The 223563-nt window shown below is 62.2% G+C and carries 232 protein-coding genes and 2 tRNA genes (2 of these 234 only partly in view); 126 read left to right on the top strand and 108 right to left on the bottom strand.

Features of this window, described 5'->3' with window-relative positions; genetic code table 11:
- Positions 1-189, top strand: the end of a protein-coding gene (locus RBH20_RS04450; protein WP_306707472.1) for a DMT family transporter. 735 nt of this gene lie to the left of the window's left edge; 189 of the gene's 924 nt are visible here — the last part of the coding sequence; the start codon falls outside the window, past its left edge; the stop codon is at positions 187-189.
- Positions 190-200: 11 nt separating this feature from the next.
- Here the strand turns inward: RBH20_RS04450 and RBH20_RS04445 are convergent, their stop codons facing one another.
- From RBH20_RS04445 to RBH20_RS04435, 3 genes are all read right to left on the bottom strand, one after another.
- The gene (locus RBH20_RS04445) at positions 201-887 is read right to left on the bottom strand and encodes a hypothetical protein (RefSeq protein ID WP_306705906.1); all 687 of its coding nucleotides are present in this window, start codon (positions 885-887) and stop codon (positions 201-203) included.
- Entirely contained in the window at positions 884-1801 is a 918-nt protein-coding gene (locus RBH20_RS04440; protein WP_306705905.1) for a GAF domain-containing protein, read from the bottom strand. The genes RBH20_RS04445 and RBH20_RS04440 overlap by 4 nt, the downstream gene beginning before the upstream one ends.
- Before the next feature lie 116 nt (positions 1802-1917).
- The gene (locus RBH20_RS04435; RefSeq protein WP_306705903.1) at positions 1918-3168 is read right to left on the bottom strand and encodes a DHHA1 domain-containing protein; all 1251 of its coding nucleotides are present in this window, start codon (positions 3166-3168) and stop codon (positions 1918-1920) included.
- A 222-nt stretch (positions 3169-3390) separates the two neighbouring features.
- On the opposite strand from RBH20_RS04435, the gene RBH20_RS04430 reads away from it, so the two are divergent.
- Positions 3391-3519: a hypothetical protein gene (locus RBH20_RS04430; protein WP_306705901.1), complete on the top strand. Its 129-nt coding sequence runs from the start codon at positions 3391-3393 to the stop codon at positions 3517-3519.
- A gap of 389 nt (positions 3520-3908) precedes the next feature.
- Here the strand turns inward: RBH20_RS04430 and RBH20_RS04425 are convergent, their stop codons facing one another.
- From RBH20_RS04425 to RBH20_RS04410, 4 genes are all read right to left on the bottom strand, one after another.
- Complete coding sequence (locus RBH20_RS04425) at positions 3909-4307, bottom strand: hypothetical protein (protein ID WP_306707470.1); 399 nt, start codon at positions 4305-4307, stop codon at positions 3909-3911.
- A gap of 62 nt (positions 4308-4369) precedes the next feature.
- Positions 4370-5182: an HD domain-containing protein gene (locus RBH20_RS04420; protein WP_306705899.1), complete on the bottom strand. Its 813-nt coding sequence runs from the start codon at positions 5180-5182 to the stop codon at positions 4370-4372.
- Between the two features lie 46 nt (positions 5183-5228).
- Positions 5229-5696 (bottom strand): peroxiredoxin, encoded by a 468-nt coding sequence (locus tag RBH20_RS04415; protein ID WP_306705897.1) that lies wholly within the window; start codon positions 5694-5696, stop codon positions 5229-5231.
- A 59-nt stretch (positions 5697-5755) separates the two neighbouring features.
- Positions 5756-6001, bottom strand: a complete 246-nt coding sequence (locus RBH20_RS04410; RefSeq protein WP_306705890.1) for a hypothetical protein — start codon at positions 5999-6001, stop codon at positions 5756-5758.
- 539 nt (positions 6002-6540) lie between these two features.
- On the opposite strand from RBH20_RS04410, the gene RBH20_RS04405 reads away from it, so the two are divergent.
- The 3 genes from RBH20_RS04405 (at position 6541) to RBH20_RS04395 (ending at position 8838) form a co-directional block, all read left to right on the top strand.
- Positions 6541-6777: a twin-arginine translocase TatA/TatE family subunit gene (locus RBH20_RS04405; RefSeq protein WP_306707468.1), complete on the top strand. Its 237-nt coding sequence runs from the start codon at positions 6541-6543 to the stop codon at positions 6775-6777.
- Between the two features lie 77 nt (positions 6778-6854).
- Positions 6855-6928: transfer RNA gene (locus RBH20_RS04400), tRNA-Arg, on the top strand.
- Between the two features lie 278 nt (positions 6929-7206).
- Positions 7207-8838, top strand: coding sequence for a GMC family oxidoreductase (locus tag RBH20_RS04395; protein WP_306705884.1), 1632 nt, complete (start codon positions 7207-7209; stop codon positions 8836-8838).
- Here RBH20_RS04395 and RBH20_RS04390 read toward each other — a convergent pair.
- The 3 genes from RBH20_RS04390 to RBH20_RS04380 all read right to left on the bottom strand — a co-directional run bounded on the left by RBH20_RS04390 (position 8835) and on the right by RBH20_RS04380 (position 10697).
- On the bottom strand, positions 8835-9413 hold the full coding sequence (locus RBH20_RS04390; protein ID WP_306705882.1) for a metal-dependent hydrolase: 579 nt from the start codon (positions 9411-9413) through the stop codon (positions 8835-8837). The genes RBH20_RS04395 and RBH20_RS04390 overlap by 4 nt on opposite strands.
- An 84-nt stretch (positions 9414-9497) precedes the next feature.
- Entirely contained in the window at positions 9498-9950 is a 453-nt protein-coding gene (locus tag RBH20_RS04385; RefSeq protein ID WP_306705876.1) for a transporter, read from the bottom strand.
- A 48-nt stretch (positions 9951-9998) separates the two neighbouring features.
- Entirely contained in the window at positions 9999-10697 is a 699-nt protein-coding gene (locus RBH20_RS04380) for a chemotaxis protein CheC (RefSeq protein WP_306705875.1), read from the bottom strand.
- Positions 10698-10951: 254 nt separating this feature from the next.
- Here RBH20_RS04380 and hisC point away from each other — a divergent pair, with 254 nt between their 5' ends.
- The 4 genes from hisC to RBH20_RS04360 are packed head-to-tail and all read left to right on the top strand — an operon-like array spanning position 10952 to position 13711.
- Entirely contained in the window at positions 10952-12034 is a 1083-nt protein-coding gene (gene hisC / locus RBH20_RS04375) for a histidinol-phosphate transaminase (RefSeq protein ID WP_306705873.1), read from the top strand.
- Positions 12031-12537, top strand: a complete 507-nt coding sequence (locus RBH20_RS04370) for an adenylate kinase family protein (RefSeq protein WP_306705871.1) — start codon at positions 12031-12033, stop codon at positions 12535-12537. The genes hisC and RBH20_RS04370 overlap by 4 nt, the downstream gene beginning before the upstream one ends.
- Positions 12534-13142: a CDP-alcohol phosphatidyltransferase family protein gene (locus tag RBH20_RS04365; RefSeq protein ID WP_306705869.1), complete on the top strand. Its 609-nt coding sequence runs from the start codon at positions 12534-12536 to the stop codon at positions 13140-13142. The genes RBH20_RS04370 and RBH20_RS04365 overlap by 4 nt, the downstream gene beginning before the upstream one ends.
- Before the next feature lie 41 nt (positions 13143-13183).
- A complete protein-coding gene (locus RBH20_RS04360) occupies positions 13184-13711 on the top strand; it encodes a multiprotein bridging factor aMBF1 (RefSeq protein ID WP_306705867.1) in 528 nt (175 codons plus the stop codon).
- A 1-nt stretch (position 13712) separates the two neighbouring features.
- Here the strand turns inward: RBH20_RS04360 and RBH20_RS04355 are convergent, their stop codons facing one another.
- Positions 13713-14318: a response regulator transcription factor gene (locus RBH20_RS04355; RefSeq protein ID WP_306705865.1), complete on the bottom strand. Its 606-nt coding sequence runs from the start codon at positions 14316-14318 to the stop codon at positions 13713-13715.
- Positions 14319-14416: 98 nt separating this feature from the next.
- Between RBH20_RS04355 and tpiA the strand changes: the two genes are divergently transcribed.
- Positions 14417-15064, top strand: a complete 648-nt coding sequence (gene tpiA, locus RBH20_RS04350; RefSeq protein ID WP_306705864.1) for a triose-phosphate isomerase — start codon at positions 14417-14419, stop codon at positions 15062-15064.
- A 27-nt stretch (positions 15065-15091) separates the two neighbouring features.
- Here the strand turns inward: tpiA and RBH20_RS04345 are convergent, their stop codons facing one another.
- Positions 15092-16999 carry a helicase HerA domain-containing protein gene (locus RBH20_RS04345; RefSeq protein WP_306705862.1) on the bottom strand — a complete coding sequence of 636 codons (1908 nt, stop codon included), beginning with the start codon at positions 16997-16999 and terminating at the stop codon, positions 15092-15094.
- 170 nt (positions 17000-17169) lie between these two features.
- Complete coding sequence (gene bluB / locus RBH20_RS04340; protein ID WP_306705860.1) at positions 17170-17841, bottom strand: 5,6-dimethylbenzimidazole synthase; 672 nt, start codon at positions 17839-17841, stop codon at positions 17170-17172.
- 169 nt (positions 17842-18010) lie between these two features.
- On the opposite strand from bluB, the gene RBH20_RS04335 reads away from it, so the two are divergent.
- Positions 18011-18358 carry a hypothetical protein gene (locus RBH20_RS04335; protein ID WP_306705859.1) on the top strand — a complete coding sequence of 116 codons (348 nt, stop codon included), beginning with the start codon at positions 18011-18013 and terminating at the stop codon, positions 18356-18358.
- Positions 18359-18364: 6 nt separating this feature from the next.
- Here RBH20_RS04335 and dinB read toward each other — a convergent pair whose 3' ends face one another.
- Positions 18365-19726, bottom strand: a complete 1362-nt coding sequence (dinB, locus tag RBH20_RS04330) for a DNA polymerase IV (protein WP_306705857.1) — start codon at positions 19724-19726, stop codon at positions 18365-18367.
- A gap of 131 nt (positions 19727-19857) precedes the next feature.
- Positions 19858-20013 carry a hypothetical protein gene (locus tag RBH20_RS04325; protein WP_306705855.1) on the bottom strand — a complete coding sequence of 52 codons (156 nt, stop codon included), beginning with the start codon at positions 20011-20013 and terminating at the stop codon, positions 19858-19860.
- Positions 20014-20109: 96 nt separating this feature from the next.
- Here RBH20_RS04325 and RBH20_RS04320 point away from each other — a divergent pair, with 96 nt between their 5' ends.
- Entirely contained in the window at positions 20110-20424 is a 315-nt protein-coding gene (locus RBH20_RS04320; protein ID WP_306705853.1) for a hypothetical protein, read from the top strand.
- A 204-nt stretch (positions 20425-20628) separates the two neighbouring features.
- Here RBH20_RS04320 and RBH20_RS04315 read toward each other — a convergent pair.
- The 3 genes from RBH20_RS04315 to RBH20_RS04305 form a co-directional block, all read right to left on the bottom strand.
- Positions 20629-20699 (bottom strand) — tRNA-Gly (locus RBH20_RS04315).
- Positions 20700-20900: 201 nt separating this feature from the next.
- Complete coding sequence (locus tag RBH20_RS04310) at positions 20901-21590, bottom strand: class I SAM-dependent methyltransferase (RefSeq protein ID WP_306705850.1); 690 nt, start codon at positions 21588-21590, stop codon at positions 20901-20903.
- Positions 21591-21602: 12 nt separating this feature from the next.
- The gene (locus RBH20_RS04305; RefSeq protein WP_306705848.1) at positions 21603-22643 is read right to left on the bottom strand and encodes a tyrosine--tRNA ligase; all 1041 of its coding nucleotides are present in this window, start codon (positions 22641-22643) and stop codon (positions 21603-21605) included.
- 104 nt (positions 22644-22747) lie between these two features.
- On the opposite strand from RBH20_RS04305, the gene RBH20_RS04300 reads away from it, so the two are divergent.
- From RBH20_RS04300 to RBH20_RS04285, 4 genes are all read left to right on the top strand, one after another.
- On the top strand, positions 22748-24973 hold the full coding sequence (locus RBH20_RS04300) for an AAA domain-containing protein (protein WP_306705846.1): 2226 nt from the start codon (positions 22748-22750) through the stop codon (positions 24971-24973).
- Between the two features lie 58 nt (positions 24974-25031).
- On the top strand, positions 25032-25466 hold the full coding sequence (locus tag RBH20_RS04295) for a hypothetical protein (protein WP_306705844.1): 435 nt from the start codon (positions 25032-25034) through the stop codon (positions 25464-25466).
- 68 nt (positions 25467-25534) lie between these two features.
- Positions 25535-26572: an aspartate-semialdehyde dehydrogenase gene (asd, locus tag RBH20_RS04290; RefSeq protein WP_306705842.1), complete on the top strand. Its 1038-nt coding sequence runs from the start codon at positions 25535-25537 to the stop codon at positions 26570-26572.
- A gap of 91 nt (positions 26573-26663) precedes the next feature.
- A complete protein-coding gene (locus RBH20_RS04285) occupies positions 26664-27044 on the top strand; it encodes a hypothetical protein (protein WP_306705840.1) in 381 nt (126 codons plus the stop codon).
- Here RBH20_RS04285 and RBH20_RS04280 read toward each other — a convergent pair whose 3' ends face one another.
- The gene (locus tag RBH20_RS04280; protein WP_306705838.1) at positions 27045-27998 is read right to left on the bottom strand and encodes a D-2-hydroxyacid dehydrogenase; all 954 of its coding nucleotides are present in this window, start codon (positions 27996-27998) and stop codon (positions 27045-27047) included. It lies immediately after the preceding gene.
- Positions 27999-28214: 216 nt separating this feature from the next.
- Here RBH20_RS04280 and RBH20_RS04275 point away from each other — a divergent pair, with 216 nt between their 5' ends.
- The 8 genes from RBH20_RS04275 (at position 28215) to RBH20_RS04240 (ending at position 38936) form a co-directional block, all read left to right on the top strand.
- Positions 28215-28736 (top strand): response regulator, encoded by a 522-nt coding sequence (locus RBH20_RS04275; protein ID WP_306705835.1) that lies wholly within the window; start codon positions 28215-28217, stop codon positions 28734-28736.
- Positions 28737-28832: 96 nt separating this feature from the next.
- On the top strand, positions 28833-30191 hold the full coding sequence (locus RBH20_RS04270) for an NAD(P)/FAD-dependent oxidoreductase (RefSeq protein ID WP_306705832.1): 1359 nt from the start codon (positions 28833-28835) through the stop codon (positions 30189-30191).
- An 816-nt stretch (positions 30192-31007) separates the two neighbouring features.
- Positions 31008-31712 carry a universal stress protein gene (locus RBH20_RS04265; RefSeq protein ID WP_306705830.1) on the top strand — a complete coding sequence of 235 codons (705 nt, stop codon included), beginning with the start codon at positions 31008-31010 and terminating at the stop codon, positions 31710-31712.
- Between the two features lie 204 nt (positions 31713-31916).
- Positions 31917-32909: a hypothetical protein gene (locus tag RBH20_RS04260; RefSeq protein WP_306705828.1), complete on the top strand. Its 993-nt coding sequence runs from the start codon at positions 31917-31919 to the stop codon at positions 32907-32909.
- Positions 32906-33715 (top strand): mechanosensitive ion channel family protein, encoded by an 810-nt coding sequence (locus RBH20_RS04255; RefSeq protein ID WP_306705826.1) that lies wholly within the window; start codon positions 32906-32908, stop codon positions 33713-33715. Before RBH20_RS04260 ends, RBH20_RS04255 begins: the two co-directional genes overlap by 4 nt.
- Positions 33716-33809: 94 nt before the next feature.
- Positions 33810-35174 carry an APC family permease gene (locus tag RBH20_RS04250; protein WP_306705824.1) on the top strand — a complete coding sequence of 455 codons (1365 nt, stop codon included), beginning with the start codon at positions 33810-33812 and terminating at the stop codon, positions 35172-35174.
- Positions 35175-35753: 579 nt separating this feature from the next.
- Positions 35754-36830, top strand: coding sequence for a TAXI family TRAP transporter solute-binding subunit (locus tag RBH20_RS04245; protein WP_306705822.1), 1077 nt, complete (start codon positions 35754-35756; stop codon positions 36828-36830).
- Between the two features lie 45 nt (positions 36831-36875).
- The gene (locus RBH20_RS04240; RefSeq protein ID WP_306705820.1) at positions 36876-38936 is read left to right on the top strand and encodes a TRAP transporter fused permease subunit; all 2061 of its coding nucleotides are present in this window, start codon (positions 36876-36878) and stop codon (positions 38934-38936) included.
- 68 nt (positions 38937-39004) lie between these two features.
- Here RBH20_RS04240 and RBH20_RS04235 read toward each other — a convergent pair whose 3' ends face one another.
- From RBH20_RS04235 to RBH20_RS04225, 3 genes are all read right to left on the bottom strand, one after another.
- Positions 39005-40654: a PAS domain S-box protein gene (locus tag RBH20_RS04235; protein ID WP_306705818.1), complete on the bottom strand. Its 1650-nt coding sequence runs from the start codon at positions 40652-40654 to the stop codon at positions 39005-39007.
- A gap of 263 nt (positions 40655-40917) precedes the next feature.
- The gene (locus RBH20_RS04230; protein WP_306705816.1) at positions 40918-41778 is read right to left on the bottom strand and encodes a CPBP family intramembrane glutamic endopeptidase; all 861 of its coding nucleotides are present in this window, start codon (positions 41776-41778) and stop codon (positions 40918-40920) included.
- Between the two features lie 72 nt (positions 41779-41850).
- Positions 41851-42399 carry a DUF1684 domain-containing protein gene (locus tag RBH20_RS04225; RefSeq protein ID WP_306705814.1) on the bottom strand — a complete coding sequence of 183 codons (549 nt, stop codon included), beginning with the start codon at positions 42397-42399 and terminating at the stop codon, positions 41851-41853.
- Positions 42400-42526: 127 nt separating this feature from the next.
- Here RBH20_RS04225 and RBH20_RS04220 point away from each other — a divergent pair, with 127 nt between their 5' ends.
- Entirely contained in the window at positions 42527-43186 is a 660-nt protein-coding gene (locus tag RBH20_RS04220) for a DnaJ domain-containing protein (RefSeq protein ID WP_306705812.1), read from the top strand.
- Positions 43187-43260: 74 nt separating this feature from the next.
- Here the strand turns inward: RBH20_RS04220 and RBH20_RS04215 are convergent, their stop codons facing one another.
- A complete protein-coding gene (locus RBH20_RS04215) occupies positions 43261-44115 on the bottom strand; it encodes a UbiA family prenyltransferase (RefSeq protein ID WP_306705810.1) in 855 nt (284 codons plus the stop codon).
- Between the two features lie 52 nt (positions 44116-44167).
- On the bottom strand, positions 44168-44539 hold the full coding sequence (locus RBH20_RS04210) for a hypothetical protein (RefSeq protein WP_306705808.1): 372 nt from the start codon (positions 44537-44539) through the stop codon (positions 44168-44170).
- 107 nt (positions 44540-44646) lie between these two features.
- On the opposite strand from RBH20_RS04210, the gene RBH20_RS04205 reads away from it, so the two are divergent.
- A complete protein-coding gene (locus RBH20_RS04205) occupies positions 44647-45042 on the top strand; it encodes an OsmC family protein (RefSeq protein ID WP_306705806.1) in 396 nt (131 codons plus the stop codon).
- A gap of 48 nt (positions 45043-45090) precedes the next feature.
- Here the strand turns inward: RBH20_RS04205 and RBH20_RS04200 are convergent, their stop codons facing one another.
- Positions 45091-46374, bottom strand: a complete 1284-nt coding sequence (locus RBH20_RS04200) for an FIST signal transduction protein (RefSeq protein WP_306705804.1) — start codon at positions 46372-46374, stop codon at positions 45091-45093.
- A gap of 176 nt (positions 46375-46550) precedes the next feature.
- On the opposite strand from RBH20_RS04200, the gene RBH20_RS04195 reads away from it, so the two are divergent.
- The gene (locus RBH20_RS04195; RefSeq protein WP_306705802.1) at positions 46551-47000 is read left to right on the top strand and encodes a DUF5799 family protein; all 450 of its coding nucleotides are present in this window, start codon (positions 46551-46553) and stop codon (positions 46998-47000) included.
- Here RBH20_RS04195 and RBH20_RS04190 read toward each other — a convergent pair.
- Positions 46997-47140 (bottom strand): hypothetical protein, encoded by a 144-nt coding sequence (locus RBH20_RS04190; RefSeq protein ID WP_306705801.1) that lies wholly within the window; start codon positions 47138-47140, stop codon positions 46997-46999. The two genes, RBH20_RS04195 and RBH20_RS04190, sit on opposite strands and share 4 nt — an antisense overlap.
- Before the next feature lie 119 nt (positions 47141-47259).
- Here RBH20_RS04190 and RBH20_RS04185 point away from each other — a divergent pair, with 119 nt between their 5' ends.
- Positions 47260-48042: a class I fructose-bisphosphate aldolase gene (locus tag RBH20_RS04185; RefSeq protein ID WP_306705800.1), complete on the top strand. Its 783-nt coding sequence runs from the start codon at positions 47260-47262 to the stop codon at positions 48040-48042.
- A 3-nt stretch (positions 48043-48045) separates the two neighbouring features.
- Positions 48046-49173, top strand: a complete 1128-nt coding sequence (locus RBH20_RS04180; protein ID WP_306705799.1) for a hypothetical protein — start codon at positions 48046-48048, stop codon at positions 49171-49173.
- Positions 49174-49209: 36 nt separating this feature from the next.
- Here the strand turns inward: RBH20_RS04180 and pfkB are convergent, their stop codons facing one another.
- The 11 genes from pfkB to RBH20_RS04125 all read right to left on the bottom strand — a co-directional run bounded on the left by pfkB (position 49210) and on the right by RBH20_RS04125 (position 60666).
- Complete coding sequence (pfkB, locus tag RBH20_RS04175; protein WP_306705798.1) at positions 49210-50118, bottom strand: 1-phosphofructokinase; 909 nt, start codon at positions 50116-50118, stop codon at positions 49210-49212.
- Positions 50115-50876 carry an HTH-type transcriptional regulator GlpR gene (gene glpR / locus RBH20_RS04170; protein WP_306705797.1) on the bottom strand — a complete coding sequence of 254 codons (762 nt, stop codon included), beginning with the start codon at positions 50874-50876 and terminating at the stop codon, positions 50115-50117. The genes pfkB and glpR overlap by 4 nt, the downstream gene beginning before the upstream one ends.
- 88 nt (positions 50877-50964) lie before the next feature.
- Positions 50965-51948 (bottom strand): isocitrate/isopropylmalate dehydrogenase family protein, encoded by a 984-nt coding sequence (locus tag RBH20_RS04165; protein ID WP_306705796.1) that lies wholly within the window; start codon positions 51946-51948, stop codon positions 50965-50967.
- A gap of 444 nt (positions 51949-52392) precedes the next feature.
- Positions 52393-53133, bottom strand: a complete 741-nt coding sequence (locus tag RBH20_RS04160) for a DUF6293 family protein (RefSeq protein ID WP_306705795.1) — start codon at positions 53131-53133, stop codon at positions 52393-52395.
- 155 nt (positions 53134-53288) lie between these two features.
- Positions 53289-53933: a 3-isopropylmalate dehydratase small subunit gene (gene leuD, locus RBH20_RS04155; protein ID WP_306705794.1), complete on the bottom strand. Its 645-nt coding sequence runs from the start codon at positions 53931-53933 to the stop codon at positions 53289-53291.
- Complete coding sequence (gene leuC / locus RBH20_RS04150; protein ID WP_306705792.1) at positions 53930-55351, bottom strand: 3-isopropylmalate dehydratase large subunit; 1422 nt, start codon at positions 55349-55351, stop codon at positions 53930-53932. Before leuC ends, leuD begins: the two co-directional genes overlap by 4 nt.
- Before the next feature lie 79 nt (positions 55352-55430).
- Positions 55431-55703 carry a hypothetical protein gene (locus RBH20_RS04145; protein WP_306705790.1) on the bottom strand — a complete coding sequence of 91 codons (273 nt, stop codon included), beginning with the start codon at positions 55701-55703 and terminating at the stop codon, positions 55431-55433.
- The gene (ilvC, locus tag RBH20_RS04140) at positions 55696-56727 is read right to left on the bottom strand and encodes a ketol-acid reductoisomerase (protein WP_306705788.1); all 1032 of its coding nucleotides are present in this window, start codon (positions 56725-56727) and stop codon (positions 55696-55698) included. Before ilvC ends, RBH20_RS04145 begins: the two co-directional genes overlap by 8 nt.
- Entirely contained in the window at positions 56720-57307 is a 588-nt protein-coding gene (ilvN, locus tag RBH20_RS04135) for an acetolactate synthase small subunit (RefSeq protein ID WP_191449676.1), read from the bottom strand. Before ilvN ends, ilvC begins: the two co-directional genes overlap by 8 nt.
- Positions 57308-57321: 14 nt before the next feature.
- The gene (gene ilvB / locus RBH20_RS04130; protein ID WP_306705787.1) at positions 57322-59076 is read right to left on the bottom strand and encodes a biosynthetic-type acetolactate synthase large subunit; all 1755 of its coding nucleotides are present in this window, start codon (positions 59074-59076) and stop codon (positions 57322-57324) included.
- Between the two features lie 345 nt (positions 59077-59421).
- Positions 59422-60666, bottom strand: a complete 1245-nt coding sequence (locus RBH20_RS04125) for a LeuA family protein (RefSeq protein WP_306705786.1) — start codon at positions 60664-60666, stop codon at positions 59422-59424.
- A 134-nt stretch (positions 60667-60800) separates the two neighbouring features.
- Here RBH20_RS04125 and RBH20_RS04120 point away from each other — a divergent pair, with 134 nt between their 5' ends.
- Complete coding sequence (locus tag RBH20_RS04120) at positions 60801-61103, top strand: DUF5779 family protein (RefSeq protein WP_306705784.1); 303 nt, start codon at positions 60801-60803, stop codon at positions 61101-61103.
- 553 nt (positions 61104-61656) lie between these two features.
- Here the strand turns inward: RBH20_RS04120 and RBH20_RS04115 are convergent.
- Complete coding sequence (locus RBH20_RS04115; protein WP_306705782.1) at positions 61657-62343, bottom strand: VOC family protein; 687 nt, start codon at positions 62341-62343, stop codon at positions 61657-61659.
- Positions 62344-62464: 121 nt separating this feature from the next.
- Here RBH20_RS04115 and RBH20_RS04110 point away from each other — a divergent pair, with 121 nt between their 5' ends.
- Both RBH20_RS04110 and RBH20_RS04105 read left to right on the top strand, forming a co-directional pair.
- Positions 62465-63145 (top strand): hypothetical protein, encoded by a 681-nt coding sequence (locus tag RBH20_RS04110; RefSeq protein WP_306705780.1) that lies wholly within the window; start codon positions 62465-62467, stop codon positions 63143-63145.
- Positions 63146-63192: 47 nt separating this feature from the next.
- Entirely contained in the window at positions 63193-63603 is a 411-nt protein-coding gene (locus tag RBH20_RS04105; protein WP_306705779.1) for a hypothetical protein, read from the top strand.
- Between the two features lie 8 nt (positions 63604-63611).
- On the opposite strand, the gene RBH20_RS04100 is transcribed toward RBH20_RS04105, so the two are convergent.
- Both RBH20_RS04100 and RBH20_RS04095 read right to left on the bottom strand, forming a co-directional pair.
- Entirely contained in the window at positions 63612-63821 is a 210-nt protein-coding gene (locus tag RBH20_RS04100) for a ribbon-helix-helix domain-containing protein (RefSeq protein WP_004593281.1), read from the bottom strand.
- 44 nt (positions 63822-63865) lie between these two features.
- Entirely contained in the window at positions 63866-64036 is a 171-nt protein-coding gene (locus RBH20_RS04095) for a hypothetical protein (protein ID WP_306705772.1), read from the bottom strand.
- Between the two features lie 206 nt (positions 64037-64242).
- On the opposite strand from RBH20_RS04095, the gene RBH20_RS04090 reads away from it, so the two are divergent.
- Positions 64243-64392 carry a DUF1272 domain-containing protein gene (locus RBH20_RS04090; RefSeq protein ID WP_306705771.1) on the top strand — a complete coding sequence of 50 codons (150 nt, stop codon included), beginning with the start codon at positions 64243-64245 and terminating at the stop codon, positions 64390-64392.
- Positions 64393-64402: 10 nt separating this feature from the next.
- Here RBH20_RS04090 and RBH20_RS04085 read toward each other — a convergent pair whose 3' ends face one another.
- Entirely contained in the window at positions 64403-65578 is a 1176-nt protein-coding gene (locus tag RBH20_RS04085) for a Xaa-Pro peptidase family protein (RefSeq protein WP_306705769.1), read from the bottom strand.
- A 134-nt stretch (positions 65579-65712) separates the two neighbouring features.
- Here RBH20_RS04085 and crtD point away from each other — a divergent pair, with 134 nt between their 5' ends.
- The 7 genes from crtD (at position 65713) to RBH20_RS04050 (ending at position 71870) form a co-directional block, all read left to right on the top strand.
- Entirely contained in the window at positions 65713-67200 is a 1488-nt protein-coding gene (gene crtD / locus RBH20_RS04080; protein WP_306705767.1) for a carotenoid 3,4-desaturase, read from the top strand.
- Positions 67201-67203: 3 nt separating this feature from the next.
- A complete protein-coding gene (locus RBH20_RS04075; protein ID WP_306705765.1) occupies positions 67204-68088 on the top strand; it encodes a prenyltransferase in 885 nt (294 codons plus the stop codon).
- Entirely contained in the window at positions 68081-68962 is an 882-nt protein-coding gene (gene cruF, locus RBH20_RS04070; protein WP_306705763.1) for a bisanhydrobacterioruberin hydratase, read from the top strand. Before RBH20_RS04075 ends, cruF begins: the two co-directional genes overlap by 8 nt.
- 81 nt (positions 68963-69043) lie before the next feature.
- Entirely contained in the window at positions 69044-69880 is an 837-nt protein-coding gene (locus RBH20_RS04065) for an HTR-like protein (protein WP_306705761.1), read from the top strand.
- Positions 69881-70013: 133 nt separating this feature from the next.
- A complete protein-coding gene (locus tag RBH20_RS04060) occupies positions 70014-70886 on the top strand; it encodes a hypothetical protein (protein ID WP_306705759.1) in 873 nt (290 codons plus the stop codon).
- Complete coding sequence (locus RBH20_RS04055) at positions 70879-71514, top strand: hypothetical protein (protein WP_306705757.1); 636 nt, start codon at positions 70879-70881, stop codon at positions 71512-71514. The genes RBH20_RS04060 and RBH20_RS04055 overlap by 8 nt, the downstream gene beginning before the upstream one ends.
- A 32-nt stretch (positions 71515-71546) precedes the next feature.
- Positions 71547-71870, top strand: coding sequence for a transcription factor S (locus RBH20_RS04050; protein WP_306705755.1), 324 nt, complete (start codon positions 71547-71549; stop codon positions 71868-71870).
- Here the strand turns inward: RBH20_RS04050 and RBH20_RS04045 are convergent.
- The gene (locus tag RBH20_RS04045; protein ID WP_306707466.1) at positions 71867-72646 is read right to left on the bottom strand and encodes a winged helix-turn-helix domain-containing protein; all 780 of its coding nucleotides are present in this window, start codon (positions 72644-72646) and stop codon (positions 71867-71869) included. The genes RBH20_RS04050 and RBH20_RS04045 overlap by 4 nt on opposite strands.
- Positions 72647-72951: 305 nt before the next feature.
- On the opposite strand from RBH20_RS04045, the gene RBH20_RS04040 reads away from it, so the two are divergent.
- Positions 72952-73779 (top strand): hypothetical protein, encoded by an 828-nt coding sequence (locus RBH20_RS04040; protein ID WP_306705753.1) that lies wholly within the window; start codon positions 72952-72954, stop codon positions 73777-73779.
- Between the two features lie 78 nt (positions 73780-73857).
- Here the strand turns inward: RBH20_RS04040 and RBH20_RS04035 are convergent, their stop codons facing one another.
- Positions 73858-74130, bottom strand: coding sequence for a hypothetical protein (locus RBH20_RS04035; RefSeq protein ID WP_306705752.1), 273 nt, complete (start codon positions 74128-74130; stop codon positions 73858-73860).
- 177 nt (positions 74131-74307) lie between these two features.
- Here RBH20_RS04035 and RBH20_RS04030 point away from each other — a divergent pair, with 177 nt between their 5' ends.
- From RBH20_RS04030 to RBH20_RS04020, 3 genes are all read left to right on the top strand, one after another.
- On the top strand, positions 74308-75618 hold the full coding sequence (locus RBH20_RS04030; protein ID WP_306705751.1) for a phosphoribosylamine--glycine ligase: 1311 nt from the start codon (positions 74308-74310) through the stop codon (positions 75616-75618).
- Positions 75619-75709: 91 nt separating this feature from the next.
- Positions 75710-75961: a hypothetical protein gene (locus tag RBH20_RS04025; RefSeq protein WP_306705750.1), complete on the top strand. Its 252-nt coding sequence runs from the start codon at positions 75710-75712 to the stop codon at positions 75959-75961.
- A gap of 106 nt (positions 75962-76067) precedes the next feature.
- Positions 76068-77078, top strand: a complete 1011-nt coding sequence (locus RBH20_RS04020; RefSeq protein ID WP_306705749.1) for a DUF368 domain-containing protein — start codon at positions 76068-76070, stop codon at positions 77076-77078.
- A 6-nt stretch (positions 77079-77084) separates the two neighbouring features.
- Here the strand turns inward: RBH20_RS04020 and RBH20_RS04015 are convergent, their stop codons facing one another.
- Positions 77085-78188 (bottom strand): NADH:flavin oxidoreductase/NADH oxidase, encoded by a 1104-nt coding sequence (locus RBH20_RS04015; protein ID WP_306705747.1) that lies wholly within the window; start codon positions 78186-78188, stop codon positions 77085-77087.
- A 100-nt stretch (positions 78189-78288) separates the two neighbouring features.
- On the bottom strand, positions 78289-79254 hold the full coding sequence (locus RBH20_RS04010; RefSeq protein WP_306705745.1) for a beta-ribofuranosylaminobenzene 5'-phosphate synthase family protein: 966 nt from the start codon (positions 79252-79254) through the stop codon (positions 78289-78291).
- Between the two features lie 121 nt (positions 79255-79375).
- On the opposite strand from RBH20_RS04010, the gene ilvD reads away from it, so the two are divergent.
- On the top strand, positions 79376-81103 hold the full coding sequence (ilvD, locus tag RBH20_RS04005; protein WP_306705743.1) for a dihydroxy-acid dehydratase: 1728 nt from the start codon (positions 79376-79378) through the stop codon (positions 81101-81103).
- Positions 81104-81337: 234 nt separating this feature from the next.
- Here ilvD and RBH20_RS04000 read toward each other — a convergent pair whose 3' ends face one another.
- Positions 81338-81580, bottom strand: coding sequence for a hypothetical protein (locus RBH20_RS04000; protein ID WP_306705741.1), 243 nt, complete (start codon positions 81578-81580; stop codon positions 81338-81340).
- Positions 81581-81906: 326 nt separating this feature from the next.
- On the opposite strand from RBH20_RS04000, the gene RBH20_RS03995 reads away from it, so the two are divergent.
- The gene (locus tag RBH20_RS03995) at positions 81907-83259 is read left to right on the top strand and encodes a hybrid sensor histidine kinase/response regulator (protein WP_306705739.1); all 1353 of its coding nucleotides are present in this window, start codon (positions 81907-81909) and stop codon (positions 83257-83259) included.
- On the opposite strand, the gene RBH20_RS03990 is transcribed toward RBH20_RS03995, so the two are convergent.
- Positions 83256-83975 carry a metal-dependent hydrolase gene (locus tag RBH20_RS03990; RefSeq protein ID WP_306705737.1) on the bottom strand — a complete coding sequence of 240 codons (720 nt, stop codon included), beginning with the start codon at positions 83973-83975 and terminating at the stop codon, positions 83256-83258. The two genes, RBH20_RS03995 and RBH20_RS03990, sit on opposite strands and share 4 nt — an antisense overlap.
- A 247-nt stretch (positions 83976-84222) precedes the next feature.
- On the opposite strand from RBH20_RS03990, the gene RBH20_RS03985 reads away from it, so the two are divergent.
- Positions 84223-85431, top strand: a complete 1209-nt coding sequence (locus tag RBH20_RS03985; RefSeq protein ID WP_306705736.1) for an ABC transporter substrate-binding protein — start codon at positions 84223-84225, stop codon at positions 85429-85431.
- Here RBH20_RS03985 and RBH20_RS03980 read toward each other — a convergent pair.
- Complete coding sequence (locus RBH20_RS03980; protein ID WP_306705734.1) at positions 85428-88010, bottom strand: heavy metal translocating P-type ATPase; 2583 nt, start codon at positions 88008-88010, stop codon at positions 85428-85430. The genes RBH20_RS03985 and RBH20_RS03980 overlap by 4 nt on opposite strands.
- Positions 88011-88150: 140 nt before the next feature.
- Positions 88151-88414: a hypothetical protein gene (locus tag RBH20_RS03975; protein ID WP_014039944.1), complete on the bottom strand. Its 264-nt coding sequence runs from the start codon at positions 88412-88414 to the stop codon at positions 88151-88153.
- Positions 88415-88560: 146 nt separating this feature from the next.
- Here RBH20_RS03975 and RBH20_RS03970 point away from each other — a divergent pair, with 146 nt between their 5' ends.
- Positions 88561-89646, top strand: coding sequence for a S1C family serine protease (locus tag RBH20_RS03970; protein ID WP_306705731.1), 1086 nt, complete (start codon positions 88561-88563; stop codon positions 89644-89646).
- A 37-nt stretch (positions 89647-89683) separates the two neighbouring features.
- Here the strand turns inward: RBH20_RS03970 and RBH20_RS03965 are convergent, their stop codons facing one another.
- The 4 genes from RBH20_RS03965 to RBH20_RS03950 form a co-directional block, all read right to left on the bottom strand.
- Positions 89684-90115 carry a hypothetical protein gene (locus RBH20_RS03965; protein ID WP_306705729.1) on the bottom strand — a complete coding sequence of 144 codons (432 nt, stop codon included), beginning with the start codon at positions 90113-90115 and terminating at the stop codon, positions 89684-89686.
- 102 nt (positions 90116-90217) lie between these two features.
- Positions 90218-91159, bottom strand: coding sequence for a hypothetical protein (locus tag RBH20_RS03960; protein ID WP_306705727.1), 942 nt, complete (start codon positions 91157-91159; stop codon positions 90218-90220).
- Positions 91156-92334: a DNA primase small subunit PriS gene (priS, locus tag RBH20_RS03955; protein WP_004962717.1), complete on the bottom strand. Its 1179-nt coding sequence runs from the start codon at positions 92332-92334 to the stop codon at positions 91156-91158. Before priS ends, RBH20_RS03960 begins: the two co-directional genes overlap by 4 nt.
- Before the next feature lie 39 nt (positions 92335-92373).
- A complete protein-coding gene (locus RBH20_RS03950; RefSeq protein ID WP_306705724.1) occupies positions 92374-92853 on the bottom strand; it encodes an N-acetyltransferase in 480 nt (159 codons plus the stop codon).
- Positions 92854-92973: 120 nt separating this feature from the next.
- Here RBH20_RS03950 and RBH20_RS03945 point away from each other — a divergent pair, with 120 nt between their 5' ends.
- Positions 92974-94068, top strand: coding sequence for a DoxX family protein (locus tag RBH20_RS03945; RefSeq protein WP_306705723.1), 1095 nt, complete (start codon positions 92974-92976; stop codon positions 94066-94068).
- Positions 94069-94080: 12 nt separating this feature from the next.
- Here RBH20_RS03945 and RBH20_RS03940 read toward each other — a convergent pair whose 3' ends face one another.
- Positions 94081-94512 carry a type IV pilin gene (locus RBH20_RS03940; RefSeq protein WP_306705721.1) on the bottom strand — a complete coding sequence of 144 codons (432 nt, stop codon included), beginning with the start codon at positions 94510-94512 and terminating at the stop codon, positions 94081-94083.
- A gap of 90 nt (positions 94513-94602) precedes the next feature.
- On the opposite strand from RBH20_RS03940, the gene RBH20_RS03935 reads away from it, so the two are divergent.
- A complete protein-coding gene (locus tag RBH20_RS03935) occupies positions 94603-95454 on the top strand; it encodes a translation initiation factor eIF-2B (RefSeq protein ID WP_306705719.1) in 852 nt (283 codons plus the stop codon).
- Positions 95455-95559: 105 nt separating this feature from the next.
- Positions 95560-95781, top strand: a complete 222-nt coding sequence (locus RBH20_RS03930) for a hypothetical protein (RefSeq protein ID WP_306705717.1) — start codon at positions 95560-95562, stop codon at positions 95779-95781.
- Between the two features lie 9 nt (positions 95782-95790).
- On the opposite strand, the gene RBH20_RS03925 is transcribed toward RBH20_RS03930, so the two are convergent.
- On the bottom strand, positions 95791-95985 hold the full coding sequence (locus RBH20_RS03925) for a hypothetical protein (RefSeq protein WP_306705715.1): 195 nt from the start codon (positions 95983-95985) through the stop codon (positions 95791-95793).
- Positions 95986-96110: 125 nt separating this feature from the next.
- Entirely contained in the window at positions 96111-96845 is a 735-nt protein-coding gene (locus tag RBH20_RS03920; protein ID WP_306705712.1) for a proteasome assembly chaperone family protein, read from the bottom strand.
- A gap of 77 nt (positions 96846-96922) precedes the next feature.
- Here RBH20_RS03920 and RBH20_RS03915 point away from each other — a divergent pair, with 77 nt between their 5' ends.
- A complete protein-coding gene (locus RBH20_RS03915; protein ID WP_306705710.1) occupies positions 96923-97984 on the top strand; it encodes a mechanosensitive ion channel family protein in 1062 nt (353 codons plus the stop codon).
- Here RBH20_RS03915 and RBH20_RS03910 read toward each other — a convergent pair.
- Together RBH20_RS03910 and RBH20_RS03905 are read right to left on the bottom strand one after the other, a co-directional pair.
- Positions 97954-98400, bottom strand: a complete 447-nt coding sequence (locus RBH20_RS03910; protein WP_306705708.1) for a universal stress protein — start codon at positions 98398-98400, stop codon at positions 97954-97956. The genes RBH20_RS03915 and RBH20_RS03910 overlap by 31 nt on opposite strands.
- Before the next feature lie 32 nt (positions 98401-98432).
- Positions 98433-99791, bottom strand: coding sequence for a bifunctional UDP-sugar hydrolase/5'-nucleotidase (locus RBH20_RS03905; protein ID WP_306705707.1), 1359 nt, complete (start codon positions 99789-99791; stop codon positions 98433-98435).
- Positions 99792-99863: 72 nt separating this feature from the next.
- Here RBH20_RS03905 and RBH20_RS03900 point away from each other — a divergent pair, with 72 nt between their 5' ends.
- From RBH20_RS03900 to RBH20_RS03870, 7 genes are all read left to right on the top strand, one after another.
- Positions 99864-100103, top strand: a complete 240-nt coding sequence (locus tag RBH20_RS03900) for a DUF5816 domain-containing protein (protein ID WP_306705705.1) — start codon at positions 99864-99866, stop codon at positions 100101-100103.
- An 81-nt stretch (positions 100104-100184) separates the two neighbouring features.
- Positions 100185-100517: a hypothetical protein gene (locus tag RBH20_RS03895; protein WP_306705703.1), complete on the top strand. Its 333-nt coding sequence runs from the start codon at positions 100185-100187 to the stop codon at positions 100515-100517.
- A gap of 24 nt (positions 100518-100541) precedes the next feature.
- Entirely contained in the window at positions 100542-101075 is a 534-nt protein-coding gene (locus tag RBH20_RS03890) for a mechanosensitive ion channel domain-containing protein (protein ID WP_306705702.1), read from the top strand.
- A 67-nt stretch (positions 101076-101142) separates the two neighbouring features.
- Positions 101143-102057, top strand: a complete 915-nt coding sequence (locus RBH20_RS03885; RefSeq protein ID WP_306705700.1) for a metal-dependent hydrolase — start codon at positions 101143-101145, stop codon at positions 102055-102057.
- Positions 102058-102117: 60 nt separating this feature from the next.
- Positions 102118-102738 carry a hypothetical protein gene (locus RBH20_RS03880; RefSeq protein WP_306705698.1) on the top strand — a complete coding sequence of 207 codons (621 nt, stop codon included), beginning with the start codon at positions 102118-102120 and terminating at the stop codon, positions 102736-102738.
- Entirely contained in the window at positions 102735-103394 is a 660-nt protein-coding gene (locus tag RBH20_RS03875; protein ID WP_306705696.1) for a hypothetical protein, read from the top strand. Before RBH20_RS03880 ends, RBH20_RS03875 begins: the two co-directional genes overlap by 4 nt.
- Before the next feature lie 47 nt (positions 103395-103441).
- The gene (locus RBH20_RS03870) at positions 103442-103642 is read left to right on the top strand and encodes a dodecin (RefSeq protein ID WP_005535273.1); all 201 of its coding nucleotides are present in this window, start codon (positions 103442-103444) and stop codon (positions 103640-103642) included.
- Here RBH20_RS03870 and RBH20_RS03865 read toward each other — a convergent pair whose 3' ends face one another.
- From RBH20_RS03865 to hisD, 3 genes are all read right to left on the bottom strand, one after another.
- Entirely contained in the window at positions 103643-104017 is a 375-nt protein-coding gene (locus RBH20_RS03865; RefSeq protein ID WP_306705694.1) for an iron-sulfur cluster assembly accessory protein, read from the bottom strand.
- A 62-nt stretch (positions 104018-104079) separates the two neighbouring features.
- Positions 104080-106305, bottom strand: a complete 2226-nt coding sequence (locus RBH20_RS03860) for an alkaline phosphatase D family protein (protein WP_306705691.1) — start codon at positions 106303-106305, stop codon at positions 104080-104082.
- A gap of 284 nt (positions 106306-106589) precedes the next feature.
- Positions 106590-107858: a histidinol dehydrogenase gene (gene hisD, locus RBH20_RS03855; protein WP_306705689.1), complete on the bottom strand. Its 1269-nt coding sequence runs from the start codon at positions 107856-107858 to the stop codon at positions 106590-106592.
- A 211-nt stretch (positions 107859-108069) separates the two neighbouring features.
- On the opposite strand from hisD, the gene RBH20_RS03850 reads away from it, so the two are divergent.
- The gene (locus RBH20_RS03850; RefSeq protein ID WP_306705686.1) at positions 108070-108996 is read left to right on the top strand and encodes a hypothetical protein; all 927 of its coding nucleotides are present in this window, start codon (positions 108070-108072) and stop codon (positions 108994-108996) included.
- A 30-nt stretch (positions 108997-109026) separates the two neighbouring features.
- Here the strand turns inward: RBH20_RS03850 and RBH20_RS03845 are convergent, their stop codons facing one another.
- The gene (locus RBH20_RS03845) at positions 109027-110208 is read right to left on the bottom strand and encodes a redox-regulated ATPase YchF (RefSeq protein WP_306705684.1); all 1182 of its coding nucleotides are present in this window, start codon (positions 110206-110208) and stop codon (positions 109027-109029) included.
- A 47-nt stretch (positions 110209-110255) separates the two neighbouring features.
- Positions 110256-111365, bottom strand: coding sequence for a Gfo/Idh/MocA family protein (locus tag RBH20_RS03840; RefSeq protein ID WP_306705682.1), 1110 nt, complete (start codon positions 111363-111365; stop codon positions 110256-110258).
- Positions 111366-111467: 102 nt separating this feature from the next.
- On the opposite strand from RBH20_RS03840, the gene RBH20_RS03835 reads away from it, so the two are divergent.
- Positions 111468-111848, top strand: coding sequence for a cyclic nucleotide-binding/CBS domain-containing protein (locus RBH20_RS03835; RefSeq protein ID WP_306705680.1), 381 nt, complete (start codon positions 111468-111470; stop codon positions 111846-111848).
- Positions 111849-111882: 34 nt separating this feature from the next.
- Here RBH20_RS03835 and RBH20_RS03830 read toward each other — a convergent pair whose 3' ends face one another.
- The gene (locus RBH20_RS03830; RefSeq protein WP_306705678.1) at positions 111883-112596 is read right to left on the bottom strand and encodes a TIGR00266 family protein; all 714 of its coding nucleotides are present in this window, start codon (positions 112594-112596) and stop codon (positions 111883-111885) included.
- A gap of 94 nt (positions 112597-112690) precedes the next feature.
- The gene (locus RBH20_RS03825; protein WP_306705676.1) at positions 112691-113659 is read right to left on the bottom strand and encodes a sugar phosphate isomerase/epimerase; all 969 of its coding nucleotides are present in this window, start codon (positions 113657-113659) and stop codon (positions 112691-112693) included.
- Between the two features lie 136 nt (positions 113660-113795).
- Between RBH20_RS03825 and RBH20_RS03820 the strand changes: the two genes are divergently transcribed.
- The 12 genes from RBH20_RS03820 (at position 113796) to RBH20_RS03765 (ending at position 122108) form a co-directional block, all read left to right on the top strand.
- Complete coding sequence (locus tag RBH20_RS03820) at positions 113796-114668, top strand: 3-hydroxyacyl-CoA dehydrogenase family protein (RefSeq protein ID WP_306705675.1); 873 nt, start codon at positions 113796-113798, stop codon at positions 114666-114668.
- Positions 114665-115264 carry a DUF2391 family protein gene (locus RBH20_RS03815; RefSeq protein WP_306705672.1) on the top strand — a complete coding sequence of 200 codons (600 nt, stop codon included), beginning with the start codon at positions 114665-114667 and terminating at the stop codon, positions 115262-115264. Before RBH20_RS03820 ends, RBH20_RS03815 begins: the two co-directional genes overlap by 4 nt.
- Positions 115265-115336: 72 nt before the next feature.
- Positions 115337-115516 carry an HVO_2753 family zinc finger protein gene (locus RBH20_RS03810; protein ID WP_004516620.1) on the top strand — a complete coding sequence of 60 codons (180 nt, stop codon included), beginning with the start codon at positions 115337-115339 and terminating at the stop codon, positions 115514-115516.
- Between the two features lie 2 nt (positions 115517-115518).
- On the top strand, positions 115519-115785 hold the full coding sequence (locus RBH20_RS03805; protein WP_004962801.1) for an elongation factor 1-beta: 267 nt from the start codon (positions 115519-115521) through the stop codon (positions 115783-115785).
- Positions 115786-115898: 113 nt separating this feature from the next.
- Positions 115899-116189 carry a 50S ribosomal protein L21e gene (locus RBH20_RS03800; RefSeq protein ID WP_005535295.1) on the top strand — a complete coding sequence of 97 codons (291 nt, stop codon included), beginning with the start codon at positions 115899-115901 and terminating at the stop codon, positions 116187-116189.
- Positions 116186-116542 (top strand): RNA polymerase Rpb4 family protein, encoded by a 357-nt coding sequence (locus RBH20_RS03795; RefSeq protein WP_306705661.1) that lies wholly within the window; start codon positions 116186-116188, stop codon positions 116540-116542. The genes RBH20_RS03800 and RBH20_RS03795 overlap by 4 nt, the downstream gene beginning before the upstream one ends.
- 179 nt (positions 116543-116721) lie before the next feature.
- Positions 116722-117294, top strand: a complete 573-nt coding sequence (locus RBH20_RS03790; RefSeq protein WP_306705659.1) for a DUF655 domain-containing protein — start codon at positions 116722-116724, stop codon at positions 117292-117294.
- Positions 117295-117375: 81 nt separating this feature from the next.
- On the top strand, positions 117376-118233 hold the full coding sequence (locus RBH20_RS03785) for a 16S ribosomal RNA methyltransferase A (RefSeq protein WP_306705658.1): 858 nt from the start codon (positions 117376-117378) through the stop codon (positions 118231-118233).
- Between the two features lies 1 nt (position 118234).
- Positions 118235-118825 carry a HemK2/MTQ2 family protein methyltransferase gene (locus RBH20_RS03780; protein WP_306705656.1) on the top strand — a complete coding sequence of 197 codons (591 nt, stop codon included), beginning with the start codon at positions 118235-118237 and terminating at the stop codon, positions 118823-118825.
- Positions 118826-118887: 62 nt separating this feature from the next.
- Complete coding sequence (locus tag RBH20_RS03775) at positions 118888-119886, top strand: 5-methyltetrahydropteroyltriglutamate--homocysteine methyltransferase (protein ID WP_306705654.1); 999 nt, start codon at positions 118888-118890, stop codon at positions 119884-119886.
- Positions 119887-119890: 4 nt separating this feature from the next.
- Complete coding sequence (locus tag RBH20_RS03770) at positions 119891-120964, top strand: methionine synthase (protein WP_306705652.1); 1074 nt, start codon at positions 119891-119893, stop codon at positions 120962-120964.
- Between the two features lie 631 nt (positions 120965-121595).
- Positions 121596-122108 (top strand): HTH domain-containing protein, encoded by a 513-nt coding sequence (locus tag RBH20_RS03765; protein ID WP_306705650.1) that lies wholly within the window; start codon positions 121596-121598, stop codon positions 122106-122108.
- Here the strand turns inward: RBH20_RS03765 and RBH20_RS03760 are convergent.
- The 3 genes from RBH20_RS03760 to RBH20_RS03750 are packed head-to-tail and all read right to left on the bottom strand — an operon-like array spanning position 122105 to position 125401.
- Positions 122105-123238 carry an ABC transporter permease gene (locus RBH20_RS03760; RefSeq protein ID WP_306705648.1) on the bottom strand — a complete coding sequence of 378 codons (1134 nt, stop codon included), beginning with the start codon at positions 123236-123238 and terminating at the stop codon, positions 122105-122107. The two genes, RBH20_RS03765 and RBH20_RS03760, sit on opposite strands and share 4 nt — an antisense overlap.
- A complete protein-coding gene (locus RBH20_RS03755; protein WP_306705646.1) occupies positions 123228-123911 on the bottom strand; it encodes an ABC transporter ATP-binding protein in 684 nt (227 codons plus the stop codon). Before RBH20_RS03755 ends, RBH20_RS03760 begins: the two co-directional genes overlap by 11 nt.
- Entirely contained in the window at positions 123908-125401 is a 1494-nt protein-coding gene (locus RBH20_RS03750) for a hypothetical protein (RefSeq protein ID WP_306705643.1), read from the bottom strand. Before RBH20_RS03750 ends, RBH20_RS03755 begins: the two co-directional genes overlap by 4 nt.
- A gap of 166 nt (positions 125402-125567) precedes the next feature.
- On the opposite strand from RBH20_RS03750, the gene RBH20_RS03745 reads away from it, so the two are divergent.
- Entirely contained in the window at positions 125568-126446 is an 879-nt protein-coding gene (locus RBH20_RS03745) for a carbohydrate kinase family protein (protein ID WP_306705641.1), read from the top strand.
- On the opposite strand, the gene RBH20_RS03740 is transcribed toward RBH20_RS03745, so the two are convergent.
- Complete coding sequence (locus RBH20_RS03740) at positions 126443-127459, bottom strand: phosphotransferase family protein (RefSeq protein WP_306705639.1); 1017 nt, start codon at positions 127457-127459, stop codon at positions 126443-126445. The genes RBH20_RS03745 and RBH20_RS03740 overlap by 4 nt on opposite strands.
- A gap of 96 nt (positions 127460-127555) precedes the next feature.
- Positions 127556-128743, bottom strand: a complete 1188-nt coding sequence (locus RBH20_RS03735) for a HAMP domain-containing sensor histidine kinase (protein ID WP_306705638.1) — start codon at positions 128741-128743, stop codon at positions 127556-127558.
- A 123-nt stretch (positions 128744-128866) separates the two neighbouring features.
- Between RBH20_RS03735 and RBH20_RS03730 the strand changes: the two genes are divergently transcribed.
- Positions 128867-130024 (top strand): dihydropteroate synthase, encoded by a 1158-nt coding sequence (locus RBH20_RS03730; protein ID WP_306705636.1) that lies wholly within the window; start codon positions 128867-128869, stop codon positions 130022-130024.
- Positions 130025-130158: 134 nt separating this feature from the next.
- Here the strand turns inward: RBH20_RS03730 and RBH20_RS03725 are convergent, their stop codons facing one another.
- Positions 130159-130812, bottom strand: coding sequence for a TrkA family potassium uptake protein (locus tag RBH20_RS03725; protein WP_005535322.1), 654 nt, complete (start codon positions 130810-130812; stop codon positions 130159-130161).
- A gap of 3 nt (positions 130813-130815) precedes the next feature.
- A complete protein-coding gene (locus RBH20_RS03720) occupies positions 130816-132270 on the bottom strand; it encodes an APC family permease (RefSeq protein ID WP_306705631.1) in 1455 nt (484 codons plus the stop codon).
- A gap of 212 nt (positions 132271-132482) precedes the next feature.
- Between RBH20_RS03720 and RBH20_RS03715 the strand changes: the two genes are divergently transcribed.
- Complete coding sequence (locus tag RBH20_RS03715) at positions 132483-133136, top strand: TrkA family potassium uptake protein (protein WP_306705629.1); 654 nt, start codon at positions 132483-132485, stop codon at positions 133134-133136.
- A gap of 246 nt (positions 133137-133382) precedes the next feature.
- Here RBH20_RS03715 and RBH20_RS03710 read toward each other — a convergent pair whose 3' ends face one another.
- Positions 133383-134063 (bottom strand): haloacid dehalogenase type II, encoded by a 681-nt coding sequence (locus RBH20_RS03710; RefSeq protein WP_306705627.1) that lies wholly within the window; start codon positions 134061-134063, stop codon positions 133383-133385.
- Positions 134064-134170: 107 nt separating this feature from the next.
- Positions 134171-134503 (bottom strand): multidrug efflux SMR transporter, encoded by a 333-nt coding sequence (locus RBH20_RS03705; protein ID WP_373567948.1) that lies wholly within the window; start codon positions 134501-134503, stop codon positions 134171-134173.
- Between the two features lie 247 nt (positions 134504-134750).
- Here RBH20_RS03705 and RBH20_RS03700 point away from each other — a divergent pair, with 247 nt between their 5' ends.
- Positions 134751-135749 (top strand): TIGR04024 family LLM class F420-dependent oxidoreductase, encoded by a 999-nt coding sequence (locus tag RBH20_RS03700; protein WP_306705623.1) that lies wholly within the window; start codon positions 134751-134753, stop codon positions 135747-135749.
- Between the two features lie 15 nt (positions 135750-135764).
- Here the strand turns inward: RBH20_RS03700 and RBH20_RS03695 are convergent, their stop codons facing one another.
- The gene (locus tag RBH20_RS03695; protein ID WP_306707464.1) at positions 135765-136457 is read right to left on the bottom strand and encodes a 6-hydroxymethylpterin diphosphokinase MptE-like protein; all 693 of its coding nucleotides are present in this window, start codon (positions 136455-136457) and stop codon (positions 135765-135767) included.
- A 329-nt stretch (positions 136458-136786) separates the two neighbouring features.
- On the opposite strand from RBH20_RS03695, the gene RBH20_RS03690 reads away from it, so the two are divergent.
- Complete coding sequence (locus tag RBH20_RS03690) at positions 136787-138247, top strand: trehalose-6-phosphate synthase (protein WP_306705621.1); 1461 nt, start codon at positions 136787-136789, stop codon at positions 138245-138247.
- Positions 138248-138269: 22 nt separating this feature from the next.
- Here the strand turns inward: RBH20_RS03690 and RBH20_RS03685 are convergent, their stop codons facing one another.
- Positions 138270-139112 (bottom strand): hypothetical protein, encoded by an 843-nt coding sequence (locus tag RBH20_RS03685; protein WP_306705619.1) that lies wholly within the window; start codon positions 139110-139112, stop codon positions 138270-138272.
- Between the two features lie 174 nt (positions 139113-139286).
- Here RBH20_RS03685 and RBH20_RS03680 point away from each other — a divergent pair, with 174 nt between their 5' ends.
- Complete coding sequence (locus RBH20_RS03680) at positions 139287-140411, top strand: polymer-forming cytoskeletal protein (protein ID WP_306705617.1); 1125 nt, start codon at positions 139287-139289, stop codon at positions 140409-140411.
- A gap of 42 nt (positions 140412-140453) precedes the next feature.
- On the opposite strand, the gene RBH20_RS03675 is transcribed toward RBH20_RS03680, so the two are convergent.
- Both RBH20_RS03675 and RBH20_RS03670 read right to left on the bottom strand, forming a co-directional pair.
- Positions 140454-141533 carry a dipeptide epimerase gene (locus RBH20_RS03675; RefSeq protein ID WP_306705615.1) on the bottom strand — a complete coding sequence of 360 codons (1080 nt, stop codon included), beginning with the start codon at positions 141531-141533 and terminating at the stop codon, positions 140454-140456.
- Positions 141530-142573 (bottom strand): DUF1611 domain-containing protein, encoded by a 1044-nt coding sequence (locus RBH20_RS03670; protein ID WP_306705613.1) that lies wholly within the window; start codon positions 142571-142573, stop codon positions 141530-141532. The genes RBH20_RS03675 and RBH20_RS03670 overlap by 4 nt, the downstream gene beginning before the upstream one ends.
- Positions 142574-142711: 138 nt before the next feature.
- On the opposite strand from RBH20_RS03670, the gene RBH20_RS03665 reads away from it, so the two are divergent.
- A complete protein-coding gene (locus RBH20_RS03665; RefSeq protein ID WP_306705610.1) occupies positions 142712-143458 on the top strand; it encodes a helix-turn-helix domain-containing protein in 747 nt (248 codons plus the stop codon).
- A gap of 105 nt (positions 143459-143563) precedes the next feature.
- Here RBH20_RS03665 and RBH20_RS03660 read toward each other — a convergent pair whose 3' ends face one another.
- Positions 143564-144316 carry an IclR family transcriptional regulator gene (locus tag RBH20_RS03660; RefSeq protein ID WP_306705608.1) on the bottom strand — a complete coding sequence of 251 codons (753 nt, stop codon included), beginning with the start codon at positions 144314-144316 and terminating at the stop codon, positions 143564-143566.
- Positions 144317-144645: 329 nt separating this feature from the next.
- Between RBH20_RS03660 and RBH20_RS03655 the strand changes: the two genes are divergently transcribed.
- From RBH20_RS03655 to RBH20_RS03615, 9 genes are all read left to right on the top strand, one after another.
- A complete protein-coding gene (locus RBH20_RS03655; protein ID WP_306705606.1) occupies positions 144646-146199 on the top strand; it encodes a Na+/H+ antiporter NhaC family protein in 1554 nt (517 codons plus the stop codon).
- Complete coding sequence (locus RBH20_RS03650; protein ID WP_306705604.1) at positions 146196-146468, top strand: hypothetical protein; 273 nt, start codon at positions 146196-146198, stop codon at positions 146466-146468. Before RBH20_RS03655 ends, RBH20_RS03650 begins: the two co-directional genes overlap by 4 nt.
- Positions 146469-146546: 78 nt before the next feature.
- Complete coding sequence (locus tag RBH20_RS03645) at positions 146547-147560, top strand: ornithine cyclodeaminase family protein (protein WP_306705602.1); 1014 nt, start codon at positions 146547-146549, stop codon at positions 147558-147560.
- A 116-nt stretch (positions 147561-147676) separates the two neighbouring features.
- A complete protein-coding gene (locus tag RBH20_RS03640) occupies positions 147677-148636 on the top strand; it encodes a nucleoside hydrolase (protein WP_306705600.1) in 960 nt (319 codons plus the stop codon).
- Positions 148637-148766: 130 nt separating this feature from the next.
- Positions 148767-149849 (top strand): Xaa-Pro peptidase family protein, encoded by a 1083-nt coding sequence (locus RBH20_RS03635; RefSeq protein ID WP_306705598.1) that lies wholly within the window; start codon positions 148767-148769, stop codon positions 149847-149849.
- Positions 149850-149947: 98 nt separating this feature from the next.
- Complete coding sequence (locus tag RBH20_RS03630; protein WP_306705596.1) at positions 149948-151645, top strand: alpha-glucosidase; 1698 nt, start codon at positions 149948-149950, stop codon at positions 151643-151645.
- A gap of 81 nt (positions 151646-151726) precedes the next feature.
- Complete coding sequence (locus RBH20_RS03625) at positions 151727-152497, top strand: creatininase family protein (protein ID WP_306705594.1); 771 nt, start codon at positions 151727-151729, stop codon at positions 152495-152497.
- A 75-nt stretch (positions 152498-152572) separates the two neighbouring features.
- Positions 152573-152737 carry a hypothetical protein gene (locus RBH20_RS03620; protein WP_306705592.1) on the top strand — a complete coding sequence of 55 codons (165 nt, stop codon included), beginning with the start codon at positions 152573-152575 and terminating at the stop codon, positions 152735-152737.
- 89 nt (positions 152738-152826) lie between these two features.
- Positions 152827-152991 (top strand): hypothetical protein, encoded by a 165-nt coding sequence (locus tag RBH20_RS03615; protein WP_005535361.1) that lies wholly within the window; start codon positions 152827-152829, stop codon positions 152989-152991.
- A 98-nt stretch (positions 152992-153089) separates the two neighbouring features.
- Here the strand turns inward: RBH20_RS03615 and RBH20_RS03610 are convergent, their stop codons facing one another.
- Both RBH20_RS03610 and RBH20_RS03605 read right to left on the bottom strand, forming a co-directional pair.
- Positions 153090-153290: a hypothetical protein gene (locus RBH20_RS03610; protein WP_306705589.1), complete on the bottom strand. Its 201-nt coding sequence runs from the start codon at positions 153288-153290 to the stop codon at positions 153090-153092.
- A gap of 160 nt (positions 153291-153450) precedes the next feature.
- Entirely contained in the window at positions 153451-153738 is a 288-nt protein-coding gene (locus tag RBH20_RS03605; protein ID WP_306705587.1) for a DUF5789 family protein, read from the bottom strand.
- A gap of 133 nt (positions 153739-153871) precedes the next feature.
- Here RBH20_RS03605 and RBH20_RS03600 point away from each other — a divergent pair, with 133 nt between their 5' ends.
- The 3 genes from RBH20_RS03600 (at position 153872) to RBH20_RS03590 (ending at position 156030) form a co-directional block, all read left to right on the top strand.
- The gene (locus RBH20_RS03600; RefSeq protein WP_306705586.1) at positions 153872-154966 is read left to right on the top strand and encodes a hypothetical protein; all 1095 of its coding nucleotides are present in this window, start codon (positions 153872-153874) and stop codon (positions 154964-154966) included.
- A 116-nt stretch (positions 154967-155082) separates the two neighbouring features.
- Positions 155083-155409, top strand: coding sequence for a transcription factor S (locus RBH20_RS03595; protein WP_005535365.1), 327 nt, complete (start codon positions 155083-155085; stop codon positions 155407-155409).
- Between the two features lie 9 nt (positions 155410-155418).
- Positions 155419-156030: a hypothetical protein gene (locus tag RBH20_RS03590; protein ID WP_306705584.1), complete on the top strand. Its 612-nt coding sequence runs from the start codon at positions 155419-155421 to the stop codon at positions 156028-156030.
- On the opposite strand, the gene RBH20_RS03585 is transcribed toward RBH20_RS03590, so the two are convergent.
- The 4 genes from RBH20_RS03585 to RBH20_RS03570 form a co-directional block, all read right to left on the bottom strand.
- Positions 156011-156391, bottom strand: coding sequence for a hypothetical protein (locus tag RBH20_RS03585; RefSeq protein WP_306705581.1), 381 nt, complete (start codon positions 156389-156391; stop codon positions 156011-156013). The genes RBH20_RS03590 and RBH20_RS03585 overlap by 20 nt on opposite strands.
- Before the next feature lie 2 nt (positions 156392-156393).
- Entirely contained in the window at positions 156394-156603 is a 210-nt protein-coding gene (locus RBH20_RS03580; RefSeq protein ID WP_306705579.1) for a hypothetical protein, read from the bottom strand.
- Positions 156604-156679: 76 nt separating this feature from the next.
- Positions 156680-157402 (bottom strand): methyltransferase domain-containing protein, encoded by a 723-nt coding sequence (locus tag RBH20_RS03575; RefSeq protein ID WP_306705578.1) that lies wholly within the window; start codon positions 157400-157402, stop codon positions 156680-156682.
- Between the two features lies 1 nt (position 157403).
- Positions 157404-157793, bottom strand: coding sequence for a nascent polypeptide-associated complex protein (locus RBH20_RS03570; RefSeq protein ID WP_306705576.1), 390 nt, complete (start codon positions 157791-157793; stop codon positions 157404-157406).
- A 146-nt stretch (positions 157794-157939) separates the two neighbouring features.
- Here RBH20_RS03570 and RBH20_RS03565 point away from each other — a divergent pair, with 146 nt between their 5' ends.
- On the top strand, positions 157940-158890 hold the full coding sequence (locus RBH20_RS03565; RefSeq protein WP_306705573.1) for an AEC family transporter: 951 nt from the start codon (positions 157940-157942) through the stop codon (positions 158888-158890).
- Here the strand turns inward: RBH20_RS03565 and RBH20_RS03560 are convergent, their stop codons facing one another.
- Both RBH20_RS03560 and RBH20_RS03555 read right to left on the bottom strand, forming a co-directional pair.
- Entirely contained in the window at positions 158891-159376 is a 486-nt protein-coding gene (locus RBH20_RS03560) for a hypothetical protein (RefSeq protein ID WP_306705571.1), read from the bottom strand.
- Positions 159377-159495: 119 nt separating this feature from the next.
- Positions 159496-159963, bottom strand: a complete 468-nt coding sequence (locus RBH20_RS03555; protein ID WP_306705569.1) for a PUA domain-containing protein — start codon at positions 159961-159963, stop codon at positions 159496-159498.
- A 591-nt stretch (positions 159964-160554) separates the two neighbouring features.
- Between RBH20_RS03555 and RBH20_RS03550 the strand changes: the two genes are divergently transcribed.
- Positions 160555-160737 (top strand): hypothetical protein, encoded by a 183-nt coding sequence (locus RBH20_RS03550; RefSeq protein ID WP_306705567.1) that lies wholly within the window; start codon positions 160555-160557, stop codon positions 160735-160737.
- 148 nt (positions 160738-160885) lie between these two features.
- Here the strand turns inward: RBH20_RS03550 and RBH20_RS03545 are convergent, their stop codons facing one another.
- On the bottom strand, positions 160886-161383 hold the full coding sequence (locus RBH20_RS03545) for an NYN domain-containing protein (RefSeq protein WP_306705565.1): 498 nt from the start codon (positions 161381-161383) through the stop codon (positions 160886-160888).
- Between the two features lie 1225 nt (positions 161384-162608).
- Here RBH20_RS03545 and dapA point away from each other — a divergent pair.
- The 4 genes from dapA (at position 162609) to RBH20_RS03525 (ending at position 166417) form a co-directional block, all read left to right on the top strand.
- The gene (gene dapA, locus RBH20_RS03540; protein ID WP_306705563.1) at positions 162609-163529 is read left to right on the top strand and encodes a 4-hydroxy-tetrahydrodipicolinate synthase; all 921 of its coding nucleotides are present in this window, start codon (positions 162609-162611) and stop codon (positions 163527-163529) included.
- On the top strand, positions 163526-164275 hold the full coding sequence (gene dapB, locus RBH20_RS03535; protein ID WP_306705561.1) for a 4-hydroxy-tetrahydrodipicolinate reductase: 750 nt from the start codon (positions 163526-163528) through the stop codon (positions 164273-164275). Before dapA ends, dapB begins: the two co-directional genes overlap by 4 nt.
- Positions 164276-164688: 413 nt before the next feature.
- Complete coding sequence (locus RBH20_RS03530; RefSeq protein WP_306705559.1) at positions 164689-165519, top strand: 2,3,4,5-tetrahydropyridine-2,6-dicarboxylate N-succinyltransferase; 831 nt, start codon at positions 164689-164691, stop codon at positions 165517-165519.
- A gap of 370 nt (positions 165520-165889) precedes the next feature.
- Positions 165890-166417 carry a hypothetical protein gene (locus tag RBH20_RS03525; RefSeq protein ID WP_306705557.1) on the top strand — a complete coding sequence of 176 codons (528 nt, stop codon included), beginning with the start codon at positions 165890-165892 and terminating at the stop codon, positions 166415-166417.
- Positions 166418-166445: 28 nt separating this feature from the next.
- On the opposite strand, the gene RBH20_RS03520 is transcribed toward RBH20_RS03525, so the two are convergent.
- Complete coding sequence (locus RBH20_RS03520; protein WP_306705556.1) at positions 166446-167564, bottom strand: polymer-forming cytoskeletal protein; 1119 nt, start codon at positions 167562-167564, stop codon at positions 166446-166448.
- Positions 167565-167933: 369 nt separating this feature from the next.
- Between RBH20_RS03520 and RBH20_RS03515 the strand changes: the two genes are divergently transcribed.
- The 5 genes from RBH20_RS03515 to RBH20_RS03495 all read left to right on the top strand — a co-directional run bounded on the left by RBH20_RS03515 (position 167934) and on the right by RBH20_RS03495 (position 173007).
- Entirely contained in the window at positions 167934-169460 is a 1527-nt protein-coding gene (locus RBH20_RS03515) for an aldehyde dehydrogenase (protein ID WP_306705554.1), read from the top strand.
- Position 169461: 1 nt separating this feature from the next.
- On the top strand, positions 169462-169833 hold the full coding sequence (locus tag RBH20_RS03510) for a hypothetical protein (protein WP_306705552.1): 372 nt from the start codon (positions 169462-169464) through the stop codon (positions 169831-169833).
- A 124-nt stretch (positions 169834-169957) separates the two neighbouring features.
- Positions 169958-170437: a Tfx family DNA-binding protein gene (locus RBH20_RS03505; protein ID WP_373567947.1), complete on the top strand. Its 480-nt coding sequence runs from the start codon at positions 169958-169960 to the stop codon at positions 170435-170437.
- 207 nt (positions 170438-170644) lie between these two features.
- Positions 170645-171880: a diaminopimelate decarboxylase gene (gene lysA, locus RBH20_RS03500; RefSeq protein WP_306705548.1), complete on the top strand. Its 1236-nt coding sequence runs from the start codon at positions 170645-170647 to the stop codon at positions 171878-171880.
- Entirely contained in the window at positions 171880-173007 is a 1128-nt protein-coding gene (locus RBH20_RS03495) for a M20 family metallopeptidase (protein ID WP_306705546.1), read from the top strand. The genes lysA and RBH20_RS03495 overlap by 1 nt, the downstream gene beginning before the upstream one ends.
- A gap of 24 nt (positions 173008-173031) precedes the next feature.
- Here RBH20_RS03495 and RBH20_RS03490 read toward each other — a convergent pair whose 3' ends face one another.
- The 5 genes from RBH20_RS03490 to RBH20_RS03470 form a co-directional block, all read right to left on the bottom strand.
- Positions 173032-173676 carry a phosphoribosyltransferase gene (locus tag RBH20_RS03490; RefSeq protein WP_306705544.1) on the bottom strand — a complete coding sequence of 215 codons (645 nt, stop codon included), beginning with the start codon at positions 173674-173676 and terminating at the stop codon, positions 173032-173034.
- A gap of 79 nt (positions 173677-173755) precedes the next feature.
- Positions 173756-175063 (bottom strand): MFS transporter, encoded by a 1308-nt coding sequence (locus RBH20_RS03485; protein WP_306705542.1) that lies wholly within the window; start codon positions 175061-175063, stop codon positions 173756-173758.
- Between the two features lie 93 nt (positions 175064-175156).
- Positions 175157-176539, bottom strand: coding sequence for an adenylosuccinate lyase (gene purB / locus RBH20_RS03480; RefSeq protein ID WP_306705540.1), 1383 nt, complete (start codon positions 176537-176539; stop codon positions 175157-175159).
- A 133-nt stretch (positions 176540-176672) separates the two neighbouring features.
- Complete coding sequence (locus RBH20_RS03475; RefSeq protein ID WP_306705539.1) at positions 176673-177740, bottom strand: zinc-dependent alcohol dehydrogenase family protein; 1068 nt, start codon at positions 177738-177740, stop codon at positions 176673-176675.
- 248 nt (positions 177741-177988) lie between these two features.
- Positions 177989-178543 carry a hypothetical protein gene (locus RBH20_RS03470; protein WP_306705536.1) on the bottom strand — a complete coding sequence of 185 codons (555 nt, stop codon included), beginning with the start codon at positions 178541-178543 and terminating at the stop codon, positions 177989-177991.
- Between the two features lie 145 nt (positions 178544-178688).
- Between RBH20_RS03470 and purH the strand changes: the two genes are divergently transcribed.
- The 8 genes from purH (at position 178689) to RBH20_RS03430 (ending at position 188019) form a co-directional block, all read left to right on the top strand.
- Positions 178689-180269: a bifunctional phosphoribosylaminoimidazolecarboxamide formyltransferase/IMP cyclohydrolase gene (purH, locus tag RBH20_RS03465; protein ID WP_306705534.1), complete on the top strand. Its 1581-nt coding sequence runs from the start codon at positions 178689-178691 to the stop codon at positions 180267-180269.
- A gap of 137 nt (positions 180270-180406) precedes the next feature.
- Complete coding sequence (locus tag RBH20_RS03460; RefSeq protein ID WP_306705533.1) at positions 180407-181393, top strand: formate/nitrite transporter family protein; 987 nt, start codon at positions 180407-180409, stop codon at positions 181391-181393.
- A gap of 36 nt (positions 181394-181429) precedes the next feature.
- Complete coding sequence (locus RBH20_RS03455) at positions 181430-181966, top strand: hypothetical protein (protein ID WP_306705531.1); 537 nt, start codon at positions 181430-181432, stop codon at positions 181964-181966.
- A gap of 42 nt (positions 181967-182008) precedes the next feature.
- Positions 182009-182752 (top strand): hypothetical protein, encoded by a 744-nt coding sequence (locus RBH20_RS03450; RefSeq protein WP_306705529.1) that lies wholly within the window; start codon positions 182009-182011, stop codon positions 182750-182752.
- A 152-nt stretch (positions 182753-182904) separates the two neighbouring features.
- Complete coding sequence (locus tag RBH20_RS03445; protein WP_306705527.1) at positions 182905-183063, top strand: hypothetical protein; 159 nt, start codon at positions 182905-182907, stop codon at positions 183061-183063.
- 171 nt (positions 183064-183234) lie between these two features.
- Complete coding sequence (gene folP / locus RBH20_RS03440) at positions 183235-185679, top strand: dihydropteroate synthase (RefSeq protein ID WP_306705525.1); 2445 nt, start codon at positions 183235-183237, stop codon at positions 185677-185679.
- 136 nt (positions 185680-185815) lie between these two features.
- Entirely contained in the window at positions 185816-187309 is a 1494-nt protein-coding gene (locus RBH20_RS03435; RefSeq protein ID WP_306705522.1) for a globin-coupled sensor protein, read from the top strand.
- A gap of 101 nt (positions 187310-187410) precedes the next feature.
- Positions 187411-188019, top strand: a complete 609-nt coding sequence (locus tag RBH20_RS03430) for a class I SAM-dependent methyltransferase (protein ID WP_306705520.1) — start codon at positions 187411-187413, stop codon at positions 188017-188019.
- 12 nt (positions 188020-188031) lie between these two features.
- Here RBH20_RS03430 and RBH20_RS03425 read toward each other — a convergent pair whose 3' ends face one another.
- Positions 188032-189897, bottom strand: coding sequence for a DEAD/DEAH box helicase (locus RBH20_RS03425; protein WP_306705518.1), 1866 nt, complete (start codon positions 189895-189897; stop codon positions 188032-188034).
- A gap of 102 nt (positions 189898-189999) precedes the next feature.
- Here RBH20_RS03425 and RBH20_RS03420 point away from each other — a divergent pair, with 102 nt between their 5' ends.
- Positions 190000-191739: a Na+/H+ antiporter NhaC family protein gene (locus tag RBH20_RS03420; RefSeq protein ID WP_306705516.1), complete on the top strand. Its 1740-nt coding sequence runs from the start codon at positions 190000-190002 to the stop codon at positions 191737-191739.
- Positions 191740-191788: 49 nt separating this feature from the next.
- On the opposite strand, the gene RBH20_RS03415 is transcribed toward RBH20_RS03420, so the two are convergent.
- Positions 191789-192847: a glycosyltransferase gene (locus RBH20_RS03415; RefSeq protein ID WP_306705514.1), complete on the bottom strand. Its 1059-nt coding sequence runs from the start codon at positions 192845-192847 to the stop codon at positions 191789-191791.
- Between the two features lie 131 nt (positions 192848-192978).
- Here RBH20_RS03415 and RBH20_RS03410 point away from each other — a divergent pair, with 131 nt between their 5' ends.
- From RBH20_RS03410 to RBH20_RS03400, 3 genes are all read left to right on the top strand, one after another.
- On the top strand, positions 192979-194736 hold the full coding sequence (locus RBH20_RS03410) for a DUF2339 domain-containing protein (RefSeq protein WP_306705512.1): 1758 nt from the start codon (positions 192979-192981) through the stop codon (positions 194734-194736).
- A 107-nt stretch (positions 194737-194843) separates the two neighbouring features.
- Complete coding sequence (locus RBH20_RS03405; RefSeq protein ID WP_306705510.1) at positions 194844-196655, top strand: S9 family peptidase; 1812 nt, start codon at positions 194844-194846, stop codon at positions 196653-196655.
- 123 nt (positions 196656-196778) lie between these two features.
- On the top strand, positions 196779-197294 hold the full coding sequence (locus tag RBH20_RS03400; protein ID WP_306705508.1) for an NUDIX hydrolase: 516 nt from the start codon (positions 196779-196781) through the stop codon (positions 197292-197294).
- Here the strand turns inward: RBH20_RS03400 and RBH20_RS03395 are convergent.
- Positions 197291-198349 (bottom strand): NAD(P)-dependent glycerol-1-phosphate dehydrogenase, encoded by a 1059-nt coding sequence (locus tag RBH20_RS03395; RefSeq protein ID WP_306705506.1) that lies wholly within the window; start codon positions 198347-198349, stop codon positions 197291-197293. The two genes, RBH20_RS03400 and RBH20_RS03395, sit on opposite strands and share 4 nt — an antisense overlap.
- Before the next feature lie 142 nt (positions 198350-198491).
- On the opposite strand from RBH20_RS03395, the gene RBH20_RS03390 reads away from it, so the two are divergent.
- Positions 198492-201086, top strand: coding sequence for a glycoside hydrolase family 3 N-terminal domain-containing protein (locus RBH20_RS03390; protein ID WP_306705503.1), 2595 nt, complete (start codon positions 198492-198494; stop codon positions 201084-201086).
- A 182-nt stretch (positions 201087-201268) separates the two neighbouring features.
- Positions 201269-202339, top strand: a complete 1071-nt coding sequence (locus RBH20_RS03385; RefSeq protein WP_306705501.1) for a TrmB family transcriptional regulator — start codon at positions 201269-201271, stop codon at positions 202337-202339.
- 3 nt (positions 202340-202342) lie between these two features.
- On the opposite strand, the gene RBH20_RS03380 is transcribed toward RBH20_RS03385, so the two are convergent.
- Positions 202343-203326 carry an NAD-dependent epimerase/dehydratase family protein gene (locus RBH20_RS03380; RefSeq protein WP_306705499.1) on the bottom strand — a complete coding sequence of 328 codons (984 nt, stop codon included), beginning with the start codon at positions 203324-203326 and terminating at the stop codon, positions 202343-202345.
- Between the two features lie 205 nt (positions 203327-203531).
- Between RBH20_RS03380 and RBH20_RS03375 the strand changes: the two genes are divergently transcribed.
- Entirely contained in the window at positions 203532-204092 is a 561-nt protein-coding gene (locus RBH20_RS03375) for a type IV pilin (protein WP_306705497.1), read from the top strand.
- A 116-nt stretch (positions 204093-204208) separates the two neighbouring features.
- On the opposite strand, the gene RBH20_RS03370 is transcribed toward RBH20_RS03375, so the two are convergent.
- The 3 genes from RBH20_RS03370 to RBH20_RS03360 all read right to left on the bottom strand — a co-directional run bounded on the left by RBH20_RS03370 (position 204209) and on the right by RBH20_RS03360 (position 210479).
- Positions 204209-205180 carry a prohibitin family protein gene (locus tag RBH20_RS03370; RefSeq protein WP_306705495.1) on the bottom strand — a complete coding sequence of 324 codons (972 nt, stop codon included), beginning with the start codon at positions 205178-205180 and terminating at the stop codon, positions 204209-204211.
- A gap of 183 nt (positions 205181-205363) precedes the next feature.
- A complete protein-coding gene (gltB, locus tag RBH20_RS03365; protein ID WP_306705493.1) occupies positions 205364-209911 on the bottom strand; it encodes a glutamate synthase large subunit in 4548 nt (1515 codons plus the stop codon).
- Positions 209912-210065: 154 nt separating this feature from the next.
- Positions 210066-210479 carry a CBS domain-containing protein gene (locus RBH20_RS03360; protein WP_306705491.1) on the bottom strand — a complete coding sequence of 138 codons (414 nt, stop codon included), beginning with the start codon at positions 210477-210479 and terminating at the stop codon, positions 210066-210068.
- A gap of 472 nt (positions 210480-210951) precedes the next feature.
- Between RBH20_RS03360 and RBH20_RS03355 the strand changes: the two genes are divergently transcribed.
- Positions 210952-211935 carry a patatin-like phospholipase family protein gene (locus tag RBH20_RS03355; protein ID WP_306705489.1) on the top strand — a complete coding sequence of 328 codons (984 nt, stop codon included), beginning with the start codon at positions 210952-210954 and terminating at the stop codon, positions 211933-211935.
- On the opposite strand, the gene proS is transcribed toward RBH20_RS03355, so the two are convergent.
- The 3 genes from proS to RBH20_RS03340 form a co-directional block, all read right to left on the bottom strand.
- Entirely contained in the window at positions 211929-213383 is a 1455-nt protein-coding gene (gene proS, locus RBH20_RS03350; protein WP_306705487.1) for a proline--tRNA ligase, read from the bottom strand. The two genes, RBH20_RS03355 and proS, sit on opposite strands and share 7 nt — an antisense overlap.
- A 117-nt stretch (positions 213384-213500) precedes the next feature.
- Positions 213501-214286, bottom strand: a complete 786-nt coding sequence (locus RBH20_RS03345) for an SAM hydroxide adenosyltransferase (RefSeq protein WP_306705485.1) — start codon at positions 214284-214286, stop codon at positions 213501-213503.
- Positions 214287-214382: 96 nt separating this feature from the next.
- Complete coding sequence (locus RBH20_RS03340) at positions 214383-215105, bottom strand: hypothetical protein (protein ID WP_306705483.1); 723 nt, start codon at positions 215103-215105, stop codon at positions 214383-214385.
- 81 nt (positions 215106-215186) lie between these two features.
- On the opposite strand from RBH20_RS03340, the gene RBH20_RS03335 reads away from it, so the two are divergent.
- The 3 genes from RBH20_RS03335 (at position 215187) to RBH20_RS03325 (ending at position 217364) form a co-directional block, all read left to right on the top strand.
- Entirely contained in the window at positions 215187-215522 is a 336-nt protein-coding gene (locus RBH20_RS03335; RefSeq protein ID WP_306705481.1) for a hypothetical protein, read from the top strand.
- Entirely contained in the window at positions 215519-216022 is a 504-nt protein-coding gene (locus RBH20_RS03330) for an ArsR family transcriptional regulator (protein ID WP_306705479.1), read from the top strand. Before RBH20_RS03335 ends, RBH20_RS03330 begins: the two co-directional genes overlap by 4 nt.
- 76 nt (positions 216023-216098) lie before the next feature.
- Positions 216099-217364: a Tat pathway signal protein gene (locus RBH20_RS03325; RefSeq protein ID WP_306705477.1), complete on the top strand. Its 1266-nt coding sequence runs from the start codon at positions 216099-216101 to the stop codon at positions 217362-217364.
- Between the two features lie 14 nt (positions 217365-217378).
- Here RBH20_RS03325 and RBH20_RS03320 read toward each other — a convergent pair whose 3' ends face one another.
- Complete coding sequence (locus tag RBH20_RS03320) at positions 217379-217861, bottom strand: hypothetical protein (protein WP_306705475.1); 483 nt, start codon at positions 217859-217861, stop codon at positions 217379-217381.
- 110 nt (positions 217862-217971) lie between these two features.
- Between RBH20_RS03320 and RBH20_RS03315 the strand changes: the two genes are divergently transcribed.
- Complete coding sequence (locus RBH20_RS03315; protein WP_306705473.1) at positions 217972-219030, top strand: hypothetical protein; 1059 nt, start codon at positions 217972-217974, stop codon at positions 219028-219030.
- Positions 219031-219488: 458 nt separating this feature from the next.
- On the opposite strand, the gene RBH20_RS03310 is transcribed toward RBH20_RS03315, so the two are convergent.
- The gene (locus RBH20_RS03310; RefSeq protein WP_306705471.1) at positions 219489-219971 is read right to left on the bottom strand and encodes a hypothetical protein; all 483 of its coding nucleotides are present in this window, start codon (positions 219969-219971) and stop codon (positions 219489-219491) included.
- 265 nt (positions 219972-220236) lie between these two features.
- On the opposite strand from RBH20_RS03310, the gene RBH20_RS03305 reads away from it, so the two are divergent.
- The 3 genes from RBH20_RS03305 to RBH20_RS03295 all read left to right on the top strand — a co-directional run bounded on the left by RBH20_RS03305 (position 220237) and on the right by RBH20_RS03295 (position 222649).
- Positions 220237-222153, top strand: a complete 1917-nt coding sequence (locus RBH20_RS03305; protein ID WP_306705469.1) for a beta-CASP ribonuclease aCPSF1 — start codon at positions 220237-220239, stop codon at positions 222151-222153.
- Positions 222154-222225: 72 nt separating this feature from the next.
- On the top strand, positions 222226-222381 hold the full coding sequence (locus RBH20_RS03300) for a hypothetical protein (protein ID WP_306705467.1): 156 nt from the start codon (positions 222226-222228) through the stop codon (positions 222379-222381).
- A 19-nt stretch (positions 222382-222400) separates the two neighbouring features.
- The gene (locus RBH20_RS03295; protein ID WP_306705465.1) at positions 222401-222649 is read left to right on the top strand and encodes a hypothetical protein; all 249 of its coding nucleotides are present in this window, start codon (positions 222401-222403) and stop codon (positions 222647-222649) included.
- 34 nt (positions 222650-222683) lie between these two features.
- Here the strand turns inward: RBH20_RS03295 and RBH20_RS03290 are convergent, their stop codons facing one another.
- Positions 222684-223241, bottom strand: a complete 558-nt coding sequence (locus tag RBH20_RS03290; protein ID WP_306705463.1) for a hypothetical protein — start codon at positions 223239-223241, stop codon at positions 222684-222686.
- Positions 223238-223563: the 3' end of a divalent metal cation transporter gene (locus RBH20_RS03285; protein ID WP_306705461.1), read on the bottom strand. It continues 1000 nt past the right edge of the window; the window shows 326 of its 1326 coding nt (coding positions 1001-1326); its start codon lies off the right edge, out of view; the stop codon is at positions 223238-223240. The genes RBH20_RS03290 and RBH20_RS03285 overlap by 4 nt, the downstream gene beginning before the upstream one ends.

Genomic DNA, 223563 nt, shown 5'->3' with positions numbered 1-223563 from the left:
ATCAATCTCGTCTCCTACGCCGCACCGGTCGTCGCCGCCGCCACCGGACTGCTGTTCCTCGGCGAGACGCCGACGGTCTACACGGGTGTCGGATTTATTTGCATTCTCATCGGCTTCGGGCTGTTGAAACGGGACGCACTGCGAAACGAGGTTGCACGGTTCAACGGGACGCCGAACCGGGGCGATTGAGTCCCGCGTTGCTATTCGGACAGGGTGAACGGCTGCCAGCCGCTGGGCTGGTCTGGCAAACCGCGGACCCGGAGTTCTCCATCACCCGTGCCGCTCTCGGACTCTCTGACCTCGATACGCCCGTCTGCGACCTGGCTCAGCGTGTTAACCGCCTTCGTGTCATGGGTCGTCGGATCGATAGCGAGCACACCGAGGCCCCCGGCGCTGTCGATGCGACCTGAGACGGTCTGTGCAAACTGGAACAGCGCCCGCAGGTCGACGTACATCGACAGCGATGAGAGGCTTATCAGCCCAGTTCGGACACGACCGTGTTTGACGGTGCCGTACAGCCCCTCGTACAGTGCCGAGAACTTCATCCCGATGCCGGTCAGATCACTCTGTGTCGAGACGTACTTCACGCGCTCGCCCAGCGCGGACTGCGCGGCGTCTTGCCCGCTGCAGTCGATGACCCCCATTCTGGTGTCGTCAAACGACGGTTGGGTTTGCTGACAGGCGTTCAGCAGCTTTTCGGCGGTCATATTCGTCGAAATGTATAGCATCCCCTCCTCGGCGTCGCTCCCGCCGGCAACGAGCGTTCGTGCGACGGCCTCCGCCCGGCTGAGGGCCGGCCCAGCGACAAGGACGATGGTCCCCGGATCGATCGGGTTGATCGGGATACCGTCGGGGAACTCGTACCCACCATCAGTCTCTGTGGTCATTGCGCTCTCCCCGTGTCGCCGGCGACGCTATCCAGCCGCGAGTGGAGTTCGATGAGGTCGATCGCGACATCGGCGAGATCACGGAGGTACGCCTTGTCGGCTGCCGAGAACTCCCGTGGATTGTCATCATACACACACAGCGGCCCGATGACCAGCCCATTCGACGTGATCAGGTTTGCTCCCATGTACGCCCGGATACCCATGCTGAGGAGCGTCTCGCTCCGGGTCTCAAAGCGAGGGTCTTCCGTGACATCTTCGACGGCCATCACGTCATCGTCTTCGAGAATGGTAAACGTGCAGATAGAGTCCTCGCGGTCCATCGACTCCCAGTCCTGAGCGTCGCCGTAGCAGGCCAAGAAATCTTGGCTGTGTTCGTTGATGATGTTTATCGAGGCCCGATCAACATCGAAGTGGTCAGCCGCGAGGTTGGTAGTTCGGTCCAGCGATGCCAGCAGATCCGGGCTGTCGAGGTCATACGACCGGAGCGCCGCCAACCGCTCGGTCTCGTTTTGTGGGACGGGATACGTCGCCTGAACCCGCGTCTCGATAGTCTTCCCCAGCAGTTGCGAGAGGCGCTCCGATCCAAAAATCGAATTCTTACCAACGTACTCCGTAATCGAGCCACGAAGCTCCGTAGTATCGATGGTGTCCGGGTCGGTGTCGGTGTAGAGGATACACCCCGCGTCTGGACAGGCCGTCTGTGCCGCCCCGATGAGGTCAAACCCGGTGCCGTCGGGGAGCTCGTACTCGGTGATAATTGCCGCAGTGTCCGTTGTCAGCTCGGCCTCTGCGTCGGCCAGCGACCCAGCCGTTTCGAAGCGGAGGTCCTGGTCCGCCAACTCCGACTGGATCTTGTCGACCGTCTCCTCGCAGACGTCCTCGTCCGGGTCCACACAGAGAATGCGATGTACCATCGTATCTGGTGTGAGATTCCTGCCGGCAGGGATGTACGTACTGGCCCAGCTATCAACCGCGAAAACGGGAGCAGAGCCGATTGCGAAGCGAATGGCCTGGACGCCTGTTTCACCCGTCAATCCACGTTTCCAGGGATGTCTTTGAGAAAAGCGACGATGTTATCGCCATCAGCGCTGAGTCCACCGCCCTGTGCGACTGTTGGTCGCCCGCCACCGCCGCCACCGAACTCTGTGGTCACCTGATCGACCACCTCGCCGGCATCGACGCCGCCGGTCGTACCGACACCCAGATACTGGCCATCGGCGTCCACCAGCGCGGCCACGTCGATGTCGTCGTCGACGGCGGACTCCGCCCGGTCAGCAAGCGCGTTTGCGTCGAGGCCGGCCACAGTCCCGACGAGCCATCGCTGTCCGTCTACTTCGACGGCAGCATCACGCAGTTCCGCGAGACGGGAATCGACCAGACGCTCCTGAAGGTCCGATACCGTGTTCCGGAGGTCGTCGCACTCCGACTGAAGTCCGTCGACAGCAGCCGGGAGTCCGGGAACGTTCGTATCCAGCGACTGGGCGGCAGCCATCGCCCGCTCGTGCTCAGTCGCGCGCTGGCGGATCGCTCGCGGGCCGACAGCGAACTCAACGCGCGTCAGGCCCTCGCCGGGGTTGGACCGACCGAGCACTGTCACTGGCCCAATCTCTCGCGTGTTCCCGACGTGTGTCCCACCACAGGCGGCTACGTCCCAGTCTTCGATGGTGACGACACGGACCGTCTCGCCCTCGATTCCCTCTTCAGTTTTCGTGTTGAACGCGATATCGTCGCGACCTAGTGCCTCGTCGCGCGGAATTTCTTCCCAGGTTACGTCGTAAGACTCCCAGACGGCGCGGTTAGCCAGCCGTTCGAGTTCAGTGAGTGTCTCGTCGTCGATTTCGGTCGTCGTTTCGAAATCTACCCGCACCTTCCCGGTGATTGCCGGCCCAAAGTCGTCGTCACCGGCGTCGTCCGGGACCGTCGCGCTGATGTCGAAGCCGCCGTAGCCGAGATCCGACAGCAGCCGGCGACCAGCGCCGTAGAGGACGTGACTGGCTGTGTGGGCACGCATGCAGTACGTTCGAAGCGCCGTGTCGATCTGACCCTCGACTGTCTCGCCCGGGTCGAAGGCCGGCGGTTCGGCCAGTTCGTGGACGATATCGCCGTTTCGATGCTGGACGTCGACGACCTCAACGCCACCGAGAGTTCCCCGATCCGCCGGCTGGCCGCCGCCTTCGGCGTAGAAGTACGTCTCCGTTAGCACGACGGCAGTCGTCTCGATGCGGTCGACGGTCGACGTGAAGTTCGTCACAGTGGGCTCGGCTGCGGCTGTTCCCGTCATCGGGCGTGGCTACGTCGGCGTGCACAAAAACGTCTAGGCGAACCCCGGACGGTCGTCTGGGGCCAACCGGCCGACAAGCGCGCAACCCTCGTGTGTATCGAATCAGTAGTGGGTGACTGACGCCGCCTTCACAGTTATCGGTGGCATAATCCACTGTGTGTCACTGTATCCGTTCCCGATATAGTGCTACTAATTAAGTACGGACAGTGACGCTTACAGTTCATGCTTGGGAGTGGGGTCCAATCGATACTGCTCTGGCTGGTGGTGGGCTGGCTGTTCGCAGTTGGGCTGTTTCTGGCGCTTCTGTACGCGTCCGGCAGGCGAGACCGGCGTGAGCAGGCCCGCGCGTAAGTGAGTGCCTGTGCAAGCCGAACGGTGTGACCGGTGCGTCTGACGCTCGGCTGACGGGCAATCAGTGTCGGCGTCGAGTCGTGCGGTTTTCACTTTCACCGTGAATTAGCCGATTATAAGAGTCTCGGTGTTCTGTCTGGCAATATGATGGAGCGATTACGCCGGGTCGTAGGGACTCGACAGCAGTCACATCTGGAGTGTCGACGCTGTGGAACCACCCTCGAAACGGACGGAACGTCCTGTCCGGCCTGTGGCTCCAGTGATATTGTGCGGTACGACCTCTGACCGCGGTCTCGGCCGGCCATTCTGCTTGTTTCCGTCTTCAAAACGCTGACAATCAGATCGTCCGAACCCTCGCTCAACGGCGAGAGAACAGGCCAATAGAGCACTTATTGTTCGACAGCTTCCCACATGTCAGACGAGATTTTCGCCTCAGAATTATCTGGATGTGTCACCGTCAGTCGGTCGCTAGACTCGATAGCGATGAGGTCGACAGTGTTACTTTCCGTGTGATTCCGCGTCGGGTACGTAAACGGCCGTGACCGCGTTGGAAGGTCGCTGATCGACGGGCACTCCGGCGGCGCTACGACATCGTCAGCGAACCCATCCGTGTGAATCTTTGACTGTGGCTTGTCTCGACCACGTCTATCAAACCACTCAAAACATCGCTCCCCAAACGAGATGGTCTCAATGGCTGAGCGCACGCGGTACCTAACTCGGTCCAGAAGTGAGGGTGACGACACGTTGCCGTCGTCCGCCCGCTTCCGGGCACCCCGTGGCTCATCCATGGGTGTGAGACTCATGAACATAGCTAGGGAAGCACGGTACAAAACCGTTGTGTCGGTCCGGTTTAGAGTTCGATTCGTTCGACGATCTGGTTGCCGTCCTCTCGGGTGTTGAGCGCGACGATACGGACGTGTTCCTCCAAGCCGGAGTCCTTGAGTTTAGCCTTCAGAAGGTTATCGACCTGATAGACGCCGGCTGCGTTGTTCATTGCGATTTCGACGAGGACAGGATAGTCGTCGCCCAGGCTCAGCGTCACCGTCTCAATAGCCTGGCTGGAAACGGTGTCGATACCGCGACCGCCACGCTTGTACGGAATGCGTGAACGGCCGCGCTCCATGTCCAGCGCGTCAGCGACGCGGACAACGCCGGCTTCCAGCGTCAGCGGCTTTTCCTCGGTGTGATGGCAGAGAATCGCATGGAGTACCTCACCTTTCACCTGAACCGCCTGACGAATATCGTAGAACTCATCGAGCAAGTCATCGAGAATATCGGCGGCCAGCGGAATCGAGTAATACGGATGGGAATCGCGGTGGACAACGTGCCCGATGTCGTGTAGCGTCGTCGCAAGTGCAATAATGACAGCCTCATCGGCCTCATCGAGGCCGTGGTCGGCTGCACCGTTGAATTCGACGCCGGCCTGCTTGAGGAGGTCATACAGACACAGCGCTCGGTTTCGAACGATGCCAATGTGTTTCGCGCCGTGATCGTTGTACTGCTTGCGCGCGACGGGGTTGATGTTCTGGGCTTCGAGATACGCCTGGATCTCCTCGTCAGCCGTGATGGTGTCGAGAACTGCATTCAGTCGCCTGTCCGGGAACGCATGGTCCGCCTCGGGATCGTAAATACGACCGCTGGTATCGTCGCTATCAACGCTCATACCACAACCCAGACGACCCACCGCGAAAAATCCCCCACCGGCGCGATCAGGTGGCGGCGTCGATAACTTCGTCGTAGTCCGGTTCGACGCCGGGGTCGTCGCTGACCCAGGCGTACGTGACTTCTTGATTTTCGTCGACAACGAAGACAGCTCGCTTTGCTACGTTCGGAACGCCGAGTGCCTCGAAGTCCATCGAAATGTCGTAGGCATCGACGATCTCCCGCCCGGAGTCACTGACGAGGTCGAACTCAAGTCCCAGCTCGTCCCGGAACGCGTTCTGTGAGAACGGTGTGTCGATGCTGACACCGTACAACGTCGCCCCCGCCTCGGTGAGTTCGTCGAGTCGGTCCTGAAACGAGTTCATCTCGTGACTGCAAACGCTGGTGAATGCGCCCGGGAAGAACGCGAGCACAACAGGCCCGTCGGCGAGCGCTTCGGACAGCGTTAGTTCGTCAACGTCGCCGTTTGCGATCGGTGCCGTGAAATCAGGCGCAACGTCTCCAACTGAGACCATATTGCCGAGTTGACCCAGGCGAGTAAAACCCTTTCCGACCTGACCGAGTCCGGGCGCGATCAGAACTGTGCGAACTTCGCCGTGACCTCGTCGATCCACTCCGGCAGTTCGCGGTCCGCAAGTGTCCCGTCAGCGTCACGGGTCGTGACAACATCGGCAATCTCACCCTCGCGCGTGATATCAAGTCGCCACACTCCATCGGCCTCAATATCGACCCGAACAATGTCCTCCCCGACGGGTTTGATCGGTCGAATGGTTACTTCTTCCCCGCTCCTGACTTCCATCGTGTGACTATCGGCCGGCATCTGGTATCTCTGAGCGCCCGACAGCAGTTATATCCCCGGGCGGCGGCATCCATCCGAGACTGTGCCCGGTGCGCGGCAGGTTAACAAACGAATAATGAATTGACAGGACGGTGTAGCCAGTGATGCGGGTGCGAACCCGCAGACGGACACAGCACAAACGTAGGACACAGCCACGCAAACCGTGTCACCCGGGCACCCCAGCTATCAATCTGGTCCCGTGGACATGGTGTAGTCTCTCTGTCGACGTGCCGACCCAGACCAGCGATATGGAACGGCCGGAGACCTGGTGCCTCGTATTGCCCCGTCCGATCCACACCCCACTGCCGGGCCTCGCCGACAGTTCCCGGCGAGGCCGCTTCCACAGGCTGAGCGGGTACGCCTCGTCTGTGCTACATGTCCTGTATCTGACCGGCAGCAGCACAGCGTCAGTCCACTGGCAGTGAATCACCCAGTTGGCCGTCCTGAGCAAAAAGGTTATAATAGCAACCACGTAACCTTCGGATACAATGTTAGGGACATCCGCAGTACTGTTCCCGGGGATGCCCGGGACGACGGAGATGATGGTCATCCTCCTCATCGCCGTCCTGCTGTTCGGCGCGAACAAGATTCCAAAACTAGCGCGGTCGACTGGCGAAGCCATGGGCGAGTTCCAGAAGGGGCGCGAAGAAGTCGAACAAGAACTCGAAGAAATGCGTGACGGCGCTGCAGAAGGGGCCGACGCGTCTACCGTGGACTCGGCCGAATCGACCGAAACGGCGACGGAAACCGAGACGTAATCTCGACCACTTCTCCGTTTTTAGCGGGCGATAGTGATAACGAAAGGATTTTTCACCGCTCAATCGACCACCCGGTAGGGCGTGTGGCCTAGTGGACCAGGGCGAGGGGTTCCTAACCCCTAGAACGCGGGTTCGAATCCCGCCACGCCCGCTTTGTGGTTTCTCGCATCCGCTCGAAACACACTCGCGGCCGTGGCGTAGTTCGCAAACGCTTCGCGTTTGCTCACTCCCGACACGCCCGTGCAGCGACCGAAGGGAGCGAACCGGCATGGCGGGATTCTAATCAGGGAGGTCGCGCGCAGCGAAGCGAGCACGTCCGACCCGGTGAGTTAAACGATGCGAGTAGCGTCCATCGCAGCCGACGTGCATACAGCCCACAGCACCTGAGATGCCAACGTATAAGTTTAGGCTTACCTAACTCCTGCTGAAATGGACCGGGAGCCGTCCGAGCGGGCGGATGTCTGTGTCATCGGGGCCGGGCCGGCAGGGGCACTCATCGCGAGCCAACTCGCCAGCGTCGGACAGAACGTGGTCGTGCTGGAGGCCGGGCCGCGGTTCGACAGGTCGAACCGAGAGCAGCAGATGGAAGAGACGATCCGACCCGGCGACCACGGCTCTGTCTGGGATATGGGCGGCGACCGCGACGCGTTCAGTGCGAGCGGTGAGCGGCACTACCCGCTGAACATCTCACGGGTCAAAGGCGTCGGCGGGTCGACGCTGCACTGGCAGGGGATGGTGATGCGGCTGCACCCCTCGGATTTCGACGGCAGTCACGACACCGACGATCCGGCATGGCCGATCAGCTACGATGACCTGCAGCCGTACTACGCCGACGCCGAGCAGGCGCTGGGTGTCGCTGGTGACGCAGACAACCCCTTTGCACCGCCGCGAGACGGTGCGTATCCGTTGCCCGGGTTCCCGCCGTCGCACAGCGACTCGTTGTTCGCCGAGGCCTGCGAGTCGTTGGGCATCACGATGCACTCCGTGCCTAACGCCCGGAACTCGGAACCGTACGATGGCCGGGGGCCATGCGTCGGCTACGGGACCTGCCAGCCGGTCTGTCCCTCCGGCGCAAAGTACGACGCCAGCGTCCACATCGAAGACGCCGAAGCCGAGGGAGCCAGGGTCATCGACCGGGCGCCGGTCCAGCGCCTCGTTACTGATGCCGACGGACGCATCGAAGCAGTCGTCTACGCGACGCCGGACGGGACTGAACACCGCCAGACGGCCCGCGAGTTCGTCATCGCGGCGGGCGGCGTCGAGACGCCGCGACTCCTTCTCCTGTCGGCTGACGACGATCACCCGGACGGGCTGGCGAACAGTTCGGGACTGGTCGGGCACTATTTCATGGATCACCTGTTCGCTGGGGCAGGCGGCACGCTCGGCCGTGAAACGCGTCAGAACCACGTCGGCTTTCTCACAAGCGAGTGCCACCAGTTCTACGACGACCCCGGGCAGGCAGTCGAGCATGTCGCGGACGGCGAGACGGTCGTTTCGGCGACCGACGAGACGCTGTCACCGCTGAAACTGGAGTTCCTGAACTACGCTGGCCCATCACCGGTCGAACTCGCGCTCTCCGGTGAGGAGTGGGGCGATACGTTGCTGTCGAGCCTCCGCGAAAGTTACGGCAACAGCATTGCGATGGGCGGACTGGTCGGCCAGCCGCCACGGAAGGAGAACCGCGTAACGCTGGACACGTCAACGACGGACGACCACGGCAATCCAGTTCCAGACATTCAGTGGTCGTGGGGTGACCGGATAGAGCGATCGCTGACTCGTGCGAACAAGATTCAACACGCCGTGCTGTCGGAGCTGGGCGCTGACATCTCGTGGACGGTCGGGCCGGCTGACACCGGGCCAGCGTACCACCACATGGGCACGACGCGGATGGGAACGGATTCCGACAAGAGCGTAGTCAACCCACAGTTGCAGACCCACGACGTGGCGAACCTCTCGATTGCGTCCTCGTCGGTGTTCGTCACTGCCGGGTCGATGAACCCGACGTTGACCATCGCCGCGCTCGCACTGAAGTGCGCGGACCACGTCTCCGAGCGGCTTTAGTCCGCAGACTCGGTGAACACTGCTTTGCTCTGGCGAGTGACTTCCCGGAAACCGGGTGCGCCGTGTGCGAGCCACACGGCGACGGCGAGGCCGAACAGTCCGAACTGAAACAGGACGTACGGTTCGAATGAGAGCGAAGCGAACTGCTCAACGAAGGAGGTGTCGTTGGCGTACGGTGGCGGTGGCTGGAGCGGCCAGACGAGAAAGCGCAGCCACTGTAACTGTGTCAGGTCGCCGCCGAGTAGCCCTGCCACCGCTGTCGGGCTCATATCGGTCAGGATGTGTACGAACGCGCCGAGCATGAAAGCCGTCGACAGGTCCGTTCGGCGATATCGGACCGCGAGTCGGTGCAAGACCACTGTGAGAACGAGGAGGGTGAACACGGAATGGGCAAGCGACCGCCCGGACGGCAAGACGCCGAACGTCCAGGCGAAGGGCTTGTCGATCAGGTCCGGGAACTGCGACCCCACCGCCAGCGCGGTCAGCGTGGCCGCCGTCTGGCGACGGGTCGGGTCAAACCGAGTGTACACAACGTAGACGAGGTAAGCGACGGCGAGATGTCCCCACGGCCACATTGTGCACTGATATGCCGGATGGTGATTTGTATCTGCTGATACAGGTATGCGTGAGGAGTAAGCGGTAACTGATATCTCGGCCGTTCAGTACAGGCCGAGAATGGCGCCAGCGTCGAGCAAGAGGAGAATTGACACAACAGACGCGCCCAGCAGGAACGGGCGTGCGTTCCGGGCCGGTTCGCGTACCTTCTGCTGGTCGAAACCGTCGCTGAGCTTCGACGCGCCGACCTCGACGAGGCCAGCCAGAATGAACCACAGGACGATCATCGTGATGACGAGGTGCCCGCGACCGGTTCCCGTCAGCGATTCGGCGGTGTAGCGGGTCGCTGCCAGATGCCCACCCGTCAGGAACAGGAGCGTCGCACTCGCCCGTGACACTGTCTGAAGCTTCCCGGTAATCGACGACAGCGGTCCCGGCGAGGAGTCGCCGTTCATCGCTGTCGGGAGAACAGCGTAGGTCATGAACAACACGGTGCCAGCCCACAGCGCGGCGAATATCAGGTGTACCCCGAAGACAGCCGCGTTTACGACACTCATATGCGGCGGTTGGACGCGACCCCCTTCAACGTCGTGGGTTCGGTACGGCTACTCCGAGGAATCGAAGGCATCGAAGGCGTCCACGTCTGCGGACATGTCGAGTTCTTTGACCGCATCGGTGTCGGCCGAGATGTGCGTTTCGCGGTCGGTGTCGTAGTCCAGTTGGTCGATGAGGTGGACGAACGAGCCGGGATCGGGGATGAGGAAGATGCGGAGCGAGAACGCGACGTCGCTCTCCTTGATGTCGACGAGCGAGTCGAGCACGATAGTCAGTGAGTCCCGGCGAACGTGTGAGAGCGCCTTGTCGGCGATCTCGGTCGCGTCGTCCTGTACGACCGTCGGCGTCCCCATATTGATTGTCGCGTTCAGCGTGTTCGCGATGCCGTCGATGAAACCCGAGGTGAGGATGTTGCACATTTCCTGAAGCGCGGACTCGTGGAGCTGTGTGAACCCATCGTCAACGCTGGAGCCGGTCATCAGCTCCGCGATCTCCGCGGCCGTCTCCGTCTCGAAGGTCATCAGGAAGACACCGTACGGCGGCTCCGTCAGTCGGACACGAGCGCTGTAGATGGTCCCGCCACCCATCTCAGTGGCGATGTCCTCCGGCTGGACAAACGAGAGGCTCTTGATCTCGACGGCGGCGTCGACCCCGGCCAGCGTCGCCAGCGAATCGGCGACCTGTTCGGCTCCGTCCTGAATGAGTCTCGTAATGAGCGTGAGCTTCCGAATATCGATGAGAAGCGGCATTGCACAGTATCAGTACCTGTGATGTGTTACCGTTTTCGGTAGATACAGGGTCGGCAACTCGACGATGACCCACCGTAACGCTCATTACCACTGACTGACAGGGATTCGGTGGGGAGCGTGCTATTCCGTGTCTTACCCGTCATCGACGGGTTTCGCACGGGAAGCCGCCAGCGAATTTCTATGGGTCTGGCTGGGGAGCCACGGCCACGCCCGATGTGAGCACGCTTAAGCCGCCCCGTCCGTTTTGCACAGCCATGGAACCACGGGACCTCTCCGCTCACACTGTCTATCGGGCAGGTCGCGGTATCGAGGAGGTCGCCCGGGAACTCGGTCTCGACCCGGACGACATGGTGAAGCTGGCGTCAAACGAGAACATGTTCGGACCGAGCCCGGACGCTGTCGAGGCGATTCGCGGGTCCGCCGAGCGGATGCACTCCTATCCGAAGGCCTCCCACGCCGATCTTGTGGACGAGCTGGCGGATATGTGGGACGCCACGCCCGAACAGGTGTGGCTGAGCAACGGCGGCGACGGCGCGCTGGACTGCCTCGCCCGAGCCATGCTCGACCCCAGCCAGGACGTGCTTGTCCCGTCGCCGGGCTTCGCGTACTACGGGATGAGCGCCCGCTATCACCACGGCGAGGTCAATGAATACACGCTCTCGAAAACCGATGATTTCGCCCAGACCGCCGACACCGTCCTGAAAGATTACGACGGCGAGCGAATCGTCTACCTCACCAGCCCGCACAACCCGACTGGGGCGGAGTTCACGACCGACGCGGTCCGGACTATCGCCGAGGAAACCGACGAGCAGACCCTCGTCGTCGTCGACGAAGCCTACGGTGAGTTCACCGAAATGCCGAGCAAGCGGCCGTTGCTGGACGACCGCGACGACGTTGCGCTCCTGCGGACGTTCTCGAAGGCGTACGGGCTCGCGGGGATTCGACTCGGCTACGCGGTCGTTCCCGAGGACTGGGCCGACGCCTATGCCCGCATCAACACGCCGTTCTCGGCCAGCGAACTCGCCTGCCGTGCCGGGCTGGCGGCGCTCGACGATGACGAGCACGTCGAGCGGTCCGTCGACACCGCTGCGTGGGCCCGGGAGTACCTCGCCAAGGAACTCAACGCGCCGACCTGGGACAGCGCGGGGAACTTCATCCTCGCGGAGGTCGGCGACGCGTCGGCCATCGCGGATGCCGCCCAGGAGCGTGGTGTCATCATCCGCGACTGTTCCTCGTTCGGCCTCCCTGAATGCATCCGTATCACCTGCGGAACGCGCGAGGACACGGAACGAGCCGTCTCGGTACTGAACGAGGTCATTGAGGTGGTCGAGGCGTGAGAGTCGCCGTTACCGGAACGCCCGGGACGGGCAAGACAACGGCAGTGGAACACCTCGATACAGGTCTCGACACGCTCCACCTCAACGACGTGATCAAAGACGACGGGTTCTCAACGGGCATCGACGAGGACCGTGGAAGCCTCGTCGCCGATCTTGAGGGGCTGTCCGAGTGGCTGGACGGCCGTGACGACGTGCTGTTCGAGTCCCACCTCGCGCACCACTTCGATGCCGACCGGGTGATTGTGCTGCGAGCCCACCCTGAAACCATCGTTGAGCGGCTCCGGGAGCGCGGCGACGACGATTCGAAGGCCTACGAGAACGCGGAGTCGGAAGCACTCGATGTCATCCTCGGCGAAGCCGTCGAGGAGCACGGCATGGACTCCGTCTATGAAATAGAGACAACGGACCGGGACCCCGACGAGGTGGCACAGGAGATTCAGGCCGTCGTGGCCGGCGAGCGCGAGCCGAGTGCGGGGACCGTCTCCTACATCGACTGGCTATGACGCTCGATCAGTTCCGCCCGCTGGCTGACCGTGCGCTCGGCCCGTTCGTCAGCGCTGCCAAGATTGTTGGACTCTCCCCGAACGGTGTCAGCGTCATCGCGTTCCTGCTGGCCCTCGGTGCGGGCGGGGTGTACGCTGTCGCGGCGCAGGAACCCCTGCTGTATCTCGGCGGTGCCGTCCTCGTCTTTCTGAACGGCTGGCTCGACCTCGTGGACGGCGCGCTCGCGCGGGAACTCAACGTCGCGTCATCGGGCGGTGACCTGCTGGACCACGTGCTGGACCGCTACGCCGACATCGGCATCATCGTCGGCCTCGCCGCCGGTGTGAGCCAGTGGGAACTGGGCATCGCCGCCGTCACCGGCGTCCTGATGACCTCTTATCTCGGGACGCAGGCACAGGCGGTCGGCCTCGACCGCGTGTACGGCGGCCTGCTCGGTCGCGCCGACCGGCTTGCACTCGTCGGCGTTGTCACGGGCGTTGCGGCGTTCGTTCCGACCGCACTGGCCGGATTGACGCTGGTCGGCTGGCTACTGGTCGTGTTCGCCGTCGTCGGCCACGTTACCGCCGTCCAGCGGTTTTATCACGCGATGGCCGCGCTGGAGTAGCCAGCGCACCATTTATACCGCGCCCCGTCTAAGCCGTCGGTATGGTTCAGTGCGAGATGTGCGGAACGGAGGTTTCGTCTCCGAACCGCGTCAAAATCGAGGGAGCCGAACTCGACGTCTGTGACGAGTGTACCGACTTCGGCACGGAGGTCAAAACGGAGGAGACGTCGTCTACGTCGACGAAGTACTCGACGTCGTCCTCCTCATCATCGTCGTCGAGTTCGTCCTCCTCGTCGAGTTCCACGGGTGGCGGGTCCGGTGGCCGCCGTCGGGATATGTTCGACGAGATGGACGAGGTCGCACAGGATTACGACGACCGGATCCGTAAAGGTCGAGAGTCCCAGGGCCTCAGTCAGGAGGAACTCGCAAAGCAACTCAACGAGAAGGCGAGCCTGATCCGGAAGCTCGAACAGGGCAACTCGCTGCCCAGCGATGACGTCCAGAAGAAACTCGAAAGCGCGCTAGAGATCTCCCTGAGCGCCGGCGGCAGCGCCGACGAGACGGAGTGGTCCGGCGGGAGCAGCGACGGCGAGTACACGCTCGGCGATGTTGTGAAGCGAAAGGATTAGCTTACAACCGGAGGTCTCCTTCCTCAACGTCGAGTTCGTCCGCGAGTGACTCGACGTTCGACGAAATCCGTTCGATCTCGTCCTGGAGTTGTTGATACTGTTCGCTGTCTTGGAGTTCCCGGTCGGTTTTCTCGACACGGAGGACGTTGCGCTTGAGCTTTTTCGACGTGAGCGTCCGGAGTCGGTCGTTGTACTCCCGAATACTGTACAGCCGATCGACGACCTCCCGCAGGTCGTCGCGGGTGACAGGCTTAACAAGGTAGTCGTCGACGCGCATCTCGATGATGTCGAAGTCGGGGTCAATAGCAGTCACCATCGCGACACGGCATCGAAGGCCTGTCTCTTCGATCTGCGCAAGCACTTCGTTACCGGAGACGACCGGCATCCGGCGGTCAAGCAGTACGACGTCGATGTCGGGCGACAGCAGTTCTAACCCCTCTTCGCCGCTGTAGGCCGTCTGCACGTGATACTGGTCAGCTAGGTAATCGGTGTACAGGTCGGCTAGGTGTTGTTCGTCCTCGACTATCAGAACGGTCGGTGTGTCGTCATCCCCTGCTGTCACGGCTTGTCTCGTTTCTTGTCTCGGCTGAACCGTAATAACTGTCATCCCCGAGCGGTGGTTTGGGGAGAAACGAAGGTACAGTGATAGGGACGCCAAACGGGGGCTTCGCAACCTATTTCCCCACAGCAACCGGTGCGTTTCGTATGTTCGTCCTTGTCAATTTGAAGGCGTACCCGTGTGACCCAGTCGAGGTAGCAACCGCCGCTGCTGACGTCAGCGACGATTCCGGCGTTCGTGTCGCCGTCGCGCCACAGGCCGCACAGATCGGCGCTGTTGCGGAGACCGGCGTCGAGACGTGGGCCCAGCACATTAGCGCCGTCGAGCACGGCAGTCACACCGGCAGTACCCTCGCCGAGGCCGCTGCGGACGCCGGTGCCGTCGGGACGCTGCTGAACCACTCCGAGAACCGGCTCAAGCTCGCGGACATCGACGGGGCGCTCGACGCCGCCGACCGAGCCGACCTCGAAACCATCGTCTGTGCGAACAACCCCGCACAGATCGGCGCGGCCGCCGCGCTCGACCCTGACGGCGTGGCCGTCGAGCCGCCGGAACTCATCGGGACTGGCACGCCCGTCAGCAAGGCTGACCCGGACATCGTGACCGGCGCGGTCGACGCCGCTGCCCGTGTCAACGGCGATGTGGACGTGCTCTGTGGGGCCGGCATCTCGACCGGCGCGGACCTCGTCTCGGCGAGCGACCTCGGCGCGAGCGGTGTCCTGCTGGCAAGCGGCGTTGCGAAGGCTGATGACCCGCGCGCAGCACTCGAAGGCCTCGTCGAACCGCTCCTGTAAAATCGACGGCGTCGCAGTACTACCTTTTCAGTCGCTGTCCCCGTCGAGAAACGCCGACTCAAGCTGGGACACAACTGACTCGACCTCGTCTTCGTCGAGTCGGCGGTCGCTCTCTTCCCGAACCAGCGCCGCCAGTCGCGTGTCGTACTGTCCACGGCCGACGTGTTCGACCAGCCCGCGGAGCCGGAGCTCCCTATTTCGTGCATAGGCCGCCGTCCGGTCGCCGGAGCCGCCGGCCGAGAAATGTGCGTTCAGCGGCGTCCCGGGACCCTGCTCACGGTAGTACGCGAGCATTCTGCAGGTCTTTCGATCCAACTCCTCGATGTCGGCTCGCAGGTCGCCGTAGACAGCGGGGCCGTCAGCATCGGACGACGTCTCGTCTTCGGTGGCTTCAGTTGCCTCGTCCGACTGCTCAGCTTCAACGGCCTCGGCGATGGCCGCTCTCAGATCCTCGTCATCAGTCTCAGCAGTGTCTGTCTCAGCCTGACCGTTGACTGGCACGGCCGCCGCACCGTTGTTTGTGGCGCCCCCGTTCGCCGCTACGTCGGCGTTCGCGTCGTGGCCGTTCGACGCTGGTTTGGCGTCAGCGTTGCTGGCATCTGGCTCCGATTCAGCGTCAGCGCTGCTCCCATTCGCGTCTGTACCGCCATTGGCGCTGCCGCCGTTCATTGCAGCCCCGTCCTCGGCAAAGGCGCTGAACGCGTCGCCGAACCCACCGCCAGACGTGGCGTCAGCGGTCTCGTCCGGCTCCGCGGGCTGCTCGTCGCGGGAACCGTCGGCGTCCGTCTCACTGTCGGCGTCTGCGTCGCCGTCCGACGCCGGCTGGTCGGCGAACCGTTCGCGCTGGCGGCGCATCTTCTCCTGTTCCGTCCGGCCGGGGTTGTAGTCCTCGGCCTGATCCAGCATCGCTTCGGTGAACTGCTCGGCCATCCGCGAGAGGTCCCGGGCGTCCTGCAGTTCCGCCTCCAGTTCGGCGATGCGGGAATTCTTTTTATCCAGTTCCTCACGGAGTTCCTTGATCCGGTTCTCCGTCTCCTGCTGGTCCTCGCTGATTGTCTCCAGTTCGGAAACGAGGTCGTCGCTGACGGACTTGAGTTCCGGGCGCTCGAAGTCGTCGAGGCCCGGCGTCGCGCCGGCATCGAACGTCTGCTTGCGGTGGAACTGGACACGGCTGACCTGCTCGGCCCAGTCGTTCATCATGAACGCCTCGCCGTCGTCTAGGTCCTCGACGGCGTCAGCGTACTTGTTGTCGAGGATGCGCCCGACGACTTTCGTGTCGTTGTTCCAGGTCAGGCGATGCCAGACCAGCCAGTCACACTGGGTGATGTAGTCTTTCTTCACGTCGGCCGGGCGCTGACTGATGCCGACGATGCCCAGCCCGTGTTTCCGGCCGCGTTTCCCGATTTTGATGAGCATCTTCCCGACCTCGCCCATCGACCCCTTCTCCGGCATCCACTCGTGGCATTCCTCGACGAGCATCAGGAAGGGCTGTTTCTGTTTTTTCGCCTTCGCGAACAGTTGCTTGGCGACCTCGGTCAGTAGTGTCTCTGCTTCCTCCTCATCAAGGAACGACGAGATGTCGAGAATGATGGGGACGTTCTGTTCCAGCGCCAGCGAAGCGATCTTGCCGGCGTGGTCGTCCGTGACCTGAATGTCACACTCCTCGTCACCGCCGACGTGGAGTATCTCATACTCCTCTTTGAGACCGTAGTACTCACCGTCAATATCGACGATAAGTAGGCCAAATCCGTTGTCCAGCAGTTTCTCGGCGATGACACTCGCCGTATTCGACTTCCCGGACCCGCTCTTGCCGGTGATGAATCCCCGGCCAGTCAGCAGTTCCACCACCGGGAGATTGACAGTCTCTCCCGGTTCCCCGGTCCCACCCGGCCCCGCGCTCGTCGTCGCGACAGTTATCTGTTCGGTCTCTGCCATGCGTTTCTGTCAAGACGGAGACGCGCAGGCCCCATAACTCTCCGTCAGACGACCGTCAACTGCAGTACAGGTCTGGGCCGGGGGCGAAACCGTTCGGAATGACGCGGCGATTTCGCCCGGTCGGCTTCGAGATTCCGTGTCCTATCGGTGAGATTCTCTCACCGAATCCGTTATGACCGTGTTTCGGGTGTCCGACTGGGGCCCCACTCGTCGTGGTGGACCAGTTCCGATCTATCGATACGACTACGCCAGCCTTCCTGTTGCAGTACCGGTTCGGAAGGGAAGCCGTCCTCTGGGTAGCCGACACAGAGATATGCCACGGGTTGAATGTGGTGTGGAATGTTCAACACATCACGGAGTTCGTGGGGATACAGGAACGAGACCCAGCCGACACCGATACCCTCGGCACGGGCAGCGAGCCAGAGGTTTTGCACGGCAAGGCACGTCGAATAAACGTCCATTCGCTGCATCGTGTTCCGGCCGAGAACGTGTGGCGCATCGCGGGTGGGGTCACAGGTAACACAGATATTCACCGGCGCATCGGTTATCCCCTCAAGTTTCAACTGGCCGAACTCTGATTTGCGCGGCTCTTTGTATCCTTCTCGTGCGGCCGCTATCGCCCGCTCGGCAATCGCTGCGACCGCTGATTTCGTCTGTTCGTCTTCTATCACGACGAAATCCCACGGTTGCGAGAACCCAACGCTGGGCGCGTTGTGAGCGGCGTCTAGAATCCGTCCGAGCACTTCCTCGGGAACTGGGTCGCCGACAAATCGTCTGATGTCTCGTCGCGAATAGATGGTCTTGTAAACTGCTTCGCGGTCTTGGGGACCGATCTCAGCCATATGTTCCATGACAGACGACAGTTGTATACCGGTTATGCTGGCCAGCGGATGTTCCGGATACAGCGATGTCCGAATGCAAGGCAGATCATGATCAGTGCCGGTCAGTTCAGGTCGGGGTAACGGCTATTGCAATGGGACTCCTTGGCATAGTTATTCAGCTGGGCTGTCCATGGACAGATACGAGACGTTCGTCGAGGACGGAACCGTGTACGTCGGGAGTGACGACGGTCCCCTGAAGGTGGCGCCGCTTGACGATATCGTCACGGCCGCAGGTGGCCCGGCGTGGACGATTTCCTACACCGAGGCGGAGAAAGAGCGCTACGCCGGGATGGACACCAGCGACGAAGGGTTGGTGGTCGACGTAGTCGACATGTTGCACGCAATGACCCACAGTCGGCGGTTCGTCGACACGCTGGCCGCACATCCGACAGATGTCCCGGCTGATGACACTATTTCGCCGCGAGCCGGCCTGTTCGTCGGGAAACTACTGGAGAATCTGGAACACGGTGTCGCCTGAGAACGCCTAGAAATCTGCGAGCGTGGTCTGACCGGGCGGGAGCGAGATGTGCGTCTCACCGGCGTCTGTTCCCTCGTCCACCGTGTCCTCGACAGCCTCGCTACCCGCCTCATTCTCGGCGAACGTTCCGAGTCCGACTTGCCCCCCGTCGTCCAGCTCGTCGGCTACCGCCGGGACGTTGCTGGTGCGGGGATTATCGGACGGTTCCTCGGAACCATCGCCACCGCCGAACCCGTCCAGGTTGGCCTGTTCGCCGGCAGAGAAGTCCAGATTCGAAACGCGAACACCGACCTTCCGAACGGGATCGCCAGCGAACTCGCCGAGCAGGTCCAGCGCGATGCGTCTGACCAGTTCGGGTTCCTCGACTGGACCGGGAAGCGACCGGGCGCGCGTGTTCACATCGAACGGCGGCGTCACGACCTTGATGCCGATAGTCTGGTAACGCGCGCCTTTTCGCTCGGCGCGGTCAGCGACAGCATCGGCGAGGGTGCGAACCTGTCGACACTTGGCCTCCATGTCGGCCGTCGCATCAGTGAACGCGGACTCCCGCGAGAGACTCTTGGGGTCGCCTTTCGGCGTTACCGACCGCTCGTCCTCGCCGCGGGCGTAGCGGCGTATCTCGCGGCCGCGCTCACCGAAGCGTTCGGCCAGCAGTTCCGGGTCGGCGGCCGCGAGGTCCCCTGCAGTTTCGATATCGAGTGTAGCGAGTTCTCTGGCGGTGACCGGCCCGACGCCGTGCACGTCCTCGACAGGGAGGTCATCAAAGAACTCTCGGACGGCTCCCGGTTCGACGATGACCAGCCCGTCCGGCTTGTCGCGGTCGCTGGCCACCTTCGCAGCGCTCATCGTCGGGGCAACGCCGACACTTGCGACCACGCCCACCGCTGACTCGATTGTATCTTTCAGGTCCTGCGCCCACGATTCGACAGTCTCCCATGAGACCCGCTCGGTCACATCCAGATACGCTTCGTCGATGCTCACCTCGCGGACGACATCCGCTTCCGTGTGGAGGATTTCCCGGACATCCGCGGCGACGGACTCGTAGAAGTCCATGTCGACCGGGCGGTAGAAGCCGGCGTCTTCGACATCGAGGTCCGGAGCCGCAACAGCGTCGACCTTCCGTGGCAGGCGTTCCAGGGCCTCTGAGATGGCCATCGCTGATTCAACACCGTACTCTCGGGCCTCGTAGCTCGCTGTCGCAACGGCCCCATGGGTCGCGCCGTTCTCGTAACCCATCCCCACGACGAGTGGCTCATCTCTGAGTGCTGGCTCCCGCCGCTGTTCACAGGCGGCGTAGAAACAGTCCATGTCGACGTGCGCGACTATCTGCTCGGATCCGCTGGTCCCAGGGAGCCGCGCAACGTCCATACCCGACGCTATGTGTACTGGCAGAAAACCCCACCGGCCCTCGCCAAGCGCATCAGGTCAAGGGTGGTCGGGTGTGTCGACATAACCCCGGAAAACGGGAGCAGGGAAAGTGGTGGGGTGGGGGTGGGGTGTCAGATGCTCCGTACGCCGTTGGTTGCATAGCGATACGTGGCCGGTGGAGTGGCCATTGCTCCACCGGCGAGTTGTCGTCCGCCGATGCCAATCCCGGATGGTACGACGGTCGTTCCCGCCGGGAGCGTGGATAGCTCCATGTTAACAAAAGTCATGGTAGCACTTCAATGTTGGCTGAAGTTATATTTATCTCACACTTTGAGTGCTCCCGCTCGAAACGTTTTCAGTCCTCTCCCCACGACTGCGACGTAATGACTGAACTGACGGACTCGCTGCCGGACAGACCGCTCTCTACGAGCGAAATCTCAGCCCTTGAAGCCCAGTACGACGACTACGGGTTTGCGCCGGTCGGGTTCTTCCCCGATCTCGACGTGGTGGCCGCGTTCGTCGTTATCATCAACGGGGACCGCGGCTACAGCCTCGGTTATGACCGCGACGGTGACGGCTGGGTAGTCGTCGAGTCCTTCGAGGACGGTGAGGACTTCGCGGGCGTCACTGACCGGCTACAAGAATGGATTGGTGACGACTGGGAAGAGTTCGAGCAGGCTGCCGTCGAGCCAGAGTGAGGGTGTCGACGGCTATGGAGCCGGACAGAGGACGAACGCGGCGAGCTTCAAACGCCTGCTAACGCCTCGGCTGGTCGTTTTTGTTGCCGCAGAATGCGATGGCTGGGGTTTGTACTCGACTGCAAATCCTCGCTGTCGCTCGGATTTCCGTAGGTCAAATCCGTCACTCCACAGTTCCGACTCACCAATAGTTCGTTGAAAAAGTGCGGCGACCGGGATTTGAACCCGGGCCATGAGCTTGGAAGGCTCAGGTCCTACCACTAGACCACCGCCGCTCATTGCTCCGCGTCTTCGCGGCGTGCCTCGCGATTCCGTTGGAATCGCTCGCCACCGCCGCACGCTCACTTCGTTCGCGCGCGGCGTCGTTCGCAAATCCGTTGGATTTGCTCACCACCGCCGCTCACTCGTGCGGACACAGACTCGGTGGACTGTGTTTCGCCCGAGTGCGAACGTATACGTCCATAGATGGAAGGCAATTAAGTGCGTTTCCCTTCTAGCTCGACAACCCCGTAACAGTTGCCGCTTGAGAGTTCCATCGAGACGAGTCGAAGGTCGCTGTCAGCGACATCACGCTCGAACTCGGCTGGCGCGTAGATGTGATAGAACCGCGGGACCGTCTCGCCACCGGGGAGCGTCCAGTCGACGGTCGTGTCAAAGCCCTCGTCCGCGTCGGGGTCGGCGTCGAAGCGGTCGTGAGCCGTGCTCCACACACTGACGAGCGCCCGAGCACCCGGCGCGAGGACGCGGGCCAGTTCGTCCAGACTGGCGCGGCGGGCGGCCTGCGACGGCAGGTGATGCAGCGTCGCGACGTACACCGCGCGATCGACAGACCCGGCTGTAAGCGGGAGGCGGGTCGCGTCGCCCTGCAGTAGCGCGACGCTGTCGCCGACGCGGTCGGTCGCCGCCCGCAGGAGTGCGCGGCTGGCGTCGAGGCCGACGACGTGGTCAGCGACCCCTGCGAGCAGTTCCGCGTGGCGGCCGTTGCCACAGCCGATATCGAGCGCCATCCCAACACTATCGGATTCGTCGACGAACGATTCGACTTCCGGCCAAGCATACTCACGGGTCTTCGAGAAGTGGTCACCGATGTCCTCGTACGTCCGGCGGACGGCGGCCCGCGAACGGGCCGGTTCGTCACTGTCGGCGCTCGAATCGGAGGCTGGCATCGGTCGACTGCGTCACTCCGTGCCGTACTTTTCGGGGTAGGCCTCGGCGAGTAGCTCGTCCTCGTCGGCCAGCCGCTCCCGAACCGGATCGATAACGTCCGAGATCGCGCTTGCGGCGGACGGCTTCAGGTCGGCGGGGTGGAGTTCGCCGCTGACGAAGTCCGCTTCGACCTCGTCGTAACTCTCGTAGGTCAGGTCGCCGCCGTACTCCTCCGGGCGCTCGACGACGAACGAGTCGCCGCGAACGTCCAGAATCGGGAAGACAAGGTGATTGAGGTACTCCAGCACGCCGTTCTCCTCGACCTCACCGGCCGGGCAGTACGCCTGGTTGATCTTCTCGTCAACCTCGCCAGGGCTGTCGGTAAGGTTGACCTTCGACGCCTCGTCGGAAGCGCTCATCTTGCCGCCGGAAAGGCCCGACAGCAGCGGTGCAAACAGACAGATCGGCGACTCGCCGCCGTGGTCCGGTAGAACCTCGCGGGAGAGCATGTAGATACCGCGCTGGTCGACGCCACCGTAGGCGATGTCGGCGTCCAGTGCCTTCACGTCAAGCGTCTGCATCAGCGGGTAGATGAGCCCGCCGAGGTTCGGACTCTCGGACTCACGAACGACCTCGCTGGCCGCGCGCTGCGTGCGAGAGATGGTCGTCTCGGCGGCCATCCGGTACATCTCCAGCGTGTACTCCTCGTCAAGCTGGAAGTCGGTCCCGCGGACGAAGGTCACGTCTTCGGGGTCCGCGCCGGCCGCTTCAATCATGCCCTCGATGGCCGTCTCGTAGTAGGCCGAGCGGGCATCCAGCAGGTCGAAGGGTGATTTGTTATCATCGAGGTGGGCGTGCAGGTCCGCGATGAGGACCGTCACGTCGACGCCGGCCCGCAGGAAGTCCGCGAGCTTTCGCATCGTCGTGAAGTGGCCGATGTGCATCTCGCCGGTCGGCGCGTAGCCGATGTACGCCGACGGGTCGCTCTCCTCGAACAGCGTCCGCAGTTCGTCCTCGGTGACGACCTCTGTGGTGTGTCGTGTCACCAGATCGAGTCGCTCGGCGGTATCCATACCGATGTGTGGCCGGTCCGGCGATTAAAACGTTCCTGTCCGGTGTGACGGGCTGGCGAGGTGGGCCGTACTGTTTTATGACAGCAGGGCACATTCGGGGGTAGATGTCCCTCCTGTTCGACCACGTCATCGGGTCCTTCGCCCTCGACGGCGCATCGCTGTGTGTCCCCGACGACGACGCCCTTGACGACCGCGGCGATGTCGTCCCCGCGCGGCCCGTTGCCGAGTTTGCGAGCCATCACGACGAACTCGCCCACCCCGAGGAAGACTGGGTCTGTATCCCGTTGCACGAACCGGACTCAGCGCGGGTCACCGACGAGTTCGTCGCCTTCACCGACCACTCCCTGCACGGACAGATCTTCGTCTTCGAGCGCGACGGCGAGCGGGACTTCATCGACGCGGACGCCTTCGGAGCCACGGGTCTGGCCGACCGGATTCGCTTCTGGCACTCCGACTACGTCCCGGAAACGTACCCACCCTCCTACGACTCTCCCATAGACGACAGCGAACCGCCCCGAAATCCGATCCCGTTGGCGGAACTGCTCGACGGTTTGCGTTCCCACGTTGAGCGCGAACGCGAAGCGACTCGCCAGCAGAACCGCGAACAGGCCGACCGGCGCTCACCTGCCGAGGTGTACGAGGCCGGTGGCGACGCAGTCCCCGAACTCCACACGCGAGGCCGAGACGACGGAACGTACCGATTCCACGTCGACCCGCCCGCCGATGTCGCCGCCAGACAGGGCGGTGACTGGGCGTTTGTCTTGGAGTCGGTGTTCGGCATCCACGAAGGAAACGAGGTGCTGATTCATGATGTGGACGGGGCCCGAGAGAACGGCCCGTTCCCGGTCCCGGCGACAGTCGATCGCATCCGCGGCCGGTCGGTCTGGCTTGCGGTGAACTGGGCCGAGGTCGACGGTGCGACGGCGCTCGAAAGCGCACTCACTGACGGTGACGCCACCTATGGGCTCACAGCAGTGCTCAATCCCGTTCCGTTCGACCGTGAACGGGAGGCGATCGAGTCGCTGGCCGACCACCGTTTCCGGGACGTGCTCGCCGGCAACCAGCCGATAACGTTCTCGAACGGGGCAGCCGCCCGAAGCGACCAGTTCGACGCGGAACTGAATCAGGAGCAACAGCTGGCCGTCGAGCACGCGCTGCTGGCCGACGACCTGTTCTGTATTCACGGCCCGCCTGGGACCGGGAAAACGCGGACACTGGTCGAAATCGTCCGACGGGCCGCACAGGCCGGCGAGGACGTGCTTGTGTGCGCGGACTCGAATCAGGCGGTCGACAACCTCGTGGCGGGGTCGTCGACGAGCGACGCGGCGGACCCGCAGTCACTGCACGCCTACGGCCAGCACGGCGACGACGACTACACGCTCGACCGCGTGAACGCGAGCCAGTCGGCAAACGACGTTGTGCATCGCGCCTACGGCGACGTTCCCGGGCGGGCCGACGTTGTCGCGGTGACGAACAACAGCGCCGCCACGCTCGCCCGTGAGTTCGACCTGGTGGTGCTGGACGAAGCGACACAGTCCACCTGCGCAGCGTCGTGTATCCCGCTGGTCCGGGCCGACCGCGCCGTGCTGGCCGGGGACCACCGACAGCTCCCGCCCTACAGCGCCAGCGACGAACCGCCAGAATCGAGCTACGGCCACTCGCTGTTTGAGCATCTCTACGCCGACGGCGGCGTCTACGACGGTGTTGGCCTCCAGCTACAGACCCAGTACCGGATGCACCGGGACATCGCGTACTTCCCGAACCGGCGGTTCTACGACCGGACGCTGCGGAACGGGCGGGCCGTCGACCTGATTCCCGACCGACCAGCGATAGAGGGGTACAACGTCGGCGGCCGGGTCGAGACGGTCGGTCACTCCAAAGCGAATCCGACAGAGGCCAGACTGGTCGCGCATCTCGTTCAGGACTTGCTGGCAGACGTGTCCTCCGAGGAAATCGGCGTTATCACACCGTACAGCGCGCAGGTGTCACGTATCCGCGAGACGCTCACAGAGCGGACCGACGCTGGAGACGGGGTAACTGTCGACACCATTGACTCGTTTCAGGGCGGCGAACGGACGGCCATCGTTCTCTCGCTCGTCCGGAGCAACGCCGAGGGGACCGTCGGGTTCCTTGGGCGACCGGTCGACGGCCCTCGACGATTGAACGTCGCGCTCACGCGAGCGAAGCGCTACTGCGCCGTTGTCGCCGACTGGCACACGCTCCGCTACGACGCCGACGGGAAGTGCACTGACCTCTACAGCGACTTCTACCAGTTCGTCTCGAACACCGACCGCCTGAGCGACGTGGACCCCGAGTTCATTCCGGTGTAGCTGGCCAGCTATCGTCCGACTGCGATGGGTCCAAATACGTCCGACCCAACTGTCCCACATGTACACGGGGAAGACGGAGAAGGCCTGCTGTCTGTGCGGGAATCCCGACACTGAGACCCGTCTCGACCTGCCACCGCGGGCGGTTCCGTTGCTCAAGCACGCCGACCCCATCGCCTGGCAGGACATCGTTGGCGAGGTGTCCATCTATTTCTGTGGCTCCGACTGGGAGACGGTTCGGGACCTCGTGTTAGAGACCGGGATGAGCCCGCTGTCCCGGTGTAACGCTGCTCGCGCCTCCTTCGATCTCCGAGAGGACTTCGAGGCGCTGCTGAACGACATCCGAGACGAGCCGGATCACACGGAAATCGAGGCGGAGATGCGCGCCGAGGCTGAGGAAGCGCTGGCGAATCGCGACGACCCCTACGTCGAAGAGCGGGACCTCGTCGAGGCCCGCGTCATCGAATGGGTGTTCGAAGACACTGCAGACGAGTAACCCGACGAGGGCAGCGGTATGGCTCCGTATCCAAACTGTTTTGACCACCCGTAGCCGTGTGTCAACCGATGACTGTACGCGTAGGTGTGCTCGGTGCGACTGGCGCAGTCGGGCAGCGACTTATCCAACTGCTTGACCCCCACCCCGAGTTCGAAATCGCAGCACTGACCGCCAGCGACGCGAGCGTTGGCGAGACATACAAGGACGCCGCCAAGTGGCGCGTCGACTCCCCGATTCCCGAGGACGTAGCCGGGTCAGAGGTCCGCGCCACCGACCCGGATTCGGTGCCCGACGACGTCGATCTCATCTTCTCCTCGCTCCCGTCGAGCGTCGGCGCGGAGGTCGAACCGGAGTTCTGCGAGGCCGGCTACACAGTCTCTTCGAACTCCTCAAACGGCCGAATGGACGAGGACGTCCCCCTCATCATCCCCGAGGTCAACGCTGACCACGTCGACCTCCTCGAAGTCCAGCGCGACGAGCGTGGCTGGGACGGCGCACTCCTGAAGAACCCGAACTGCTCGACGATTACGATGGTGCCGCCGCTTGCCGGCCTCGACCGCGAGTTCGACCTGACCGACGTGCGTGTCTCGACCCTGCAGGCCGTCTCCGGCGCGGGCTACTCCGGCGTCACGTCGATGGAGATCATCGACAACGCAATCCCACACATTGGCGGCGAAGAGCAGAAGATGGAGAGCGAATCACGCAAGCTACTGGGCTCGTTCGACGGCGCGGAAGTCCAGCTCAACGAGATGGACGTGGCCGCCTCCTGTAACCGCATCCCGACGCTCGACGGCCACCTAGAGAACGTCTGGGCCGACACAGCCGAGGACATCTCCACGGCCGACGCTGAGGCCGCGATGGAGTCCGTGACCGGTATCGACCTGCCGTCCTCGCCGGAGAAGCTCATCACGGTGTTCGAGGAGCCGGACCGCCCACAGCCCCGCCTCGACCGCAACATCGAGGACGGCATGGGCGTCGCAGTCGGTGGGTTCCGCGAAACGACCGACGGCGTCCAGTTCAACTGTCTCGCGCACAACACGATGCGTGGTGCTGCCGGTGCGAGCGTGCTGAACGGCGAACTGCTGAACAAACGCGGCTATCTGTAACGGTCGGCCTCGCTGAGTGCGGTTTTTAGAAATTGACCGAGGTCAAGTCGCTAGGCAGACATTTTTCACGACCAGTATCGACTGCGTACACATGGTCTCCCGCGATACGAAGCTTCAGATTGGACTGGTGAGCGTGGTTATAATCGTTTCAGTGCTCCGCCCATTCGTATTTCCGCTCGGACGGCTCGGGTCCATCGCGTTTTTCGCAGGCACGAACTTTGTCATATTGGGTGGCGCACATCTGTACCTAGCTCTTGTGGATGATAGTGAGACGATTCCAGTTGCGGCCCGCTGGCGGTACATCGGAGTTGCAGCGATGGTAGCTGTGGCTTCCTTCCTGCGAGCAGTTGCCGGACGGACTAGCGTCGGGAGCATCACGCTCAATCAACTACTCGGCGGCGTGCTCGCTGTGACAGTTGTATCCTATCTGCTGTACGAAGCCCGCGCTGGCTATCTCGCCAGCCAACAGTGACTATAGGTCGATTTGGTTCCTGAGCCCGTCCCACTCACCGGTTCGCTCGGCCTGCCGAACGTTTTCCGCCACGATATCGGCCAGTCGCTCGTAGTAGCTCGGCGTGTGGCCGGCGTTGTGTGGCGTGATGAGGACGTTCTCGAAGTCCCACAGCGGATGATCGCCGGGCAGCGGTTCGGGGTCGGTCACGTCCAGTGCCGCGCCGTCGATATGGTTGCGCTGGAGCGCACTGACCAGCGCGTTGGTATCGACAACTGGGCCACGGGCGACGTTGGTAAGTACCGCCTCGGGATGCATCGTCCGGAACACCTCCGCGTCGATAAGGTGGCTTGTTGCGTCGGTGAGCGGGCAGGCGAGCCCGACGTACTTCGTGTCGGTGACCGCCTCGTGAATCTCGTCGAAGCCGTACACCTCGTCGGTCGGGCCGCCTTTTTGTGGTGAGTAGCGGACGCCAACGGTCTCCACGTCGAATCCCTGCACACGGTCGACGATGGCCTCGCCGATTTCGCCGAGACCGACAACGCAGACACGGCTACCGGCGAAATCGTTGGTGTGGAACGACTGCCAGACGTGGTCGCGCTGGTGGCGACGGGCGGTGAAGAAGCCCCGGGCGAAGGCGAGCCACGAGCCGACGACGTTCTCGGCGACGTTCGGGCCGTGGACACCGGAAGCTGTCGTGAGCGCGATATCGCGGTCCGCCAGTTCCGAGAGTGGGAGGTGGTCGTATCCAGCGTATGTCCCTGCAAACAGCTGCAGCGAGTCGGCAGTGTCGACCAGCTCCGGCGAGATGTCGTTCCCAGTCAGGACTGTCGCACCCGCAATCAAGTCCCGCTCGGCCTCTGGCGTCTCTGCGACGGCGATATCCCATTCCGGCAGTCGTTCCCGGAGCGCTGTTACATACTGGTCGACTGGCATTCCGTGAACGTCATAGCGCGTCACAACGATGTCAGCCATTGAACCCCTCCTGTGGCGTGCGGATCCATACCGTCTGCTCCACGCGGGCCCCTCAAAACGGTGCCGGCAGTCTGTTGACCGTCTGCCAGAGATAGTATCGATATTGCTATAGTTAGAGAACGAGGGAACTACCAGCCTGAATTAGTAAAATTTGTAGTAATAGTACGCCGATATCTTAGCATATTTGTAGGATGGCCAGCGTACAGCGTTCAAGGAATGGGGAAATCGACGAGCGTTGTGGTGATCGATGACGACGAAGACTTTAGACAGCTCTACAAGCTCTGGCTCCCGGAGGCATATGAGGTTATAGAGGCCGGAGACGGCCATACAGGGTTACAACGGATCGACGACACGATCGATGCGGTACTGCTGGACCGCCAGATGCCGGAACTGAGCGGCGAAACGGTCGCCGAAAGGCTCCGGCAGCGGTCAGTTACCCCCGCAGTTGTCATGATCAGTAGCGTCAAGCCGGACGTGGATATTCTGGATATCCCCGTGGATTCGTATCTCAGAAAGCCCGCTGACCGGGATACCCTGTTGTCAGTACTTTCGACGGTCCGTACCCGATGTGAATACGAGGCGCAACGCCGAGAAATCCTGGGACTTGCCGACCGGCGGGCAACAGTTGCCGACGCTGTACGGGCCACAGCGCTCGCGGAAAGCGATTCGTACCAGCGGGCCGTCGAACGGCTGGAACAGCACGACGTGTCACTCACCGACGCAGTGTCCGAGCCGTAGCGCACGGTGTGTTCCAGTTTAGTCAGGTGAGAGCGTCAAACCCCAGTTTCGATGCAAGACAATAGGTTTTAGCGGGCGCGGGACACCGTAGCGGGTATGGAACACGTAGACGTCGCCATTGTGGGTGGTGGCCCGGCTGGGTCGTCGGCGGCCGAGGCTGCAGCCGACCACGGGGCCGACGCCGTCCTCCTCGAAAAGGGGGTCCCCAGAGCCGACCGCGAGGGGACGGGGCCGGACTCGACGGACGCCGCCGGACTACTCGATTACTGGTTCGACATCATGGGCATCCCCCGGTCCGAGTTCCCTGAAGACGTGGTGTTGAGCGAACTCGACGGGGCGAAGTTCTACGGCCCCTCGACGGAGATGACGCTTACCGAGACTGGTATCAGTTCCAGTGCTGACGGCTTCGGCATCACCTTCCACCGAGCGCGGTTCGACGACTGGCTCCGCGAACGGGCGACAGACGCAGGCGCGGACTACCGCATCGGCGTCAGCGTCACCGGCGTCGAGACAGACCTCCGGAGTTCGCCACGCCACACCGTCCGACTGGCCAACGGCGAGGACATCGCCGCCGAGTACGTGATTCTCGCCGACGGCCCACAGCGGACTATCACCGGCGGCACGCTCGACCAGTTCCTTCCGGCCGGACAGACGATGGCCGACATCATGCCGTCGAACAAGGTCAACCACATCGCCTATCAGGAGCACCGCCGGATGCCCGAGGAGCTGTTCACACCGGAGTTCATCGAGTTCTGGTGGGGTATCATGCCTGGTCACACGGCGTACCCGTGGATTTTCCCGAACGACGCGCCGGTCGCCCGCATCGGTCTGACGATGCCTATCGGGCTGGACATCGACGCCTACGACCGCAGCGAGTGGGACCTGCTCAGAGCGGGCGACGACAGTATTCCACAGGGCCGGCAGTACATCGAGCGACTGCTCGAACGGGAGTTCCAAGCGTACGACCTCGACGACTTCCCGCTCGTCGAAGACCGTGGGAAATCGAAGGGGACGGAGACGTACCCTATCTCCTCAACTCGGCCGATAGAGTCCCCGGTGGGTGCCGGCATCGCCGTGGCTGGCGGAGCAATGGGGACCACCTCGGCGTTCCACGAGGGTGGCGACCATGTCGCCGTTCGCACCGGGAAAATCGCCGGTCGCCTCGCCGCAAACGACCGCCTCGAACGGTACAACGACGCCTGGCACGACGCTATCGGCGACGAAATCCTCCGGAACGTCACCTTCGCGGACATGGTTCGGGACTGGCGACCCGGCGACTGGGATCGGGCCTTTACCACCGCCAACGACCTGATGGACGCCCGCGGGATCAAGGCCGACGCGGCGCTCCGTGGCGGCTACAACGGAATCAAGATGGTCCTCAGTTACAAGTGGGGGAAGTTCTCCTCCCGCAACGGTAAGTACGTCCAGTTGCGTGAGGACGACTACGCCGTCTGAACGTCACCCTTAGGTGTGCGACCGGCTAACTACGGGTGCGTGCCTTTAATCCCCGGCTGAGACCCGTCACCGGGACGATGACGACCCGGAGAACCCGGGCACGCGACATGACCGCGGTTCACACCGCATTTGGTCGTCATTCGACGATCTGCCAGACGGTTGCACCGTCTGGGCGTTCGGTGATTACGCCGTAATCACCCGCGCTCGCGGCTGACGCCGCTCGCGCATCTGGTCGTTATTCAACGACCCGCCCGGCACGAGGGTTTGCCGGCTGACATGGCACACCGCCGAGGATGATGCCGGACGTTAGTGTTCCGGGCGTACATTTTGAGTACGCTAATGAAAATATTGATAACGAATATCGGTTGCTTCAGCTACGGTATACCGTTGGGATCAGTTCTTCGGTAGTAACCGCTCTTCCTGACGAATTTTTGGAAGCAATCTATCCTGACCAGCCTGGAATGGAGTCTGCCGGGAGTGTTGGCATCAGTCAGCTTTAGATGACTGTGCCGGGTGCAGAGCGCATATCCACCATACCGAAAACGTGGAATCACAGAGATAGAAGGAAATTACAGGTGTATGATAGAATAAATGCTATCAGTAGGTATCGCCCTATCTTGTTACAACGGGCGAAGAGTTATTCCGAGTTACAACCGGCGACCCGACAGACCAGCAAAGTATTATGATGGTCGGAAGTATGACACGTATCTCATATGAGTGGCGCCCTGAGTAGAAGGATTGACTCAGCAGTCAGTATCGCTGGTGCCGAGACATTTTCAGGGTAAGTATTAGTTTGCTGTAACTTGTATAAGCAATATGGAGCATCCAAGCGTCCTCGTATTCGTCGAGTTCCCCGATCCTGAGTTCCCCGAACCAGGGTTCCTTGACCGTCTTGCATACCCGGATGCAGAGCTTGTTGGGTTTTACCATCTTGATGAAAACGAGTCTGTCCAAGAAGTAAAGAACGAATACGAGGAAGACTTCACCACGGAGTTGCGAGAGCAGGCCGAACAATTCGAGCAACGGGGGATACGGACGGAGTACAAACTTGTTTTCAACCATGATCGGGTCGAAGCACGGCAAAAAATCGCCAATAGGGTTGATGCGGTTCTCACTCCGGGTGGAGCAAATACACTTGGCAAAGTATTGATGGCCGCCCGTCACACACACAATGCGGAAGAGAAAGTGGCCAATCTTCTCAATATCATTGACGGTGATGACCTGCTTTCAATTGACCTCATACACATAGCGGATCCGGATGACCCAGAAGGAGAAGTTGAGGGTGAAAGAATCTTAAACGAGATGAGTTCACACCTTACAAGTGAAGGCATTCCGGCCCTTCATATCAATCGAGAGGTGCGAACAGGAAGAGATGTGGCATTTGAGCTGAATCAAGCCGCGGGCAACTATGACCTCGTTGTACTGGGTGAAACCGAGCAGGATGTTGGTGACGAAGTCTTTGGCCCAGTAGGCGATTATATTGTTGACAAACAGGACGTTCCCGTATTGACTATTCGGTGACGACAACCAGCTAAACGCCTTTTCCCGCTATTTAATGACAGTCTCACGCCGGTTCAACCATCTACTGCTCGGATCGATCAATAGCTCTATTAATCCTCTCTCAATCGTGTGAGTCGCGATCTGAACAGATTGACAGAGTGTCTGGCTGGGCCAACCCGGATTCGGTATTTTCAATTCCCTAGACACAAAAATAGGAGAATATTGATGCATAGTGCCCCTCGAAAGCGACATCAAGAACTCGATGTCGACGTCCCCACACTTCTGGGTGACGACCACGAAGCGTTCGAGACGTTTCTCTCGGGTGAGGGAACCGGGCCGGTTGCCATCGTGGGCGAGCCCTTCTCCGGGCGCGGGTCAGTTATAGACCATGCTGTGCAGGAACTGGATGCAAGCCGTATCAGCCTTGGCCCGGGTGATGGAGTCGATCAGATACGGTCAAGGGTCAATGGGACGCCAGTCGTGATAGAGAACTGCCAGCATCTTTACGAGCGTCGTATCGGGGGCTTCGAGGAATTGTCTGCGTTTCTCGACGATATGGCGAGCATCGATGTGAGAGTGGTGACCGGCTGGAACCGGTATGCGTGGGCGTATCTCACAGCAGTACAGGACCTTGATCGAGAGTTTCCTGTCGTCGCTGAGATCCAGTCCGCTTCCACAGAACGGATCGCGGAACTCGTGCTAAGCCGCTACGACGAGATGCCGGCGTTCGTCGCAGACGACCCCGAGCGGGGCGGTTTAGTCGTCACGACACATCGTGATTTCGGCTGGCGGGACTGGTCGGTATCGGTGCCGGTCCCTGTGCTGGATCCAGTTGCAATCAAGGACCTATTCTCGGATGGAAACCTCGATCCCAAGGACGTAACTTTCGGTCGGCTCGCTGCGGTCTCGAACGGGAACCTTGGTGTCGCTACAGCGATTTGGGAGACCCGCGATGAGTCAGAGGTGCGCCCGAGCGACATCGCGGTCTCCGCATCCGAGCGGGACTTGGACCGCGAGGAGGCGTTCTGTCTGCGGATCGTACTCTCGAAAGAGCGGGTCAACCGGGAACCGCTCACGGGAATTGTTGATGGACTTGACCGGGTCCTTGGGACCCTCTCGCGCGACGGCCTCATCTCGCTTGAGGACGATATCGTGGAACTGAAGCCAGCAGCGATGCCGGCCGCCGTCGCGATGACTGAACGGGAGCGGATACTGTGACCCCGCTTCAGGTGCTGGTAGACCTCGGGATAGACCGAGAGACGCTCGTAGGAATTGTGGGAGTACTTGTGGCCGCGTACGTGGCCAGCCGGGTGGTTGGGTATGCGCTCATCGCGGTCGCCGAGCGTCGGCCTCGCCGACGGATCAGTATCAAGATGTTAGTTCCGATTGTGCGGTTTCTGATCTACGGAACCGCGGCCTTTCTGATTCTGGGACCGTTGCTTAGACTGTCCGCCACACAGTTGCTCGCAGTGTCGGGACTGCTTGGGGCGGCCCTGGGGTTCGGCTTGAAGGACCTCTTCGCGGGGATGATCGGCGGGCTAGTGCTCATTACCGAGCGTCCGTACCAGGTCGGCGACAAGGTTACCATCGACGGCGACTACGGCGAAGTGACCGATATCGGGCTCCGGGCGACGACACTGATAACGCCTGACGACAGCGCCATCAGAGTCCCAAACGCCACGCTATTCACCGCAAACGTCTCAAACGCCAACGACGGACAGCCAGAGATGATGGTCGTCGTCGAGCTGGCGGTCACCACCGGAGCCGATCTCGATCGGGCGAGTGCTATCGTCGAGGAGGCAATGGTGACCTCGAAGTACGTTTTCGTCGACGACGACCACCCGTTCGCGGTCTTGGTTGAGGATGAATCCTACTATCGGACAATCCGCGGCAAGGCGTATGTAGCCGACCTGCGCGACGAGTTCGCATTCGCCTCAGATGTGACTGAGCGCTCGATGGCCGCTTTCGCCAGGGAAGGTATCACGATACCAAAGGCACCCGTTCACATCTCCAAGCACCGCTGACCCTGCTGTCGCCTCTTGGCACCACGAATCAGTTCACAAACTTTTCACCCGTGCGCTTGGTATAATCTAACAGTACGTCTTAATTATCACAGCTATGGGACTACTGCCCTCTCTCCTGACTCGCAGTCGTTCTGGGAAACTCGGACTCATCGAAGTCGTTGCGATGGGTGTTGGCGGAATGGTTTCGGGCGGGATCTACGCTGTCCTCGGCGTCGCAATGCAGCAAGCCGGTAATGCAGTCCCACTGTCGTATCTCATTGCGGGCATCATCACCCTCCTCACTGCCTATTCCTATCTCAAACTCACGCTGCACTTCGGCGAGCACGGCGGCGTCTTTTCATTCGTCGAGCACATTGTTGACAATCCAACTATCGCCGCGTACGTCGGGTGGATTCTCATCGTCGGATACGTGGGTGTGATGGCGATGTACGCGTTCGCCTTCGGTGCGTACACGCTCACTGCCGCGCGAGCCATCGCGGGGAACGAACTCCCGCAACTCCTGCGTCCGGTAATCTCAATCATAATTGTCGCTGCGTTCGTCGGCCTTAATATCCGAGGCGTCCAGGAAACTGGGCTCTTCGAAGATATCGCAGTGTACATCAAAATCGCCATCTTGCTGTCGCTCGCAACTCTCGGAGTGGTTTTTTATGATGGGAGTGTGGTGGCAATTGACTTCTTCAGCAAAGGCGTCGTCAGCCCCATCGCCGGATTCGCCATCATCTTTGTCTCCTACGAGGGTTTCCAACTCTTGGTCTATGACTACGAGGAGATCGAAAACGTGGAACAGGTATTGCCAATCGGGATGTACGTTGCCATCGCTATTGCGATGCTGATCTACGTCTCGGTGTCATTCATGGCAACGCTCAATCTCACGCCAGCGGAGCTTCTCGCTCATCAGGAGGTCGCGCTCGCCGAGGCCGTCTCCAACATCCCAGTACTCGGGGGTGCCGGATTCATTCTCGTCATCCTTTCGGCAATGAAAAGCACCTCGTCAGGCATCAACGCGACATTGTTCGGTACATCTCGGCTTGTCGATAAGATTGCGACAGAAGGTGCACTCCCACGCGTTTTTTCGTTCCGGAACCGAGACGGAATCCCCGTCTACTCGCTGCTGATTATCGGTAGTCTGACGGCAGCACTCGCAGCTCTTGGGACACTCAAGCAGATCACTGAATTTGGATCAGTGGCGTTTCTGATCTCTTTTGCGGTCACGAATTATACGAACATCGTACTCGCTGACGAGACGGATTCGAACCGCTTCATCCCAGTACTCGGACTGGTCGGCACAGGGGTCGCACTTCCGGTTGTGCTCTATCACTTATATCGAACGGACGTGGCGATCCTACTCTGGATCGGAGGGATCTTCGCGGTAGTCTTCCTCGTAGAGTACTTCTATATCGAGCGGAGTTCGTTTACGCCCGAGATAGACAGTGGGGAAGCAGAATGGTCGAAGCGGTGACATCCCAAAATGACCTCGCTGGGACTCGTCCACCGGGTCGCTAGTGCCGCCAGTGACGAACACTACAATGCTTGCGACATTCTCGATACAGAGTAACTACGATGTGTCCTGTACTTCTTCTGTAGACAATACCGTTCGCTTTTAGCGACGGTACTAGTAGATTTTCACCCGGTAGTGTCCTGAGCGTATATTTCCAGAGTCCCATTGACTCCAATTAAAATAATACTGACACTATCCACATTAGCTCCAGTATGTCCCTGAGGCAGGTTCTTCCGTAACTGCACCCTGTTAGCCGGAACTTCGTGATAATTGATGGCGGCGCTTCCAAGACTGGGGCTGTCGAATAGGCCCATATCTGTCATTTCTACAGTCTCAATAATCTCGTTGCGGACGCACTATTTCTCAAGGTTTACTCGTTTGCGCAGGATTGCGGTGTATTTTCCCACAGCCAATCCCAGCATGACAATAATATTTGCAGTAACATTTATATATTGACTGGTTGACAGCATATTTGTAGATTAGATAATGTTAAGCAACGATCAATATAGTCTGACCTCCAAGCGGCGTAGCTTCTTGAAAATGGTCGGTACAGCTGGCCTGGCCGGTCTCGCTGGCTGTGGTGGAGACAGCGGTGGCGACGGCGGCGACGGTGGTGGCGGCGAGAGCGGTGGTAGTGATGGAAGTGGCGGCAGTACAAGTTGGACAATTGGAACGTCGGGACCGGAGACAGCGACTCACGCGTCAGGGGTAGCGATGGCACAGCTGATCTCCGAAAAGTCAAGCGACATCAGCATGAGCGCCCAGACCACCGGCGGGACTGCGGCAAACCCTCGGTTGATCGCGCAGGGAGACATCGATGTCGCCCAGAGTACTGACTGGGCGGTCGCACGCTCAAACAGCGGGGGAGACCCCTACGGAAAACCAGTCGGGAAAACGATGACCCAGGTGTTACCGTTCATGACTCTAGAGTATTACCTCGTCAGGCGGACTGACGACGCGCTGGCAGGCATTGAAACAGTGTCGGACATTCCACAGGACGGGTCGGTTTCGATGGCGTTCGGCCAGCGCGGCGGGACGAACTTCTTTGCGGGACTTGACGGATTCCGACTGTCCGGGATCGACAATGTCGAGGACAAGTACGACCTCCAGTCAATGAGCTGGGGAGATCAGGGGGCCCAGTTCGCGGACGGCCGCCTCGATATGATGATAGTCTATGGGGTCAGTCGCGAGGTGCTGACCGGATGGGCGCAGGAGGCCGGTGCACAGGCCGACGTCGCGGTCGTCAACTGGGAGTTCGACGAGTCAGACCTGGCAAACTCCGACCTGCCCTACACATATATTGAGACACCGGCCAGCCTCTGGGATGGGCAAGATATTCGAATGGACTCCATTCCGGCAGTCGGTGTCGGCTACGAGACGATCTTCCCGGCCGACGTATCTGAGGAACTGGGCTATGAGTTCGTACAGACGGTCATGGAGGACATCGACGCGGTCCGTGAGGCGAGTTCAGTGCTCTCGCGGGCTGGCCCGGACTTCGCACAGGAATTTTTGCTCCCCTCGTCGAATGCACCCGTCCATCCCGGAGCGGAGAAGTACTACAAGGAACAGGGTCTGTGGAAGGACAGACTAACCACACTTGAGGAATATGAGGGGTAACACGAGCTGCCCGTATCTTCTCCGGCCACCCCATCAGTACCAGCCATGACGGAAGAAAACACACCCGGGAGCTGGGTCGATCCGTCCCGGGTACGCATGGTCAAGTACGGGTTCCTGATCGCTCTGGGAATCGCCTCGACAGCCTATCACCTCTGGTTCACCCAGCTGTTCCCGTTCGAACAGGACCAGCACAAAATTGCCCACCTCGGCTTCATGCTCGTGGGGGCGGCCGTCCTCGCATTTGAACCCGAACCCAAGACACGCCGGGAGCGGTTCGGCAACTACGCGACGCTACTTGAGGCCGCCCTCTCTGCTGTCGTCGCTGTCTACCTCTTTACCGCCTTCAACCGCATCGTCTATGAGCAACTCGGAATATACACCGACCTCGACTTATTCATGGGGCTGTTGCTCATCCTGCTGTTGTTGGATGTCTGCCGGCGGGTTTACGGTCCAATGCTGTCGCTGGTCGGCGTCGTTGGCCTTGCGTATGCACTGTATGGGCCGTACTTCCCTGGTATTTTGAACCACAACGGGGTTCAGGCCGAACGGCTCGTACAGGGCCTAACGGTTGAGTTCGGTAGTGGCGTTTTCGGCGTCATTGTCGAGGTTTCAGGGACGTTCATCATTATTTTCATGATCCTTGCGGGGCTGCTGGAAGCGTACGGCGCGCTGGAGTATTTTGTGCAGGTCGGAACGCTGATCGGCAAGCGAGTCCGCTCCGGGCTAGCACAGATGACAACCGTCGCAAGCATGGGCATGGGGTCGGTCAACGGCAGCGCGGCCGCCAATGCGGCGACGACGGGCGCGTTTACCATCCCGTTGCTCAAGCGTCACGGGCTCGACAGAGATACCGCAGCGGCCTACGAAGCGGTGGCTTCCAGCGGCGGCCAGATTATGCCACCAATCATGGGTGCAGCGGCATTCATAATGGCCGAAATCACTGGAACGAGCTACCTGAAGATTATTGTCGTCGGGTTTCTGCCTGCACTCCTCTTCTACGGAACGGTCGCAATTGGTGTCCACCTGACGACGATCAAGGAAGGGCTCACGAGCGAGATTAGCGAGGACGAACTGACTGACGTCGAGACGGTCGACAAGGAGCGGAAAAACGCACTAGATGGGATCTTCGGTCGGACGACAACCGCTGTTTCGTTCGGGCAGATATCGGTTCGCAACCTGATCGTTGAAGGACTCGCGCTGTGGGTCCCGCTGGTCGTTCTCCTGTACGCACTGGTCATCCTTCTGTACGACCCGTTGTACGCAGGCTTCCTTTCAATCATGTCGGCGTTCCCAGCCGCGTTCATTCAGGGAATCTTTTTCCGCGATGGGTACGGGAGCCGCGACTTTTTCGTGGACACTATGGACGGCCTGGGCCGCGGAATGGAAAACGCAGCCCCGATTGCGGTATCGCTTGGCGTGATGAACATCTTTGTCGGTGTGTTGAACCTCACCGGATTCACACAGGTGTTCGCCTCCAGCCTCGTTGAACTCTCGGGCGGCGTACTCGCGCTATTGCTCATGTTCGCGATGGTCGCCGCGCTTCTCTTTGGTCTCGGGATGCCGACCGTCGCAGCCTACATCACGGCCGTGCTGCTGATCGCACCAGCACTGACTGAGGCTGGTATCGACCTACTCGCGGCGCATTTCTTCGTGTTCTACTTCGCGATTCTCTCGGCGCTGACGCCACCGGTTGCCATCGCCTGCCTCGTCACGGCCAGGGTCGCAGGCGGGAATTTCTGGCGAACCGCCGGAAAGTCGCTCGTGCTCGGGGCGCCGCTGTTTGTTCTCCCGTACGTCTTCGTCGTCAACGATAGTCTGTTGTTCTGGTCGGTGCCGGCGACACCGATTACGTTCGTCGTCGTGGGCACCGGTCTCGTCGCCACCGTGACAGCTATTGTCAACTATTTTTCAGGCCAACTCAGGCTGCCGAATCGCGCCGGGCTACTGGTGGCTGCGGGAGCAGCGATGTTCGCTCCACTGGCGCCGATGACCGTTGCCGTGCAGACCCTCGCAACACTCACCATCGTCGCATTGCTGTACATAGCGGTGAAATACGACTCCGGGTCCGAAACCGGACAGCCCGAACAGGTCTCAGTCGATGACTGAGCGGCCCGCAGTAAATCAGGTCGCGCGTCAGCACGATCCATCGCCCGACGAGGAGACGTTTCAGATTTTCACATCTTCAGGGGCCACTCGATCTGTCCGTCGCGTCGACTCAATTCGTATTTGAGCCAGCGGGTGAGCAGTTCGACGAAGGCCTGTTCGTCCTGTCTGAACTGGCCCGACCGTGGGTCACGAGCAACGAAACAGACCGTCCCGAACAGTTCACCGTCGACTTCGATCTTCGCACCGAGGTAACAGCCGATACCGTACTGCTGGTATGCGGGATCGTCGTCTAGACCCTGTTGCTCGGCGCTGTAGATCGAGAGCGGACCGTCGGATTCGATGGTTCGTCGGCAGTAGGTCTCAGAGAGCGATGTTATGTCGCCGGGGGCGGTAAGAGACGGGTCGCCGCTAATAGCGATTATTTCATGTGTTCCCGTTTCGGGGTCGATTGCGACGAGATGGCCCTGGTCGACATCAAGATACTCAACACCGAGTTCCAGTACGTCGACTAACCGCTGTTCGAACCGGCGATTCGAGTCGTTCGTGACCGCATAGAGTTTCTTCCGGTAGCGTTCGGCCCTCGCCTGCTGTCGCTCCCGTTCGATCTGTTCCGTGATATCTTTGATCACTTTCGCAAAGCCGCGGGCGTCGCCGTTCTCCTGGAGCGCCGTGACAGTCACATCGGCCCAGAACGTGCTCCCGTCCTTCCGAACCCGGAGCCCGCGGTCGGTGGCCTTACCGCACTCACCGGCTTCTTGCAGCAGTTGCTCGGGGATGCCATCGGCTATCTGTTTCTCGGTGTGAAACGCCGAGAAATGCTCGTCGAGGATATCAGACTCCTCGTACTGCGTGAGCTGTTTCGCACCCGCGTTCCACGACTGGATGAGACCGTCGGGGTCAAGCAGGAATATCGCGTAATTCTCAACCGCATCGACGAGCAGCCGGAACCGCTCGCGCTCGTGGCGCAGTTGTTTGTCGAGTTCTTCGCGGTCAGTCCGGTCACGGACCACGCAGACGGCGCCGTTATCTTTGATACTCGCGACGGTGTGTTCGCCGATGAACTGTGTTCCGTCGGCGCGTTCGAGCAGTGTCTCACCCGTCCACGTTCCGGCCTCGCTGACGGCTGGAAGGATTTCACCATCGACCGTTTTGAGGCTCTCTTCCGAGTGGATTTTCTGCCAGTGTTCGCCCAGAAGCTCCTCGCGCTCGTAGCCGAACGTGGCCGCATAGGCGTCGTTCAAATAGGTGAATCGTCCCTCGTGATCCAGCGTACTGATGCCATCCCAGGCCGCGTTCATTGCGCGGTGGCCACGCGTGACTTGCAGTTCGTCTCTGCGGGCCTCGACGGCGTTTTGCACCCTATTCGCTAGCACCGTGTACTGGGACGTTCCCGGTTCCTTCTGGATATAGTCCGTGACACCTACAGAGATTGCTTCGGCCGCGATTTCTTCGCTGCCTTTCCCAGTGTAGAGGATGAACGGAAGTTTCGGTGCGTCCTCGCGAATCCGTTCAAGGAACTCAAGCCCATTCATTCCGGGCATATCGTAGTCGCTGATAATACAGTCATACGTGTCCTGCGGGCGGTCCGTGATGATATCGTCGGCCCGGACCGCGGTGTCGACGGTGCATGAATCCATGGTCCGTTCAAGATATGCCGCAGTTAGATCGGCAAAGTCCGGTTCGTCATCGACATGTAAGACGCGCACTGAACCAACCATCTGTTTAGATATTGTGCAAAAACGGTAATAAGACGTTTGTCATTTCAAACTAACAGCATCAAGGTGTCGCCTGCTACTGGGTAAAAATACGGGTGATGGATAGAATTCTATTCCGGGGGTAAAGAGCATACCAGGGTCGAAAATCGCCTGTTACTGGTCCCAATAGAATATAACTATCACCTTCCCCTGTGTGTACAGGCCGGGAAACCAATCACATGATTTACAAACGTCAGACAGTGTGGGCCTGCTATGGAAGGGACCGTTCAGAAGCCGCTACTACTGAGGACGCCCGCGGCGGACGAGAGTTCACCACTGAATTTGACGGTGACGTACAGGCCAGTAAACAGCGTGGCGTTGTACGCGCCGTGGATAAGTGACGGGACGACGATGTTGTCCGTGTACTCGTAGGTCGTGCCGAGGATAAGCGACGGAATGAGTAGGGCACTCACCGCGACCAACTTCCCCGTGACTGACCCGCCGCTGAGGGCGGGGTAATGAATGCTGGCGAAGATGACACTCGCAATAGTGACGCCCGAAACCGGGCCGAAATAGTCCCGGATGCGGCCCTGAACGACACCGCGGAACAGCAGTTCCTCGCCCGGGCCAATGAGGAGGAACGAGGCGGGAATCAACAGGAGGAGGACATCGGGGTTCTCCATTCCGGTCTCTGCTGCCTGATTGGTTGCCGGTTCTATCCCGAACATCGAGACGAGCGCCGTGATGATGACAGCCACCACTACGAGCCCACCCATTGCGCTGGCGTAGCCCAGCACGACGATACCGACCTCACGGAGACTCGGCACAGAAATGCCGATACTGAATGCGCCGGTGTCTGGCGCATACGAGAACACCTCGCGGAGTTTCGCTCTGATCACCGGCCTGAGTTTGATGTACGTGTACGCGATGGCCGGGCAGCCGATTCCCTGAACCGTTATCAGCCCAAGAACCAGCGTCTGTACTTCGGTAATCTGTACTCCTGCGCCGAGTGACAGCGAAAAAGCGATGGTGAGGAGCAGGACCGAGCCGAACCCGAGTCCTATCACGCCCAGCGAAAGGGCCGAGAAAAGCGTAAACCCGTACTGGAAGGCCTGCAAAATCGGACGGTCGCGGGTCGCCGTTGCCATACATTGCCTTGGTCGTGGTGATGTGTAAACAATTCGTTTGGTGTTGGTGTCATGACTGCCGGCAAAGACGCCTCAGTCTATCCGTTCCCCGGCCGTCACCGCGGTTTCGAGCCAGTTTGACTCCGGCGGGAGTGGACACGAGAAGGTGTCGCTGTAGGCACAGAACGGCGAGTACGCGAGGTTGAAATCCAGCGTAATCTTGTCGCCGTCACTCAGATCGCGGTCGGGTTCCAGCTCCATGTATCGGCCGCCGTCGTAGCTCTGTTGCCCGGTCGTCTTGTCTCGGAACGGAACAAAGAGCGTCCGTGACTCATCGGCAGCCTGCCGGAACGCATGGAGTTCGCGGGACTCGTCGTCGAGGTCGAACGAGAGCGTTGCGACGTGGAGATAGCGCACTGTTCGGTCGTCGCTCGTCTCCAGATCGACCGACTCCGGTGTCTCGTGAACAGTAACAGTCGCTTCGACCCGATAGTCGGAGTCAGGCTCGAAGTAGCTGAGTCCGTCGAAATCGTCGCGTTCTTCCGGGGGAATCGGTGATTGGCGGTGTTCCGCGAAGAAGCGGTCTTTCTCGTCCCGGTTGGCCTGCAACTGTGTCTCCCAGTCCTCGGTGTCTTCGTCCATACGGAGACGGTGGTGGCCACGCAGTTTCAGTCCGGCGACTCGGCGACAGACGCGCGATATCGTAGCGTGAGGGAGTGAATACCTTATTATACGCCTAGTCCAACTGGATAAATACACAGGGGTGTGTATGGAAGCGACGTTCTACGGTATTCTGGGGGTGGACCCAGATGCCACCGAAGAGACGATAGTCCGCGCCTACCGGGAGCAGACAAAAGCGCATCACCCGGACGTGAGTGACGACCCTGCCGCCGGAGAACGGTTCAAGCGCCTCACGCAGGCGAAGAACGTGCTCACGGACGAGGCCGAGCGAGCGCGATACGACCGACTCGGTCACGACGCATACGTCAACAGGCACGTCGACAGCGGCGCGGACGGAGGCACAGCCACGGGCGGTGTCAGTGACATCGCACAGCAGTACGTCGACCAGCGGGCCAACGCAGAGACGACGGGCGAGGCAACGGCGAACGCGACACAGCGGCCCACCCAGACCCGCGGGGGAAGCACGGGCTACGGGACTGCCGCGGAGTACTACAAGCCCGGCAAGCGGGTTCGGCCGACACAGTCGTCGGGAGTCGAGACACTGCTCGATTCACTGCGACGTGTTGGCCCGTGGCTGTTCGTCCATCTGGCACTGCTGGTCTGTACTATCGTTGCCGCCGTACTGCTCGCAGTCGGTGGCCTCACTGGGGACCTTTCACCGGTCGTTGCAGGTGTCATGGCTGTCTCGATGGTGACGATTTCGCTGGTCGTCTCTGCGACTCACGTCCTCACACACGTGTCGGGCTGACTGACGAGGGCGGTTTCGAGCGATAGCAGTTTCGAACAGCCAGCGAACACATGACTGCCAGAACGGCTACAGCCTCACGCTAGCGGCCGGAACCAGACAGCGGTCACGAGGACGGCCAACAGGAGATACGACCCCCGAATCAGCAGCATCGTCGCGGTTTCGGGGTCGCCTCGCTGGGCGATGGCCGCGACCGCCCCGAAAACGAGCGCGGCCGCCGCAGCACTCGGTGGGATGCCAGGCAATGCCACGGACAGCCCCACGATTCCGAGCAGACCCGCTCCGAACAGGCCGAGCGCGAGTTGCCGGGCGCGTTGGTGACCCAATACGACGGCGACAGTCCGTTTCTGTATCGACCGGTCGTAGTCGTAGTCCTGCTCGTCGTCGATGATTTTGATGCCGGTCAGCAACAGGAGGAACACGGCCGCGAGACCGACGGCACGTGGCGTCAGCGTCGTCACCTGCGCGTAGTAGCCGCCCAGTAGCGCCAGCGCGATACCCGACGGATATCCCATCGTCGCGCCGACGGGGTTCATATCCAGTTGCGGCGCGTGGGTGTAGCCGATAATCCACGTCGGAAGCGTCAGCAGTGCCGCGCCGGGACCGACCAGCAGCCAGATGGCTGCCGTACAGAGCGCGAAGCCGACGCCAGCACCGACCAGAGCCATGCGACAGCCCGAGCCAGTGAGGGGATGGTCGTCGTCCTCGCCACGGACGTGGAAATCAACGTAGCCGTCCTTGACATGGGCCGTGTAGACGGCGAAAAACATCGCGCCCGCGTGGAGCGCTGCCACCGGTGGCCAGAAGCCCCCGGAAAGCAACCCACCGAACAGCGATGTCGCGAGCGGCGGCAGCATGAACACCGGGTGCACCTGCGAGGCCAGGGCACTCACGGTCGCGAACGGACCGGTATCGTGTCGGGCGACTGCCATACGAACTCAAGGCACGGCTGTGGGAAAAATCCCCAGCCGCGTTGTTTCGGTACTACCGCCAGTTCGACCGGTCCAGCACGAACCCCGATATGTGCGAGGCTAGTTCTCTGGCAGCCTGTTCGGTATCTGCATGGAGTTCGCCGGACACTGGGCCAGCCTCGCCGCCGACGCCCTCCGTCTCCGAGATCGGGTCCGTCGTCGTCGGATACGGTCGGCGGGACCGGACACGGTCCCGGAGCGCCTGAACGGTGGCGTCAGAGAGTTCGTAGGACAGATGCTGGAGGTCGTACCGGACGATGAACCCCCGCGTCGCGTCCCGGACAGCGAGAACTGGGTGTCCCCGGTCCCGACAGCGCTCCCAGATCTCGCGCTGTTGTTCCCGCGTGGCGTACACCGGCACGTTCGACGGTGCGAGGTGTTCCATTGTCCCTCTGTACGGACTGGAAGTGTATTATCCTTCGGCAGTGCCCTGCAAGCAGAAATACCGCGCAGGAAACGTTTAGGAGGGAGGGACGTGTCCACAGGATTGCTATGGCAGATATCGAAGTCGAGAGTACATGCGAGGAAGGGTACACAGTAGAAAGTGTCATCAACGGCGAATGGGAGCTTATCGTCGACGCGCTGAGCGAGAACGGCCCGTCGCCGAACGAGATCCTGGCCGCCGACTACGCCTCCTGTTACATCCCGGCACTGCGCGTCGCCGCCGACAAGTACGGCCACGAGGATATCGGCAGCGTCGATGTCGAGGTCGCCGCAGGTCTCGATGAGGACGACGACCTAGAGTACATCGATTTCCACGTCGAGGTCGAGGAATCGCTTGCGGACGAAGAGCAGGACATCGTCGAACTCGCCGAAGACATCTGCCACGTCCACTCGGCGTTGCAGGACGAGCTACACGCGGATATCACTATCGAATCCGGCGTTTGAGGGACAGGAATAGGCGGCCATTTTTCGCTGGTCGTAGTCCCGTAGTCGTCACTCCGGGAACAGCAGGATCACTGAGGACGTGTTGTGATAGCCAGTGTAATCTTCATCGGCCGAGCAAACTTCACCGTAAGTTTCGAAGCCAGCGAAGGGCGCGTCAATAGCGCTGTGGATCGTGTCGACGGCGTCATCGAAGTCGTCACCGAGAATCATTGCACGGCAGGCGCAGTCGTAGACGAACCCGCCCGCGACGCTTCCGCCGCGGAGTTCATTGACAGCGTTGTTGGCGGCGTTCCGGACCGCATACACCTGGTCGGATTTATTGCTATGTGTCACCACCACTTCCGTTCCTTCGGAGACGGCGACGGCGAAATCCAGCGGTCCTTCGGTGTCGGTCGTGTGGCCCGGCCACCGGATGTTGTATCCCGTCGTCGAGATGAGTTTGCTCTCGATGAAGGTCTTGATTCGGGAGGCGAGTCCGTCCGTGTCAGATTCCGGTTCCGACTCGATACCAAGCTCGTAACGGCCGAGCAACATGACGAGGTCTTCCGACCCCGCCTCCAGTTCGTCGACGTCGATATCGTATGTCTCCATCGCGTCCTCTCGAATCGCGTCCCGCCAAGCCTCGAAGGCCGGTCTGCCGTCGAGTTCGTACACGGTGCTTCCCTCCGCTCGGGTTACCGTCATCGCCTCGGAGATCGGCTCGTGGCCGTGGTTGACTGTCACCGGAAGCGGATCCTCTGAGGCAATGAGCACGAGGACGACGGCATCCGTCTCGATGCGGTCGTTCCGGAAGACGTGGGTCTGCTGTAACTGGAGGTCGTCACCTGCAGACCCGCCGACCACCGGCGTCTCCTCGTCGTCGAGGTACTGCTCCGTGAGTCGCGTAACCTTGTTTCCGATTCCAGCCATGCCGTCGTGGAGGTTGATGATCGTCCGATGCGGGTACCCGTCGACAGCAGGGTCCCCGCTCGCAGGGAGGTCGTGAACCGCTTCGAACAGACAGCGCTCAGGATCAGCGCTGAGCTCAGTCGAAAGGCTGGAGAAGAACTGCATCGAGTCCGACGACACAACGCCGACTGTAACAGTTCCGTTCCCCGAACCGGTTTCAGTGAACTCTCCGGAAGACGAACAGCCCACAATTTCGGTATCTGAACCGACAACACTTCGAGCACCCCACAGCACCGCCTCGTAATCGTATGTCGGGGAGCAGAAAATCTGACAGAAGTCCGGTTCGCTTGCCGAGATATCGGCCATGGCTTCCCGTATGGCGTCCATAGCTGCTGCATCTCCCGAGTCCCCCGTCGCCTGCCCTGTCCCAAACTCAGTACTCATTGAGATACAAGTATATCGTGAGCTAACTTAACATATTGGAACCGTTTTGGAGACAATAAAACGTAGCGGTCGCGGCAGCCGGTGGCGTGACAGTCAGCCCAGAAATGGTACGTTTTACTGTAGAACACCACACGGAGCGGGAAACGCTCATACCGCCGGCCCGCAAACACCAGTTTATGAGCGATTCAAACTGGACCGACCGCATCGCCGGTGAACGGATGGCGGTCGACCAGCGGTTCAACGAACAGGTCAAAGCGTCGTCGTTCTCGAGTCAGCAGTGGGGGCTGGTGATGACTGCTGTCGAGTTCGAGATCGAGAACCCGGGTGACCCAGATGCCGCTCGAATCGTCGCCAATACGTCGAAGCTCTCTAGCGTCATGCCCGAGATGGAACGGGTCGCCAACCAGGGACCAATGGGCGGCCCCGGTGGTGACCGGTCCGGGGGCTCAGGCGGCGGCCTCCTCTCAGGTGTCAAGGACGCGCTTGGACTTGGTGGGTCCGATGGCGGGAACAAACAACAGGAGGAAGAGGCAGCACGCCTCGCACAGGCGTACGCTGAGCAACTACAGGAGAAGTTGGAGTCGAACGGGCGCTGGAAGTCTGTCTGTGAACAGGCCCAGGGTTAGTCGCCGCTGTGGAACAGTGTTAGCTCCTCAGCCTCGTAGATGTTGATGAGTTCCGTCACGATTTCATCGTACGACTCGTCCTCGACGCGGAGGTCGTCAAGGCGCTCGACTGTCTCGGCGTCCAGCTCCACGGATGGCATAGCCGAACCTTTCACTGGAACACACTTAATTCCCGTCCTCGATCAAAAACGAACGCGAACAGTAGTAACAAATCAGAACCGAAAACTGTTAATGGTCGTTCTCGGTAGAAATACGACACATGCGACCACTTGGTGACTCACCGCTCGTACGGAACGATAAGACGCTGGTGCTAGCACACGACCACGGGTTGGAACACGGTCCCAAGCAGTTCAGCGGCGTCGAGGAACGCCTCGACCCGCGTGAGGTGTTCGAGATGGCGACCCACGACGCCGTGACGGCGCTGGCTGTCGGGAAAGGCCTCGCCGAAACGTACTACCCGAGCTACGAGGACGACGTGAACCTGCTGGCGAAGCTCAACGGCGGCTCAGACCTCTGGATGGGCGATCCGTACTCGCCCCAGAACTGGTCGGTCGACTACGCCGCCGAACTCGGTGCTGACGCCATCGGCTACACCGTCTACCCAGGCGTCAACCGCGAAACCGATATGTTCGAGGACTTCCGCCCGGTGCAGGAGAACGCCCGCGACCACGACCTGCCAGTTGCGATGTGGTCGTACCCGCGCGGACAGGCCATCAAGGAGCACCGGAGCCCCTCGACCATCGCCTACGCAGCCCGAATCGGGCTCGAACTCGGCGCTGACTTCACGAAGGTCAAGTACCCGCGCGACAAGGAAGCGATGGCCCACGCCGTCCGCTCCGCGGCCGATAACCGCGTCCTGCTCTCCGGTGGATCGAAGACCTCGGACCGCGACTTCCTCGAACTCGTCGAAGACTGCATGGACGTGGGCGTCGCCGGCCTCGCGGTCGGCCGCAACGTCTGGCAGCGCGATGATCCCTACGACATTCTGGACAAGCTCGAAGGCGTCATCTTCGAGGACGCGACAACCGACGACGTCCTGTAGGCCATGGACGAGGAGACGCGCCGAGCCGTCGCCGCAGCGGACGAGGCGTTGCCCGCCAGCGACGCGCTTCCCGACGCTATCGATACTGGGCGGGTCGTGTTCGGCTTCGACGGCTACCTCGACCGCGTCCGGGAAGTCGTCGCTGACCGCATCGACCCCGAGAGCCACGAGCGCCTCGCCACGCTGGAGAGTTTCGGCGACCGTATCGACCGCTCCGTTGCCGCCGACAGCTCGCTCTCCTTCGAGTGGCTCCAGCAGGGTAGTCGGACCGGCGGCCACACCAGCCACCTCGCACGGGCCTTCGGCGGCTGGTCGTTCGACCCCGTGATGGTCGGGATGTACGGCGACCCGGTCCACGACGCCTTCGAGACGGAGTTCGGCAACTACGAACTCCACTCGCTGGGCGAACCCGGTGTCACCGACGCCGTCGAGTTTGACGACGGGAAGCTCATGCTCACGGAAATCGGCGACACAATGGCGCTCGACTGGGCCGAACTCGACGCGGCCTTCGGCCACGATCGACTGGCCGAGACGCTCGACGGCGCGAGCCTGTTCGGGGCTGGCTACTGGTCCGAGACGCCAGACTTGCCGACCGTCTTCGACGGCCTTCGTACCCTGTGGGCTGATATCGACGACCCGCCTGAGACGGTGCTGGTCGACCCCGGAGACGTGCGAAAGCTCGACGCCGACCGCCTACGCGCCGGTCGGAAGGCTATCGGCCGGCTGGACGAGGTGACGGATGTAGTGGTCACCGCGAACCGCGCCGAGACGGGCGTTCTCGCGGACGCTTACGCCGGCGACGCCGAGCGGTCGTTCGGCGAGGATGCCGAGGCGGTGTTCGCGGCGCTGGAACCGACCTGGTTCGTCGGTCACGGCGTCGAGCGTTCGGTCGTCATCACTGCGGACGGCACCGACAGCGTGGCTGTCCCCGCGGTCTCGGACCCGGAACTGACGACCAGTTCCGGCGACCACTTCAACGCCGGACTGGGGCTGGCCCGCATCGCCGACCTCCCGCCCACCGCTGCCGTCGTCGTCGGCAACGCCGTCGCCGGCTACTTCGTTCGGACCGCGGACCAGCCGTCGCTGGCCGACGTACGGGCGTTCGTTGACGACTACCTCGAAAAGTTCTGAGTTGCTGTCTCCGCTTTCTACGACTCTTTTTGCCCGCTACAGCCGCCGCACCGTCACGCCATCACGGAGCGAGTCGATGTTATCTAGGTCCGGAACGGCCGTGCCGGCCCGCTGGACGACCTGCGATGAGACGGCCACGCCGGTCCGGAGCGCCGTCTCGTCGTCCGCGCCGGCTTCCCAGGCGCTCAGGACGCCCGAAAGAAGCGCGTCACCGGCCCCGACGGTGTCGACAACATCGATGTCGAGCGCCTCCGCGTACAGTCGGACTGTGTCGCCGACAAGGACCGCGCCGTCCGCGCCGAGGGAGGCCAGTACGCGGTCGAAGCCACGGTCTCGGAACGTGTCGGCCGCGTCCGCACAGCCCGCAACCGTTGAGACATCGGCCCCGGTGGCATCACCGAGTTCGGCGCGATTCGGCTTACAAAGCCCGTACTGAGCGTCGAGTTCCCGGAGGATATCGCCGCCGGTGTCGACGATGGTCTCCCAGTCGCCGCCGGCCGCGATGCGGTCGATAGCGTCGGGGGACAACCCCGGCGGCAGGCTCCCACCGACGAGCACGCGGTCAGGGGACTGCGCTCGCACCTGTTCGAGCAGCGAGCCGACGACCGACTCGCCGACAGTCGGGCCGGCCTGATTCAGCTTGTACTCCTCCGCGGCTGCGATAGCGGTGGTGTTGAGCCGCGTCGTCCCGTCCACGTCGACGAAGGCTGTCCCGACGCCGTCGTCCTGCAGCGTCTCTCTGATGAACGAGCCGGTGAATCCACCCAGCAGTCCCGTCGCGACACAGGGCCGGTCCATCGCGGTGAGGAACTGCGCGGCGTTGATGCCTTTCCCGCCGGCGTCGAACTGCGCTTTGTTGGCCCGCATGACACGCTCGGGAGCCATCTGTTCATCAAACTGGATCGTCTGGTCGACCGCGGGATTGTAGGTGACGGTGACAATCATGTGCTGACCTCCTCGACAGCCACGTCGGCATCCGCGAGTGCCGCAGCGAGTGCCCCTGGCGGGCTTGCATCGGTGACCAGCAGATCGACCTGATCCAGATCGGCAAAGCTGACGAAACTCCGGTCACCGAACTTCGACGCATCAGCGACCAGCACAACCCGACGGGCACGCTCGACCATCAGTTCCTTGATAGCCGCCTCGTCCTCGTTCGGGGTCGACAGCCCGGCGGCGCTGTCGAGCGCATTCGTCCCCAGAAACAGCAGGTCGAAGTTCATCCGTCCGACGGCGCGCTCGGCCGTCGGGCCGACAAGCGCGCGGGTTCGCGGTCGGAGGCTTCCACCGGTGAGTTTGGTGTCGACATCCCGCTCGGCCAGTTCGGTGGCGAGGTCCGGCATGTTCGTCGCCGCGACGTAGTCGGTGTCCGGGATCGCACGCGAGACCTCCATCGTGGTCGACCCGGCATCGAAACAGACCACCTGTCCCTCACGGACTTCCTGAGCGGCTCGCTCTGCAATCGCCTGCTTCTCGGCATAGTGGTCGACCTCACGCTGGCCGTAGGGGCGCTCGGTCCCGACGGAGGACGCCGGCACCGCACCGCCGTGGGACCGCTCGATCCGACCTTGCGATTCCAGATCCCGGAGGTCACGGCGTATCGTCGCCTTCGAGAACTCCAGTTCCGCGGCCAGCTCCGACACTGAACAACCGTCTCGCTCTGTCACCAACTGGACGATAGTGCGCTTTCGCTCGGCCGGGAGCATTCTTTCGGCTGTGATTGTTTCGCTTCGGTTTTACCTCTTTCTATCGGGCCGTGCTTGTTTCTGCCCAGATAGAACGCGAGAAAACTGCTTACAGTTCGTCGATAACCGCGGCGGTCACATCCTCAGTGGATGCGTCGCCACCCAAATCCGGCGTTCGAGGCCCAGAGTCGAGCACGGTCTCGACAGCCGTTCGAACTGCATCGCCCTGTTCGTCGTATCCGAGGTGGTCGAGCAACATCGCCGCGGAGAGAATCATCGCCGAAGGGTTGGCGACACCTTCGCCAGCGATGTCCGGGGCAGAGCCGTGGACCGGCTCGAACAGCGCGTTCTCCTCGCCGATATTGGCCGACGGCAGCAGGCCGAGGCCGCCGACGAGGCCCGCAGCAAGGTCTGATAGCATATCGCCGGCGAGGTTCGGACAGATAACGACGCCGTAGTCCTGTGGGTTCATGACCAGATGCATGGCAAGCGCGTCCATCAGCGCCGTGTCGTACGCGGCGTCGCGGTCCTCGCCGACTGCTGAGGCCGCATCGAGGAACAGCCCGTCAGTAGTGCGCATGACGTTGGCTTTGTGGGCAATCGTCACGTCATCGTAGCCGTTCTGCTTCGCGTAGCTGAATCCGTATTCGGCGATCTTCTGGGAGGCATCCTCAGTGATGACCCGCGTACAGGTGGTGACGCCCTCGGAGATCTCGCTCTCGATCCCCTTGTAGACGCCCTCGGTGTTCTCCCGGATGAACACGATGTCCGTGTCGGGCTGGACGGCGTCGAGCCCTGGATACGAGCGGGCCGGGCGGACGTTAGCGAAGGAGCCGACGACCTGCCGGAGGGGCAGGATGACATCGGCCGCTGTCTCGCCTGCCGCGCCGAACAGCGTCGCATTGGCGTCGGCAGCCAGTTCGCGCGTCTCCTCCGGGAGAGCGTCGCCGGTTTCTTCCTTCACCGCGTCGCCGGCCTCACCCTCAACGAAGTCGAAGTCGACGGCGTCGATTGCCTCCAGCACTTCGACCGCGGCGGGTGTGACCTCCTGTCCGATTCCATCGCCGGGAATAACGGCTATCTCGTGTGTCATAGCGGGAGGCACGTAGCCGGCTGGTGAAAATGGTTCGGTTCGCTGGCTCCCGTATGCCGCTTGAGGAGGGTAGCAGCGTCCGGCAAGCGGTCGTTGCTGGAGCCGACCCGAGTTCCGGGTAGCGCCATGTTCGTGGAGGGCGTCAGCGGTGGACCGTCCCGACCCGGCGAACCGGGCGATGGCTCGGGGCCGGGACAAGGATGGCAGGGCGGTGGCACGGCTCCCCAGCGAGCGCATCGAACTGGTGGAGGGCCGAAGCGACGAGAACAGCGCGTCGCCGAGGACCGTGCGCACCCGAGTATTGTGGTGATTAATATGTATTTATTACCACAAAACTATTCATACTACAAAAACAAAATTTACTATCTATACTATTGGTCCACCGAGTGTCACTGTCGCGGGAGTGATGACACAAAATGTCGGCCACGCCAGCGACAGCCCGTTTCAGAGCTTATGCCGAAACGCGTGGAGGACGTTCTCGCCAGTCTCGGTCAGTTCGACCTGTTTCGTCCGACCGACATCGCTGACCGCGATATAGCCGTCCTCAACCAGTGGGTCGACGATATTTGCGTTCAACAGCGCGAACTTCGCCTTCTCGTTTGCCGGGTCAGCGTCGTCGATGAACGAAAGGCCAGCGTCCTCGGCGAACCCGATGAGGTCCGACTTTTTCGCAGTGTAGGTGTCCGTGTTTGTCCGCTTGAGATAGTCCAGCACTGCAACTTGGTCACGAGAAATGGCCTCAATAGGATACGACGGGAGGACCTCTGCGCGCTCCATCCCGCGGGTGAGTGGCTCCGCAGAGACCGATGGGACGTGTTCCTCGGGATGGACATAGTATGCCGTTGCCGCCGTCGCCATACACGCGATTGCGCTCCCGATAGCCGCCACCTTCGGCCCGCTCGAGACATTGACGCGCACGATATCCTCGGGATGGTCGGCGGTCAGCGTCGTGACCTCGGCCAGCACGTCGTAGAGGTCGTGTAAATCCGCTCGGTGTAGTTCGACGCTGACGCCGTTGGCGTCCAGTTCCTCGACGAGTGCCTGCTGATACGGCGTTAACCGTGACGGCTCCGTCGTCGCCGTGAGGAGGTACACGTCGTCGGCGTTGTGCTGGTGAATCGGCTCGGCGATCCGGTCACGCTCGTGCCCCAGCGGCGCGATGTGTATCTCCCGAATCTGGTCCATGCGAGAATGGGGCGCCCTGCACAGCTATTGGTCTTGCCATCTCTGGGACGGAAAATCCGTTCGCACCAACCGAGGTCGGAAAGCGACCTCGCGTCAATCGTCCGCTTCTGCGAACCGAACGCTCGCGCAGAGAACACGCAAAGCGGTTCTCGTAGTTAATCGTCCGCTTCGAGATCCGACCGCGTCTGATCGAGATAGGGCAACTCCGAGGCCGTCTCCTCGATAGCGTTCTGGTTGGCCTTCATCAGCGCCGTCGTGTCCCAGTTGCCCTCGACGAGGGCCTCGCGCTGGGCGCGGTCGACGCTGACGTTGATTTCGTTGTCGCCGTAAGTGACTGTCTCCGCCCGCACGTCGACTTCAATCTCGCCGTCGGGGTTGTCATCAACCCACTGCTGGAGCGCGTTGATCGTCTCGTGGTCGGCAGTGACCGTCGGGATGCCAAGCGCCAAACAGTTCCCGGCGAAAATCTCGGCGAAGGCTTCGCCGATGATGGCGTCGATGCCCCAGCGCATCAGGGCCTGGGGCGCGTGTTCGCGGGAAGAGCCACAGCCGAAGTTGTTGTTAACGACCAGCACGTTCGAGTCTTGGAACTGCTCCTCGTTGAACTGATGGTCCTTCTCGTTGTCCTCGTCGTCGAACCGCAGGTCGAAGAAGGCGAACTCGCCCAGACCGTCGAAGGTGACGACCTTCATGAACCGCGCGGGGATTATCTGGTCCGTGTCAATGTCGTTCCCGCGGATCGGGATACCAGACCCCTCAACGTAGTCGACTTCGGGGATGTCATCAGTCGCATCGCTCATGCGACTGCCACCTCCTCCAGGTCGCGTACGTCAGAGACTTCGCCGGTGATGGCTGCGGCGGCCACCATCCGAGGGTTCATCAGGACGGTCCGGCCGTCCTTGCTGCCCTGTCGGCCGACGAAGTTCCGGTTCGAGGAGGAGGCACAGGCCTCGTCGCCTTCCAGTTGGTCCTCGTTCATGCCCAGACACATCGAACAGCCGGCGTTACGCCATTCGAAGCCGGCCTCCTCGAAGATGCCCTTCAGGCCCTCCTCCTCGGCAGCGCGCTGGACGCGCTGGCTGCCGGGGACGACGAACGCCCGCACGTCGTCAGCGACCTGCCGGCCCTTGACAATGCGGGCCGCGCGGCGGAGGTCAGGCAGCCGAGCGTTGGTGCAGGAACCAAGGAAGGCAACATCGATATCGTACCCTTCCATCGTCTCGCCGGGCTCAACGCGCATGTGCTTCTGGGCACGGCGGGCGGTGTCGACCTTGTCGTCGGCGAGGTCCTCGGGTTCCGGAATTGGGTCGTCGATACCGATTCCCTGGCCGGGCGTGGTCCCCCACGTGACGACGGGGTCCAGTTCGCCCGCGTCGATTTCGACCACGTCGTCGTACTCGGCGTCCTCGTCGGAGCGGATGGACTCCCAGTACGGCGTGAGTTCCTCGAACTTCTCAGGGTGTTCCTGGAAGTAGTCCGTCTCTTCAAGCCACTCATAGGTGGTCTCATCAGGGTTGACATAGCCCGCGCGAGCGCCGCCCTCGATGGACATGTTGCAGATGGACATCCGGCCTTCCATGTCGAGATTCTCGATTGTCTCGCCGGCGTACTCGTAGACGTAGCCGACGCCGCCCTCGGTCCCAAGCCGGCGGATGATTTCGAGGATGATGTCCTTGGCTTCGACGCCCTCGTCGAGTTCGCCGGTGACCTCGATCTTGCGGACCTTCTGTTTCTCCATCGCGATGGTCTGGGTCGCCAGCACGTCCCGAATCTGGCTCGTCCCGATACCGAACGCGAGCGCGCCGAACGCGCCGTGGGTCGAGGTGTGGCTATCGCCACAGACGATGGTCTTGCCGGGCTGGGTGATGCCCTGCTCCGGACCGATGACGTGGACGATCCCCTGATCGCCCGTCGTCGGGTCAGAGAACTGGATACCGGCGTCCCGGACGTTCTCTTCGAGTTCGGCCATCATCGTCTCGGCCGCGTCATCGCTGTATGGCCGATCCTGGTTCGCGGTCGGCACGATGTGGTCGACCGTCGCGTGGGTCAGATCCGGGCGCGCGACCTCGAGGCCGCGCTCCTTGAGCATCCCGAACGCCTGCGGACTGGTGACCTCGTGGATAAGGTGCAGTCCGACGAACAGCTGGTCCTGGCCGTTCGGCAGGGTCGTGACTTTGTGCTGGTTCCATACCTTGTCGTACAGCGTTCCCTGACTCATCCGAATGTCCCCCGTACATGAGCATGAGGTCGATAGTCACAGCCCGCGCAGCGCAGCGAGCAGGAATGTCTATCGGTACTCATGTTGTCTCGTCCCGTCCTTCCGTTCCGCGCTCGTATGCGCGAGTGACACCCTCGTCGGGTGCTTCGTGGTCGATGTCTTCCATCTTCTCGTCAGTCTCCTCCCCCTCCTCTGCGTCGCGTTCGCCGCCATCAGCGGCCACAACTGGGCCGCGGCGGAACACCGCGCCGAAGGTTCCGTTCGTTTCGGGGTGCGTGTGCTGGATGCGCCCCATCGTTGTGCGTGAGTCGTTCTGTTCGCCGTCCGTCGAATCTGTGCGTTCGTTAGTCATCTGCTGGAGCTTCTGTCTTCTCTGCGTCGGCGTCCTCGCCCCACGCGAACAGTTCACGCAGGTTCTCGCCGACGGCTTCGATCTGGTGGTTCTGTTCGGCGTCGCGATACTGCTTGTAGGCGGGCCGGTTGGCCTGGTTTTCGTTGATCCACTCGCGAGCGAACTCGCCGTTCTGGACCTCTTCGAGGATTTTCTCCATGCCCTCGCGATCGATGACCTCCTCACCGCGGGTCAGGCCGCCGTACTCGGCCGTGTCGGAGACGGAGTTCCACATGCCCATGTGGCCACCCTCGTACATCAGGTCGACAATGAGCTTGAGTTCGTTCAGGCACTCGAAGTAGGCCATCTCCGGCGCGTAGCCGGCGTCGACCAGCGTCTCGAAGCCGGCTTTGACCATCTCGGTGACGCCGCCACAGAGGACGGCCTGCTCGCCGAAGAGGTCCGTCTCGACCTCTTCCTGGAAGGAGGTCTCGATGACGCCGGCGCGGGTGCAGCCGATGCCCTTCGCGTAGGCCAGCGACTCCTGCTTGGCGTTGCCGGTCGCGTCCTGATACACCGCGATGAGGCCGGGTGTCCCCTCGCCGCGCTCGTAAGTCCGGCGCACGAGGTGGCCGGGCGACTTCGGCGCGACCATCGTCACGTCGACATCTTCCGGCGGCTCGATCTGGCCGTAATGGATGTTGAAGCCGTGGGCGAACTGGAGCGTGTCGCCGGCGTCCAGTTCGTCCTCGATAGCCTCGTAAACGGCCGGCTGAATCGTGTCGGGGACGAGCATCACGACGCGGTCTGCCTCGCCGGCGGCCACGTCTGGCGTCTCGACACGGAGACCCGCGTCCTCGGCGTCGGCCCACGACGAAGAGTCCTCGCGGAGGCCGACGATTACGTCGACGCCGGACTCGTGAAGATTCAGTGCGTGGGCATGGCCCTGCGACCCGTAGCCCAGCACGGCTACGGTCTCGTCATCGATGGTCGATACGTCAGCGTCCTCGTCGTAGTAGACTGTTGTGGTAAGTCCGTCAGACATCTTTCTCTAGTGTTTTCGGGCCGCGTTCCAGTGCGGCGGCCCCGGTTCGCACAATTTCCTGCACATCGAACTGCTTGAACGCCTCGATGGCGGCGTCGATCTTCTGCTTGCTGCCCGTAATCTCGACAGTAACCGAATCGGTAGACGCATCCACGGCCTGCCCGTTGTACATATCGGCGACCGCGTTGACGTCGTCGGGCTTCTCGCCGCTGACTTTCACCAGCGCGAGCTCCCGACGGACGGCCTCGCCTTCGAGTTCCCTGACCGAGACGACGGGCACGAGCTTCCGAAGTTGCTTTTTCGCCTGATCGATCCCCGGTTCCGGCTCCTCGATGAGGATCGTCATCCGGGCTGTGTCGTCGTCGACTGTCGGCCCGACGGTCAGACTTTCGATGTTGAACTGCCGTCGGCTGAACAGCGCCGACACCTCCGACAACACGCCCGGTCGGTGTTTGACCAGCGCGGACAGCACCGCCTGTCGCGGTTCGTGTGTCACTTCGGCCTCGGGGTCGACGCGGATTCCCTGCGTGTTGCGTCGGCCCTTTGGGCGCATCCGTTCGTCCGGCGCGGGGCCTGGCATTCCTCCAGTCATTGTTAGATCATGTCCAGATGGTCTTCGTTGAGCGCGAACTGACCGTTGTCACCGCCGCTGGGGACCATCGGGAAGACGTTCTCCCCGGGGTCGATGTGGGCGTCGATGACGCTGGGGCCGTCGTACTCGCGTGCTTCCTGTATCGTCTCCTCGACGTTGTCGTAGGATTCGAGCGTGAACCCGCGTGCGCCGAAGGCCTCGGCGAGCTTGTCGAACTGCGGGATCCACGGGTACTCGGAGGCCATCCGGCGACCCTCGTAGAAGCCGTCCTGCCACTGGCGGACCATCCCGACCGCCTCGTTGTTCAGGACGACGTAGGTGATGTCCAGTTGCTCACGGACCGCGACTGACAGCCCCTGGACGGTCATCAGGAACGAGCCGTCGCCGTCGAAGCAGACGACTTCCTGGTCCGGCGCGGCGAGTTTCGCGCCGATGGCGGCGGGCACGCCGTACCCCATCGTCCCGAGGCCGTGGGACGACACCCACGTCCGGGGCTCGGTGTACTCCCAGAACTGGGAGGCCCACATCTGGTGCTGGCCAACGCCGGTACAGACGATGGTGTCGTCCGGCGTCATCTCCGAGAACTTCTCGACGACGTACTGCGGCTTCAGCGGCTCGTCGTCGGGCGTGTCGTAGTCCATCGGATACTCGTCTTTCCAGGTCTGGCACTGGTCGCGCCACTCGTCGGCGTCCGGCGAACGCGGCATCGCGTCGAACAGCTGCCGGAGCACTTCCCGAGCGTCCCCGATGAGCGGGTAGTCAGCGTAGACGTTCTTGCTGATTTCGGCCGGGTCGATGTCGACGTGGATGACCTCCGCGTCAGGGGCAAATGAGTCGACGCCGCCGGTCAGGCGGTCGTCGAAGCGCGTCCCGATAGCCAGCATGCAGTCGGTGTTGCTAATCGCCATGTTGGCGTAGCCGGTGCCGTGCATCCCGGCCCACTCAAGCGAGAGTTCGTGGTCCTCGGGGAAGCTCCCGATGCCGGGCATCGTCGTGATGACCGGAATCTCGTACTCCTTTGCGAACTCACGGAGCGCACTCGATGCGTCTGCCTTGATGACGCCGCCACCCGAGAGGATGACTGGGCGCTCGGCTTCGGCCAGCGCGTCCGCGGCTTCCTGGACGTTTTCGTCGTCTGCTTCCTCGGGCACGTCGTAGGTCTCCGGCGTCTCGGGGGAGCCGGGTTCGACCTCGGTGTCGCCCTGGGTCACGTCCTTCGGCAGGTCGACCAGCGTCGGTCCCTGCCGGCCGGCGTCAGCGAGCGCGAACGCTTCGCTGACGTTGTCGCCAACAGTGTCTGAGTCAGCGGCAAAGTAGCTTTCCTTCGTGATCGGCTGGGTGATGCCGACCGTGTCCGTCTCCTGGAACGCGTCGTTGCCGACGAACTCCGTCGGGACCTGGCCGGTCAGCGCGATGACCGGGTCCGAGTCCATGTTAGCGTCGGCGATGCCGGTCACGAGGTTCGTCGCGCCGGGGCCGGACGTGGCGAAACAGACGCCGGGGTCGCCGGTGACGACGCCGTACGCGTCCGCCGCGTGTGAGGCCCCCTGTTCGTGGGCCATCGTGACGTGGTTGATGTCGGAGTCGTACAGCGCGTCGTAGACGGGCATGATCGCGCCGCCCTGAACGCCGAAGACGTAGTCGGTCCCGGCGTTTTCAAGCGCGCGGATGACCGACTGCGCGCCCGTTGTGACCGGTTCCTGTTCGGTTTCTGGCTCCGTTTCTTCTTCCTTGGGGACGGATGCGCGTTCGCTCATCGTGTCATCCCTCCATCTGTTCGTGTTCGGGGTCGATACCGCGGTGATGTGTGTGCTGCGTGCATGACTGATGACTCTGTGGTGGTATGACGAATCGATTCGGCCGGGGGTGAAAAGGTAAAGAGAGGGGCTATAGTGCCCCTACAATACGCACGCCGAGAATAGCGGTCACGGTGCTGGCGGGGGTTCGAACCTGACGCCCAGCAGCCGCGGTCATCACATCCGGATGCAGTTCGTCCCGAATAATAAACGTTCTGTGATAGTTGTTGGCGGACAGCTACTCGAAACCGGGTACTCACCGGTGGCTGCTCACTCGTAGTGACGGCCGGAAGCGAGGTCATTGGCCTACGCCCGGACCTCCTCGCTTTCCTCGGTCACGCCGATTTCCTCGGCGAACCGTTCAAGCACCGACATGGTGACCTGCTCCTCCGCGCCGTACTCCTTGACGCGGCGAGTCACTTCGCGGACCTCCGCCTCGCTCGGGTTGTATCCGGCGTCGACGAGCCGTTCCCGAACCGAGTGGGCCCCGGTGTGCTTGCCGAGCACGAGCTCGCGCGTGGCCCCGACCATCTCGGGAGTCATGACGCCCGGCTCGAACGTGTCGGAGTTCTCGATGACACCGGCGGCGTGGATGCCGCTCTCGTGGGAGAAGGCGTTGCGCCCGACGACAGGCTTGTTCGCCGGTACCCCGATGTCGGACTTCTCCTCGACGATCCGCGATAGCTCCGTGATGCGGGTGGTGTCGATTCCGGTGTCGACGTCGTAGAGCGACTCCAACGCCATCACGACCTCTTCGTAGGCCGCGTTGCCAGCGCGTTCGCCGATGCCGTTGACCGACACCTGCGCCTGGCTGGCCCCGGCCTCGAAGCCGGAGATGGCGTTGGCCGACGCCAGCCCGAAGTCATCGTGCGTGTGCACGTCGATGTAGGCGTCGGTGCAGTCGTCGACGATCTCGATGAGGTCGTAGAACCGCCGCGGCGTGGCGACCCCACACGTGTCCGGAATGTTGATCCAGTCCGCCCCCGCCGCGGACGTGGCCTCGATGACTTCGACGAGGAAGTCCTCGTCAGTCCGAGTCGCATCCATCGGCGAGAACATGCATTCGACGCCCGCATCTTTGATCATCTCGACACAGTCGACAGCGGTGTCGAGCGCCTCCTGACGGGTCGCGTGCATGGAATCTTGCAACTGTACGTCCGACGTCGAGACGAAGGTGTGGACCATGTCCACACCGGAATCCAAGGCCGCCTCGATGTCTTTCTCGACCACACGCGCCAGTCCGCAGGTCGTCACTCGCGTGGACTCGGCGATGTCGCGCACTGCTTCGAACTCCGCGTCAGAGTTGACGGGGAACCCGGCCTCGATGACGTGGGTGCCCATCTCGTCGAGCAGCGCGGCTATCTCGCGTTTGTCCTCGTAGTTGAACGACGTACGTGGTGACTGCTCACCATCGCGCAGCGTGGTGTCGAAAATCCGTGCGTCTGTAATCTCAGACGTGGAATCCAGTGTGCCCTGGAAGAACTCGATCCGCCGGAGATTCCGACGTGCCCTCGTTGTTGGACATAAGCACCCGTAACTGGATGCTTCCACTATTTATACTTGTTCATAAGACGGTGGCACGTGCACATGGCACACGACACTGGCCCGGTATCGCAGCCAGCGTGACTGCCGCGCGTCAGACGGCTTGGGGAGGATTTTTGCTCCATCCGCGCGTGTGTGTGTCTATGAGTGATTTCGAGGGGCTTGACCTGCAGGCCGTCGAGGACCAGATGGATGAGGACCGTGACGGGGCCGGCAGCAACCGCGTCGTGCTCGGCGTCCTCGACGGATCGGAGTCGCCCGAACAGTGGATCGATACCATCGAGAACGGGTCGGTACTGGTTCTCAACGTCGAGGGCGACCTGAACGAACTCGCCGCCGGGTTCGCCCGACCGGTCCGGGAGGCCGGCGGCGAACTGATGCACTTCCGTGGGTTCCTGATTGTGACGCCGCCGGGTGTCAGCATCGACTCTGAGCGGCTGGGTTGAGTGGCAGAACAGGCTGTCTCAACCGAGCGGTCCTGCATGAGTGATGGGCTTCTATGGGATAGCCAGCGAGACCGCGGGTGTAGCGATTGTGGTCGACGTTATAACAGCTGGCACGACCGCTTACGGCGAGAGCAGTCGCTGCAACAGTCCGTGCCACACACGAACACCATGGTTCCACGCTTGCCAGTAGGTGTCGAAGAACTGGGACCGGGGCAAACCACTGTCAGTGTGGCGCGGTCGAGTCGTGATTTGGGTGTGGCATTCCGGGCAGCGGTAGTGTATGCTACCACGCCGTTCGACCGTGACCCAGTCACCGTCGTACCTGCTCCGGTGCCCACAGTCCGGACAGAACAGCGTCACCTTCGCGGGGACATCGCGTTCAGTCCGGGAGTCAGTCGGGGACATCCTCAAGCAGAATGTGGCTCTCGACACGAAAAGAACCTGCCTATGAGGGGCCTATACGGCTACTAGCACAGGGGGAAGTCATTATATGCACGTCCAGCGAGTGTATCCCCCGATACCGTTGGCCAGCCACACTGACATCGGTAACCGGCTACGCAGACACCAGCGTCAGGTAGTGGCCGTCCCGGTCCCTGATTCGGACGCCCTCGTCAACTGACGTGACTGCGAGCGCGTCGTCAGCGACCTCCCTGGCCGTCGATTTTGGGTCTTCGGCGACGACGCCGAAGTCGACGTGGGCGCCGCCGCGGGCGTCAGCGATGCCGAGCCGCGGTGACCACAGTTCCAGATCGAGGTCGCCGGTCGACAGCCTGACCCGGCCTTCGTCGCGGCCGTCGTCGACCAGTTCGAACCCCAGCGTGGTGTAGAACTCCACTGCCGCGGACAGGTCCTCGACTTCGAGGACGAGTTCGAACAGGCCCGTGACGCCAGTGCCGTCGACCGCCCGCTCGCCAAGTTCGACGCAGTTGCCCTGCGGATCGTAGAAGTACAGCGAGCGCGCGTCCCCGAAGGAGTGTTCGACCAGATCGAAGCGCTCGTCCAGCCGGTCGTACCAGTCGTCGTACTCCCGCTCGGGAATCGTGAGCGCGTAATGTGTGTGGAGCCCGCCGCGTGGAACTGTTCCCGGCGCGCGGAGCCTGAGTTCGGTGTCGCCAGCCGCGAGCACGGCCTCGTCTGGCGTCTCTGAAACGACGTCGAGTTCCAGAAAGGCCTCGTAAAACGCCGTCGCACGGTCGGGATACTTCACCTCTAGCGTGAGCCACGCGGGCGATGAGAGCATATCGGCGCTTCGACCGCCACCGACAAAGCCGCTGTGGAGGCTGTTTCACAGGCAAAACAATCCCAGCTCGCGTGTTTCCCGTTCTCAACCATTTATTCGCGTCAGGCTCGTACAGAGGCGTATGCCAACCAACACTCAGGACGAAACCGCAGGCTGGATGGAGACGAACCGCTGGGAGCGCGGCGTGAGCTACATACCCTATCCCGACGAGATGATGGTCCGGGCGAGTCACGTTCTCAAGACGGATGCCGGCGTGTTCGTCGCCGACCCGATAGACATCGACGGTATCGACGACCTGTTCGCGGAGTTCGGCGAGGTGGCCGGCGTTGTCATCCTGTTAGACCGGCACAAACGCGATAGCGCCGCCGTTGCAAACCGCCACGACGTGCCTGTGTATATCCCTGACTGGATGTCGGGTGTCGAAGAAGATATCGACGCACCGGTCGAACGTATGCGCCGACAGCTGCCGGACACAGACTACGGTGTCCACAAGATTATCGACAACACGTTCTGGCAAGAGGCCGCACTGTATGGCGACGAGGACGACACGCTAGTCGTCCCCGAGGCGGTCGGGGCGGCGGACTACTTCCTCGCCGGCGATGAGCGTCTTGGGGTCCACCCGATGTTGCGCCTGTTCCCGCCGAAGAAGCTCACGCGGCTTGACCCCGAGCGAGTCTTGGTCGGGCACGGCGAGGGCGTGATGGAAGACGCCGCTGAGGCCATCGCCTACGCGCTTCGCGGGTCCCGCGGCCGGACGCCGGGGCTGTACGCGAAGAACCTCAAGTCGCTCGTGCTCGGCTGAGGTGGGTCAAACGACGCCGTTTTACCCGGGCCGTGCGAAAGCATAGCGTGGTCTACGTCACACGCGGACTCGTCGAGACGCTGTTACGGCTCGCCAGCGAGGCCGAACCTGACGACGTGACAATTTCGCTGGCCGTCACGCCTGCTGGAGAGCTTCCTGACGCAGACCTGCCGGACGAAACGCCGGTGTTTACTGACTTTTATCTCCCTTCAGCGGGGGCCTCGGTGAAGGCAGTGTTCGGCGTCGATCTGGGAACGCCGGCCGGCCAGACGCAGGGCCGGTTCGTCTCACATCCTGACGGATACATGGGTGTTAGCAAGACTGATGACCTGCACGAAGTGGTCTTCGTCGGCATCCCGCCGTGGGATATCGATGCCTTCGAGGCCTTCGACAGATCCGGGCAAGCGCAGGAGGTCACTGTTCTCGACATTGAGCCGCCCGAGAAGTATCCGCAGTAGCGTCCCAACTACTCCAGGTAGCCCAGGTCCCGCAACTGGTCGGTGATATCCTGGAACTGCGCTTCAGTCAGTTCTCCTTCCCGCTGGTGTTCAACGACGATACTCCGGAGCAGGAACCGAACGAGGTCGGACGTACTGGAGAAACTCGTCCCTTCGATGGTCTCTTCGACGCGCTCCGCAAGGTCCTTCGGAATCGATACCGTGGTGTAATCAGCCATATCGGCACGGAGGTCTGCCTGCGGGATATGCGTTGTGTCCCAGTTCAGCGCGGGTCCGTGGCCTCAGTGTCGAACTGGCCCATCGTGGCGTGATTGGTCGGCGAGAACATCTTCGGTGCGCGGCGGGATCGAGACTGGTCGTCCGCGTCGTCGAAGGGCAGCGTAGTTGTCGGGTACGAGTCCTCGTTTCGGGGGGTCGTGATTCGTGTTGTCATCCTGGGGGTCGTGTCGGCCGGCGTCTGTGTTTTGTGGGCAGTGCAGTGTGGAGGTCGCGTGCGGGGCGTACATCGGATACAAGCATCAAGTACCACCACCTTTCGACCCATCCATAATAAATGTTCATGATGAAGGCGCGGAAATTACTGACATTTGGTAACAAGTGCCTTGACAAAAGCAATCATAGCTTGGAACGGTGGCCAAAATGAAACTGCTACCACGACTCTCGGGTCTGTTCGGCACCGATGACAGCGACTCGACTGGAATGCGGTATGAGTGTACGCTCTGTGGGACTCAGACAGAGGACGCCAAAGCAGCCTGTCCGTCCTGTGGCGGCCAGATGGAACAGCTCTGAAGCGACCGGATCAGACGACGAACTGGATCTCGTACTCGGTCAGGTTCTCGTAGCCGTCGGCAGTGACGACGGCGATGTCCTCGATTCTGACCCCGCCGACATCGGGGTCATAGAGGCCTGGTTCGATAGTGACGATGTGCCCCGGTTCGAGTTCACCGCCGTTCGGTGCCAGCCGTGGAAGCTCGTGGACGTCCAGCCCGACGCCGTGGCCTGTGCTGTGGATGAACCCCGTCTCCGTTCGGTCGTCGTCACGCAGCGTCGGTTCGCCGGCGTCCTCGTACACATCACAGACGGCGTCGTGTACGTCCGCGCCAGTCGCGCCGGGTTCCAGGGCGTCGAACGCGGCTTCCATCGCGCGTTCTGTCAGGTCGTACCACTCGCGCACCGTCTCGCTGGGCTCGCCTTTCACGAACGTTCGCGTCATGTCGGCGTGGTACTTCGTCGCCTTATCCTGGGGGAAAATGTCGATGATAATCGGCTCGTGGGCGACGAGTGGCCCGCTCCCGCGGTCGTGGGGGTCCGCGGCGTCCGCGCCACAGGCGACGATAGTCTCGTCCAGCGAGCAGCCGTGCCGGAGCAGCGTCACCTCGATTTCTTCTTTCACTCGCTCGCTTGTCAGCGTCTCGCCGTCGACTTCGAGCGTATCGTCGGCAGCAATCGTCGACGCTTCGAGCAGTGACTCAGCAGCTTCCATCGACGCCTCGTTGGCCCGCTGGGCCGTCCGGATATGGTCGACTTCCGGTTCGGTCTTGGTCGCTCGGATCTCCGTGACGATGCCGTCGGTGTCGGCCGACACGTCCACGCCGCGTGCACGCAGGCCGTCTGCCGTCCGTAGCGGGAACCGCGGCGGGACGGCCACACTGTCGACATCATAGGCCGCAAGGAAGTCCGCGAGGACGTGCGAGACCGCCTCGTCCGGGCCGTACTCCTCGACTTTGTTCTGGTGATCGAAGTCGACGTAGCGTTCGACGGTCTCGGCCCGTGACTCACGCTTTGCGCGGCCGAATTCTAGACTCCGTGGGAAGAGGAGATGTGTGTCACCGTCGTATAGCGTGATGAACGGGTCAGGCGCGTCGAAACCCGAGAGATAGTACTGATCTGACACCTCGGAATCTGCGTCAAGGAGGTAGCCGTCGACGCCGGCGTCATCGAGATATGCGTCCAGTGCTGAGAGATCAGGCTCCATACGTGTCAGTCTGTTCCCCATCCCCATATACGTCTCCCACTGAGCCGCTCGATGGCCCGGTATATGACCACGAATGCCATACCGATGCAGTTTGGCCGCTCATTTATTGACGTTCCAGCCCCTCAATACTAGTAATGAGTGACTTGTCCGGTGAAGACGTGACTGTCGTCGGTGGCGGCATCGGTGGGCTCTCCGCTGCGTGCTACCTGGCGGACGCAGATGCGAACGTTTCCTTACTGGAGAAAAACGAGCAACTTGGGGGCCGTGCGTCCCGGCTGGAGGTGGATGGGTTCCGGTTCGACATGGGTCCGTCGTGGTACCTGATGCCCGACGTGTTCGAGCGGTTCTTCGCGTACTTCGGGAAGGAGCCCCGCGACTACTACGACCTCCAGCGGCTCGACCCGCACTACCGCATCTTCTTCAAGGACGGCGACCAGATCGACGTGACCGGCGACAACGACGAGATGGCCCAGAAATTTGAGGAGTACGAACCCGGCGCGGGCGAGGCGTTCGAAGAATATCTGTCGACCAGCGAACGCCACTACGAGACGGCCATGAACAAGTTCGTCTACGAGGACCGCTCGGAGCTGCGCGACTGGGTCGACCTTGACGTCATGACTGCCGCGCCGGTTGGCCTCCAGCTCATCGGCACGATGCAGAGCCACGTTGAAGATTACTTCGAGCACCCGAAGCTCCAGCAAATCATGCAGTACACGCTGGTGTTTCTCGGTGGCTCGCCCCGGACGACGCCAGCCCTGTATAATATGATGAGCCACGTCGATTTCAACCTCGGCGTCTACTACCCTGACGGTGGCGTCGGCGCGGTCGTCGACGGCCTCGTCGAACTCGGCGAAGAACTCGGCGTCACCTACGAGACCGATGCCGAGGTCGAGGAGATTTCCCGGCGGAAGGATGGATTCCTCGTCGAGACAGTCCACGGCGACACGACCCACCCCGACGAAGTGGTGGTCAACGCCGACTACGGCCACGCCGAACGGGAACTCCTCCCTGACCACGAACGCCAGTACGACGACGAGTACTGGGATGACAAGACGTACGCACCGTCTGCCTTCCTCATGTACATGGGCGTCGAGGGCGACGTGGAACCGCTGGAGCATCACACCCTTGTCCTGCCGACGGACTGGGACCCGCACTTCGACGATATCTTTGACGAGCCCGCGTGGCCCGACGACCCGGCGTACTACCTCTGTGTACCCTCGAAGACTGACGACACCGTCGCCCCCGACGGGCATTCGAATCTGTTCGTTCTGGTCCCTATCGCGCCGGGCCTGCACGATGGGGACGAGATCCGCGAGGAGTACCGCGAGAAGGTTCTGGGAGATATCGCCGACAACACCGGGGTGGACCTGCGCGACCGCATCGTCTACGAGAAGCAATTCGCCGTCTCCGACTTCGGCGAGCGGTACAACGCCACGGAGGGCACGGCCCTCGGTCTGGCACACACGCTCCGCCAGACAGCCCTGTTGCGGCCCAACAACCGCTCGTCGGCCGTCGACGGGCTCTACTTCACGGGGTCGTTCACGACGCCCGGCATCGGCGTGCCGATGTGTCTCATCAGCGGCGAACACACCGCGGAGGCACTCATTGAGGATATCGCCTGAGTAATGCCCGAACTCCCGACCGACCGCATTACCGCCGTCATTCCGCCGGAGGAGACGCTTGTAGGCTACCTGTTACGGCTCTCCCGCCCGCGATTCTGGCTCTACCTCGGCGGCCCGGTCATCGTCGGCGTTAGCTACGCGGCCGACGGCCCGGGAGAACTGTTCTCGCCGCTGGCTATCGCGCTGTTTCTGTACTTCACCATCCCTGGGAACGTGTTCCTCTACGGCGTCAACGACATTTTCGACGCCGACATCGACGAGCACAATCCCAAGAAAGACGAGGGCCGGGAGGTCAGCTACCGCGGGGACAGCGCTATCACAGCCATCGTCGTCGCCAGCGGCGTGCTCGCGTTACTGTTCACCCTCGGACTGCCAACGCTCGGCGTCGTGGCCCTGCTCGCCTGGGTTGCGCTCTCAGTGGAGTACTCGGCACCGCCACTCCGGTTCAAGACGACGCCGTTTCTGGACTCCATTTCGAACGGGCTGTACATCCTGCCCGGCGTCATCGGCTACGCCGCTATCGAAGGAGTGGCCCCGCCAGCGACAGCGGTCGCCGGCGCGTGGCTCTGGGCGATGGGGATGCATACCTTCTCGGCGATTCCCGATATCGAACCCGACCGCGAGGCAGGCATCCAGACCACGGCGACGTTCTTGGGCGAGTCAAACACCTACTATTACTGCGTGATGTGCTGGCTCACGGCCGCGTTCGTGTTCACCTACACGCACTGGGTGTTCGGCCTGATACTGCTCGTCTATCCCGGCCTCGTCTTCGGGATTCTCGGCATCGGCGTCGACATCGACGAGGCGTACTGGTGGTATCCCGCGATTAACACCGTCGTCGGAATGGTTTTCACACTCATCGCGCTGTGGGTGATGCTGTATGGGTAGCGGCGAAGACCGAACGCTGGCGGGCTGGACACTCCCGGAAACAAAGACCGACGCGACCGCGCAGTTCGATCAGTTCGTCACCGAGAACCGGTTTACCATCGCTGTCGTCTTTCCGCTCGTCGGCGCGGTGACCTTGCTCGCGAGTGCCGAGGGGCTCCTGCCGGACCCGCTCGCGTTCAATCCCTACTTCGTCCTGTTCGGGACGTTCGTGATGCGGCTTCCGCTGGCCGCCGGCGTCTTCCCGCTCGTAGACCGCCGGGCCGGGCTGGCGCTGGTCGCGCTGACACTCTACTCGTACGGCATCGAACTCGTCGGCGTCCAGACCGGCTGGCCCTACGGCGAGTTCATCTACGGTGTCGACCTCGGCCCGATGCTGCTTGGCGAGGTACCGTTCGGGCTCCCGGTGTTTTTCTTCCCGCTGGTCCTGAACGCCTACCTGCTCGTCCTGCTGTTGCTCGGCAACAGGGCAGCGTCAACCGCGGTTCGGCTGCTGGCGACGCTGGCGACGGTCATGCTCGTCGATCTCGTGCTTGATCCGGGTGCTGTGGCCATCGGCTTCTGGATCTACGAGATGCCGCAGTTCTACGGCGTCCCGTGGCAGAACTACGCCGGTTGGCTCCTCTCGGGATCAGTCGCCGTCCTCCTGTTCGACTTCGGGTTCGACCGTGCAGGGCTCCGCCAGCGACTCCGGGACTGCCCGTTCATGCTCGATGACCTGGTGAGCTTCGTCTTGCTGTGGGGCGGTATCAACCTCTTTTACGCGAACTGGATGCCTGTCGGCCTGGCCGCGTTGCTGGGGGGTGGCCTTCTCTGGACGGATCGCTTCGACTTCGACCTCTCGGAAACCCGGCTCGGCCGTGCTGTCTGGCGGTGACCTCGTGGCTTGCTGTTGCCCGCCTGTCACGACCACCGAGACAGGCCAAGCGTTTAAGCAACCGCGTAGGTAGGTGCACGTATGGACCGAATCCCGTTTGGAATCCGCCAGCTCGACTCCATCATCAACGGTGGAGCACCCGCCGGGAGCGTCGTCCTGCTCTCCGGCGAGGCCGGCGCTGGCTCCCGGGAGTTCATGCATACGAGCGCACTCATCAACGGGCTCGAACAGGTGGACACGGAACTGCACGACCTCTACTACGGCGACCGCTCGGCCGACGCTGTCGCCCCGGACGAGATCCACTACATTTCGTTTACCACAAGCGAATCGCAACTGGTCAGCGAGATGCGGCTGGCGATGGACGATGATGTGGTCGACAAGGGGAGCCGGGCGGTCGAGTTCCACGACCTCTCGGAGCGATATTTCCACATCAGTCCAGTGCCACGGGAATGGTACGCCAGCGAAACCGCATCGATCACCGACCTCCGGGCACGGCACGAGCGGGAGGACCTGCTCGGGACGCTCGGCATGGTGCTGAACGAGGTGGCGGCGAACAACCTCGTCATCATCGACTCGCTATCGGATCTTGTCAGCGCCATGGGTGAGGAAATCGAGTGGTCGGACATCAGTTCACTTGTTCAGGGGCTTCAGAAGGCGGCCCATCAGTGGGGCTGTCTGCTCCTCTTGCACATCAATCCCGAGACGCTGTCGACTGTACGACACGGGCAGCTCGTTGACGCCTCCCACGGCACGATGGAGTTCGCGTGGGAATCCGGCGGCTCCACTCGCGCCCGAACCCTTGTTGTCCAGCAGTTCCGCGGCGTCCTCTCACAGATCGAGGACGAGGACATCGTTCAGTTCGAAACTGAACTGGGCGATGCCGGCTTCGACATCAGCGACGTGCGCAAGATTCGATAACGATAGTCGGCGGGACAACTTGCAGAATCTGTCGACAGAGAACAATGAGAACGGTGCTGAGTGGTCGCTTCCACTCTCGGTATCTGAAATCGGCGGTAAACCCTTATCAGTCTTGTTCGTCAAAGGTGTCGTAATGTCCTCCGAGTCGACTGATGACGGGGGAGTGTACGTCGAGCTATCTGCAGATCTAGATGAGTGGCTGACCGAGCAGGCCGAGACACTCGGTGTGCCCCGCGACGCCGTCATGGAGCAACTGCTGGCCGCATACATGACAACAGCCGATTCGGACGGCGAAATGGGCGACCACATTCAGCCGTCGTCGGACGAACTGGATGCCGTCGTCGCCGCAACCGTGGACGAAAAGTTGAACGGCTCAGTCGAAGCGGCGACCAAGAGCGCCGTGAGTTCCCATGTCCCCGATATCGTCGACACGGTGGAACGCCAGCTTGCCGATCGGTTCGACGCGCTTGAATCGGACTTCCAGACGAAAATCGACGACGTTCGCGAGCGCGTCGTGCAGGTCAAACGGGAGGCTGACGCGAAAGCGCCGGCCGACCACAGCCACGAGGAGTTCGACCGCATCGATGCACTCTCACAGGAGATTGACGCAATGGAGACGGAACTCGCCGGGCTTCGAGGTGACCTGACCGACTCGCTCGAAACGGAGGACGAGCGAGTCGTCGACATCGACGCGCGTCTCGACGATGTCGAAGACAAACTCACCCGCGTCGCCTGGGTCGTCAGCGACCTCCGCGACAATCAGGGCGGCCGGGACCAGAATCAGAAAGCGGTCGACCGGCTGAAACGCGCTGCGGCACAGGAGAACATCTCGACGGCGCGGTGTTCGAACTGTGACGAGCAGGTCGAGATTGGGCTCCTGACCGAACCCCAGTGTCCACACTGCAACACGACGGTGTCGGACGTGCGGCCCGAGGGCGGCATTATCCGCTCGAAGGCGCGGCTGGTGGCCGCAGCACAGCTTGAACCGGGCGAGACCCATGAGTGACGACGAACGAGACCCCTTCGAAGAACTCGATTCCGGCGACGACCGCGAAGGCGACCCGTTCGAGCGCCTCGATGGGGGGCCTGATGACGCGGACGGCTCGACAGACGCACGCCAGCCACCCGACGATGGCTGGACCGACATCGAACCGAGTGACACACCGGCCAACGATGTGTCCGAGACGGGCCCCGATGCGACCGATGATGATGACCTGCTCTCGGCCGTCGACACGGAAGAGTTCCGTTCGGATTCGGCGGCCGACTCAGACAGTCCACGCTCTGGATCGCCGCCCGACCCGGACGACCCTTTCTCGGGGATGGACGAGCGGGGCGAGGACCCTTTCGGGAGCGGCGAGAGCGCGTTCGAGCGGGTCGATGTCGACCACATCGACGCGGACAAGGTGTGGGCGGAAATCGCTGCAGACGATGACAGCGAGACCACCACAGAGAGCCGCTACGCGGAGGTGTCGAAACACCGCTACTGCGAGCAGTGTGAACACTTCTCCGCGCCGCCGAATGCACACTGTACGAACGAGGGGACCGAAATCATGGAGTTCCTCGACATGGAGACGGTCCGGCTGCTGGACTGTCCGATCGTCGCCGAGCAACACGAAATCGAGGACGAGCAGTAACGGCTTTTTGTTTTGGTGTCCGACGAGCGTGTATGCAGTTCTGCGACGACTGTGGTTCGATGATGCACGCTGATGGTGACGAGATGGTCTGTCAGTCCTGTGGCGCGCGGGTCGCGAAAGATCAGGACCGCGCGGCAGCGTTCGTCAGCACGGACGAACAGAGCGACGACGAACTGATAGAGACCGAAGAAGGCTCGAACTTCGAGGGGAAGCCGACGGCCGACGACGTGACCTGTGAGGAATGCGGACACGGCAAAGCGTGGTACACGATCAAACAGACCGGGTCAGCCGATGAACCGCCGACGCGGTTCTTCAAGTGCCAGGACTGTGGCCACCGGTGGCGAGAGTACAACTAGAGTAGCGAATCCAGAATCCGGAGTTCTTCATCCTCAGATATTTTGTCGGAGTCCATACACGCGTGGACGACCTTGTGGACGAGCTCCGGGTCCTGAAACGGCTGTGGCGAGCCGCCGCCGTCGGTGACGGTTTCGACCTGGCCTTCGAGCTCGGCCAGCTGTGTGGAGAGGTCTTCGACAGTCGACTGGAACGTCGTCAGCGTGGTGTTCACCTCGCCGGCCGCGGACTCCACCTCCGCGACCAAAGAGTCGCTCCGGCCGGACGCGGCAGCTGATTCTGACATTTGCCCGTCGGCATCTTCCGGAGTGTCTGTTGACTCCGATGGTTCGCTTTCGGATGCCGGCGTTTCGGTCTCATTGGAGGGGGTCAGCGACCCCGTCCCCTGGTCGCTGAACACAGCGTTTGCGAACGTCTTGCGGTTCGACCAGTCAAACCCGTCAATGCCGTTGACGCGGTTGCTTACAGTCGAAGCCGTGACACCGAGCTTCTCAGCGAGGTCCCGCTGGGACGCGGTGGGGTGTTGCTGAATCGACCGGAGCGTCTCGCGTTCTGTCGACGAGAGATCCTCGGGGGCCGGGTACGACTGTGACTCCGCCGACGGTTCACCCGGTGACTCGTCAGGCGCGTCCGTCTCGTCGGTCTCAGCTGGGTCGCCGTGTTCTTCGAGGACCCGCTCGACCAGTTCCGCTGTCGCGCTCGGTACTTCGGCCGCAAGCTCTGCGATGGACGCCTCAGGGTTCTCGGCCGCTACGTCGAGTATTTGCTTGTGTCGCATCGACTTGGGGGCCGTTCGGCCGTTCGTTGATTTGCTCATTGATATCACCACGTAGGGAAGGGACCGCCACCCAATCCCCCAACCTGATATACAGTTGACTGAAACCAACGGAATTGTCAAAAGCTTTTGGTTAGCCACAAACATTAATTAAGATGTTATTTAATCTGACATCACCTGCCTTCGCAGCGTCACAGACTTCCCCAGTCAAGGAGACAGGTCTATTCTGGGCCAAACTGGAAACGGTCAGTCAAAACTGAACCCAAGCGTTCTGAAAGCATTTACCCAGGGCAGGGTAACGCAGATCCATGTACCGCCGTCGTGTTCTGGCACTCTGCGGACTGGCTATCACCGGTGCGGGATGTCAGGGTGAGACTGCTGACACCGAAACGATGACACCCGTTCCGTCACCGGCCGTCAGTGAAACCGACACCGGACCGCCGCCCGCGGTGACGATTACCGACGCTGCGGTGATGCCCGGGGTTGTGGTTCCCGGCACCGACTCGATCACTGTTCAGTCAGCTGACGGCCAGTTCCTCGTGCTGACAGCGGCTATCCGGGGCTCGGAAGTCGACCGTGCCGCGTTCTCGCTCAGATTCGATGGGGCGACGTACAGCCCCGAGACGTTCAGGAACGGCCTGTATCGTGACGGAGAGTGGGGCCGACAGTTCACCGAGACCGGTGGGCCACTGGTCTTTGCCCTCTCGGAAACCGGCTCAGTCAGCGACGCCCAACTGTCCTGGCCCGGCGGGAAGTGGACGCCACCGGAGGCTGTTCGAGACAGACTCAACGCCCCGTTGCCGTCATTCGATGTTACCCTTGACGGGCCGGAGCGCGTCACTGAGCCCGCCAAGCCAACACTTGAGATAACGGTCACAAACACGGGCGACACCGCTGGCCGGTACGTCATTGCACTCAACCGAACCGGGCCGCGCGTCGCCTACGCGCCCGTCGGTCGGTTTGATGGGGAACTGAAGCCGGGAGAGACAGCGGTCATCACACGCGACGGTAAAACACCGTACGTTGACGATACAGAGCCACGTGAAGTCATCTACCGACTACGAGCCGCGGAAGATCACAACGACGCAACACACCGAATCAAGCCGGTCGACGAGGAAACCGCAACCGAGTCGTAGCGCTCTATCGCGTTCGAAAACCAACGTTGCCTCGCAGAAAATCACCGGACAGCCATCTACTGGCGCAGAAGCGCCGCCTCAAACCCCTTCGAGGTTGGACCGGTACTCGTTAATCTCGTCGTCGGCGTCTTCGATGGCGCCAGCCGCGTCTTCTGCGTCACCGCTACTGAGGTCGTTGAGTGCCGACTGGATGCGGGCGAGTCGACCGTGGTCCGGGCCGTGTTCGTCAGTCGCGAGACTGTCGAGCTGGTCAGCGAGTTCGGCAAGGCGTTCGCTCGCCGCGTCACTGTCAGTGTCTTCGGCCGCCGATTCGAGCAGTTCACTCGCGGACGCGAGTTCGTCGCGTGTCATACGTGGCAATTTACAGATAGGGACTAAAACGGTTCGGCTTCCCGATGTGGGTTCATTTAAACAAACAGCGGGTATCCAACAGGCCGGCATAACAGTCCTGTGTCCGACCATCGCGATAGCAATGGCTGCGATTGGCAGGACGGCAACGTTTACCCTGCACCCGCTTGCAGACGTACCATGGCAAACTTCCTCTTCTGTTCGCTGGACGCAGCACTCATCGGCGACATTGCCTGGCAGGTCACCGAGGAGGGACACGACGTTCGCTATTACATCGAGGCCGACAGCGATCAGGAGATCGCCGATGGGTTCGTCCCGAAAACCGACGACTGGCGGGGGGACCTCGACTGGGCTGATGTCGTGATTTTCGACGATATCTGGGTGGGCAGCGATATCGGTACCGGCGAGATTGCACAGGAACTCCGGGCCGAAGGCCACGCCGTCGTTGGCGGGACACCCAACACGGACACGCTCGAAGAAGACCGCGGCTACGCGATGGAGATCCTCGAAGACCACGGTGTCAACACTATCGAGCATCACGTCTTCGAGGACTTCGACGCCGGTATCCAACACGTACAGGAGAACCCCGCACCGTACGTGATCAAACCCCTGGGGGAAGTCCAGAACGTCAAACGACTGCTCTACGTCGGGAACGAGGACGACGGGAGCGATATCGTCGACGTACTTCGAGCGTACAAGAAGGCCTGGGGCCATCGGATGAAGGGCTTCCAGTTGCAGCGGAAGGTCGAGGGCGTCGAAATCGCCGTCTGCGGGTTCTTCAACGGCGAATCATTCGTCGAACCGATCAACTTCAACTTCGAGCACAAGAAGCTATTCCCGGGCAACATCGGTCCCTCGACCGGTGAGATGGGAACCTCAATGTTCTGGGCCGGCCGGAACGAACTGTTTGAGGAGACACTCGGCAAGGTGGAAGGCTGGCTCGCCGACGAGGGGTACGTCGGCAGCATCGACATCAACTGCATCGTCAACGACAGCGGTATCTACCCGCTTGAGTTCACGCCGCGTTTTGGCTATCCAACGATAACGCTTCAGGAGGAGTCGTTCGAATCAGAGACGGGCCAGTTCTTCCTCGACCTGGCAAACGGGCGCGACCCGGAGTTGGCGGTCCATCGCGGGTATCAGGTCGCGGTTCGGGTCGTCCTCCCGCCGTTCCCGTTTGACGACGAGGACACATACGATGAGAACTCCCGCAACGCGGCGGTCGTCTTCGAGTCAGACAGCCGCGAGGGCGTCCACATCGAGGACGCAAAGCGGGTCGATTGGCAGTGGCGGGTCGCCGGCGAGAGCGGGATGCCGCTGGTCGTCACGGGCAAAGGCGAGACGATGCAGGCGGCGCGAGAGCAGGCTTACGACCGCATCGACGACATCCTCATCCCGAACCGCTATTACCGCGACGACATCGGTGAGCGCTGGATCGACGGTGACGGGGACAGACTGCAGGCGTGGGGCTATCTCGGCCCGGCTCTGTAAGGACAGATTGCGTGCATTGTCTTGCACTGTGCTCTTTGGCACGCGCCGAACGGGGACCTTTATGTATGTAACACGTACTCATGGATGACGAATGGACGCACAAACTGAACGGTCGCCGCTACACGTCTCGCACACCGACCACGATGACGGCTGGACGGTTGCCGTCGACCTCAACTCACTTCAGGTTAGCGACGACTACGTGACAGTCGATGTAATTGGAACGGAAGCCGTCGTTGCCGTCGACGCCCCGCACCTCCAGACGGAGTTCGACATCGATCTGCCGGCCGCTGACGCAGTCCAGACACTCAGGAACGGCGTGCTCACGCTATCACAGCGGAGCTAACGCTGTCGCGGACTGCCTGTCCAGCCCTTGTTCCGTCGTTGTGATGATTCCATGACACGACGCAACTCCACAAGGGATTTCAGCGTGATGCTGGAAGCGTTCAGTGATGACCACCCATCCTGACCGAGACTCGAGCGACCTGCCGACCATTCGGGGCTCGGTGCCGCCGCTTCGTGCGTGGCTTCGAACGTTTCTCATCGGCCTCTGTATGGGCAGTGCCGACGGCGTCCCTGGCGTCTCTGGCGGGACAATCGCGCTTATCGCCGGGGTCTATGAGCGACTCATCGCCGCAATTACCGCCTTCACGCCGGGACGGATACTTCGGTTTTTACGCGCACTCGCTCCCGTAGACGGCGGTGTCGATATCCGTGGCGCGTTTTCGGAACTTCTCGAAATAGATATCTGGTTCCTCCTCGCGCTGGTCGCTGGCGTCGCCACCGCCGTTGTCATCGTAACGCGCATCGTTCACATCGCCAGCCAGGAAACGCCGGCACTCCTCTTCGGATTCTTCTTCGGGCTCATTGCCGCCTCAGCGATAGTGCTACTGCGAAGTCTCACAGTCGACTCCCCGTTCCAGATAGGGGCCGGCGTCGTCGGCTTTCTCCTCGCGTTCTACGTGTCCGGGGTGTCGACAGCCGCCACAGATGGTGGCGGCCTCGCACTGGTCTTCGTCGCCGGCATGATCGGCGTCAGCGCGATGATTCTGCCCGGCATCTCGGGGTCGCTGTTGCTCATCATCCTCGGCCAGTATACCCGCATGTCGACGGCCCTCAGCGAGTTCGTCGACGCACTCATCGCGCTCGTTACTGGCGGCCCAACCGAAGACGTGACTACGACCGCTGTGCCGGTCGTGACGTTCATTCTCGGCGGGCTCGTCGGCTTGTTCACCATTGCGCGCGTTGTCCGTCGGGCGCTTGCCTACAACCGCCGGGCCACGCTCGCGTTTCTCGTCGCGCTTGTCGTCGGCGCGCTGCGTGCCCCCGTCGTGGAAGTTCAGGAGAAGGTGGGTTTTTCAACGGATGTTCTCATCGCGTTCGTCGCCGCTGGTGCTGTCGGCGCGGTCTTCCTGCTCGTGCTCGACTGGTACGCCGTCGACCTCGACCTCGATAAAGTCTGACCTCCGTCAGAAGCCCCAGGCGCGGCGGTACTGCGGCGGCCCCTCGATTTCATCTGTCGCGTCGAGTTCCTTCGCAGCAGTCATCGCGAAGTACGGGTCCCGGAGGTGTTCACGGCCGACGATAGCCATATCGGCCCGGTCGTTGGCGATGACGGCCTCCGCCTGTTCGGGCGTCGTGATGCCGCCGACAGCGCCGACGGCGATATCCGACTCGGTTTCCTGTCGAATCTGCTCTGCGTACTGAAGCTGGTAGTTCGGGCCGGCGTAATCGGGGCGGGATTCGGGGTGGATACCGCCGCCGCTCACGTCGATGAAGTCCGCACCGATGTCAGCGAGTCGGTCCGACAGGCGCACGGAGTCCTCAACAGTCCATGCGTCGCGGTCGGGGAGCCAGTCAGTCGCCGAAATACGGACGAACACCGGCTTGTCGTCAGGCCAGACATCGCGGACAGCGGCGGTAACCTCTCGTGTCAGTCGCGTGCGGCTCTCGAAGTCACCGCCGTAGTCGTCCTCGCGGTGGTTCGTTACTGGTGAGAGGAACTGATGCAGGAGGTAGCCATGGGCGGTGTGAACCTCCGCGACCTCGAAGCCGGCGTCGAGTGCACGCTCGGCGGCGGCACGGAACGAATCGATGACAGCCTCGATACCGTCCTGGTCGAGTGCTGTCGTCGGTGGGGCCTCTTCGTCCTCGTACGGCCACGGGTCGTCGCTCGGGCCGACGACCTCCCAACCGCCGTCGTCGGACTGGAGCGGGTCGTGCCCATCCCACGGTCGTTCGATGGATGCTTTCCGGCCAGCGTGGGCCAGCTGAATGCCCGGTACGCTGCCCTGTTCGCTGATCAACTCCGTAATCGGTTCGAGTGCCGCTGCGTGCTCCTCGCTCCAGATACCCAGGTCTTCCGGAGAGATGCGACCGCGAGCTTCGACGGCAGTCGCTTCAGTCATGACCAGACCTGCACCGCCGACGGCACGAGAGCCGAGGTGTGTCCGATGCCAGTCGGTGGCGAGGCCGTCGCGGGCCCCACAGGAGTACTGGCACATTGGAGAGACCATGACGCGATTCGGGACTGTCGTCTCGCGAAGTTCCAGTGGTGAGAACAGTGCAGTCATCGATGAGGGTTCGCTGGCGAGACGGATAACCGCACTGGCGGCTGCAAGAGTCGTCGTTAGTTCCGGTGGCTCATACTGAACGGCCCCGCCGCAAGGCAGCCTATTCAGTCAGCGAGGCACCAGTGTTACTGGGCGCGACGACGCGAACTGTTCCGTCGACATCAGCCCTATCGAGTGCCAGCACGCCCGCTTCGCGGGCCTCCGATTCGTAATCCGCTGTCGTCAGTCCCCAGACGGTTGGCCCCCAAGAACTCTGGCCGGCCCCTGAAATAACTGGGGCGCTTGCCAGTGAATCGACGAGCGCACCGGCGGGCGGGCGGTAGACCCCGCCCTGTTCGTCAGCGTACCACGCACCATTGAGTCGGCCCAGCCGCGCCGCGGCCTGCCCGAAGTCGTCGTGGTCTCTGGTCGCAATCGCAGGGAGGACCCGGCGAGTCAGTAACGTCGAAATCTCGTCGGCAATGCCGGGGTCGGCACGCTCGACGGCCTGCCGCATGCTCTGGTCTTCCGCACTCCCACTCTGGCCGGGATCGGTGTCTGGAACGACGATGACAAAACGCCAGTGTGCAGGCACGTCGTGATGGGCCAGCACCGGCGGCACGTCCCAATCTCCCTCCGCCGGTGGCTCTGCTGTGAACCGCTCCGTCGGGTGACCACCATCGACGATGAACCCGCCTGACTCGAACGCGGCTACGCCGACGCCGCTCCGGCCACCCCGTCCCAGTTGCGGCGCGTACGTCCGTGCGTCAGCGGTCCGGTGGTAGGCCCGAACGACGGCAATGAGCGTCGCCAGCGAGAGCTGTGTGCCGCTCCCGAGGCCGACGTGTCGCGGGAACCGCTCCTTGACGGAGACAGCAGCACCGGGAACGTCAAGCACGTCGACGACGCGCCGGACGTACGGCTCAGTCGCCGGGTCGTCGCACTGCACCGTGTCGGCCCGTGTCGCCTCGACGGTCAGCCGCGGCTCATCGAGGGCAAGCCCGACGCCCCCATAAAGGCGCTCGTGGGCAAGCGAGAGGTTCTGAAACCCGAAGTGGAGTCGCGCGGCGGTCGTGACCGTCGGCATATCGCAGCGGAGGTCCCCGACGGAAAAGAACCTGCTGTCACCGGTGGGTTTCGCCGTACTTCTATGTGGGACGTTAGCGCGAGTACAAGTTATTTAAGGTTGCCCATGGCCACGGTGAAATATGAGCAATCAGGAGCGGCAAGAACGTCCGGAAAAAGACCCGGACCTGCGGAGTACCGAGGTAACGGAGGGGTACGAGAAAGCCCCCCACCGTGCGATGTTCCGCGCGATGGGCTACGACGATGAGGACCTCTCCTCGCCGATGATCGGCGTCGCGAACCCCGCCGCCGATATCACGCCGTGCAACGTCCATCTCGACGATGTGGCCGACGCCGCCTACGACGGCATCGACGACACCGAGGGGATGCCAATCGAGTTCGGGACCATCACCATCTCAGACGCCATCTCAATGGGGACCGAGGGAATGAAGGCGTCGCTCATCTCCCGTGAGATAATCGCCGACTCGGTCGAACTCGTCACTTTCGGCGAGCGCATGGACGGTATCGTCACCATCGGCGGTTGTGACAAGAACATGCCCGGGATGATGATGGCCGCCATCCGGACGGACCTGCCGAGCGTCTTCCTCTATGGCGGGTCGATCATGCCCGGTGAGCACGACGGCCGGGAAGTCACTATCCAGAACGTCTTCGAGGGCGTCGGCGCAGTCGCCGACGGCGAGATGAGCGAAGGCGAACTCGACGAGATGGAACGTCATGCCTGCCCCGGTGCGGGCTCCTGTGGTGGGATGTTCACCGCCAACACGATGGCATCTATCTCCGAAGCGCTCGGCTTCGCGCCGCTTGGGTCGGCTTCTCCACCGGCCGAACACGAGTCACGCTACGAGGAAGCCCGCCGAGCCGGCGAACTCGCCGTCGAGGTGGTGCAGGAACGTCGTAGCCCCTCGGATTTCCTCACCCGCGAGTCTTTCGAGAACGCCATCGCTCTGCAGGTCGCGGTCGGCGGTTCGACCAACGCCGTCCTTCACCTGCTTGCGCTCGCGGCGGAGGCCGGCATCGACCTCAATATCGAGACGTTCAACGAAATCAGCGCCCGGACGCCCAAGATCGCCGACCTCCAGCCTGGCGGCGAGCGGGTCATGAACGACCTCCACGAGGTCGGCGGTGTCCCGGTCGTGTTGCGGGCCCTGAACGACGCCGGCCTGCTCCACGGTGATGCACTCACGGTCACGGGCAACACAATCGCGGAGGAACTCGAACAGATCGACCCGCCAACGGTCGAGGACCTCGATGTGGACTATCTCAATACTGTTGCGGACCCGATCCACGAACGCGGTGCGATCCGCATCCTCTCGGGTAACCTCGCGCCCGACGGCGCGGTCATCAAGATTACCGGCGAGGACCACCTCCACCACGAGGGACCGGTCCGCGTGTTCGAACAGGAAGAAGGAGCCATGGAGTACGTGCAGGAAGGCCACGTCGAGTCCGGCGACGTGATCTGTATCCGCAACGAGGGGCCACAGGGCGGCCCCGGTATGCGCGAGATGCTGGGCGTGACGTCGGCCGTCGCCGGCCAGGGCCACGCCGAGGACGTGGCGCTGTTCACTGATGGCCGCTTCTCCGGCGCGACCCGCGGCTTCTCTATCGGTCACGTCGCACCCGAGGCGTTCGTTGGCGGCCCAATCGCCGCTCTGGAGGACGGCGACACCGTCACTATCGACATCGACGACCACGAACTGTCGGTCGACCTCACAGAGGACGAAATGGAACAGCGCCTCGAAGACTACGACCCAGAACCGACGTACGACAGCGGCGTGCTGGCGAAGTATCACAACGACTTCGGCTCCGCGGCCAACGGTGCGGTGACGAACCCCGGCGCAAAGTGGGAGTGAGAAACCGACAATAAACGGACATTTCACTGGACCGTGTGGAGTGAGATCCGGTTTTTTCGCCCACGTTTTTCGAGGGCCCCTCCCGAAGTGCCGATGGCGCGAGGAAGGGGGACGCTGAAAGAGGCGGGTGGCTAGCGGTGCGGTGACGAATCCCGGCGCAAAGTAGACTGAGAAGCCGACGGTAGTCGGACCTTTCACCGGACCGAAGGGAGCCGTCAGCGCGGCAGTACAGACTTATTTCCGTGTAACCGTGATGAGCCCCTCTTTGAGCGCCGCTTCGAACCGCTCGTCCAGTGTCATCTGGTCCCAGCCGTCCGGCCGGTTCTCAGCGGCGATTGCAGAGAGCGACTCGACCAGCGACCTGTGGAGGAACCGTTCGTTCTCGCCGCACTCGCTGCAGGTCCTGATGATCGACCGAACCTCGAAGTCCCGCTCGACGCCGGCCTGGCATCGGGCACACACGTACGTTTCGGACACACCTGCCCATACGCTGTCCGGATACTCGGTTGTTGTGAATCCTTTCACTTGGGTATCATTACTGGGTATCGGCTATCCTGTCGACGGCTCTTCCTCTCGGCAATCACCACACAGTTCTCTAGTTTGAGGACAGCCATCGTGATACGAGAGTGCTGTATAGCGACCAGCCAGCCCAGTTAGCGGGCCAACACAGAAGACGACCTGTCACTGCGGACGGCGCTAGTCAGTATTGGTCACAGGGGCTCGTCCCGTTGTTGCGTCCTGTTGCAGCGTTATCATGACTACTAAACCTATTTACAATCACAGTACAAATCGTGGGCGTGTTGATGTCCCCGCCGACTGTCCTCCTCGTCGCTGCCGAGACTGCTGCCGGAGAGCAGTTACAGGCGGCACTTGAACAGGCAGCAATTGACGCCGTAGTTGATACGACCGAGCCCGACTGCGTCGATACGACACTGCTACGTACTGCGGTTGACTGCCTCGTCGTTCCGGTGACGTGTGAGGGGATGGCGGGCGGCCATCTGGCGGAGGCAGCTACCGGCCTCTATCCGGACCTCCCAGTGATCATGTATGGCAGTGCGGCGGACCGCGGAGACCATATTCAAACGGTCGCTGCGGACAATCTGGGATCGCCGGAACTGGCAGCCGCAATCGGTGCGGCACTCGAAAACAGCGAGACAATGGCCGCACGACCGGCGTCCCGGCCGGAGACGATTCTCGCCACGATGTTCGAACGAAACTCCGAACACCTGTACGTAAAAGACACTGACAGGCACTATCTGTTGCTCAACGACTCTTCGTACGCACCCCCAGAACTGCTTGGCCGGCGAGACGAAGACGGGCTCCCCGCCGGGGCGACGTATCTGGATGCGGCACGCGGCGACGACTTACAGGTAATCAACGACGGGACCGACATCCTCGACGTCCACGAGTTCTCGCCGTCAATGGGGAAACACCTCCGAACGTCGAAGGTCCCCTGGTACGACGAAACCGATGAACTGGCCGGCCTCATTGGCATTACGCAGGATGTCACTGACCAGAAGGAGCACGAACGGCTCCTCAGGCAGCAGAACGAACGCCTCCGGAAGGTGGCGTTGCTGGCCGCACACGAACTCCGAAACGAACTTCAGGTATCGACCGGCCATCTCTCGCAGGTTGAGGCCGACGACGAGCATATCGACGCAGTCGAGCGTTCTATCGACCAACTCTCTGGGATTGTTGATAAAGTCGTCTCGCTGGCCACAAGTGACTCGCCGACGTTCGAGCCCGAACAGCAGTGGCTCTCGACGGTCGTCTGGGACGTATGGAGTTCGCTGTCGCTCGAAGCCGCGTCGCTCGAAGTAACATCTGACAGGCGACTGCTGGCGGACGCAGAGTCGATGCGACTGTTTCTTGAGATACTGCTCTCGAACGCCGTTGAGTACGGCGGCCCCGATGTTGCGATTCGCGTTGGGGCCACGTCGTCGGGATTCTTCGTTGCGGACGACGGGCCCGGCGTCGATGTCTCGCCACCAGAGCGGGTGTTCGAGGCGGGGTACGCATCAGAGAAGCAAAACAGCGGGTTCGGACTCTATATCGCGAATCGGATCGCAAAAGAACACGGCTGGTCGCTGTCCGTCGATGACAGCGAGGACGGCGGGGCGCGATTTACCGTAACCGACGTGGAACGACCCGATTAAAGCTCAAAGGTCTCGTCGCCGTCAAGGACGTGGACCTCGGCGTCGCTTCCGGTGCCTTTGACCTCGTTCACGAAGTCTTGCGTCTCGATTTCGATGGGCGGGAACGTATCGTAGTGCATCGGGAACGCGTGGTCGACGTCCAGCCAGTCGACGGCAATGGCGGCCTGCATCGGCCCCATCGTGAAGTGGTCGCCGACTGGTACCGCCGCGGCATCCGGTTCGAGGAACGGACCGATGACATCGCGCATCTCAGTCATGAGACCGGTGTCGCCGGCATGGTAGAACGTCGTCGACTCCGCGTCGCTGACCTGCGTCGGCTTCGTGTCGGAAATGATGAATCCGCCCGGCATCCCGCCGCTGGTACCGTAGCTGGTGTCTATGCCGTTGGTGTGGTCGGCCCGGTGCATCGTGACGAAGGCGTCGCCGATCTCGACGGTGCCGCCGAGGTTCATCCCCATGCCGCCGACGGCGTCGAACTCGCCAAAGTTGTCCTCGCAGTACTCGACTACTTCCGGCGTTGCCACGAGTCCACACCCCTCGTAGCGGTCCACGTCGCCGATATGGTCGGCGTGACCGTGGGTCAACAGCACGTAGTCGGGGTCCAGTTCCTCGGGATCGGTGTCTGTGTGTGGATTATCGAAAAACGGGTCAATGAGCAATTCGGTGTCGTCAACTGTCACGTGCCACGTCGAATGGCCGTACCATGTGAGTTCCATACCGGATACACGCTACTCGTGGCGTCTACTTAATATTACAGTGGACGAGCCTCGTGGTGTTCGATCCAGAGACCGGTGCCCAGCTATCATCGCAGGCAGCAGTCAGTCATGATGGGTATCCGAAAAGTCTTTCAGAGTATTCTCTGTCTGTCCGTTACACAGGCCCAACCCGTACCGTGCTTCGATGGGGAACGCTCTGGGGACGGGAACCGAAGTCGTTTTATAATTTTTAGGCTAGCCTAAAATCATGCCGAGCAACTCAAATGACCAGTCGGAGCTGACACGACGCGAGTACGTCGCCTGCGGCGGCACGGTCATCGCTGGTGGACTGCTATCTGGGTGTACGGGAAGCAGCGGCTCAGACCCGCCGAATTCGACAGACTCGGAGACTACCACGGGAACGACCACAACAACAGCAACGGAGTCCAAACCGACGGAGACGGCGGCCACCGATAAACCCTATCGCGTCACCGTCGAACCAGTGGGGGAGGTGATGTTCGAGACAGTGCCACAGACGTGGGTCGCAGAAAACGCCAGCTGGGCCGATATGGGCGTCGCACTCGGCCTGACCAAACCCAGTGCAGTCGTTCTCACCGGGGAGTACCGTACGTGGCATTACGAGGACGTTCCGGGACTTTCGCCGTCGAAAAGCGATATGAGTTCACTGTGGCAGGATGGAATCTCGAAGGAACTGCTACTCGAAATCGACGCCGGTGTTCACTTCATCGACCCCAACTACATGGCGAATCTCATCCCGAACTGGGGCCGGTCGGACGTCGAGGAGATGCACGAACGCGTCGGCCCGTTCTGTGGGAACACCAGTTTCTCGACGTACTCCTGGCACGAGGACTATCCGTACTACAGCCTGTACGAAGCGACCGAGAAGGTAGCCGCAGTGTTCCAGCGACAGGACCGGTTCCGGGCACTCTCGAATCTCCACGAAGCGTTCCTCGACCGATTGAAGGAACGGCTCCCCCCGGAAGACCAGCGCCCGGAGATCGCGCTCCTCTCACCAGGGTCAATCGAGCCGGAGACGTTCTATCCGTACCGGCTCGGGGACCGGACGGCGTACAAGCACTGGCGCGACCTGGGTGTGAGCGACGCGCTCGCCGGGAGTGAGATCCAGAGCTTCACCTCTGATCGGGGGACAATCGACTACGAGCCGCTTCTTGAGATCGATCCGGAGGTGCTGATGCTGTACACGGATACCCATCGTACAGATGCGGCATTCGAGGACACGTACCGCTCATTTCTGCAGGACCACGACACAGCAAGCCAGCTCACTGCCGTGCAGAACGGCGCTGTGTACCCGGCTGGCGGGATGTATCAGGGACCGATTATCAACCTCTCGAAGACAGAGCGCGCCGCAAAACAGCTGTTCCCGGACGAGTTCGACGAGGAAGAGACGCTGTATGACCGCCAGCGAATCGCGGACATTCGCGCTGGCGAGATCTAACCGTCGCCGCTTTCGGACCGAACCCGAGAGAGCCGCATGGCGTTCCCGGTCACAGCCGTTGTCATCCCGGCGTCGCCGGCCAACACAGCGGCCCAGATGGGAACGACGCCGAACGGCACAGCGAGCGCGAGCCCGGCCTTGACCGCCAGGCTGGCCCAGATGTTCTGCCGGATGACGCCGTTAGCGTCGTTCGCCAGTTCGTACAGATACGGGAGCTTCGAGAGATCGTCACTCATCAGGGCGATGTCGGCCGTTTCAAGCGCCGTGTCCGTGCCGGCGGCCCCCATCGCGACGCCCACACTCGCGCTCGCCAACGCCGGTGCGTCGTTGATACCATCCCCGACCATCGCAACGTCTTCGTACTCGGCGACGAGGTCATCGATAGCGGCGACTTTTTCGTCAGGCAGGAGTTCGGCCTGATAGTCGTCGATACCGACTTCTTGGGCGATAGCCCCCGCGGTGCGTTCGTTGTCACCGGTAAGCATCACCGTCCGCTCGACGCCCAGATCCCGGAGCCGTGAGACGGTGGCTTTCGCCGCTGGGCGCACCTCGTCGGCAACGGCGATGACACCCTCTATCTCTTCGTCCGTGCCCACGATGACGACCGTCTTCCCTTCAGCCTGAAGTTCGGGCACGGCGTCTTCCAGCAGGTCCAGACAGTTGTTGCGCTCACAGAGTTGCTGGGCCGTTTTCGTGACAACGCCACCATCGGTGGTGGCGTGGACGTGTGAGAGATCGAAGCCAAGGTCCTCGAATAGCCCCGGCTTCCCGGCGTAGTGGGGTGTCCCGTCGAGGTCCGCCCGGACGCCCTTGCCAGTGATGCTCTCGAAGTCATCGACGTCGGCGCTTTCGACGCCGGTCGTTCCCGCCTCCGCGACGATGGCTTCGCCGATGGGGTGTTCGCTCCGCTGTTCGAGTCCGCGGGCGCACTGCAAGACCTCGGCTTCGGTGTTCCCGTTCAGTGGAAGCACGTCGGTGACGGTCAGTTCGCCTTTTGTCAGCGTGCCCGTCTTGTCGAAGGCGACCACGTCGACCGCGCCCATCGCTTCGAGGTGGTTGCCACCCTTGATGAGCACGCCGTTTTTCGCGGCACTGGTGATACCTGAGACGACCGACACGGGCGTCGAGATGACGAACGCGCAGGGACAGGCCAACACTAACAGCGTCAGGCCGTGCACGACAGCGGTCGACCAAGCCACCCCGAATACGGCGGGGGACGCCAGCGTCACAAGGACGGCGAAGGCGACGACGACCGGCGTGTAGTACGCTGAGAAGCGCTCGACGAACTGCTCGCGCTCGGTCTTGTTCGACTGGGCGTCCTCGACCATCTGGACGATGCGCGAAAGGGTGTTGTCGCTGGCCGCCGCCGTGACCTGCACTTCCAGATACCCCTCCTCGTTGATCGTCCCCGCGTACACCTCGTCACCCTCGGTCTTGTCGACCGGGACGCTCTCGCCAGTAATCGGGGCCTGATTCACCGCGCTCGTTCCGTCGATGACCTCGCCGTCCATCGGAATCTTCTCGCCGGGCCTGATGACGACGACATCGCCGACCTGTACGTCGTCGACAGGCAGTACCTCCTCTTCCCCGTCACGCTTGACCGTCGCTTCATCGGGCGAGAGGTCCATTAGTTCCGCAAGCGAATTCCGCGCACGGTCCATCGAGTAGCGTTCCAGCAACTCCGCGACGCTGAACAGGAACGCCAGCGTTGCGGCCTCGAAGTACAGCGCCTCGCCGAAAGCCAGGCTCGCGGTGAGCGCGCCCAGAATGGCGATGGACATCAGCAGGTCGATGTCCAGATTCCGGTTTTTCAGGGAGAAGTAGCCGCCACGCAGGATTTCCTGGCCACCGGTCGCTACCGCGATGAGAAACAGAACGTCGTCGACGTACAGCGGCGTCCCCAGAACGCGTCCGACTTGCGCGTTCGCACCGGGCAGCAAGAAATCCAGAAAGAAAACGAGGCCCAGGGCGACGAACACGCCGCTGACCCACGTCTTCAGCGCCCGTGAGCTGGTCCAGATCGAGTTGTTCTCGTCCGACTGACCGGCCCCCGTGTCGTCCTCGCCCGTCGTCTCCGTAACCTCGTACCCGGCGCTCTCGATAGCCGCCGCGATGTCCCGCTTCGCCGTCGCGTTCGGGTTGTATGTGACAACGACTGTTCCGGTAGTCGGGCGTGTTTCGGCACTTCTGATGCCGTCGACCCCGCCGAGCGCGCTCTCGACCTTGCCGGCGCAGGATGCACAATCCATCTCCGGGACGCCGAACCGCAACGTCTTGCCGCCGTCGTCTGCGACAGTGTAGCCCGCCGCTTCGACGCGCGCCGCTATCGCGTCCATGTCGGTCTCGGTTTCGTCGTATTCGACGGTGAGCTGACCCGTTGTTACCTGCGGGTCAACGGCCTTGATGCCAGACAGTTCACGGACGCTCGACTCGACCTTGCCCGCACAGGAGGGACAGTCCATCTCTGGGACGGACAGTTGTGCGACGTGGGCCCCATCGTGGGAGTGCGCTGCTGGAGGAGGGTCGTCACTCGCACTGCCACACCCGTCATCGTTCGAACAGCTGTCGGACTCCGTCATTACCGGTGCTAGGCTACCCGGTCTTATTAATTCAGCTGCTAAATTAACCGCTCAAAGTGGGATTGATTAATAAATAAATTCAGATTCGTTATTAAATCGGCCGATATCGACCGTGTGGCTGACTGAGCCAGCAGCGACCCTCAGTCGAACGGCGTCGTCCGCGTCGGTTTCCCCTGTGCGTACCGGATCCAGCGCCGCATATGCCGGCCGACTGCCCAGAACAGTACTACAGTCATCGCCAGTAGCGCGGACAAGAAGACGATTCCCAGCCGTATCGGTTCCTCGGTCGGGAGGCCGATGAGCAACACGATTGTGCCCACGAGTGCCATCTCGACACCACACCGCAGTCCGGGCAACACGAACCCCGGTGTCGGCGTTTTCGTTCCCGATGAATCCTCTGCCATGCACCCCCGTATGCTATCGGGACGATTGTAGTTTGTGCCCGCTTGCGGGACCGAGCTGAAAGCCAGAGCGCACGGCAATCAGGCACTCTGGTTGCGGTAAAGAGTTCTGACCGTGCCTTTTTCGCGGCCCAGACCCACGCCCCAGTATGAAGCAGTCTCTCACTCGCCGGGCGATGTTAGGGGCCCTTGGGACAGCCGTCGCGACCACGGCTGGCTGTCAGAGTCCCGGGACCGGCAGCGACTCAGGTGGTGACACCGGAGCTCAGTCGGAGTCAGCCGACGCGGTCGCACAGTCCGATAGCGTCTACACCAACGTGTATCAGGAGGTAGCCGATGCCGTCGTCTCGATTAGAGTGTACGCCGAAGACTCCCGTGGTGGGCAGGGGAGCGGCTTCCTCATCGACGACGAGCATATCGTCACGAACGAACACGTCGTTGCGGGCGGGGACGAGTACTACGTCCGCTTTGCTGACACCGGCTGGCGCGCTGCCTCCGTCGTCGGCTCAGACGTGTACAGCGACCTGGCGGTTCTCCGTATCGGTGCGACGCCGGACGTGACACCCCTCTCGTTTGTCGAGACCGAACCCACAGTCGGGACCGAAGTCGTCGCTATCGGGAACCCCTTCGGACTGTCCGGCTCAGTGTCCGCAGGCATTGTCAGCGGTGTCGACCGCACGCTCCAGAGTGCTAACAACTTCTCCATCGCCGATGCGGTCCAGACTGATGCGCCGGTTAACCCGGGCAACAGCGGCGGCCCGCTCGTCACGCTTGAGGGCGACGTGGTCGGCATCATCAATTCGGGCGGCGGCGACAACGTCGCATTCGCCATTTCGGCCCCGCTCGCACAGCGCGTCGTGCCGTCACTCATCCAGACCGGCGACTACGACCACCCGTATATGGGTGTTGGACTCCGGAGTGTGTCGCCGCGGGTCGCTGAGGCGAACAATCTGGACCCCGGGTCAGGGGTGTACATCACCCGTGTCGTCAGTGATGGTCCAGCGGCGGGCGTTCTACAGGGCAGCGACGGAGAAACGATGATTTCGGGGACAGCGATTCCAACTGGCGGTGACGTGGTCAGGCAGATGAACGACACTCCGACGCCGACGCGGCAGGCGCTGGGGAGCTTTCTCGCGCTAGAGACCAGCCCCGGCGAGACAGTTGACGTGCTGGTCGAGCGAGACGGTGCACAGGAAACAGTCGAACTCACGCTCGGTTCGCGCCCAGAGCCGTAACGAACGTTGTCAGCCGGATCTGCTGCCCCGACGGTGATTACTGCGTCTGGAACTCGCTCTGTTCGCTACGGCCGCCACCGGCTGCGATGTAGCCGACGGCGGCGGCGAGCGGCAGCGTCACCGGGAGTCCCGCGATAAGCAGGCTGATACCGAGACTTTCACCGACGAACACGTAGATTCCAGCGCCGGCCGCGGTGACCGTGACGAAGTCCATGATGGTCGCCAGCGCGGCCAGTCGAAGGCGAACCGCGCGCTCGGGGACCGCACCTGCCGCTGCTCGGTCGCGGTGCCACAGCAGGACGTAGCCAGCGAACAGCGCGGTCAGGCCGGCCGACACGCCCACAGGAAGGCCGATGAGCAGCGAGAACTCTATCTGCGGTTCGAAGCCAGCGGTTACTGCAACGGTCGTGACAGCAAACGCAAACGCGCCCAGAAGCAGGGCGACAACGATGCGGACGTGCGTGTTCATACGTAGCAACTGAACGAACGTGTATAAATAGTCAGCCGCTGCCACGGAACAGGGTATTCAGCGGCGTTTCGCACAGTGGCCCGTCAGCCCCGTCGCGTCGGCTTATTCTAACGGCTCGGCGGCGTCTTGTTCGACCAGCGGGTCGGCGTTGTCGGCCGGCAGTGTCACCACGTCGTCGGTTGAGAGGTCGTACTCGCGCTGGTCGACGCCGAATATCTCGCCCACGTCGTCCGTGATACGAACCGTCCGCCGGTCTACGTCGGCGGCCCCGGCCGTGCCAGCACTGGCTGGTGACTGCGTACCGCCGTCAGCCTGCGTCGGGTCCGCCGCCGGGCCGGAGGGCGACTCAACACTCTGTTCGGCTGGTGGGACAGGAACATCATCGCCGGGCGGCACGTCCGCCGGCTCGGACTGGCCGTCGACTGTGGGATTGCTGCCTGTGTCCAGCTCGGGCGGCGGCGTTGGTGCGTCAGAGTCCGGCGCGGGCGGGGACTGGTCCCCACGGCTGCCCATCATGTCAGCCGCGTCAACGCCGGTGTCCGGCGTCGACTGCTCGGGCTCGCCGGCTGTCGCGTCGTTTGCTGCTTGGTGTGGGTCCGGGTCAGGAGCCTGTCTCTCATCCGAGTTCGGCTCGTCGCCGACCGCGCCGGTCGGAGCCTCGCCCGCAATCACATCGAGGACGTGGCCCCGGTTGGATTCGATGGCCTCGACCATCGTTTCGAACAGGTCCCGTTCCTCCTGTGTGAGACCGTCGTCCTCGGTCGGCATGTCCGCCGCGGCCAGCGACGCCATCTTGACAATTTTACCGACACGCCGCTCGTACACAGCCTCCACGGTCTGCTCGGCGGTCTTGATATCGTCGGTCAGGCGATTGACCTCGGGCGAGTCGAACGGGTCCTCGGCGCGCTCGGCCGCGCGGTCGCGCTCCGACCGGAGCTGTTGGATGAACTGCCCGGCGTCCTCGTAGAACGTCTCGCGCAGCTGCTGGAGCTGGTCGGTCTGGCGTTCCCGCGATTGGACGGACTGGAGCTCGTCTACGTTCATTCCTTCCCCTTCTCGGCACGCCCGCGGGCCATGAGAAATACGCCCACGTGCTCTGGTACAGTCTGATTACCCGCCTCCAGTGTAAAGCTATCGCCATCTAGTTCGACGAGGCCGCCGTCGGTCACCTCGACGGTGATGTCGTGGCCCCGGAAGGTTTCCGGGACGGGGTCGACCAGCGGGTCGAACGCGTCGAGATCGTCGCGGTCGATGCGCTGGACCTCCAGCCCGCTGCCGCCGTGGAGCGAGCCCGGAAGGCGAATAAGCCGGTTCGTGTCCGTCGTCACCGGTTCATCGATCGGTGCGTTGTCTGCTGCGACGACCTCGTGGAGCAGAATCTTCGCCAGCTGGTAGAACGCCGGATGTACGTCGATGTTGCCGGCTTCCAGTTGCTCGTAGTTCGACCGGGCGGCGTTCAGTGCCGCCGTCGCCTTCCCCTCGCCGATGCCGTCGTACTCCTGCAGTCGGTCGAGGGCGTCCGCTTCCTCCATCGCGAGCAGGTCGTCGACGACGGCGAGCATATGTCGGTGTGCGCGGGCGCTCCACCCGCCCTCTGTCGAGAGCGTCCGCTTCTGTGCCGGGCTGGACCGGCCAGCTGTGCCGGCGACAGACTCCTCGTCGACGAGTTCGTCGAACTCTAGGCCGATGCCACGAACGTAGTCGACGACCTCCCGGCGCGCGTCCCGCTCCAGGTGCCGGATACGCTCGTCGCGGACGTGGACGTGGTAGCCCCGGCCACCGGAGAAGACGATAGTGAGATCATCGAAACCGAAATCGTCTTCCAGAAAGTCGAGCAGCCTGCGCAACGCGTCCTTACACTTTGCGAGCATCTCGGCGTAGCTGTCCTCGCCCAGTACTACGGAGGGCAGGTGATCGGCGTCGAGGTCGAACACGAGGTCCGAGGAGCGCCAGCCCTTGTCCGACATCGTGGAGGCGCTTGGTTCGTCGTAGCGGCCCGCGGAGAAGTAGACGTGGCGGGGCTTCCGGCGACCGAGAAAATCCTCGATTTCGCCGAGGTCCAGCAGCGAGCGATGGCGGACCATCGTCTCGCCGGGGCCTTCGGTCCACGGGATGAATCCCCATTCACGTTCGTTCGCGGCCGGTGGCGGCGTTACGGATGCCTGTCGGTAGTGATCGCCGAACCGGCCACGGAGGTACGCGCGGGTCCGCTCTTCCATCGGCTACCTCGTTGGGGAGGTCCCTTGAAAAGCGTTCGCTTAGCCGCGCAGGAACTTCGACAGTTTGTCCGTAATCGAGTCCTCGCCGAGCTTGAGGTAGTAGGCGTCGCCGCCGTCCTCGTAGTAGTTGTCGATGCGACGCGTAATCTCGAAGCCGATGTGTTTGTAGAAGCCGATGGCCTCCCGATTCGTCGCCCGAGCGTGGCAGGTCACGCTGCCGTAGTCCTCGGCGACGCGGGCGACGAGTCGCTTGCCGAAGCCGTGGCCCCTGTACTCGTCATCGACTGCGAGAAAGAGAATGTAGCCGTCGCGTCGAACCGCAGCGAAGCCGATGAGGCGGTCTTTGGAGCGGTCGGTGTAGAGATAGGTGGTCGACCGTCGGTAGGCGTCGCGAAAGAACCCCCGCCGCTGTCGAAGGACGCCGTCGGATTCTCGGATGTCCTCCTTGAGCCGCCACGCCGCGTCGACGTGTTCGTCGTCCCCGCGTTCGACGATCTGTGTCTCGATGTTGACGCTCACTGCCGTATAAGTAGTGGCGGCGTGGATATAATTCCACCGCCTACAGAGCGGGGTATCCAACCGTCCAGTTCCGCGGGCCGGACGAACAGGGTTAGGTAGGCAGCGCACGAATTCTCAGGCATGGACACGCGTCTCCCGAGTGGTGTCGTCAGCGTCGCGCTCGCGCTCGCGCTCCTTTCGCGACCCGCGGCGGCACACGTCGACTACGTGACAGATGGGCCGGGCGAGGCCCTCGACGCGGTGGCGTTTGCGATATCGGTACTGTCGAGCCCGGTGAACGCGGCTGTTTTCGGCATCTCGGGACTGGCTGTGACTGGCGGCCTCGCGGCGTATCTCTGGGTCCGGCCGACGATTGCGGACATCGTCATCCTCCGGAACGTACTCGTCGGCTACTCGGACCTCGTCCCGTGGATGCTCCGACTCAGCGTGGGACTGCCACTCGTCGGTGCCGGTTTTCAGGGGTATCTGTTCGCCCCGACGGTGACGTTTGACCCCGCCACGAGCCCGGTCGTCCGCATCCTGTTTATCGGGCTGGGGTTCACACTCCTGTTCGGGCTCGCGACCCGTATTGTCACCACGATCGGGCTAGTGACCTTCGGCTGGGCGCTGAGCGTTGACCCCGGTGTTGTTCTCGCCATGGAGTACGTGCCGGCGTTTCTGGCACTGCTGATACTGGGCGGTGGCCGCCCGAGCGCGGACCATATGCTCCAGCGAGTCGCCAGCACCGACGGGACCTACTACGGGCGCATCGACCCGGTGCACCATCTCAAGGGGTTTCTGGACGCAACAACGGCACCGTACCGTGAGTACGTCCCGGTCATCATCCGAATCGGAATGGGCGTGACATTCATTTTTCTCGGACTGTTCCAGAAACTCGCTGAACCCGGCCAGGCACTTCTGGTCGTCGAAAAGTACGACCTCACCGCCGTCGTCCCAGTCGACCCCGGGATGTGGGTGCTGGGTGCTGGCCTAACTGAGATGCTGGTCGGTCTGGTGCTGATATTCGGCTTCATGACTCGTGGGGCCGCGGCTGTCTCCTTTATCCTGTTCACCACAACGCTGTTCGGGCTACCAGACGACCCGGTACTCGCGCATATCACGCTGTTCGGAATGGCCTCGGCAGTGTTCACGATGGGTGCTGGACCGCTCTCATTCGATGACTGGTTTGGTCGGCCGGCACAGAACGACCGTGAGACCGTCGTTTCGACGGACTGAGAAGGCGACAGGTCAGTTCGCGCCGTCCCACTGATCTAGCTGGGTCCGGTTTCCGCTCGCGTTGTAGTATATCGTGATCGTGTCCCGGGCGCCCACTCGTCGCTCGTAGGCGTTACCGCTGCTCAGCTGTGCGAGGTCGCCCGGGCCAATCATCGCGTCTGGCTCCCGGTTTGCCACCTGCGCCCAGGTGACAGTTCTGCTTGGCCCTTCGAATTCGACGTTCCCGGCTTCGAATTCGTCGCCGCGTTCGTGTGTGACAATGAGCAGTTCGTTGTCCTCGACGTAGTCGTAGCTAAAATTCGCCTGTGGGCCACCGCTGTCGTCGTCCTCGATGACGAGGACGTTCAGCCCAACCATGGCCGTCACGAGTAGCGTCAGCCCAATGAGGACGGCGACGCCGATGGTCTCTGACATCCCAACTGTCTCAGTCCTGAACTGTCCCATAGCCGTCTATCACCCCTAATGTGAGACGGCGTTAAATGCTGTTCGACGGCGAGGGGAAGACACATATCGGTTCAACTCACAGCCACCGGTATGATAGACGAGACTGTCGAGGAGATCTCGGAGATGCAGACCCACAGTTCCTCCGTGGTCGCAGTCAAAGCTGCCCAGGCGCTCCGGGACCTGACTGACAGGGAGTACCCGACGGTCGAGGATTACCTCCGTTCGCTTGACCGGAATAGCAGCGCCCTCCGACGAGCGAACCCCTCACACGCTTCCCTCCATACGACTCAGCACCGGATCGTGAACACCGTCTCAGACGCGGAGCCCGGCGACGTGGCGGCCGCCAAAGAACTGACCAATGAGGCTATCGACGACGTTATCGACTCGGTGGAGTCATCGAAGGACCGCGCCGCTGCCCGTGCCGTGTCGGAGATCGCTGATGACGACGTGCTGTTGACGCATGACTTTTCCTCGACGGTCCTTGCGGCCATCGACGACGCCATCGAAGCCGGCCACAGCTTCGAGGTGTACGTTACGGAGTCTCGCCCACGCTTCCTCGGTCGAAAGATGACGCGCCACCTCTCCGACCGGGACGGGGTTGACGTGACACTCATCGTCGACAGCGCCGCCGGACACTTCATGCCACAGGTCGACCGCGTGCTCGTCGGCATGGACTGCATCGTCGACGACACGCTGTACAACCGCATCGGCACGTATCCGATTGCGACGGCGGCAGCGGACAACGACGTTCCAGTGACGGTCGTCGGGGCCGCCGCGAAGTACGTCGACGGGGCCTTTGCCTTCGAAAACGAAATTCGGTCACCGTCAGAGGTGCTCCGGGAGCCGGCAGACGGATTCGAGATCGCAAACCCGGCCTACGACGCCACGCCGACGCACCTGCTCGATACCGTTGTCACTGACGACGGAATCCACGAGTACTGAGACGGACTGCTGTACGTTTGTTCTAATATCACTGTCCAGCAGGACGGGTCACAACAACGGGAAGCAGGATCGAAGGTTCTTGTTGCTGGCAGTGAATAAGCATGTATGGACGACACTGCCCTCCTTCGTCAAACCATCCGCCGGTGTACCGCTGTACTCGTTGCAACCCTGGCCACGGTCGGTGTGAGTCTGCAGGGTTCTTGGGATGCGGGTTTCTTGCTCATACTGATCATCGTCTCAGTAGTGTATCTCGTTGTTGAGTTCATCAAAGTGAACCCGCCTGCTGAGAACCCTGAAAGTTCCTCGTCTACAGAGGACGAGAGGTAATTACGTACTCTACCGCTGCTGGACGACAGTGTCACAGTCTGGACACTGGAGTTGGAAACTGTGCTCGGTTGCTTCAGTGGTCCAGTCGCCCGTGACGGCACTCTCGTGACCGCAGTCGGGACAGAACAGTGATGTCTTGGACCGCGTCTGTGGTGGTGGGTCTGAATCGACCGCACTGGTCGTGTAGATTTCGGTGGAGGTCATCAAGGAAAAGAACGTGCTGTACGGTCAAAAATGTGTCGGCAGAATGTTTGATTGTTCACGCACAATGTGGAATTAGTATAGTTTAAATCTCAGTAAATGTGGACACACGTGCCAAACTTTAGCCCTCACATATACATTCGGTCATCTCCGAACTGATCGGAATCAGCGGCGTCCATCTGTTCGGCGAGTGCCTGATAGTGGGCCTCGATGTTCGCAGCGAAGTCCTCCAGTGGACCGGTGTCAATCTGGATCGAGTGGCTCTCTTTCAGCGCAGTGAGCAGTCTGATTGCGGCCGCCACGTCGGGCGCTTGCGGATGGGTCGGCGTCGTGAACACACCGGTTGGAAGCGACTCATCGATTCCACGCGTGACTAGCTCGGCACTCAGTCCGTCGAGGAACCCGTTTCCCATGGGTCTGATGTCGGTGTCGTCGAGATACGATTCCTGGTACGCCGGAGTTGCGATGTAGAACGGGACGTGGTCGTCCGGGCCGTGTGCGATGGGGACGCCGGTGAGCATCGTGATGTTTGAAACGTCCAGCCGTGCGCCAGCGCTCGCGACCGCTTCGGCGACAGCCCCTGCCTGTGCCGGTAGCACGAACCGCTCGCCAACTAAGACGGCAAACGACGCCGATTCGTCGACGTATAGCCGCGTGTGATGTCTCGGGGTTCCGTTTTCGAAGGGAGTAATAAACGGCGGCCCCGGAATCCGTAGATGGCCGATTTCGCGCATCGACTGCTGGTCGGCAAGATAATCGACGGCCGTGAGGCCAGCTAAACCGTACTCCGAGACACCGACCGCCAAGGTATCGACCGGTGGCCGGTCGTCTGAGAGAACCACCGAGATATCGTTGGACGACATACATGTTCAGATACAGTTGGAGGATTAAGTAGTTCGGGAGGGGAATCCTTTTCTCGTGGCAGGATTGATTCCATGTCATGCGTTTTGGCCCTGCCTGGCCGTTGCAGACACCCACTCCAGCGCCGACCGAAGCCGCGACGGAGGTGGCGACAGAGGTAGCCACCGACATTGGTGGGTTGCTCCCCTTCGAAATTCCGATGTGGATTGCCAACATCGGGAAATCCCTGATCGTTATCGGGCTGGCAATCGTCGTTTCTCGCGTTCTCGTTCGTCTTCTGGGCCGACGTGTCGCTCAGCAGTTCCGGCGGCCAAGTCTCACTCGAACGGCGCTGCGCGGCATCCGTGCCGGTGTGTACATTTTCGCGTTGCTGACCATTCTGGGCATTTACGGCCTGCAACTGGGCGACATCGCGCTTTCCGTTACTGTGTTCACAGCCGTGGTTGGTGTCGTGCTGGCCCCGATTCTTGGGGGCCTGATCTCCGGCGTCTTCTTGCTGGCTGACCAGCCCTTCGAGATCGGAGATATGATTGAACTCGTCGACACCGGCCAGCGGGGGTTCGTCGAGGACATCACGCTCAGACACACAAAGATATTCACCCTCGACAATACGTTTCTCGTCATCCCCAACGGGGAGATTCGCCAGCGGGATGTCGTCAACTACTCGGCGGAAGACTCACGGACACGGCTGTCGCTCGACGTGATGGTCACGTACGAGAGTGACATCGCCGTCGCACGAAGCCTCATCGAAGCGGCGGCCCGGGAAGTAGACAACGTCATCTCCGGCGGCCCGGACATCCGCGTCGGTGCGGCCCGGTATCCCGCCTCGCCGACGGTGTACATCAACGAGTTCGCCGACCACGGCGTGTTGCTGACACTGCGGTACTGGGTGACCGAACCGTACAAACTGCTCGCCGCCCGCTCGAGAGTCCAGACGAACGTCTGGCGGCGGCTCGAGGATGCAAGCGTCGAGATCGCGTACCCGCACTCACACCTATACTTCGACGACACCAGCGGGGAGATGAACGTCTCACTTACCAACGGATTGGGCGGACTTGACGGCGTTGACCGGTCCCAGACGGTCACTGGTGACTCCCCTGTCCCGCCGCGTCAGGATCCCGATGAACTCGGCGACGAGTGACGGCTGGACTGGGCATCCGGCTGGGCGGTGACGATTTCGCAATCGAGTTCCTCGCGGAGGAACTGTTCGACATCAGGGTCATCAACCAACCGACGGATCATCTGTCGCCAGCGACTCGCCTGTTTGCTCCCGATGACGACGATATCGGCGTCCTGTGCAGCAACCTCATCAAGGATCGTTTCTTCCACCAGCATCCCCGACCGGACGACGTACCGCGTTCGCGGGACGTGACCGAACGACTGCTCGACGGCGCGTTTGAGCTCTGTCCGGTCGACGTGGTGGCCGTTCTGGTATAGATTTACGTGTAGGACGGTGAGGTCCGCGTCTTCTTCGTCGGCGATCTGAATGGCCTCCGCAAGCGTGGCTCGGGAGTTCTCCGAGAGTGGGTATCTGACCGGGACGACGACCTGTGGCATCGGCGGAACGTACCGCGCCGAGGTTTAAATCGCTAGCGACGAGTGAGTCGGCCGTCGACCGCCGGGGTGATGTCCGTCTCGCGGACGTAGTCGGCCAGCGCCTCGTACTGTACGTCGGCAACACTGACCCGATGGGAGTCGGTGAGGACCGGGAACTCCAACTCGGTGTAGTAGAGGTAGTTGCTCGTCGCGAGCGTGTACGTTTCGGTGTCGCGAACCGGTCGCCCGTTGACCCGCAGTCGCTCAATGGTTTGTGTGCCATCGTTCCAGACCAGTTCGACGCCGCTGAAATGGGCGTGCCACCAGTCCGACTCTCCGAACGAGACCTGTTGCCCGCTTCCCTGTCGACACAGCGTCCGAAGCTCCGCTCCCGTCAGTTCGGCGACTGTCAGGGGTTCCTCGAAGGGGACGACAGAAACCATATCGGCGACCGTCAGCGCCCCATTGAGCGGAACCATGTCGTTCCGGAGACCGCCGCTGTTCTGGAGGGACACATCTGCGCCCGTCGCCCACCGGTACGCGTCCGCGACGAGGTTGCCGAGCCGGCACTCGCCGTCGTAGGTCGTCGCCCTGCTCCGGTCCAGCGGGTCCTCAACGTGCCCGATGACTTCATCGAGTCCCGCCGCAGAGAGTCTGTCCTCGATCGTCTCGGCGACGCGGTTGTCTGCGGGACCGTCAACAGTTTCGTGGAACTTCGCAGTCGGTTCCGGCCCGGCGAGATCGACCTCGACGACGGCCCGTCCGTTGGCTCCCGGTCTGGTAAGTAGCGTGCCAGCGATGCGGTCGATGCGGCGCTCATGGATGTGTCCGCCGAGGATTACGTCCACGTCGGAGGCATGGGCCAGTTTCTCGTCAGTCTGCCCCAGATGCGAGAGCACCACAATAACCTCCGCCCCGGCATCCCGAAGCGCTGTGGCCGCCTCGCTGACAGCCTCAACGGGGTCCGTGAACGTCAGCGTCGTCGCCTGTGGATTGGCCGAGGCCGTGTCCGGGCTGGTGACACCGACGAAGCCGACCTGCACCCCGTCGACGGTGCGACTCGCCCACGGTCGGGTCAACCGTCGGGCGAACCGCTCACCGTCCTGTTCGACGTTCGCAGTCAGCCACGTCTGTGGCGAACTCGCAATAATCTCCCGCGTCGCGTCGAGTCCGTGGTCGAAATCGTGGTTACCCAGCGTCTCGAACGCGGGCGTCAGCGCGGTGAAGAGGTCAAGCGACTGCTCGCCGTCGGTGACCAGCGACAGCACTCCCGGACCGGTGTTGTCCCCGGTTCCGACTACCAGCGCATCCGGGCCGTCAGCGGCGGCCACTGTCCCCGCAAATCGACCGATTCGCTCGGGAGTATCGTACGCCTTCTCCACGTCGGAGTAGTGGATGATCCGGGGACTCACACCCACAGTGCAGGGGAACCAGCCACTAATGGTTTCCGCAGTGATTTAGCCGCTGGCCCGTCATGAGCCCATATGGACGCACTCGACGGTCCCGACGGCGAGACGCTGTACGTCGACCGGAGCGATGGCGACACCGGTACGAAAGGCGCGTTTTACGTTGCCTACCGCGACGCCGACCGCGAGCGTCGCTGGGGCTACTTCTGTGGCAACTGCGAGACGTTCAACAACGCGATGGACTCAATGGGACGCATCCGCTGTAACGACTGTTCGAACCTCCGCAAGGCCGAAGAGTGGGACGCCGCTCACGAGTAGCAGTCAGGTCTGAGCGGGCGACCTATCAACCAGGTGGCTAGTGGGAACGTTTATCAGATAGCCAGTGGTACTGGATCTCAGATGGGGGCCGTTACCACATCACTCGACGAGCAGGCCCGGTCGATATTCGATGACCTCGGATACACCGTGTCGCGCACTGGCACCGAACTGCGAGCGGAACGCGACTGGCGCGTCGTCACTGTCTCAGTGCTCGATTCGCAGGACCCAATACCTGACGGCGGCGATTTGCGCTGTTTCGTCACACGTACGGGCGATGCGACGCAACTCAGCCGCCGTCTCAATCGGCTCGACGTATCCTATGACTGGGCCGTTATCGGGATCACCGAAGACGGCGACTACGAGGTGGTCCGTCACCCCGGCGACACAGCTGTGTCAGCTGACGCCAACACTTAGGGGCCTCTCTCTTCATCATCCGGCGTGCAAGTCGGTGTCATCAATCGAGCGCTTGAACAGCTAGTCACGAACGTTGTTGACGCACTCCCGCGCCTCATAACCGCGTTCGTCTTTCTTGCGATCGCTGCAGTCGGCATCAAGGCTATCATGTTCGTCGTCCGGGCCGTTCTGAAGCGGTCGCTGCCCGGCGAATCGCCCGTGTACCGACAGTTTTTGTCGGTGATCGTACTCGTGTTCCTGTGGTTTGGTGTGGCGCTGTCGTTCCTCTCTATCGTCGGCCTGACCGCCATCGCCGCGTCCCTTGGAACTGCAACGGGATTCCTCGCGCTTGGCGTCTCGTACGCGCTCTCGGAGATGATCAAGGACGCTGTTGCTGGCGTTTACCTCCTCCGAGATCCCGATTTCAACCCTGGCGACACCGTCAAAGCCGGCGACACCACCGGAGAGGTAGCCGCCATCGAACTCCGGAAGACACGGTTCCGTGTCGACGGTGACACTGTCGTCAGAGCGAACGCGGCTATCGAAGAACGCTGGACGAAGGTCGGCTCAGAGTCCTGAGCGGGGTCAAGTGCCGCGCTACCCGTTCACACGTGGTGTTTAAGCCTATCGACATCTTACTCGAGGTATGTTCGTCGGGCACGCACTATTCGCGTTCGCCCTCGGAGCCCTCGCCGCGTGGTGGCTGGGGCTCTCCCGCGAGCGAGCGGTCCAGTTGGGCGTCATCGCCGGCCTGTTCGCCGCAGTTCCCGACGTGGATATCGTCTACGCCCCCTTCGGGCTACTCGTCGGGGCCGCCGAGAATCTGACGGCAGACGGCTTCTGGGAGACCGCGAACGTCGTCCACCGCGGGCCGACACACTCGCTTCTGTTAGGGACGGCACTCGCCGCCGCGGCCGGCCTCTGGGCAAGTAACTCACGGACTGCCCGAGCCGGCGCGCTGTCCATCGGCGTCGCACTGACCGTTCTCACGGGCGCAGTCAGCGGCCCCGTCGCAGGGCTCGTGATGCTCGTGTTCGTTCTGGCTGTGCTGGGTGTGGCTACAGTCGCACAGTCACGCGATATCAGCCCCCAGACGGTGACCGTACTGGCGCTACTGGGACTCCTCAGCCACCCGTTCGGCGACCTCTTCACCGGCGGTCCGCCCCCGTTCTTCTACCCCTTCGACGTGACCCTCGTCGCCGAGCGGGTGATACTCCACCCCGACCCGACGACGCACCTGCTGGCGGCGTTCGCTATCGAACTTGCGACAGTGTGGCTCGCTGTATGGACGTACGTCCACCTCCGCGGCTACACGCTGACGGGGCTCGTCCGTCCACGGGCAGCGCTGGGACTGGGGTATGCAGCAGCCGTCCTGTTCATGCCCGCACCGACCCTTGAACAGTCGGCGCACTTCGTGTTCAGCGTCCTCGCACTGGGCGTCGTCGGCGCGCCGACTCGGCCGTTCAGTGACGGCGTCGACTGGCTGGAGACGGTCGTGACGGGGCTTGCGGCAGTGACCATCGCTGCGCTCGCGTATGCCATGGCGTATGGAGCTATCTGAACAGCCCACGCCGCCGGCATCGGTCGATAGGGTTTTTCCAGTTGGGATTCACCAGATAATATGAGCCGAGACGTAGCGCGGTTGCTCCGGGACAAGCGCGTCAACGCCCTCGCGGCGTGGTGCATCGTCGCTATGCTCGCAGCCGTTTCAGTGACAAGTGCTGTTCAGGCCGACTTGTTGTGGGCCGGATTCGCGGCCGCTGTCGCGGCGCTGGCGCTGTTTCCGCCGGTGCTATTGCGCAACCGGGACGCCATGCTCCCCTGGGAAATCCTCTTGCTGGCGGCGTCGCCCGTTGTCGGCCGTCTGTTTGCGACGCTCTCGATGACTGGTAATCTCGCCACGTACCTCTCGGTTGCCGCCATCGCGCTCATTCTCGCTGTCGAACTCCAGCTCTTTACCCCTGTCCGGATGACGCCTCGGTTCGCCGTTGTCTTCGTCGCCATCACCACGATGGCTACCGCCGGCGCCTGGGCAGTCGTCCGCTGGGTAGCCGACCAGTTTCTCGGGACCACCTTCATCATCGACCCAACGGTGTCCGAACACGTCATCGAGGAAGCGGTGATGTGGGAGTTCGTCGCGTCGACCATCGCCGGCATCGGTGCCGGTGTGGTTTTCGCATACTACGTCCGCCGGCAGGCTGGGACCAGCCGCCTTCCAGAGGAGGTCCAGCCGGACGTATGAGGGTCCGTGACCGCTTCAGCATCAGTACGGCAACACAGCAACGGCTGTCGCGAAGTCTGTCGATTGCCCTCATCGGCCTATTCGCGGTCGGTATCGAGCGGGGCAACGTCGGTATCATCGTCAATTCGGGCGTCGCCATCATCGTCACACAACTCCCGGCGCTACTGGAACGGGACTACGGTATCGCGCTCGACCCAGCATTGACCCTGTGGATTACCTCCGCAGCGTTCTTCCACGCGCTCGGAACTGTTGGCCTTCCGGGGGCCGAGGAGAATTTCTACGTCACGATATGGTGGTGGGACCACTTCACCCACGCTCTCTCGTCGTCAGTCGTCGCCGCGGTCGGGTACACGACGGTTCGCGCGCTCGACGAGCACACCGACGAAATCTCGATTCCCTCGCGGTTCATGTTCGTGTTCCTCCTCCTGTTCGTGATGGCTTTCGGTGTGTTCTGGGAGGTCATCGAGTTCTCGATTACGCTTGCCGCCTCGGCGACCGGGAACGACACGATTCTGACACAGTTCGGGCTCACCGACACGATGCTCGATCTCGTGTTCGATACGATCGGAGCCATTATCGTGGCTATCTGGGGGACGGCACACCTTACCGACGTGGTCGGCCACGTCGAGACGCTGCTGAACCGGCAGTCTCAGTGACCTGTCCGTACTTTTATCACATCGCTGTGTGAACGAATGGCACGCAAATGGTTTTCAAAAAGATCACACTCATCGGGACCAGTCCGGAAAGCTTCGACAAAGCCGCCGACGACGCGATCGAGCGTGCGGAGGCGACACTGGACAATCTCAAGTGGGTCGAGGTTGAGGAACTCGGCGTCGAAATTGCAGGCGTCGAAGGCCGCGAGTACCAGGCTGAGGTTGTCGTGGCGTTCGAGCTCGAAGAGTAACTACGTCCGGAAGGACTCGCCACAACCGCATTCGCTGACCACGTTCGGGTTCTGGACGTGGAACCCGGCCCCCTGCAGGCCGCCCTCGTAGTCGAGGACTGACCCTTCGATATAGTCGATGCTGGCGTCGTCGACGAACACGCGGAGTCCGTTGCGCTCGAACACCTCGTCGTCTTCCTCAGGTGCGTGTTCGAACCGCATCCCGTAGGAGAGGCCGGCACAGCCGCCTTGCTGGACGTACAGACGGAGCCCGGATTCTTCGATGTCCATGCCTTCGCTTTCGAGGAGGTCCAGCGCCTCTCCTGCTGCCTGCTCGGTGACGGCAACGTCCTCGCCCCCGAAGTTCGGATCGCCGTCGTCCGCTGTGCTGCTCATACACTTACGTGGACGCCCGAACGTGTTAACAGTGACGCCGGCACAGGGGGACCCGCTCCAACTCAGTTGACCTCGCTGTACAACGTGACGATATCGTCGTATTCGAGCTTGCCGTTCTCGTTGAAGTCGTACGCAGTCTTATTGAGCGCGACGCTGTCGTCGTCAAAGCTGTCGAACAGCAACTGGATGTCATCGTAGTCTACCCGACCGTTGCCGTTAACATCCTCAAATAGCCCGTCGCCGTCGGGGTCAGTTGGCTCGGTACTCCCGGTGACCGGCGGCGGACCGACGATGACGACACCCAATTCCGTGTTCGCTTCAAGCGAGGTCCCGCTGTCGTCGTCCAGTCTATCGACCGACACTTCGATGTCAGCCGTTCCGGCGCTCTCTCCGCGGATGTCGAGTGTGGCAAGTCGCGTGTCAGTGCCACCGACAACGGACTGGGCATTCTTTTCCACATCGGCAAACCGGATATCAACGGACGTCCCGTCACTGGTAACGTCCGTCTCAGAGATACTGAATGGTTCAGCAACTGTCACGCCTGTGATCGTCGCGACTTCTGGGTCAGAAATGGAGACAGTCATCGCTCCGCCCGAGAGTCCTGACTCCAGCCAGCGACCGGTCAGTTCTGCTGTCCCGTTCTTGCCGTTGCCAACGGCGACAGAGTCAGCGAGGATCAGCGGGTTGTCAGCGGGGATACCGGGCTGGCCTGCCGTGAGTTCGACCGTCGCATCCGTGCGTATCGGTGCACCAGGCTCGTCGACGTACTCTAGCACCTGAAACTCTGTCGTCCAGTTGTCGGGCGTGACCGTACAGCGAACGTAGCCGCGCTGATTGTTGTAGTACTCTACGTTGTCGTTCTCTGTGACGACGTGGCGGCCGAAGTCGTCCATGTCGGTGCCATTCCCGCCCGACGAGATGGACGTCCCGACAAACTCCGCGCCGACTGGTTCGCTGGAGCCGTCTTTGGCACTGATAACCGTATTCGCCCAGTGGGAGTGGAAGTCACCAGTGATGACCACCGGGTTGTTGGCGTCCTCCTCAAACGCAGCTTTGACCAGATTCTGCTCAGGAACGTAGCCATCCCACTGCTCTGTCCGGAACCCTTCTTTGGGACCCTGCTTGAAATCCATTGCTGCGAAGGGAAGCTGGTTCGCCAGCACATTCCATGTAGTCTCAGTGGCCGAAAGATTCTCAAGCAACCACTCTTCCTGTGCGTCCCCGAGAATAGTTCGGTCCTCCTCAAAGCGCTCCGCACAGTCGACCTTGTTGAACACGTCGTCACAGGCCTGGTCGGACCGATAGAGCCGCGTATCGAGAACGTTGAAATCGAGCAGGTCGCCGAACTCATAGTATCTGTAGAGCTTCTGACTGGCGTTGTCAGGCTTTTGTTCCATCCGGAACGGCAGGTGCTCGTAGTACGCTTTCAATGCCGCTGCGCGGCGCTGGATAAACGCCTCGGTAGATTGCTTGTCGGGGTCCTGTGGAACGTCCCCTGCCCAGTTATTGTCGACCTCGTGGTCGTCACGAGTAACGAGCCACGGGGCGCTGGCGTGAGCGGCTCGCAGATTCGGGTCTGATTTGTAGAGGCCATAGCGGAGTCGGTAGGTGTCGAGGTCCGTCGTCTCCTTCTTGTATTCCTGTGGGAGCGATTTTTCCCGGGGTGATTCCGAAACGTCGATGCCGTACTCGTAGATGTAATCACCCAGATGGACGATGAGGTCGAGCTCGTCTTCGGCCATCTCCCCGAACGCTGTGTAGTGGCCGTCGACCCAGCGGTTACACGAGGCGAAGCCGAACTGAAACGCATCGACGGACGCGCCGGCGGCGGGCGCGGTCTTGGTCCGGCCAACCGGACTCGTCTCGCCACGGCACGTAAACTGGTAATAGTACTCGGTAGCGGGTTTAAGTCCGTCTGCGTCGACGTGGACGGTGTGCGCGTGGTCCGGTTCGGCAGTCGCGGTCCCGGTGTTGACGATGTCGCTCATCCCTTCGTCGGTGGCGACCGTCCACTTGACGTCGAATGCCTCACTCGGCATCGCACCATCTGCTGTGAGCGGGTTCGGGGCGAGCCGCGTCCAGATGATGACGGAGTCGGGGAGCGGGTCGCCCGATGCGACCCCTAGCGTGTACGGGTCCGACTCGAAGTTGCCGTCGTCGTCCACCATCGCACTGGCGTTGGCGGACAGTCCGAGTACAGCCGCCAGCGAAACGCCACCAGTCCGCTGCATGAACGTTCGCCGGTTCTGTGCTGTCGTGTCTATTTCGGGGAGGTCCGTGGGCCTCACGACTAACTGCCGCCCCAGACGCTGATTAAAGTTTTATAATATTGATATGATCTATTCGTGTCTCTTCGTTCCGAGTATGTTGTTTCAGGATTACAAATTACGCATACACTGGGCACAATAGGTGTCGATACCTGTAATATCAGGCATCTTATCAGGCAGGCTATTCGATGACTCGGCAACAACGCAGACGCGGCGTGGCCCTTCCCACGCATCTGATGAAAACCCGGAGTACCGGCGGGCTCACACCGCCGTATTGACGGCCACTGTGCTGTCCGGTGTGGCAGCTACTCGAACCGTTTGCGGACGCTCTCAGCGTGGGCGTCCAGCCCTTCAGCTTCGGCGAGGGTCGTAATCGTGTCCGCGATGTCGCCCAGCGAATCCTCGGAGAGGCGCTGGACTGTCGTCGACCGGACGAACGTGTCCACGGAGAGACCACCGGTGACCCGGGCGCTGCCGCCGGTCGGCAAGACGTGGTTCGTCCCAGTCGCGTAGTCGCCGGCCGCAACGGGGCTGTACGGACCGAGGAACACGGACCCGGCAGAAGGAATCCGTTCAAGAAGTGATTCGTCGTCGGCGGCCTGAATCGAGAGGTGTTCGGCGGCGTACTCCTCGGCGAAGAGGACGGCTTCGCTCATCGAGCGTGCGAGGAGGACGCCAGACGCGTCGTTGTCCAGTGCGGCGCGGATGACTGCCTCACGCTCCCGGCCGTCGGCCTGCTTGTCAACGGCGTCGACGACCTGCTCAGCAAGCGTCTCGTCGTCGGTGACGGCAACGACAGAGGCGTTCTCGTCGTGTTCAGCCTGTGCGACGAGGTCAGCCGCGACCAGTTCCGGGTCCGCGTCGCTGTCGGCGACGACCATAACTTCGGAGGGGCCGGCCAAGAAATCGATTGCCACATCGCCACGGACCTCGGCCTTCGCCGCTGTGACCCAGCGGTTGCCGGGGCCGACGACGATGTCCGTTGCGCTGACGGTTTCGGTCCCGTAGGCCAATGCTGCGATGGCCTGTGCGCCGCCGACCTGATAGACGGCGTCGGCCCCGGCGACGTGGATGGCAGCCAGCGTGACAGGGTTGACCTCCTCGGCTGGTGGGGTGGCGACGGCGACGTGCTCGACGCCGGCGACCTTCGCCGGGATGACGCCCATCAGCGCGCTGGAGGGGTAGGCTGCTGTCCCGCCGGGGGCATACACGCCGGCGCTGTCGAGCGGGCGGAACCGGCGACCCAGTTCGCGCCCGTCGAAGTCGTCACGCCAGTCCTCTGGGACCTGTCGTTCGTGGAACGCACGGATGTTCGCCGCGGCGTCCTCGATGGCTTCGCGCACGTCGTCGTCGATTTCCTCGTAGGCCCGCTCGGTGGCGTCCGTGATGTCGATGTTGCCCACTGAGACATCGTCGAACTCCTCAGCGAATCGCCGAAGCGCCACGTCGCCCTCCTCGTGGACCTGCGAGACAATATCGCGGACATCGTCTCTGACGGCGTCGACACCGGCGTCGCGGTCGAAGAAAGCGGCCCGTTCGTCGGGGCCTAAGTCGGCTATCGTCCGTACGTTCATACCCTTGGTTCGGGACGGGGCAAAAAACGGGTTTCCCTTCGCTGGTCAGAAACGACACTGAAGCGGAGTGCGTGAGAGAGGGACCGATTCGCCGGGCGGGAGTGGCTTCGGAATCGGAGGCTGTCGGGACGGACACGCCAGTCGCGAATGCTTGACTCACTGTCAGTCGTTCTCTCGTCACCATTTTCCGGCACACGGGCCTACAGGTGGTATGGCTTCAGTCGACGACCATCGTCGCCGGACAACCGACCTGCCCCCAGCGGCGACCGAATATTTTGCACCCGAACTAGCGACTATCCAGCGCTATCTCGAAACGGTCCCGCCGACTATCGATACGGTGGCCGGTGACGCTGCAGTCGGCCCAATACACACGCTCCCGTGGTTCTACGTGGCCGACCTAACCGGCTGGCGCGGCAGCACGCTCGCCCGACTGCTGGCCGCAGAACAAGACGCGGCCTGCTACGAACTTTCGGCCGGCGCTGCGGACGCGCTTCCGACCCTGTGGTCACTCATCGACGAGAGCGGTGACGGCCCCGTCGTACTCCACCTGGAACTGCAGGGCGAGTCCGGACGGATTCAGCGAACGCTCCGGGAAGCGCTCCGACGCGGCTACGAGCACAGCCCTGACGGCTGGGACGAGCCGGTACGCGGCGAACCAGCAAACCTCCACGTCGTCTTCACCGATACGAACCCATCGAAGCGCCTGGCCGTGCCACTACCCGCTGCAACCACGCCCACTACCGGCGCTGTCCTCTCGTATGCGCCGCGCCGGAGTATGCTCCCGGAACGGCCCGACGGAACGACCGTGCTCTCGGACCCGCCGGCGCTCCACGACCGGGAGGCAGAACTGGAGGCGTTCCTGCTGGCTTCACTGGCTGGCTACGGTGACGACGACAGCAGACAGCAGTACGTCGACAACGCCGTCGAAATCCTGTCGATCACCCACTCGCTCATCGGGAAGCGCGACCTGCTGTTCGACGTGTCGCCGCGGCTGGCGCTGAAGTACGGATCGCTCTTGGACAGGCTTTCAGTCGGCGCGGCGACGGAGCGACTCGGACAGGACGTACTCGGGCAAGTGCCACAGAGTCCCGGGAGCGAGGATATACGGGCAACGCTACAGGATTTGCTGCCGGAGTGAAAACGAGCGTGTCGTAACGGGCCAAGAACCTCAGTTCGCGTCGCTGACGATTTTGATGACCGCTCCCTCTTCGAGTTCCGTCTCGTCGCTGATACGCCGGTTCTCACGAGCATCGACGGCGTGGATGTAGCCGTCGCCGATGTCCGAGTGGACGGCATAGGCGAGGTCTTTTGGCGTCGCACCCTGCCGTAGCAAGAACGCGTCGGGGAGGACGTTCTCCTGCCCGTCGGTCCAGTGCGTTTCGTTCTGGACAGGGTAGGCCGTCAGATGGTCGAGCAGGTCGTAAACAGCAGTGTCAAGCGAGCCCTGAACGCCGGTGCCGCCCCACTCGTCCATCACGTCACGGATGCGGTTCAACCCCTCTCGTTGCTGGTCGCTCACGTCGCCGACGATATCGAAGTCCGGGTCGCCCGGGTCGTAGTCGATGACCCCCGCCTGCGCCGCGTTGCGCAGTGCGAGTTCGCCGTCGGCCGTCGCGGGCACGACCACGTCAGCAGCCTCCTGCAGGGCCTCGATGTTCCCCTCCGGGGCGATATCGGCCTTGTTCGCAACGACGACGAGCGGCTTCGTCCGCTGGCGGATCTCCGTCGCCAGCGCCTTGCGGTGCTCGTCGGTCCAGGCGATGGGGTCCTCGGGATACTCCAGGTCCCGCAGCGTCCGCGCCACGTCAAGTTCGGAGGCTCCGACGCCGGCCAGCATGTCCACGAGCGACTCGTCGAGTTTGAAATCCGGCGAGCGGGACTGGCGTTCGATTGACTCCCAGTTGCGCTCGACGATGCTGGCGATCCACAGGTCCATCTCCTCTTCGATGAAGTGGACATCCTCGACAGGGTCGTGCTCGCCGACTTCGACTGGTTCGCCCTCGGCGTCAGTCCCGCCGGAGGCGTCGACGACGTTGAGAATTACGTCGGCGGTCGACAGTTCGTCGAGGAACTGATTCCCGAGGCCACGGCCCTCGTGTGCGCCGGGAACGAGGCCGGCCACGTCGATGAGTTCCACCGGGACGTAGCGCTTACCATCCCGGCAGTTGTCGTCACCACAGCGGTCCTCCCGGTCGAGACAGGGGCACTCCGTTCGGACGTGGCTGACTCCGCGGTTGGCATCGATGGTCGTGAATGGGTAGTTCCCCACGTCCACGTCGGCCATCGTCGCCGCCTTGTAGAAAGTAGACTTGCCGGCGTTCGGTTTCCCGGCCAGCGCGATAGAGAGCATGCCAGTTCCTACCAGTGGCCGCCGAAAGGGGGTTTCGGTTCGCGGCCCTACAGGCTGACCCACTCGCCGCGGGCGTCGCTTCGCTCGATAGCGTCGAGGACTCGCTGTGCGGCGAGGCCGTCGGCGAAGGACGGCTCCTGTGGCCCACCGTCGGCCACGGCCGAGAGGAACTCGCAGTTCTCGTGGACGAACGTGTGCTCCCAGCCGATTACGTGGCCGGGGGGCCACCAGTGGTCGACGTAGGGGTCGTCTTCGTCCGTGATGAGCACCTGCTGGAAGCCCCGGTCGCCCTCTGTGAGGACCTGCAGTTCGTTCAGCCGCTCGAGGTCGAACTTGATTGCACCCTTCGACCCCTCGATTTCGATGGTGTGGGCGTTCTTGTGTCCGTTGGCGACGCGGGACGCTTCTAGTGTTCCCATCGTGCCGCCGTCGAACGCGATCTGGGCGCTGTAGGCGTCGTCGACAGTCACCGGGCGCGTCTCGTCGCTGCCCTCCACAGGGCGCTCCTCGGTGAACGTTCGGAGGTGCCCGCTCACGTCTGTTATCTCCCCGGCGGCGTCGCCGAGCAGGAACCGGGCCAGGTCGACGGTATGCGACCCGAGGTCGCCGAGTGCCCCGCTGCCGGCCATCTCCTCGTCGTTGCGCCAGGACCACGGTGCCTCTGGGTCGACCAGCCAGTCCTGAAGATACTGGCCGCGGAAGTGATGAATTTCGCCGAGGACGCCGTCGTCAATGAGCCCCTTCGCGTACTGGATGGCCGGAACAAACCGGTAATTGAAGGCCGCCCCTGCGGGCACGTCAGCGTCAGCAGCGGCCTCGGCCATTTCCTCAGCCGTATCGAGCGTGGGTGCGAGTGGCTTCTCACAGAACGTCGGCGTACCGGCCTCCAGTGCCGCGATGGACGGCTCGGCGTGGATGTGGTTCGGGCCGAGGTTATAGAACACGTCCACCTCGTCGACGATATCCTGCCAGTCCGTTGCGATCCGGTCGAAACCGAACTGGTCGGCCGCGTCGGCCAGCGCGTCTTCGTCGCGGCCGACGAGCACGTCCTTGTTGACGGCGGGCGCTTCGGGGAAGAACATGGGCAGGCGGTCCAGCGCGTTTGCGTGAGCCTTGCCCATAAACCGATAGCCGAGCATGCCGATATCGAGGGTCATAGCCGACTGTTCACTCGGGGCCGAGATAATGCTCATGGTGACGGCAGGGCGGCGGGCCGCGCCGAGGGAAAAGCCAAAACCGGATGCCCGTGTTGATACTCCATGGCCACTGAAACGACCGTCCGTATCGAGGACATCATGTCGACGCCGTTAGAGACGATTTCTGCTGACGAAACCGTCAAAGCGGCCGCGACGCAGATGCAGGCGCAGAACATCAACGGCATCTTCGTGCCGGGAGCAGAGGCGGGCATCATCACCACCACCGACATTGTCGATGCCGTCGCGACCGGGAAAGACCTCTCGTCGGCGACCGTTGATGACGTGATGACGGCTCCGGTCGAGCGGGTGACGACCTCGCTCGAACTGGGCGAAGCGGCAGCGATGATGACGACCTACGATATCAAGCACCTTCCAGTCATTGACGAACACCAGGACTACGTCGGGATGGTTTCGTCGACGGACATCACGCAAGCGCTCTCCTGAACGCGGCTGTTCTTCGGCGGACTTCCGACGGGACTCAGATGAAGTCGTCTATACCGGTTGAGTTACCGCCGTTGTCACCTGTCCCGGGCAGCGCGTCCGCGATGGCCGAGGTGAACGAGGAGAGGCCACGTGTCTGGTACCAGACCGTTCCGGGGCCGGTGAAATCCATCACGAGGCCCTCACCGCTGAGGACCGTCGACTTCAGTCCGCCGACGCGATGGGCGTCGAAGTTGACCGACTCCTCCCAGGCGACGACGTGGTCGTTGTCGACAGTGTAGGACTCACCGGCGTCGAGGTCGACGGTCTCCAGCCCACCGAACGCCTCGATGAGAACGTTCCCAGTCCCTTTCAGCGCCAGCGGCGTGATACTTGCACCGGCCAGCATCGACTTGATACCGCCGAACTCGGAGTCGATATCGATGTCGGGGTCGGCCGCCAGAAACGCCCCATCGACAGCGTACAGCGTCTCGCCTGTGAGCTCGTGGTGGTGGACGTCACCCGGCGTCGGCGGCGCGAGAGTGACCGTTCCGGGGCCGCCCCGGGCGGTGAACTCGTTTGCGAGCAGCGACTCGCCGCCAAGCATCGACTTCGCGGAGCTGAGGAGGCCGTCCCGGCTCGTCGTCGTTTCGATTTCGATAGTCGGCGAGTGGCTGACCATCGCGCCGGGTTCGGCGAGTATCGATTCGCCGCTGTCGAGGGAAGCGCGGACGTGCGTATACGAGGGTTTGTGGGTGAGTTCGATGTCCATATCGTGTCACTGGATGGGATAGTCCAGTCGTAGTATCTCACAGATACTATATAAGCCTAAGTGTCGGAGAAAGCCGTTTCGCTGGTTCTATTGCTTACTCAGCCCAGTAGGCGTCGCCGGGCTGGGTCTCGAAGACGGCGCGGTCGAGCACGTCGACTGCTTTCTCCAGACCCTCGCGGGCGCTGGTCAGCGAGTCCTCGTGTTCGATAGAGAGCGCGCCGTCGTAGCCGACCATCCGTAGCGTCGACACCACGTCTTTCCAGTGGGACTCGTCGTGACCGTAGCCGATGGAGCGGAACAGCCACGACCGGTCTGCCTCGTCCGTATACGGCGCGGTGTCGAGCACGCCTTTCTTGCGGGCGTTTGATTCGTAGACCTTCGTGTCCTTGGCGTGGACGTGGTGGATGGCGTCGTGCTCGCCGAGCAGTCGGATGGCCTCGGTCACGTCGATGCCCTGCCAGTACAGATGCGACGGGTCGAAGTTCGCGCCGATGCGGTCGTTCGTCCGGCGGCGCAGTTCCAGCAGGCCGCGCGGTTCGTACACCAACATATTGGGATGCATCTCGATGGCGACATCGACATCATGTGCGCCCGCGTGAGCCGCGAGGTCCGACCAGTACTCGTCGGCGACGCGCCACTGGTACTCGTGAGCGTCGGCGTGTTCGGTCGGCCAGGGCGCAGTGATCCAGTTCGGGACCTCGTCGTTCGGGCCGCCAGCAGGCAAGCCCGAGAACCCCGTGACGGTGTTCACGCCGAGCTGGTCGGCCAGCCGGATCGTCTCCCGGAGTTCCCGGTCGGCCTCGGCGGCACGTTCGTCATCGGGATGGAGCGGATTGTTGTGTGTCGCCAGCGCGCTCACCCGAAGGTCGTGTTCGCCTAAAAGCGTCTCAAGTTCAGCCTGTTTCTCCTCGTCGTCGAGATACGCCTGCCGGTCGAGGTGGTCGTCCCCGGGGAAACCACCACACCCCAGTTCGACCGCGTTGACACCTAGGTCGCTGAGATACGCCAGCGCCTCGTCGAGCGACTGCCCGCCCAAGGGAACCGTCAGTACACCAATGTCCATACGCGGCGGTACAGCCGGTGTCGAAAAAAGCGTACTGCCGTTGCTCCAGTCACGCTGTCCAGCCTACAAGCGGTACAGGGCGGAGAGGGCAGACCGCGGCGTAAAGGATTAACGCCGGGAGTGCGGTGGTACTGTCATGATTGTGGCCGTACTCGGAACCGGACAGCGGGGGCGGAATATCGCACAGCGATGTGTCCGTGCGGGCCACGAAGTGCGTCTCCGGGGAACGGATGCGTCGGACGTGATGGACCGGGTCGACGAGATTCGACGCGCACTCAACGGGGACGTCTCGGCCGGTATCGACGGAACCACCGGGCTCGAAAGCGCTGTCAACGGCAGCGACATCGTCATCGACGCAACCGCTGGCGGGACGGACAGCCATCGGGAGGTGGTCGCCGAAACTGAGACCATGGTCGAGGATGAGACGCTCATCGCCGTCAGCGACACGTCGCTGTCGGTAACTGCCGTCGCTACTGGTCTGCGGAGTCCGGACCGTGCCGTCGGCCTCAACCTTGTCGACCCGCCGGACGGCGCTATCGTCGAGGTCGTCATCGCCGAGCAGACGACAGCGGCGACCCGCGACCGAGTCACTGACTTCGTCGAAAGTCTGGACGCATCACCGGTCGTTGTGCGAGACACACCCGGGTTCGCCGCGCTCCGCCTCGAACTCGCTACTATCGCTGAGGCGGTCCGGATGGTTGAGGATGGTGTCGCCGGGGTTCGTGATATCGACCGGACGTTCGAGCGTGGTGATTCAGACCGCGACGGGCCGCTCGTTCGCGCCGACCGGCACGGGCTGGAAACGGTGCTCACAGCGCTCGAAGACCTCGCTGACCGGCTCGACGAGCGGTTCGAGCCGCCAGCGTTGCTCCGTCGGAAGGTCGAAGATGGACAGCGAGGTGCTGTCACCGGCGAGGGATTCTACGTCTGGGAAGACGGCACTCCGGCGGCCGGTGCCGACCCGGACCCGGACGTGCCAACGCGAGATAGTGAGCCCGATCTCAGATGAGCACGCAGGAAGACTCACCAGCCGAACGAGACACCGAGGACGACGAGTTCGCAACGCTGTTCGATGAACTCCAGGAACTGGAACAGCTCGTCGACTCAGAGGACGAGCGACGACAGGTCCGTGACGCGATGCGTGCGGCCGCCGATTCACAGGACCACGAGCCTGCGACCTTTGGCCGGGTCGTCTGGGGCTTTGGCCGGTCCGACCTTGCGGAAGCGCTGCTTGGCTCGCTGTTGTTCGGGATTCCGATGGCCGTCGAAGGCGGGACGGTCGATGCTGGGCTACACATCGCCCAACACCCGCTGTATCTCGTCGCGACAGTCGCCATCGCCATCGCGTTGGTCATCTCGATTCTGTACGTCGCCGACTTTCAGGATGTTCGAGTGGCGAACCGGATACTGGGAATCGTGCCGCGGCGACTTGTCGGCGTCACCGGAACAGCACTTGTGGTTTCCGTCGCGCTCCTTACTGGGTGGGGGCTCGTCGAGTGGTCGACCGACCCCGCGGTCGTCTACGAATCGGCCTGCATCTGTGCCGTGGCGTTCGTTCCGATGGCGATCGGCGCTGCCCTCGGGGACATTCTGCCCGGGAACTAGGGCCATGGCAGTCACTCGCGGTGACGGTCGCATTTGGCAATCGTTAAAAGCCGCGGTCGGATACGGAGTGGTATGAGCGAGAGCCAACAGAAACAGGCGCGCAAGTGCGTCTCGTGTGGCATCAACATCGCCGGCACGAACGCCGCCGCGTTCAAGTGCCCGGACTGTGGCCAGCAGATCTACCGCTGTGCCACCTGCCGGAAGCAGAGCAACCTCTACAAATGCCCGGACTGCGGCTTCATGGGGCCATAACAATGGGGAAAGTAGCAGCCAAGATCAAGGTCATGCCGGAGAGTCCCGAAGTCGACCTCGACGACCTGCAGGAGCGTCTCGAGGGTGTGCTTCCCGAAGGAACGAAGATCAACGGGTTCGAGCGCGAGGACGTCGCCTTCGGTCTCGTCGCGCTGACGCCGACGGTCATCGTCCCTGACGACACTGGTGGCACGGAAGCCGTCGAAGAAGCCTTTGCGAACGTCGATGACGTCGAGTCGGTCTCCATCGAGAGCACCGGTCGCCTGTAATCGACTCGTCACCGTAGTTTTCTACTCGGCTCCGTAGCAACTGCAAACGCGTGGCTGGTGACAGTCACGGAACGCACGTTTTATTAGGGCGACCGGATTAGCGGAGAGCAAGAATGCCTAGTTCAAACGGACCTCTCGAAGGAACACGAGACAAGCTCAAGAACAAGCCCCGCGACCGCGGCACCTCGCCGCCCCAGCGCGCCGTCGAAGAGTTTGACGACGGCGAGAAAGTCCACCTCAAGATCGACCCGTCCGTGCCGAACGGGCGCTTCCACCCGCGGTTCGACGGCCAGACCGGAACCGTCGAGGGGAAGCAGGGTGACGCGTACAAGGTCGATATCGTCGACGGTGGCAAAGAGAAAACCATCATCGTCACCGCTGCGCACCTGCGCCGGCAAGAATGACGATATTTAAAGAAAAAGTCAGTGAGGAGTTCCTGACGGTCGCGGAGACCAAGGAGATACTCGAAGACCTCGAGATGGAGCGGGCTGCCGAGGAGGACCGTGAGATGCGCTACGAGCTCAAGCGAGCTATCGAGCACGTCAACCGGTTTGCCCTCCTCGACCCTGAGGAGTCGCTACAACTGGTCGAAGAGCTCGAAGAGCTCGAAAAGGTCGACACGCCGACGGCCTACAAGATCGCGAACCTCCGACCGCTGGACCGCGACGAGCTCCGGGCTGTGTTCGCACAGGAGCGGTACACGCTCGACGGCGACGAACTCGACGATATCCTCAACATCGTCAAGCAGTACGCGTAACGAGGGGCTCGTCAGTTTGGCTGCCCGTCGCTCTGTTCTCTGATTTCGCCGGCGGTTAGCCATGCCAACGGGAGTCGCTGTCCGTTGCTGTGAGCCGAACACGAAGATAGCGACGGCGTCCCGTGGAGCGGTTCGGGGCATCCACCGGCATTAAGTGTGCTCTGCTCGTACTGCCTGACATGACTGAATCGGAGAGCGGCGGCGACACTATGATGGCGGCTGTCCTCGATGTCCTCCCGCATGGGCGGCCCGGAGACGACCGGCCACAGCACCAGAAGGAGCCGCTTGCGTACGCACTCGACATCGATGAATTCTACATTTACGAGCTGCAGCTTGCGGACAAGGACGTTGATATCGCGTTTGGTGACCGCATCGACCTGACGGAGTTCGGCCGCGTGACCGAAGTCGAATTCGAGGACATCCCGAGTGGTGCCCGCTCGGAACTCGACTACGCCGTCGAGGAAGTCGTCGAGGCAAACGAGCAGCGGTTCGTCGACTTCTACAACGACGCCCAGCCGATCACGCTGCGGCTCCACCAGCTGAACCTTCTGCCGGGCATCGGGAAGAAGCTCCGGAACACGATTCTCGATGAGCGAAAGCGAAAGCCCTTCCAGAGCTTCGAAGACCTCGAAGAGCGCGTTAGTGGCCTCCACAGCCCCAAGGAGACGCTTGTCGAGCGGATACTCGAAGAGCTACAGGACGATGACCTGAAGTACCGGCTGTTCGTCCGGCGCGAGGAACAGTCCTCGTAACAGTGCCGGCTGCAAGCAGCTAGCCTTACAGCCGCCAGTACAAGGCGACCCTTTTCTACCGCGACCCGTTACGGCTCGCTAATGACTACGATCGAAACAGGGACTCGGGACCCCGACGCGCTTGTCCGGCGGGCTGGCAAACGGGCCGACACCCGGCAGGACCAGCACTTCCTCGTCGACGACCGGGTACTGGACCGCATTCCGGAGTACGCGACCGACGCGGACGTAGACCTCTCGCACGTGCTGGAGATCGGCGCAGGCCCGGGTGCGCTAACGGACCGCTTGCTCGCGGTGGCTGGGCGCGTGACCGCAGTCGAGCGTGATCCGGACTTCGCGGCCCATCTCCGCGAGGAGTTCGCCGAGGAAGTCGCGGCGGACCGGCTTACTATCGTTGAGGGTGACGCGCTCGAAGTCGACCTGCCTGAGTTCACCGCAAGCATCTCGAATCTGCCCTACGGCGCGTCCTCAGAGATCGCCTTTCGATTGCTTCCGAAGCAGCGCCCGCTGCTGTTGATGTTCCAGCAGGAGTTCGCTGAGCGGATGGCCGCCGACCCCGCGACGGACGACTACGGGCGGCTCTCGGTCACGGCGGGCCACTACGCTGACGTGGAGATCGTCGAGACGGTGCCACCGGAAGCATTCGACCCCCAGCCTCGCGTGACGAGTGCGCTCGTCCGGACGACGCCCCGGACCCCGGACTACACCGTCCCCAGCGATGACTTCTTCATGGACTTCCTGAAGGCAGTGTTCACCCAGCGCCGGAAGACAATGCGCAACGCCGTCCGCAACACGGCCCACATCTCCGGGCTGGGTGACCCCGACGCGGTGGTCGAGGCTGCCGACGAGGACCTCATGAGCGCCCGTGCCGGGAAGCTCACGCCGGCCGATTTTGCCACGCTTGCGACACTCGCGTACGAGGTCGGCCAGCCGGAGGCCTGAGATGGGTGACGGTGAAGACCGCCCCTCGCTGGCCGACCAGCGGGGCGTAGAGTCGGTGTACCAGCCGGCGGAGGACTCGGACCTGCTGGCCCGAACGGCTCAGGAACGAGTCGAGGCGGGCGATACTGTCCTTGATGTGGGGACGGGCTCCGGGTACGTCGCCGCGACGCTCGCCGACGCTGGGGCACGGGCGGTCGGCGTCGACGTGAGCCCGCTGGCCTGTCGAGAGGCGGCCGAGAACGGCGTCCCAGTCGTTCGCGGGGACCTCGTCGAGCCGTTCCAGACAGCGGCTTTCGACCTCGTGGCGTTCAATCCGCCCTATTTGCCGACCCCGCCCGAGCAAGAGTGGGACGACTGGATGGAACACGCGCTGTCGGGTGGCGACGACGGACGGCGGCTCGTCGACCCGTTTCTCGAAGCCGTCGAGCGTGTGTTAGCCCCGGGCGGCGAAGCGCTCATGCTTGTCAGCAGTCTCACGGACCCGGATGCAGTGCGAGCGTACGCGAGCGAACACGGGCTGGCGAGCGAGCAGCTTGCCAGTGAAAAACACCCATACGAGGCCCTCGTCGTCCTGCGGTTCTATCGAGTTTGATTACTGTTAGGCATTTTAGTGAATAGGAAATATTAAAGCCCGTCATTGACTACTCCTTGGCAATGACACAGGTAATCGCCACGACCCCTGGGCTCTTTCCGCTCCCGGACTGGGCCAAGGACGAACTGGCAGATCTGAAGGGCCACCAGAAGACCGATCTCATCTCGGGCGACGAATCCGGCGAGATTGCTGCAGCCTACGATAAAGCCCGCGAGGAAGTCATCGCCATCCAGCAGGACGCCGGACTTGACCGCGTTGTCGAGGGCCAGCTCCGCTGGGACGACATGCTCGCACACCCGCTTGCAGTCCACGACAGCGTGGAGACGAAAGGCATCGTCCGCTACTATGACAACAACAATTTCTACCGAGAGCCGGTCGTGCAGGGCGACCTGAGTGCTGACGGTGGCGACGTTGCCGCGGACCTCAGTACAGCGGCCGAGCACGTCGATTCGGGACTCCAGGCTGTACTCCCCGGGCCGTACTCGCTTGCGGACCTCGCGACGGACGAGCACTACGGTGATGACGCTGAGTTCCTTGACGCCATCGCCGAGTTCCTTGTCGAGGAAGTGAACGCGTTCCCGGATGTCGAGACGCTGTTCCTGCTTGAACCGTCGCTGGTCGAGAACACGCCTGCTGATGGGGAGGACGAGCGCGCCGCCGAGGCAATCGACGCCATCGCCTCGGCCGCCGACGCCGACGTTGTCGCCCACACCTACTGGGGCGCAATCGAGGAGAAGGCCTACGCACACCTGATGGACGCTGACGTGGACGCCATCGGCTTCGACCTCGTGGCGAACCACGACCAGACCGTCTACAACGTGCAGGAGTACGGCACCAAGGAAGACGTGGCGCTGGGCGTTGTCGACGGCCAGAACACGCTCGTCGAGTCACCTGAAACAATTCGGGACCGCATCGACTGGTTCGAACAGCAGACGAACACCGCGTACGACACCGTCTACGCGACAGCCAACACGGAAACGTTCTACCTCCCGGTGAACAAGTTCGAAGACAAGCTCAAAGCGCTCGCAAACGCCGCGGATCTGGAGGCGGCGGAGGCATAAAACGATGACAGGACCACGAGACCAGTTCAAACCGGCGGACCACCCGAACGACCATTTCCTGCTGACGACCGTCGTCGGCTCCTACCCCAAGCCCAAGTGGCACGACCGTGCCCGTGAGCTGTTCGAGGACGAGGACGCCGACTTCGGCGAGGACGAGTGGGAAGAATCGAAAGACGACGCCTCGCGGCTCATCACTCACGAGCACGAACGCGCAGGCCTCGATGTCATCTGTGACGGCGAGATGCGCCGCAACGAGATGGTAGAGTACTTCGCCCACCGCATCGACGGCTATGAGTTCAACGGCCGCGTGAAGGTGTGGGGCCACAACTACTTCGACAAGCCGAGCGTCGCCGACGAGGTCGAGTACGGCGAGCAGTGGCTCGTCGAGGAGTTCGAATTCACCGACGAGGTGGCCGAGCGACCGGTCAAGGTTCCGATTACGGGGCCGTACACGCTCGCCAACTGGTCGTTCAACGAAGTGTACGACAACGAGGAGCAGTTGGCCTACGAACTGGCGGACCTCGTCAACGAGGAAATCGAGGCGCTGGTTGAGGCTGGCGCTCGATACATCCAGATCGACGAGCCGGCCCTGGCCACGACGCCGGACGACCACGCCATCGTTGGAGAGTGTCTGGAACGCATCGTCGACGAAATCCCCGACGATGTGCGTCTGGGCCTGCACGTCTGTTACGGCGACTACTCGCGTATCTACCCCGAGATTCTGGACTACCCGGTTCACGAGTACGATCTGGAGCTCGCAAACGGCGACTACGACCAGCTCGACGTGTTCAAAGAGCACGAATTCACGAAGGACTTCGCGATGGGCGTGCTGGACGCCCACACCGCGGAGGTCGAGTCCGTTGCGGAAATCAAGAAGAACATTAAAAAGGGACTGGAAGTCGTGCCGCCGGAACGACTCACCGTTTCGCCGGACTGTGGCGTCAAGCTCCTGCCTCGTGAGGTCGCCCGCGGCAAGATGGAGAACATGGTGCAGGCAGCTCGCGAAGTCGAGGAGGAACTGGACGCTGGCGAGATTGATGTTGTTGCGAGTGGTGCGGAAGCGCACGCAGACGATTAAACTGGTGAGGGTCTCGGCTGCGAACTATCAGCCGTTTTTGTAGCGGACGAGTAGCGAGCACCTGAACGAAGCCGTGCACGGAGCGCCCCGCGAGCAGCGTGATGTGAGTGACCGACAGCAGTTTGCTCACGGTGAGCATGACTGACCGTATTTTCGACGAAGGTTGGCTACGATTTCGGCAGCTATCGAATATACTCGGGCGCGCCGTTCCCGGATCCGGCAAATGTCGCAGACAGGGACAGCGAACATACAGGGTGCGGGATCAAGCGAGACCCGTGGAATCTCTGGCTAGCAAGATCCCGAACAGGTCGTCACGAGGCTGCCTGAGCACAAAAGCTCCCGACGAACAACTATTTAGATTCTTATAAATCTGCGAATCCGGAGCCTAAACTAGAAGATGTTCACCAATAGTTTGTTCGACAAGCATCGAAACTAACATCGACCTAGGGGGAAAATAACTGTCGCCGTACTAATAATATAAGGGGCTTCTGTATTCAGGTAAATACTCTATATTATGGATATAGAGAACCTCATGCCGCAGATTCCAGGTTTTAATTTCGTGCAGTGTGTTAGCATGCAAGTCTGGGAAAGAGTTTTGAGGGTCTCTGGAGAAGCTAGCGATGAGAAAGCTATGACAGGGGACACACATCTTCGGGCAGAACTGTATCTTCGTGGAGATACGTACGGCACGTTCGACGCACAACAACAGGTGCTCAATCGGGTGAAGCGACTGGAGGCCAACGGCGTGTTCAGCGAGTCGATGTTGGCCGGCGAGTGGCAGCGGATCAGAACGATGGCAGAGGACAAGCGGTCGGAAGCCATCCGGACCTACGAAGAGTTCAGAGACTGGGCAGGCCAGAACGACCACTCGCTCGAACCGGCGTTCGAACGGCGGAACCGAAGCTACGTCGGGATGGACCGGGTCGACGACGTTGTCGTCTTCCCGGTCGTTTCGCTGGCGATCTACGACAGCGACGACCTAGAAGGCGTGTTCCCGTGCTCGGACGAGAAACGGACATACACTGTCGGTGACGCGCTAGAAGCCTTCGAGCGTGGCGATGAGGATTGGCTCGCACAGTTTGACTCCCTGTCGGTCGACCGGACTGACCCGCTGCTCGAGCCGGGCGTCGACGCGACGATTTAACCGCGTAGCGCGTCGACCGGTTCTTCGCTCGCCGCCTTCCAGGCCGGATACAGCCCGCTGACGATACTCGTCAGCACCCCAAAGGCGAACGCCGCACCGACGTACCAGGCGTTCGGTAGCCTGAAAACGGCCATCGCATCGCCGACGGCGTAGTGGTTTATCGCCAGCCCGGCACCGAGGCTCAGAATGACACCAGCGACGCCACCAAGGAACCCGAGCAGCGTCGCTTCCATCAACATCACTTTGAGGACATCCCGCTTCTGGTAGCCGACAGCTCTGAGGACGCCGATTTCCTCCCGGCGTTCAACAGTGGACATCAACATGACGTTGAGAATCGAGATGCCGGCCACGAGCAGCGAAATAGATGCGATGCCAGCGAGGACAGTGTTGATGATCTGGAACTGCTCTTCGATGGTATCGACGAGCGAGCCAAGTTCCTGCACGAAGACCCGCTCCTCACGGTCGTTGAGCGCGTCGCGGATCCCCATCGCCGTTTCATTGGCCTGCGTCCCTGTGGACTCGATAACGTACACTTCCGAGTAGCCACGCTGGCTGAACGACGTCGCTGGCATGATGATTCGGTTATCGGGGTTCGTCGAAGAGAACGGGTCGCCTTCTTCGAGTACAGCCCGAATACGGACACTGGTCCCGTTGACGGTGATCTGGCTCCCGGGATGCAGGTCGTGCTCCTCCGCGACGTTCGAACCGACAAGCGCACCGGACCGGAACGGCGATACCCGTCCCTCCTTGGCCTCGTATAACTCCGCCGGATTCTCAACGCCGTATATTGTCTCCCTGACGGCGTCCTCGCGGTTGTACGCTACTGGCTCAAAGCGTGTCTTTACTGGCGAGACAGTCGCTGTCGGGCTCGCCTCTCTGCGGATCGTACGGATATCGCGTTCGGTGAGTTCAGTGATGTTTTCACCGGAGTTCGGGTAGACCGTAAGCTGGTTTCCGACGTTACCGAGGTTCTGGGTAAACGAGTATTGGAGCGCGACGCCGAACATCCCCAGCGAAGCAATGGCAACGACGCCGATGACGATACCCAGCGACGCCAGCAGCGACCGCATCTTCGTTCGCGTGAGGTTTCGCCGCGCCATCAGCGCGGCCGGGAAGAACCTACCCGCCATTCTTCCGTTCCCTCCCAATAGTTCCGTCGACTAAATGCACGGTGCGGTCAACGTATTCATTGACCAAATCGTCGTGGGTGACTGCGACGATTGCCACGTCGTCTTCGTCGGCGATGCGGCGGAACTCGTCAAGTATCTGTCGACCGGTTTCGCTGTCGAGGTTCCCTGTCGGCTCGTCGGCGAGGACCACCTTCGGACTGTTGATCAGCGAACGCGCGATGGCGACGCGTTGCTTCTGGCCGCCGGAGAGTTCGTCGGGTTTGTGGCCCAGTCGGTCACCGAGCCCAAGCCGCTCTAGGAGGGTTCTAGCCCGTTGTTTGACTTTCGGGTCACTGTCCAGTAGCAGTGGTACTTCGACGTTCTCGACGGCAGTCAACGTCGGCAGGAGATAGAAGTGCTGGAACACGAACCCGATCGTTTGCTTGCGGAGCGCGGTCCGCTTGCTGTCGCCGAGTCCAGTCACGTCCTGCCCCTCAAGCAGGACGGTCCCCTCCGTCGGCGTATCCAGCAGTCCGAGGATGTTCAGCAGGGTTGTCTTGCCACTACCGCTGGGCCCCATAATCGAGACGAACTCGCCAGCTTCGAGCGCGAAGTCGATACCCGCTAGTGCGTAGAGGGTCTGGCCGCCGGTACGGTAGCGCTTGACCAGTCCCTGTGCGTCAATAACCGTCATACCTCGATATCGTCGTCACCGCGGCGGTAGCGGCGCACGAGGACACCGACGACGACCAGTAGCGCCAGCCCGCCAGCGATGAACACCGGCAACATACTGTTCTGGTCACCGCCCTCGCTGTCGTCGTCTTGGTCCGCCTGCTGTGCCGAACCACCCATCCGATCGATATCGACGTCGAAGGTCTGTCGCTTCCGCGTGTCGTCGACGAGGTACGTCACCTCCAGTGGCACCGACGTGACGTTCCCTGTCGTCCGAGCGTACACGTCGAAGGAGACGAAGTCACTGGCCGGGACCGTGCCGACGAAGTAGTCACGGTTTGGGGTCGCTGGAGTGACGGTCTCGGTATTGACAACGCTGACGAGGACGCTGTCCGCATCCGTCGACCCGACGTTGCTTGCACTCCCGGAAATCTGGAGGCGTCCCCCCTGTCGGATCACGTCTAGACCGGTGAGGTCGATCGTTCCCGGGACAGACCGGAGTGTCGTTTCGGTGCTTGTCTGTTCCGTTTCGGTCCCGAGTTCGTAGTTGGCCGTGACAGTGACGTCCGCGCGAGGTTCGTCCATCGTGGCGTTCAGGCGTACCTGCCGGGTCGTACTGGCTGAGACGTTTTCGAGCAGGACACGCTGGAACGACGCGTTCTCCGACGTTGCACTGACCATGACATCCGAAAGCGGAGCGTTGGCCCCGTTCGAGACCGCGACTCGTAACGCGCGGTCAGTACCGCTGCCGACCGCAGTCGTATCGAGTTCTACGCTGTTCCGGAGCGAGTCCGAATCGATGACTGTCGTCCGCGTCGTACTACGGGTAGTGTCTCCGTCAACCGTGTAGCTGATTGTTGCGGTCAGCGAGTGTTCGCCGGCGGATTCGGGTCGGAACCGGAACGGGGCTGTAATCGAGCCGTTCTCTGCGACACTTGATCTGACTGTCCGGCTCTTTGTCATTTCGACGCCCTCGCCCTCGACGACCACCTCGACGTTCGTTATCTGCGTGTCGAGTCCGTTTGCGACGGTGACATCGCCAGTCGACTCAACGCCGGCGACGGAGTCATTGGCCGTGATATCCACCTGCGGGTGACGCTCCTGAACATTCAACTGGACCGGATATTTGAGTTCAATGTTGTCGCCGGTCTTGCGGTCACGACCGTACACAATGACGCGGAGGTCCTTGCTTCCGGCCGAATCAAACGAGGCAGTCAGCGGGACTTCCAGAGTGCTACCCGGCGAAATCGAACCCAGATCCGAGACGCGTTCGTACTCTGTGATTCCTTTCCCGCCTGATTTCCGGATTGCAATGTCGTTAATTTCGAGCGGGGCATCGCTGCTCTCGAGGTTCCGCACAGTCGTGTCGAACGTGATGGTTTCGCCCGGTGCTGGCGATGACGGCGACACATCGACGTTCGAGATTGACGCGTTGACGCTCGCGCCGGCGACTGACAGCGGAAGCGAACCGACGACGACTAAGCAGGCGAGGACAGCCACACCGTGGCGCATCACGAAGTCACCTCTGGCTGCAGTAATCGTATGCCGGTCCGACAACTCATCGGGAGGACGCTATCGGGGACCGTTACCATGTGCGCCGGTCCGTTCCGGTCAATGTTAAACATGCTGCATATATCCCAGTGGAAACGGCTATCACAGCGCCCCTCCAGCGGTGGATATGCGCGTCATCTGTGCCGGCCACGTCAACTGGGACGTGACGCTCCACGTCGACCACCTTCCGGAGCCCGACGGCGAGGGGCGCATCACCGACCGGTCACAGTCTAGCGGGGGGAGCGCATCGAACGCGGCCGTCGCACTGGCTGGACTTGATGCGGACCCGCTAGTCCTCGGTAGCGTCGGCCGGGACGACCACGGCACCAAGGCCCGGCGCGAACTGGCAGCCACCGGCGTCGAGACGCTACTGGTCGAGTCGGACGAACCGACGGCGGTGAAATACCTCATCGTAGACGAGAACGGCGACGTCGCTGTGCTTGGAAACGATGGGGCCAACGAGGCGTTCAGTGCGGCAGACCTCCCAGCAGAGACCCTGGCCGAGGCAGACCACCTCCACCTGACCGGTCAGAATCCGACGACGGCTGCAGCGCTCGCACGCGACGCCGCGGCCGCGGATGTTCCGGTGAGCTTCGACCCCGGCCGGCGGCTCCCGTACCGCGATTACTCGTCGGTGCTCTCACATGCGGATATCCTGTTTTGCAACGACCGGGAGGCCAACCATGCCAGAGACAGCGGGCTCTTCGAGACAGTGCCGACAGTTGTGGTCAAACACGGGGACCGCGGCGCGTCGGCCCATATCGGCGACCAGACAGTCACGAACGCCGGGTATCCAATAGAATCTGTGGACACTGCAGGCGCGGGCGACGCATTCGCGGCCGGGTATCTGCTCGCCAGCACACAGGAGACCGACCCGGAGCGCACGCTCGCGGTCGCCAACGCCTGTGGCGCACTCGCGGCGCAGTCACCCGGCGCACAGACGACACTCGACTGGGAGTCGGTGCGGGAGCTTGTCGACAGCGGCCGGCCGCCCGAAACGGCCTAATTCGCCTGTATCTCTTCAACAAGCCGCTCGAACTGCTGGCGATACTGGGCTTCGGCCCGAGCGGCGGCAAGGCCGGACTCGTCGGCGAAGACGGCCTCGAAGCCGGCCATCCGCCACAGGAGCGTCGAGAGCTGATAGAGGGGCCGTCGCTGCTCGTACCCCTCGTCAAAATCCATCGGGCGCATCTCCTGGTAACCCTCGTGGAACACCGTTCGGAGCGATTCGCGCAGTTCCGGGTCCTGAAACGACGAGTCGATGAAGAGGAACTCGGTCTGTGCGAGGTTGTACTCCGGCAGCGCCGCGAGCACGTCCTGCCAGTCGAGGACAGCCGTAATCGGCGCGTCCGCCGTCTGATCGAACATTAGATTCGCCGGCCTGAAATCGTCGTGTACCAGCCGCGGAACGCCGTCCTCGGGTACCATCTCTAAGGCCGGTTCGATACAGTCCCACGCCCGGTCTGTCATGTCCTCGAAGGGTGTCCCATCGAGGTGCGAGAGGTGGGATCTGGTGAGACTCTCGAAGTACTCTCGCCAGTTGCCCATCCAGTCACTCACGATGATCCGGTCGTCGTGAAGCGTGAGTCGACCGAACGCCTCGAACCCGATCTCGGAGTGCATGTCGCCGAGTATCCGGCCGGACTGGGCTAGCACCCGCTGGCGGTCCTCGGTCGAAAGCCCGGCGAACTTCTCGGCCAAGTTCTCGCCGTGGATACGCTCGGTGACGAAATACGGCGGGACATCAACGTCGGGATTGTCTTCGTAGACAAGGATGTGTGGAACAGGGATATCGGTCCGGTCGGCGACAAAGTCGTGGAGACAGGGTTCGACGGCGAACGGGACATCGCCCTGTGGCTTGAACTTCACGACCACCTCGTACGCCTCGCCGTTGTGGCGCAGTGTCACCATGTAGACATCGCTCTGGTGGCCCCCTCCCGGGGTCTCGAACTGGAACCCCTCGTAATCCGGGCCTGACTCCTTCAGCACGGCCTCGATGTCCTGTTCCGGGGTCTGCACTGACGTACCATACAGTGGGCGAGCAAATAAATCTGTCAATCCCGTCGCGGACAGCACTGGCTCCCAGTTCGGGTGCTGTCGGTCGCCGTATCCGCACTACCAGGAGTGGAAGGGTGAGACCGGTTTTGTCCCGTCAGTCACTTCGAATCGTGCGCCGCCGGCCCTGCTTTCGGTCACCGAGATGTCCCAGCCGTGGGCGTCGGTGATCTGTGCAACGATAGACAGGCCGAGGCCGTTGTCACTGCCTGAAAGGCCGTCGACCAAGAGAACGTCGTTCAGTTTGTCGGATGGGATACCCGGTCCGTCGTCGGCGACGTAGAAGCCTGTCACTCGGCCCTCCCCTCGCTCGTCTGCCCTGTCTGTCTCGGCTGCCTCGTCATCGACAAGTGGACCGACCCAGACGGTCACGTCGTCGCCCGCGTGGTCCGCCGCGTTCCGAAAGAGGTTCTCGAACACTTGTTTGAGGCGGTTCTGGTCACCGAACACTGGGGCAGACCCTTCGATTTTCAGCGTTGCGTCGGCTGTTCTGGCCATCTCCCACGTCCGTTCGACAATGTTGTCAAGCGAAATGGTGGTGCGATCTTCGACTGCATACCCCTTCTTTGCGAGGGTCAGCAGGTCATCGATGAGCGATTCCATTCGAGCCACGCCTTCCGCTGCGTCGTCGAGATGGGACAGGTCGCCGGTTTCTCGAACGAGTTCGAGCCGTCCCTCGACAACGTGAAGCGGGTTCCGAAGATCGTGTGAGACGACGCCGATGAGCTGTTCCATCCGGTCGCGCTGGACGCGGAGGTCGTGTTCGCGCTCGGCTTTCTGCAGTGCCGCCTGAACGTGCGTCGCGTACATCCGCGCGAGTCGGACCATTTCATTGTCGAACGTAACTGGAGTAAGCGACCCAATGTTGATAACGCCGTACTCGGCAAGTGGCAGGATGATCTCGCTACTGACGGGGGAGTTTTCATTGTACTGGCTTTGCTCGTCGTCGAGTTCGGAGTACGTCCGAACGTCGTCCTGCTTGAAGGCCTCCCACGAGAGGCTGTTGCCGGGTCTGTAGGTAACCGGCCAGTCGAATACCTCGTCCGCCCGCTCCGTCGACGCCGCCAACTGCAGTTCCGAAGCGTCGCTGTCATACAGCCACAGCGCTCCGAGTGGCACGTCGAACACGGACGAAATCCCCGACATTGCGATCTCGCATATCTCACGTTCGGACTCCGCAGCCATCAACTGCTGTGTGACAGTCTCGAACGAATCGAGATCGAATGAGACCGTTAACTCCCCACCCATCCCGTACAAATCATGCAACGCTGTATATAAAACTCGGTGTTTCTGTGTCAGTGATACGTTGCATGGCGTCACCGACCCGCCGATGTCGCGGGACCTTTGTATCCACAGTCCTCAGAGAGCGGTATGCGAACGGTCGAAATCGACGGCCTTCCGGTGGGCGATGGTCACCCGACGCGCGTCATGAGCGTGCTGAACATGAGTTCGAACTCCGGGTACAAGCCGAGCGTGTATCTGGACCCCGCGGAAGCCGCCGACGCTATCGAGGAGAACCTCGTCCCCGCCGGCGCGGACATCATCGATGTCGGCCTCCAATCAGCCAACCCCAAATACGAGTCCAAGCCGGTCGAGATGGAGAAAGACCGGCTCGAAGAGGTCGCGCCGCTCGTCGACGAACTTGACGCCGACGTGCCACTGTCACTCGAAACGCGCTATGCCGAGGTTGCTGAGGAGGCCATCGGCCACGGTTTCGACCTCATCAACGACGTGTGTGGCTTCGCCGACCCGGAGATGAAAGGAGTCGTCGAGGACCACGACATGCCGGTCGTCAAGATGGCCAGTCCGCCGGACCTGGCCAGCCCTGGTGCACTGAAAACTATCGACGACATCTTCGAGGCGCTCCAGCGGGACGGGTTCACAGACAGGACCATCATCGACCCGGCCTTCGGCGGCTGGTACGACGGCAAGGAGTTCGAGGACAACTGGGAGATGTTCCGCCGCCTCCGAGAGTTCCGCGCCTTCGATCGGCCGATGCTCACCGCGACCAACCGCGAGGACTTCCTCGGTGATCTGGCCGATCAGCCCGAGACGGAGAACCAGCTCGCCGTGTCACTGGCCGCGGCGACGATGGAAGTCGAACGCGGCGCACACATTATCCGAACACACGATACTCGTGAAACCCACGATGTAGTCAAAGTAGCCGACGCGCTCGGCGATGAGCGGACGACACGACCGGAGACCGACTCCGGCCCTACCGTGGCGGAACTGACTGACGTAACGTTACGGGAAGTGGCTCGCCATCAGGCCCTCGGCGAGACGGTCGCCGGCGGGACCGACGACGGCGCGACGCTCACGTTCCTGCTCGGCGGCGTGACCGACGACGCTCGGGCAAGCCTCCGGGCTGTCGCCGAGGTGACTGACGTAGTGATGGTCGAGAAAGACGGTGGCAGTCTCTACGTCGGCGGCTCCGGGGCTGCGCTGAAGGTCGTCACCGACAGCCTCGCCGAGGACGGGCACCGAGAACTTGCCGGCGAGCTCCGAGCGTCGCTGTCCCGGCGCGTGTAGGTGCCGCGGCTGGTCGTACTACAGCGACGGATTTTCACGCCTCCCTGTGTCGCGTCCCGACCGCCGATGGCTATTCGTAGGACCAAGCGAATCTCGCGGAGAGCGCTACGAGGGGGTAGGCTGACCACAAGCCACTAGCCGCGAAGCAGATTCAGTACTTCGTCGACGACATCAGGTTCAACGGCGATAACGTAGCGTCTCCCTGGTGTCAGGGTTGTGTCTGCACGGGCGATCTGCTCACCGTTATCGTCGGACACAACGAGGGTTCCCTCGGGAAAGCGGACGTCTGTGAGTGCTTTTCCGGCAGCCGGGGCACCCTCAGCGACGCGGACGAGCATGATGTCGAGGGTACCCGTCACGTCGGCAAGCGTCTGGACATCGCTTCCCAGGATTTCGTTTGCTGCCACCCTCGCACCGGCCCGTTCGGGAAAGACCACCGCGTCGACAAACCGGGTGTACGTTTCACCGGCTGTGCGGTCGATACGCGCGACCGTTCGGATCTCGGGCGTTAGCTCCGCAGCAGCTAAACAGACCGCAAGGTTCAGTCCGGCTTCACCCGTAAGCGCGGCAATTGCGTCCGCTCGCTCGATGCCTGCCTGTTCGATGATGTCCGGGTCCGTCGCGTCACCCTGGATAACCGTCGCTACCCACTGATCGGCGATATCTGAAACCATCCGCTCGTCGCGTTCGATAATCGTTACATCATGACCGCGGTCGGCGAGTATCTCGGCTGTCTGGAAACCGACGCGGCCACCGCCTGCGATGATAATGTCGAGTGTTCTGGTCATGAGTTAGTCTTCAGCCTCGGGTGTTATTTCGCTGGCGGCAGTCGCCTGCTCGCGGTCCGATTGCTGTTTTATCCGTTTGAGGGCGAAATACACGACTGCGCCGAGCAAGATCCATGTGCCGCTGAGTGCCAGTGCCAGTGGATCCGTCCGGAGCAGGAACTCTATCAGCACCCCCGTCAGGATCAGATTAAGTGTGATACCGATTATCGGCGGTGCCGGGTAGAACGGCATCTCGTATGGCCGATGCATGTTCGGCCGTTCCCTGCGGAGTCTGATGACCGCGACGTTGACGATAATGAACGAGAGCAGGAAGAACAGGCTCGACATATTGCCGGCGCTCTGTGTCGGCAGTGCGACTGAGCCAAGCATCACGACGGCGCTGGTGAGGATGGCAACGAACGGCGTCCCGTAGCGGTGGTGGATCTGGCCAATCGAGGGAAGTAACTGCCCTTCACGCCCCATCGAGAACGCGACGCGTGACGACGCGATGACGACGGCGTTAAGCGCAGTGAGCGTCGAGAACACGGCGCCAAAGACGATGAGTGCTCCACCGTTCTGGATAATCGGTAACCCGGTCGGCATGAACGACGTTGCTGCCGTGGCGATGCCAGCTTCACCAGCGTCGGCAAGCCCCTCGGCCCCGAGCGTCCCGATAGCGACCGTCACAACTGCCAGATAGACGACGACAGTCACAGCGAGGCTGATGAAAATCGCTTTCGGGATGTTTTCCCGCGGGTTCTGTACTTCTTCTGTGACAGTGGTGATGAGGTCATACCCCTCGAAGGCGATGAAGGTGAGCCCCATCGCTGGCAAGACGGCGGCCGCTCCACCACCCTCCGGAAACAACGGCTGGAATTCGGCCCCGGAAAACATCGGTGACGCGAGCCCGAATGCGACGAACACGACCAGAATGGAGACTTTGATGATGGTGAAAATCGTCTCGACACTGCCGCTGGCGGCCGTCGAGACGGCGTTGAGCGCTACAAGGCCAAGAACCGCGATAAACGCAAGCAAAAAGGCGGGTGGGAGCGCTACATCAATGACCGGAACTGCAACAGCACCGACCTGGTCCGGTGACGGGACCACGCCGTAGACGTGCAACAGTTCGAGAAAGTTCGGCGCAAAGCCCAGCGCATACAGTGCTCCCGCGATCATGTAGGCGAACCAGAGCATCCAGCCCATGATGAACGAGGCGAAGTCGTCGAATATCTCCCGCACAAACGCGTAGCCACCGCCGCTTTTCGGAATCGAGGCGGCAAGCTCCGCGTAGGAGAGTCCCGTGAACGCCGTCACGACGCCGTTCAGTGCGAAGACGAGAATCGCAGCTGGCCCGGCGATTTCGGCGGCCAGCCCCGTTAAGACGAAAATACCGGCCCCAATCATCGCACCCATCCCGATCATCGTCGCGTCAAGTAGCCCGAGTTCAGCCTCTGGCGACCGCGTCTGGCTCTTACTCATGCATCCTGTTTGTGATTGGCACGCCGTCCATCGTACGCTGTATGTACTCCGTTCGGTCCATTTGAGTACCAGGGTAAATTCTTCTATTGTAAGAACTGTGAGGGGATTTGATAAAAGCTTCTGCCGACCGACCGCACAGTATGGTCGCCCATGTTCTCAGTCGGCTGGAACTGTCGGGGCATTGAAGATGGCACGTTCTCAACAGTACGCTAATGGCCCGGACAAAGCGATTCATCATCGCCGGCGGCGGACGCGTCGGGAGACAGACCGCCGAGAACCTCGTCGATCAGGGTCACGACGTACTGCTGATCGAGTCCGACGAGGAGCGCGTCGAGGCGCTGTCAGATGCGTATATTGGGCCGGTCATCCACGGTGACGCCACGCGACCGTCGATTCTGCAACAGGCCGATCTGGCCGAGGCCGACGCTATCGCCGCACTCACTGACGAGCCGGGCACGAACCTCGCCATCTGCATGGAGGCCCAACAGTACGCGCCCTCGATTCGGACCATTGCAAGAGCGGAGACAGAGGCGGATCACGAGTACGACGAAGTCGTCGACGCGACGCTGCTACCCGAGTATCTCGGTGGGGACCACGCAGCCGATATACTCACTGGCGAAGATATCCGGACGCTCGTCTATCCGACCGCAGACCTCGATATCATCAAGGTGACCGTCGCCCCGTCCGCTCCCGTGGCGGGGCGTCGTCTCGATGAAATTGCGCTTCCGTCCGGCAGTCTGCTGATCTCGACGGCGGACCGAACGGAGCTCGCAGGAGCTGATACGGTGCTGGAGCCTGACGAGCAGTATATTCTCGCCGTCGAAACCGATGTCGTTGATGAAGTGTTGAATCTCATGCGCGGGTAGCAAGCCGAATTGTCAGGCTGATTGGACGAGCGCCTGCTTCGTCGGCTCGTCTCCAAATCTCCCGTGTTTACATTATCGACGACGTGGAGTGTTCGGTCCTGCTGGTGGAGAAACACCGCGATCGTGGCCTGCTTGAGCGCCTGTTCTGAGTAGCTGGCACGTCTTCCCTGAGACGCTTGCTACGCCATCTCCTGGCTCTCCTGACGTAACCACCGAGCCAGAACCACGAGATGCCTTTTTCCCTCCTCACAGCAGTTCGTCGTGAAGGTCGTGGAACGACCCGATAGTGAGGTCCGGTTCGCCAGCGAAGGCGTCCCACGGGCCGTCGTCGCGGTTGACCCAGACACCCTGCATCCCGGCGTGCATCGCCCCGTACACGTCGAAATAGCCCGCGGTGACGTGGGCGATTTCCTCGATGTTGGTCGCCGTTCGCTCCGCTGCGTGACGGTACAGTTCCGCTGCCGGCTTGAACGTCTGGATCTCGTCGGCACTGACAGTGTCTTCGAGCAGGCCGCCGATACCGGCGAAATCAACCATGGAGTCGAGCATCTCGGGATTGCCGTTCGAGACGACATAGAGGTCGTAGCCGGCGTCGTAGAGTTTGTTCATGCCGTCACGAACGTCGTCAAACACGTCTAGTTCGTGGTAGACTGCAAGAATCTCGTCGCGCTCTTCCGTCGAGATATCAATGCCGTGAGCATCTAATGCGTACTGGAGTGCATCGCGGTTCATCTCGTAAAACGGCTTGTAAGCATCAATCTGGTTCGCGAGGAACGTGTACGCCAGCGAGCGGGAGCGCCAGAGTCGGGATACCGGCTGGGGGTCGTCTACCCGATCGGCGAGGGCTTTCTGGGCCGCCTCAACGTCGACGATGGTACTGTACGAGTCAAATGTAATCGTCGTCACGTGGTCCGGGTCGAACGACATAGGCACCCGTAGAACCGGGTGCCTCATATAGCCGGTCGCCGAGTCGGGCACACAGCCGTCTGGCACGGGACACTCGCGACGCTGGGCGTGCCGTAACCGGGTCCCATTCAGTGCGCAGACATCTCCGAGAGGACGTTGACACAATATACGCCAATGATGATGAGCAGGATGCCGACGGCACCGGGGAGATCGATCGGCTCGTCGAACACGACAGTCCCGATTGCGGCGACACCGACGATTCCCAGCGCGGCCCAAGTCCCGTAGACAACGCCGATGGGGAGGTCTTCGAGCGTCAGCGACACCAGATAGAACGCCAGGCCGTAGCCGACGACGACGCCGAGGCTGGGGACAGGGCGTGAGAATCCTTCCGAGAGCTTCAGTGACGTTGTCCCGAGCAGTTCGGACACAATCGCGGCTCCAAGGAGGGCATAGGGATTCACGGGTTCATTCGCCGAGAATTGTGGACAGATAATATACATTTCGGCTGTCGTCGGATCGCCAGTCTCTTCTTCTGAGACAGTACCGGGCCGGTACCATCTTGTGAATAAACCGCGGACAACGGGAGACACTCCCCCTCTCATGTGGCTTTATCTCCCGTGCGGCCGCACTGCGAGCCATGTCTCAGGCACATACATTCCAGTCGACAGGAACAGGGCCGGTCGTTGCTCGACGCGTGGAGGGTGACAGATGACAGCGCGAGACGTGTATCTCCCGGTCGCGGCACAGCCGTCGGTCGACACGCTGGTTGAGATGACCCAGCAGGCCGAGGATAGTGGCTATGACCGGGTCTGGCTCCCGGAGACGTGGGGGCGAGACGCGGTGACGACGCTGACCAGCATCGCCGAACACACGTCGACGGTCGGTCTCGGGTCCTCGATTCTGAACGTGTACTCGCGGTCGCCGGCGCTGCTCGGCCAAACCGCAGCGACACTGCAGGAGGTCTCGGACGGCCGTTTCCGCGCCGGCGTCGGGCCGTCCGGGCCTATCGTCATCGAGGGCTGGCACGGCCGTGAGTTCGAGAATCCGCTCAAATACACACGGGAGACCGTCGACATCATGAAACTGGTGCTCTCCGGGGAGACCGTCGACTACGATGGGGACATCTTTTCGCTGTCTGGCTTCCGACTGCGCTGTGAACCACCCGAACCCGCGCCGCCCGTGGACGCCGGCGGCCTCGGGCCGAAATCAGTCGAACTTGCCGGTCGCTTCGCCGACGGCTGGCACGCGCTCATGCTGACCGCCGACGGCTTGCGGGACCGGCTGGAAGACTTCGAGCACGGCGCGGACCTCGGCGACCGCGACCGCGCCGACCAGCGAGTGACGCTGTCACTGACGTGCTGTGCGATGGACGACAGGGAGCAGGCCCGGGAACTGGCCCGTCAGCACGTGGCCTTCTACATCGGCGGAATGGGGACGTTCTACCGCGACGCGCTGGCCCGGCAGGGGTACGAAGACACGGCCTACGAGATTGCCGAACAGTGGGGGTCAGGTGACAAAGCGGCAGCCGTCGAGGCGATCGGCGACGAACTGCTGGACAGCATTGCCGTTGCCGGCACACCAGAGGAATGTCGCGACCGCATCGCAAAGTTCGAGGACATCGATGGTGTGGACGCGATCAACATCTCGTTCCCCCGCGCTGCCGAACCGGACACGATAGACACGACCATCGACGTATTAGCGCCCTGAGCGAAGGATTCGTTTTCAGTCGGTCACTGCTGGCTCGATGTCGTCGCGTCGGCCGTCGAGCACATCGAAGCGCTCGCCGCGGCGCTGTTCCAGCCAGCGCAGCAGGCGTTCGGCCCAGTGGAGTTTGTGTCGCTTTTCGGCATTCACAGACGGGTCGTCGAAGTCCCAGCCGGGGAACACCAGCGACCCAGCGCCGAAGTGGTCCGCAAGGAACGCGGCGCGGTCGCCATCGGTGAAACCGCCGTAGTTGCGGACCGGTAGGGCGGGGCTTGCCTGTGTCGTCGGCACGACGAACTTGCTGTCGTAGGCCGGAATGTGGGTTTCCAGTGCGGGGATGTTGTCACCGTGGGCGTGGGCGACGACTGGTGTCCCGTCAGCGGTCAGTTCCCGCCCAGTGTCGGCATTTTTGTCCAGATCCGTGACCATGCAGTCAACGGCGACACCTGCCGCCCGGAGGCGGTCGGCGGCCGTAGACGCCGCGAGGACTACGTCGGCGTCAGCTGCCCGGTCTGCCTCGGCTTCCAGCGACGGGCCGGCCCCGGCGATAGCGACCGTTGCACCGTCGAGTCCGATGGTTGTCGGGTCGTACGTCTTATCATCACCGAGCAGTTCGACGAGGCGGCCACAGGCGCGCTCGTCGCCGTCACGGGGGTAGCCGAAGTCGTCGAGGATAGCCTCATATACTGGTTCCCAGGTGCGAAATTCCATCTCTTGCCAGGCACTACGCGGTGGGCGTGTTTCTGTCTTATTCACCTAACCAGTCACACTGCACCCACAGCAAAATTCTCCACAGCGTGGCTGTCGCTACCGGATTCGTGTCCAGATAAACCGAGTTGAGCCGAAATGGCACGTCCGTGTACCCCTACCCGGGTGCCCTTTCGGCTTTCACCCCTTTCTTTCGAGGCCTCCGGTATAAGTTTTCTCTTACCGTCAGACACAGATGGCGGGCTTCACAGGCAGCGATGACTTGTTACGCTGTATAGCTACACCAGCGCTCCACGACAGCCTCAAGACGGGGCAGTCCTTACCAGCGGCAAATGGGCCCGGGAGTGTCGATTGATTTGCGGGACGATGTAGTTCCGGACTCGCTCGTGATCGTTTCGAATCGTGAACCGTATAGCCACGAGCGGGACGACGACGGCGAGATACGGGTCCAGTCCGCAGCAGGTGGCCTAACGAGCGCACTCGACCCGGTAATGCAGTCACGGGGCGGTACCTGGGTCGCCTGGGGTAGCGGCGACGCCGATATGGCCGTCGCCGACGAGGGCATCGTCGAAGTGCCGCCGTCGGACCCGGCGTACGACCTGAAACGCGTCCCACTCTCCGACGCAGCGGTGCAGGGCTATTACTATGGTTACGCCAACCAAGTGCTCTGGCCGCTCTGTCACGAGGACACGGGCCGGATGTGGGCAGAGCCAGCTTACTGGGAACAGTACCGAGGCGTCAACGAGCAGTTCGCAGCGGCCGTCGATACGGTCGCCGATACGGGCCAACCGGTCTGGTTCCAGGACTACCACTTAGCGCTCGCGCCCAGACTGGTCCGAGAGCGACGGCCGGACGCGACGCTGTTACAGTTCTGGCATATCCCCTGGCCCGCACCGTCGGTGTTCCGACACTGCCCCCACAGCGACGCGCTCCTTGACGGACTGCTGGCCTGCGATGTCATCGGCTTTCACACGGCAGGATACGCCGAGCAGTTCCTGCACTGCGTGGACAGCGCGTTCCCCGCAGCGACCGTCGACACGGACAGCGGGACGGTTACCCGGAGCGAAGAGACGACACGAGTCGTCGCGAACCCGCTGGGTATCGATGTCGAAGCGGTTCGGAGCCGAGCGCGGGCCGCTGACGTGGCCAGTATCCGGGATACCGTGCTGGGCGGCAGTCGCTCGGACGCGTCCATCCGCCTGGTGCTCGGCGTCGAGCGGCTCGACTACTCGAAGGGCATCCCCGAGCGGATCGAGGCGCTGGCACACCTCTGGGACCGGCGGCCGGACCTGCGAGGCGAATTCACGTACGTGCAGAAGGCGAGTCGAACGCGAGAGGGCATCGCCGCCTACCGTCGGTATCGAGCGGACGTCGTCGATGCCGTCGAACGCGTCAACGACCGCTTCGGGACCGATGACTGGCAGCCCATCGTCTACACCGAGGCCAACCTCGACAGCGAGACGCTCGCTGGACTCTACCGAGCTGCTGATGTCGCGGTAGTGACGCCACACCGCGACGGGATGAACCTCGTCGCCCACGAGTACCCGGTCGCCTGCACCGACGGCGACGGCGCACTCGTGCTGAGTGAACTGGCCGGCGCGGCGACCCATCTCGACGGAGCATTGACAGTCAATCCACATGACATCGAGGCGATTGCGGACGCCATCGAGCGGGCGCTGGAACTGTACGAAGCGGACAGAGGTGACCGGCTGGCGCGCCTGCAGCACAGCGTCGAGACGCTCGACAGTTCAGAGTGGGTCGCCAGACAGTTCAGCGCCGGACAGTCGCTGTAATCTTTGCCGTCGGTTGTCGGCACTACGCGTTCGACAGCCAGTCCGGTTCCGCGACGGAGGTGTCGTCGACCTGTGAGACGGAAAGCGATAGCGACACCGTCACCGGCTGGCCGTCTCGCTCGGTACTCACCCGGTACTGGAACGACCGGACGACGCCGTCCTCATCAACAAGAACCGTTGCACTGGCCGAGTTCGTCGTCCCGTTGGCCGAGACGGTCGTCGAGACAGCGTCGTCGGCCGCGAAGCCGGTGACATTGCTCCCGGTCGCTTCGAACCGCGAGACGCTGTCACCGTCAACCGTCTCGGTTCCGGCGTAGGTCCAGTTGATGGCCGACCCGAGCGACTGGAGCAGTGAGCGGTCGATGACGCTGCTCTCGTTGACCGGCTGGACCGGCCCGTCGTACGGCGATGACGCGGAGCGGTAGTCCGTCATCTCCTCCTCACCGCGGGTGAGGACTCGCCGCTCGGCCGTGGTTCCGTCGGCGGTGTAGGTCGTCGTTGCCAGCGTGTCACCGCTGGCCTGCACCAGTTCACCGCTGGCCAGCGACCGGTCGCTCTCACGGTCGATAGCAACTGTCCGGTTGATGAACACCGACCGGTTCTCGCCGTCCCGGACTGTCGAAAGCTGGAACGACAGCGAGGTGGTAAACGACGAGTTCGACAGCGTTTCGAAGTGCCCACGTTCGATGGCCCCCGCGTCAAAACCGGACGAGCCGGGTGCGGGGCCGTTGGCATCAGCCGAGGTCGATGTCTCAGATGTGCCCGTGCCCGTGCCCGTTTCAGAGCCGAACAGCCCGCTACAGCCAGCGGATGCTATCAATAGCACCACAAGTGCAAGCGAGAGGTGGCGGCGTTCGAGTAACATACCGGAGTCACTGTAGCAGCGAATTAGTTCGTTATGGCCGCTCAGCTGTCACGTTCCCCTATCGTCAAGATGCGATACCCCGCCACTGACTATGCCACCAGCGCGAAACTGGGGCGACGCCGTTCCCGTCCGACCAGCGTCAGACGCCCGTCATGCACGTCATGAGGGTTTAATATGAACGAAACCGCTATAGCAACCGTGCCTCTCGGCTCCGACCCGCTGTCCGAACTCGATATTCCTGACGGGACGACTGTCGAGGAACACGACCTGGTGACCGACGGTGACGTCATCGTCGGCGGCCAGTCGACCGTGGAGTTCGGCGTGCGCGGGCGGACGGTCATCGCCGACGAGCGAGTCCGCTTTGGCGGCCACATCGAAGCTGAAGGCGACTGTCGGCTGGATATGTGGTGCGACGTGGCGGACAACGTGCTCGTCGGCGAGGACGCCTACATCGGCGAACGGGTACATATCGGCGGCGAACTTCGTGTCGCTGGCGACCTAGATATCGGCGACGACGTGGATATCGAGAACGGGTTCGAGGCGAACGGCTGGATCGTCATCCGCAATCCAATGCCGACCATCGTCTTCCTGTTCGTCTACCTCTCGCAGCTCCTCCGAATCGGCGAGGAGGACGCGGCCGAAGAGGTAATCGACGAGATGTTAGACGACGGGAGCGACGAACACGACCCGGTTTTGATTCCACGCGGTGCGAGCGTCTCGGACGACGCCTGGCGCGTCTCGACGCCGGCGACGGTCGGCGACGACTGCCGGCTCCACGGCAATATCCGCGCGAAGTCCCTCGAAGTCGGCCGTGACACGGTCGTCTTCGGGAGTCTCCGTGCGAAAGACGATATCGTGGTCGGCCGGGGCACGGAGATCAAAGGGGACGTAACGACCCGCAGCGGCACCGTCCGTGTCGGCCCAGGCGCGAAGGTCTGGGGCGACATCTCGGGGACGACCGTCGAACTCCACGAGAACGCGACGGTCGACGGGACGATCCGGGCCAGCGAGGAGATGCGGATGCACACCGAGGCAGTGCTGGACCGACCGGATGAGTCCGCTGCGGCGATGGCGGAGATGGCCGAATCGCTCGAAGCTGACACTGACACTACGGAGCCAGCTGACGAACGAAGCGATTCAGACGACAGCGATCCGGCGGCCGATGCAGCAGTCGACGACGACCCTGCCACTGTAGACGGTACTGTAACCGATGACGAGGATGCAGACGGAGCGACGCCCGGCAGCGATACGTCCGAGCAGGGTCCCGATGTTGAAGAGGCGGCAGAGTCCGCAGAGTAACCGCTCGGACGCTATTTTGCGTCAAAAAGCTGTCACACAGCTTCAGTTCTCAGTCGCGTCACTCACAGCGGCCGGCGGTGAAACCCCGTGTCCCGGTCCGTCGATATCGATATGTGGATCGAACGACATCGACGGCGGTGTTTCGTCGAGTAGCAGGTGACCGTCGAGGTCGACGTAGTCGAAGGCACCGAGCCCAGCGGCAAGGTGGGCACTCGTCGCAATCCCGGTTGCGCCTTCGAGCATACAGCCGAGCATGCAATCCAGGGAAGCGGACTCAGCGATAGTTGAAATCGCCGCCGCCCCGAGGAGCCCCGACTTCCCGAGTTTGATGTTGATTACGTCAGCAGCCCCGTCGCGAACCACGGTGGTCGCGTCTGCGGGCGTGAATACGGTCTCGTCCGCGGCGACGGGAATCGAAAGTCTGTCGCGGGTCCTCGCGAGACCGCAAATATCGTCCTTCGGCGTCGGCTGTTCGACCAGAGCGAGCTCGACCCCAGCCGCGGTCACCTCGTCAACAAACTGCTCTGTGGCCTTCGGCGTCCAGCCCTGATTTGCGTCCACCGTAATCGTCGCGTCGGGTGCAGCGTCCGCGACCGCAACCGTTCGGGCAACGTCGTCGTCGATGACCTCGCCGGTCTTGACCTTGATGTGGTCGAAGCCCGCGGCCGCGGCACGCGTGGCTTGTTCGGCTGCCGCGTCGGGTGTGACTATCGGAACGGTGATATCCGTCCTAACGGGCGTCGGCGCACCACCGAACAGCTCCGAGAGCGGGATGCCGCGGTCGCGACAGTAGGCGTCGAGGAGGGCTGTCTCGACAGCGAACAGTGCCGAAACCGCTCCGGGCACTGCGGCTCGCAGGTCGCTGATGAGTTTGCGGTAATCGGCGAGGATTGCCCCCTCAAGCATCGATGTTACCGACCGAGCAGTCGCCACGGCGGCCGCCTGCGTCTCGCCGGTCACCGGCGGTAACGGGGACCCCTCTCCATGGCCAATGACACCGGAGTCAGTCTCCACTGCGACGACTATGTTCCGTGCTTTCTCTCGGGTTCCGAGTGAGATTTCGAACGGCTCGCGGAGTTCGTGGTCAAGCGGTTCAACGGAGACGCGGTCGATACGAGTCATAGCGCCTCCAGAACGGCCGCGAGGAGTTTCTCCGGGCCATCATCGTCGTAGATGTTCGCCGCCGGAAGCCCTGTTCTGGCGGTTTCCGCCTCCGGGTCCCCCCATGTGGAAAGCGCTCCGACTGTCGCCTCTGTGAGGTCGGTAATCGCGCGGCGTTCGGCCTCGACCCCGGCGACCGTGAGGTCGTCAAAGTGGGACCGTGCCTCTCGGGAGGGGTCGTCGGCCAACACGACTGCATCGGGGGCCGCTCCGTGGAGCAACCCAAGCGTCACGCCGCCGTATGCGGTGTGCGTGAGGGCAGCCTGTCCTTCGACGAACACGATATCGTGGTCCGCTGCGACATCAAGCACCATGTCCTCGACGACGCCCGAGACGAAATCGGCCGGAACGCGGTCGATGACGACACCGCGGTCCGCGCCGACGAGGATGCCGGTCTGTCCCGTCGCGACCCAGCCGGCGTCGAGTCCGGCCTCAGTCGCCGCCCGGTACAGTTCGAAGGTCGTCGTTCGCTTCCCGACCGCACAGTCGGTTCCCATCGTCAGGACGACATCTGCGTCGGCCTCGTCCCCGCGACCATCACCAAGAGTCAGGTCGGATACGGACGGGGGTTTTCGGACATCAACGAGGTCGACACCGTGTTGCTGGGCGCGCTCAGTCCAGGCTGGGCGCTCACTCAAGAAAACGTGCAGGCCGGAGACAACGTCACAGCCGCGCTCCATCGCGCGCTGGATGGCCTCGACCCAGGCCTCGGGGAGGTCACCGCCAGCGGGCGCGACACCAATGACAAGAACGGCCGCATCTGGCGCTCGATTCAGTGCTTCGGTGACGGTCTCGACGACCGGAACGTCGTCAGCAGCCGACCAATCAAGAGCCGCGCCAGCGTGGGGACTCTGACACGTCGAGTCCACGACGGCCTGGGCATCGAACAGCTCTCCGTGCATAACGATACCGTTGGCCGTCTTGCCTTCCGGTTGTCCGAACTCCCCCTCTGCGAGCACAACAGCGGGCGTGCCTTCGTCGTATTTTCGCCGCAAGTCCATACTGCTATGCAGTGCGGGCGTGACTGACAAACCAGAGCCTTACATGTGTGGCTCTCGGTGACATCAATTGAGAACGACCACTCGTGATGAAGGCAAACACAGGCGAGCGCGATCACGTCGAAGAACCCATGGAAAACAATGGGTGCTGACGGCTCCGATATGACCGCTGCTTCGTCCAGCAGCGGGCTCCAGTTGACGCTCGAACTGGAACACCCCGACTGCTGGATGCGGGAAGTGACGGCGGCCACTGCAGCCAGACTGCTGGTCAACGCTGCGTACTTAGTCGACGGGAAGGTCAAGGCCCACGTCGTTGCATACGCTGAGTCAGCGGCCACGGTCGAGGCGCTCGTTGCGGCGACCCGGGCGTCCGACCACACCCACGCAGTCACGGAAATGGATACCCGTCGTAGCTTCGGCGGAATATCGGCACCGGTAAACAAAGCAACGCGCACGCTTCTTGTCGAATACGGCCCGGAAGAGAGCATCCACGACGCGCTGGTCTCACACGGGTTCATGAATCAGGAGCCGATCCGAATACGTGACGGGACCGAGTACTGGACGGTCGCTATCGACGAATCACGGGCGACGATACAGGAGAAACTCGACGCCGTGTGCGCAGAGAAAGACGCGACGATAACCGTGACACAGATTACGTCCGCGACTACTGGAAGCAGGGAATCCGATGGATTGGCTGTCCGGCAGCTTTCCGACAAGCAGCGCGAAGTGTTCGAACTGGCCCGCAACCGCGGCTATTACGACTACCCGAGAGAAGTAAGCGGGAGCGAGCTGGCCGACGAGCTTGGTGTCGCGAAGACGACGTTTCACGAACACCTCCGGAAAGTCGAGGCCACACTTCTCGGTCCCAGCGGTGCTGACCGGGACTGATGGCAGCACAGCGTCTCGGCCCGTGTTTCTATTTGTCGCGTCCGTGGTCACAGAGCCAGCGTCTCATATTTGCACCTAGAATACAACTACAGGTGCGACCGAGCGCTACTGGACCCCGAGTTCCGACTCCAGTTCCTCGACGACGTCTTGCAGCATCGATGCGAGTTCCTCGTTCGGTGGCAGCCGATACAGTGGACCGGAGATATCGAGCGCGCCGAGAACGCCGCCGTGTGGGGCAGTAACCGGCACACCGACTGACCGAAGCCCCTCGACTGCCTCCTGATCGTTCACCGAATAGCCGCGCTCTTCCGTGCGGGCGATGTCTTCCAGAAGCGCTTCTCGGTCGGTGACCGTGTACTCTGTCTCAGCGGGCAGTCCCCATCGGTCGAGAATTTCGTTGACTCGGGTCTCCGGCAACCCGGCGAGAATCGCCTTCCCGACTGCTGAGTTGTGCAAGTAGTAGTACCGTCCCACCTGGAACCCTTTCGAGGGGACGTTAGCGACGACGTTGAACAGCGTTATCGCACGCCCGTACTCTTCGACAGCGAACGTGACCTCCTCACCGCAACTATCCGCGAGTTCGTGTGTTTTGCGACGGGCGACCTCGTACCACTCGTTGCGGGTTCGAGCGCCCTCCCCAAGGTGGAACAGCTTCATGCCAAGTCGGTACTGCTCGCCTCGTTTGACCAGATACTCTTGGTCCAAGAGTGTCTTGAGGTGGACGTGAATGGTGCTCGTCGAGAGGTCCAGCCGGTCCGCAAGCTCACTCATTCGAGCCTCCCCCAGCTCGTTTACCGCATCGATGATTGCGAGGGAGGTTTCGGTCGTCTGGAGACGACGACCGCCAGAACTGTCCATACCACTGTGGACTTGATCATGGTATAAAAAAGTCCGGTCATAGTGGAATAGATACCGTGGAGATTATATCGCATTCCGATAGCTGATAGCTATTCAATTACATAGAATTATATTTTTAGAATATCTATCTGAAATTAGTTCTATCGCTTGAGCTCGGGCTATATACAGGGTTACTACGCCGCTCAAATTCCGACAGAAGTGGACTTTTATATATCTACAGCAACCATGACAAGAGAAGCCTTTACCAGAGACGGCTCCGGTGATTTGTTACCGGAGAGATAGTTATTATCATGAACTTTTGCGTGTGTATTTGACGAGGCACAGAATGCATGTCAGACACGGATAGTGGCGATGGGACAGAGATCGAAGAGATCTCCGGCCCGGATGTCGAAGCAATCGAGTTTTACGGTGGACGGTGGATGAGTGTCGTTCCCATAGGGCTGTTTATCCTGTGGGCGATTGTCCAGAGTGGTCTGTTCGGTATCGGGGATACGACTGGGCTTGTCGCGGGAATGCTCGTGGCGCTCATCGTCGGGATGTTCTTCGCCAAAGGAGACTGGAAGAACTACGCGAACACCATCTTCGATGGGATGACGAAGCGGGTCGCCGCGACAGCAGTGGTCGCGTGGCTCTGGGCAGGAATGTTCTCGAACACGCTCCAGGCAGGTGGCTTCGTCGGCGGGCTCGTTTGGGCAGCGAACGCGGCCGAGGTCGGGGGCGCGCTGTTCCCCGCCGCCACCTTCATCCTCGCAGCGCTTTTTACGACCGGAATCGGAACCGGCTACGGAGCGGCAGTCGCCTTCTCGGCGCTTTTCTTCCCGGCCGGTATCCTGCTCGGTGCGAACCCGGTGTTGCTGTTCGGGGCAATTCTCTCCGGGGCCGTCTTCGGGGACAACCTCGCGCCGGTCAGCGATACGACGATTGTCAGCGCAGTGACGCAAGACGCTGATATCGGCGGGGTCGTCGCCTCGCGGTTCAAGTACGCCGTTATTGCGGCGGTACTGGCGCTTGCGGCGTACGTCTTTGCCGGAAACGCGATGCCCGGGCTGGACATCTCCCAGCAGGCACAGGACCTGTTCGTCCAGAACAGCGAACCAGCGGGACTGCTGCACCTCATTTCCATGCTCGTCGTCATCGTGACGGCGGTCATGGGCCGACACATTGTCGAAGCCATTTCGTGGGGACTCATCGTTGCGGTTGTCTTCAACGTCGTCTTCGGTCTCGCACCGCTGAGTGACGTGTTGCTGTTCAAAGTTCCCGAAACGTCAGCAGCCGCAAGTTGGGCCGGCTCGCTTCCCATCGCGGAAGTGGTCGCGGCCGAAAACGCCGGCGTCACCGGGTCCATCTACAACGGTGCAGCCGGGTTCTTCCCGCTTATCGTTCTCGTCTTGCTCATCGTCGCCGGGTCTGAGATCATGATCCGTGGCGGTGGCTTCGAAGCGATACAGGAATGGCTGCTTGAAAACGTCGCAACGGGCGTCCGAAAGGCCGAGACGACGATGGTGGTCGGCACCGCCCTCGTTAACTCGATGATCACGATCAACACGGCGGCAGAGATCGCGATTGCGCCGTACATCGCCCGCATTGGCCAGCGGTACAACATCAACAGTTACCGCCGGGCGAATATCCTCGACGCGAACACCTCGGCGCTCGGGTACATCTTCCCGTGGGGCGGCGGTGTCCTCATCGGCTTCGCGACGCTACAGGGCCTCCCCGGACAGTACGAGTGGTTCACCAGCGCGATGGTAGTCAACCCCGTGCAGGTCTGGCCGTACGTCTTCCACGGCTGGTTCCTGTTCGGCGTGTTCCTCCTCTCCGCGCTGACCGGGTTCGGGCTCGAGTACACCACTGACCGCAAATCCAAGGATGTGACCCGTCTATGAGCATGTTTACCAAGTTCCTTACCGGGATGTCGTTCAGGTCGACCACGCCGACGTTCGAGGCGGGCGAAGAGATAGAGGTGTACGTCACCGAACTCGACGAGGAATCCGGCGAGTTGGTCGCACAGGTCGGCGAGACCCGCCTTCACTTCGAAAACGGCGAGGCGGATATCGTCGGCTGTCGTGTGCTCGCAACGGTCGAATCCTTTGACGACGCCGAGCACCGCGGTCGTATCACTCACAAAAAGACGCTGTCTCAGGGGTCGTTCTGACAGTACCACAGAGAGCCAAGAATACGCTGAATCAGTATCGCGCGATCGAATAACCCGATATAATACATTCACAACACTATGAGCAATTCACTATATTCCACAGCACGACAGAACAACCAGACGACTATCGTCCCCAGTACGGACATCGAGGCGGCCGTCGAGATGGCGGACCTCGTTCCGGCCATCGAGGCCGCGTTCGCCGCATACGAAAACGACACGGCGCAGATGCCGCCGAAGTCCTACATCGACCTACCACAGCACAACGGGGACTTCCGGTCGATGCCGGCCTACCTCGAAACAGACGACTGGGAAGCGTCGGGCATCAAGTGGGTGAACGTACACCCGGACAACCCCGACGAGTTCGACCTGCCGACTGTGATGGGGACGCTCGTGTACACGGACCCCGAAAGCGGCTTCCCGGTTGCCGTGATGGACGCCACGACACTGACGATGAAGCGAACCGGTGCGGCCGCCGCCGTGGCGACGGACCATCTCGCCGTCGAGGATGCGTCCTCGCTCGGCATCATCGGCGCCGGCGTCCAGTCGTACACGCAACTGGAGGCCATTTCCCAGGTGCGACCGATCGAGTCCGTCATCGTCAGCGACCTCGACGACGACCGTGTCCAGCGGTTCATCGACACCTTCGGCGACGAGTTCGATGTGCGAGCAGGCACAATTTCCGAGGCCGGACATTGTGATGTCTTGTCGACAGTCACGCCAGTCGAAGACCCCATCGTCACGCTCGAGGACCTCGGGGAGCACACCCACGTCAACGCTATGGGTGCCGACGCTGAAGGGAAGCAGGAACTCCACACCGAGGTCATCCGCGAGGCGACGCTCGTCATCGACGACTTCGAGCAAACGACCCACTCCGGCGAAATAAACGTCCCATGGAGCACGGGCGAAATCGACGAGTCGGATATCGACGCCGAACTCGGCGAGATTGTCGTCGGGAACGCGTCCGGCCGTGAGGACCTGTCCGGGATTACGGTCTTCGACTCGACCGGCCTCGCGATTCAGGACATCGCTGCCGCACGTATCGTGTACGAATCGCTCGGTGACGACAGCGGACACCGCCTCGAAATGGTGTAATCCCGGCGGTTCACAGCGTCACTTGGTCGTTCATTCATCGCTACTGAGTGCCGCAGTGTCGATGTGGCACACAGTTGCGGCCCGAGACATTTGTATGGGCCCTGCGATGAGCGGGTATGCGACGCGTCATTATTGACACGGATACCGCGGGCGACGACACACAGGCGATTCTTCTTTCCTGTCTCAGTGATCGAATTACCGTCGAAGCGGTCACGGTCGTCGCCGGCAACGTGCCCTTCGACAGGGAGGTCGAGAACGCGAAATACACGCTCGACATCGCCGATTCTCTCGGCGTGCCCGTCTACGAAGGGGCGAGACAGCCGCTTCTCAAGGAGTTCGAACACGCGACGGATATCCACGGCGAAGACGGCCTCGGCGGGGACCTGTTCCCCGAAACGGACATCGAATCAGCGGCGGGCTTTGGCCCCGACGAGATTGTCGACCGCTGTCGAGCGGCCCCGGGTGAAATCACGCTGCTCTGCATCGGCCCGCTGACCAACATCGCGCTGGCGTACGCCCGCGAGCCTGAACTTCCAGATCTCGTCGATGAGGTGTGGGTGATGGGCGGGAACGTCAACTGTGAAGGGAATGTCACTCCCGCCGCGGAGTTCAATCTGTGGGTCGACCCCGACGCTGCCAAACGCGTGTTCGACGCCTTCGAGGTGACGCTCGTCGACTGGGGCGTGTGTCTTCGAGACGCGGTGTTCGGCTCATCCGAGTTCGAGGCGGTATCAGCGTTCGACACTGAACTGGCGTCGTTCTTCGAGTCGGTAACCGAGCAGGCCCGAGCGTTCAACAGCGAAGGCCACGACGGCCCCGGATGGACGGCACTCCCGGACAGTGTCACCGCCGCGCTGCTGGCGTACCCGGAACTCCGCGAGGCGGTGTCGACGTATCACGTCGCGGTGGACGACCGCGAGGGGCTCACCCGCGGGTACACCAGCGTCGACGTCAACGGTGTGACCGACGGCGAACCGAACACCCACGTCGTGGAGTCCGTCGACAGCGACGCCTTCCAGTCGGTTATGTACTCGCTGCTCCAGTCCCGGGACCCTGACAGCGGCATCGCCGAGTGAGTCAGGAGCAGCGTCGAACACGATAGTAGCGAACGGTGTGTCGTAATTGCCGCTGTGCGAGACTGTGGCGCCAGTCCTGTTGCCGCGTGTTGTCCCTGGTTTTTACTGGGGGCCGGCGGGATGTCAGGGTATGACGCTTACAGACCGTCTCGACCAGTACCTCCGGACAGCGGGACTCGAAGCCGTCTGGTTCGCCCGACCCAACGCCTTCGCGTGGCTCACTGGCGGTGGCGACAATGTCGTCGACCGAGAGGGCGACATCGGCGTCGCTGCCGCGGGCTACGACGGCGATAAGGTACGGGTCGTCGCCAATAACATCGAGGCGCCGCGGCTCCGTGACGAGGAACTCGACAGCGACGTGACCGTCGAAACGTTTGATTGGCACGCGGCGTCGCTGGCCGAAGCCGTCACTGAAGCGAGTCCAGCCCCGGCGGCGGCTGATTTCGATGTCCCCGGCTTCGAATCAGTCGACGCCACACAGCTCCGACAGCCGCTGACCGAGACCCAGATTGAGCAATCTCGTGACCTCGCACGAGACACGGCTGCGGCAGTCGAGGCTGTCGCGCGGAACGTCGAGCCCTCACATACCGAACTCGATGTGACCGCGGTGCTTCGACAGAAGCTCGAAGGCCGGGGCATCGCCACGCCCGTCGTGCTCGTCGGTAGCGCCGAGCGAGCGCAATCCTATCGCCATTACACTCCGACTGACACTGAACTCGGGAACTATGCGCTCGTGTCGGTGACCGTCGAGCGGAACGGCCTCCACGTCAGCGCCACCCGCGCAATCGCGTTCGACCCGCCGGAGTGGCTCATGGAGCGAACCCACAAGGCTGCCCGAGTCGAGACCACTGCGCTGGCCGCGACACAGGCAGCCGGTCAGAGTGGTGGCACAGCAGGCGACGTGTTCGACGCGATTCAGGACGCCTACGCCGAGGTCGGCTGGGAAGGCGAGTGGCAGAACCATCATCAGGGCGGCGCAACGGGCTTCGCCGGCCGCGAATGGATCGCCACGCCCGGACACGAGGGCGAGGTCACGCTGCCACACGGGTACGCCTGGAACCCGACTATCGACGGGACGAAGAGTGAGGACACGTATCTCGTCTCTGATGACGACATCGAACTGCTGTCCGGGACCGGCGACTGGCCGACCGAGATGGTCTCGGCGGTCGGCTACGACCTCGAACTCCCGCGACACACGGTGCTAGAGTTGTAGCGGTACTGGGACCGCCGTTACTCGGTAAGGTTGAGCAGTTTACAACGGGTGTTGTACGAACCCGTGGATTTAACCGACGCGTCAGGCTACCTCTCTGTATGACCGCAGAGCGCGCCTGGTGGAAGGAAGCAGTCGTCTACCAGATCTATCCCCGGAGCTTCAATGACAGCGATGGCGATGGTATCGGTGATTTGCAGGGCATCATCGATCGCCTGGATTACGTCGCCAACCTCGGCATCGATGTCATCTGGCTTAACCCGGTGTATGACTCCCCGCAGAAGGACAATGGCTACGATATCAGCGATTATCAGGCCATCTACGACGAGTTCGGGACAATGGCCGACTGGGAAACGCTGGTCGAGGAGGTCCACGACCGGGACATGCGGCTCGTCATGGACCTCGTCGTCAATCACACCTCAGACCAGCACGAGTGGTTTCGCAAATCCCGCCAGCGCGACCCGGAGTACGAGGACTACTACATCTGGCGTGAAGGCGGGACAGACGAGGACGGCGACCCCGTACCGCCGAACAACTGGGAGTCCTTCTTCGGAGGCTCCGCCTGGGAGTACGACGAGGAGCGCGGCGAGTTCTTCCTTCACCTGTATGACACCTCGCAACCGGACCTGAACTGGCGCAACGACGGCGTCCGACAGGACATCTTCGACACCATCGAGTGGTGGCTGGAGAAGGGTATCGACGGCTTCCGGATGGATGTAATCAACCTCCTGTCGAAAGTCGAAGGGTTGCCCGACGGCGACCCGGACAGCGAGTGGGTCGGCGCCGAGCATTTCATCGACGGTCCGGAGATGCTGTCGTATCTGACGGCGTTGGACGAGAAAGTGCTATCGAACTATGACGTGATGACCGTCGGGGAGATGCCACAGCTCACCGTCGAATCGGCTCTCGAGTACGCCGACACAGATGGCCCGCTGGATATGGCGTTTCACTTCCAGCACACGAAACTCGATTACGCTGACGGCGAGCGGTGGTCGGTCGGCGACTGGAGCCTGCCGGAACTGAAGCGTATCATCGACCGCTGGCAGGACGGGTTGGCGGCGGACGGCTGGAACACGTTGTACTGGGAGAATCACGACCAGCCGCGGAGCGTTTCCCGCTACGGCGACCCCGAAAACTACCGCCGGGAATCGGCGAAGCTACTTGGAACGTTCATCCTCACGCTCCGTGGCACGCCATACATCTATCAGGGCCAGGAACTCGGGATGACTAACGCCGACTGGGAGACGATGGACGACCTCCGCGACGTGGACGCTATTAACCATGCACGAGAGCTACTTGATCAAGAGGGCGTCGAGGAGTACGATGACGTGAAAGATATCGTCGGCTATCGGACCCGCGACAACGCACGGACGCCGATGCAGTGGGACGACTCGAAAAACGCCGGTTTCACCGACGGTGACCCCTGGATCCAGGTCAATCCGAACTACAGAGATATCAACGCCGCCGACCAGCAAGCCGACGGGGAGTCCGTCTACAACTACTACCGACGACTCATCCAGTTACGCTCCGACAGAGACGTGCTGGTGTACGGGGACTACACCGACCTGCTCCCCGACCACGAAACCGTCTTCGCCTTCACGCGGTCGCTATCGACGGACTCAGGAACCGAGCGGGTTCTCGTCGTCCTGCACTTCGACGACGTGACGGAGACCGTCGACCTCCCGGTCGAGTACGCCGATGCGACGCTGGTCGAGGGCAACTACGACTGCGACGACACGGACCCGGGAACGGTGACACTCGCACCGTACGAGGCTCGCGTCTACGAGCTATTCGACTGATAACTTCCTCTCTTCCTGAATCCCACTGCAAAGGTCGTCGCGAGGCACAGATTGAAGGCTCGCCCGTCACCAGCACGGGGTATGTATCTTGCCGACGAGACCTGGCCGGACCTCGGCGACTATTTCGAGACGGAGTCGCTCGCGCTCGTGCCGCTTGGGTCGACCGAACAGCATGGCCCGCATCTCCCGCTGGCGACGGACCACCTCATTGGGGAAGCGTTCGCCCGGGAAGCCGCCGATAGGACTGGCTACCTCTGCACCCCGACGATCAACGTCGGCGTGAGCCCCCATCACAGGCAGTTCAACGGGACGATGTGGGTCGACGCGCCGGTGTTTCGTGACTACGTCGAGTCGTTCACCCGGAACCTTGCATACCACGGCATCGACCGGGTCATCTACGTGAACGCTCACGGCGGGAATATCGAGCACCTCAGAGAGGTCGGCCGCCGGCTCCGGGACGACGAAGTGCTGTACGCTATCGAGTGGATGTGGGACGAGAGCATCCCGGACCTCGTGGATGACCTGTTCGAGCAGAACGGGCCACACGGCGGGCCGAAAGAGACGGCCATGATTCAACACCTGCGCTCCGAACTGGTCCATGACGACCGCCTCGAAGACGCACGGGACGGCGGGATTCCAAGCGTCGAGGCGGCGGAGACAAAGAAATACGGCTCGCGGACCTTCTATGACGCCGCTGATAACACCGACAACGGCGTTCTGGGCGACCAGACGGACGCGACGGCCGAGAAGGGCGCGGAGATGTTCGAGGCCGCGACCGAACAGCTCGTCAGGCTCTGTGAGTGGCTGGACGCGCAGGCGTTCGATGACCTGCTGCCGGAGCCACACGTCTAAGCCGGACACAGCAGGAGCGAATTCCGGCGCTCACTTTGCGGGTGGATTTTTGCGACAGGCGGGTGTACGGAACGTATGGTCCCCCTCCTGTTTCCCGGTATGCCCGGTGCTGTCGAACTGGTTATCCTCCTCATCATGATGGGTATCTTCCTCATCATCCCCATCGCACTCATCGTCGCCGCGTACCTGTTCGGGAAGCGCCGCGGCAGGGCCGAAGCGAGTGACCGCCCCGAATCCTGACCAATCGCCAGACGGCGGCCAATCGGCGCGTTACGGCCCTCTCGCCGCGAATCGACTCGTTTATCGGTCCCACCCTATGAGGAGGATGTGTGTCCCCACCGAGTCCCCACCCGGAGTCGCTTCGTAGCCGAGCGTTCGAAATAACGGTCGATGACGGGCGAGAGACCTTCAACGCGCTCAGCATTGAGCACGCCGACTGTGAGACGGAGTGGATTATCTCCGACACGGTGTACGCGCTCGAAAATATGCGGTAATTGGTCGCAAGCTGTTGTGTTGTGACGCTACGGTAGCGGACCGTGCTGCGTCGGACCGTTGACGCCGCTGTGTCCGTATAGGCACCTCTTCTTGTGAGTCACGTCGCTGAGAGCCGCCGCCAGACTGGCATGAACACGCCGTAGAACGAGCCAAAGAACAAGACGACGGCCACGATAGCTAACTCGCGCCCCTCTACGCTGAATACATCGTACAGAGTTCGGAGTACGATGATTACCCCGAATCCCCAGATAGCGAATGCGGTTCGCTCTTTCCAGGATAGCCCACCACTATGGAACACACGCTGTCTCCGCAACAAACGGTATCAAACCCTGCGGTTCAAACATGATGGCGGAGTGCCACGCAGACAGCAGGTGCCAGACGGGCAATGTCGTCGGATGGACCGCTGCTGGACCAGCTAGTGTGGCCATCTTTGGCCAGACAAAAGTCCGCTACCCAGCTTACTCAGTCGGAACGGGACCGGTCCCGATGACGTCTCGGACCGCGTTCTCGAACTCATGGCGGTCGGAGAAATACGGCACGCCGACATCCTCAAGCACCGTTGCCAGTTCCTGCGGGCCGTCGGGCGTCCGAATCGTCGTGTCACCTTCGCGGTCGACGATGGTGCTGTGTTCGATGCCCCAGGTGAGCCGGGCCGAGACGCGGGACAGCGGCGCACCGGCAACGTCGGGTCCGTCACCGAGTTCGACAGCCGGCTCCTCCGCGTCCTCGCTTTCGTCGTCGCTCATACTCGGACAGTGCCCGTGGGTCCGATTAGTGCTTTCGGAACGGCTCGCGTACCTATCGGACTGCGTACGCGCGTGCCCGCGTCATGCATCTGTCTGACGGGTAGTTTTATCTGATGTAGCAGTAGTGTACTGCATGACTAGTCTCACCGACGTGTACGAAGGGGAGGTTGGACGCGTCGCATCGCGTCGCCAGCAACTCGTCGGGACGGCTCTGTTTCTCGTTGGTGTTGCCGGACTCGTCGGGGCAATCGCGCTCGCAACGACCGCCGTCGGAAACAGATACGGACTGGACGCCTACGCAGCCAGGCGAGTCGCCGGCATCATCGCCGGGCTCGGGCTGCCGTCGGTTATTCTCGGCGTGTTCGCGGTGTTGCCGGCCAGTCGTCGGATCCGGTTGACCGCGCTCGGCGGAACGGGTGTCGCGGCGGCCGGCGTCGGCCTGTTCCGGTCGCTGTACCCCTACAGCTGGACCAGCAGCGACCCGCTGCTGGCACTGCTTACCGGCGTTGTCTATTTCGCTGGTATCGTAACGACGTTCTGGTGCCTGTTCGCGTCGCTTGCGACGTTCAAGACGCGAAACGACCCCGGCGGGACGGCACGCATGGAAGTTACCGAGGAAGGGACAATTCGCCTCGTTGAGGAAGCACGAACGCTCCCGGGGCTGGGCGGCATCGGGTTTTTCGGACAGGACCCAGACGGCACGGTTGAGACGCAGACGAATCGACCGGGGGCAGGTACAGAGGGCGCTGTCAGCGATGGCGGGACCGGACAGCATTCGGGCGACACGCGCACGGCCGACAGCCGCCGTCGGCAACCGACGAGAGACACGCAGTCTGACCGCAGCACGCGGTCTTCACCACAGTCAGATAGCGGTACAGCGACGGAGCGACGATCAGGCCGTCAGGCGAACAGTCGTTCGAGCACCGGTCAGCAAAACACCGCGTCGAGTGGACCGGACCAGACCGGCCCCTCTGAGAACGCACTCGACCCAAGGATTGCTGAGGCAGGCCCGGAAGCATCGCCGTCGACCGACGGCGGGGCGGCGACAACGGGACGCGACGCGATTACCGAGACGGCGGTCCATCAGGGCGAACCGGACACCTACTGCGGGAACTGCCGGCACTTCGAATACGTGATGCAGGACGGCGACATTGAGCCGTACTGTTCGTTCCACGGCGAGGTCATGGACGACATGGAAGCCTGCTCGGCGTGGGTTCGCAACGACTGAGACGGTCGACACGCCGATTTTGCTGTTCGTTCTGCACTACACGGCAACACGGAGAGAGAACGGCCCGGTCGAAACCGGGTGTTTAACACGGTCGGCAAGCAAACGGTGGTACTACAATGGAGTTTTGCGACGAATGCGGTTCGATGATGAAAACGGACGACGAGCGCTGGGTCTGCGGTAGCTGCGGCTACGAGAAGGCTCGAAACGCCGAGACCGAACAGGAGATGGCTGTCACCACGCAGGGTCAGGAGGAGTCGGAAGTCGTCGACACCTCCGAGGTCGATGCCGAAGACATGGGGCCGACGACGGGCGCTCGCTGTCCCGAATGTGGGAACGAGCGGGCCTTCTACGAGATGAAGCAGATCCGCGCGGCCGACGAATCCGAGACGCGCTTTTTCACCTGCACCGAGTGCGAACACAAGTGGCGAGAGGACGACCACTGAGGCCAGCCCGTGCCCACTGACCCCGCGTACCCGGACGTGCCGACCGACCAGTTGCGCGATGGTGGCTGGAAGCTCGTCGACGAGAGCGTCGAAACAGTCTTTCAATTACCAACGGCCCGCGTCGAAGGGGCGACGAAGGTGTACGATGCTGCCGAGACGCGTGAGGCTGTCCGAGACGCCATCGGGCTTGACCACCAGTGGCGGTTCTTCTTCGCGACCGCACTGTCGTTTACCCCGCCGCTTGCGCCGGGTATCGGCCCGGCGATGATTCTCCCGACGGTCCGCTCGGAGGCCCAGTCGGCTTTCGCCGATGAACTGGCCGACAGGGGGTTCGAATCCATCGAACGGGGGCGGAGAGAACGAGTCCGCGTGGACAGCGGCGACCGGGCGCGGCTCCGGACCTACAGCGCCGAACTCGATCTCGAAGCGACCGACGCGACGCTGTCGATTACCGGCTGGGTCGGCGTCTGGCACAGCGACGGGTTCCGGATCGCCGCTGGAGCGTATCCCGACCGGTCGCTGGCGACACTTTTGAATGTGGAAAATCCGCCTGAACCGCTGCGGCGGACGCCGTCGGACTACCGGACCGAACTGCTTTCCCTCATTCGCGCCGTGGCGTAATCGCCAAGAGCGCGCCGTCAAGGAACAGTTGGATCGGCCCGAGACCGAGTCGCTTCGCGAGCGAACTCGGCACGGCGTCCGCACCGAGGCGGGCGACGGGCGCTCCGCGAACGCGGATTTCAGCCGTCAGTCCGGCAGCAGCCAGCGCCGTGGCGGCGTCCCGTCCCTCGACCAGCCGATCCCGCCAGAGATCGAGCGCCGCCCCGAACGACGGCAGGTCGACAGCGACGAGATCGTCGTATCCGCGGACGGTGAACGCGACCCCGTCCCGCTCGACGGTCAGGTCGGCGTCGACGAGGAGGTCCGGTTTTCGCTCGATCAGGTCGAACAGATCACCGACCGCCTTCGCCGTGGTGACCACTGTCAGTCGTTATCGCGTGTCGTGATAGTCAGCGTGCCATCGACCCGCCAGCGAGCGTGGTCGGCGTCATCGCCGGCCTTGCTTGGGACATCGACTTCCATGTCATCGAAGTCGTACGTTATTTCAGCGTTGCGTCCAGTCAGACGGTCGTAGAGCCCGATTGCGAGGTCTGGCCAGGTTGTCGTCTCCATCGGCGTTTCTGATTCGCTCATGCAGTATCCCATACGTACTCATACATGTTTAAAGCCGACCCCAACAACAGGGGTCTGGCAGAACTGACAGGCACTGTCAGGGACGCCGCGCGAACGTCAGATAGCCAGTGTGGCCAACGCCGCCGGTCGAAGGGCGCGAACCGCGGTCGTCGAAGTCCATCTCCCGCTGGATGGTGTCGAGCGTCTCAACGCCGTCAAGGCCGACCTCGGTGGCCGTCGCGACGACCTCGCGCGTGTTCTCCACGAACGGCGAGTACACTGCCAGCGACCCGCCGCGGTCCAGCAGCGTGGGCGTTCGCTCGACGACAGTGGGCGCGTCTTCGGTGTCAAGCGTCAGCACGTCAAAGCCCGAAAGGTCGTCGAGGTCATCGGTGATGTCGCCGGTCCGGACATCGACAGTGTCCGCAACGCCGGCGATTTCCATGTTCTGTCGCGCTACCTCGGCGAACTCCGGGTCCTGCTCATAAGTAACCACGTCAGCGCCAATGCGACCCATGTACGCGCTGAGGATGCCGGTCCCGGTGCCGGCATCGAGAACGCGATCTGCCGCTGCCACGCCGGTCTTGCCGACGACTAGCCCCACGTCACGAGGCATCATCGGCGCGCCGGTGCGTTCGAGGTGGGTAAACAGGTCCGGACCACGCAGTCGGCGGACGGTGAAGCCGGTGCCCAGATGCGTCTCGACGACATCGCCCGGTTCCACGTCCTCAGGCACTTCCAGAATGCCGAGGTCGGATTCGAACCGCTCGCCGGGGTCCAGCAGGTACTCGCGGTCTTCGTGGACGAAGAGGTACGCCACGTTACTCCAGTTCGTCGACCGCGTCCGCGAGGTCGCCGTCGTTGGCTTCGAGCGCCTCTCGCGCGGTATCTTCGTCGACGCCGGCCCGCATCGCGACAAGTTCGACGTCGTCCTCGTCGACGCCGTCGTCGCTGCTGCTCTCGTCGGCGTCGTCAGCCGCGGCCGAGCCCTCGCCGGAACCGAGTTCGCGGCTCTCGGGATCGCCGACGACCTGATACGTTTTCTGGCCCTGCGCTTCCATGAGCTGGACCTCCGCGTCGTCGAAGACGAGTTCCTCGTCCGGGGTGCGGATAATTACTTCCTGCGCATCGATATCCTCCATGTCGATGCCCATCTGTTCCATCATCTGCTTCATCTTGCGCGGGTTCATCCCGCCGCCTCCGCCAAACATACGTAGGACTGGCGGGGCAGGGCAGAAAAGCGTAGCGACCCGGGCTCGGGCCGACGTTCGTTGCGAGAGCGGCCTGCTGCCCGGACGAAACCGGCACACACCCACGGCTTCGTAACGATTCTAAGGCTCGCCCGTGCATCCCCGCCGTGTCACTGCTGTCTATCTTCGCCACAGCGATTCTCCCAGTCGTCGCCGTCGCTGCGGCCGGCTTTGCGCTCGGCCGGCTGAAAGGCACCGACCCCGACGCGCTCAACACCATCACGGTGTACGTCCTCGCGCCGGCGCTCGTCGTCCACAGCCTGACCACGTCCACGTTGGCCAGCGACACAATTCTGAGCGTCGTCCTCGCCATCGTGCTATTCACCGCCGCGATGCTCCTCCTCGCGGAGGGCGTCGGCCGCCTGACCGGACACTCGGAACCGCTTCTGGGCGCGTTCGTCCTCGTGTCGATCTTCCCCAACACTGGGAACTACGGCATTCCACTGGCGGACTTCGCCTTTGGCGCGACCGGGCGCAGTACGGCTGTCCTCGTGACTGCACTGCAGGGCGTGTTGCTCTACACCGTCGGCATCTACATTGCCGCCCGGGGTAGCGGCGGCAGCCCGCTGTCGGATATGCGCCGCGTGTTCGGTGTGCCACTCATCTACGCCGTCATCGTGGCGCTGGCACTCCGATGGGTCGGCGCGGTGCCGCCGACGGAGTCGACAGTGATGCAGACGCTGGAACTGCTTGGCAACGCGTCGATTCCAGTGATGTTGCTCATTCTGGGCATCCAGCTATCGAACGTCGACGGGGACAGCGATTTCCGGTCCGTCGGTATCGCCAGCGCATTGAAACTCCTGCTGGCTCCGGTGCTCGCGTTCGCCGCGGTGCTTGCGGTCGGATTCCAGAACCAGACGGTCGCGCAGGTGGTCGTACTACTGCTGGCAACGCCGACCGGCGTGACGACAATTATCCTCGTTGGCGCGTTCAGCCACGGGGCAGGAGACCAGTCGCCGGGTGAACTCGTCAGCGCAACGGTGTTTTTGACGACCATCGCAAGTGCGGTAACGGTCACGCTGCTGGTGTGGCTGCTGCAGTCCGGACTGGTGCTGTGACTACTCTTCCCAGTATATCCTAATCTCGTCGGCGGTAATATCGACAAAGTAATTCGAGCCGTTGCTAACCGCGAACTGACCAATCGTCCGTTCAATAGTTCGGCTTGGGCCGCCGACAACTTCCACGGTAATCGTGTATTCGCCGGTCGTACCGATCATCGGGTCATACTCGGCAGACTCGCCAGCAGCCAGCGTCTCCGTCTCATCGAGAACCGTCGTTTCGTCCCGTGTGATGGTGAGTGTGACAGTCTGCTCACTGTCCGTGTCGTTGTCGACAACAAACAGGATCGGGTCGTCGGGGGCGGGCGTTACTGTCGGTGTCGGCGTGTTCTGTGGTGTCTCGCTCACCGGTGCTGTCGACTGTTCCGTTGGCGTCGCTGTGGCTGCCGGTGGCGTTGAGCTGTTCGTCGCTGTGTCGTCACCGGGCGCAACACAGCCGGTGACTGGAGAGAGCGCGAGCGCGGCGAGGAGCGTGCGGCGGCGCATATCGCTCGTCCCGACGGGAGTAGCAAATGCTTTCTGTCATACAAGGTGGTGTCGAGCAGGTCTGGAGAGTGCCAACCCCGAGGTCGGCACATACCAGAAGATCACGACGCCACTCCGTCTCAGTCCTCTGCGCCCTGCCGGACTTTCACCGCCATCCCCGTCTCGAAGTCGTCCATACCGCTGCCGGGCAGTTCCGCGCGGCCGACGGCGAGCAGATAGCCGTTCTCATGGACAACGAGGGCTTCGTCCCCCGGACGGAGGGCGCTGTCGGCGGACTGCACGAATTTCGCGAAGGCGTTGCGGCCCTCGCGGATGAACGGCTCGCTCTCGTCGCCGACGACTACGCGGTGTCGCGTCCCGTCGAACGAATCAAGGAGCCGGTTCCCCCCAGCGAGTCCGAGTCGAAAGCGCCCATCGTCGCCGTATGTGGCGATGCGGCCATCCGTGTCATGGACCTGCCGCGGACGGCCGGAACTGGTGTGTGTTACGTCAAGGGTATCGGGATCTGCGAACAGCGCTGTCCCGCCGCCACCGCCGAACTGGTAGTCGGCTGCACGCCGGAGCCCGCGGAACTCATCGTCACTCATTGCCCGTGTTCGATGCCGGGTGATAAACCGCCTTTCGGTTCCGTCCGTGCCACTATCCAGTAGAATCCGAATCGAAATGTGTGCCAGACCGTGGCTGCCCGAACCACGGCCGACGCAAATCGTGTGGCGATGTTGAGTGCCACTCCCCCCAGTCCGTTCCGAATCAACGGTCCGGCCCTCTGGGTGACAGACTCGAACCGGAATGCCATTGGTTCGTTCCGTCAGTCGCCCCGGCCCGAGTGTACGGGGCGTGTGCCTCTGTATCCAATCCGTGGTCGGAGGTCCGACTACGATGCCTGGAACTGCAGTGGGTCTCTATCTCGCGCCTGTTCCGTGACGAGCAGCCGCGAGGGTGTACCGACACGCTTCAGCACGTGGCAACACGTCGTCTCTGTGACCCAACTGGTCGGGGGCACTACGAGGGGATGTATGTACTGCTTCAGCTATGCAGGTGGGCCCGAAATACCGCTCCGCCGGGCCGGAGAAGCGGTGTCCCTCAAGAGAAATATTGAGCATTGCTGTCTTGTACCATACTTTCCTCCGTCGGTTTTGGGGAAATTTATACCGGATGACTTCTTAGAAACAGGTGATATGGCTACGGACACGCGAAAAGTAATTCTGGGCGCTGTGCTGCTGGTGATCAGCACTGTGCTCATCCTTGGTACAGGGGCAATCGACATCGGTATCCCGGCCGCTGCCGGAGTGCTGGCTGCACTGGGGCTGGCTGCCGGAGCCCTCCTCGTTGGAACGTCAGAAGACGGTCGCCCGGTCTAACCGCCGAGAGAGCCTTTTTTATTCGACAGCAACCCAAACACCGTAGCTGTAAGTCCGTTGAACCGCAGGAAACCGCAGGGGCGTTCAGTTACGTAGTCGTACCAGCAATTGGCACAGCAGCGGAATGAACGCCCACACACTGGTTCGGCTACAGCAGGAACCGGTCGGAATCGTCGCTCATGTCGATAAACCCGTCAACGGCCGCTTTGAGGTCTTCAGAAGACGACTCCTCGAACCCCATCGCTTCGACACGACAGCCCTCGTGGCGGAGATACCGACACACGCGAGCGAAGTCCCCGTCGCCGGTACAGAGCACTACCGTATCGACGTGATTCGCCAAGGAGACCGCGTCGAGACTCATCCCGACATCCCAGTCGGCTTTCTTCGATCCATCCTGGAACGTCTTGATGTCCTTGATGCGCGTCTCGAAGCCAATATCAACGAGCGCGTCGAAAAACGACTCTTCTTCGGGCGAGTCAGCTCGGATGACGTAGGCGATAGCACGGGTCAGTTCGCGGCCGTCAACGGCCTCTTCCAGTAGTGCCCCGTAGTCGATGTTCCGCGAGTAAAGGCTCCGGGCAGTGTGATAGAGGTTTTGCGCGTCGGCCAGTACGGCCACGCGCTGTCCCGGCTGGGAAACTGTCATATCAGGTATTGGCTATCGGCCGGAATATGCTTTCGGGATAAAAACGTGAAATCACGGGGTAATTATGCTCCAACTGACCAGTTGTTGTACATTCAGCAATTCTAGTCGTGGAGAGAATATATCAATATAGAGACCAGACAGTCGGACAGTGCAGTGATTATAACTCATAGGTTATAAAAGCTCTAACGTTGATCAGAATTGGTCGTGAGCGAAACCTGCGGCCAAATTGAAACCAGACCGTCAAAAGACGCTCTACCGGTCATCATCTCTATGTAGCGTCAGCCTCCCCGCTCACCAAGCGATATACTCCGCACAGCAACAGGATGACCCCCGCGAGTCCAGTCACGATACTAACTGTCTCCACGAAGGCACACACCCTGCATGTATTTGATCCAGTGCCTATAGTGTATATACTCCCGTTTTTTTCGACGTAGGTATAGTCCATCGTGTCACCTAGATAGTCAAAATCTGGCGGTGACTGATGCACTGTAGCAGCCCCATCAGCACGGAGTGTTTGGTCGAACACGTCTTGGCCCGCTGCTGAAAGGTTATTGTAACTGACTACTTCAGCATCGGGAGAGACTTGCGATCCATTCGTCTCTGTGGTGAAAGCTGAGTTCGTCGGCTCCGAGGGAGCACCAATGAGTAGACCGGATATAATGAACGATGCTACTGCAAGTATAATGAGAGCGCGGCCACTGAATCGATTTTTCGATGTTGATTCCATTTTACGCAATTACTGAAATATATAAGGAGTGCTTTTTAGTATCCTAACTCATCAGACGAGTAAGCAAGCCCATCTTCTGTGCAATATCTTATATCCGTTGTGTCTTTGTTAGCGTTCGTCACTGGTTCAATTGTATTCTTTGCACGTCTGCTGGCCGGTTGTTTCAGGCAGGACGCAAATAAACAAAATGCAGTCGCTCCGTCAACGATAGCCCTTCGAGCGTACTGTGAACGGGGACAGTGAGAACACAAAAGCTAAGTCGGTCACACGCAGTTACTCGACCATGCGACGACGCCGTCAGTCCGGAACCGCTTCGTGGCTCCCCGGAGAGGGCGTCGTCCGCGCAAAGCGCAAACCGACGTTTTAGCGACTCGTGGCGGACGTGGCGACTCCGTCTCGGGTCAGGTCGTTTGACACACAACAGCCGGCGGTATCGGCCGGCTTCCGCACCGTTTCCGATCGAACAACCGAACCCACAGCGACACCACACACTCAGCAATGACAGCGATTGACTTCCACGGCGTGTTCCCGGCGATGTGCACGCCGTTCCATCAGGACGGCAGTATTGACTTCGAAACACTCAGAGAAGACGCCAAGCGGCTCGAATCCGCCGGCGTGGACGGACTCGTGCCCGTCGGTTCGACTGGCGAATCGGCGACGCTCTCCCACGACGAACACATCGAGGTCGTCGAGGCGGTCATCGACGCCGTCGACGCCGTGCCGGTCATCGCCGGCTCAGGGTCGAACAACACCAAGGAAGCGCTGGAGCTATCGCGGCGCTCCGCCGAGGCCGGCGCTGATGCCCTGTTGCTCATCTCGCCGTACTACAACAAGCCCGAACAGCAGGGGTTTATCGACCACTACACGACGCTGGCCGACGCCGTCGACTTGCCACAGATCGTCTACAACGTCCCCTCGCGGACGGGCCAGAACATCGAACCAGACACGGCGGCCGAACTTGCATCGCACCCGAACATCCGCGCATACAAGGCCGCAAGCGGCGACATGAACCAGATATCCGAGATTATCGAACGCACGCGGGACGAGGACTTCGCGGTGCTGTCCGGCGACGACGGGATGACGCTACCGATGCTGTCAGTTGGCGGGACCGGCTGTATCTCCGTCTCGGCCAACATCGAACCGGAGCGTACCTGCGCCATGGTCGGTGCGGCGCTATCCGGCGACTTCGAGCGAGCGCGGGCGATTCATCACGAACTCGGGCCGCTGTTCCGCGCGATGTTCGTCGAGACCAACCCCATCCCTGTCAAGGAGGCCATGCAAATCCGGGGCTATGGCCCGGCACACCTCCGTTCGCCGCTGACTCGCCTGTCCGACGAACACCTCGATCACCTGCGTGACGTGCTTGCCACGCTTGAAACCGAGGACCTCGAAGACGAGTACGCGGAGGCCGAACGATGATGCGAGTGGCGGTCAACGGTGTCACCGGTCAGATGGGCGGGGCCGTCATCGAGGCCGCCACCGACAGCGAGGTCGTGGTCGGCTTCGCGACCAGCGAGACGGACGCGGTGGACGGCGTCCCTGTCGTCCACCCGGCTGAGGCTGCTGAGGCGCTACAAGAGTACGACGTGGACGTCGTGGTCGACTTCGCCGTCCCCGAGGGCGCGCTGACCGTCGCCGAAGCCTGCGTCGAAGCTGGTGTCCCGATGGTCGTCGGAACCACCGGCTTCGACGAGGACGGGCTGGCTCGCCTGAAAGACGCCACCGAGGCGATTCCGCTGCTAAAGGCCACGAATTTCTCGCAGGGGATTCAGGTCCTCCAGCGTCTCGTCAGCGAGGCCGTCGGGACGCTCGAAGACTACGACCTCGAACTCATGGAGACCCACCACAACCGCAAAGTCGACGCGCCGTCAGGAACTGCCAGCAGTATCCTCGACGTGATTCAGGAAGAGCGCGACGTGGAGCCAGTGTACGGCCGAGAGGGGCACGCCCCACGCGAGGCCGACGAGATCGGCGTGTTCGCTCGCCGGGCTGGCGACGTTCGCGGGGAGCACGAACTCGTGCTGGCCGGCAACGACGAAGTCCTCTCACTCACCCATCGCGCCGAGGACCGCGGCGTGTTTGCCGCCGGCGCACTCGATGCAGCAGCGTGGCTCGTCGGCCGCGACGCTGGCTGGTACGAGTTTGGCGATGTTGTAGACGCCTGAACGGAAGCAGGAAGACAACAGAGACGGTTTTTCGCGGTGTACTTGGCAATTGATTGCTGTTTTAGACGACGCAGAAAACGGCGACACATACTGAGACGTGCTGTCCGAGAAGTATGAATATGTGATAATACACACTCGAAGACCTCTCTCAATACCACGGTCAGCCTTATATGCCGGAATTGCTGAGTTTCGTGTATGGCTACGAACCAGCGCGTACAACTCCCAGCGGCCGATTGCCCACGATGTTCCAGTGAATTCGAAGTGACGGCGCCACGCATCAGCATGTGCCGGGACTGTGGGTACATTTCCGGGCGCGGATCCGACTAAAAGAACAACACCGAAAAAGTGTTGCGTGGTAGCACACCCATCTCGAAACCCCGATAGGTAAGCCCCCGGCGTCGCAACCGAGTGGTATGAGTCTCAAAGCCGACATCGACGACCTTTGGCAGCGGAAACAGGACGGCCTCTCAGCGACCGACGCAACAGACGACCACCTCGACGTACTTGCAGAGTTCCTCGCGGCGCTGGAGGCCGGCGAGGTCCGCGCCGCGGAGAAGTCCGGCGGTGAGTGGGAGGCGAACGCCTGGGTCAAACAGGGGATTTTGCTGAACTTCGGCCTGCGTGAGACCGTCGCTCGCGAGTACGGCGGCGTTGACTACCACGACGTACTCCCGCTGCGAGAGACCGCGGACCTCGGCGAGCGCGGAACCCGCAACACGCCGGATGGCACGACGATCCGCCGGGGTGCGTACCTTGGCGAGGACTGTATCATGATGTCGCCCTCCTTCGTCAACATCGGGGCGTACGTCGGCGACGGCACGCTCGTCGACTCCTGTGATACCGTCGGTTCCTGCGCCCAGATCGGCCAGGACGTCAAACTCGGCGCGAACACGCTTATCGGCGGCGTACTCGAACCGGTCGAGAACGCACCGGTCATTGTCGAGGACGAGGTGTCGCTGGGCGCTGGCTGCCGTGTCACCAGCGGCTTCGTCGTCGGTGAGGGTTCCATCGTCGGCGAGAACACGCTCCTGACACCGCGGATTCCGGTGTACGACCTCGTTGAAGATGAAGTGCTGTACGGCGAACTGCCGCCAGAGCGGCGTGCGTTCCAGCGCTTTGTCGACTCCTCGGTCGGCGAGAACGATTTGATCCCCGGCGGGGCGTACAAGCCAGCCGTCGTGGCGACTGATGTGGAGGAGGAGACGCTGGAAGCGACGGAGCGAGAAGACGCGCTTCGGGAGTAGCGAGGCGCGCGAACGCAGTGAGCGGGCCTCGGCGGAACGGCGAACCTCGTGAGCCGTGGAGTAGCGAGAGGCGCGACGTAGGGTGCGGTTCTCGTTAGACGGACGGTGAGCGAAGCGATCAGTGAGTAGCGAGGTTCTGAGCGAAGCGGAGAACCTCGGCGGAACGGCGACTGGCGAGAGCCGGGGAGTAGCGAGGGCCGGGCTTCGCGCGACCCTCGACACGGCGAGCGCCGTGAGACGTGAAGTGCTGTATCCGAGTGACGGTGGGCACCGTCGCAGGGTGTGCTGCTGTGGCCATGCGAACAAGCACCCGTTACCACGGAGTGAACAATCGCCCACATATTTGTTACCATATCACAAACACTATCGCATGAGCCAGGGACACACCGTCTCTCGCGTCTCGGCGGTGACGAGGTACAGATGGGTCGCTGGCGGTGCGAGTGGGCTGGTCGCCGGCGTCGGCATGGGCGTCGTGTTCCACGCCGGAGCAAACCTCATGCCGTTCATCGGGGCACTGTACGGCTGGCCGACCGTCTTCGGCGGGTGGGTCGTCCACTTGCTGAACAGCATCCTCGCCGGCCTGCTGTTCGCATTCGTCGTCTCCCGGCCGGTGTTCCACAGCCAGATCGAGTCTGTCGGGGAGAGCGTCGCGGCCGGCGTGGTCTTCGCGGCCGCGATCGGCCTGCTCTCGACAGGGTTCTTGCTCCCGGTCTCGATGAGCGCACTGGGAGTCCAGTCGTTCCCAGAACCGCTGGTCCCGCTGCCGGGCATGCTCGGGAGCTTCCTCGTCGTAGCGTCGGTGGGCGTCGCCCACCTTGTGTACGGCCTGCTCCTCGGCTGGACCTACGCCGCGGCCAGGGGTCGCAGGGCTCCTGACAGCGTGGCGAGCGAGGCCTGAAGGGCGTCGCAGTTGCGTCAGTCGGCGTTCACGCCGCGGGAGTGTCGCTACTCTCGTCGAGCGTCGTCTGCCGGCCGCCCGACGGCTTCGTGCCGCGGTTCCGGTATGACTCTCTGAGCGTGAGCGCCAGCGCGCCGAGGCCGAGCAGGAACGCAACCAGTTCGAGCAGGCCGCCAAGGACTGGAATCACGCCGAGGAGAGCGAAGCCGACGAGGCCGACGACGAGCGCGAGCCAGCGGTTCTCCCGATCAGTGAGCGAGAGTGCCCACGACCCGACGGCGAACTGGCCGTAGACGACGGCGACCCACGCCGCGACGCCGAAAACGACGGCACCGACCAGCGAGAGCGGGATGCCAATGATGGTGAACAGGAGGACGACGAGGACGATGGGCACGACGACAAGTGTCAACAGGCCGACGCCCCCGGACTTCACCGAGTGCTCCGTGACGTGTCCGGCGACGCGCGTCGAAAACGATGGGAAGGCGGCCAGTAGGATCGCACCCAGCAGGAAGTTCACGAGCAGGCTGTAGACGACACCGAGCCACGACGGCAGCGTGAACCCGCCGGAATCCGGCCCGGCGCTGTCGCCGATGCTCTCGTCCTGAATGACGCTTCCGCCGACGGTGGCCCCGGAATCGCGGGTGAACGTCGCGGCGTCGTAGCGGACATCGCCACCGACCGACGCCGTTGGCCCGAGGGCGAACTCCTCTGCGCCAGCGCGGACGGTCCCGTCGATTGTCCCCTGAATCGCGAGGAAACCCGCACCTGCTTCGAGGTTCCCCCCAATCTGTGCTGTCTCGCCGATCTCGACTGTGCCGCCGGCGACACTCACGTTGCCACCGACAGTGCCATCGATACGGACAGTCCCTGCTGCGGCTTCGAGGTCCCCACCAACCCTGCCGGTCTCGGTGACGTGGACGGCACCTGCCGCTGTTTCGACGTCTCCGGTCACCGTCCCACGGACGATGATCGTTCCGGCGACCCCCGCGATGCTATCGACCGTCTCGCCGGGTCCGACGATTATCGTTCCGCTTGCTCCCTGATATGACTGCGCGGCGACGGTACCGGTCACAGTTGATAGCAAAACGAGCGATACGATTGCGAGCGTCACGACTTGCCGGCCACCGCTTGAGAGTCTAGAACACATACAATCTGATTTTATTGGCAAGATGATAAATATACACTGACACTATCAGGTAGCGAGAATACCACCCGAAGAGAGTAGCGGGAGTGCACGGAGCATCGGCACTCGGAACGCGGGCATCAACCGCGGGGATTGGACCGAGCGAGGGGTCTGTGTCGACTATCCGATATTTTGGAGATAGGTCGACAGCGATTCCCGGTGACCTCTTGTCCGATAGCACAGCCGAGATGTCGATTGTACTTTAGAAGTGTGTCGGACAAGGAGAAACCAATACTCGTTTCTTTTTCTTCTAAATTCTCTTTTTTGTAATTGCTACTGGCCACACCACCATACAACTTTAAGTATTAATGGCATGAAATGTTGGCCGTAGATATGTCTAGTGACAGCAAGCAGCAAAGCGCCACGGAGCGGAAGTCAGCGATAAAGAAGCGTCACGAACAGGCGGCAAACGAGGTGCTGCCGGATCGGCGTGAACTGTACATCGGTGGGGAATGGGTCCGGAGTAGCGGCGGGGAAACATTCGAAACAGTAGATCCGACAACCGGTGAAACACTTGCGGAAGTGCAGGCCGGCACCGCCGAGGACATCGACAGCGCGGTTGCGGCCGCGTGGGAGGCCTACGACGAGACGTATAGCGAGATGTCTACAGGCGAACGCCAGGCGATGCTGGACGGTATCGCAGATGCCATTGCAGAGCGAAGCGAGGAGTTCGCAAAGCTCGAGAGTTTAGATAACGGGAAGCCGATTACCGAAGCTCGGATCGATATTGACCTTGTTATCGACCACTTCCGGTATTTCGCAGGTCTCGCTCGGTCGGGCGAGGGACGGACCATCGAAACTGACGACAGCCGGCACGTCCAGACACTTCGGGAGCCGTACGGGGTTGTTGGACAGATAATCCCGTGGAACTTCCCGCTCCTGATGGCAGCCTGGAAGCTCGCTCCGGCGCTGTCGGCTGGAAACACCGTCGTACTGAAGCCTGCCGAGGAGACGCCGCTGAGTATTCTCAAGCTGATGGAAATCACAGAAGACGTGATTCCTGACGGGGTCGTTAACGTCGTCACTGGATTCGGCCCCGATGCGGGTGAACCTCTCTCAAAGCACCCTGATATCCGGAAACTAGCGTTCACTGGCTCGACAGAAATCGGGAGTAAGGTGATGCAAAGTGCCGCCGAAAGTATCACCGACGTGACGCTGGAGCTGGGCGGAAAGAGTCCGCTCATTGTATTCCCCGATGCAGACCTGGAACAGGCCGTCCAGACAACGATTACGGCGATATTCTTTAATACCGGTGAGTGCTGCTGTGCCGGGTCACGGTTGTTCGTGCACGAAGATATCAAAGACGAGTTCCTGGATGAGCTTGCGGCTGCGGCTGAGGACCTGACTGTTGACGACCCACTGCTGGAGTCGACAGACCTCGGCCCGAAAGTGACCGCGGAGCAGGTCGAGCGGACGCTGGGCTACATTGAGGAGGCAGAACAGGAAGGGGCAGCCTTCGTCACCGGGGGAAGTCAGCCGGACGACGAAGCCCTTTCGGATGGCTGCTTCGTCGCGCCGACACTCATTGACGAGATTGACCACGACAGCAAGCCGGTCCAGGAGGAGATCTTCGGCCCGGTCCAAGAAGTGTTCAGCTGGAGCGAGTACGATGAGATGATGCACCTGGCGAACGATGTCGACTACGGTCTCGCAGCAGGGGTCCTCACAGAAGACCTCTCAAAGGCGCACCAGTGTGCAAAAGACATCGAAGCCGGGAATATCTGGGTCAACACCTACAACGACTTCCCGGCGGGACAGCCGTTTGGCGGCTACAAACAGTCGGGAATCGGTCGAGAGATCGGTGAGGAAACGATCGACCATTACACGCAGACGAAGACGGTGAACATCTCACTCGATTGATGTGAACGTTCCGTTCCCGCAAGTCCAGCCCGGACAGATTGAAGCCGCGAACGTGTCCATCGCCCCCGACGGGACGAAATACGTCGTCCCGTCAGGGATGCACGAGCGGCTGTGCCGGGCGGTGGTGCCCGACGCTGCTGAGGGCACATTTGACCCTAAGACCGAACTGGCGCTGGCCGGGTGGGTTTCACTGCACACGGATGGGCTGACCAGACGCGTGTACATCGATGCCCCGGATGACTTCACCGAAACTGCCATCGTAAAGCGGTTCGCCCGGTCACACGACGCCGAATCGATTGTCATGGCACGCCATCCAAGCGGCGAGGTGACCCGCTGGGAGTCGCCAGGCACTGTGTCCGTTACCGAACAGTGAACTCGGTAGTCAGCAGTCTGTGCTGTCACTCAGGGTCAGCACTCCAGCCTCCTAAATACATTCAGGGATGATAGCTCGCGGCTGGCAACAACGTTATTTTCACTTCGGCTGCCGACCTGTGGCTATGGATGAGCAAATCGATCCCGACGAACTACTTGCCGCTGTCGGCTTTGATGCAGATGAAAGCGTGCTAACGCGCCGGCAAGCGGAGGTGCTTGCGCTACGCGAAAAGGATGTCCGTCAGAGTGATATCGGGGAATTGCTCGGCACGTCACGCGCGAATATTTCAAGTATAGAGCGCAATGCAAGAGAAAACGTCGAGAAGGCACGCCAGACAGTCGCCTTCGCGAACACCCTGACTGCACCCGTTCGTGTCGACATTGCGGTCGGGACCGACATCTACGATATTCCCCAGACGGTGTATGCCGCCTGCGATGAAGCCGGAGTCGAGGTCAATTACGGCTCCTCGAATCTGTTGCAACTCATCGATGACGCCGTCGATGGTGCGATTCAGCAGGACACGGTGCAGGTGCCACTTCGCATTGATGTGACAAACGACGGTGTCGTACACGTTCGAGAACGGTCGGCAGAGCGCACAGAATGAGCGGGGACAGCGTCCGACGGCAGTACTGTAGTCTTGAATCGGTAGGCACGGCTCACAACCGATGCATCGTTGCGTCCCAACAGACGAGTTATTGATACAGTGCCGTCCGGAGTCGACCGTCGCCCGATAGCGGAGATGGTAAGCAGTTGGGGCGCTGTGTGTATCGAAACGGAACCCTTGTTAGCCGCCGACACCGTGGTTTCCCCAATGAGCCACGACTCGCCGCCGGTCCGCCGCCTCGCGGACTGGGACCACGAGCGTCTGGAGGCGGTAGCTGCCGAGCACGGCACGCCGCTGTACGTCGTTGACCTCGACCGCGTCGCCGAGAATTACGAGCGGTTCGCCGCGGCGTTTCCCGACGCCCACGTCATGTACGCTGCGAAGGCCCACACCGGTCAGGCCGTTCTGTCGAAACTGCTTGAGACGGGCGCTGACATCGAGTGTGCGGCCTGGGGGGAACTCCAGCGAGCTATCGACGCCGGCGCGGACCCGAACACGCTCCAGTACACCGCCGTCAATCCGCCAGACCGCGACCTCGACCGTGCCGTCGAACTGGCGGCAGAGCACCCCGGGCTGACGATTACGGGGGGCGCGCGGGACACCTTCGACCGCCTCGAAGAGCGCGGCTACGACGGCCGGGTCGCCATCCGCATCAATCCCGGTATCGGAACGGGCCACCACGAGAAGGTCGCCACCGGCAAGGACGCCAAGTTCGGAATTCCCTACGACGAGGTGCCCGAGGTCGCGGCCGACGTGCGCGAGCGGTTCGACCTCGTCGGCCTGCATGCCCACGCCGGCAGCGGCGTCCTCCACGACGACTTAGACGACCACTGTCGTGCCATTGGGAAGGTCGCTGACATGGGCCGAGAAGTCATCGCTGACGGCGCGGACCTAGACTTTGTCGATTTCGGCGGTGGCTTCGGCGTCCCCTACCGGGAAGATGTCGAGCCACTGAACATGGAGGTCGTGGGCGAGAAGGTTCGCGAGGCGGTCGGGGATCTCGACGCACAGGTCAAACTCGAACCCGGCCGGTACGTCGTCGCCGACGCCGAGTGCATCCTCACGGAGGTCAACACGGTCAAAGAGACGCCGGCAGCGACTGTTGTCGGCGTCGACGCCTCGCTGGCGACGCTTATCCGACCGGCGATGTTCGGCTCATACCACCCGATTCGGAACGTCACCGCGCCGAGACGGGAGGCCGAACCGGTGTCGGTCGGCGGCCCCTGCTGTACGAGCGCCGACGTGTTCTGCACTGACCGACCGCTCGCTCGACCCGAGCAAACTGACCTGCTCGCTATCGGCAACGCCGGCGCGTACGGTTACGAACTGGCGAACCAGTTCCACTCCCAGCCACGGCCGGCAGAGGTTGCCTTCGAGGGCGGCGAAACGCGAGTCGTGCGGGAGCGCGAAACGCTGGCGGACGTGACCCGCATGGAACAGTAATGGCCTTCGACATTCCTTCGTTCCACCGGCGGGCGGTCGAAACACGGTCAGACGAGCACGTCGACGACATCCGCTCGCTGCTAGTCGACACGCTGGAAGACGCCGGCGAATACCCGGAGATAGACGACCTCGGCAACGTCGTCGCGTCCCGCGGCGACGACGACGGAACGCATATCCTGCTCAACACGCACATCGACACCGTCCCACCGAACCTGCCCTACGAACGGCGGACAGAGCCACCGGGGCCGGACGAGACTGTCGACGGCACCGGCGGTGATGGGGACGGCGACATCGTCTGTGGCCGCGGGGCCTGCGACGCGAAAGGGCCGCTCGCGGCGCTCCTCGATGCGTTCCTCACGGTTGCGCCTGACGACGGCCGCGTCACACTGGCGATTTCGACCGACGAGGAGACGACACAGACCGGCGGCGCACACCTCGCGGACACCATCGACGCCGATGGCTACATCGTCGGCGAGCCGACTGGCCTCGACGTGTGTACGGCCGCCCGCGGCCAGTTCGAGGGAACGGTCACCATCCACGGCGAGAGCGCCCACGCCGCCGACCCCGGCAGCGGCCACAACGCGATTCGGGCCGCTACGCCGATTCTGCAGGCGATGGAAAGCTACGACGAGAAGAAAGGGCCGGGCGAACACGAAACGCTTGGCTACCCCATTCTCACCCCGTCGATGGTGGAGGGCGGTGAGGCGACCAATCAGGTCCCGGCGGAGTGCGCCATTACGTTCGACCGACGGAGCGTCCCGCCAGAGACGAGCGAATCCTTCTGTGCGGACCTGCAGGCCCACCTCGAACAGTGGCTCCCGAAATCAATGGGCCTCACCGTGGACCTCATCCGCCCGGATACGCCGTTTCCCGAAGCGTTTGCGACCGACACCGACGCGGAACTGGTTCGTACACTCCAAGAAGCGAGCGGCGGCGCAGTCCGGCAGTTCGGGGCCGCGACGGAAGCCTCGTATTTCGCAACCAACGGGCCGACGGTGGTGTTCGGCCCCGGTGACCTGAGCGACGAAACGGGTGCTATCGCTCACTCGAAACGCGAGTACGTCAGGCTCTCCGAAGTTCGAACCGCCGCGCGAGCCGTGCGGGAGACGGTCGAACGACTGGTCTGAGCCGCGACTCGCCGATGGACTGGCCTACGCCGACCGCCGCTGGACGAGGTCAGAGAGCGCCGTCGTCGCGTCTTCGTCTGTCACGCTGTCGAACTCCTCGTAGTAGTCCGCGGTGGCCTGAAACGCCGCCGGTTTTAGCGGGACGACGACGTCGTCGGCCCACCGCTGTACCTCCTCAAGCACGTCCGGCGGCGCGACAGGGGCAGCGGCGATAATCTCGTTCGCACCTGCCTTTCGGAGACGCTGGATTGCGACACGCATCGCCGCACCCGTCGGAATCCCATCATCGACCAGCAGAACCCGTTTGCCGGCCACGTCAAGCGGCCCCCACGTCTCGCCGTAGTCGACCGCTCGCGACTCGACGGTGTCACTCGCGTGCGTCTTCGCCTCCTGCACGTACTCCCAGTTCACGTCCAGAAACCGCATCATCGGGCTGTTGATCCACGAAAAGCCACCCGGAGCGACAGCTCCGATGGTCAACTCAGGGTGGTTTGGCGCGCGTATACGCTGTATGACGATGACATCCATCGGGAGTCCGGTCGCGTCAGCGACCACGTTGCCGACAGGGACGCCGTTCGGTGCGAGCGTGACGATGATATCGCCGACGACATCCCGCTGGCGCAGCGCGGCTACGAGCTGTTGCGCCGCATCCGAGCGGTCTGTGAACATATCACACTATATGGAGTCGTGCATCCTAATCATTCCGGTTAGCGGTTTTTCGACTGGCGGCTGGCCGGATTCATCATGCTCAGTCTTGTGGTGCCGGCTGGTCCGACCCCTGCCCGAGGTCCAGCGTCTCCTCGACCTGTGTATACGTCAGGACGAGTCCGACGAACGCGAGCGCAGCACCGGCGGTGAAGGGCGTGCTGAACGAACCGAAGTTGTACAGCAGGCCCGACGCCAGCGGCCCGATAGCGACGCCGAGGCCGAACGCCATCGTCAGGACAGATAGCGTTGTTCCTGACCCGCGGGCACCAGCCAAGTCACCAGCAAGAGCAAGCGACGGGGCGAACACGAGCGCGACGGCGATGCCCTGAACGAACCGCGCCAGAAGCATGAGCCACGGGCCTGTCACGATTCCCTGTGCGAACACCGACGGAACAAGGATGACGAACCCGGCGACGATGAACGGTCGCCGGCCGAACCGGTCACTCGCCCGGCCGATGGGCACCTGAAAGACGACGTTTGCGATGACGACGGCGGCGAACTGAACGCTGAAAAACAGGGTCGATTCGTCCAGCCGCATCCGGACCGGTCCCTCGAGCGTGGCAAACAACGCAATAGTGGACGCCATCATGAACGTGCCGACGCCGAGGACGAATACCGAATCCAGCCCCTCGCCGTTTCGGTCCAGAATCGCTATCGAGAGGTCTTTTCCGGCCTCTGCCTCGAACGGCGGGTCCTGAATCAGCGCCCATACGAGGGCAAAGCTCACAACAGCGCCCAGAACGGCGATAGCGAAGGCAGCGGTGAAGCCGGAGATAGCGGTGCCGGCGACCCGGTAGGTCACCACGTCGTTCGCGGCGAGTCCGCCAGTGATGACGACGCCGGCGATTATCGGCCCGAAGCCGAAGCCGATGAGCCGGAAGGTGTTGAACACGCCGAAGTTCCCGCCGCGCTCCGCATCACTCGCGGCGTAGTCGTTGACCAGTGCGACCGTCGCCGGAATGGTAAAGGCTGCACCAAGGCCCTGGAACGCCCGCGCGGCGAGGACCGTCCAGTACGAGGAAAGGAACGGGTAGGCCGCGCTTCCGATAGCGAACAGTACCAGGCCGGTGAGGACGAAAACCCGGCGCTTGCCGGTCCGGTCCGAGAGGCGCCCGGTAAAGGGTTGGCCGAAACTGTTCAGCAGACCGAACAGGGACAGCACCAGCCCGATCAGCGTCTCCGTCTGGAGCGTGAGCCCGAGTACCTGTTGGCCGGCGATGCCGGCGAGCGACACCTGCCCGCTGGCGATGTACAGAGGAAGGACGATGATGAGAAACGAGTTGCCCAGTGCGTCCGCCATCCGGGCGAACGCCAGCGTCAGAACCCGCGTGTCAGTGCCGAGAACCATCTACTGCCAACGAAGGCGGCCACACTCGTCATAGTTGCGTTCGCCGCGGGGGTACGTGTCGATCTGAAAACGACGGCGGCAAGGCAGCGATCCTCAGCTGTCCTCGGCCTGCTGCGCCGCGATGCCCGTGTATCCGGTCGGCGTCAGCGCTTCCAGTTCGGCCCGCACCTCGTCGCTCACGTCGAGATCGGCGAACATATCGTGGAAGTCCCCGATGGTGACCTCGCGGCCCCGTGTAGCTTTCTTCACCTGTTCGTAGGCGTCGGCGTACCCTTCACGGCGAAGAATCGTCTGGACGGCCTCGCCGATGATCTCTGGCGTCCCAGCCAAATCGTCGGCCATTACCTGCTCGTTGGGGACGACCTTCGCCAGCCCGTTCTGGCACTTGCTGTAGCCGATGAGACAGTGGGCGAATGCGGCCCCGATGTTGCGCTTGACCGTCGAGTCCGAGAGGTCCCGCTGGAGCCGGGAGTTCGTGACGTAGTCGCCGAGGAAGACCAGATCGGAGTTGGCCTTCGAGAGGTTCCCTTCGCTGTTCTCGAAGTCGATGGGGTTGACCTTGTGAGGCATTGTCGAGGAACCAGTCTCGCCCTCGACAGCCTCCTGACCGAGATAGCGATCCGAGACGTAGAGCCACACGTCGAGGTCGAGGTCAAGCAAGATATTGTTCGCACCCCGGAGCGCGTCGAACAGGACCGCGAGGTCGTCACAGGGGTTGACTTGTGTCGTGAGCGGTTCGTGTTCCAGTCCGAGGTCGTCGACGAAGGACTCAGCGAACGTCGGCCAGTCCACGTCGGGGTAGGCGGCAACATGGGCCGCGTATGTACCGGACGCACCAGCGAGCTTTCCGGAGAGACTCTCGGCGGCCCGTTCCACGCGACCGATGGCCTGGCCCAGTCGGGAAGCGTAGACGGCCATCTCCTTGCCGAACGTCGTCGGCGTCGCGGGCTGCCCGTGGGTGCGGGCCAGCATCGGCACGTCGGCGTAGGTGTGGGCCATCTCGACCAGTGTATCCCGAATCTCGCGGAGTTCGGGTACCAGCACCTCCTCGGCAGCGGGCTTGACCAGCAGCCGCTGGGCGAGGTTGTTCACGTCCTCGCTGGTGAGTCCGAAGTGAATCCAGTTGTCGGCGTCGAGGTCATCAGGCATCCCCAGCCGGATGAAGTACTCGATAGCCTTCACGTCGTGATTGGTCGCCGAATACTCCCCGTACCCCTCAGTTTCGAGTTGCTTGACGACGCTCGCGTCCTCGTCGTCGAACTCCTCGTACAGCGCCCGGAGCGTCGCGCGCTGGCCGTCATCGATTGTCAGCGGCGTGGCGTCAAGGTCGGCAAGCGCGATGAGGTACTCGACTTCCACTTCGACGCGGGCGCGCATCAGCGCCCGCTCGCTGGCGTACGGGACGAGCGGCTCGGTGTAGCGGGCGTATCGGCCGTCGAGCGGCGAAACAGCAGCCAGTGGCCCTCTATCGGTCATACCCGAGTGTGCGCGGGAGGCGCGAAAAAGCGTGTCGTTCTCCCGCAACCGCGACGCGGTGCAGCTTCGGCGCGTGGTGTGACAGTAGAAAGGGACAAAAAGGGGGATTCGGGTACAGAACGAGCTCGCGTCGCTAGTTGCTGAACTCGTTGCAGACCGGGATACCGACCGTGTTGTAGTCGCTCATCGCGGCCAGTTCGTCGGGGACTTGGTGGATGTCGACCGTGTCCTCGACCAGCGCGGTCGGGTCGAGTTTGCTCGACTCAACCATGTCCAGCATTTCGCTGTACCGCGACGGCTGGAGGCCGAGCGACCCTTTGAAGTCGATTTCTTTGGCAACGAACTCGTCGGTCGGGAGCGACACCATCCCTTCCTCTTCGCTGGTGGTCAGTCCGATCTGGACGTGCGTCCCGCCCTTACGCAGTGAGTTCACGGCGTTCTGGCAGGTCGTTGCGATGCCGAGCGCGTCTGCGGACACGTCGGCCCCGCCGTCAGTGATGTCCCTGACTTCCTTTGCGGGGTCGTCCACCTCCTGTGCATTGACGGTGGCGACAGCGCCGAGGTCTTCGGCGCGCTCCAGTTTCTCGTCCATCAGGTCGACGCCGATGACGTTGCCCCCAAGCGCGTTCGCGATGTGGACCGCCGAGAGCCCGATACCACCGCAGCCGTGGATGACAACGTCGTCGCCGGCACTGACCGGTGCCCGGTGGGCCATCGCGTGGAACGAGGTCATGAACCGACAGCCCATGCCGGCGGCTGACTCGGCGTCGATACCGTCCGGGAGCGGCACGGCGTTGAGGTCGGCGTTGGGGATGTGGACCTCCTCGGCGAACGCGCCGGGCGCCTGATTCATGAACCCGAGTCCGATGTGGTTCTCACAGATGTTTTCACGCCCGTTCCGGCAGAGGTCACAGCTCCCGCAGGCGAAATTGAACGGGATTGCGACCTCCTGACCCTCCTCGACGTTTTCGACATCATCGCCGACGGAGACGATACGGCCTGTCGGCTCGTGGCCGAGGACGTGTGGCGGATCAGGCCGGTAGCCGAACCAGTCCCAGTCCCCCTGCCAGCAGTGCCAGTCAGACCGGCAGATACCACAGCCGATGACCTCGGCGACGGCACCGTCTGGCTCTGGCTCGGGACGTTCGACGTCCTGTACTGTTAGCGGTTCCTGAAACTCTTCTAGTAGTACTGCTTGCATTACATTAATAGCATTGGATATCTTACTAATGAATATTATGGTTTTTAAACTACAATAGATGTGTCACTAAGAGGGGCCATACCCCCATTTTTGAGGGGTAGTAGTTCTTACAGGACACGTCTAGATTACTTTTAGATACCCATCCACAGTTGCCAAAGCCGTCGAAACATATCAAATATACTCAGGACCGTCCGCATCGAAGTACCTTCGAAAGAAAGTGAAGAGATGGTCCCGCTAGCGAGCAATCCTCAGTTCAGCCAACCGTAGTCGCCATCGGCATCGCCGAAGCGGCCGTCCGGCGGGTCAAAGCGATAGAGGTCCTGTCCGAGTGCGGCCCACGCAAGGCCGTAGACGGTCGCCGTCGCTGGCTGGATCCCGAACCCGAGAAACGCAATGGTCCCGACGCCCAGCAACACGCCCAGCCACGGCGGCTGGATGCGCGTCCTGACGAGACCGACGGCGACCAGCAGTGACCCGCTGACCAGCACGAGCACGCCGACCGCGATGACTGGTTCGCCACCACCGGTAAGGAGGCGGACCAGTTGTCCGACCGCGAAAACGAGACCACCGAGGCCGCCGGCCCACGCGCCGATGGTCCCTGGCCGCTTCATCCGTGCGCCATAGAAATCCTCAATGGCATAGTGACCGGCGACGACACCGAGTGCGGAGAGGGCGGTTCCGGCGAGGATGGGGGTACTCATTTCGGTCTGACCGGTCGCGGACAGCGCCACGGCCCAGCCGACCCAGACGACACCACCGACGGCGGCGACCGCACCCGCGCGCTGACACCGTAGCTTCGCCATACGGGCGAGTTGGCGGCGGGCTACAAATGCACACCGAACCGGTACACGCCAACACCACAGACGCAAATAGTGGTCCTCGGTCGCATACAACAGGCCAGCCGGGGGTTTCGCAACAACTTTGCACGGTCCGGTCGGTCAGTCCCACATGAAACTCGCCGGTATGGCCAGTAACCGTGGCCGAAATCTCATGAACATCGCGGACCGCGCCCCAGGCGGGGCGGAGTTCGCCGTCGTTCTGACTAACGACGCGGATGCGCCGGTACTCGAAGCAGCCGCCGAGCGCGGCATCCCGACCGAAGTCGTCGAGCGCGATGCGGACGAGTCGCGCCAGTCCCACGAAGAGCGTGTTCTCGACGCCCTTTCGGAGTACGACTTCGACCTCGTCACGCTGGACGGCTACATGCGCGTCCTCAGCGAGACGTTCCTCGAAGGGACACCGACCGCGTTGAACGTCCATCCGAGTCTCCTGCCGAATTTCACCGGAGCGAACGCCCACGAGCAGGTCCTCGACGCCGGCGTGAAGGTGACGGGCTGTACCGTCCACGTCCTTGATGAGAGCGTCGACGGCGGTCCCATCGTCACACAGGAGCCAATCCCCGTCTTCGAGGACGACGACGAGGACAGCCTCAAGGAGCGCGTCCTCTATGAAGGTGAGTTCACCGCCTACCCGCGCGTCATCGAGTGGTTCGCCGAGGACCGCGTCACCATCGACTGGGATGAAGGGACGGTTTCGGTAGAAGGCGATGAGGGCGGCGACTTCCCTGCCCGCCGCATCGTCTCGGATGACTTGGCATCGAGTCTGCGTTACGGGGAGAACCCCCATCAGAACGCCGCGCTGTACACCGACACGACTGTTTCGGAGGCCAGCGTCGTCCACGCCGACCAGCTCAACGAGGGCGCGAAGGCGCTGTCGTACAACAACTACAACGACGCCGACGGCGCGTTGAACCTCATCAAGGAGTTCGAGGAGCCAGCCGCCGCAGTCATCAAACACACTAACCCGGCCGGCTGTGCGACTGCTGACACCGTGGCTGACGCCTACGAGAAGGCGCTGTCGACGGACCCGATGAGCGCCTTCGGCGGTATCGTCGCGCTGAACCGCGAGTGCGACGCCGCCACCGCCGAGCAGATCATCGACTCCTTCAAGGAAGTCGTCGTCGCGCCCGGCTACACCGACGCCGCGCTCGATGTGCTGTTCGAGAAGGACAATCTCCGCGTTCTCGATGTGAACGAGAACTTCGAGGTCACCGACAGCCTGACCGAGAAGCCCCTCGTCGGGGGCCGGCTGGTGCAGGAACGGGACACCCAACACCTGTCGGCCGACGATCTGGAAGTCGTCACCGAGCGCGACCCGACCGACGAGCAGATCAAGTCGATGCTGTTCGCCTGGCACACGCTCAAACACGTCAAGTCCAACGGCATCCTCTTCGCCGACGGGACGGAAACAGTCGGCATCGGCATGGGGCAAGTGTCCCGCGTCGACGCCGTCCGACTGGCCGCGATGAAAGCCGATGAACACGCCGAAGGGAAGGACGCCGAGGGCGCTGTGATGGCCTCGGACGCCTTCTTCCCGTTTCCGGACGGTATCGAGGAGGCTGCCGACGCCGGTATCGAAGCTGTCATCCAGCCCGGCGGCTCGAAGAACGACGAGAGCGTCATCGAGGCCGCGGACGAACACGACATCGCGATGGTGTTCACCGGCCAGCGGTCGTTCAGACACGACTGAGTAATAGCGAAGGATGTCTGAACCTCGATAGAGTGTAGCAACCTGTCGGTTTTCAGACATGGTAGCTGCGGGCTTCTCTACGGCGCTACTAGCAACAACCAAAGAAGTTTGACACCGGATACCGAATCAGCGGACCGATGGCAGATAATGAAGACAGAGAGGAGGCTGTCCGCGACGCTGTGGACGTCTCTCGAAGCGGTGCGCCGGCGGGTGGGAGTGTCATCCGGGACCGGTTCTCCGCTGACGAGATATTCCAGCGCATCATCGTCGCGGCAGATGAGGAGGTAACAGTTGGGACCCGCGAACTGTTCTTCGCCGGGATCGCGGGTGGGTTCGCTATCACTGTGACGTTCATGCTGTACGCGTCGCTGTATGCGAAAACCGGTGGCGACCCGATATTGAGCGCGCTCCTGTATCCGCTCGGGTTCGTTTTCATCATTCTCGGGGATTACCAACTCTACACCGAAAACACGCTCCCGCCTGTCGCGCTCGTCCTCGAGCGGCTGGCGAGTCTCCCGTCGCTGCTTCGCATCTGGGGCGTCGTTCTGGTGTCGAATGTCTTCGGCGGGATGCTCGGGGCGCTCGCACTGGCGACGACCGATGTCCTTTCCGATGACGCAGCGGCGGCTGCCGCCGGCTTCGCCCAGAAAGCAATCGAGACATCGCAGCTAGCGCTGTTCTCGAAGGCAGTGTTCGCCGGGCTCATCGTCGCCGGCGTCGTCTGGGTCGATTACTCGCTGCGGGACAGCATCTCGCGGCTCGTGTTGATATACATCTCCTTCTTGGCGATCCCGTTCGGAAACCTCTACCACGTCGTTGTCTCCGCGACAGAGATGTTCTATCTGGTTTTCATCGGTGAGCTGGCGCTGTCTGTTGGCCTCTGGCAGTTCGTTCTGCCGGTACTCTTGGGCAACTCTGTCGGTGGCGTCGTCCTCGTGACCGTCGTCAACTACTTCCATACGACCGAACGGCGGCTCGAAACGGCGCGGGACGAAGGACCCAAGCGCCAGCTCACTCTCCGAGAGTGGGTCTGGGGCGGGTGGTCCGCTTCCGGGCGCTCGTACGTCCCTGCGACTGACGAGGTTCCCAGAACTGATCCGGAGTCACGAGAGAAAGAGCGCTGACACAAACCATTTCAACGCCCTCCGGCTATCGTTGGTGTGAACTGGGTGAGAGATAACCGACTCCTGCTTCTGTTTGCCGCCGTCGTTCTGACGACACTGGGGACCGTCGGGGTTGGGATCGTCGGCGTTGTCGCGACACTCGGGGCGCTACTCGGTGGCGGGGCGGTTGTCCAGACGTTTGCCACGTTCTTGCTTGGGACATTTTTGCTCGTGGGCGTCGACATCGTCTTCGCTGTCGCGCTGGTCCGTGCGCTGGCCCGACGAGCGTCGGTGCCGAAAAGCCAGCGCGTCGCCGATGGGCTTTCGCGTCTCGAATCCATCGTTCCGCCGCTGGCGTCACTTGGGCTCTCCGATGTGTTCGCGCCGCCGGAGCCGACAGTTGAGGAGCGACACGAGGCGCTGACGCGTCGGTACGTCGACGGGGAACTCTCAGAGGCCGAATACGAGCGAGAACTGCAGGCGCTTCTCGGCGAGAATGAGGTGTCGAATACAGAACGGCTCGATGACAACATTGAGACTGACCTGTCGCGGACCACGACAACTGACACCGAGTACGAACCCGCCCGGGAATAGCACTGAGCGGGTTTTACATGGTCGCCGGACGACAGGTCACATATGGACGCACCCACATTTCTCGAAGTCGAGGTGGAGCGGGACGCCGTCGCCTCGGTGCTTGACACCGTTCCCGGTGTCGCTGTCGTCGACGACGCCACTGCTGCCCCATCACCGGGACCGGCAGGGCCGGATGACACAGAAGATTCCGGTCCCAGTCTCACGGACCGTCTCGGGTCACTGTGGCGACAGTGGGGGCTGCTCGGCACGGGACTGTCGCTTATCACGCTCGGCGCGGCTACAGCCGGGCTCTGGTGGTACCGTCGCCGCAACGCTGACGAAACCGATGTCGATAGTACCGACGAGTACGCGTCGGAATGGGCCACTGAAGGCCCGGATGAGATGCCACCACCGGCAGAGCCAACTGTTGACACACCATCGCCAACCGATACGGAGTTCGAGCCGACAGCAGCGGTAGAAGAGGCCGAGGACACGCAGACTTCGGAGACCCGGGAAACAACGCTGGCCGCAGATCGGTCACGGACTGAGTCCGGGCAGCGACAGCAGGACAGCGAGGCCGGGCACCGACGCCAGAACACTGGGAGAGATGCCGAGGCGGCTAGCGTCACCGGGTCTGAGATGGCGGCGGAGACACTGGAACAGGAGGAGACAGAGCACGATGCAACAGATACGGATGAACGGCCGGAAGCGAAAATCGACCCGGCACCGCTGCTTGGTGCCGCGTTCCTGATTCTGTCGAGCGCGCTCGGTCGGTGGGCCACGCGCGACCGGAGCGACCAGGCGTAGTTGTCACCGGTAGTGGCGATAGGTAACAGTAGTTGCTAATATAGTTTCTCTCTTCAGCTGTAGAGGTGAAATGCCCGCTCAGTGAGCCTGCAGACTGAACGACTGATAAAATGAACCGAAACACCTGTCAGATATGAATAAAACTCTATCGTATGACCGAGACTGCCGCCAGACAGAAGGACATTATGGTTATGATTATCGGCCTCCAGCTCAGTATCATCGGAGCCGCTATTGACGAATTAATTTTTCTCCTCGCTGTTGGCCCACTGTTCACCTTCGCAGTGTACACGAACGAACTTAGGCGGAGATGATAGATTTTGCACCTGCACTGACCGATACAGCCATTTCAGTTTCAGAGAGGTAGCTGAATACAGAAACCGGATTACCAGCTACTGGTAAGGAAACGGGCGTTCGGGGCGTCTTCACTCCGGAGACACACAACAGTTCGACAGGCTAAAGCGAGCGGCTCTGATAGCCCGACCATGGAGTTCCACGAGGCCGCGAACTTCCTCTTCGAGTTGCGCCGGTTCGCCCCGCGAGCCGGCACTGATGCCACGCAGGACCTGCTATCGTCGCTCGGTGACCCACAGGAGGGCCTTCGCTGCGTCCAGATTGCGGGGTCCAACGGGAAGGGGTCCACCGCGCGGATGGTCGAACGAACGTTGCGGGAAGCCGGTCTCGATGTCGGACTGTACACGTCGCCACATCTCGACGACGTGCGCGAGCGGATCCGTATCAACGGCCGGAAGCTCTCCGAAGCCGCCCTCGTTGAGTTCGTCGAGTCGGTCCGGTCGTACGTGACCGAACAGGGCGCGGCCAACGACTCGCCCACTTTCTTCGAGACGATGACCGCGATGGCACTGTGGGAGTTCGCCCGACAGGACGTCGACGTGGCGGTGCTGGAAGTCGGTATCGGCGGCCGATACGACGCTACGAGCGTGGTCGATCCGGTCGCCAGCGCTGTCACGTCTGTGACGCTCGAACACACTCACATTCTCGGCGATACTGTCGAGGAAATCGCCCACGACAAGGCCCACGTCGCCCCAGACGACACTCCGCTGGTGACCGGGACGACTGGCGACGCGCTCGCCGCCGTCCGCGATGTCGCTGACGAGGTGGTGACTGTCGGCGAGGGCGACGACGCCGACGTGACGGCCATGTACGGCGGTCGCGAGGGGCTGGAGGGGTCAGTCTCGGTCGACGGCCCCGACTGGAGTGTCGATACCTATCTCCCGCTTCTGGGCGCACATCAGGCACAGAACGCCGGAATCGCCGCCACGCTATGCCAGCAAGTCGCGGATGTCTCACAGACGAATCTTGAACGCGGCCTGCGAAACGCCCATTGGCCCGGTCGGTTCGAGGTGATGAACGAGTCGCCGCTGGTCGTCCTCGACGGTGCTCACAATCCCGGAAGCATCGAACGCACCGCGGAGACACTGTCCTCGTTCGACTACGACGACCTCCACGTCGTTATCGGCGCGATGGTGGACAAGGACCACGAACGCATCGCCACGGCGCTGCCGGACCCGGACCACGTCGTCGCCTGTCAGCCAAACGTCGACCGGGCAGAGTCCCATCACGTCGTCGCGGCTGCGGTAGAGAACGCGACCGACGCCACAGTTGAGACGTGTAGCGACGTTACAGGGGCGCTCGATATCGCACTCGACGCCGCAGAGTCCGGTGATGCGGTCCTCGTGGTGGGGTCGCTGTACGCCGTGCGGGAGGCCCGGACTAACTGGTCGCGGTCGCTGGTCCCCAAACAGGTCGACTCGCTGGCCGAGGCCCGCGAGGCCATCGAGAGCGCCCACGTCACCGCGGCCGGGGCCCAGCGGATGCGGGGGAAGGGCGTCCACCGCGTCCTGCACACTCGCGTCCAGCCGCGACAGGCCCAGTATCTCAAGGAGGAACTGCTATCGCTGGGCGGCGAATGTGCGATTTCAGGCCTGAGCGGGCAGGACGAGGAGGCCATCGATGTGGTCACGATGGCGACGATGGCCCAGTACAAACGCCTCGCGGAGAAACTTGACGGCCAGCCCTACGGACTCGCTTCGTTCGCCGACGAACTACGGACGGCACTGTCTATCCAGCAGCCAGAGCCCGACACGTCGACGACGTATCCCTGGGACGACGGGACAGCCGTCATGGGCATCTGCAACATCACCCCGGACTCCTTCCACGACGGCGGCGAGTACAACGCCGTCGAGGACGCCGTCGCCCGCGCCGAGCGGATGGTCGAAGCGGGTGCGGACATCCTCGATATCGGCGGGGAGTCGACCCGCCCCGGTGCCGAACCGGTCCCGGCTGAGGAGGAAATCGACCGCGTCGTCCCGGTTATCGAGCGGCTGTCGGAGCTAGATGTCGCCATCTCCGTCGACACGCGGAAAGCCCCTGTCGCGCGGGCGGCACTCGATGCTGGCGCGGACATCCTGAACGACGTCTCCGGCCTCGAAGACCCCGAAATGCGCCTCGTCGCCGCCGAGTACGACGTGCCGGTGGTTGTGATGCATTCCATCGAGACACCAGTCGACCCCGACAGCGACATCCACTACGACGACGTAGTCGAGGACTGCATCGACCAACTGACGGAGCGCGTCTTGCTCGCTGAAAAGGCCGGACTTGACCGCGACCAGATTATCGTCGACCCCGGCGTTGGCTTCGGGAAATCGCCCACGGAAGATTTCGAACTGCTCGACCGCCTCTCGGAGTTCGAGGCACTCGGCTGCCCGATTCTGGTTGGGCACTCCCACAAGTCACTGTTCGGGCTGGTCGGGCAGGAGGCGGGCGACTGTCTGGAGGCAACCATCGCCGGGACGACGCTGGCGGCCGAGCGAGGGGCCGACATCGTTCGTGTCCACGACGTCCCGGAGAACGTTGCCGCCGTTCGCGTCGCCGAGGCAGCCCGCGATCCACAGAAGTTCGAGGACTGATTCTGACTGCTAAACAGGCGGCCGGATAATCGACAGACGTGACTGCCAACCCCAAATATTTGGCCACCTTTTTATATTTCTCAATGGTGAGAATCAGGGGCGAACATATAACCCCTATGTCGGTTGACTCTTCTCCATGGCATTCCAGAGCGAGAGTACGGGCTCTCGGAAACGCATCACTAAATCTGACAGGTCTGGCGTCGACGGCGGGACGCTGACCGATCGCATTGGACTTGACACCAGAGAGATACACTGGCGGAAGGATTTTACTGGATTTGACGAGTCTGACGCCGACAATCTCACCGCGATGGCAGATGAGACGAACGCCCGGGCGGAATCTGTCGTCGACGACTTCTACGATCACCTCCAGTCGTTCGACGAGACTGTCGAGATTTTTGGGCGATCCACCAAGTCAGTCGACCAGCTGAAAAACACGCAGTCACAGTACCTCCGGGACCTCGTCGCCGGGACCTACGACAAACAGTACTTCGAGAATCGGGCCCGTATCGGGAAGATTCACGATATGCTCGACCTCGGGCCGAAGATCTATCTCGGGGCCTACACCATCTATTTCGAACACTTCCTGCGGACAATCGTCGAAGACCTGCAATCGGGCGACGCTGCCCGGGACGAAGCGCTCGAAGAAATGCAGTCGCGGGCGCTGTCAGTGTTCAAACTGTTGAACCTCGACCAGCAGGTCGCGATGGACACCTACATCGACTCATACAGTCAGCGACTTGAATCAGCAATCGATGACCAACAAGCGCTGATGGAGGGGGTCGAGAGCGGACTGCAGGGGCCTATCGACGAACTGAGCACCTCAGCCGAAGAGGTCGCGCAGACGAACCAGCAGATCAACGCCGCTGCCGAGAGCCAGTCCGAGTCAATGGACGAAGTGGCGGGCGAGGTTGCGGATATGAGCGCGACAATCGAAGAGATCGCCTCGACCGCCGAAGAGGTCGCAAGTACTAGCACATCGGCCGAACAGAAGGCTGAACGCGGGAACGAAGCCGCACAGCAGGCCGCGACTATGATGAATGAGGTCGACGACGCCGTCGACACGGTTTCGGCTGATATCGCGGGCCTGCAGGAGCAAGCCGACGAAATCGATGACATCGTCGAAGTGATAAACGACATCGCTGACCAGACCAATATGCTCGCGCTGAACGCCTCCATCGAGGCCGCACGTGCCGGCGAAGCGGGCGATGGGTTTGCTGTTGTCGCCGACGAAATCAAGACGCTCGCGGGCGATTCACAGGAACACGCGAACCAGATCGAAGACACCGTCACGGAGATTCAGGACGAGACTGTCGATGCCGTCGAGAGCCTCGAAACCGTGACTGAGCAGGTGACGGAGGGTATCGATCAGGTCGAGACGGCAGCTGAACGACTCGAAGAGATCGTTTCGGCGGTCAACGAGGCGTCACAGGGCATTCAGGAAGTCTCTGCGGCGACCGACGACCAAGCGGCGTCGACAGAAGCGGTCGCCAGCATGGTCGACGAACTGTCGAGCGGGATCGACGATATATCGGCACAACTCGACGACCTCGCGGCGACGAACGAGAAGCAGACGGAGAAGATTCAGGACGTAGCCGAAACCGCGCGTCGACTCGACACAGATACGGCGTAACTTCGATTCCCAGCCAGCTACGTAGTGCGAGGTGTGAGCGCGGGGTGTACCCGCTCACACACCACCCAAAGAGCTATTCTGGTCAGTCGAGAGCACCGCGTATGAACCGACGCGACATCGTCCGCGAGGGCTACGACGATATCGCCGCGGCATACGCAGCCCAGCGTGACGGCGAGGGTCGCGAGCGCGATCTGGTCGCGGGCCTCGCGGATCGGCTACCTGCCGAGAGTCGGGTCCTCGATGCCGGCTGTGGCGCTGGGACGCCAGCGATGGACGTTCTCGAAACCGATCACACCGTCACAGGGCTAGATCTCTCTCGCGAGCAGCTACAGATGGCAGGCGAACGGCTCCCCGGATCGCGGCTCTGTCAGGGAGATCTGGCAGCGCTGCCGTTCCCGGCAGACACGTTCGACGCGGTCGTCTCACTGCACGCGGTCATCCACGTCCCACGAGCGGAACACGCCGGCGTCTTCGCCGAGTTTGAGCGCGTGCTCAAACCGGGCGGTCGACTACTGGCCGCGCTGGGCGACGAACAATGGGAAGGCCACAACGAGGACTGGCTGGGGACCGATACCGAGATGGCCTGGAGCTTCCATGGCCGCGAGCGCAATCGCGAGCTACTGACCGAGGCCGGCTTCTCCGTCATCGACGTCGAGACCGTCGACGATGAACTCGGTGGGGTTTTCGCGTTTTTCCAGGCGCGAGCGTAGCCCCATCCCTGCTCACTCTGTCTTTGCCGGTGGCTCGACAGCCTCGGCCTCTGTCTCGGTCACGCGGATGCCCTTCGAAGCGAGGTGGCGCATCTGGCGGCGGACGAAGTCCTCCTCCGTCGTCCCTCGCGTCGCGAGAATGACCATCCGGGCGTCGCCGGCAGGGCGCATCGTCCGCCCGGCCCGCTGTGCGCCCTGCCGACGGGACCCACCCAGTCCAGAGGCGACGAGCGCGAGTTCGGCGTCCGGCAGGTCGATCCCCTCGTCGCCGACGCGAGAGACGACCAGCGTGTTCAGTTCGCCACGGCGGAACTCGTCGAACAGCTTCTCCCGGCGGGCGTGTGGCGTCTCGCCGCTGATAAACGGCGCATCGATGGCCTCGCTAATAGCCTCACCTTGGTCGAGATACTCGATGAACACCAGTGCCTTTGCGGCCGGGTTCTCGGCCAGCGCATAGCGTATCTCGTCGATCTTCCCGGTGTTGCTGGCGGCGGCCTGCCGGCGGTCGTGGCCCGAGGTGGAACTGTACTCGGACTGTTCCGTCTCGTTCCCCCACGGAACAAGGCGGATTTCGACCTCCGGTTCGGCGACGTAACCCTCGTCGAACAACTTGCCCCAGTCCGTCCCGATAGGTGGGCCGATGAGCGTGAATATCTCCTCCTCGTCGTCGCTCTCTCTGGTCGGTGTGGCGGTAAGCCCCAGTCGGTGTTTGGTCTGGAGGTCCGCGCTCCGACGGTGAATCGGCGACGGGACGTGGTGGACCTCATCGAAGACGATGAGGCCCCACTTGCGCTGGTCGAATAGCTTCCGGTGTCGGTCCATCCCAGCAGTACGGTAGGTGGCGATGGTAACGGGGCGGATAGACTTCTCGCCGCCGTGGTACTCGCCGATGTCGTCGTCGGTCAGCGAGGTGTGCCGGACCAGTTCGTCGTGCCACTGAGTCGCGAGTTCCCGCGAGGGGACGAGAATCAGCGTTTCGCCGCTGATAGCGGCCATCGCACCCATCGCGGCGACAGTCTTGCCTGAACCGGGCGGGCCGACGAACACGCCCGAGCCCTGTTCGGTGAATCGTTCCACCCAGTCCTGCTGGTAGTCCCGCAGGCGCAGGCGAAGGTCCATGTCGATGGCGTCGCCCGTTTCGAGGTCGCGGTCGTCCCGGACCGGATAGCCTGCCTCGTACAGCGTGCGCTTGATTTCGGCGGTGGCGTCCTCATTGACCCACGACTCCGAGTCCGAGATGGGGGCTCGGAGGTGGTCATCGTCGAGTTTCGGCCGGGCGACGTTGCCCATCAGGTCGTCGCTTTCGGCTTCGAGTACGACATACCCGTCCTCGTGGGTCTTCAGGCGGAATTTCCGGGCGCGTTCCCACTGGCTCGTCACCCACTCTTCGAGGTGTGGCGAGCGCTCGCCCAGCACGTCCCGCATCGTCGTCAGAAGGTCGTCTAAGGACTCGTGGGGCGCGGCCCAGATGTCCTCCTCGCGGAGTTCGTACACGTACCCGCCCGAACGGTTGGTGTCCTGCAAGCGGGCGAACTGTGAGAGCTGTGCTCGTGTGAACTGTTCGGGGTGTTCGACGACGACCTCCCGCCGGTCGGGAAACAGAACTACACGCTCGCGGTCGGTCACTTCGGCGATGTCTGTCGGATACCACACGGACTCGACCTCGGAAACGTCCTGGCGCTCGATGTCGCCGTCGTCGGCGAGACGCTCCAGTTCTGCCCGCGCCTCGTCGGGTGTCAGGTCCGTCTTTCGGGAGAACTCTGTCGCCGTCAGGTGCGGACGACCGACGGCGTCGATAGCGTCGTAGACGGCGTCGAGTTCGAGTTCCGGGGTGGAGTCAGAGTCGTCGTCTCGGTCGGCTGGCTCCTCGTCTGTCACTACCGAATGGAGGGGACCGACGCTCAAACGGGTTTCGTCTGGACCATCCCTGATGCGGGTGTGAATACATACCTTAATATAGCGCCACCTAGACCTGCCGGCATGGTTGAGGGAATCGCGGCTGGACCGTGGTCAATCGTTCCAGCGCTCGTCGCAATCGGTCTCGCCTGGTACACCCGAGACGCGCTTATCGGACTGTTCGTGGGTATCGTCATCACAGGCATGCTGGTCGGCGCATTACACCCCCAAGCAGTCGGGGTCCCGTCGGACCTGATCACCGCTGGCGGCGAGGTGGCGACCGTCCAGCCACAGGCCGAGGACGGGAGTCCCTGGACGGTCGGTCTTGGTGGCATCGTGCTTGGCGGCATTTTCGGCCTGAAGCTCGTTCCAGATATAATTGCCACGGCCCCGCTATTCGGAGAGTGGTACGTCAAGAACGTCTTGCTCGCCATCTTCGCCATCGGCGGGCTGATCGGACTGATGATTCGAGCTGGTGCGATTCAGGGTGTGCTGGAGGCGCTGGTGGCACGGGCCGACTCCGCCGCAGACGCCGAGAAGGCTGCGTTTCTGGCCGGTATCTCCATCCACATTGACGACTACTTCAACTGCCTCGTGGTCGGCTCAATGATGCGACCGCTGACCGACAAGTTCGACGTGTCACGGGCCAAGCTGGCCTACTACGTCGACTCAGCGGGGTCGCCGGCGTCCCGGCTCGCGTTCTACTCGACCTGGGGAGCGGCGATGGTCGGCTTCATCGGAGGTGGCCTCGTTGAGGCACAGCGTCAGGGAACGCTGCCGTCGGGGATGACGAACTTCGTGAACACCGGCGGCGAGCAGGTCACCGCGGCAACCGGCGCCGTCTGGCCGCTGTTTTTCAACACGCTGTTTACCGGCTTTTACTCATGGATCGCGCTTGGACTCGCTGGCCTCGTCGCGTGGCAGGTCGTGCCAAACATCTACGGGATGGGAACAGAGGAGTCCCGAGCGAGAAACGAAGGGAAGGTCGTCGGCGACGACGCCGATCCGATGATATCTGCGGAGATGGACGAATACGAGATGTCCGAAACCGCCACACCGGACTGGCGGAACTTCGCCTGGCCGATCCTCACCATGATCGTCGTCGGCCTCGGCGCGATGTTCTGGCGGGCCAGCCCCGTTATCTACGTCAAAGGGAAGGAAGGGATGGGGGCCACACTGCTCCAACTCGGCAGTTGGCAGCTAATCACGCCGCCGAGCGGTCCCTGGGCGTTCAACATCGGTGGCGTCCAGCTCGGTCTCGCCTCGTTCTCAGCACTTATCGTCGGCTTCCTGCTGTATCGCTGGAAGGGCGACATCCCGTCGAACGACGACGCCACCGATGCGATGATGGTCGGTTTCAAGGGCATCCTCCTGGCTGCTGTCATCCTGATGTTCGCCAGTTCCATCCAGAACGCAGTGACGATACTCGGTGTCTCGTCGTTCGTGACGAACGTCTTCGGCGGCGTGCCGGCGTTCATCATCCCAGTCGGCATCTTCCTCGTGACCTCTTTTGTCAGCTTCTCCGATGGGTCGTCGTGGTCGACCTACGGCATCATGTTCCCCATCGCCATCCCGCTGGCGTTCTCGACGGGCGCGAACCTCCCGCTCGTCCTCGGCGCGGTGTTCAGCGGCGGCATCTTCGGTGACCACACATCGCCCATCAGCGACACGACCGTGCTGGCCTCCTCGACGAGCGGCAGCGATCACATGGTCCACGTCAGGAGTCAAGCCCCCTACGCCCTCATCGCGGCGGGTATCGCAGCCGTGCTGTTCCTTGTGTTCGGGCTGGTGCTCCCCGAAGGGTTCCGCGTCATCCCGTACTGACTGACGGCGCGTTTCTGCTCGCCGTCAGTGCGTCTGAGCGCCGTTTCGATTAGAAAAGGCCAGTATCCTCGATTTGCTTCTCGTAGAGGTCCTCGTACTCCGCACGGACCTGTGTGTGGTCGAACTCGACGAAGGACTCGTCGACCGTCCGGCGCTCGAAGCCGGCCGACTCGGTGATTTTGTCGGCGATTTCCTGCGGGTTCGTCACCCGGAAGGCACGGTCGCGCTGCTCGATGAGTTCGTGGGCCGACGACTCGGCCTGGTACTCCACGATGCCGATACAGCCACAGGCCATTGCCCAGAGGAGGTCCGTGGCGAAACACTCCCGGAACGCCGTCTGGACGAATACGTGCGCGCCCTTGTAAACCGAGACGCGCTCTTCGATATCGCACGCGCCGGCGAAGGTCACGCGGTCGTCGATACGAAGGTCGGCCGCCTCCTGTTCGTAGTACTCCCGTTCCGGGCCGTCACCGATGATCGTCGCCGACCAGCCCTTCTGTCTGAGTTCCGCCAGCCCGAGCAGCAGCGACTCGACGTTCGCACTGCCGTCCAGTCGATGGGCGTACACCACGTCGATCTCCTCGCCGGCATCGGCCTCTCTAACGAGATCCATGTCGATGCTCTGTGGGAGTATCGTGGTCTGGTCCGCCGTCGCCCCCCGCTCTCGGACCCGCGTACGGACGAGTTCAGAGGGGGTGATGAGACAGTCCGACGCCTGAAGCGCAAGGCTAGCCCGGCGGTTTTTGGGGACGTCCTCGTCCCCGAACCACTCCGTCAAAAGCGGTGCGCGTGAAAGCGTTGCGCCGGTCTTGGCCGCGAGCGAGACTGATGCTGGTGTCGGGTGAACGTGGACGACATCCGGTCGGAACCGAGCAAGCATGACTGGCAGGCGGACACAGAAGGACGGGACAGTGGGCGAGACGGTGACAGCGCGGTACGTAACGCCGTCGCGCTCGCGCTGATTATCGAACCCCGGCCACCACTGCGAACAGAACACGGTCACGTCGTGGCCGGCAGCGGCGAGTTCGGTGGCCACCCGCTCCAGCCGGGTCCGGCCCACTGTGTCCCGGTACTGACTCGTCTCCATGGCGACGACCGCGACACGCATACAGGGGCGACGACGTGGCCGCTCAAAAATCCACCCGTTCGAGTCTGACGGCGGCAGACGACAGGTTTGCCCTCGACAAACCTGTCGTTCGGCTGGATGTTTATTACAGCGACTCCGCAACGTGTCACTGTATGAGCGATGATGGCGACCTCAGTGCGGAGGTACAGGAACTCCGTGCCGAGGTTGATGCCCTCCACACACGCATCGCCGCCCTGGAGTCGGCGTTAGACACCGACCCGCCTCCGTCCACCGAGGCCGAAACTGCCAGCACAGCAGTCGAGTCGGACACAGCGGCTCCCGAATCGGAGTCCGTAGGTAGTACGGAGCCAGAGCCAGACACCGGCGAGACTGCCGACAGCAACGCACCGGCCGACGAACGGAACTGGGAGCGCAACATCGGGATGAAGTGGCTCGGTGGGGTCGGTGGCCTCACGCTGGTGGTCGGCGTCGTCTTCTTCATTCGGCTGGCCATCGAGGCGGGATACCTCGGCCCGCTCGGGCGTGTACTCACCGGCACGGCGGGCGGGCTCATACTGCTCGCTGGCGGCCGGTACGCCGCCGAGGCACAGGGCTACAGCCGGTGGGGGCGACTCGTCGCCGGGACTGGCCTCGCAATCGCGTATTTCAGCGTCTACGCGGCCTACGGCTTCGAGTCGTACCGCGCTGCCATCGGAGCGCCACTGTGGGCGGTGCTGCTGGTCTTGACAGCTCTCGTGGCCGCCACCGCGGCGCTCTCGGTCCGGGACCACGCACCGGCTGTCGCCGGCGAGGCGTTCCTGCTGGGATACGTCACTGCCTACGTCGGAATCGACGCCGGGTCCTTCATCGTCTCGCCGGCCTACGTCGTGCTTCTCACTGCCGGGCTCGTGACCATCGCCGCTGTCCGCCCGTGGAGCCGACTCGTCCTCGGCAGCGTCCTCCCGGCCTACGTGCTCCACCTTGCGTGGTTGGAGCGGCTGGAGCCGCCTGAGGCGGTCGCCACCGCTGTTCTCGCCGCGACGTTCGGAATATATGCTGCCGGTGTGTACGTACTCCGTGCGAGCGACCGAACGGATCGATGGCACCGCCGACTGGTGGAAGGGACGACCGCGTCCAATGCCGTGTTCGCCGTGTTGTTGCTGGAAGGAGTCGTTCGTCGACTCATCCCGACGGCACCGGACGGGGTAGCTGTCGGGGCAGTCGGGCTCGCCCTCGGCGGCATCTACGCCGTCACGGAGTCACGCCTGAGACAGCAAAACAGCGCCTCTGGGGTGCTTGCCGTCGTTCTACTCGCCATCAGTGTCATCCTCGCGGCCGACCCGTTCGTCGAAACCGTCGGTCTCCTCATCCTGCTCTGTGGGGCGCTGGCGCTCGGAGCCCGGCACGATGCAGGGGCGGTCCGTATCGGCGGGCATCTCGTCGCTGTCGGGACTGTCGTCAAACTGCTCGTTGTGGACGCGACCAGATTACCGGCGTTCTCGCTTGCGGACCCACTTGCGACGGTGACGGGGCGGCCGGCCGCCTATCTGCTGGGAATCGCGGTTTTCTATGCACTCGGTCGATGGTTCAGCGGCACATCGACGACGGTACCCAGCAGTGACCGCAAACTTTCGGTGGCTGCGCCGTACGTCTGGACTGCGACCGGGCTCGCAGTGGTGCTTCTGGGACTGGAGCTTTCGGGAGCGAGTCTGTCGGTCGCCTGGGCAGTTCTGGGGCTCGTGTTCGTCGGGGTTGGCCTCGCACTTGACGCCCGCAGTCGTCGGCTTCAGGGCGTCGTCGTCCTCGGCCTGGTGACAGTCAAGGTGTTCCTCTACGATACGCAGGGGCTCGATACGCTCGCCCGGACACTCTCCTTTCTCGTACTCGGGGGGATTCTCCTCGTCGCCTCGTACGCGTACGCCCGCTGGTAGGGCGAGAAACCGCTTCAGCGTCTGTCAGGGTAACACAGCTGCGTTCCGCTGAATCAGGACTACGGTCGCCACAAAGGGTTTTGCCCGTGCCTGCCCTCCCTCCCGTTGTGACCGCGTACGACCTTTCGCGCTATCTCAACGTCCGAAGCGCCTACGGCAGCTCGTTCGCGCCGGACGGGACGCTCGCTTTCCTGATGAACACGACCGGCGTTGCCCAGCTCTGGTCGCTTCCCGAACCCCACGGCTGGCCCGAACAGTTGACGTTCTACGACGACACTGTGAGCTTCGTCGACTTCTCGCCCGAGCGCCAGGAACTCGTCTTCGGCATGGACGAGGGCGGCAACGAGCGGGCGCAGCTGTACCGGCTCGACGCGAACGGGCGCGTCCACGAACTCACCGGGATGCCCGACGCGAAACACCGCTGGGGCGGCTGGTCGCCCGATGGCGAGCGCTTCGCGTTCGCGTCGAACCGTCGGGACGAGGCTGTCTTCGACATCTACGTGCAGGACCGCGACGCGACCGGCGACGATGCGGACCTAATCTGGAAGGGAGATGGCTGGTTCTCCGTCCGCGGCTTCTCGCCCGACGGTGAGCGACTGTTAGTCAGCGAAGCCCACTCCAGTTTCGACCAAGACATCTACGTGCTTGACATCGACAGCGGGAATCGCAGCCATCTCACGCCACACGAGGGGAAGGTCCGTTACACGAGCGCGTCGTGGGGACCGGAGGGCGAGGCGGTGTATCTCGTCACCGACGCCGAAAGCGACACGCTCGAACTTGCCCGCCTTTCGCTTGAGGGCGACCTCGACATCGTCCGCTCGGACGACCAGTGGAACATCGACGGCGTCGCGCTTGACAAGGACAGTGGCCGTCTCGTGTACTCGCGCAACATCGACGGCTACAACGAACTCACCGTCGGCGAACTGACAGGGCCGACAACCATTGAGACGTTCCCGACGCCGGACCTGCCGGGCGGGCTGGCCGGGGGCGTTTCGTGGGGACCCGACGCCGAACGGTTCGCCGTCAGCGTCACCGGGCGGCAGGTCAACACCAACGTGTTCGTCGTGGAGGCCGAGACCGGCGAGAGCGAGCAGTGGACGGCCGCCTCGACAGCTGGCATCCCGCGTGAAACGTTCATTGAGCCAGAAGTCGTCCGGTTTGACTCCTTCGACGGGCGAGAGATTCCGGCGCTGTTCTCGCTGCCGGACGGCGCGGCTGACGGGGCTGGCGCTGACGGCGACACGCCCGTCATCGTCGATATCCACGGCGGCCCGGAGAGCCAGCGTCGCCCGTCGTTCTCCGGCCTGACCCAGTACTTCCTCTCACGAGGCTACGCCGTCTTCGAGCCCAATGTCCGCGGGTCGACGGGCTACGGAAAGGCCTACACGCACCTTGATGACGTGGAAAAGCGGATGGACTCGGTGAAAGACCTTCGGGCCGGCGTCGATTGGCTCCACGACCACCGGGCTGTCGACTCCGACCGGATCGTGGCGATGGGCGGGTCCTACGGCGGTTTCATGGTCCTTGCGGCACTGACCGAGTACCCGGACCTCTGGGCGGCCGGTGTCGACGTGGTTGGCATCGCCAACTTCGTGACGTTTCTGGAGAACACCGGTGACTGGCGGCGGGAACTCCGCGAGGCCGAGTACGGGTCTCTCGAAGCGGACCGCGAGTTCCTCGAATCTATCTCGCCGATCAACAACGTCGACCGCATCCACGCGCCACTGTTCGTCCTCCACGGGGCCAACGACCCGCGTGTCCCAGTTGACGAGGCCGAACAAATCGCCGAGCAGGCGTCCAAACAGGGCGTCCCGGTGGAAAAGCTCATCTTCGACGACGAGGGACACGGCATCAGCAAGCGGGAGAACCGGATTGAAGCGTACACCGCCGTCGTCGAATTCCTCAACGACCACGTCTGAGCGAGCCATACTAACGTTGTCGCGGGCGTCCACTGCACGCGTGTTGTCGCCGGTACACCGGGGTATTTTCAAACCGTGAGAGTGTTCAGGCGGATTTATTATGCTGCCGAAGCACCGTTTCGTATGGAGATAGCCGAGCGCTCGCGAGCACGGGTGCAAGAGCGTCTCGCCCGTCTCGAACAGGAGTTCGGCTCGACGCCGGTTGACCAGACCACCTTTTCGGTGGGTGCAGAGGCATACCAGCGTGCTGTCGAGCGCTCACGAGCAGGACAGGTGGACGTACACGCGTTCGTCCACAACGAGTCGGGCGACGTGTTGATGAGTGACGCTGACGGGTCCTGGGAGATCCCGCAAGGCCAGACACAGGGGGCCGAACGGCCGGCGGCAGCGGTCGAGCGGGTTGTCACCGAAACGGCCGGCGTCGCGTGTACGATTCGTGACGCGGTTCGGGCGACCATTTGTGGCGTGCGAAACGAGGCAGACCCGGACGCTGAGACGGTGTACCGGCTCAGTATCGTGTTCGACGCGGAGATCAAAAGCACGGCACCCGAAGACGGTGACGCTGGGACGCCCGACGAGGCCGAAGCGTCGATCCGGTGGGACGACGCGAGCGATGTCGCGGTCGCGGAACTGGTTTAGATAACGCCGGTAACGGTCGCTGCTTCTATCGCTGCTTCTTCACTCATTCCATCCCCCAACACCGTGTAGCGGTCACGGATCTGATGGGCCGTGGTCAGCGCTTCGATCACCGTCTCGTCATCGATGCCGAGCTCGTCTGCCGTTGTCGGCGCGCCGATGGCGGCCAGTGCATCTCTGGCGTCTTTCCACTGGCCTTTCTGGCCGCTGTGGAGGTATTCGGTCATGATCGAGCCGACACCGACCTGATGGCCGTGAAGCGCGCCGTCTGGGACGAGCCGATCCAGCTGGTGGGAAAACAGGTGTTCCGCGCCGCTTGCCGGCCGAGAAGAACCGGCAATAGACATCGCAACGCCGGAAGAAACGAGCGCTTTCACGACAATCCATGACGACTCCTCGAGCCCCTGTTTTATCGAGTCAGCACTCTCGACGAGCATCTCGGCGGTCATCTGGGAGAGCGCGCCGGCGTACTCGGAGTAGTGGACGTTCTTGAGCCGGTGGGCAAGTTGCCAGTCCCGAACCGCGGTGTAGTTCGAGATTATGTCGGCACAGCCGGCAGTGGTCAGCCGCCAGGGGGCCTCTGCCAGCACCTCAGTGTCGGCGATGACGGCCAGTGGCGGCTCAGCGGCGACGCTGTGGCGCGTATCACCTTCGGGGACCGAGCCGCGGCCAGAGACGATGCCGTCGTGGCTCGCGGCCGTCGGCACCGAGACAAACCCCAGCCCGAGGTCGTCGGCTGCCATCTTCGTGATATCGATGGCCTTCCCGCCGCCAACACCAAGCAGGAAGCCCGCATCAATCTCCGACGCGTGGTCGATGACCTGCTGGACGGCATCGAAACTGGCTTGATCGATGACGATCTCGGAGGGGTCGTACCCCGCGTCCTCAAACTGGTCGACGACCCGCTTGCCGGCGACATCATGTGGCGTCGGACTGGAGACAACCAGCGGCCTGCCGGTCAGGTGGAGTTCGCTCACGGCCTCGATTGCCTGGCCGAGGACACCGTGCCCGACCACGACGTTCCGGGGGAGACGGATCCAGGTGCGTTTCTCGAACATGGTTGCCTGTCTCCGGGCACGCGTGAAAACAGTTTAGGTGCGACTGGCGTTCCGACTGCGCGGTACCCAAAATCCGTTGGCAACTATTACACACAAGTTTTTCAAAAACAATTATTAACGTTAACGATTGGGTGTGCCTGTCATGGCACATGACACGACTGACGACGGCATGCGAGCGTCTCGGCGGGCGTTTCTGAAAGCGACCGGCGTGGCCACGGCAGCGGCCGCCACCGGCGCAGGTGTTGGGACCGCCGCGGCGCAACCGGACGTCGATTCGCTCGTCGGCGACCTCACACTGGAGGAGAAAGCGGGACAGATGACGCAGGTCGCAATTAGCTCCTTCGAGGCAGAACCCGAGGAATCAAACGTCCCTGATAGCTTCGGGGTCGACACGGTCGGCGAGTATTTCAGTGAACTCGGCGTCGGGTCAATCCTCTCAGGTGGGGCCGAACCGCCGAGCTTCGACGGCGAGACCGTGGTTCAAGGAATCAATGCTCTCCAGGAATACAACATGGAGAACGCCGATCACGACATCCCGTTTCTCTACGGCGTCGATGCAACACACGGCAACGGCCTCTTGGAGGGTGCGACGGTGTTCCCCCAGCGGTTGAACATGGGTGCGACGCGAGACCTGAGTCTGATCGCAGAGGCCGAGCGCCACACGAGCAACTCAACGGCGGCGATGGGCGCACACTGGACCTTCGCACCGACGACGGATCTCCAGCGAGACCCCCGCTGGGGCCGCTTCTTCGAGGGTATCAGCGAGGACCCAAAACTCGAAGCGGATGTCTCACGGGTACGAGCACGGGCACTTGAGGACGACGACCGGCTGACAGCGTGTGTCAAACACTTCGCGGCCTACTCCATCCCGAACAACGGCAACGACCGCGCACCGGCCTCAACGTCGCTACGTGACCTCCGGACGAACATCCTCCCGCCGTACCGGGAGGCACTGAAATCCGAACCCGGGACGGTAATGGTCAACAGCGGGTCGATAAACGGGGTGCCGGCCCACGCCTCTCACTGGCTGTTGACGACCCTGCTCCGGGATACCTACGGCTACGAGGGGATGGTCGTCTCGGACTGGGACGACCTGAACCGCATGATCACGAACCACGACTACGCGCCCGACTTCGAGACGGCGACAGAGATGGCCATCAACGCTGGCGTCGATATGTATATGATCGGCAACGGCGGCGACGCACCGGGACCGGTCCAGTTCATCGATACCGTGGTCGGCCTCGTCGAGGACGGCGCGATTCCGATGGAGCGTATCGACGAAGCGGTCCGGCGGATCCTCGAACTGAAGGCCGACCTCGGCCTGTTCGAGCAGCCGACGGTCGACGAGTCCCGCATCGGGAACGTACTCGGCGGCGCACAGGAGACCGCCGAGACGATGGCAAAGGAATCGATGGTCCTCCTGAAAAACACGGAGGACACGCTCCCGCTGTCCGGCGACGAGACCGTCCTGCTGACCGGGCCCGGCGTCGACGCCAACGGCAACAACACCCGCGCGCTGATGCAACACGGCGGCTGGACGCTTGGCTGGCAGGGGGCCAGCGCCAGCGGCCCGTTCCCGCGCCAGAACCTCCTCGAAGCGGAACTCCGCGCTCGCGTCGGCAGTCTCACGCACGTTCCCACCTCGTACGAGAACACCACCTGGTGGGCCGGCGAGGGCGACGGCGAGAACCAGCAGAGCGACGAGAACGGAAATTTCGACTTCACCGACGAGCAACGGTCACAGGTCGAATCGGCTGCTCCCGAGTCCGACGCCGTCGTCGTCGTTATCGGCGAAGGGACCCACAATGAAGGGTTCGGCGACCGTGACGAACTGGTGCTCGACGAGTCCCAGCAAGCCCTCCTCGACACCGTCGTCGAATCCGCAGACGATTCGACGCCGATAATCGGCGTCATGCTCGCCGGTGCGCCGCGAGGGTCTCCGGAGACGTTCAGCCAGCTCGACGCCCTCCTGTTTGCCGGCCAGCCCGGTAGCGACGGCGGGGTCGCCATCGCCGAAACACTGGTCGGCGAGTACAACCCCTCGGGCAAGCTCCCTTTCAGTTGGCCCGAGAACGTCGGGACCGCGCCCGTACAGCACAGCCGCTACGACCCGACATCGACGGGCGCGACGGACAACACCGCGCTGTACGAGTACGGCCACGGGCTCTCGTACACCAATTTCGAGTACGGCAGCGTCTCGGTCACGCAGCCCACTGTCGGTAACCCGGCTAACCAGTCTGAAGTGACTGTCAGCGTCGAGGTGACGAACGTCGGCGAGATGGCTGGCGAGCACATCGTCGAGGTGTTCAACACCCAGTCGTACGGCTCGGTCCTCCAGCCGAGACGCCGACTGCTCGGCTACGAGCGTGTCTCGCTTGACGCTGGCGAGTCAGCCACAGTGGACGTGACCGCCGACCTGACGGCGCTGGAGGTGGTTCCCGGTGACGTGCTTGGACTCGGCCCGAAGGTCGTCGAAGCTGGCGAGTACCAACTCACTGTCGGCCAAGACGGCCCAACGGCCACGCTCACCGTCCGGAACACGGCGAGCATCACCGATCCGGACCCCGTTCCGGGCCTCCCGAACGGGTCAGAGAGCAACCCCGGTCGGGGCAATAGTGGGAATAAAACCGGCAACGGTAACAACGGGAACAGAAATGCTAACGGCGACAGCACCAGCCGCGACCCCACCATGGAAGACGTCGTCGAACTTCTCGATGAGGTTCGGAAGGGATCCTGAGGCGGGTCACGTACTCTAATCCGCGGTGTTCCCGCCGGTGCACAGACCTCAGAGACCCACCATGCACAGACAGACACTGGTCCGCTCGCACGCCCACAAACAATTATGTATATTCGATTATAGTACCTAAAGCAGTGACCCAGTGACACGGAATCAGCCAATGCGGTTTGAGCAGGACATCTATGCCTGACTCCACACGCCAACCCAGCGAGACCCTTCGGGACCGACTCCAGCAGTATGGCCTCTCCAGGACAGAGGCAGAAACGTACCTCGCCGTCGTCGAAAAGGGGCCAGCAACAGCCCGAACAGTGGCCGAAACAGCAGGGATATCCAAGAGCTACGTGTACGACATCTGTGGTTCGCTGGCCGCGGACGGCTTTGTCACCGTCGACGACCATCGGACACCGACGATCATCCGTGCGACACCCCCGTCAGAGGCTTTTGGCGCGCTGAAACGCGAACTCGACACGCTGGAGACAGCGGTACAGACCCGGTACGAGGACACTTCGGCCGAGAATAACACTTTCGAGGTGGTCAAGTCCCGACCGACTATCGTCAAACGGCTGGAGCAACACATCGAAGCCGCCGACTGCGAGGTTATTCTGCAGATCCCGGCCCGGCGGCTCCCCGATATCCGCGAACCGCTCCGTCGTGCCCAGGAACGGGGCATCCTCGTGCTCCTAACGCTGTCGAGTTACGACAGGGCGACGATGGAGTTAGACCTAGAGGAGATCGCCAACGCCGTCCGAATCGGCCTCGATGGCGCGCCTTCGTTGCTTGCGACGGACCAGCAGCGCGGGTTCGTCTCTCCGTCGACAATGCTCAGCTGGGATCACGACGAGACGAACGCGATCACGTTTACGCAGGAGGCAGTTGCGGCTGTGTTAGTCGGTTCCTACCTGGGCAATTATTGGCCGATAGGCGAAGAGGTCCTCGTGTCGCAACCTCCGACACTCCCGGCTCGGTACGATATGTTCCGTCCCGTCGTGTTCACGACCACACTCGCACTCCGGGCTGGTGAGTCCGTCGTCGCCGACCTGTACGCGCGGCAGACGGGCTCCGACGACGACTTCGAAGTGATATCCGGCGAGGTGATCGACGTCCGACAGAACCTCGTTGAGCCGCACAATAGCGATTTCGGGTTCGAGAACTCGCTGGTCGTCGACATCGGAGACGGCCGCATCACCGTCGGCGGATACGGTGCGTTCTTAGAGGACTACGAGGTCAAGCACACGACGCTACGCCGGACGTAGTTGTCATTCGGTTAGGCGGTCGATAAGCTCTGATTCCGTGTCCCGGTCAGGCCCGAACTCACGGCCGGTTCGCTCGTTCTCCCGGTGCTCGGCGACGGTTACGGCCAGTGCCGTCTCGTGGGGCGTCGATGACCAGCCTATGTCGCGGAGCTTCGCCGTCGATAGCAGATGCGGTGACTCGCGGTAGATAGGGAAGTCGTCGGGGTCCAGCCCCGCGGCCCCGAGTTCGCGCTCACCGACACCGACTGTCTCGACATCCGTCTCGTGCACTCTGGCAAGCAGGTCGACCCACTCCCGGAGCGTCGGCGCGTGCTCGTCGCCGACGTTGTAGGCCTCGCCGGCTGTCCCTCGCTCCGCGACGAGGCGAAGCGCGCTCGCCACGTCCTCGACGTAGGCCATCTGCCACAGGCTGAGGCCGTCACTGGGAACAACGACCTGCTCGTACTCGGCCACGCGGTCGACCCAGTAGGCGAACCGCTCAGTGTAGTCGTAGGGCCCGTACACGACGGTCGGTCGGACGCTCATCGCTCGCACACCGTCCTCCGCGGCAGCGAACACTTCACGATCGCCTTCGGCCTTCCGCGGCCCGTAGGTCTCCGCGCTGTCGGTTGTGGCCTGCTCGGCAGTACAGCCCGCAAGCGGTGTCTCCCCCTCCCGCTTGGGCGTCCGTTCAGCGCCGTAGGCCGCGCCGCTTGAGATATACACGTACGCATCGACATCGGCGAACACGTCGGTCGCCACCCGGACATCCTCCGGAAAGTATGCCACACAGTCGACGACCACGTCCGGCTCGACCCGTTCGCGAGCGGTTTCGAGTGTGTCCCGCTCGCGTCGGTCGCCCTTGATGTGAGCGACATCGGAGTTCGTGAACGGATTCTGACGCTGTCCGCGGGTGAGCATTGTCACGTCGTAGCCTGCGTCGCGGAACTCGGTGACTGTGTGCCGGCCGATGAACCGACCGCCGCCGATGACGAGGACACTGTCCATACGCTGTGCTCGAACGGGACCAGCAAAACAGTGTGGCTCACCGCCAGCGTCTGCCGCGGTCCGACAGTTGACACCGAGTGTTTACCGAGGTGGCATGACGACCGACACCCCATCAGCAGAACGGGCGATAGAGTCGGCAATGTACGGTGCAAGACGACATCTCAGGGGGCGGATATTTTTACGTAGTCGGGCAGTAACAGATGCAGTGACAGGTAAGTTGCGTGCTGTCTCTTCAGTTATTTCGGTTATCCTCCTCGTGGCGGTAACTGTCGTTCTCGCAGCAGTGCTGTCAGTGGCGACGCTCGGCCTCGCGGAGAAACTGGATGACACAGCGCCTGTGATCAGCCAATCAGACGGTGAGTTCGCCCCGCAGAGTGGGTTCGACGGGGGCATCGTCCGTATCAGGCACGTTGCTGGAGATATCGTCCGCGTCTCCGAGATTGAGGTGGCCGTCAGTGCTGACTGCGGCAGCGATGGGACTGAAAAGCACGGGCGGTTAGTCAATCTCCCAGTGAAATCCGGTGACCGGCCACAGAGCGACAACATCGAGGGCGACGACATCTTTGATGAGAGCACTGGCTCGCTTACAGAGCGCGGTGCTGATGATACCGGGGCTCTGGTTACAGACGAGTTCCGTCCCGGAGATGTGATTGTCTTCCGGATAGCGGGCGGGGACTGTGACTTGCAGCCGGGCGACACAGTGACCGTCCGAGTCGTGCACACCCCGTCAAACGCGGTTATTATCCAGCAGCAACTAACTGCGTGACTCGACAGGTACGCTGTGTCCCGATATCGATCTGCCACTGCGCAAAACCGGTCGTCATCTCTGATGAACGGCACAGCCAAATAAAAAACGAACGAGGCGTGCCCGCGTGTCTGTGTTCAGTTGCCGGCCGTCGCGTTCGTTACGTTCGTCGAGAACCCAGTATCGGCGCTGGAAGTGTTTCCGCCCCTGCTCCGGCCAGTCTGCAGGATGATGGGTGTTCCATCATCGTCAGTCGCCAGAATGACCTTATCCGAATCGTCGATGCTCTGGACGTACTGCTGTTTCAGCACGACCGGGTTGTCCCGAAGCGCCTCACCGCGGATCTCGATAACCCGGGCGTCGGCTTCGGCCTGAATCTCCTGCCGTTCCTTGTCGCGTTCGGCCTGTTGGATCTCGAATTTCTTCTCTTCGACGCGTTGCTTTGCGATTTCCTTGTCGTTGAGCGCCTGATCGTACGAGTCTGGGAGGTCAACGGTCCGAACCTGCACCTCTTCGAGGACGAGCGCTTCGCCCTCGAACGCGGATTCGAGTTTCTGCTGTGCCGCATCGCCGAGTCGCTCGCGGCCGTCGTTGGTGTATATCTCGCTCGTCTGGATACCTGCGGCCTCATCACGGAGCTGCGACCGGACGGACGGTCGGATAAGTCGCTCCTCCGCCTGGCCGACGGTCCGCCATTCAGTGACGAATCCTGATGCGTCTGATTCTTGGATCTTGTACCGGACGGTGATGTCGATGTCGACCGTCGTCCCATTGATGGTCTGGACGGTCACCGCATCGGCTTGTGACGGTCTGTCGCCTTCGCCCTCTGTGTTGGCCATGGTGTAGGTCCGTGGCCGGATTTCCACGTCCTGAACCGAATCCTTGACTGGCACGATGATGTGTGCGCCCGGCTGAAGTTGGTCACCGGTTACCGCGCCGAACGATTTCTGGACGCCGACGTGGCCTTCGGGGACCTGATGGTAGCCACCAAACAGGGCTATTGCGACGGCGAGGGCGACAACGACGCTGACTCCGATACGGAGGCCGCGGCCGACATCAATGTCGATGTCTGACCCGGAATCGGGGTCAGGACCGGGGATGTCACTCATGCTGTGCTCCGATACGATACGACGGTTGGTTGTACGGGGACCATGTCCAGCACTTCGGCCCGACAGCTATAGGACCAGCGGTTGATTGTTACAATGTCGCATTACGACCCCCCAGAACGCGGCTCGATTGTGGCAGAAAAACAGAGCCCCTGACGACAGACAAAAACGCTGAAAAACGGCGCTTCAGTCGTCTGTCGAGGCGGCGAAGTCGGCCTCAGCGGCTTCGGCGCTCGCCGCAGCCTTGGCCGGCGGCTCGTTGCGCACGTCGTCGCGCTCGCGGTCGGCGATGACCTCGGCGTAGGCGTCAGGCATCACCTTCGTGAAGTTCTCCACCTCAGCGTCCCAGTCGTCGAGCAACTCCGCCGCTCGGTCAGAGTCGGTGTAGGCGGCGTGGTTCTCGACGAGCCGGGTAATCATCTGGCGGTCTTTGCCTTCGAGCGTCTCGGCCAGCGACACCATGCCGGTGTTTGCCTTCGCTGCGAACTCGCCATCGGGGTCGTAGACGTAGGCGACGCCGCCGGACATCCCGGCCGCGAAGTTCTTGCCCGTCTCGCCCAGCACGACAATAGCGCCGCCGGTCATGTACTCACAGCCGTGGTCGCCGACGCCTTCGACAACGCCCTTGACCCCGGAGTTGCGGACGGCGAAGCGTTCGCCGGCCATGCCGTTGACGTAGGCCTCGCCCTGCGTCGCGCCGTACAGCGCGACGTTGCCGATGACGATGTTCTCCGATGGATCGAAGGGAGCCTGATCCGGCGTGTTCACGATGAGCTTCCCGCCGGAGAGGCCCTTGCCGACGTAGTCATTGGCCGTCCCGGTCAGTTCCATCGTCACGCCCTGTGAGAGGAACGCGCCGAAGGACTGGCCCGCCGTGCCGTCGAAGTCGACCCGGATGGTGTCGTCCGCGAGCCCGTCACTTGCGTGCTCGCGGGAGATGCGGTTCGAGAGCGTCGCCCCGACCGCACGGTCGACGTTGGTGATGTCGGTGTCAATAGCGACCGGGTCGCCGCTGTAGATGGCGTCCTCGGCGGCGTCGATGAGATCCCAGTCGAGCTGTTCGTCGACCTCGTGGGTCTGCTCGCGCTGCTTGTAGCGGCCGTCGTTGTCGGCCGGCTCGGCGATGACCGAGGAAAGATCGAGCTTCTGGGCCTTGGGCTGGCTCACGTTGTCGCGCTGTTTCAGGACGCTCGGTCGGCCGATCATCTCGTCGATGGTCTCGAAGCCGAGTTCAGCCATGATCTCGCGCAGTTCCTGGGCCACGAAGGTCATGTAGTTGATGACGTGCTGTGGCTCGCCGGGGAACCGCTCGCGGAGGTTCTCGTTCTGCGTGGCGATGCCGACCGGGCAGGTGTTCTCGTGGCACTGCCGGGCCATCACGCAGCCGGAGGTGACCAGCGAGGCGGTCCCGAAGGTGTACCCCTCGGCACCGAGCAGGGCGGCAACGGCCACGTCGCGGCCGGTCTTCATGCCGCCGTCGGTGGTCACCTTGATTCGTGAGCGCAGGCCAGTCGCCCGGAGCATCTGGTTGGCCTCCGAAACACCGAGCTCCCACGGGAGGCCGGCGTTCTTGATCGAGGTCTTCGGCGACGCGCCGGTCCCGCCGTCGTGGCCCGAGATGTGGACCACGTCAGCGTTGGCCTTGGCGACGCCGGCCGCGATGGTCCCGATGCCGTCCTCCGAGACCAGTTTGACGTTGATGTCGGCCTCTGGGTTCGAGGCCTTGAGATCGTGGATGAGCTGTTTCAGGTCCTCGATGGAGTAGATGTCGTGCAACGGCGGCGGCGAGATGAGGCCGACGCCCGGCGTCGCGTACCGCACGTGGGCGATCATCTCGTTCACCTTCTTGCCGGGCAGGTGGCCGCCCTCGCCGGGCTTGGACCCCTGTGCCATCTTGATCTGGAGTTCGTCGGCTGACGCGAGGTAGTCGGAAGTGACGCCGAAGCGGCCGGAGGCGACCTGCTTGGTCGTACACTCCTTCTCGGTGTCGAACCGCTCGGGCGGTTCGCCGCCCTCGCCGGTGTTGGCGTTGGCACCGAGCCGGTTCATTGCGATGGCGTTGTTCTCGTGCATCTCGGGCGACAGCGACCCGAGTGACATCGCCGCGGTCTCGAAACGCTCGACAATGTCGTCAACCGACTCGACATCCTCGATGGGGATAGACTCACGGTCGGAGTCGAATTCGAGTAGACCGCGCAGCGTCTGGAGCTCCTCGTTCTGGTCGTTGACCAGTTCGGCAAACTCCTTGTACGTATCGTAGTCGCCCATCCGGACGGCTTGCTGGATCTTGCCAACCGTGTTGGGGTTCCACTGGTGATGGATGCCGTTCGAGCGGAACTCGTACTCGCCCTGGCGGGGCATGTCGGGCTCCTCCTCGCTCCAGGCGACATCATGTCGCTGGGTGAGGTCGTCCTCGATTTCCTCGATGCCGATACCGTCGGTCCGGCAAGTCGTCCCCTCGAAGTACTCGGCGATGAAGTCCGAGGAGAGGCCGACGGCCTCGAAGATCTGGGCACCCTGATAGGATTCGACCGTGGAGATACCCATCTTGGCCATCGTCTTCAGGAGGCCGTCCTCGACGGCAGTGATGTAGGCATCAATGGCGTCGGCCAGGTCTGCGCCGTCCGGTCCGGCTACCAGATCATCGATGGTCTGGTAGGCCAGATAGGGGTTGACGGCCCCGGCCCCGTAGCCGATGAGCGTCGCGAAGTGATGGACTGCACGCGGGTCACCGGACTCGACGATGAGTCCGACGTGATTGCGGAGGCCGTTGCGGACGAGATGGTGGTGGATCCCACCGACGGCAAGGAGGCTCGGAATTGGCACGCGGCCGTCGCTGGCCGCACGGTCCGAGAGCACGAGAATATCGTGTTCCTGCGCCGCGGCGTCAGCCTCGGCCCGCACGTCTTCGACGGCCTGGCGAAGGTCGCCGCCCTCTTCATAGGTGATATCGATGACCGTCGTGGACATGCCGTTGGCGTCCAGATCCTTGATGGACTGCGTCTCCTCGTCGGTGAGAACCGGCGAGTCCAAAACGAGCTGGCGAGCGTGGCCCTGACTCTCGTTGAGGATGTTACGCTGGTGGCCCAGCCGAGACTCCAGCGACGTGACGAGTTCCTCGCGGATGTAGTCAAGCGGCGGATTCGTCACCTGGGCGAACAGCTGCTTGAAGTAGGTGAACAGCGGGCGGTTGAACTGCGAAAGCACCGACAGCGGCGTGTCGTCACCCATGGAGCCGACGGGGTCTTTCCCCTTCTCGGCCATCGGCTCGATGAGGTGGTCGACCTCGTCATACGTGTAGCCGTACATGGCCTGCTGGCTCCGGAGCGCGTCCGCGGGGTCCCGAGGTGCGTTGTCTCCGCGGTCAGCAACCTCGTCAAGGTCGACCTGTTCTTCGTCGACCCACTCGCCGTACTTGTCGTCAGTGATGTCGTCGAACACTTCCTCGTCAGGGATAACGCGTCCCTCTTCAGGGTCGGCGAGGAAACACTGGCCGGGCTGGAGACGCCCGCGCTCCGTGATTTCGCTGGCGTCGTGTTCCAGTGCGCCGGCTTCTGAGGACATCACGAGCGTATTGTCCTCCAACACGTCATAGCGGCACGGGCGGAGACCGTTCCGGTCCAGCACGGCTCCGATGCGGTCGCCGTCGGTGGCTGCGACGAGCGCCGGGCCGTCCCACGGTTCGACAAGCGAGGCGTGGTAATCGTAGAAGTCACGACGGTCACCGGTCACGTCGTTCATCTCGCCACGCCAGGCCTCGGGGATGAGCATCCGGAGGGCGTGGGGGAGGTCGCGGCCGCCCTGCAGGAGGAGTTCGAGCGCATTGTCAACGCTCGCAGTGTCTGACTGCTCGGGGTCGTCGATGATGGGCTTGATCTTCTCCAGATCTCCCTCGAACTCGTCGCTCTGGATGTCGGTCTCCCGAGCGCGCATCCAGTTGATGTTCCCCTGAATCGTGTTGAACTCGCCGTTGTGGATGACGCGACGATACGGGTGGGCGAGGTGCCACGCACCCAGCGTGTTCGTCGAGAACCGGGCGTGAACCATTGCGAACGTCGACTGCATCCGCTCGTCTTCGAGGTCAGGATAGTAGTCTTCGAGCTGTTCGGCCTTGAGCAGGCCTTTGTACACCACGACATCGGTTGCGAGCGAAACGACGTAGAACCGCTCGTGGCCTGCCGGCTTTTCCCCCTCAACAGTGTTTTCGAGCGCCCGGCGGCCGATGTACAGCTGATTCTCGAAGGCATCACCGGTCTTGCCCGTCGCAGAGGTAACGAAAAACTGGACGATGTCGGGTTCGGATTCGAGCGCCGTCGCGCCAAGGTCGCTGTTGTCCGTTGGAACGTCGCGCCAGTCGAGGACATCGAGGCCCTCAGCGGCGAGTTCCGTCTCGACGAGGTCTGTCAGACTCTCGGCGACCTCGTCGTCCTGCGGGAGAAAGAGCGTGCCGACGGCGTACTCGCCAGCAGGTGGCAGGTCGGCGTCGACTTCGGCAGCGAAAAACTCGTGTGGAATCTGGAGCATGATGCCCGCTCCGTCGCCCGTATCTTGCTCGGCTCCTGTCGTTCCTCGATGTTCGAGGTTGTCGAGGAGTTCGAGTCCGTCCGATACAACCCAGTGGTCGCTCTGGCCGTCGAGGTCCATGACGACCCCGACACCACAGTTCGACCGTTCGTCTGTGGGATCTGCAAGCCCGGCGTCGCCTGCAGAGAGACCTGTCTGTCGCTCAACCATGTGTTTCACGACTGGGGATGCCACTATAAGAGGGTAATCCTAATGGTATTAGTGTTGTTTAACCCCACATTAGGGAGTATATATTTATCACGATTGTTTGAACTGTATCACCATTTATAAATCATCGTACCGCGGCTGGCGGTTTACATCGTGTTCAGCCGAGCACGGGTGCAGATGACTGCTCGATACCCGAAACGTACGCCGTCATGTCAGTTGTCGTCAACATTCCGACCACCCCTTCCGTTTCGTCGACGACAGGAAGGTGGTGGACACTGTGGTCCAGCATTACGCTTGCGGCCGCCTCGATGGGGTCGTTTGCCGTTACCGTAACCAAGTCCGTCGTCATGAATTCGGACACGTCTAACCCCGCCGTATCGCCTCCTTCTGCGGCGATTTCGACGAAGTCCGTGGAGGTGAGGATCCCCAGTAACGCTCCGTCGGGGTCGACGACGACAACAGAGCTAATGTTCTCGTCAAGCATCCGCTTGGCGACCGCTTTCGCGTTCGCATCGGCGGCAACAGTGGTGACAGGCGATGACATAATTCGTCCGACAAACACGTCGTCCATGACAGCTGATAACATAGGCCGAGATATAACCGTGTTGGTTCCGGATATCTATCCATTTCACCTGCTGAGAAATATATAAGGTCTTAATATTCGTCACTCGCTGCGACGGATGTACCCACTCAACTAACCGCCCGCTGTCTCCGACAACCCACTCCAACTGATCGGTTGCATCAGGGCTGTTGCTCCTCCGCTGCTGTCATGTACTGTCTGAAGGGCTACATTTCCCACGACGGTATCTGTTCGCCGTTTGGCGTTTGTATGACTGTAGTCTGACGGCGATTTATATACATAGGGACAGCAGAGAGTATCGGGGGCACGGAGGAAAATGTCACACGCTCCCCGACCCCATCCTTCCTTCAGATTGCTGGCTGTACCTTTGTGAAGACACAGGCTCCCTCAGGGGTAGCAATGTGCTTCACGGCAGTATCAGCCGGCAGTTATCTATACAAGTTCTTCGTATATGAATTAAACCATGTCTGGTCATGGCCCCAGCGTCGCTATCGCCTGTCAGGGCGGCGGCAGCCACAGCGCGTTTACCGCCGGTGCGCTGCAACAACTCCTACCAGCGGTCAACGCCGAGTACAATCTCGTAGGGTTGAGTGGCACCTCAGGCGGCGCTCTCTGTGCAGTCACGGCCTGGTACGGCCTGCTCAGTGACGGCCACGACTACGCCGGGGAACTACTGGAGGATGTCTGGTGTGATGTCGCCGCCACGACGACGCCCTCGTTCCTGCTGAACGAGTCGCTCGTGTGGCGCAAGCGACTGCAGAACCGCATGCTCCCTGCGGCCGATATCTCGCCCTACGCGACGCCGGGAGCAGTCGGCCACGACTGGTATCTGTCGCTGCTTGACCGCCACATCGCGTTCGACGAGTTCGACAGCCTCGCTGACAGGGCGCCGCCACACGTGACCGTCGGCACAGTCAACGTCAACAGCGGCGTGTTCGAGACGTTCACCGACGATGCCATCACACCGAAGGCGGTGCTGGCCTCGGCTGCGTTCCCGCTGCTGTACGAGGCTGTCGAACTGAACGGCCACTGGCATTGGGACGGCCTGTTCTCACAGAACCCGCCGATCCGGGAGTTCCTGACCAGTGACCGGCCAAAACCGGACGAGATCTGGGTTATCCAGATCGAGCCACAGACCCGCGATGACCGTCCGACATCGCTGGCAGAGATCACCGACCGCCGGCAGGAGCTATCCGGGAATCTTTCGCTGAATCAGGAGCTGTTCTTCGTCCGGAAGGTCAACGAATGGGTGGACAAAGGGTATCTCCCGGACGATTTCAAACACGTGGAGATACGGCGACTGAAACTCGATGAAAAGCTGACAGCAGCCTCGAAACGCGACCGCGACCCTCGGTTTATCGAGGATCTCATCGAAACGGGCCGAGCCGAAGCGGACGCGTTTCTGGAGCGGGTGCCGGAGAAAGCAACCGAACCGTCTGGTCAGTAGCTCTTCGCGAAGTACGCCGTCTCCTCGGCGTCCTCGCCACAGATGGCGCAATCGTCGTGGATTGGCTCCTCGTCGCGGTCAAGGGGCACCATCACGATTTCGGCCGCGATAGCGTCCTTGATCGGCTCCTCGCAGTCCTCGTCACCACACCAACCACACTTCACGTAGCCGCCGTGCTGGCCGATGGTGCCGAGGATTTCCTCGCGGGACTCAGCCTCACGGATTTCGCCTTCCAGCGTCTCCTCAGCGCTGGCATATAGCTTGGCGTGGACGGTGTCGAGGTGGTCGGTAACGGTGTCGGCGATACCGTCGCGGTCGACCGTCTCGGTTTCGCCGTCGGGCCGGTGGACCAGCGTGGCTTCCCCGTCCTCAACCTCGTGGGGGCCGATTTCGACCCGGAGGGGAACGCCGTGGAGTTCGTGTTCGTTGTATTTGAAGCCGGGATTGCGGTGTTCGCGGTCATCGAGTTCGACGCGGACGCCGGCCTCGTCGAGTTCGGCAGCGAGGTCGGCGGCGTAGTCAATGACTTCGTCCTTGTTGTCCTCCTGCCAGATGGGGACGACCACGACTTGGTCAGGCGCGAGTGCGGGCGGGAGCACGAGGCCCTGGTCATCCGAGTGGGTCATGATGAGCGCACCCATCGCGCGCCAGGACAGTCCCCACGAGGTCGTGTGGGCCGTGTTCTCCTCCTCGTCGGCGTCGGCGTAGGTGATGTCGAACGCCTCGCCGAAGGAGGTCCCGAGGTAGTGGGAGGTGGCAGCCTGCACGGTCTTACCGTCGGGCATCAGCGTCTCGATGGTCGTCGTCGTGTGCGCGCCGGGGAACTTGTCGTGGGGCGGCTTGCGTCCCTTCAGCGGCGGCATCGCCATGACCTCCTCGTAGAGGCGGGCGTACTGATCCAGACGGGTCATCGTCTCCTCCCACGCGCCGTCCTTGTCGGCGTGGGCGGTGTGGCCCTCCTGCCAGAGGAACTCCTTGGTGCGGAAGAACGGCTTCGTCTCGGTGGCCTCCCATCGGACGACCGAACACCACTGGTTCAGCCGCATCGGGAGGTCCCGGTGCGAGCGAGTCCACTGGGCCATGAACGGCGCGATGATGGACTCGCTGGTGGGCCGGACGGCGAGGCGTTCTTCGAGTTCGTCGTGGCCACCATGGGTTACCCATGCCACCTCGGGGTCGAACCCTTCGACGACGTCTTTCTCCTTCTCCAGATACTCTTCGGGGATAAACATGGGGAAGTAGGCGTTCTGCACGCCGGTGTCCTTGAACCAGCCGTCGAGATTGTTCTGGATACGCTCCCAGATAGCGTAGCCGCGTGGGCGCGTGACGATGAACCCGCCCATGGGGGCGTAGTCCGCGAGGCCGGCCTTCTGGACGACCTCGGCGTACCACTCGCCGGGTGAATGCTCCTTGCTCTCGGTGATGCCGAGTTCCTGCTCGCCACTCATTAGGTGTGTCGTGGCCCACGGCGCTAATAAACTCCCCGAAGGGTGGTGAGCCGCTGGCACGCCGACCGGACCAGTTCGATCCCTGCTCCGCGCTGCGAGACCATTGTATGGGCGATCTCAGGCTTGTTCCGCCCGAATAGAGAGAGAATCTCCGGGCTCCGGATTGCCGAAGGCTGACGCCGCGGACCCGCCGCGAAGGAACAGTTCCTGATACGGGTCGCCCCCACCTGCCGACCCCGGGACGATAGCAAGGGACCCTTCCGAAACGTTCGACACAGCATCTCTGACGGCGACTTCATGGGACTCGTCGTTGAGTTCGACAGTGACTGTGTCACTCCCCGGTGCGAACGCCGAATGGCGGATCGAGGTCTTGACGTTCCCGTAGCCGTCGACGTGACAGACCACGGACTCGGGCGGGGCCGGCACGTCGTCGAGTGACCGCTCCACGCCGAGGGACGAGTGATTCCCATTTGCGATTTCGACGACTCGCCGGGGAAACACGTCCCGCGAGCGGAACTGGCCCGTGTCCGCCGGGAGTTCGATCTCACGGAAGGTCGTGGCGTGGTCGGCGATAAACGAGAGGTTGTAGCCGGCGTCGACGGCGACGACGGGGACACCGTTGTCCAGTTCGAGGTAACAGAGCGCCCCGCCGGTGTCGGGCCGCTCCGGTGTCGATTCCGTTGTTCGTGGGGCCGTGTTCGAGTAAATCAACAGGTCGTCGAACGACGGATTGTGGATGCCGAGCTGCGCGATCCAGAACCCCGTGGCGACCGTCGAGAACGGCTTGACCTCGGTCGACTGGACGGTCATCGTCGGGTTGGCAGCAGTGAGACGGTGGACGACCTCTGAGAAGGCCGGGTCGGCCGGGCCGTAATCCGCGATAAGATGAACGAACGTGCTCATATGATGCTCCGGTCGTTACCACGTCGGTACGCCTGTATAATCTTGTGCCTTGGTACCAGATATAGGATTATCGAACGTCCCTGACGACGCCGGCACTCAGGCACCGATTGTTGTCAGCGAGGCGATAGAGTCGGCGACGCGGCGCTCCATCCCCGTCCCAGCGAATCCCGGCACGGGGTCGACAGCCTGTGCGTAGAACTGTGATTCGCCTTCGACAAACTCGACACAGAGCGCCCGCGCGCCGAAGCGGTCCAGTAACTCCCGGACACGGGCCGCGAGCGTCACCTCAACAGTCTCCTCGCTGATGACGTGGTCCAGCCCGGACACTTCCGACCGAACCTGAATCGCTCGCAGATGGGTTTCGCGGCCGTCGTTGACGGCGAAGTACTTGTACTCCACCGGCTCCTCCCGAACACAGGCCTGATAGAAATCGCCCTCGTCGCTATTTGCCGGCACACCGTCCCAGGAGTAGCGGGTGCGAGGGATGTAATCGCACTCTGGCTTTTCGAACCAGACGGTCGGCACCTTACAGCCGACCTGTTCCAACCCGTTCAGGGCGACAAGTCGGCAGGCAAGCGCCGTCGTCGGCAGGAACCCGTTCCACGTCTCAACGCCAACGCTGTCAGCGTATCGAAGGGCGCTGAACGACTCCGGCCCGAGCGTCGTATTGACGAGTGCGGCCAGGTCGTCGATATCGGCTTTGGCCACCGGGTTTCCGGGGCGGAGAAACTGGACGTCGAACCCCCGAGCGGAGAGCCGTTCTGCGACGGCACCAAACACCGGGTGTTCAGGCTCGCAGATGAAGCCGATGCAGTCCATACCGCCACGTCTCAGCGGTCCGATAAAAAAGTCGCGCAAAACCGAACGACTGAGGCACCGTGGTTTCGAAGTAGTGGTCTGATGAAGCTGCTCAGTATTGGGGGGCACTCCGGCGCTGAGAGCTGGGATATCGTCGCCGTCGTTGTCCTCTCCGCCGTAGCCGGAGCAATCCTGTGTGGGCTCGCCCTGGCCGCGTACCGACAACGCGGAACGCGCGCGTACCTGCTGATTGCGCTCGCACTCACCGCGCTGTTTGCCCGCCCGCTCATCGCGCTGTTGTCGGGGTTTTCAGTGGTTTCAGCACCGACTCACCATCTCCTCGAACACGCGCTCGATACCGTCTTTGTCGTCCTCGTCCTCGGTGCAGTGTACTACGCCCGGACAGTCGAGAAACGCCTCGATGAGGAGGGACTATGAGCGACACCAGAGCCAGAATCCACCAGCATATCGAGTCGAATCCGGGCGTTCACTTCCGAGAACTAACACGGGCGCTGGACCTCGCGACGGGACAGGTCCAGCACCACCTGGCCAGACTTGACCGCGTTCACAGCGAGTCGGTCAATGGGCGTACACACTACTACGCGTCGTCGTTTGACCCCTGGGAGCGCCATGCTATCGCCTTCCTCCGTCGCGAGACGGCGAGAGACATTCTTGTTACGCTCATACAGCGCGAAACTGCTCGCCCCGGCGAGGTGGCCGGCCATCTCGATATCGCACGGAGCACGCTCGAACACCACCTCAGCGGGCTGGTCGAGCACGATATCGTCGAAAAGCGCCGGAGCGAGGGACGAGTGACGCTGGCGCTCTGTCGGCCGGACCTGACGGTCGAACTGCTCGCGGCAGTGGAGCCCACGGGCCCCGACCGCCTGTCGGATCGCTTCACCCGGTTACTTGACAGGCTGTTCGAGAGCGAGTAGCTCAGTTTCTGCGGGCAGCGGTGCTTTCGAGTCTTGTACCACAACCCAATTGCACGGGCAGCCCATAGTGTGGGTGATGACTGAACGCGGCATTTCCCGACGCGAGTTCGCCAAGAGTGCCGTCGCCATCGGCGGCACCGCGGCACTGGCCGCCTGTCTTGATCGCGGATCGGGAACGGTACCCAAGGGAACCGATGACCCCTCGTCCCTCCCGGAGCGCCAGCACGCCTGGGACGCGTCGCTGGCCACTGACGACGCGGGGAACCACCGACTGTCGCGCCACCACGTCCTCTTGTTGCTGGACTACACTGGCGACGGAACGCCGGCCGATGCCGACCGCGAGCAGGTCGAGACTGCGCTTCGAGACCTCGAACGGGCCTACGAGTGGAGCAACGAGGGACTGCTGTTCACGCTCGGGTACAGTCCGACCTACTTCGACCGCTTCGAGGCCGACGTAGCCGGCGTCGACCTGCCCGAGCCAATGGCGCTTGCCCCCTTCGAAGACCCAGAACTCGACACGCCCGACGCACTGCTACACCTCGCGAGCGACGACGAGCGGGCCGTTATTGCAGCCGAGGAAGCGGTGAAAGGCAACCGAGACACGGTAAACGACCACGAGATGAGCGCTACCTTCGAGGGTGTGCTGCGCGAGGCGGAGCGCCGGACGGGATTCGTCGGGGCCGGTCTGCCCGCCGAGAATCAGGACGTCGACGGGGTTCCGGACTCCGAGCCAGTCCCGGAAGAGGCCCCGCTGTTCATGGGCTTCAAGTCAGGATTCAAGGAGAACCAGGCCTCCGAGGACCGGGTAACGGTCGATTCAGGGCCGTTCGCCGGCGGCGCGACCCAGCACCTCTCGAAAATCCGGCTGCAACTCCAGCAGTGGTACGAACAGGACTCTCGGGACCAGCGCGTCTCGAAGATGTTCTGTCCGGCCCACGCCGCCGAGGACAAGGTTGAAGGCGTCGGCGAGAACCTCGGCACTGACAACGGTGCCGGCGAATGCCCCGAGGATGTGGTCGACAGCGGCCGGCGGGAGGGTGTCGTTGGCCACGCACAGAAGATGTCCCGCGTCAGGGAAGACGGGACGCCGACCATTCTCCGCCGGGACTTTGATTCGACCGACGGCGGTGAAGCGGGACTGCACTTCCTCGCGCTGCAACGCTCTATCGCCGACTTCGTCGCGACGAAACAGGCGATGAACGGAACAGATGTCGCTAACGACTCCGCCGTCGGCCAGCGGGTGAACAACGGGATCCTCCAGTACATGACGGTTACGCGACGTGGGAACTACCTGCTCCCGCCACGTGACCTGCGGGCGCTCCCGCCGGCCGATCCAGCCTGACGGTTCTGGCGTCGTCAGGATACCGGGTCGCGGTTCTCGACTGATTCACGGGTGAGGGCGTCGGCGCTGACGCTGTAGCGGTACGACTGGGTGAAATAGTCGGATATCGGTCCTTCTGTCGCCGTTGATCCGGCCGGCGGGTCAGTCGTCGAAGATCCCGTACAGGTGACGACGACATCGTACCCCCACGACCGCTCGGTAACAGTATCAACGCGGCAGTCGAGGCTCATTTCGGTGTATTCACCCTGCCACAGACCGTTGTAGACGTGCCGGTACTGGTACTCGGACACGAACTCACGGACGGAGGACTCGTTCAGCGTCGCGGGCCGGTTCGGCCGTTCCTTCGGACCGTCCCGAAACTCGACGGTCCCTGTTGGGGACGGAGCGGTCGTCGCTGCTTCCGACGGGGCCGGTGACTCCGGCGACGGCGCACCGAAACAGCCTGCGGTCAGGACGACGAAACCGAGGACTACAACTCGAAGCGTTAGGGAGGGCATATCCCGGAATGTGCTGACCAATAACAAGTGTCTTGTGCCGTCCAGTTCCCGCCACGATATTCGGCCGCCGTACCAGAACGGTCTTTCAGACGAGGACCCAAAGGCGGTTCATGAATCGACGACAGTTCCTCGCCAGTGCCGGTTTCGCCGGCACGACAGTCCTAGCGGGGTGTGGTTCGCTGAGTTCCCAGTCGACACGCGCTCCACCGCTGGTCGAGAACCGCCCCGACGCCACGTACCGGCCCACCCACGCAGAGGGGATGGGAATGGCCGGGATTGCACAGGCGGGCGAGTACATGGTCGGACTGAGCTACTCCTTTCCCCACCGCTTCTGGACGGTCACTGGGACGACGGCCGAAAAGGTCGACATCCGGAGTGAGGACAGCGTTCACCTGATGGCGACTGTCTGGGACCCCGAGACCGAGATGGTCCTCCCGGTGTCCGCCGGCCTCTCAATCACCGTTGAGCGCGACGGGGAGACGGTCGCTGACAAGTCTCCGTGGCCGATGATCTCCCAGAACATGGGGTTTCACTACGGCGACAACTACGCGCTTGACGGCGACGGCGTCTATCAGCTCTCGGTCCGCGTCAACGGGATGGGTGAACGCCGACTGGGTGCCCTCGAAGGCCGGTTCAACGAGGCCGGCGAGGCGACGGTCGAATTCGATTTCGCACAGAGCACCCGCGACCAGCTCTCCTTTGAGCAGTTCCCGGACTCACAGGGCGAGCGTGCAGCAATCGACCTGATGAACATGGACATGGTGCCGACCTCGCAGGTCCCCGAAGTGTCGGCGCTGCCCGGAACGGTCCTCGGGACGGACAAAGGAAACGACGGCGTCTACGCGGTTACGTGGCTTCAGGACGCCGCGTTCCTCGCCGACGGTGAGTCGTATCTCGCCGTCTCAGCTCGGACGCCATACAACCGCGTTCCCCTCCCGATGATGTCTCTCGACGGAACCGTGGATGCCGACGGCGAGACAGTGTTTGAAGACGCGCTGACCGCCGCAGTCCACCCCGAACTCGGGTATCACTACGGCGCAATCGTCGGGACGGCAGTACAAGAGCCATCGGTCGGCATCGATGTCGTCGCCCCGCCACAGGTGTCCCGTCATGAGGGATACGAGACAGCGTTCCTGACGACGCCCTCGTTCTCGTTTTCGGGTAACTGACCGCTTCCGCTCGATTGAGACCAGACGCCCGATAGGGTTCGACCGGTCGAAATCCGTCGGTGATGATCGCTGAGGGACACCGAGAGTAACGCCTCGGCATGAGACATCTGTCGAGGCGATGCCTTCGGCGGCCTGAATGACCCTCCGCGACCGATCCGAATAGCGTTGCAGTCTGGCACCTAATCGAACCAATCTGTGTACTCGTCACAGTCGCGGCACTCGGCACGGATGCTCCAGTCATCTCCGCGCTCGTGTGACGACGGTGCGACCCTGTTTATCTGGACATTCACCGACCCACATTCTGGACACTGGCCCGGGACTTGCTCACTGAACATGAGTAATACAGTCCGTATAGTTACCAGATTTTCATGCACACTAATATTTGTTTTCCAGAATAATATGTTGTGAGATAGTACCACGTATAGAACGGCAGAGTCGGGTCGAATCCGATAGCCGAATCACTCCACAGCGAACGGACTCTCTGCCTGTTGCCACGGCCAGCCCGGGACCCGTGTCTGGACCCCCGCCGCAAGCGCGGCATCGAGGTCGTCGGCACCCGCGGCGGCCGTGTCGTCACCGTGGGTTCGTACGTCCGCAACGTGGAAGGTCGCCTCCGCGAGCAGCCGGAGCGGTTGCTCACCGGCGATCATAGCCGCAAGCTCGCGGCCGAGGAGTTCGTCGACGACAAAGCCTGGGTAATCGCCTGTGACGTCCAGGCCTCGGAGCAAGCGAACCAGCGCGGCGACGTTGACCGCTCGGTCGCCGTCGGCGAACACCTCGTCGATAGCAGCCGTATAGGCGTCGTCTGTGAGCGTGTCAACGTCGACAGCAAACTGGGAACCGAGGAAGGCTCGCGTTTCATTTATTAGCGGGACAACGTCGTCGCCCCGTTTCTGGACCCAGTCGTACTCCTCACGGACGGTTTCAGGTGTCAATCGCATGCCGGCGTCTCACGTGGCGGCCGCTTACCGTTTGTGGGCACACACAGCGGCGACTGCGGGACAGTTCCGACCTCCGTATTGCGAAGGCTTTTATAACGCGAGGGGAATACTGAGAAATAGAGGACGGTTTTCCGGACATCTCTCCACGTCCGGAGGCAACTCACCGATAACTGATGACTTTATTAGAGAGCGTACATCCCGCGGCACCAGGTCGACCCGCACCAGCCGTGGACGGCCCCGCTACCGGGATGACCCGTTTTGAGCTATGAGCACTGTAGACAAGCAACTCGAAGACGTGAAGGCAACGATCGACGAGGAAGTCCCGCGCCGTATCTCCGTCTCGGATGTCACGTACGAGGGACCGGAACTCGTCATATACACGCGGGACCCGAAGGAGTTTGCCGCGAACAGCGACCTCGTTCGCCGGCTCGCATCGAAGCTCCGGAAGCGTATCACGGTCCGCCCGGACCCGGACGTACTGGCCCCGCCAGCCGAGGCCGAAGAGGCAATCCGGGACCTCATCCCCGAGGAAGCCGGCGTCATGGACCTGAATTTCCACGCTGACACCGGCGAAGTCGTCGTTCAGGCACAGAAGCCCGGCGTCGTCATCGGCCGGCGCGGCTCGACCCTGCGTGAGATCACGCAGGCGGTCGGGTGGACGCCCGAAGTCGTTCGGACGCCACCCATCGAGTCCTCAACGGTCGAGAATGTCCGAAACTTCCTCAAACAGGAGCGCGAGGACCGCCGCGACGTCCTCGAACGCGTGGGTCGGCAGATCCACCGCGAGCCGATGTCGGACGATGAGTACGTCCGTATTACGACGCTAGGCTGCTGTCGGGAGGTTGGTCGCGCCGCGTTCATCCTCTCGACGCCGGACACGCGAATCCTCATCGACTGTGGCAACAAGCCCGGCTCGAACGGCGAGAAGCCGTATCTGGACATTCCGGAGGCGTTCGGGGCTGGAACCAATGGTATCGACGCTGTCGTTCTGACCCACGCGCATCTCGACCACTCAGCACTGGTCCCGCTGCTGTTCGAGTACGGCTACGACGGCCCCATCTACTGTACCGAGCCGACGCGGGACCTGATGGGACTGCTGACGCTCGATCACCTCGATACCGCCGCGGACGACGGCCGCACCCCGCCGTACGACTCCGAGATGGTCCGTGAGGCGATCAAACACACCATCCCGCTGGAGTACGGCGACGTGACCGATATCGCGCCCGATATCAAGCTGACACTGCACAACGCCGGCCACATTCTGGGCTCGTCGGTGTGTCACTTCCACGTCGGTGACGGCCTGTACAACGTCGCTTTCTCCGGTGACATCCACTACGACGACACGCGCCTGTTCGACGGCGCGGTCAACGACTTCCCGCGCGTCGAGACGCTCGTGCTAGAGTCGACTTACGGCGGCCGCAACGACTACCAGACCGACCAGGAAGACTCGGAGCGAAAGCTCAAACAGATCATCCAGAACGCCTACGACCGCGACGGGAAGGTCCTCATTCCGACCTTCGCCGTGGGACGGGCCCAGGAACTCATGCTCGTCCTCGAAGAGGCGATGCGGAACGGTGATATCCCCGAGATGCCGGTCCACCTCGACGGGATGATCTGGGAGGCGACAGCCGTCCATACGACCTACCCCGAGTATCTCCGTGACGGTCTGCAGGACCGCATCTTCGACGAAGACAAGAATCCGTTCCTGGCCGACCAGTTCAACCCTATCGACGGCGGTGACGAGGAGCGAGAGGAAATTGCCGACGGTGATTCCTCTATCATCCTCTCCACGTCTGGGATGCTCACCGGTGGCCCAGCCATGTCCTGGCTCGAACAGCTCGGCCCCGACCCGGATTCGACGCTCACCTTCGTTGGCTATCAGGCACAGGGAACGCTCGGCAAGCGAATCCAGCGCGGCATCGACGAGGTGCCCGTCGGCGGCAAGGGACGCAGCGAGAAGGTTCCGCTGGAGATGACCGTCGGAACGGTCGACGGCTTCTCCGGGCACGCCGACCGGCAGGGGCTGGAGAACTTCGTGAAGACGATGAACCCCCGGCCCGAGAAAATCCTCTGCGTGCACGGCGATGAATCCGCGACACAGGACCTCTCTTCGTCGCTGTACCACGACCAGAACATCCGGACCTTCGCGCCGGAGAACCTCGAAACGTTCCGCTTCCGCTGACCGGTCGCTGTTCTCGATTCGCTATCAGTAATCAGACAAACCTCTATACTGCAGGCGGGTGAAGCAACACGTATGAACATCACCCAGTATCTCGATGAACTCGAACCGGTCGGGATGGTACTCATTGGACTCGTGCTGTTTATTATCCCGGAACCTGCGACATCGACACTCGGAATCGGCCTGATGGTGCTCGGCGGCGCGTGGTGGTTCTACGAGTGGAACCGCTGAGATAACTCGGGTAGTCGTCATGAATCACGACCGCATTCACGCACAGGAACCGTCACACCACCGCGACCGCTGGACGGTCGGCACAATCACCGAGATAGCGGAGCAAGACGGCCACTGTGTCGTCACTGTCGAAGACGGGGCCGGCGAGCCGACGGAACTCGTCGTCACCATGGCTATTCGGGACCTGTTCGTCAGTCGACTGGACATCGGCGACAACGAAAGTCCGGTCGGCGAGCGCGTCTGGTTCCGGAAACGCGGTGGGTCGTAGCCAGCCGCTGACGCGTCCGGGCAGTGGTCGACCGTCACTCCGACAGGTCGACAGTTCGGTCGGCCCAGCGCCGAAGCCGATCGAGCGCGTCCCGCTCAGCCCGTGATACCGGGTCGTCGACGCCCAGCTCGTCGCTATCGAAAGCGTTGAGGACGGCTACGTCCGCCTTCTCACAGTATTCCGTGAGCCGGCTGACCGAAATGGTATCGTGCTGGAATGGAATCGTCGCGTCGTTGATGAACACCGCCCGGGGAGTCTCCGGGAGCGCGTCCAGCTGTTGCTCGGCACGGCGAGCGTTTTCCCGGGCGAGCGCGACCGCCTGCTCGGCTGTCTCGCTCTCGGCACGGGGAGCGTTGGCGTCAACCCGGTCGAGCCAGACCGCCTCCGGCACAGTGATGAATCGGTCGAGGCGACCGCCCAGAATGGTCCCGTCCCGTTCGAGTTCGGGTGCGAAATCGAGGACGACGACGCCTGCGGGTCCCTCGCTGTCGAGCCAGGCGTCAAGGGCGGTCGCAGTTGTCCGCGTCTTGCCGGCGTTCGAGGGACCGGTGACCAGCGTCGACCCCGAGAGCGGGAACTGGAGGCCGGTCACGCGAGGAGTTCCTCCCGGAGGAATTTCCCGCCGAGGCCAGCCATGGCGAGGCCGAGCGCGACAGCGAACGCCAGCACGAACCCGGAAAGCGGGCCGACACCGCCGCCGATCTGTTCGACAACGAAGTTCGCGGCCAGCCCGCCCGAAACAGCGATGAGTGCCAGCCCGCCGACGTTGGCGAGCAGCGAGTTGGACTCCGGGACCGCATCAGAATTCAGGAGATAGAGGACGAGGGCGATGACGAACGGCGTGCCGACGGTGCCGAGCGCGAGCACGAGGACGAGTTGGCCGAGGACGTTCCCGCCGATGAACGCGCCCGGCG

Source organism: Haloarcula sp. H-GB4, assembly GCF_030848575.1.
Lineage (GTDB): Archaea > Halobacteriota > Halobacteria > Halobacteriales > Haloarculaceae > Haloarcula.
This window is presented reverse-complemented; position numbering and strand designations above follow the sequence as displayed.

What these genes read in the sequence shown, in the direction of transcription:
- RBH20_RS04015 (WP_306705747.1), bottom strand. Translation starts at nt 78,188, where the DNA reads ATGACTGCACTGTTCTCACCACTGGAACTTCGCGAGACGACAGTCCCG.
- proS (WP_306705487.1), bottom strand. Translation starts at nt 213,383, where the DNA reads ATGAGTGGCGAGCAGGAACTCGGCATCACCGAGAGCAAGGAGCATTCA.
- RBH20_RS03875 (WP_306705696.1), top strand. Translation starts at nt 102,735, where the DNA reads ATGAGGGTCCGTGACCGCTTCAGCATCAGTACGGCAACACAGCAACGG.
- RBH20_RS03380 (WP_306705499.1), bottom strand. Translation starts at nt 203,326, where the DNA reads ATGGACAGTGTCCTCGTCATCGGCGGCGGTCGGTTCATCGGCCGGCAC.
- RBH20_RS03620 (WP_306705592.1), top strand. Translation starts at nt 152,573, where the DNA reads ATGGTCCCCCTCCTGTTTCCCGGTATGCCCGGTGCTGTCGAACTGGTT.
- RBH20_RS03385 (WP_306705501.1), top strand. Translation starts at nt 201,269, where the DNA reads ATGCCTGACTCCACACGCCAACCCAGCGAGACCCTTCGGGACCGACTC.
- ilvB (WP_306705787.1), bottom strand. Translation starts at nt 59,076, where the DNA reads ATGAGCGAACGCGCATCCGTCCCCAAGGAAGAAGAAACGGAGCCAGAA.
- lysA (WP_306705548.1), top strand. Translation starts at nt 170,645, where the DNA reads ATGAGCCACGACTCGCCGCCGGTCCGCCGCCTCGCGGACTGGGACCAC.
- RBH20_RS03630 (WP_306705596.1), top strand. Translation starts at nt 149,948, where the DNA reads ATGACCGCAGAGCGCGCCTGGTGGAAGGAAGCAGTCGTCTACCAGATC.
- RBH20_RS04190 (WP_306705801.1), bottom strand. Translation starts at nt 47,140, where the DNA reads ATGCCATCCGTGGAGCTGGACGCCGAGACAGTCGAGCGCCTTGACGAC.
- dapB (WP_306705561.1), top strand. Translation starts at nt 163,526, where the DNA reads ATGATGCGAGTGGCGGTCAACGGTGTCACCGGTCAGATGGGCGGGGCC.
- RBH20_RS03595 (WP_005535365.1), top strand. Translation starts at nt 155,083, where the DNA reads ATGGAGTTTTGCGACGAATGCGGTTCGATGATGAAAACGGACGACGAG.
- RBH20_RS03910 (WP_306705708.1), bottom strand. Translation starts at nt 98,400, where the DNA reads ATGCCACAGGTCGTCGTCCCGGTCAGATACCCACTCTCGGAGAACTCC.
- RBH20_RS03675 (WP_306705615.1), bottom strand. Translation starts at nt 141,533, where the DNA reads ATGACTCGTATCGACCGCGTCTCCGTTGAACCGCTTGACCACGAACTC.
- RBH20_RS03790 (WP_306705659.1), top strand. Translation starts at nt 116,722, where the DNA reads ATGACTGAATCGGAGAGCGGCGGCGACACTATGATGGCGGCTGTCCTC.
- RBH20_RS03300 (WP_306705467.1), top strand. Translation starts at nt 222,226, where the DNA reads ATGAACATCACCCAGTATCTCGATGAACTCGAACCGGTCGGGATGGTA.
- RBH20_RS03780 (WP_306705656.1), top strand. Translation starts at nt 118,235, where the DNA reads ATGGGTGACGGTGAAGACCGCCCCTCGCTGGCCGACCAGCGGGGCGTA.
- RBH20_RS03430 (WP_306705520.1), top strand. Translation starts at nt 187,411, where the DNA reads ATGAACCGACGCGACATCGTCCGCGAGGGCTACGACGATATCGCCGCG.
- RBH20_RS04310 (WP_306705850.1), bottom strand. Translation starts at nt 21,590, where the DNA reads ATGCCAGCCTCCGATTCGAGCGCCGACAGTGACGAACCGGCCCGTTCG.
- RBH20_RS04320 (WP_306705853.1), top strand. Translation starts at nt 20,110, where the DNA reads ATGACTGAACTGACGGACTCGCTGCCGGACAGACCGCTCTCTACGAGC.
- RBH20_RS03435 (WP_306705522.1), top strand. Translation starts at nt 185,816, where the DNA reads ATGGCATTCCAGAGCGAGAGTACGGGCTCTCGGAAACGCATCACTAAA.
- RBH20_RS04275 (WP_306705835.1), top strand. Translation starts at nt 28,215, where the DNA reads ATGGGGAAATCGACGAGCGTTGTGGTGATCGATGACGACGAAGACTTT.
- hisD (WP_306705689.1), bottom strand. Translation starts at nt 107,858, where the DNA reads ATGAACGTACGGACGATAGCCGACTTAGGCCCCGACGAACGGGCCGCT.
- RBH20_RS03725 (WP_005535322.1), bottom strand. Translation starts at nt 130,812, where the DNA reads ATGACCAGAACACTCGACATTATCATCGCAGGCGGTGGCCGCGTCGGT.
- RBH20_RS03400 (WP_306705508.1), top strand. Translation starts at nt 196,779, where the DNA reads ATGGAGATAGCCGAGCGCTCGCGAGCACGGGTGCAAGAGCGTCTCGCC.
- RBH20_RS03775 (WP_306705654.1), top strand. Translation starts at nt 118,888, where the DNA reads ATGACACAGGTAATCGCCACGACCCCTGGGCTCTTTCCGCTCCCGGAC.
- RBH20_RS03745 (WP_306705641.1), top strand. Translation starts at nt 125,568, where the DNA reads ATGCGCGTCATCTGTGCCGGCCACGTCAACTGGGACGTGACGCTCCAC.
- RBH20_RS04025 (WP_306705750.1), top strand. Translation starts at nt 75,710, where the DNA reads ATGGACGCACAAACTGAACGGTCGCCGCTACACGTCTCGCACACCGAC.
- RBH20_RS03985 (WP_306705736.1), top strand. Translation starts at nt 84,223, where the DNA reads ATGCCGAGCAACTCAAATGACCAGTCGGAGCTGACACGACGCGAGTAC.
- RBH20_RS03680 (WP_306705617.1), top strand. Translation starts at nt 139,287, where the DNA reads ATGAACGAAACCGCTATAGCAACCGTGCCTCTCGGCTCCGACCCGCTG.
- RBH20_RS03835 (WP_306705680.1), top strand. Translation starts at nt 111,468, where the DNA reads ATGGCCACTGAAACGACCGTCCGTATCGAGGACATCATGTCGACGCCG.
- leuD (WP_306705794.1), bottom strand. Translation starts at nt 53,933, where the DNA reads ATGAGCGATGCGACTGATGACATCCCCGAAGTCGACTACGTTGAGGGG.
- crtD (WP_306705767.1), top strand. Translation starts at nt 65,713, where the DNA reads ATGAGTGACTTGTCCGGTGAAGACGTGACTGTCGTCGGTGGCGGCATC.
- RBH20_RS03395 (WP_306705506.1), bottom strand. Translation starts at nt 198,349, where the DNA reads ATGTTCGAGAAACGCACCTGGATCCGTCTCCCCCGGAACGTCGTGGTC.
- RBH20_RS03320 (WP_306705475.1), bottom strand. Translation starts at nt 217,861, where the DNA reads ATGCCCTCCCTAACGCTTCGAGTTGTAGTCCTCGGTTTCGTCGTCCTG.
- RBH20_RS03920 (WP_306705712.1), bottom strand. Translation starts at nt 96,845, where the DNA reads ATGTCGTCCAACGATATCTCGGTGGTTCTCTCAGACGACCGGCCACCG.
- RBH20_RS03845 (WP_306705684.1), bottom strand. Translation starts at nt 110,208, where the DNA reads ATGCTCTCTATCGCGCTGGCCGGGAAACCGAACGCCGGCAAGTCTACT.
- RBH20_RS03470 (WP_306705536.1), bottom strand. Translation starts at nt 178,543, where the DNA reads ATGGCGAAGCTACGGTGTCAGCGCGCGGGTGCGGTCGCCGCCGTCGGT.
- dinB (WP_306705857.1), bottom strand. Translation starts at nt 19,726, where the DNA reads ATGGACGTTGCGCGGCTCCCTGGGACCAGCGGATCCGAGCAGATAGTC.
- RBH20_RS03820 (WP_306705675.1), top strand. Translation starts at nt 113,796, where the DNA reads ATGATTGTGGCCGTACTCGGAACCGGACAGCGGGGGCGGAATATCGCA.
- RBH20_RS04360 (WP_306705867.1), top strand. Translation starts at nt 13,184, where the DNA reads ATGGTTCAGTGCGAGATGTGCGGAACGGAGGTTTCGTCTCCGAACCGC.
- RBH20_RS03390 (WP_306705503.1), top strand. Translation starts at nt 198,492, where the DNA reads ATGGCACATGACACGACTGACGACGGCATGCGAGCGTCTCGGCGGGCG.
- RBH20_RS03605 (WP_306705587.1), bottom strand. Translation starts at nt 153,738, where the DNA reads ATGAGCGACGACGAAAGCGAGGACGCGGAGGAGCCGGCTGTCGAACTC.
- folP (WP_306705525.1), top strand. Translation starts at nt 183,235, where the DNA reads ATGGAGTTCCACGAGGCCGCGAACTTCCTCTTCGAGTTGCGCCGGTTC.
- RBH20_RS03800 (WP_005535295.1), top strand. Translation starts at nt 115,899, where the DNA reads ATGCCTAGTTCAAACGGACCTCTCGAAGGAACACGAGACAAGCTCAAG.
- RBH20_RS03730 (WP_306705636.1), top strand. Translation starts at nt 128,867, where the DNA reads ATGCGAACGGTCGAAATCGACGGCCTTCCGGTGGGCGATGGTCACCCG.
- RBH20_RS03870 (WP_005535273.1), top strand. Translation starts at nt 103,442, where the DNA reads ATGGTTTTCAAAAAGATCACACTCATCGGGACCAGTCCGGAAAGCTTC.
- RBH20_RS04440 (WP_306705905.1), bottom strand. Translation starts at nt 1,801, where the DNA reads ATGGTACATCGCATTCTCTGTGTGGACCCGGACGAGGACGTCTGCGAG.
- RBH20_RS03750 (WP_306705643.1), bottom strand. Translation starts at nt 125,401, where the DNA reads ATGCGCCACGGTGTGGCTGTCCTCGCCTGCTTAGTCGTCGTCGGTTCG.
- RBH20_RS03600 (WP_306705586.1), top strand. Translation starts at nt 153,872, where the DNA reads ATGACTAGTCTCACCGACGTGTACGAAGGGGAGGTTGGACGCGTCGCA.
- RBH20_RS04365 (WP_306705869.1), top strand. Translation starts at nt 12,534, where the DNA reads ATGACGCTCGATCAGTTCCGCCCGCTGGCTGACCGTGCGCTCGGCCCG.
- RBH20_RS03460 (WP_306705533.1), top strand. Translation starts at nt 180,407, where the DNA reads ATGGCAGATAATGAAGACAGAGAGGAGGCTGTCCGCGACGCTGTGGAC.
- RBH20_RS04335 (WP_306705859.1), top strand. Translation starts at nt 18,011, where the DNA reads ATGGACAGATACGAGACGTTCGTCGAGGACGGAACCGTGTACGTCGGG.
- RBH20_RS03700 (WP_306705623.1), top strand. Translation starts at nt 134,751, where the DNA reads ATGACAGCGCGAGACGTGTATCTCCCGGTCGCGGCACAGCCGTCGGTC.
- RBH20_RS03685 (WP_306705619.1), bottom strand. Translation starts at nt 139,112, where the DNA reads ATGTTACTCGAACGCCGCCACCTCTCGCTTGCACTTGTGGTGCTATTG.
- RBH20_RS03865 (WP_306705694.1), bottom strand. Translation starts at nt 104,017, where the DNA reads ATGAGCAGCACAGCGGACGACGGCGATCCGAACTTCGGGGGCGAGGAC.
- RBH20_RS03495 (WP_306705546.1), top strand. Translation starts at nt 171,880, where the DNA reads ATGGCCTTCGACATTCCTTCGTTCCACCGGCGGGCGGTCGAAACACGG.
- RBH20_RS03995 (WP_306705739.1), top strand. Translation starts at nt 81,907, where the DNA reads ATGTCCCCGCCGACTGTCCTCCTCGTCGCTGCCGAGACTGCTGCCGGA.
- RBH20_RS03925 (WP_306705715.1), bottom strand. Translation starts at nt 95,985, where the DNA reads ATGACCTCCACCGAAATCTACACGACCAGTGCGGTCGATTCAGACCCA.
- RBH20_RS04405 (WP_306707468.1), top strand. Translation starts at nt 6,541, where the DNA reads ATGCCCGGGACGACGGAGATGATGGTCATCCTCCTCATCGCCGTCCTG.
- RBH20_RS04120 (WP_306705784.1), top strand. Translation starts at nt 60,801, where the DNA reads ATGAGTGATTTCGAGGGGCTTGACCTGCAGGCCGTCGAGGACCAGATG.
- RBH20_RS03660 (WP_306705608.1), bottom strand. Translation starts at nt 144,316, where the DNA reads ATGGACAGTTCTGGCGGTCGTCGTCTCCAGACGACCGAAACCTCCCTC.
- RBH20_RS03420 (WP_306705516.1), top strand. Translation starts at nt 190,000, where the DNA reads ATGGTTGAGGGAATCGCGGCTGGACCGTGGTCAATCGTTCCAGCGCTC.
- RBH20_RS03415 (WP_306705514.1), bottom strand. Translation starts at nt 192,847, where the DNA reads ATGCGTGTCGCGGTCGTCGCCATGGAGACGAGTCAGTACCGGGACACA.
- RBH20_RS03770 (WP_306705652.1), top strand. Translation starts at nt 119,891, where the DNA reads ATGACAGGACCACGAGACCAGTTCAAACCGGCGGACCACCCGAACGAC.
- RBH20_RS03570 (WP_306705576.1), bottom strand. Translation starts at nt 157,793, where the DNA reads ATGTTTGGCGGAGGCGGCGGGATGAACCCGCGCAAGATGAAGCAGATG.
- RBH20_RS04385 (WP_306705876.1), bottom strand. Translation starts at nt 9,950, where the DNA reads ATGAGTGTCGTAAACGCGGCTGTCTTCGGGGTACACCTGATATTCGCC.
- RBH20_RS03485 (WP_306705542.1), bottom strand. Translation starts at nt 175,063, where the DNA reads ATGGTTCTCGGCACTGACACGCGGGTTCTGACGCTGGCGTTCGCCCGG.
- RBH20_RS04265 (WP_306705830.1), top strand. Translation starts at nt 31,008, where the DNA reads ATGGAGCATCCAAGCGTCCTCGTATTCGTCGAGTTCCCCGATCCTGAG.
- RBH20_RS03450 (WP_306705529.1), top strand. Translation starts at nt 182,009, where the DNA reads ATGGACGCACCCACATTTCTCGAAGTCGAGGTGGAGCGGGACGCCGTC.
- RBH20_RS03515 (WP_306705554.1), top strand. Translation starts at nt 167,934, where the DNA reads ATGTCTAGTGACAGCAAGCAGCAAAGCGCCACGGAGCGGAAGTCAGCG.
- RBH20_RS03720 (WP_306705631.1), bottom strand. Translation starts at nt 132,270, where the DNA reads ATGAGTAAGAGCCAGACGCGGTCGCCAGAGGCTGAACTCGGGCTACTT.
- RBH20_RS04305 (WP_306705848.1), bottom strand. Translation starts at nt 22,643, where the DNA reads ATGGATACCGCCGAGCGACTCGATCTGGTGACACGACACACCACAGAG.
- RBH20_RS04410 (WP_306705890.1), bottom strand. Translation starts at nt 6,001, where the DNA reads ATGCCGGCCGATAGTCACACGATGGAAGTCAGGAGCGGGGAAGAAGTA.
- RBH20_RS03945 (WP_306705723.1), top strand. Translation starts at nt 92,974, where the DNA reads ATGGACACGCGTCTCCCGAGTGGTGTCGTCAGCGTCGCGCTCGCGCTC.
- RBH20_RS03305 (WP_306705469.1), top strand. Translation starts at nt 220,237, where the DNA reads ATGAGCACTGTAGACAAGCAACTCGAAGACGTGAAGGCAACGATCGAC.
- RBH20_RS03555 (WP_306705569.1), bottom strand. Translation starts at nt 159,963, where the DNA reads ATGAGTGACGATGAGTTCCGCGGGCTCCGGCGTGCAGCCGACTACCAG.
- RBH20_RS03980 (WP_306705734.1), bottom strand. Translation starts at nt 88,010, where the DNA reads ATGACGGAGTCCGACAGCTGTTCGAACGATGACGGGTGTGGCAGTGCG.
- RBH20_RS03895 (WP_306705703.1), top strand. Translation starts at nt 100,185, where the DNA reads ATGGGGGCCGTTACCACATCACTCGACGAGCAGGCCCGGTCGATATTC.
- tpiA (WP_306705864.1), top strand. Translation starts at nt 14,417, where the DNA reads ATGTTCGTCCTTGTCAATTTGAAGGCGTACCCGTGTGACCCAGTCGAG.
- RBH20_RS04095 (WP_306705772.1), bottom strand. Translation starts at nt 64,036, where the DNA reads ATGACAACACGAATCACGACCCCCCGAAACGAGGACTCGTACCCGACA.
- RBH20_RS03475 (WP_306705539.1), bottom strand. Translation starts at nt 177,740, where the DNA reads ATGCAAGCAGTACTACTAGAAGAGTTTCAGGAACCGCTAACAGTACAG.
- RBH20_RS03765 (WP_306705650.1), top strand. Translation starts at nt 121,596, where the DNA reads ATGACAGGGGACACACATCTTCGGGCAGAACTGTATCTTCGTGGAGAT.
- RBH20_RS04325 (WP_306705855.1), bottom strand. Translation starts at nt 20,013, where the DNA reads ATGACTTTTGTTAACATGGAGCTATCCACGCTCCCGGCGGGAACGACC.
- RBH20_RS03880 (WP_306705698.1), top strand. Translation starts at nt 102,118, where the DNA reads ATGAGCCGAGACGTAGCGCGGTTGCTCCGGGACAAGCGCGTCAACGCC.
- RBH20_RS03310 (WP_306705471.1), bottom strand. Translation starts at nt 219,971, where the DNA reads ATGCGATTGACACCTGAAACCGTCCGTGAGGAGTACGACTGGGTCCAG.
- RBH20_RS04220 (WP_306705812.1), top strand. Translation starts at nt 42,527, where the DNA reads ATGGAAGCGACGTTCTACGGTATTCTGGGGGTGGACCCAGATGCCACC.
- RBH20_RS03930 (WP_306705717.1), top strand. Translation starts at nt 95,560, where the DNA reads ATGGACGACACTGCCCTCCTTCGTCAAACCATCCGCCGGTGTACCGCT.
- RBH20_RS04060 (WP_306705759.1), top strand. Translation starts at nt 70,014, where the DNA reads ATGTCCTCCGAGTCGACTGATGACGGGGGAGTGTACGTCGAGCTATCT.
- RBH20_RS03735 (WP_306705638.1), bottom strand. Translation starts at nt 128,743, where the DNA reads ATGGGTGGGGAGTTAACGGTCTCATTCGATCTCGATTCGTTCGAGACT.
- RBH20_RS04260 (WP_306705828.1), top strand. Translation starts at nt 31,917, where the DNA reads ATGCATAGTGCCCCTCGAAAGCGACATCAAGAACTCGATGTCGACGTC.
- RBH20_RS03710 (WP_306705627.1), bottom strand. Translation starts at nt 134,063, where the DNA reads ATGTCGTTCGACCCGGACCACGTGACGACGATTACATTTGACTCGTAC.
- RBH20_RS04435 (WP_306705903.1), bottom strand. Translation starts at nt 3,168, where the DNA reads ATGACGGGAACAGCCGCAGCCGAGCCCACTGTGACGAACTTCACGTCG.
- purH (WP_306705534.1), top strand. Translation starts at nt 178,689, where the DNA reads ATGAAACTCGCCGGTATGGCCAGTAACCGTGGCCGAAATCTCATGAAC.
- RBH20_RS03655 (WP_306705606.1), top strand. Translation starts at nt 144,646, where the DNA reads ATGTCAGACACGGATAGTGGCGATGGGACAGAGATCGAAGAGATCTCC.
- leuC (WP_306705792.1), bottom strand. Translation starts at nt 55,351, where the DNA reads ATGAGTCAGGGAACGCTGTACGACAAGGTATGGAACCAGCACAAAGTC.
- RBH20_RS03545 (WP_306705565.1), bottom strand. Translation starts at nt 161,383, where the DNA reads ATGACAGTTTCCCAGCCGGGACAGCGCGTGGCCGTACTGGCCGACGCG.
- RBH20_RS04195 (WP_306705802.1), top strand. Translation starts at nt 46,551, where the DNA reads ATGAGCGATTCAAACTGGACCGACCGCATCGCCGGTGAACGGATGGCG.
- RBH20_RS03760 (WP_306705648.1), bottom strand. Translation starts at nt 123,238, where the DNA reads ATGGCGGGTAGGTTCTTCCCGGCCGCGCTGATGGCGCGGCGAAACCTC.
- RBH20_RS04390 (WP_306705882.1), bottom strand. Translation starts at nt 9,413, where the DNA reads ATGTGGCCGTGGGGACATCTCGCCGTCGCTTACCTCGTCTACGTTGTG.
- RBH20_RS04420 (WP_306705899.1), bottom strand. Translation starts at nt 5,182, where the DNA reads ATGAGCGTTGATAGCGACGATACCAGCGGTCGTATTTACGATCCCGAG.
- RBH20_RS03940 (WP_306705721.1), bottom strand. Translation starts at nt 94,512, where the DNA reads ATGGGACAGTTCAGGACTGAGACAGTTGGGATGTCAGAGACCATCGGC.
- RBH20_RS03355 (WP_306705489.1), top strand. Translation starts at nt 210,952, where the DNA reads ATGTCTGGTCATGGCCCCAGCGTCGCTATCGCCTGTCAGGGCGGCGGC.
- RBH20_RS03960 (WP_306705727.1), bottom strand. Translation starts at nt 91,159, where the DNA reads ATGAACGTAGACGAGCTCCAGTCCGTCCAATCGCGGGAACGCCAGACC.
- RBH20_RS03315 (WP_306705473.1), top strand. Translation starts at nt 217,972, where the DNA reads ATGAATCGACGACAGTTCCTCGCCAGTGCCGGTTTCGCCGGCACGACA.
- RBH20_RS03970 (WP_306705731.1), top strand. Translation starts at nt 88,561, where the DNA reads ATGAAGCAGTCTCTCACTCGCCGGGCGATGTTAGGGGCCCTTGGGACA.
- RBH20_RS03900 (WP_306705705.1), top strand. Translation starts at nt 99,864, where the DNA reads ATGGACGCACTCGACGGTCCCGACGGCGAGACGCTGTACGTCGACCGG.
- RBH20_RS03665 (WP_306705610.1), top strand. Translation starts at nt 142,712, where the DNA reads ATGGGTGCTGACGGCTCCGATATGACCGCTGCTTCGTCCAGCAGCGGG.
- hisC (WP_306705873.1), top strand. Translation starts at nt 10,952, where the DNA reads ATGGAACCACGGGACCTCTCCGCTCACACTGTCTATCGGGCAGGTCGC.
- RBH20_RS04040 (WP_306705753.1), top strand. Translation starts at nt 72,952, where the DNA reads ATGTACCGCCGTCGTGTTCTGGCACTCTGCGGACTGGCTATCACCGGT.
- RBH20_RS04285 (WP_306705840.1), top strand. Translation starts at nt 26,664, where the DNA reads ATGGTCTCCCGCGATACGAAGCTTCAGATTGGACTGGTGAGCGTGGTT.
- RBH20_RS04240 (WP_306705820.1), top strand. Translation starts at nt 36,876, where the DNA reads ATGACGGAAGAAAACACACCCGGGAGCTGGGTCGATCCGTCCCGGGTA.
- RBH20_RS03445 (WP_306705527.1), top strand. Translation starts at nt 182,905, where the DNA reads ATGACCGAGACTGCCGCCAGACAGAAGGACATTATGGTTATGATTATC.
- RBH20_RS03550 (WP_306705567.1), top strand. Translation starts at nt 160,555, where the DNA reads ATGGCTACGGACACGCGAAAAGTAATTCTGGGCGCTGTGCTGCTGGTG.
- RBH20_RS04065 (WP_306705761.1), top strand. Translation starts at nt 69,044, where the DNA reads ATGGACCGAATCCCGTTTGGAATCCGCCAGCTCGACTCCATCATCAAC.
- RBH20_RS03785 (WP_306705658.1), top strand. Translation starts at nt 117,376, where the DNA reads ATGACTACGATCGAAACAGGGACTCGGGACCCCGACGCGCTTGTCCGG.
- RBH20_RS03810 (WP_004516620.1), top strand. Translation starts at nt 115,337, where the DNA reads ATGAGCGAGAGCCAACAGAAACAGGCGCGCAAGTGCGTCTCGTGTGGC.
- RBH20_RS04030 (WP_306705751.1), top strand. Translation starts at nt 74,308, where the DNA reads ATGGCAAACTTCCTCTTCTGTTCGCTGGACGCAGCACTCATCGGCGAC.
- RBH20_RS03560 (WP_306705571.1), bottom strand. Translation starts at nt 159,376, where the DNA reads ATGCGCCGCCGCACGCTCCTCGCCGCGCTCGCGCTCTCTCCAGTCACC.
- RBH20_RS04200 (WP_306705804.1), bottom strand. Translation starts at nt 46,374, where the DNA reads ATGAGTACTGAGTTTGGGACAGGGCAGGCGACGGGGGACTCGGGAGAT.
- RBH20_RS04180 (WP_306705799.1), top strand. Translation starts at nt 48,046, where the DNA reads ATGGACGAGGAGACGCGCCGAGCCGTCGCCGCAGCGGACGAGGCGTTG.
- RBH20_RS03885 (WP_306705700.1), top strand. Translation starts at nt 101,143, where the DNA reads ATGTTCGTCGGGCACGCACTATTCGCGTTCGCCCTCGGAGCCCTCGCC.
- RBH20_RS03755 (WP_306705646.1), bottom strand. Translation starts at nt 123,911, where the DNA reads ATGACGGTTATTGACGCACAGGGACTGGTCAAGCGCTACCGTACCGGC.
- RBH20_RS04160 (WP_306705795.1), bottom strand. Translation starts at nt 53,133, where the DNA reads ATGGACCAGATTCGGGAGATACACATCGCGCCGCTGGGGCACGAGCGT.
- RBH20_RS04445 (WP_306705906.1), bottom strand. Translation starts at nt 887, where the DNA reads ATGACCACAGAGACTGATGGTGGGTACGAGTTCCCCGACGGTATCCCG.
- RBH20_RS03935 (WP_306705719.1), top strand. Translation starts at nt 94,603, where the DNA reads ATGATAGACGAGACTGTCGAGGAGATCTCGGAGATGCAGACCCACAGT.
- RBH20_RS04425 (WP_306707470.1), bottom strand. Translation starts at nt 4,307, where the DNA reads ATGGATGAGCCACGGGGTGCCCGGAAGCGGGCGGACGACGGCAACGTG.
- RBH20_RS03345 (WP_306705485.1), bottom strand. Translation starts at nt 214,286, where the DNA reads ATGAGCACGTTCGTTCATCTTATCGCGGATTACGGCCCGGCCGACCCG.
- RBH20_RS03815 (WP_306705672.1), top strand. Translation starts at nt 114,665, where the DNA reads ATGAGCACGCAGGAAGACTCACCAGCCGAACGAGACACCGAGGACGAC.
- RBH20_RS04280 (WP_306705838.1), bottom strand. Translation starts at nt 27,998, where the DNA reads ATGGCTGACATCGTTGTGACGCGCTATGACGTTCACGGAATGCCAGTC.
- RBH20_RS04295 (WP_306705844.1), top strand. Translation starts at nt 25,032, where the DNA reads ATGTACACGGGGAAGACGGAGAAGGCCTGCTGTCTGTGCGGGAATCCC.
- RBH20_RS04215 (WP_306705810.1), bottom strand. Translation starts at nt 44,115, where the DNA reads ATGGCAGTCGCCCGACACGATACCGGTCCGTTCGCGACCGTGAGTGCC.
- RBH20_RS03695 (WP_306707464.1), bottom strand. Translation starts at nt 136,457, where the DNA reads ATGGAATTTCGCACCTGGGAACCAGTATATGAGGCTATCCTCGACGAC.
- RBH20_RS03520 (WP_306705556.1), bottom strand. Translation starts at nt 167,564, where the DNA reads ATGTGTTCTAGACTCTCAAGCGGTGGCCGGCAAGTCGTGACGCTCGCA.
- RBH20_RS03670 (WP_306705613.1), bottom strand. Translation starts at nt 142,573, where the DNA reads ATGGACTTGCGGCGAAAATACGACGAAGGCACGCCCGCTGTTGTGCTC.
- RBH20_RS04225 (WP_306705814.1), bottom strand. Translation starts at nt 42,399, where the DNA reads ATGGACGAAGACACCGAGGACTGGGAGACACAGTTGCAGGCCAACCGG.
- RBH20_RS03340 (WP_306705483.1), bottom strand. Translation starts at nt 215,105, where the DNA reads ATGGACTGCATCGGCTTCATCTGCGAGCCTGAACACCCGGTGTTTGGT.
- RBH20_RS03990 (WP_306705737.1), bottom strand. Translation starts at nt 83,975, where the DNA reads ATGGAACTCACATGGTACGGCCATTCGACGTGGCACGTGACAGTTGAC.
- purB (WP_306705540.1), bottom strand. Translation starts at nt 176,539, where the DNA reads ATGACCGATAGAGGGCCACTGGCTGCTGTTTCGCCGCTCGACGGCCGA.
- RBH20_RS03830 (WP_306705678.1), bottom strand. Translation starts at nt 112,596, where the DNA reads ATGGACATCGAACTCACCCACAAACCCTCGTATACGCACGTCCGCGCT.
- RBH20_RS04020 (WP_306705749.1), top strand. Translation starts at nt 76,068, where the DNA reads ATGACCACCCATCCTGACCGAGACTCGAGCGACCTGCCGACCATTCGG.
- RBH20_RS03975 (WP_014039944.1), bottom strand. Translation starts at nt 88,414, where the DNA reads ATGGCAGAGGATTCATCGGGAACGAAAACGCCGACACCGGGGTTCGTG.
- RBH20_RS03690 (WP_306705621.1), top strand. Translation starts at nt 136,787, where the DNA reads ATGGGCCCGGGAGTGTCGATTGATTTGCGGGACGATGTAGTTCCGGAC.
- RBH20_RS04415 (WP_306705897.1), bottom strand. Translation starts at nt 5,696, where the DNA reads ATGGTCTCAGTTGGAGACGTTGCGCCTGATTTCACGGCACCGATCGCA.
- RBH20_RS03795 (WP_306705661.1), top strand. Translation starts at nt 116,186, where the DNA reads ATGACGATATTTAAAGAAAAAGTCAGTGAGGAGTTCCTGACGGTCGCG.
- RBH20_RS04345 (WP_306705862.1), bottom strand. Translation starts at nt 16,999, where the DNA reads ATGGCAGAGACCGAACAGATAACTGTCGCGACGACGAGCGCGGGGCCG.
- RBH20_RS03625 (WP_306705594.1), top strand. Translation starts at nt 151,727, where the DNA reads ATGTATCTTGCCGACGAGACCTGGCCGGACCTCGGCGACTATTTCGAG.
- RBH20_RS03580 (WP_306705579.1), bottom strand. Translation starts at nt 156,603, where the DNA reads ATGAGCGAATCAGAAACGCCGATGGAGACGACAACCTGGCCAGACCTC.
- ilvN (WP_191449676.1), bottom strand. Translation starts at nt 57,307, where the DNA reads ATGCCAGGCCCCGCGCCGGACGAACGGATGCGCCCAAAGGGCCGACGC.
- pfkB (WP_306705798.1), bottom strand. Translation starts at nt 50,118, where the DNA reads ATGATTGTCACCGTCACCTACAATCCCGCGGTCGACCAGACGATCCAG.
- RBH20_RS04355 (WP_306705865.1), bottom strand. Translation starts at nt 14,318, where the DNA reads ATGACAGTTATTACGGTTCAGCCGAGACAAGAAACGAGACAAGCCGTG.
- RBH20_RS04035 (WP_306705752.1), bottom strand. Translation starts at nt 74,130, where the DNA reads ATGACACGCGACGAACTCGCGTCCGCGAGTGAACTGCTCGAATCGGCG.
- RBH20_RS03410 (WP_306705512.1), top strand. Translation starts at nt 192,979, where the DNA reads ATGAGCGATGATGGCGACCTCAGTGCGGAGGTACAGGAACTCCGTGCC.
- cruF (WP_306705763.1), top strand. Translation starts at nt 68,081, where the DNA reads ATGGGTAGCGGCGAAGACCGAACGCTGGCGGGCTGGACACTCCCGGAA.
- RBH20_RS03530 (WP_306705559.1), top strand. Translation starts at nt 164,689, where the DNA reads ATGAGTCTCAAAGCCGACATCGACGACCTTTGGCAGCGGAAACAGGAC.
- RBH20_RS04230 (WP_306705816.1), bottom strand. Translation starts at nt 41,778, where the DNA reads ATGGCAACGGCGACCCGCGACCGTCCGATTTTGCAGGCCTTCCAGTAC.
- RBH20_RS04250 (WP_306705824.1), top strand. Translation starts at nt 33,810, where the DNA reads ATGGGACTACTGCCCTCTCTCCTGACTCGCAGTCGTTCTGGGAAACTC.
- RBH20_RS04075 (WP_306705765.1), top strand. Translation starts at nt 67,204, where the DNA reads ATGCCCGAACTCCCGACCGACCGCATTACCGCCGTCATTCCGCCGGAG.
- RBH20_RS04185 (WP_306705800.1), top strand. Translation starts at nt 47,260, where the DNA reads ATGCGACCACTTGGTGACTCACCGCTCGTACGGAACGATAAGACGCTG.
- RBH20_RS04050 (WP_306705755.1), top strand. Translation starts at nt 71,547, where the DNA reads ATGCAGTTCTGCGACGACTGTGGTTCGATGATGCACGCTGATGGTGAC.
- RBH20_RS04010 (WP_306705745.1), bottom strand. Translation starts at nt 79,254, where the DNA reads ATGCCGACGGTCACGACCGCCGCGCGACTCCACTTCGGGTTTCAGAAC.
- bluB (WP_306705860.1), bottom strand. Translation starts at nt 17,841, where the DNA reads ATGGCTGAGATCGGTCCCCAAGACCGCGAAGCAGTTTACAAGACCATC.
- RBH20_RS03370 (WP_306705495.1), bottom strand. Translation starts at nt 205,180, where the DNA reads ATGAGTGACATCCCCGGTCCTGACCCCGATTCCGGGTCAGACATCGAC.
- RBH20_RS03640 (WP_306705600.1), top strand. Translation starts at nt 147,677, where the DNA reads ATGCGACGCGTCATTATTGACACGGATACCGCGGGCGACGACACACAG.
- asd (WP_306705842.1), top strand. Translation starts at nt 25,535, where the DNA reads ATGACTGTACGCGTAGGTGTGCTCGGTGCGACTGGCGCAGTCGGGCAG.
- RBH20_RS04090 (WP_306705771.1), top strand. Translation starts at nt 64,243, where the DNA reads ATGAAACTGCTACCACGACTCTCGGGTCTGTTCGGCACCGATGACAGC.
- RBH20_RS03490 (WP_306705544.1), bottom strand. Translation starts at nt 173,676, where the DNA reads ATGTTCACAGACCGCTCGGATGCGGCGCAACAGCTCGTAGCCGCGCTG.
- RBH20_RS04270 (WP_306705832.1), top strand. Translation starts at nt 28,833, where the DNA reads ATGGAACACGTAGACGTCGCCATTGTGGGTGGTGGCCCGGCTGGGTCG.
- RBH20_RS03360 (WP_306705491.1), bottom strand. Translation starts at nt 210,479, where the DNA reads ATGGACGACGTGTTTGTCGGACGAATTATGTCATCGCCTGTCACCACT.
- RBH20_RS04205 (WP_306705806.1), top strand. Translation starts at nt 44,647, where the DNA reads ATGGCAGATATCGAAGTCGAGAGTACATGCGAGGAAGGGTACACAGTA.
- RBH20_RS04430 (WP_306705901.1), top strand. Translation starts at nt 3,391, where the DNA reads ATGCTTGGGAGTGGGGTCCAATCGATACTGCTCTGGCTGGTGGTGGGC.
- RBH20_RS03715 (WP_306705629.1), top strand. Translation starts at nt 132,483, where the DNA reads ATGGCCCGGACAAAGCGATTCATCATCGCCGGCGGCGGACGCGTCGGG.
- RBH20_RS03325 (WP_306705477.1), top strand. Translation starts at nt 216,099, where the DNA reads ATGACTGAACGCGGCATTTCCCGACGCGAGTTCGCCAAGAGTGCCGTC.
- RBH20_RS04380 (WP_306705875.1), bottom strand. Translation starts at nt 10,697, where the DNA reads ATGCCGCTTCTCATCGATATTCGGAAGCTCACGCTCATTACGAGACTC.
- priS (WP_004962717.1), bottom strand. Translation starts at nt 92,334, where the DNA reads ATGGAAGAGCGGACCCGCGCGTACCTCCGTGGCCGGTTCGGCGATCAC.
- RBH20_RS03805 (WP_004962801.1), top strand. Translation starts at nt 115,519, where the DNA reads ATGGGGAAAGTAGCAGCCAAGATCAAGGTCATGCCGGAGAGTCCCGAA.
- RBH20_RS04235 (WP_306705818.1), bottom strand. Translation starts at nt 40,654, where the DNA reads ATGGTTGGTTCAGTGCGCGTCTTACATGTCGATGACGAACCGGACTTT.
- glpR (WP_306705797.1), bottom strand. Translation starts at nt 50,876, where the DNA reads ATGCTCCCGGCCGAGCGAAAGCGCACTATCGTCCAGTTGGTGACAGAG.
- gltB (WP_306705493.1), bottom strand. Translation starts at nt 209,911, where the DNA reads ATGGTTGAGCGACAGACAGGTCTCTCTGCAGGCGACGCCGGGCTTGCA.
- ilvC (WP_306705788.1), bottom strand. Translation starts at nt 56,727, where the DNA reads ATGTCTGACGGACTTACCACAACAGTCTACTACGACGAGGACGCTGAC.
- RBH20_RS03840 (WP_306705682.1), bottom strand. Translation starts at nt 111,365, where the DNA reads ATGACCCTCGATATCGGCATGCTCGGCTATCGGTTTATGGGCAAGGCT.
- RBH20_RS04300 (WP_306705846.1), top strand. Translation starts at nt 22,748, where the DNA reads ATGTCCCTCCTGTTCGACCACGTCATCGGGTCCTTCGCCCTCGACGGC.
- RBH20_RS04115 (WP_306705782.1), bottom strand. Translation starts at nt 62,343, where the DNA reads ATGCTCTCATCGCCCGCGTGGCTCACGCTAGAGGTGAAGTATCCCGAC.
- RBH20_RS04145 (WP_306705790.1), bottom strand. Translation starts at nt 55,703, where the DNA reads ATGACTAACGAACGCACAGATTCGACGGACGGCGAACAGAACGACTCA.
- RBH20_RS04045 (WP_306707466.1), bottom strand. Translation starts at nt 72,646, where the DNA reads ATGCGACACAAGCAAATACTCGACGTAGCGGCCGAGAACCCTGAGGCG.
- RBH20_RS04100 (WP_004593281.1), bottom strand. Translation starts at nt 63,821, where the DNA reads ATGGCTGATTACACCACGGTATCGATTCCGAAGGACCTTGCGGAGCGC.
- RBH20_RS04085 (WP_306705769.1), bottom strand. Translation starts at nt 65,578, where the DNA reads ATGGAGCCTGATCTCTCAGCACTGGACGCATATCTCGATGACGCCGGC.
- RBH20_RS03850 (WP_306705686.1), top strand. Translation starts at nt 108,070, where the DNA reads ATGGCTTCAGTCGACGACCATCGTCGCCGGACAACCGACCTGCCCCCA.
- RBH20_RS03645 (WP_306705602.1), top strand. Translation starts at nt 146,547, where the DNA reads ATGAGCAATTCACTATATTCCACAGCACGACAGAACAACCAGACGACT.
- RBH20_RS03825 (WP_306705676.1), bottom strand. Translation starts at nt 113,659, where the DNA reads ATGGACATTGGTGTACTGACGGTTCCCTTGGGCGGGCAGTCGCTCGAC.
- RBH20_RS03635 (WP_306705598.1), top strand. Translation starts at nt 148,767, where the DNA reads ATGACGCTTACAGACCGTCTCGACCAGTACCTCCGGACAGCGGGACTC.
- dapA (WP_306705563.1), top strand. Translation starts at nt 162,609, where the DNA reads ATGACAGCGATTGACTTCCACGGCGTGTTCCCGGCGATGTGCACGCCG.
- RBH20_RS04165 (WP_306705796.1), bottom strand. Translation starts at nt 51,948, where the DNA reads ATGACACACGAGATAGCCGTTATTCCCGGCGATGGAATCGGACAGGAG.
- RBH20_RS03915 (WP_306705710.1), top strand. Translation starts at nt 96,923, where the DNA reads ATGCGTTTTGGCCCTGCCTGGCCGTTGCAGACACCCACTCCAGCGCCG.
- RBH20_RS03650 (WP_306705604.1), top strand. Translation starts at nt 146,196, where the DNA reads ATGAGCATGTTTACCAAGTTCCTTACCGGGATGTCGTTCAGGTCGACC.
- RBH20_RS03295 (WP_306705465.1), top strand. Translation starts at nt 222,401, where the DNA reads ATGAATCACGACCGCATTCACGCACAGGAACCGTCACACCACCGCGAC.
- RBH20_RS03330 (WP_306705479.1), top strand. Translation starts at nt 215,519, where the DNA reads ATGAGCGACACCAGAGCCAGAATCCACCAGCATATCGAGTCGAATCCG.
- RBH20_RS04210 (WP_306705808.1), bottom strand. Translation starts at nt 44,539, where the DNA reads ATGGAACACCTCGCACCGTCGAACGTGCCGGTGTACGCCACGCGGGAA.
- RBH20_RS03505 (WP_373567947.1), top strand. Translation starts at nt 169,958, where the DNA reads ATGGATGAGCAAATCGATCCCGACGAACTACTTGCCGCTGTCGGCTTT.
- RBH20_RS03525 (WP_306705557.1), top strand. Translation starts at nt 165,890, where the DNA reads ATGAGCCAGGGACACACCGTCTCTCGCGTCTCGGCGGTGACGAGGTAC.
- ilvD (WP_306705743.1), top strand. Translation starts at nt 79,376, where the DNA reads ATGAGCAATCAGGAGCGGCAAGAACGTCCGGAAAAAGACCCGGACCTG.
- RBH20_RS03965 (WP_306705729.1), bottom strand. Translation starts at nt 90,115, where the DNA reads ATGAACACGCACGTCCGCATCGTTGTCGCCCTGCTTCTGGGCGCGTTT.
- RBH20_RS04245 (WP_306705822.1), top strand. Translation starts at nt 35,754, where the DNA reads ATGGTCGGTACAGCTGGCCTGGCCGGTCTCGCTGGCTGTGGTGGAGAC.
- RBH20_RS03335 (WP_306705481.1), top strand. Translation starts at nt 215,187, where the DNA reads ATGAAGCTGCTCAGTATTGGGGGGCACTCCGGCGCTGAGAGCTGGGAT.
- RBH20_RS04395 (WP_306705884.1), top strand. Translation starts at nt 7,207, where the DNA reads ATGGACCGGGAGCCGTCCGAGCGGGCGGATGTCTGTGTCATCGGGGCC.
- RBH20_RS04110 (WP_306705780.1), top strand. Translation starts at nt 62,465, where the DNA reads ATGCCAACCAACACTCAGGACGAAACCGCAGGCTGGATGGAGACGAAC.
- RBH20_RS04055 (WP_306705757.1), top strand. Translation starts at nt 70,879, where the DNA reads ATGAGTGACGACGAACGAGACCCCTTCGAAGAACTCGATTCCGGCGAC.